Here is a 230,686-nt window from a genome sequence, read left to right as displayed (position 1 = left end):
TGGATGGATTCGGCGGCGACGCTCGACGAGGCTGAGGCCGCAACGTACGAGCTGTTCACGGGTCTGAAGAAGGTGGCGCTCACGCGCAACGTGCTGCTGCCCGTCGGCACCGACTACACGCCGCCGAACAAGTGGGTCACCGAGATCCACCGGGACTGGAATGCGCGCTACACGTGGCCGAAGTTCATGTGCGCGTTGCCCAACGAGTTCTTCGCCGCGGTGCGCGACGAGCTCACGGAGCGCGGGGTCGACGCGTCACCGCAGACGCGCGACATGAACCCGATCTACACCGGCTGCCATGTCTCCTACATCGACACCAAACAGGCCAACCGGGCGACCGAGGAGGCGGTGCTCGACGCCGAGAAGTTCGCGGTGTTCGCCGGTCTGCTCGGCGGTGCGACGTACCCGGACGCAACCCTGGCCAAGGCGTGGGTGCAGCTCGTCTACGGCGCCCACCACGATGCGATCACCGGCTCGGAATCCGACCAGGTCTATCTCGACCTGCTGACGGGGTGGCGCGACGCGTGGGACCTCGGTACGACGATCCGCGACAATGCGCTGGCCCTGCTGTCCCGCGCCGTTGACGGAAGCGTGGTCGTCTGGAACGCGCTGGCGCACAAACGCAGTGACATCGTGACGGCCCGGTTCGACGAGCCCGTCGGTCCCGGTGTTCAGGTGCTCGACTCCGACGGCGGCGAGCTGCCCGTCCACGTCGAACACGGGGGACGGGTCGTCCGTTGGCTCGCGCGCGACGTGCCGTCGCTAGGCTGGCAGTCCTACCGGGTGACACCGGGATCGGCCTCCGATGAATGGAATCCGTTGGACGGCAACGAGATCAGCAACGGCCACTATCGCCTTCGCGTCGATCCCGACCGCGGCGGTGGGGTGATCTCGCTGGTCGAGGCCGCCTCCGGCCGCGAGTTGATCGCCGACGGGAAGGTCGGCAACGAACTGGCCGTCTACGACGAATACCCCGCGCATCCGGAGGCCGGCGAAGGCCCATGGCATCTGTTGCCGAAGGGACCCGTCGTCTGCTCGTCGGCGGGCCGAGCCGAGGTCCAGGCATACCGCGGCCCTCTCGGTGAGCGGCTGATCGTCACCGGCCGCATCGGAGACCTGCTGCGCTACAAGCAGACAGTGACGTTGTGGCGCGATGTCGCGCGGGTCGAGTGCAGCACCACCGTCGACGACTTCACCGGCGAAGACCGCCTGCTGCGGCTGCGCTGGCCCTGTCCGGTGCCGGGCGCGCTGCCGGTCAGCGAGGTCGGAGATGCGGTCATCGGGCGCGGGTTCGGCCTGCTGCACGACAGGGGCGAGGAATCGGCCGTCGACGCCGCTGTACATCCGTGGACTCTGGACAACCCGGCGTACGGCTGGTTCGGCCTGTCGTCCGCCGTGCGGATCCGGGTCGGTGACGGTGTGCGCGCGATATCGGTGGCCGAGGTCGTGTGCCCGACGGAGTCGGCGTCCTCATCGCTGGCCCGCCCGTTGATGGTCGCGCTCGCACGCGCCGGTGTCACCGCGACATGCAGCGGCGCCGACCGCCCGCGCTACGGCGACCTCGGCGTGGACTCCAACCTGCCGGATGCCCGCATCGCGCTCGGCGGACCCGACGAGAATGCCTTCACTGCAGCGGTTTTGGCCGATGCCGACGCGGTCTACCGCGAAGAGCTGGAGCGCCAGTTGCAGGCGAACGGCCGGGCCAGAGTATGGGTGCCCGCCACCGCGCCGCTTGCCGACCACTGGGTGCCGGGCGCGGATCTGCGTCCGGTGCGGGCGCTGCCGGTGCTCGTCGTCGCCGGGTCGGAACTCGAGGTCGCCGTGGAGTCGGTCGTCGAGGACCTCGCCGACTTCGAGATCGCCGTCGACCAGAACGCGCCCGCCGGCCTGCAACCGTTCGAGGCGCGTACCGTCGCGGTGCTCAACCGCGGAATGCCCGGATTCGCCGTCGATTCGGACGGCACACTGCACACGTCGCTGATGCGCTCGTGTTCCGGTTGGCCGTCGGGAACCTGGATCGACCCGCCGCGGCGCACCGCACCCGACGGGTCCAACTTCCAGCTCCAGCACTGGACGCACACGTTCGAGTACGCGGTGGTCTCCGGCGACGGTGACTGGCGCGACGCCGCGATCCCGGCCCGCAGCGCGGAGTTCTCCCGTCCACCGCTGGTGGTAACCGAGAGCACCAGCGCCGCAGGCGGTTTGCCGTCGTGGGGCTCGCTGTTGGAGATCGAACCCGCGGGCATCGTGCAGCTCGGAGCATTGAAGGCGGCGGGCAACCCGGTGGCAGCGGGCAGCGGCGGGCAGGTCCATCCCGCCGACGGAGTCGCGGTGCGTCTGGTCGAAACCTCCGGTGCCGCAACCCAGGTCGAAGTGCGTTCGGGCCTGCGCCGAGTCTCGGCGTCCGCCCGCGTCGACCTTCTCGAACAGCCCAGGGTCCAGCAGCTCTCTTCGGAGGAACTCGCCCTGCACGGATTCGAGATCGCCACCATCCTGACCCGGCTGAACCTGCCGAAGGTCCTGGACGCAGACCACACGGTGCTGGGGCCCGACGCCGAGGCCGCGCAACCGCTGTACGCACGGTACTGGCTGCACAACCGTGGGCCCGCGCCGCTCGGCGGCCTGCCCGCCGTCGCGCACCTGCACCCGCAGCACATCGCTGTCGAGCCGAATTCCGATGGGCAGCTGCGACTTACGATCGCCAGCGACTGCAGCGACACGGTGCTGCACGGCCACGTGCGGCTGCTGTGCCCGGACGGCTGGACGACCGATCCACACCTGCTGCCGTTCATGCTGCCGCCGGGTGAGCACCTCGCGACCGATGTGGTCGTGAGCGCGCCGCCCGCCGTGCCACCCGGGCTGTATCCGATCAGGGCGGAACTCGCACTCACCGGCAACCACGTATCGATGCCGCCGTCGTGGCGCCAGATGGTCGAGGACGTCTGCGTTGTATCCGTGGCCGCACCAACCGAGGACCGACTGCTGCGGATCGTGGCCGACCCGCAGCCCGTCGACATCAAGGCCGGCGAACGCGCCACGCTGACCGTCGGCGTCGCCACCGACTCGTATGCAGACCTCGCCGTCGAAGCGCACCTGATCAGCCCGTGGGGAACGTGGGGGTGGATCGGCCCCGGCGCGACGGGGGTCGAAGTGGCGGCCCGTGGCACGGTCGAACTCAGCTTCGACGTGACGCCACCGGTGTGGGTGGAACCCGGCGAATGGTGGGCGCTGATCCGGGTCGCGTCTGCCGGTCAGCTGCTGTACACGCCCGCGGTGCAGGTGAGGGTCCGATGACCGCCGCGATCGTCGGTGGGGTGCCCGTGCCGGTGCATGACGTGGACGCACGCGAGGCGCAGCTGCGTTCGTCGCGTACGGCATCGTCGCTGCCGCGGCCCGGCACCAGCGAGGGACGGCAGCTGAGACGTTGGCTGACACAGCTTCTCGTGACCGAACGCGTGGTGGCCGCCGAGGCCGACGCTCGGGGGCTCGGCGCCGGCGGTGCGCCGACCGAGGACGATCTGCTGCCGGACATGACCGCGCGACTCGAGATCGGCAGCGTGGCGGCGTCTGTCCTCGGCGACCCGCTGGCGCGCGCGCTGTTCGTGAGCGTGACCGAATCCGTCGACGTGACCGGCGAGGCCGTCGCGGCATACGAAGCGCGGAACCCGGCACGTTTTCCCGACACCGCACACGTCGCCGAACACCTGCGCGCGGCGGCTCGGCGTCGCGCGTTCCGGCTGTGGCTGGATGCCCGGTGCGGTGAACTCGTCGAGTTGGCGCCGGGCTACGAACATCCCGGCGATCCCCGCCAGCCCGACAACACCCACCGGCACTGATGGCCCAACCGACACTGGCAATCGACATCGGCGGCACGAAGATCGCCGCCGGTCTGGTCGACGACGACGGCACTCTGGTCCACCATGCGAAGCGCCCGACGCCCGACGGCGATCCCGAGGCGATCTGGGCGGTGGTGGAATCGCTTGTCGCCGAGGCACTGTCGACGGCTGGCGGCGCGGTGCGTGGTGTCGGCATCGCATCCGCCGGCCCGATCGATGTGCCCGCCGGCACTGTCAGCCCGATCAACATCACCGAGTGGCAACACTTTCCGATCGTCGACCGGGTGGCGGCGATGGTCGACGCGCCCGTGCGACTGGGTGGCGACGGGCTGTGCATGGCGATGGGGGAACGCTGGCGCGGCGCGGGCCGCGGCGTCGAGTTCTTGCTCGGCATGGTGGTGTCCACCGGGGTCGGCGGCGGGTTGGTACTCGACGGCGTGCCCTACGACGGTCGCACCGGCAACGCCGGACACGTCGGCCATGTCGTCGTCGACCCCGAAGGTCGGCCGTGCACGTGCGGCGGTCGCGGGTGCGTCGAGACGATCGCCGGCGGCCCACGGATGGCGCAGTGGGCCAGAGAGCAGGGGTGGAATGCGCCCGCCGATGCCGACGCCAAGGAACTGGCCGACGCCGCGGCCGCGGGGGATGCCGTGGCGTTGCGCGCGTTCACCCGGGGTGCGACTGCCGTCGCCGCGATGATCGCGTCCGTCGGCGCGGTCTGCGACCTCGACCTCGTCGTCGTCGGCGGTGGCGTCGCCAAAGCCGGCCCACTGCTGTTCGACCCCTTGCGCGTGGCCCTCGACACCTACGCGGGGCTGGAGTTCATCCGCGATCTACGTGTGGTGCCCGCCGAACTCGGCGGCGACGCCGGGCTGGTCGGCGCCGCGGCACTGGTGATTTCGGCGCGCTAACGATCGCTGAGTGGCTGTTGCGAAATGCCGGTTGAGGTGTTTGGTGTTTTGAGGTCGGCACGAAACGATTGAGGTGTGGCTCGTTCGTATCGTCCGGTAGTGCGTGATCAGCAGTTCTTGTTGCCGCCGAATATGGCCGACTGGCTGGCCGATGATCATTTGGTGTGGTTCATCCTCGACTCGATCGAGCAGTTGGACACCTCGGCGTTTCACCAGCATCGGCGCACCGGTGGCGTCGGCCGCGCCGGCTATGACCCGGACATGTTGTTGGCCTTGCTGATCTACGCCTATGCCTCGGGGCAGCGGTCCTCGCGGCGCATCGAACGATTGTGTGCCGATCACGTCGCCTACCGGGTGCTGTGTGCTCAAGATCCGCCGGATCACACCACGATTGCCCGGTTCCGCGCCGACCACGACGACGCCGTGATCGACGTGTTCGCTCAGGTGCTGCGGATGTGTTCGCAGGCCGGGATGGTGCGGGTCGAATCGATCGCCATTGATGGCACCAAGATCGCGGCCAACGCGTCGATGTCGGCCAACCGCTCTCAGAAATGGGTGCGTGAGCAGGCCCGTCGGATCGCCGAGACCGCGGTCGGTGAGGCCGCCGCCGCCGACGCCGCCGAGGACGCCGCTGAAGCCGCGGTCGGTGGGCCGCCGGCCACACCGGCACCGGAGTTGACGACTCGGGCTGGACGGGCCGCGGCGATCAAGAAGGCGATGGCCGAGATCGCCGAACAGGACGCCCGCCATGAGGAGGCCGACGCCGCCGACGCCGAGCGTCAAGAGAAGTATCTGCAGCGTGTCGAGGCCGGCGAAGTCGTGGCCGGACCGCCGCCGGCCGGCGTCGACGAGGTCCGGTTGTGGCGGGCCCGGCTGGCCCGTCAACAGCAGCGGCTGGCCCCGCTGATCGGGGTGCGTGGGACTCGAGAAGCCCAGCAGCGCGGCGACATTCGCAAGCTGATACGCAAGGCCGAGGCGCGGCTGGCCGACGCCCAACGGCGTCAGGCAACGGGATTGGTCGATCGGCGTGGTTCAGCGGCGCGTCAACGTGCCTATTTTCAGACCCGCCGCGGCCCCAAGGGCGGACCGGTGGTCAATCTGACCGACCCGCAGGCCCGGTTGATGGTCCAAGGCTCAGGCAGCGGATCGGTGCAGGGCTACAACAGCCAGATCGTGTGCTCCGATGACCACCTCATCATCGGAGTGCACGTATCTCAAGATGCCAACGATCTGCATTGTTGGACACCGGCTTTGGCTGCGGCGATAACCCACACCGAGGCATTGGACAAGACGATCGGACTGGTCCTGGCCGACAACGGCTACTTCACCGAAGACAACCTCACCAGCCCCGGCCCCGACCGGCTCATCGCACCCGGCACCGGGAAAGACGTCCACCACGACGCCAAACACCACCCCACCCAGGGACCCCCACCGCCGAACCTCTCACCCGCAGACGCGATGCGCCACACGCTCAAAGATCCTGCTCAGGCACGACGATACAAACGCCGATCAGCGACCGTAGAACCGGTCATCGGACATCTCAAAGACCGCATCGGCCTACGCCGCTACGCCCGCCGCGGACTGGCAGCTGTCACCGCCGAACTCCACCTGGCCGCCGCAGCGCTCAACCTCACCCGCTTGTACGCAGCCACGGCCGGGTAACCCCCCGGACGGCGCCACCCACTATCACCAGTGCCGGCCATCGTCAGCCATCGGCATTTCGCAACAGCCACTGACCGACTGCCAGCGCACCGAACTCACCGGGGTGGTGTCATATGGGTATGCGTGTCGGAGTGGTGTTCCCCCAGACCGAGCTGGGCGGCGACGTCGGTGCGGTGCGCGCGTTCGGGCAGGGAGTCGAAGCGCTGGGGTACGACCATCTGCTCGCATACGACCACGTCGTAGGGGCCGACCCGGCCGTGCACAAAGGGTGGAGCGGGTACTACGACGTCGACACCACATTCCACGAGCCGTTCGTGATGTTCGGATACCTCGCGGCGGCCACCACGACTCTCGAATTCGTCACCGGCGTCATCATTCTCCCGCAGCGCCAGACCGCGCTGGTCGCCAAGCAGGCCGCCGAAGTCGACCTGCTGTCTCAGGGCCGGTTCCGGCTCGGCGTCGGAATCGGCTGGAACGCCGTCGAATACGACGCACTGGGTGAGGACTTCACCGTCCGCGGTGCGCGCTCGGAGGAGCAGATCGAACTCATGCGACGGCTGTGGACCGAGCGCAGCGTCACGTTCGAGGGCAGATTCGACACGGTCACCGGCGCCGGCCTGTCACCGCTTCCGGTGCAGCGGCCGATCCCCGTATGGATCGGCGCCGCGTCGGCGAAGGGCTACGACCGGATCGGACGCCTGTCCGACGGGTGGTTCCCGATGACGGGTCCGGGGCGACAGCTCGACGAGGCCCGCGCGGCGGTTCGGGACGCGGCAGTCGCCGCGGGACGCGATCCCGCTGCGCTGGGGCTGCAGGGCCAGGTGAGGAGTTCGATCGAGCCGGGCGCGGTGGCTGCCGAACTGGCCGCCTGGGGCGATGCCGGCGCGACCCACGTGGCCGTCAGCACGATGGGCCACGGCCTGGCGACCGTCGACGACCACCTGGCCACCCTGGCGGCCATCGCCGAGGTGATTCCTTCGCGCTCGTAGCCGGCGAGCGACCGCAAAATGTACGCAAAATGCGGCGTGTCGGTGTGCAGACACGGGCGCTCGCCGGAAAAGGGTTGGCCGTTTTGGCTGATCGGCGAGCTGTCGGCTATTCTTGGCGGCGTTCTACCGAAGACCGTTGGTCACCGAGAAATCGGTTGAAGGTCCGGCTTTGCCCGGCGGCCCACGCAGGAGGACGAGGCTGAAGCTCTTGCGCGAGTATGCGCACACGCCCCGACCTGTCTGCGTCGGGGCGTTCGTCATTTCCGGACGTGATCCCTTTCTCGGCTGCCGCGGTCCCCATCTACGAGGAGGCATGCATGGCCAAGCCTGAAAAGGCCACCGCGGTTGCCGACATCGCTGAGCAGTTCAAGGACTCGACGGCGACGCTCGTCACCGAGTACCGCGGGCTGACGGTTGCCAACCTCAAAGACCTGCGCCGTTCGCTCGGTGAATCCGCCACCTACACAGTCGCCAAGAACACGCTGGTCAAGCGTGCCGCGGCGGAGGCGGGCATCGAGGGCCTCGACGAGCTTTTCGTCGGGCCCACCGCGATCGCGTTCGTCAAGGGCGAAGCCGTCGACGCCGCCAAGGCGATCAAGAAGTTCGCCAAGGACAACAAGGCGCTCGTCATCAAGGGCGGCTACATGGATGGCCGCGCCCTGAGCGTTTCCGAGGTCGAACAGATCGCCGACCTGGAATCGCGCGAGGTTCTGCTGGCCAAGCTGGCCGGCGCGATGAAGGCGAATCTGTCCAAGGCCGCCGGCCTGTTCACCGCACAGCAGTCGCAGGCAGCCCGGTTGTTCGCGGTGCTGCAAGAGAAGAAGGCCGCCGAGGCGCCCGCCGAGGCACCCGCCGAATAACCCACACCAATCCAGTACCTAGGTAAGTAAGAAAGGGACCATCATGGCCAAGCTGTCCACCGACGACCTGCTCGACGCGTTCAAGGAACTGACGCTGCTCGAGCTCTCTGAGTTCGTCAAGAAGTTCGAGGAGACCTTCGACGTCACCGCCGCCGCTCCGGTCGCCGTCGCGGCCGCCGGCCCCGCCGCCGGTGGTGCACCGGCCGAGGCCGCCGAGGAGCAGTCGGAATTCGACGTCATCCTCGAGGGTGCCGGCGACAAGAAGATCGGCGTCATCAAGGTCGTCCGCGAGATCGTCTCCGGCCTGGGCCTCAAGGAGGCCAAGGACCTCGTCGACAGCGCTCCCAAGCCGCTGCTCGAGAAGGTCGCCAAGGAGGCCGCCGAGGAAGCCAAGACCAAGCTCGAGGCTGCCGGCGCGACGGTCACCGTCAAGTAATTCACAGCGTACGAACCGCCCGGGATCAGCACGATCCCGGGCGGTTTGTCGTAGTACCACTGCCGCAAGCGTCAATTGCACTTATCGTGAATCCGTGATTGTCGCCCTGTCGCGTACCGCGGTTGCCGCCATCGCGGTACCGATGTTGTCCCTGACCGCGTGCAGCTTCTCATTTTCCGCGGGCGGTCCCGATTACGACAAGCTGGAAAAGTCCATCTCCGACGAGCTCAAAGGCACCTACTCGGAGATCACTCCGAATGCTCCGACGGTGACATGCCCGCGAGACCAGCCGGACCCCGAGAAGGGTGACACCTTCATCTGCACCGCAGACGTCGAAGGGGAACCGGTCCGGGTCGAGGTCAAGGTTGCCGACGACGACGGCAACGTCAACTTCACTACGCTGGACGTGGTCTACGACATGGCCCGCACTGGGCGGCTGCTGGGCGACGAGATCGAATCGAACATGGGATTCCCGGTCACGGTGCAATGCGGTAGCGGTGTGAAAATCGTCCCAATCGGCGACAGTTTCACCTGCACGGCGGTCGACAGGAATTCCGTCGAAAAAACCGTCGAGGTGACGGCGATCGAAGTCGGAAAGGACAACTGGCGGATCATCGACTAGCGGAACAGCCTGGCGACAAGCTATCGCTCTTCACGCACATGACCCCAGGAGAGAAGGGTTGTGGCGCTGATTGCGCAAACGCTCCCACGAGGCGCCGGCGGGCGCTTTGCGCCCCGCCTTCCCGGCCTTCGACGCCGAGAGAACGACGCCGAAGTGAATTCCAATCCGGAGCATCGGTGGTATCGGACGTGACACATCGCCAGTGCTCGGTAACGGCGTGCGCTACAGTGACTCAAGCCACAGGCGGGAGCCCTGTGGCCTGCGACATTGGCGGAAGGATCCCCGCGTGGGCATTGGAATTCAGGTCGAGGGACTCACCAAGTCCTTCGGGCCCCAGCGAATCTGGGAAGACGTCACGCTGGAGGTTCCGGCGGGCGAGGTCAGCGTTCTGCTGGGCCCCTCCGGTACCGGCAAGTCGGTGTTCCTGAAGTCGCTGATCGGGCTGCTGCGCCCCGAGCGCGGCAAGATCATCGTCGACGGCACGAACATCATCGAGTGCACGGCCAAGGAGCTCTACGAGATCCGCACGCTGTTCGGTGTCATGTTCCAGGACGGCGCCCTGTTCGGCTCGATGAGCCTGTACGACAACACCGCTTTCCCCTTGCGTGAGCACACCAAGAAGAAGGAAAGCGAAATCCGCAACATCGTCATGGAGAAGCTCGACCTCGTCGGTCTGGGCGGTGACGAGGACAAGTTCCCCGGTGAGATCTCCGGTGGTATGCGCAAGCGTGCCGGCCTGGCCCGCTCGCTGGTGCTGGATCCGCAGATCATCCTCTGCGACGAGCCGGACTCCGGTCTGGACCCCGTTCGTACCGCGTACCTGTCCCAGCTGCTGATCGACATCAACGCGCAGATCGACTGCACGATCCTGATCGTGACGCACAACATCAACATCGCGCGGACCGTGCCCGACAACATGGGCATGCTCTTCCGTAAGCACCTGGTGATGTTCGGTCCCCGCGAGGTGCTGCTGACCTCCGACGAGCCGGTGGTGCGGCAGTTCCTCAACGGCCGCCGTATCGGGCCGATCGGTATGTCGGAGGAGAAGGACGAGTCGACGATGGCCGAGGAGCAGGCCATGTTCGACGCCGGCCATCACGACGGTGGTGTCGAGGAGATCGAGGGTGTGCCGCCGCAGATCCAAGCGACCCCGGGTATGCCGGAACGCCAGGCCGTTGCCCGTCGCCAGGCCCGCGTCCGCGAAATCCTGCACACGCTGCCCCCGGCGGCGCAGGAGGCCATCCGCGACGACCTCGAAGGCACCCACAAGTACCAGGCCCATGAGTTCGCGACTCAGGAAGCCTCGACGCGGGGTCGCCATGATGACGACGCTCCGACGGGGGTCATCCCGACCGTCGACAGCCCGACGGTCGAGACCAGGACCGTCGAGAGGTAGTCCATGGTGAACGTCGAGCTGAAGGCCGGCGTTCAGAAAACCACGTTCTGCCGGATCTGCGAGCCGCTGTGCGGCATGATCGCGACCGTCGAGGATGGCCGCCTCACCGCGTTGCGTCCCGATAAGGACCATCCGCTTTCGGCGGGTTTCGCGTGCCAGAAGGGCGTCGCGTTCACCGAGATCGTCAACGATCCCGACCGAGTCACCGAACCGCTGCGTCGCACGGGCAGCGGCGGATGGGAACCCGTCAGCTGGGACGAGGCGATGTCCGACATCGCTGCCCGGCTGACGGACATCCATCGCAGGCACGGATCCGGCGCCATCGGCTGGTATTACGGCAACCCGGGCGCGTTCAGCTACAGTCACACGCTGAGCCTGATGAGCCTCATGCTCGGCTTCGGACCGAAAATGCACGTGTTCACCGCCGGCAGCCAGGACGTCAACAACCGGTTCGTCGCCAGTCAACTGTTGTACGGCTCGCCGCTGGCGCTGCCGGTGCCCGATGTCCTTCGCACCGATCTTCTCGTGGTGATCGGCGCCAATCCCGTTGTGTCCCACGGCAGTGTGCTCACTGTGCCGCGGATCAAGGACCGCATGCACGACATCGTCAAGCGCGGCGGCCGCGTCCTCGTCGTCGACCCACGCAAGACCGAAACCGCGGCCCAGTTCGAATGGCTGGGCATCGTTCCCGACGGCGACGCCCACCTGCTGCTGTCGCTGCTGCAGGTGATGTTCGGTGAGAACCTCGTCGACCGGACCCGGCTCGCCCGCCAAGCCGACGGCGGCGTCTGGCTCGAGCAGCTCGCCCGCCCGTTCAGCCCGGAGGCCACCGCGGCGCGCACCGGCATCGACCCGGACACCGTGCGGACCCTGGCCCGCGACCTGGTTCGCACCGAGCGCGCTGCGGTGTACGGACGCGTCGGCACCAGTATCGGCGAAAACGGCACGCTCACAACATATTTGCTCGATGCGGTCAACTTGGCGGCGGGCAACCTCGACGTCGCGGGCGGTAGCATGTTCGGCCGCATCGGGCTGCCCGGCGAACGCTGGCTGGGCATGGCGGGCGGTGCGCTGTTGCGCACGGTCTACGCCCGCAGGCGCTCGCGCATCGGCGGGTTCCCGTCGGTGCTCGGATCCGAGCCCGCCGGGGTGATGGCGAAGGAGATTGCCACGCCGGGACGGGGTCAGGTGAAGGCGTTGCTCGTCAGCGCGGGCAACCCGGTGCTATCGGTCCCCAACGGCGACGAGTTGGAAGCGGCGCTGGAGTCCTTGGACCTGATGGTCGGCATCGATCTGTACGTCAACGAGACGCTTGCGCACTGTGACTACGTGCTGCCCGCCGCGTCGATGTACGAGCGCGACGACTTTCCGCTGCCGTTCCAGACGTTGCAGCCGACACCTTTCCGTCAGGCCACCGAGCCCGTGATCGCCCCGGTCGGACAGGCGCGCCCAGAGTGGGAGATCATCGATGATCTCTCTTCGCGGCTGGGGCGCCGAACGCCCGGGTTCGCGGCGCTGGCCGGCGCTCGAAAGATGTTGTCGCTGTTCGGTGTTCGACTGACGCCGCGCGCGCTGGTCGATGTCATCATCCGGCTGGGGGAGGCCGGCGACCGGTTCGGGCTGCGACGCGGGGGATTGTCGTTCGCCCGGCTGACCGCAGAACATCCCCACGGCTTCGTGCTCGCGCCGAACCTGCGCGAGGGCGTGCTCGGGGACACCGTCGCGTACCACGGCAGGCGGGTCAGGCTGCGGCACGAGGAGATCGCCGCCGAGGTCGCCAAGCTCGGGCGGCGCAAAGCCCCTGAGGGTTATCCGATGCGGCTGATCGGAATGCGCGAGGCGCGCTCGGAGAACTCGTGGCTGCACAACGCGCCGCTGCTGATGCGCGGCGAACGCATCCAGCACGCCCGGATTCACGTCGACGACGCGGCGGCAGCCGACATCGCCGACGGCGACGTGGTGCGCATCGCGTCGCAGCACGGCGAGATCGAGGTGCCCGTCATCGTCACCAAGGACATCGTCGCCGGGGTCGTGGCGGTGCCGCACGGATGGGGACACAAGGGCACCGCCGGTTGGCGACTGGCCAACCGTGCCGGCGGGGCGAACGTCAACGCGCTGATGTCCAGCAACCCCGAGGACATCGAGGCGTTGGCCGGAATGGCGCGCCTCACCGGCGTGCCGATCCGAGTCGAGCGGGCCTCCTCGTAGCCGACAGCCAGCGGCGGAGCAAACTCCTATATATTGACGGGATCGTGGAAACGACCGTGCACGCTGACAATGCGCGCTATCTTTCACGCGATCAGCGAACAGGAGAAGTCATGGTCGACCGGTTCTGGGTGTGGTTGGGCACGGGTGTCGTCACCGCAGGTATTTCAGCGGCGCTGCTGGCCGGGGCGGGAGTCGCGACCGCAACGGATGGCGACTCCGGAGACGGCGGCGGCACGAAGACTTCAGAATCGGCGGATCCCGACGGAAGCAAGAACGACCCGGGCACGGGAGTGACCCCGGGCAGCGGTCTGAAGGACGACGGGGACAAGACCGGCGACGATCCCGCAGGCCATCAACCCAACGTCGGCGACATCAAGGACGAGCTCAAGGACGACGAACTCACGGACGAGCTCGAGGACGAGCTCAAGGACGAGGAAGTCACGGACGAGACGATCGGCGATGACCTGATCGACGAGAACATCACCGACACAGACGGAAACGCCGGCGAAATCGTCGACACCATCGAGCAGCCTGATCTCGGCGACGCCGGGCGTTCGAACGAAGGTCAGGACGAAACACAATCGCCGAGCCTCGACCAGACGTTGGTCGACGATCTTGATGTTTCGTTGAACTCCGAACTCGGCGATGTCGGGAGGAACGCCCTCTTCGGCACCAACTCCCAGCCGGGCGAGGAACGCGCACTCGTCCCGTTGACAACCGAATTCGAAGAACTGACCAAGCAGACGGAGGCCCCCGAGTTCGCCCCGGTCGCGTTCTCGGCCCCTGCCGCCGCGGAGATCAACTCCCTCGCCACCGCACGACCGTTGAACATCGTGCTGGACGTGATCGGCACGATCGTCTTCGGTCTGTACGGGTTCGTCACTCGGTTGATCGGCGGCCCGCCGGTTCTTCCGCCCAACAGCACTGTGACGGTGTACAGCTCGAGGCTGCGGATCGACTGCGGATGCGCACCCGGCGAGGGAGAAGAAGTCCCCGTCGACTGGTACATCCCGGAGAATCCCGATCCGGACCGAATCATCTACCTGCAGCACGGGTTCCTGGCGGCCGGTCCGTGGTACAGCTACACCGCCGCGGCGCTGGCGGAACAGACGAACAGCATCGTCGTCGCACCGTCGATCACGTCGAACTTCCTGGCGTACGACCAGTGCTGGCTCGGCGGGGCGCCCATGCACCAGGCGATGGCCGAGCTGTTCGATCCCGACAACACAGCGCTGGCCGACAGCCTCGGCGCGACCCCTTATGAAGGGGAGCTCGGGTGGGAGCAGGTGGTGTTGATGGGCCACTCAGCCGGCGGCGGCGCCGTCTCGGGCATCGCCCGCTACATGACCGAGAACGGAGACGCTGGTCGGCTGGCGGGCGTGGTGCTGCTCGACGGCGTCGGTATGGGCGGCAAGATGGCCGAAGACCTCTCGATGGTTCCTGACGAGATCCCGGTCTACCAGCTGGCCGCGCCGAAGTACGTGTGGAACATGTTCGGCAGCGGTACTGACGAGCTGATCGAGGCTCGACCCGACGCCCCCTTCTACGGTGTGACGCTGGCCGGAGGCTCGCACGTGGACACGATGCGGGGCGGCAACTTCCTTATCCAATTCTCGCAGCAACTCGTGGCCGGCTTCTCCAAGCCGCAGAACGTCGCGGCGGCCGAGATTGTGATGGTCGGGTGGGTGAACGACATGTTCGACGGCGATCAGTCCGAAGGCATCTACCTCGACAGCGGTGAGACGCGCACGATCGACACGCCGGCGGGGCAAGCCACCCTCGTCGACCTGCCGAATTCGCTGCGCAGGCCCTACCTGCTCAACTTCCTGGAACCGCTGATGGCGGCGGGCGTTGGCCTCTTCACTCTCCAGCCGGGTTGTCTGCGCGAGCCGACCGGAACGGCCGCCAGCTGCGCGGGATCCGTGGCCGCCTGACGTCGATATCGATGCGCCGCAAACTGAGTCCCAACGTAAAACTCCACACCAAACACCGCGTTATCTCTTGACGGAAACGCTCCGAGGGGTCAATCTGTTGGGCAGAATGTGTGTGAGGGTTCAGGACGCCAGCCAGCGCCCAGTGACTTTTGCATGCGGATGTTGAGGAATACGCCGTCCTGCGGTACTGTTGGACGTTGCGCTGGCTGCATCCTGCCCTCCAAACCCGCCCATGACGCCGATGTCCTAGCCTGAGTCCGCTCAGTGATCTAGTCGTGTGTCCTGCGTCCGGGGGCTTTGGGCTTGAGAAAGCCAGCCGAACCGACGCAGATATCGCGATCACGAAGGAAGCGGCGCTCAAGTCCGTTTGAGGCCGTCCGGACTGTCGCATGAGGTGCTGGAAGGATGCATCTTGGCAGGGTCTCGCCAATCCAAGTCAGCAGTTACCAACAACTCCGTACCAGGAGCACCAAACCGAATTTCCTTTGCAAAGCTCCGTGAACCGCTCGAGGTTCCGGGGCTACTTGACGTACAGACCGATTCCTTCGAGTGGCTGATCGGCTCGGAGCGTTGGAAGGAAAACGCCAAGGCTCGCGGCGACGCCGTCGACCCCGTCGGTGGCCTCGAAGAGGTACTCACCGAGCTGTCGCCGATCGAGGACTTCTCGGGCTCCATGTCGCTGTCCTTCTCGGACCCGCGCTTCGACGAAGTCAAGGCGCCGGTCGACGAGTGCAAAGACAAGGACATGACGTACGCGGCGCCGCTGTTCGTCACGGCCGAGTTCATCAACAACAACACCGGTGAGATCAAGAGCCAGACGGTCTTCATGGGTGACTTCCCGATGATGACCGAGAAGGGCACCTTCATCATCAACGGCACCGAGCGTGTCGTGGTGTCCCAGCTCGTCCGGTCGCCGGGTGTGTACTTCGACGAGAGCATCGACAAGTCCACCGAGAAGACGCTGCACAGCGTGAAGGTGATCCCGGGCCGTGGCGCCTGGCTCGAGTTCGATGTCGACAAGCGCGACACCGTCGGTGTGCGCATCGACCGCAAGCGCCGTCAGCCGGTCACCGTGCTGCTGAAGGCGCTCGGCTGGACCAACGAGCAGATCGTGGAGCGCTTCGGCTTCTCCGAGATCATGATGGGCACGCTGGAGAAGGACAACACCGCAGGCACCGATGAGGCGCTGTTGGACATCTACCGCAAGCTGCGCCCGGGCGAGCCGCCGACCAAGGAGTCCGCGCAGACCCTGCTGGAGAACCTGTTCTTCAAGGAGAAGCGCTACGACCTTGCCCGCGTCGGCCGCTACAAGGTGAACAAGAAGCTGGGCCTCAACGTCGGCCAGCCGATCACCAGCTCGACGCTGACCGAAGAGGACGTCGTCGCCACCATCGAGTACCTGGTCCGCCTGCATCAAGGCGACCAGACGATGACGGCGCCCGGCGGCTCCGAGGTGCCCGTGGAGGTCGACGACATCGACCACTTCGGCAACCGTCGCCTGCGTACCGTCGGCGAGCTGATCCAGAACCAGATCCGGGTGGGCCTGTCCCGCATGGAGCGCGTGGTCCGCGAGCGGATGACGACTCAGGACGTCGAGGCGATCACGCCGCAGACCCTGATCAACATCCGTCCCGTCGTGGCGGCGATCAAGGAGTTCTTCGGCACCAGCCAGCTCTCCCAGTTCATGGACCAGAACAACCCGCTTTCCGGCCTGACCCACAAGCGCCGCCTGTCGGCGCTGGGCCCCGGCGGTCTGTCCCGTGAGCGCGCCGGCCTCGAGGTCCGCGACGTGCACTCGAGCCACTACGGCCGCATGTGTCCGATCGAGACGCCGGAAGGACCGAACATCGGTCTGATCGGCTCGCTGTCGGTGTATGCGCGGGTGAACCCGTTCGGCTTCATCGAGACGCCGTACCGCAAGGTCAACGATGGTGTCGTCTCCGATGACATCGAGTACCTGACCGCCGACGAGGAGGACCGCCACGTCGTGGCGCAGGCCAACTCGTCCATCGACGACAAGGGGCGGTTCGTCGAGGACCGCATCCTGGTTCGCCGGAAGGGCGGCGAGGTCGAGTTCGTGTCGGCGACCGAGGTCGACTACATGGATGTCTCACCGCGCCAGATGGTGTCGGTCGCGACGGCCATGATCCCGTTCCTCGAGCACGACGACGCCAACCGCGCCCTGATGGGTGCCAACATGCAGCGCCAGGCGGTTCCGCTGGTGCGCAGCGAGGCACCGTTGGTCGGCACGGGTATGGAGCTGCGTGCCGCGATCGACGCCGGTGACGTCGTCGTCTCGGACAAGGCAGGCGTGGTCGAAGAGGTCTCCGCCGACTACATCACCGTGATGGCCGACGACGGCACCCGGCACACCTACCGGATGCGCAAGTTCGCCCGCTCCAACCACGGCACCTGCGCCAACCAGCGCCCGATCGTCGACGCCGGCGACCGGGTCGAAGCCGGCCAGGTGATCGCCGACGGCCCGTGCACCGAGAACGGCGAAATGGCGCTCGGCAAGAACCTGCTCGTGGCGATCATGCCGTGGGAAGGCCACAACTACGAGGACGCGATCATCCTCTCCAACCGCCTGGTTGAGGAGGACGTGCTCACCTCGATCCACATCGAGGAACACGAGATCGATGCCCGCGACACCAAGCTGGGCGCCGAGGAGATCACCCGGGACATCCCGAACGTCTCCGATGAGGTGCTGGCAGATCTCGACGAGCGCGGCATCGTCCGCATCGGCGCCGAGGTCCGCGACGGCGACATCCTGGTCGGCAAGGTCACCCCGAAGGGTGAGACCGAGCTGACCCCGGAAGAACGACTGCTGCGCGCGATCTTCGGTGAGAAGGCTCGCGAGGTCCGCGACACGTCGCTCAAGGTGCCGCACGGTGAGTCCGGCAAGGTCATCGGCATCCGCGTGTTCTCGCGCGAGGATGACGACGAGCTGCCCGCCGGTGTCAACGAACTGGTCCGCGTCTACGTCGCGCAGAAGCGCAAGATCTCCGACGGTGACAAGCTGGCCGGACGCCACGGCAACAAGGGCGTCATCGGCAAGATCCTCCCCGTCGAGGACATGCCCTTCCTGCCCGACGGCACGCCCGTCGACATCATCCTCAACACGCACGGTGTGCCGCGACGGATGAACATCGGCCAGATCCTGGAAACCCACCTGGGGTGGGTGGCCAAGGCCGGCTGGAAGATCGACGGGTCGCCGGACTGGGCGACCAACCTGCCGGAGGAGATGCTGGAGGCCGAGCCGGGAAGCATTGTCTCGACACCGGTCTTCGACGGCGCGCGGGAGGACGAGCTGCAGGGTCTGCTGAGCTCGACGCTGCCCAACCGCGACGGCGCCACGCTCGTCGACTCCGACGGCAAGGCTGAGCTGTTCGACGGCCGCAGTGGTGAACCGTTCCCGTACCCGGTGACGGTCGGCTACATGTACATCCTGAAGCTGCACCACTTGGTGGACGACAAGATCCACGCCCGCTCCACCGGTCCGTACTCGATGATCACCCAGCAGCCGCTGGGCGGTAAGGCGCAGTTCGGTGGTCAGCGGTTCGGCGAGATGGAGTGCTGGGCCATGCAGGCCTACGGCGCGGCGTACACGCTGCAGGAGCTCTTGACGATCAAGTCCGACGACACCGTCGGCCGCGTCAAGGTCTACGAGGCGATCGTCAAGGGCGAGAACATCCCCGAGCCGGGCATCCCAGAGTCGTTCAAGGTGCTGCTCAAGGAGCTTCAGTCGCTGTGCCTCAACGTCGAGGTGCTGTCGAGTGACGGCGCTGCGATCGAGATGCGTGACGGAGACGACGAGGACCTGGAGCGCGCTGCGGCGAACCTGGGAATCAACCTGTCGCGCAATGAATCTGCGTCCGTCGAAGATCTCGCCTAAGTGTTATTGGCTACAAATCCCGCAAGGGGAAAGGGAGTTACGTGCTAGACGTCAACTTCTTCGATGAACTCCGCATCGGTCTTGCCACCGCGGACGACATCCGCAACTGGTCCTTCGGCGAGGTCAAGAAGCCGGAGACCATCAACTACCGCACGCTCAAGCCAGAGAAGGACGGGCTGTTCTGCGAGAAGATCTTCGGACCGACTCGCGACTGGGAGTGCTACTGCGGCAAGTACAAGCGCGTCCGCTTCAAGGGCATCATCTGCGAGCGCTGCGGCGTCGAGGTCACTCGCGCCAAGGTGCGCCGTGAGCGGATGGGCCACATCGAGCTGGCCGCGCCCGTCACGCACATCTGGTACTTCAAGGGTGTGCCGAGCCGGCTGGGCTACCTGCTCGACCTGGCGCCGAAGGATCTCGAGAAGATCATCTACTTCGCGGCCTACGTGATCACGGCGGTCGACGACGAGATGCGGCACAACGAGCTGTCCACGCTCGAGGCCGAGATGGTCGTCGAGAAGAAGGCCGTCGAGGATCAGCGCGACGCCGACCTGGAGGCCCGGGCCCAGAAGCTCGAAGCCGACATGAAGGAGCTCGAGGACGAGGGCGCCAAGTCCGACGTCAAGCGCAAGGTTCGTGACGGTGGCGAGCGCGAGATGCGTCAGCTCCGCGACCGGGCCCAGCGTGAGCTGGACCGGCTCGACGAGATCTGGACCACCTTCACCAAGCTGGCTCCCAAGCAGCTCATCGTCGACGAGGTGCTCTATCGCGAGCTCATCGATCGCTACGGCGAGTACTTCACCGGCGCCATGGGCGCGGAGGCGATCAAGAAGCTCATCGAGACCTTCGACATCGACGCCGAGGCCGAGGAGCTGCGCGAGGTCATCCGTAGTGGCAAGGGCCAGAAGAAGCTTCGCGCGCTGAAGCGTCTCAAGGTCGTCGCGGCGTTCCAGTCCAACAGCAACTCGCCGTTGGGCATGGTGCTCGACGCGGTTCCGGTGATCCCGCCGGAGCTGCGCCCCATGGTGCAGCTCGACGGTGGCCGCTTCGCCACGTCGGACCTCAACGACCTGTACCGCCGCGTCATCAACCGCAACAACCGGTTGAAGCGACTCATCGACCTCGGTGCCCCCGAGATCATCGTCAACAACGAGAAGCGCATGCTTCAGGAGTCGGTGGACGCGCTGTTCGACAACGGCCGCCGCGGCCGTCCGGTCACCGGGCCGGGCAACCGTCCGCTCAAATCGCTGTCCGATCTGCTCAAGGGCAAGCAGGGCCGGTTCCGTCAGAACCTGCTCGGCAAGCGCGTCGACTACTCGGGCCGTTCGGTCATCGTGGTGGGCCCGCAGCTGAAGCTGCATCAGTGTGGTCTGCCGAAGCTGATGGCACTCGAGCTGTTCAAGCCGTTCGTGATGAAGCGTCTCGTCGACCTGAACCACGCGCAGAACATCAAGAGCGCCAAGCGCATGGTCGAGCGTCAGCGTCCCCAGGTGTGGGATGTCCTCGAAGAGGTCATCGGTGAGCACCCGGTGCTGCTGAACCGCGCACCGACGCTGCACCGCCTCGGCATCCAGGCTTTTGAGCCGCAGCTGGTGGAGGGCAAGGCAATTCAGCTGCACCCGCTGGTGTGTGAGGCGTTCAACGCCGACTTCGACGGTGACCAGATGGCCGTGCACCTTCCGCTGTCCGCGGAGGCGCAGGCCGAGGCGCGCATCCTGATGCTGTCGTCGAACAACATCCTGTCGCCGGCGTCGGGCCGCCCCCTGGCCATGCCGCGTCTGGACATGGTGACGGGTCTGTACTTCCTGACCACCATGATCGAGGGTGACACCGGCGAGTACGTGGCCGCCGCCAAGGACAAGCCGGAGTCGGGTGTGTACAGCTCACCCGCCGAGGCGATCATGGCGATGGACCGCGGTTCGCTGAGCGTTCGCGCCAACATCCGCGTGCGGCTGACCCAGCTGCGTCCGCCGGCCGACATCGAAGCCGAACTCTTCGAGGACGGTTGGAAGCCGGGCGACGCCTGGACGGCCGACACCACGCTGGGCCGGGTGCTGTTCAACGAGTTGCTCCCGACTGCGTATCCGTTCGTCAACGAGCAGATGCACAAGAAGGTGCAGGCGCGGATCGTCAACGATCTGGCCGAGCGCTACCCGATGATCGTCGTCGCGCAGACGGTGGACAAGCTCAAGGACGCCGGCTTCTACTGGGCCACCCGTTCGGGTGTCACCGTCTCGATGGCCGACGTGCTGGTGCCGCCGCAGAAGCAGGAGATCCTGGAGCGTCACGAGCACGAGGCCGACCGGATCGAGAAGCAGTACCAGCGCGGCGCGCTCAACCACGACGAGCGCAACGAAGCGTTGGTCAAGATCTGGCAGGACGCCACCGAAGAGGTCGGTAAGGCTCTGGAGGCCTACTACCCCGAGGACAATCCGATCATCACGATCGTGAAGTCCGGCGCCACGGGCAACCTGACCCAGACCCGCACGCTTGCGGGCATGAAGGGTCTGGTGACCAACCCGAAGGGTGAGTTCATCCCGCGGCCGATCAAGTCCTCCTTCCGTGAGGGCCTGACGGTGCTGGAGTACTTCATCAACACCCACGGTGCCCGAAAGGGTCTGGCGGACACCGCTCTTCGTACCGCCGACTCGGGTTACCTGACCCGTCGTCTTGTCGACGTGTCGCAGGACGTCATCGTTCGCGAGACGGACTGCGAGACCGAGCGTGGCGTCAACATCACGCTGGCCGAGATGCAGGACAAGACGCTGGTTCGCGATCAGCACATCGAGACGTCCGCCTACGCGCGGACGCTGGCCACCGACGCCGTCGACGCCAAGGGCAACGTGATCGTCGAGCGCGGTCACGACCTGGGCGACCCGGCGATCGAGGCGCTGCTGGCCGCGGGTGTCACCGAGGTGAAGGTCCGCTCCGTGCTGACCTGCGCGACGGGCACCGGCGTGTGTGCGATGTGCTACGGCCGCTCGATGGCGACGGGCAAGCTGGTCGACATCGGCGAGGCGGTCGGCATCGTGGCCGCGCAGTCCATCGGTGAGCCCGGCACGCAGCTGACCATGCGTACGTTCCACCAGGGCGGCGTCTCCGGCGGCAGCGACATCGTCGGTGGTCTGCCTCGTGTCCAGGAGCTGTTCGAGGCCCGCATCCCGCGTGACAAGGCGCCGATCGCCGACGTCACCGGGCGCGTGCAACTCGAGGAGGGCGAGCGCTTCTACAAGATCACCATCATCCCGGATGACGGTGGCGAGGAAGTGGTGTACGACAAGCTGTCTCGTCGTCAGCGGCTAAAGGTCTTCAAGCACGACGACGGCACCGAGCGGTTGCTGTCCGACGGCGACCACGTCGAGGTGGGCCAGCAGCTGATGGAAGGCTCCGCTGACCCGCACGAGGTGCTTCGAGTCCAGGGCCCCCGCGAGGTGCAGATCCACCTCGTCAAGGAGGTCCAGGAGGTCTACCGCGCTCAGGGCGTGTCGATCCACGACAAGCACATCGAGGTCATCGTCCGGCAGATGCTGCGTCGCGTCACGATCATCGATTCGGGTGCGACGGAGTTCCTGCCCGGCTCGCTGACCGAGCGTGGCGAGTTCGAGACCGAGAACCGTCGGGTCGTCGCCGAGGGCGGCGAGCCCGCGGCGGGTCGTCCGGTGCTGATGGGTATCACGAAGGCATCGCTGGCCACGGATTCGTGGCTGTCGGCGGCGTCGTTCCAGGAGACCACACGCGTGCTCACCGATGCGGCGATCAACTGCCGCAGCGACAAGCTGCAGGGTCTGAAGGAGAACGTGATCATCGGCAAGCTGATCCCGGCCGGCACCGGCATCAACCGGTACCGCAACATCCAGGTGCAGCCGACCGAGGAAGCTCGGGCCGCCGCGTACACGATCCCGTCCTACGAGGATCAGTACTACAGCCCGGACTTCGGTCAGGCGACCGGTGCCGCAGTGCCGTTGGACGACTACGGCTACAGCGACTACCGGTAACCACACTCTGCGCGAGCAGACGCGGAAACCCCCAAAATCATGCGATTTTGGGGGTTTTCGCGTCTTTTCGTCTGGTTGTCCACAGGCAGGTGGGGCGCCGGCTTCCGTCTGGAGCGGTTGCAGGTCAGCATCCTTCGCATGGCACATGAGGCTGTCGAAAGCATCTTCGCTGCGAATGGAGGTGTGGCGACCACGAGGCAGCTCCTCGCCGTCTTGTCCCCGAAGACACTGGAATATGCCGTCCGAACCGGTACGTTGATCCGCGTTCGACGCGGTGTCTACTCGTTGACGCCACCAGATGCGTCCGTCAGGCTCGCCGCGCTTGATCTCGCGTGTGACGTGCGAGTCGTTGCCTGCATGCAGACCGCTGCTGAAATGTACGGGTTCGATACCGAACCAGACCATCGACTGCACATTCTCGACCCAGGTACCCGCGTGCGGCCTTCCCGGGAGGTGATGGTCCACCAACGACTTGGTGCGCCGTTGAAAGATGTGCGTGGTCGGCTGGTGACGGCTCCCGCGTGGACAGCGGTAGAAATCGCAAGGACCCTGCGTCGACCACGTGCGCTTGCTGTCCTCGACGCCGCGCTGCATTCGGAATCCTGCACGCGGCTCGAGTTGGTTGCGGCAGTCGACCAGCAGAAGGGCAGACGCGGCATCGTCCAGATCCGCGAACTTGTCCGACTTGCCGACGCACGCGCCGAATCGCCGATGGAAAGCGAAGCGCGCCTGGTGTTCATCGATGGCGGTCTGCCGTCGCCCGAATTGCAGTACACAATCGTCGACCGGCACGGCCGAGTCTGGCGAGTGGACTTCGCGTGGCCAGCCGCCAAAGTTGTCGCCGAGTACGACAGCGTGGAATGGCACGCCAACCCCGACGGGTGGAAGCACGACCGCATGAAATCCGCCAGATTGGCCGAGTGCGGGTGGACGACCATCCCGATGGTGGTCGACGATGTCCGCAAGTATCCAAACGAGTTGGTGCGACGGATCTTCGGCCACCTCGAGCGGGCACCCCTTGCAGGGTGAGCAGTCGCGTACACCCCCAATTTTGGGCAGAAATGGGGGTGTACGCGTCTGGTCGCGGGAACTAGGCCAGTGTCGCGAGACCGGGCCCTTCGAGCTCGCCGATAGCCACCGTTCGCCCGGAGATCGTCAGCAGCAACGCCAGCGCGGGTCCGGCCACCTCGGGGCCGTCGCCGATGATGACATCCGCATCTGTTGCGACCAGCCGCACGCCGGCGACCAACTCCATGGCACCGCCGAAAGCCGTTGAGGTACGGACCTGTTGGCGCAGCGACCGGACAACCGCGTCCTGCGCATAGGTGTGGGTGATGCCCAGCGGCCGACGGATGTCCTCGCCGTGCACGACCTCTTCGACGAGCCGGGTGTCCAGCGGCGCGATCGGGGTCGACGTCCGTGTTGCCGCTTCGCGCAGCCGCTGCAATGTCGCCGCGGGCGTGCCGCCGCGTGCGCGCTGGATGCCACGGGTGTTCTGCCGGTCGAAGTCGAACCCCGCGCGGACCATGTCGATGGCGAAGCCGAGTCGGGTCGAGCGCGCGACGTCGACCAGATGGGCCACCACGTCGTGCACCGTCCATCCGGCGCAGAGGGAGGGCTGCTCCCACGCGGTGTCGTCAAGGCGAGCGAGATCGTCGATCATCGCCGCACGTTCGGCATGCACCAGCGGCCAGACGTCATTGCGCATAACCGGGTAGACCACAGGCACCCACGGAACTCATCGGCCACACTCGACGCATGACGACATGGTTCCGGCTGCCGCTGATTGCGCGCGCCGCGACCATCGGCATCGGCTGGCTCGCCTACTTCGGCCTGATCCTGCGTCTCCTGCCGGCTGACAGCGCAGTTCGGATAACCGTGCCCGTCGGTGTGGCGTGCATCTTGGGATCGGTCGTCACCGCGGTGGCGGATCACCGCATCCACAGCAAGTTCGGCACCGTCGAATGCCTGGCGGAGTACCGCCGCGCACTTCGCACCGGCAAGCTCCCCGAGGCCGCCGACGTCCACGAGTGGGCGCGCTGGCTGCACGGCAGCGCGATGGCCAACGGCGCGGCGGCGCTGTGCGTCCTGCCATTCGTGGTGCTCGGCTTGTTCACCAGCGTCGGCAGCGAGTCGCCGTACCGGTGGCTTCCCGTCGCGGTGTTCGCCTTGCTCCTGGGATGGGGCGTCGTCGTGGTGGCGCGCAGGGGCGCGGGGATCAAACAACTGAACGCCGCCATCGAACGCCGCGGCCGGCCGACCACCCCACCGGCCGCCTCCGCCCCCAGGACGCTGATGACGAAGGGCGTGTTCGATTCCTCGCCGGCGGGCCGACTGGCCTCGGGCTTCCTCATGTGGTTCGCCGGCGCGTTTCTGGTGCTGCTGGTCGTCGACCTCGGGACCCTGGTCTTCGGCGGGCCGTGGATCATGCCGCTTCCGGTCGCCGCCGGTGTGGCGGCGCTGGTGGGCCTGGCCTGGGCGCTGCTCGGTGAGGACCGCGACCTGCGCCGCAATTTCGCGTCGTACGACCAATACGTCGAATACCACCGGACGCTGAGGAGCAGCGAGCTGCCGGCAACCATCGAGCCCGGATTGTGGCGCAGCCGGCTGGCGAGTTCACGCAGGGAGAACTGGGTCAGGGCGGTACTCGCCGCCTTCTTCGTCGTGGTCGGGATCGCGGCGATCGTGGCAGGCCGAAATGGCTATCACTGGGTGATCGCGTCGCTGTGCGAGCTGCTGGCGATCTGGCTGTTGATCAATTGGTGGGGTGCGCGCGAGCGGCTCAGGCGGTTGGGGCAGGCGGTCCACCGGCAAGCGATCCGCCAGACGTGGGGGTGAGTCACGGTGTCGGCGCACGCGCCTAAACTCGTGGCGTGCTCATTGGTTCGCATGTTCACGGAGACGACCCCCTGGCCGACGCGGCGGCCGACGGTGCCGACGTGGTGCAGTTCTTCCTCGGCAATCCGCAGAGCTGGAAGAAGCCCAAGCCCCGTGAGGACGCCGACGTACTCAAGGCGGCCGGCATGCCGCTGTACGTCCACGCGCCGTACTTGATCAACGTGGCTTCGGCCAACAACCGGGTGCGCATCCCGTCGCGCAAGATTCTGCAGGACACGTGCGATGCCGCATCGGAGATCAATGCGACGGCGGTGATCGTGCACGGTGGCCACGCCGACGACAAAGACTATGAGGCGGGCTTCGAACGCTGGGTCAAGGCGCTGGACTACCTCGAGACCGAGGTGCCGGTCTACCTGGAAAACACCGCAGGCGGTGAGCACGCGATGGCCCGGCACTTCGACGTCATCGGGCGGCTGTGGGACCGCATCGGCGACACCGGCATCGGGTTCTGTTTGGACACCTGCCACGCCTGGGCGGCGGGGGAGGAGCTGATCGACGCCGTCGCCCGCATCAAGGCGCTCACCGGCCGCATCGACCTGGTGCACTGCAACGACTCCCGTGATGCCGCAGGGTCGGGCGCCGACCGGCACGCCAATTTCGGCACCGGTCAGATCGACCCCCAGTTGCTTGTCGCGGTGGTCGGCGCCGCCGACGCCCCGGTCATCTGTGAGACTGCCGACGCGGGACGCAAGGACGACATCGCGTTCCTGCGCGAACACCTGGGCTGACCAGCGCCGCGAGACCCGGCGGGGGTGGTCCGGACGGCACGGTGGCATAACGAAAACGTGATTCAAATTTCGGGTGGACGGCTCGTTAACTAGGCTCTCGACGAAACAGGCGGTACTGATCGCCGACCGGCATGCGAGGGGCTGTTTGTGTCCGCCATTGACGAGTCGTCAATTGCGCCGCCGCGCGCGTTGGACACGGTCGAGCCCACTCCCGGGCCGGATCGATCCCGATGGCTGCGGATCACGCGCCGGGTCGCTGTCGCCATCTGGGCGGCGGCCGTCATCTATCGCACCGCAACCGACGGCTTCGCGTTCAACCGCGAACTGGTGCTGCTCTACGTGTGCACGGGCCTGGCGGCGGCCAGCATCGGCCAGGGCCGCCGGATGCTCTACATCATCCGGGACTGGCTGCCGTTCGCCCTGGTGCTCATCGCCTACGACCTGAGCAGGGGAGCGGCCGACATGATCGGCCGGCCGACGCTGTGGGAGTGGCCCGCCGACGTCGACCGCTGGCTGTTCGCGGGCACGATGCCGACGGTATGGCTGCAGGAGCAGCTGAAGCTTCCCGAGCCGCCCTGGTGGGAAGTGGTCATCAGCAGCGTCTACATGTCGTTCTTCATCCTTCCCTACGTGGTCGCGGCGGTGCTGTGGCTGCGTGATCGCGAGGAATGGAAGTCATTCGTCAAGCTGTTCGTCGGTCTCAATATCGTGGGGCTGTCGATCTATGCGACGCTGCCTGCCGCACCGCCGTGGGCAGCCGCCCGCTGCACCTCGGCGGACGTCGCCGGTGGCCCCGCGAACCCGCGATGCATGTTCAGATCAGCGCGCGGTGTGCCCGACGGCGGTGTGCTCGGGGCAATGCAGTCCACGCAGGACGGCGCGAACAACTGGATCGAACGGATCGTCGGCCGGGGTTGGGGCAATCTGAATCTGCAATCGGCGACGGCGCTGCTGGACCAGGGTCAGGCGAGCGTCAACCTCGTCGCGGCCATTCCATCGCTGCATGCCGGTATGACTGCCGCGGTGGCGATGTTCCTGTGGAACCGGGTGCACCGCGGGTGGCGGCCGGTGCTGGTGATCTATCCGCTGATCATGGCGTTCACGCTGGTGTACACCGCCGAGCACTACGTCATCGACATCCTGCTGGGTTGGGTGCTCGCAGTGGTGGTGATCCTTCTGCTCAACCGTCACGAGGCGCGACGTGCGCGACGAAGGCTGTCCGTGGAGAGTCTGCCGAGCCCGGTGCCCGATCGGTGACCGGATCCGCGCGTGGCTGTTGAGTCGCGCGGCTACCGAATCCACTACACGGTGGAGGGCGCCGGACCGCCGCTGCTGCTGATCGCGGGGACCCTGTGCGCGGCACGGCACTGGCGCGACTTCGGATACACAGAGGCTCTTGTCCGGGATTGGCGCGTCATCAATGTCGATCCCCTCGGGCATGGGGCCAGCGACGCCCCGCACGACGCGGGCGCCTACGTAGCCGCAGGGGTGACGAGCGACCTGGTCGCGGTTCTCGATGCCGAGGGGATCGACCGCGTCACCGCATGGGGGTATTCGCGCGGCGGATGGCTGGCCTGCAACCTCGCCAGCCGCCATCCCGAACGGGTGAGCCACGTGGTGGTCGGCGCCTACGCGATGCACGCCCACGAAGAGGAAGCCGACAGGCTGCTGCGACCGCTGGCGAATTTCTTGCGGCGCGGCGATTGGTCTGCCTTGTGGCGGGCGCTCGGTGTGACCGACCTCGGCTTACAGAAGATGTTCGAGACGGGCAATGACCCGTATGCGGTGGCCGCCGCGATCGAGGGGTCTCTGCGTCCCACGCGATACATCGACCCCGCGACGGTTGGCTGCCCCGCCACGTATTACGTGGGTTCCGAGGACTGGATCGTGCCGCACGTGCGCGCCGACGCAGTGGCTCTTCATGCAACCGTCGACGTGCTCGCCGGCCACGGTCACATCGGTTCCTTCTTCTCGTCCGCCGAACAGGTGCTCGAGGTCATCGCTTCGCGCCTCCAGCGCTGAACGGCAGATATTACGACTCTTGTTCGGCTGTCGGAAAAGTGTAATATCAGCGGCATGTCAGACACGCACGTCGTCACCAATCAGGTTCCGCCGCTGGAGGACTACAACCCAGCCACCTCCCCGGTGCTCACCGAGGCGCTGATCCGTGAAGGCGGCGAGTGGGGCCTTGACGAGGTGACCGATCTCGGTGCGCTCTCGGGTTCGAAGCAGGCGCAGCGCTGGGGTGAGCTCGCCGACCGCAACCAGCCGATTCTGCGCACACACGACCGGTACGGCCACCGGGTCGACGAGGTCGAATACGACCCCGCCTACCACGAGCTGATGACGACGGCGATCGGCCACGGTCTGCACGGCGCACCCTGGGCCGACGACCGTCCCGGTGCCCACGTCGTGCGCGCGGCCAAGACGTCGGTGTGGACGCCCGAACCCGGCCACATCTGCCCGATCTCGATGACGTACGCCGTCGTTCCCGCGCTGCGCCACAACACCGAACTCGCCAAGGTCTACGAGCCGCTGCTGACCAGTCGCGCGTACGACCCCGAACTGAAGGTGCCCGCGACGAAAGCCGGTATCACCGCAGGCATGTCGATGACCGAGAAGCAGGGTGGTTCCGATGTGCGCGCGGGCACAACGCAGGCAACACCGAACGCCGACGGAAGTTACAGCCTGACCGGCCACAAGTGGTTCACCTCGGCACCGATGTGCGACATCTTTCTCGTTCTGGCGCAAGCGCCGAAGGGTCTGTCCTGCTTCTTCCTGCCGCGGATTTTGCCCGACGGCAGCCGCAACCGGATGTTCCTGCAGCGGCTCAAGGACAAGCTCGGCAACCACGCGAACGCCTCCAGTGAAGTCGAATACGACGGTGCGACCGCGTGGCTGGTCGGCGAGGAAGGACGCGGCGTGCCCACCATCATCGAGATGGTCAACCTCACCCGGCTGGACTGCACACTGGGCAGCGCGACGAGTATGCGCGGTGGCCTGGCCCGCGCGATCCACCACGCGCAGCACCGAAAGGCGTTCGGCGAGTACCTGATCGACCAGCCGCTGATGCGCAACGTGCTGGCCGACCTTGCCGTCGAGGCCGAGGCGGCGACCATCCTTGCGATGCGCATGGCCGGTGCCACCGATGCCGCGGTGCGCGGAGACGAGCGCGAGACGCTGCTGCGCCGAATCGGGCTGGCGGCGGGCAAGTACTGGGTGTGCAAGCGGGCCACTCCGCACGCCGCCGAAGCGATGGAATGCCTTGGCGGCAACGGCTACGTCGAGGAGTCCGGGATGCCCAGGCTGTACCGCGAAGCCCCGCTGATGGGCATCTGGGAGGGATCGGGCAACGTCAGCGCGCTGGACACGTTGCGCGCCATGGCAACCCGGCCGGAGTGCGTCGACGTCCTGTTCGACGAGCTGTCCCGCACCGCAGGGCAGGACCCGCGCCTTGATGCCCACGTCGACCGGCTGCGGCCCGAGCTGGGGGATCTCGAGACCATCCAGTACCGCGCCCGCAAGGTCGCCGAGGACATCAGCCTGGCGCTGCAGGGGTCACTGCTGGTGCGCCACGGTCACCCCGCTGTCGCCGAGGCGTTCCTCGCGACGCGGCTGGGCGGGCAGTGGGGCGGCGCCTTCGGAACGTTGCCCACCGGGCTGGATCTCGCGCCGATCCTCGAGCGTGCTCTAGTAAAGGGATGACGCACGCGATCAGGCCGGTGGACTTCGACAACCTGAAGACGATGACCTATGAGGTCACCGATCGGGTTGCCCGCATCACGTTCAACCGCCCCGAGAAGGGCAACGCGATTGTCGCGGACACACCGTTGGAGTTGTCGGCGCTCGTCGAGCGCGCTGACCTCGACCCCAACGTGCACGTGATCCTGGTTTCCGGTCGCGGCGAAGGGTTTTGCGCGGGCTTCGATCTGTCCGCTTACGCCGAGGGCTCCTCGTCGGCGGGCGGCGGCAGTCCCTACAAAGACACCGTGCTGTCGGGTAAGACGCAGGCCGTCAATCATCTGCCCGATCAGCCGTGGGATCCGATGATCGACTACCAGATGATGAGCCGCTTCGTTCGCGGCTTCTCCAGCCTGCTGCACGCGGACAAGCCGACGGTCGCCAAAATCCACGGCTACTGCGTCGCGGGCGGCACCGACATCGCGCTGCACGCCGATCAGGTGATCGCCGCTGCGGATGCCAAGATCGGTTATCCGCCCACCCGGGTCTGGGGTGTGCCCGCCGCCGGGATGTGGGCGCACCGCCTCGGCGACCAGCGCGCCAAACGCCTTCTGCTGACCGGTGATTCGATCACCGGGGCCCAAGCCGCCGAGTGGGGACTCGCGATCGAGGCACCCGCACCGGAGGATCTCGACGAGCGCACGGAACGGCTGGTCGAACGCATCGCCGCTGTCCCGATCAACCAGCTGATCATGGTGAAGCTCGCGATGAACTCCGCGTTGCTCAACCAGGGCACAGCGAACAGCGCGATGGTGTCGACCGTCTTCGACGGTATCGCGCGGCACACCCCGGAAGGGCATGCGTTCGTCGCCCAGTCCCGCGAACACGGGTTCCGGGAGGCGGTGCGCCAGCGTGACGAGCCGTTCGGCGATCATGGTCGGAAGGCGTCCGGGGTCTGACCATGCCACTGCCCTCGCGGATGACGGCCCGCTCGGTCGTGCTGAGCGTCCTCCTCGGGGCGCATCCGGCGTGGGCCACCGCGAGTGAACTCATCAGGCTCACCGCCGATTTCGACATCAAAGAGCCGACCGTTCGGGTGGCGCTGACGAGGATGGTGAGCGCCGGCGACCTGGTGCGATCGGAAGACGGGTACCGGCTGTCCGACCGGCTGCTGGTCAGGCAACGTCGCCAAGACGACGCGATCAACCCGGCGCTGCGAGCGTGGGACGGCACCTGGACGACCCTGGTGATCACCAGTGTCGGCACCGACGCCCGGACGCGGGCCGCGCTGCGAACCACCCTGCAGAACAACAGGTTCGGTGAGCTTCGCGAGGGAGTGTGGTTGCGGCCCGACAACCTCGACACCGTGCTTCCGGCCGAGGTCCTGCAAAAGGGTAGGGAGCTGCGCTGCCGCGACGACGACCCCGTCGAACTCGCCGCCCAGCTATGGGATCTGCCCGGATGGGCACGGGTTGGCCACGAATTGCTCGGCGAAATGGATTCGGCCGCTGATGTTCCCGGCCGCTTCGTCGTCGCGGCGGCCACGGTGCGGCACCTGCTGACCGATCCGGTGCTGCCGCCCGAGCTGCTGCCTGGTGGGTGGCCGGGCGAGGCATTGCGTGAGGCGTACCACGAATTCGCCGCGGAGCTGATTTCGCGGCGTGACAACGAGCTGATGGAGGCGACGTGAGCGGTCCGGCGGGCAGGAGCGAAGCGACCGGGGGATTGGGTGGCGTGCGGGTCGAGAAGAACGGTCCGGTGACGACGGTGATCATGGATCGACCGAAGGCGCGTAACGCGGTCAACGGCCCGGCGGCCACCGAACTGTACGCGGCGTTCGACGAGTTCGACAGGGACGACTCGGCGGCTGTCGCCGTGCTGTGGGGAGACAATGGAACATTCTGTGCGGGAGCCGATCTCAAGGCCTTCGGAACCCCGGACGCCAACCCCGTGCACCGCAGCGGCCCCGGGCCGATGGGTCCGAGCCGGATGGTGCTTTCGAAGCCGGTGATCGCCGCGGTCAGTGGCTACGCCGTCGCGGGCGGTCTGGAACTGGCGCTGTGGTGCGACATGCGAGTGGTCGAACAGGACGCCATCATGGGTGTCTTCTGCCGCCGCTGGGGTGTGCCACTGATCGACGGCGGCACCGTGCGACTGCCGCGGATCGTCGGCCACAGTCGGGCCATGGATCTCATACTCACCGGACGCGCGGTCGCCGCCGACGAGGCGTTCGCCATCGGCCTGGCGAATCGTGTCGTGCCGAAAGGTGAAGCGCGCCAACGGGCCGAGGAGCTCGCAGCCGAGCTCGCCGCACTACCTCAGCAGTGCATGCGCGCAGATCGCCTGTCGATGCTCCATCAGTGGGGGGAGGCGGAAGCCGACGCGATGGACTTCGAGTTCGGCAGCATGTCGAAGGTGGCCGCCGAATCGCTCGAGGGCGCCGCGCGATTCGCCGCGGGAGCAGGACGGCACGGCGCGAGCGCCTAGGCCGCCTGTCGAAGGATCAGGCCTTGCCGATCTTGTTGTTCGAGCCGGTGTCGTTGATCTTCGGATCGCCGTCCTTGTAGGTCACGGTGTTGTTCAGGCCGACGACGCTGATCTCTTTGTCGATGCGGTCGAAGGTGACCTTGTTGTCGGCGCCGCCGATGTTGACGTTGGCGCAGGTGCCCTTGACGGTCAACGTGTTGTTGGAACCACCGATGTTGAGCGACTTGCCATCTGCGCAGTCGATGTCGGCGGTGGTGCCGAACGACCCGTAGTTGATGGTGTTGCCGACCTCGACCTGTGCACCGGACGTGCCTGCGGTCGCGGACGGTGTCGTGGTGTCCGAGCTCTCCGACCCGCAGCCCGCGAGCACCAAGGCGGCCGCAGCGACGGCGACGGCCAGGGCCGATGCGCGCCTCATCCGACCAACCTGTGCACGTTGTTCGTCATGCCCAGTTCGCGGCCGCGATCCCAGATTTTCGGTGCACCGTTCTTGTACAGAACGGTTTGATCCCAGCCGTAGACCGTCACGTCGTTGATGATGTTGTCGGCGACGACGAGGTTGCCGTTGCCCTGCACGGTCACCGCCCAGCAGGTGCCCAGCGCGGTGATCTCGTTGCCGCCGCCGTTCACCAGCAGGGTGCGGTTGTTGCAGTCGATCGTCTGTTTGATGCCGCTACCGGTGATGTGGGTGTCGCCCTGGACGTCGTCACCGACGACGACGTTGCCGGCGCACTGACGCAGATACGGATTGCAGACCCCGGGCGGTTGCGCATTCGCGCCGGGAACTCCGACAGTCATCGCTACGGGCAGGGCAATGAGACATGCCGGCACGGCCCGGACCACAAGACTCCAGATCATGGGGAGAGAGTACGGGCTGGAGTCCAGGTCCAGGCGAGGTTCGTCCAAGTCGCCAACCGCGACGGCGCTGGGTAGCGTGTCAGGTGCGATGCGTTGGCGTGTCAATCAGGTTGCTGTCACGGCGGTCACAGTGGCGGCGATCGTTGCAGGATGTTCTTCGACCGTCGGCGGTACCGCGCTACGGGCGCATCCCGCCGTACCCGATCCCACCCGTAGCTACGGCTATGCCGAGGATCGCTGCGGACTGCTGCTCGACGGCACCGTTCAAGAAACGCTGGGCGCGGATAATGTGGTGCGTCCCTACAGCGGTGCGGTGTGTCAGTACGTGCTGGCGCGCGGCGACATGACGATCGACGTGACGTTCTCCTGGTTCGAATCCGGCAGCCTCGAGCGTGAGCGGGAGCTGGCCACCGAACGCGGCGCGACGATCACCGATGCCGACATCGAACGGCACGAGGCCTTCCTGGCCACGCGCAACACCACGGGTGCGGCCTGCTCGGCCACGGCCGCGGCAGGCACCGGCGTGTTGAGCTGGTGGGTGCAGTTCCGCCGCGACGCCGGTGGGGCCGATCCGTGCCCGGATGCCGAGAAGTTGCTTTCGGCGACGCTGCGATCGGACATGTAGATGACTGCGCGGCAAGCGGTTCGGTGGGCGGTGACGACGATCGCGGTGGCGACGGCGCTTTCCGGCTGCGGCCCGTCGGACTCGTCGGAGCAGAGTTCGGCGCCGCCGGCCCCGGCAGCGGGCGCGGCCGGCGCGGGCTTTCGCAGCGGCGACTGCAACGGCGTCACCGACGCGGACATCACCGCCGCCGTCGGGCAGGGCAAGTTCACGAAATCCGTCGTCAGCGACGCCGGCTGCTTCTGGCAGGAGAATTCGGTCTTCGGCACCGTCGGCGCGGGCATGGGGATCTCGACGTGGTGGTATCGCGGCAGCGATATGGACACCGAGCGGTCGCTGGAACAAACCGCCGGACGCACGCTGACCGAACTGTCGCTGGACGGCAACAAGGGTTTCAAGGCCTACGACGGCAACGCCTGCAGCATCTACGTGGCCAAAGGCGGCGATGTCATCACCTGGTCGATCCAGACGTTGAACCCAGCGATGCTGCCCGATCTGTGTGCCGTCACCGAGCAGCTCGCTCAGCTGAGTCAGGATCGGATCAACTGACGTCAACGGGCTCCCCGGGCAGGGAACCGACCAGGACAAACTAGAGGTGTTAGTTTTGCCCGGTCCGAAGCGCGAAAATCCACACCGGAGGAGGCGACGCACATGGCAGCTCAGCCGACGAGTACCTCCGGCCGGCGCCCGGCGAGGTTGAGTCGCGACTCCATCGTCAACGCCGCCCTGACGTTCCTGGACCGCGAGGGCTGGGACGCACTCACGATCAACGCGTTGGCGACCCAGCTCGGCACCAAGGGTCCGTCGCTCTACAACCATGTGCACAGCCTGGAAGACCTACGCCGAACAGTGCGAATGCGGGTGGTGGCGGACATCATCGGGATGCTCAACACCGTCGGCCAGGGGCGCACCCGAGACGACGCGGTGACGGCCATGGCGTCGGCCTACCGCAGCTATGCCCACCATCATCCGGGGCGGTATTCGGCGTTCACGCGGATGCCGCTCGGCGGCGACGACCCGGAGTTCACCGAGGCGACCCGCGCCGCTGCCGCGCCGGTGATCTCGGTCCTGGGCTCCTACGGGCTCGACGGTGAGAACGCGTTCTACGCCGCGCTGGAATTCTGGTCGGCCATGCACGGTTTCGTGCTGCTGGAGATGACGGGGGCGATGAACGGCATCGACGCCGACGCGGTCTACAGCGACATGGTCGTGCGCCTGGCGTCCGGAATGGAGCGGCGCTGACCGCATGTGCGCGACCGCTAGCGCTGACCTGCGGTTAGGCGGTTGGGCGCAGGTTTGGACGGGGCGCGCCACCCTGGTATTGTGGACGATCGTGCCTGGCAGATAAGGCGCATTGCGGATCGGGCCTTCGGGAAATGTCAGCAAGCATGCCTGCACGCCGGGCCAATTCGCGTGTCCACGAAGCCTAGAGGAAATCCTCGCGGCGGGCGCATGCGACACACCCGATCGCGGGGTACGTGAGCGGGACATAACTGCAGTACAGAGACTTTGAGCAAGACCCAGAGATAGACAAGCAACACAGAAAGCCGGTAGATGCCAACCATTCAGCAGCTGGTCCGCAAGGGTCGCCGCGACAAGATCGCCAAGGTCAAGACCGCGGCCCTCAAGGGCAGCCCGCAGCGCCGCGGCGTGTGCACCCGCGTGTACACCACCACCCCGAAGAAGCCGAACTCGGCGCTTCGGAAGGTGGCGCGCGTCAAGCTGACGAGCGCGGTTGAGGTCACCGCGTACATCCCCGGTGAAGGCCACAACCTGCAGGAGCACTCGATGGTGCTCGTGCGTGGCGGTCGTGTGAAGGACCTGCCGGGTGTGCGCTACAAGATCATCCGCGGTTCGCTCGACACCCAGGGTGTGAAGAACCGCAAGCAAGCGCGCAGCCGCTACGGCGCCAAGAAGGAGAAGAGCTGATGCCGCGCAAGGGGCCTGCACCCAAGCGTCCGTTGGTCAACGACCCGGTCTACGGGTCGCAGCTGGTCACCCAGTTGGTCAACAAAGTTCTGCTGGACGGGAAGAAATCGCTGGCCGAACGCATTGTTTATGGTGCGCTCGAGCAGGCCCGCGACAAGACGGGCACCGATCCGGTGGTCACCCTGAAGCGGGCTCTCGACAACGTCAAGCCGGCCCTCGAGGTCCGCAGCCGACGCGTCGGTGGCGCCACCTACCAGGTTCCCGTCGAGGTCCGACCGGATCGTTCGGTCACCTTGGCACTGCGCTGGCTGGTCAGCTTCTCCAAGGCCCGCCGCGAAAAGACCATGATCGAGCGCCTGGCGAACGAGATCCTCGACGCCAGCAATGGCCTGGGTGCCGCCGTCAAGCGACGTGAGGACACCCACAAGATGGCTGAGGCGAACCGAGCCTTCGCGCACTACCGCTGGTGAGCGCCAAAGCTTCGCTTTGACGCCGCAGCGCAGCGGCAAGGCATAACAAGACAGTCTTTAGACCGTATTAGTTCCCGGAGGGAATCCTGTGGCACAGAAGGACGTGCTGACCGACCTGACCAAGGTCCGCAACATCGGCATCATGGCCCACATCGATGCCGGTAAGACGACGACGACCGAGCGCATCCTCTACTACACCGGCATCAGCTACAAGATCGGTGAGGTGCACGACGGCGCCGCCACCATGGACTGGATGGAGCAGGAGCAGGAGCGGGGTATCACCATCACCTCCGCCGCCACCACCTGCTTCTGGAACGACAACCAGATCAACATCATCGACACTCCCGGGCACGTCGACTTCACCGTCGAGGTGGAGCGCAGCCTGCGCGTTCTCGATGGTGCCGTTGCCGTGTTCGACGGCAAGGAAGGTGTCGAGCCGCAGTCCGAGCAGGTTTGGCGCCAGGCCGACAAGTACGACGTTCCCCGCATCTGCTTCGTCAACAAGATGGACAAGATCGGCGCGGACTTCTACTTCTCGGTGCGCACCATGGAAGAGCGCCTCGGCGCCAATGTCATCCCGATCCAGCTACCGGTCGGCTCCGAGGGCGACTTCGAGGGCATCATCGACCTGGTCGAGATGAAGGCCAAGGTCTGGCGCGGCGAGACCAAGCTCGGTGAGACCTACGAAACCGTCGACATCCCAGCCGATTTGGCTGAGAAGGCCGACGAGTACCGCACCAAGCTGCTCGAGGCGGTCGCCGAGACCGACGAGTCGCTGCTGGAGAAGTACTTCGGCGGCGAAGAGCTGTCGGTCGAGGAGATCAAGGGTGCGCTGCGCAAGCTCACCATCAATTCCGAGGCCTACTTGGTGCTGTGCGGCAGCGCGTTCAAGAACAAGGGTGTGCAGCCCATGCTCGACGCGGTGATCGACTACCTGCCTTCGCCGCTGGACGTGCCGCCGGCCGAAGGCCACGTGCCCGGCAAGGAAGACGAGCTGATCAGCCGCAAGCCGTCGACCGACGAGCCGTTCTCGGCGCTGGCGTTCAAGGTCGCCACGCACCCGTTCTTCGGCAAGCTGACCTACGTCCGCGTGTACTCGGGCACTGTCGAGTCCGGCAGCCAGGTCATCAACGCCACCAAGGGCAAGAAGGAGCGCCTGGGCAAGCTGTTCCAGATGCACTCCAACAAGGAGAACCCGGTCGAACGGGCCTCCGCGGGGCACATCTACGCCGTCATCGGACTCAAGGACACCACCACCGGTGACACGCTGTCGGATCCCAACCAGCAGGTCGTGCTGGAGTCGATGACGTTCCCCGATCCGGTGATCGAGGTGGCCATCGAGCCCAAGACCAAGAGCGACCAGGAGAAGCTCGGCACGGCGATCCAGAAGCTGGCCGAAGAGGATCCCACCTTCAAGGTGCACCTGGACCAGGAGACCGGCCAGACCGTCATCGGCGGTATGGGCGAGCTGCACCTGGACATCCTGGTGGACCGGATGAAGCGCGAGTTCAAGGTCGAGGCCAACGTCGGCAAGCCGCAGGTCGCCTACAAGGAGACCATCCGCCGCAAGGTGGAGAAGGTCGAGTTCACCCACAAGAAGCAGACGGGTGGCTCGGGCCAGTTCGCGAAGGTGCTCATCGACCTGGAGCCGTTCAGCGGCGAGGACGGGGCGACCTACGAGTTCGAGAACAAGGTCACCGGTGGCCGCATCCCCCGCGAGTACATTCCGTCGGTGGATGCCGGAGCGCAGGACGCCATGCAGTACGGCGTGCTGGCCGGCTACCCGCTGGTGAACGTGAAGGTCACCCTGCTCGACGGCGCCTACCACGAGGTCGACTCGTCGGAAATGGCGTTCAAGGTCGCAGGATCGCAGGTGCTGAAAAAGGCTGCAGGCCAAGCACAACCGGTGATCCTCGAGCCGATCATGGCCGTCGAGGTCACCACACCCGAGGACTACATGGGTGAAGTGATCGGCGACCTGAACTCCCGCCGTGGTCAGATTCAGGCCATGGAGGAGCGGGCAGGTGCACGCGTCGTCAAGGCGCACGTGCCGCTGTCGGAGATGTTCGGTTACGTCGGAGACCTTCGGTCGAAGACCCAGGGCCGGGCGAACTACTCCATGGTTTTCGACTCGTACGCTGAAGTTCCGGCGAACGTGTCGAAGGAGATCATCGCGAAGGCGACCGGACAGTAGCCCGGTTGGTTCGCGAGGAACCACAACTGCAAAGATCAAGCATTGCTTCACATCAGTCAGTAGAAGCACCAACAAGTCCAGGAGGACACAGAAGTGGCGAAGGCGAAGTTCGAGCGGACGAAGCCGCACGTCAACATCGGGACCATTGGTCACGTTGACCACGGCAAGACCACGCTGACCGCAGCAATCACCAAGGTTCTGCACGACAAGTATCCCGAGTTGAACGAGTCGCGCGCATTCGACCAGATCGACAATGCGCCTGAGGAGCGTCAGCGCGGCATCACGATCAACATCTCCCACGTGGAGTACCAGACCGACAAGCGCCACTACGCGCACGTCGACGCCCCTGGCCACGCGGACTACATCAAGAACATGATCACCGGTGCCGCCCAGATGGACGGCGCGATCCTGGTGGTCGCCGCGACCGATGGCCCCATGCCCCAGACGCGTGAGCACGTGCTGCTCGCCCGTCAGGTCGGCGTGCCCTACATCCTCGTTGCCCTCAACAAGGCCGACATGGTCGACGACGAGGAGCTCATCGAGCTCGTCGAGATGGAGGTCCGCGAGCTGCTGAGCGCCCAGGAGTTCGACGAGGACGCTCCCGTCATCAAGGTGTCGGCGCTCAAGGCCCTCGAGGGTGACCCGGAGTGGGTCAAGTCCGTCGAGGATCTGATGGACGCCGTCGACGAGTCGATCCCGGACCCGGTCCGTGAGACCGACAAGCCGTTCCTGATGCCCGTCGAGGACGTCTTCACGATCACCGGCCGCGGCACCGTGGTCACCGGTCGTGTCGAGCGCGGCATCGTCAACGTGAACGAGGAGGTCGAGATCGTCGGCATCCGTCCGGAGACCACCAAGACCACGGTCACCGGCGTCGAGATGTTCCGCAAGCTGCTCGATCAGGGCCAGGCCGGTGACAACGTCGGTCTGCTGCTTCGCGGCATCAAGCGTGAGGACGTCGAGCGCGGCCAGGTCGTCGTGAAGCCCGGCACCACCACGCCGCACACCGAGTTCGAGGGCAGCGTCTACATCCTGTCCAAGGACGAGGGTGGCCGGCACACGCCGTTCTTCAACAACTACCGTCCGCAGTTCTACTTCCGCACCACGGACGTGACCGGCGTTGTGACCCTCCCTGAGGGCACCGAGATGGTGATGCCCGGTGACAACACCGACATCTCCGTCAAGCTGATCCAGCCCGTCGCCATGGACGAGGGCCTCCGCTTCGCGATCCGCGAGGGTGGCCGTACCGTCGGCGCAGGCCGGGTCACCAAGATCGTCAAGTAGTCCGAGCAGACGCAGAAACCCCCTAAATCGAGAGATTTAGGGGGTTTTCGCGTCTTGTCGTCGAGGACACTAGGTCATCGTCAGCACCATGCGGAACCGGGCGTCGCCGCTCATCATCTTGTCGAAGGCAGCCTGAGCCTGCGACAGCGGCATCGTCTCGATCATCGGTCGCACGCCGGTGATCGCCGAAAAGCGCAGCGTGTCTTCCGAATCCTGCGATGTCCCCGAGGCATGGCCCTGCACTGCCGCGGATTTGAAGATCAACGGCGCCAACGGTGTCTCCATCGGTTCGGACGGTGCACCGACGACGACGAGCTGACCGCGGGCCTTGAGGCCGTCGATCGTCGCCGCCATCGCGTCGGCCACGGTGACCGTGGCGAGGATGACCTGCGCGCCACCGAGCTTGTTCAGTTCCTCGGCGACATCGACGGCCTTCGAGTCGATGTAATGATGCGCGCCAAGCTCTTTCGCCAGCGGCTCCTTGTCGGTGCCGCGCGCAATGGCAGCCACTTCGAAGCCCATCTTCGCCGCGAACTGGATACCGAGGTGCCCGAGACCGCCGACGCCGAGCACCGCGACGAGGTCGCCCGGCCGCGCCACCGATTCGCGCAGCGCGTTGAACGTCGTGATACCGGCGCACAGCAGCGGCGCGGCATCCACGTCGGCAAGGTCGTCGGGGACGCGGGCCAGGGCTTCGGCGGGCGCCACCATGTACTCGGCGTAACCGCCGTCGTATGAGATGCCGGGGATCTCCGCGTTCTCGCACGAGATGAAGTCGCCGCGCCGACAGGCCTCGCAGGTGAAATCGCAACCGCCGAACCAGCCGACGCCGACGCGGTCTCCGACCGCCCAGGACGTGACGCCGTCCCCGACCGCATCGACGACGCCTGCGACCTCGTGGCCGGGCGCGCGCGGGAACGAATTGCCCATCATGCCGATCACGGTCAGGACGTCGGAGTGGCAGACGCCGCAGGCATGGACCTTTACTCGGACTTGCCGCGGACCTGGTTCTGGGATGTCGACGTCGGTGATTTCGAACTTCGCATTCGCCGCGGGGATGCGGGCGATCTTCATCGTGGCCACCTCGGCGACATTAATCCGGCGCTGTGAGGTATGCCACTCGGACCCCGGGTGTAACACGCGCGGCCGCGGGGCCGATGTACTTCGCGTATGCCCTGGTCGGGGCTCAAGAAGGGTATGGATTTCATGTTCCGTCGCGTCGCCACACTCGCGTGTGCCGCCTTCGCCGGTGCCGCACTCGTCGGTCTGTCCTCAGGTACCGCGGCAGCGCAGAGCGCCTGCCCCGATGTGCACTGGATCGGCGCCGCAGGCTCCGGCGAGCGCACGCCCGCCGAGGTGGCGCAGAACGACGGAATGGGCCGCGTGGTCTACCAGTCCCTGCAGGAGTTGTCCGCCCAGGTGCAGGAGGACGGTCGCACCATGACCGCCGAAGCAGTCGAGTACCCCGCCGTCGAGGCGCCGGGTGAAGACGGCGGTGTCGGTGAGTGGCTGGGTTTCATCGGAAGTGTGGATGCCGGAGCGGCGGCGCTGGGAAAGCAATACGAGGGGTTTGTCCAGCGCTGTCCGGCAACCAAGGTGGTGCTCGCCGGTTATTCGCAGGGCGCGATGGTCGTGCACCGCAATCTGCAGGCGCTCGAAGCCAGCCCTAATCTCGCCGCGGTGCTGCTGGTCGCCGACGGTGACCGCCTGCCCGAGGATCCGACCCTGAACCTGGGGACGGCCAGTGGCATTCCCGAGCGCGGCAAGGGGGCCGCGCAGGATTGGCCGATCCTGGCGCATGCACCCGGCCCGATGTCGCCGGCCATCGGCGCGCGCACGATCAGTGTTTGTGATCTCGGCGATGCCGTCTGCGATTACAACCCCGACGATGAAGAATCCTCGGTGTCATACGCACGGGGCGTGGCGATTCACACCAGTTACGCCTCGACGACGGGCCTGGACTGGACGGCGCCGCTGTACTTCCTGCTCGGCGGTCCCGACGCCCAGGCGCCCGAGGCCCAGCCGATCGTCCCGCTCAGCGCGAGCGCACCGACCCGGTAGGCGTGCGCGCGATCCACAGGACCAGCGCACTGGCGATCACCAGCAGTGCCGCCAGCACCCCGAGGATCGTGTCGATCGCGCTCGCCGTCGACTGACCGCCGCGCTCGAGCATCTCCAGCACCGTTCCCGACACCGCGACACCGACTCCGGCGAGTGTCACCAACACCGTCAGCGTCACGCCCGCCGCCTCGCCGGCCCGTTCGGGGCGTACGACGGCCTGGGTGGCGATGGTGGTGAACGCGTACACCAAACCCAACGTGAACCCGCACGCCGACAACGCGGGCAGATAGACGATCCATTCGCCCGACGCCGCCAGGGCGGCCAGCGAGATTGCCGCCCCTCCACTGGTCACCCCCATCACGAGCAATGGCGGCCGGTTGGCGGCGAGGCGTCCCGACAGCACGCCGCCCAGCGCGGCGCCGGCCGAAGGGCCGAGGAAGACGAGACCTGCCATCAGGGGGTCCAGCGCCCGTATCTGCTGCAGGTTCAGCGTCGACAGGAAGATCGCCACCGCGTAGGCGATGTTCGCGGTGGCGCCGGCGATCACGAGCACCGCGAAGCGGGCGTTGCGCATCAGCGACAGATTGACCAACGGCCACGGCACCCGGTTCTCGACGACGACGAAGAGCGAGAGCGCGGCCAGCGACCCCGCAAATGCGACGACGGTGGGCACCGAGACCCACCCCCAGTGCGGCGCTCGGTCAAATGTCAACGTGAACAAGCCGATTCCGGCGGTGATCAGCGCCAGCCCCATGATGTCGAGACGATGCGGGGCAGTCTCATCCGAGGACTCGCCGATGCTCCACGCGCCGAGCGCGAGTGAGACCAACGTCAGTGGAACGTTGAGCCAGAAGATCCACCGCCAGCCAGCGGTGTCGGTCAGCAGGCCGCCGATCAGCGGGCCCGCGGCGTTGCCCAAACCCGCTATGCCGTAAGCCAACCCGATGGCATGGCTGGCCTTGACCGCGGGAAAGGCATTCGTGAGCACGCTCACCGAAACCGGGAAGATCAGCGCGGCACCGAGTCCCTGCAGCGCGCGGAAGGCCACGATCAGCGGCACGGACGGGGCGACCGCGCACAGGGCCGACGCCAGACCGAACAAAGCGATGCCGGCCATCAAGGCCTTGCGGCGCCCGAAGATGTCACCGATCCGCCCCGCCGGAACCATGAAGGCGCCCAACGTGAGCATGTAGACGCTGATCACCCATTGCAGGTCCGACGGTGTGCTGTTGAGATCGGATGCCATCCGCGGCAGCGCGAGATTGGCCGCGAAGTAGTCGATTTGCACGCAGAACAATGCCATCGAGACGGCCGCCAGGACCCACCGGGCCTTCACAGGTTTCGTCGACTCTGACCCCGCGACCACCGCCCGACGATACGACTCATAACTGCAGAATTCGGGCTAATCTGACACGCGAGGCGACGACCACTTTCCATAGGAGCTTGGCCTTATGTCCACTTTCTGGCGGTACGTCAAGATTCAGGCGTTTGTGCTGTTGTGCGGCATCGTCGGCCCCATCTTCCTGGCGATCTACTTCGCGTCTGGGGCGCAACCGATCATGAAATGGATGTTCTGGGCGGGTCTGGCGATCACCGTCCTCGACGTGCTGATCGCCCTGGGTATCACCAGCATGGGCGCCAACAGGGCCGCCAAGACGCAGGCCCTGGAACAGGCCGGTGTGCTGGCGCTGGCGCAGGTCGTCGGGATTCACGAAACCGGGACGCGGATCAACGAGCAGCCCCTCGTGAAGATCGATCTGCAGATCTCCGGGCCAGGTATCGCGCCGTTCGCCAGCCAGGATCGGGTGATCGCGTCGATTTCGCGACTGCCGATGATCACCAGCCGCAAGCTCGTCGCACTGGTCGACCCCACCACGAACGAATATCAAATCGACTGGGAAAGAAGCAGTTTGGTAAGCGGCATGATGCCTGCGACCTTCACCATCGCCGAGGACAACAGGACCTACGATCTGTCCGGACAGGTCGGGCCGCTGATGGAGATCCTGCAAATCCTCAAGGCCAACAACATCGGCCTGAACAACATGATCGATCTGCGTGCCAATCCGGCCGCCCGCCAACAGGTGCAGGCAGTCGTGCGGCGGGCTGCGGCAGCACAAGCGCCCGCCGCTCCGGCGCAGGCGGCAGCGCCCTCGGCGGCCCAGTTCGCGTCCGCGCCAGCCGAACCGTCGACTGCGCAGCGTCTGCAGGAGCTGGAGACCCTGCGCGCCACCGGTGCGATCTCAGACGACGAATACACGGCCATGCGTCAACAGATCTTAGCTGACTTGTAGTCAACGCTCAGGAGTGGATCGCGATGACCGATATCGAGACGGCCACACCGAAAAGAGATCCGAAGGTCAGCCTCCCGACGCTGACCGCGATGGTGGTCGGCTCGATGATCGGGGCCGGGGTCTTCCTGCTGCCACGCCGGTTCGGCACCGAGACCGGAGTGCTCGGGGCCCTCATCGCGTGGACGATCGCCGGCTTCGGAATGCTGATGCTGGCGTTCGTGTTTCAGCGCCTCGCGATGCGCAAGCCGGACCTCGATGCAGGCATCTTCGCCTACGCCAAGGCAGGTTTCGGCGACTACGTCGGATTCAACTCGGCCATTGGCTACTGGGCATCGGCCTGCGCGGGCAACACGTCGTACTGGGTGCTGATCACGGCGACGTTGAGCGCGTTGGTACCCGCGTTCGGCGCGGGGGACACGGTGCTCGCCGTCGTGGTGTCCGCGATCTGTGTCTGGCTGTTCGCGGCCTTGGTGATGCGCGGAGTCAAGGATGCGGCCGTCATCAACTACATCGTGACCATCGCCAAGGTGGTGCCGATCCTGATGTTCATCGTGATCGTGGGTATCGCGTTTCAGGCTGATGTGTTCGCCGACAATTTCTGGGGTGGTGCAGAAGGATATTCGTTCTCGGCGATCTGGGACCAAGCCACCGGGACCATGCTGATCACCGTGTTCGTGTTCCTGGGAATCGAGGGCGCAAGCGTCTATTCGCGGATGGCGCGCAAACGCGAGGATGTGGGCCGCGCCACGGTCGTCGGCTTCCTCGGTGTGCTGAGCGTTTTCGCCTTGGTCACGCTGGTCTCCTACGGTGTGATGCCCCAGGACGAGCTCGCCGGTGTGACTCAGCCGTCCATGGCCGCAGTGCTGGAATCGGTTGTCGGACACTGGGGATCAATCTTCATCCGCGTCGGTGTGATCATCTCGGTACTGGGCGCGTATCTGGCGTGGACATTGATGGCTGCGGAAGTCCTCTACATTCCCGCCAAGTCCGAGGACATGCCGAAGTTCCTGGCGCGCACCAACAGCCACGGCGCACCCGTCACCGCACTGATCATGGCCGCCGGATTGATCTCCCTGCTTCTGGTGGCACTGCTATTCGCCGCCGACGCACTCGATTTCATGCTGGATCTGACTGCCGCGCTATCCCTGATTCCCTACCTACTCGCGGCGGCCTACGCGCTGAAGCTGACGGCCACCCGTGAGACGTACGGGGACGGCAAATCGCTGGTGCCGGACATGGTGATCGCCGGCCTGGCGACGGTCTACACCCTGTTCCTGGTCTATGCGGCAGGCGTCGACAAGCTCCTGCTGTCATGCATCCTGTACGCGCCGGCGGCGGCGCTCTACTTCAAAGCACGACGCGAACGCGGTCTTCGCGTTTTCCGGCCTGCCGAGGCGGTCCTGTTCGGGGTGATTCTCCTCGGCGCCATCGCAGCTGTGGTGTCCTTGGCAACTGGAGCGATCGAAATCTAGCGGGCAGACGTTTGAGAGGAACTGAAGTGACGAATCCTTCTGCGAACTACGGCGTTCACTCCGAGGTCGGCAAGCTGCGCAAGGTGCTGGTGTGCTCGCCGGGTCTGGCTCACGAGCGACTCACGCCGACCAACTGCGATGACTTGCTGTTCGACGACGTGCTGTGGGTGCAGAACGCTCGTCGCGACCACTTCGACTTCATCGACAAAATGCGCGACCGCGATGTCGAGGTGGTCGAACTGCACGACCTCCTGGCCGAGACGATGGAAATCCCCGAAGCCAAAGACTGGCTGCTGGACCGCAAGATCGTGCCGAACGAAGTCGGCCTGGGGCTCGTCGACGACACGCGTGGCTTCCTGAATTCGCTGATACCCCAGCGACTGACGGAGTTGTTGATCGGCGGCATGTCGACCCGAGACCTGCCGTCTGAGATCCAGTCCGGGTACCGTTCCCTGGCCCGTGAGGCGACCGGCGTCACCGAGTACCTGATGCCGCCACTGCCGAACACGCTCTACACCCGCGACACGACCTGCTGGATCTATCACGGCCTGACGCTCAATCCGCTCTTCTGGCCCGCGCGACACGACGAAACATTGTTGATGAAGGCCATTTACGAGTTCCATCCCGACTTCGTCGGCTCGACGGTGTGGTGGGGCGATCCGGAGGAGTCGTGGGGGATGTCGACGATCGAGGGTGGCGACGTCCTGGTGCCCGGCAACGGTGTCGTCATCATCGGGATGAGCGAACGCACCTCACGTCAGGCGATCACGCAGGTGGCCGCCAAGCTGTTCGCCGAGAAGGCGGCGACCAAGGTGATCGTCGCCGGAATGCCGAAGCTACGCGCGGCCATGCACCTGGACACGGTGTTCACTTTCGCCGACCGCGATGTCGTGACCCTGTATCCCGACATCGTCGATTCGATCCAGACGTTCATCTTGCATCCCAGCGATGCCGACCCGGGTGTGGAGGTGGAGGAGGCGACGAAACCCTTCGTCGAAGTGGTGGCCGCCGCGCTGGGACTGGACGCCCTGCGGGTCGTGGAAACCGGTGGCACCAAGTATGACTCGGAACGCCAGCAGTGGGACAGTGGCAACAACCTGGTAGCCGTCGAGCCGGGCGTGGTGTTCGCCTACGACCGCAACACCCACACCAACACCCTGCTGCGCAGGGCGGGTATCGAGGTGATCACCATCGTCGGCGCCGAGCTGGGCCGCGGCCGCGGCGGCGGGCACTGTATGACCTGTCCGATCATCCGCGACGGCCTCGACTGACCGGGCACTAGAACACGTTCCAGTTCGGCTGTTAGCCTGGTCCGCAGCTTCACGAAAGGAGCAGCGGTGACGGCGACTGACGCGCCCCTGGAAGGGCGAGTGGCATTCGTAACGGGGGCCGCGCGCGGCCAGGGTCGGGCGCACGCGATCCGGTTGGCCGGCGAGGGCGCCGACATCATCGCCATCGATGTCTGCAGACCCATCTCCGACACGATCACCTACCCGCTGGGTAGCTCGGAGGAACTCGCCGAGACCGTACGGGCGGTGGAAGCCACGGGCCGCAAGGTGCTGTCGCGTGAGGTCGACGTGCGTGATCTGGCCGCACTGCAGCAGATGGTCGCCGACGGGATCGAGCAGTTCGGTCGGCTGGACATCCTGGTGGCCAACGCGGGCGTGCTGAGCTGGGGCCGCCTCTTCGAGATGTCCGAGGAACAGTGGAACGCCGTCATCGACGTGAACTTGAACGGCACGTGGAAGACGATCCGCGCCGCCGTTCCGGCGATGATCGAGGCGGGCAACGGCGGCTCGATCATCATCGTGAGCTCGTCGGCGGGACTGAAGGCCACTCCGGGCAACGGCCACTACGCGGCGTCCAAGCACGGCCTGACCTCCTTGACCAACTCGCTGGCGCTGGAGGTGGGCGAGTATGGGATTCGGGTGAACTCGATCCATCCGTACTCCATCGACACGCCGATGGTGGAGAAGGAAGCGATGATGGAGCTCTTCGGAAAGTTCCCGAGCTTCATCCACAGCTTCAAGCCCTTCCCGTACCGCCCGGTGAGTCAGGAAGGCGCGTCGAGTCTGCAGGACTTCATGACTGCTGAAGAGGTTTCCGACGTGGTGGCGTGGTTGGCCGGCGACGGGTCGATGACGATCTCGGGCAGCCAGATCAACGTCGACCGCGGCACGATGAAGTACTAGTTTTTTCTCCCGCGAGCAGACGCAAAAGCGTCCTTTTTTGGATGATTTAGGGCAGTTTCGCGTCTGCTCGCCGAGTAGGTAAGTGCTAGCCCGGCAGTACCAGGACCGGTACCGGGCTGTGCCGCAGGATCTTTGACCCACGGGAGCCGAGAAACACCCGGGCGATTCCGCCCGACGGTTTCGTGCCGATGGCGAGCAGGTCGCCGTCTTGCCAATCGACGGCGTCGATCGCCTGATCCCAGCCGTTGCCGGTGGCGACTTGCAGCTCGACGTCATCGCCGACCACGCCCTTGGATTTCAACTCGGCCAACGTTTCTCGGGCCTGAGCTGCCCATGCTTCGAGTAACGAGTCCTCGGCGTGCAACCCCACCTCGGGCGGGTACATGGTGCGACCCCTGACGGCGAAGGTGATGACCCGCATCGGGACGCCCAGTCGTTGAGCAAGCGCCGCAACGCGTTCGACCACGAACACACACTCCGGTGTGCCCGGATAGGCGCACGTGATGCGGGTCAATCCGCCGGCCTTCGTGCCGCGGTAGCCTCGCGGGCTGATGGACAGCGGCACCGATGACGAGTGCAGCAACCGATCCGCAGTCGAACCGATGACGACCTGCCCGAGCTTTCCGTCGGCCGCCGAACCCAGCACCAGCGCTTCGGATTTGAGCTCGTCGACGGCTTCGAGTAGCCCACCGGAAGCCGACCGGTGTGCGACCTTGTGGAAGTCCACCTTGATGCCGGTGCCGATCGACGTCAGGCACTCCTGCGCCTCTTTCGCCGAGTCGGCGGCAAGCTGGTCGGCGTACTGGGCGTATTCGGCATCGATGCGGGCTATCGAGGGCGTCATCCACGGCCGTGGTACCACGGTCACCACGGTCAGCGACGTCCGCAGCGTCCTCGCGGCTTCCGTCGCAAGGTAGAGCGGCGACCGGCCGCTCTTGCCGGCCAGATAGCCGACTGCGACGCTCACTGAGGATCCTTCGGCGGAAGTAACACCTCGTCCTCCTGCGCCGCGGCGGCGGGGATGAGACCGTCACCGCCGTCGTTCAGCGCGCTGTGACGGCGACTCCACAGGAAGTAGAAGCCCAGAACCGCTGCCACCCAGGCGCCGAACCACAGCCAGGTGTTCGGGGGCAGGCCGTACAGGATCCATACGCAGGCGGCGATGGACAGGATGGGCGTAACGGGATAGCCGGGAACCTTGAAGCCACGCGGCAGGTCCGGTTCGCGGCGTCGCAGGATGATCACGCCGACCGAGACCGTGATGAAGGCGACGAGGGTGCCGATCGACACCAGGTCCCACAGGTAGTCGATGGGGACGAAGCCCGCCAGCAGCCCCGTGATGACGGCCACGACGATGGTGTTGTTCACCGGTGTCATGCTTTTAGGGTTGACCTTGGCGAACATCGATGGAAGCAACCCGTCGCGGCCCATGGCGAACAGGATGCGGGTCTGCCCGTACATCACCACGAGTGTCACCGAGAAGATCGAGATCACCGCACCGAGGGCGAGGATCGTGCTGGCCCAGGTCGCGCCCCCGAGAACATTCTCGAGGATGACCGAAAGCCCTGCCTCGGACTGTTCTTCGGATCCGAATGCTTCGGCGTCCTGAGTGCCCAAGCCGGCGAACGCCACCAGGATGTAAATGGTGGTGACCGCGATCAACGCGGCGATGATCGCGCGCGGCATGGTCTTCTGTGGATTCTTGACCTCATCGCCGGCAGTGGAAACCGCATCGAGTCCGATGAAGGTGAAGAAGATGGTGGCCGCACCCGCGGTAATTCCGGCAAAGCCGGCCTTCCAGAATCCGGCGAAGTGGTCGGTGGTGAACGCGGTGAAAGCGACTGCGACGAACAGCGCCAGCACACCCAACTTGATGATCACCATGACGGTGTTGACCGTGGCGGACTCGCTGGCACCGCGGATCAGCAGCAGCGCACACATGACGATCAAGAGCATGGCGGGAAGGTTGACGATGCCCGGTGTCTCAGCGAACGGCGAAGCGCTCAGCGACTGCGGCAGAGTGAATCCGAACAAGTTGTCCAGCAGCTTGTTCAGATAACCGCTCCATCCGACAGCCGTCGCCGACATCGAGACGCCGTATTCGAGAAGCAGGCATGCGGCCACGCCCATCGCGACGAATTCGCCCATCGTCGTGTAGGCGTACGAATAGGTTGATCCGGAAACCGGCACGGCGGACGCCATCTCCGCGTAGCAGATAGCCGATAGGCCCGCGGCGATGCCCGCGATCACGAACGAGATCAGCACCGCGGGACCGGCCTTTGGCACCGCCTCCTGGAGCACGATGAAGATTCCGGTGCCGACGGTCGCGCCGACGCCGAACATCGTCAGCTGAAAAACGCCGATACTTCGTTTGAGGTGGTCGGAGGCGCCATGTGCAACCGGCGCACCAATCACCGGTCGGCGCCGCAACATCTGGGCGGAGAGGCTTGGCGATGGGGCGGTCATAGTGCCTCCTATGAGCTATAACGCAGTACCGGACAAGTGTGAACCCGAGTCGGCCAAAACGTCGGCGAATTGGTCAATCGCCCAGTCGATCTCCGCCGCGGTGATCACCAGCGGTGGTGCGAAGCGCAACGTCGAACCGTGCGTGTCCTTAACCAGCACACCACGTTCGGCCAGCCTGACGGTGATCTGCTTTCCCGTGCCGAGCGCCGGATCGATGTCCACGCCGGCCCACAGCCCCATTCCACGCACCGCGACCACACCGGACCCGATGAGCGCGCGCAGCCGCGCATGCAGATGCTCTCCGAGTTCTGCTGAGCGCGACTGGAATTCACCTCGCCGCAACATTGCCACGACCGTCGTCCCGATGGCCGCGGCAAGCGGATTGCCGCCGAACGTGGAGCCGTGCTCGCCGGGGTGCAGCACCCCGAGCACATCGCGGTCGGCGACCACGGCGGACAACGGAACCACACCGCCGCCCAGGGCTTTGCCGAGCAAATAGATGTCGGGCACCACCCCGAAGTGGTCGCATGCGAATGTGCGACCGGTGCGCGCCAGCCCCGACTGAATCTCGTCGGCGATCATGAGCACGTTGCGTTCGGTGCACAGTGCCCGGACCCGGGGCAGAAAATCGCGGGGCGGAACGACGATCCCGGCCTCACCTTGGATCGGCTCGAGCAGCACGGCAACGGTGTTCTCGTCGATCGCGGCCGCCAGTGCATCGGCGTCACCGAACGCCACCGAGCGGAACCCGGGGGTGTACGGCCCGAAACCCCGTCGAGCCGTTTCGTCGTCGGAGAAACTGATGATCGTGGTGGTCCGGCCGTGGAAGTTGTTGTGCGCCACCACGATGTTGCTCTGACCCGCGGGCACGCCTTTGACGTCGGTGCCCCACTTCCGCGCCACCTTGATACCGCTCTCCACCGCTTCCGCGCCGCTGTTCATCGGCAGGACCATCTCCTTGCCGCAGAGTTCGGCGAGCGACTGGCAGAACGGGCCGAGCCGGTCGGAGTGGAACGCGCGGCTCACCAGAGTCAGGCTGTCCAGCTGTGCGTGGGCCACCGCGGTGATCTCCGGATTGCGATGACCGAAGTTGACGGCGGAGTACGCCGCCAGACAATCGAGATAGCGACGACCCTCGACATCGGTCACCCAGACGCCGTCGGCACTGGTGGCGACCACCGGCAGCGGCGAGTAGTTGTGCGCGACGTAGCGGCCGTCCACCGCGATCGCCGCTTCGGTGCTGCTCATGATGTCGACAACGGTCACGGATGCACCTCCAATGTGCAGCATTTGACGGATCCGCCGCCCTTGAGCAGCTCTGACAGATCGATGCCGATGGGCCGGAAGCCGGCGGTGCGCAATTGTTCGGTGAAGCCGGTCGCCGCGGCGGGCAACACCACGTTGAGACCGTCGGACACCGCGTTGAGGCCAAGGACGTAGGCATCGGCACTGCCCACCTCGATGGCGTCGGGGAAGAGCTCGAGCAGTTTGGTCCTGGACGGGTCGCTGAATGCGGGTGGGTAGTACGCGATCGTGGTGGCGTCGAGCACGGCGAGCGCGGTGTCGAGGTGATAGAAGCGCGGATCGACGAGTTCGAGGCTGACGACAGGCATCTGCAGGATGGCCGCTATTTCGTCATGTGCCTGCCGTTGCGTGCGAAAGCCGTAACCCGCCAACACGATCGAACCGACGACCAGCAGGTCTCCCTGGCCTTCGTTCGTGTGCCGGGTGTCGGCGGGGCGATAGCCGTGGCGGGTCATCCATTCGGCATACGCGGCGGACTCGCCGGCGCGCTGCGGATAGGTGAATCGAGCGGTGACGGCCTTGCCGTTCACCATCATTCCGCCGTTGGCGGCGTAGACCATGTCGGGAAGCCCGACGATGGGTTCGATCAACTCGACAGCGTGGCCGAGTTCCTTGTACGTCTGCCGCAGGGTTTCCCACTGGTTGAACGCGAGGTGGGTGTCCACAGCCACCGAGGTGTCCATCCACGGGTTGATCGCGTACTCGACGGTGAAGAACGTCGGCGCCGTCATGGCGTAGCGCCGTATCGAGGGCACACGTTCTGGCGGTACGTCGGCGCCGGGGCGCCTGCGTGGGGCGGCGGCGACATCTGCAATCGTCATAAATCAACGATATGGCCCAGAATTTTTGCAATCAATCACCGTCTCTTGCGTATTAACGCATGATTCATTGTGCAGAAGCTAGGATATCGGTGATTTGTTGCGTGGAGGTGATGATGGACCGTCTGGACCAGACAGACGAGCGCATTCTGGCCGAGCTCGCCAACGATGCGCGTGCCACGTACGCCGAGATCGGCGAACGGGTGAGCCTGTCGGCGCCTGCCGTGAAACGCAGGGTCGATCGACTGCTCGACAACGGCGTCATTCGGGGCTTCACCACGGTGGTGGACCGCAGCGCGCTCGGTTGGAACACCGAGGCGTACGTGCAGGTGTTCCGCCACGGCACGATTACGCCAGAACGGTTGCGCGCGGCCTGGATTGACATCCCCGAGGTGATCGGCGCGGCCACCGTCACCGGGACGGCCGACGCGATCCTGCACGTGCTCGCACGAGACATGCGGCATCTGGAAGAAGCGCTGGAGCGCATTCGCTCGGCCGCCGACGTCGAACGCAGCGAAAGCATCGTCGTGCTGACCAACATCATCGATAGGGACCGCAGCTGACGGGGTGGCGGACAATTCGCGGGAGCCATCGTGCAAAATCTGCGCATGTCCACCACTGGGGGAGTAGTCATCGTCGGCGGCGGTCTGGCCGCCGCCCGCACCGCTGAACAGCTCCGACGTTCCGAGTACGCCGGACCGGTCACCATCGTCAGCGACGAGGATCATCTGCCGTACGACCGGCCGCCACTGTCGAAAGAAGTGCTGCGCGCCGAGACCGACGATGTCACGCTCAAGCCCGCCGAGTTCTACGAAGAGAACGACATCACCGTGTTGCTCGGCAGCGGAGCCCGGTCGGTCGACACCGCGGCCAAGACGCTGACGCTCGCCGACGGCACCGAGTTGCCCTACGACGAGCTGATCATCGCCACCGGTCTGGTGCCCAAGCGCATCCCGTCGTTCCCGGATCTCAAGGGGATCCACGTCCTCCGCAACTTCGACGAAAGCCTTGCGTTGCGCGCGGAGGCGGGCTCGGCGACACGAGCCGTCGTGGTCGGTGCGGGTTTCATCGGGTGCGAGGTCGCGGCGAGCCTGCGCGGCATGGGTGTCGACGTCGTCCTGGTGGAGCCGCAGCCGTCGCCGCTGGCATCGGTACTCGGCGGACAGATCGGCGAGTTGGTCGCCCGGCTGCACCGCGCCGAGGGCGTCGACGTGCGATGCGGCGTCGGGGTGTCGGAGGTCAGCGGATCCGAGCGGGTCGAGAGGGTGGTCCTGGGCGACGGCACCGAACTCGAGGCTGATCTCGTCGTGGTCGGTATCGGTTCGCATCCGGCCACCGGGTGGCTCGACGGCAGCGGCCTTGAGATCGACAACGGGATCGTCTGCGATGACCGTGGCCGGTCGAGCGCACCTCATGTGTGGGCGATCGGCGACGTCGCGTCGTGGCGCCACACCCTTGGCCACCAAGTGCGCGTGGAACATTGGAGCAACGTCGCCGACCAGGCACGAGTGCTGGTGCCCGCGATGCTGGGCCAGGACGCGCCGTCGACGGTGTCGGTGCCGTACTTCTGGAGCGACCAGTACGACGTCAAGATCCAGTGCCTCGGCGAGCCCGAGGCCGACGACGTCGTGCACGTCGTCGAGGACGACGGCCGCAAGTTCCTGGCGTATTACGAGCGCGACGGCATCGTCGCCGGAGTGGTGGGCGGCGGCATGCCGGGAAAGGTCATGAAGGCCCGCTCCAAGATCGCGGCGGGCGCACCCATCGCCGACGTCCTCGGTTAATCAGCGATTTCGGTGCGCAAACGTTCACTGAGCGACTGTATGCGCACCGAAATCGCAATCTGTCAGAACTGGCCGAGATAGAACCGCGTGCCCTGGTCGTCGGTGCACTGTGCCGATTGGCCGTACGCCTGCGTCGACGGCTCCTCGATCACGGTGCCCCCGGCCTCGCGGACCCTCGCCACGGCCGCGTGGACGTCGGCGACGGTCCACATCGGCACCGTGACCGACTGCGTGCTGCCGCCGGCGACGCCGGCCATCGGGTGGGTGTGCTGAATCTGCCAGCCGTCGTCGATGCGACCCGGCTCGAACGACCAGAACAGCAGCCCGCTGTAGAACGCCCGGAACGCGCGCGAGTCCGGCGCCTCGTAGGTGATATACGAAAGCTCGCCTGGCCCAGAGCCATTCAGCTCCGGCCGCGCGATTCCCGGTGCAGGCTCGAACACCGCGAACGCCGCGCCTGACGGGTCGGTGGCGTCCAGCACTGAGCCGAAGTCGAAGTCGCGCACGTCACCGGCTGTCCCGCCGGCGGCCACGATCGCTTGTCGTGCTGCTTCGAGATCGTTTACGGCATAGCTGCACAGCATGCCTTGTCGGCTGTCGACGCTGTAGATGCCGATGCGCTGCTTGGTGTTGGTGACCTGACCGGTGGCGCGGTCGAATTCCCAGCCCAGCACATGACCGTAGAAGGCCGCCGCCCGCTCGGCGTCCGGCGCCCACACCGAGACGTAACCGACATCACCGTGCTGGATGGTGACCGCCGCGCCGGTCGTCGGGCCATTGAGCGACCAGCAATGCCCGAACGGGTCGATGATCGCGGCGTTGCGCGAACCGTGAGCCTCGCGGGTTTCCTGACGTACGGTGGCACCGCGGTCGCGGGCCCGCTCCACCGCGATGTCGGTGTCGGCGACAGCGATCACGAGCATGACTGAAACAGCCTGCGGAGCCGGGGCTTTCATGCCGATCTCCGGATACTCGTCGGCGAGATAGAACATGCCGCCGCCAAGTGTTAGCTCGGCATGACCGATGCGGCCGTCATCCATCACGACGGGTTCGCCGACCACGGTGGCGCCCAGCACGTCGACGTACCAGTCGATGGCTTCGCGAGCGTTGGCCACTGAGAGATATGGCAGCGCCGCCGATCGGGGCACGGCGGAGGACGTGGTGGGTTCGGCCAGTTCGGCTATCGCGGTATCGGTGCCGCTCATGTCAACTCCTCGGGTTCGATTGGGCAGGTTCAGCGCGCTTTCCAGGCGTGCGCGCAGCCGCGCCGCGAACGCCGGATCTGGTTGGGCGACAAGCTCATCACCGTGCAGCACGGTCAGCGGATCGTGGCTGTTGTTGATGCCGTCGTTCACGACTTCCCTCCTTCCGGCTCCGGATAGTGGGCTCTGAAGGCTCGTCGCGCCCGCACCAGCAACGCCTCGGTGGCGTGGACGGTCCGTCCGATCAACTCCGCGCACTCGGGCACGGAACAGTCATCCATGTAGCGCAACGCCAGCACGGTGCGATGGTGCTCGGGCAGTTTGGCCATGACGGCCTCCGCGACGATGCGGTCGAGCTCGGCATCCCAGTCGTCGCCCGGGTCGACAGTCTCGGGCAGTTCGGCGACCGGGATGTTGAACCGGTCGTGGCGACGGCGGTAGTGATCCGCCAGCTTGTGGCGCGCCACTCCGAGCAGCCACGGCAACGTCATCGGCGGGGGCACGTCCTTGCGAGCGGCATCCATCGCCGCCAGGAACGTGTCCGACGTCAGGTCTTCGGCCGTTCCGCGGTCGCTGCAGCGCCGGACGAAATACCCGTACACGACCGGCATCGATTCGTCGTACATCGCCAGTAGCTGCCGCGGAGCGTCGTTGCCATCCGGTTCGGCGCTCACACCCTTATCGTCGCCGCGGAGGCCCGAACTCCGACGCCCGAATCGGAAATCTTTTCAGCGGCCGGGATCGTCCAGCGCCTTCAGTCCGGCGCTGACGGTGTCGAAGGCGTCGCCGAGCGCCTGCGCAAGCGAGACAGACTCGTCGTCCAACCAGTGTTGATACGCCGACAGCGCCGCGCCGAGCATGGTCCAGGCCACCGTCTGCGGCACGACGTCGGCTTCCTTCATGCCCAGCCGGCGCGCGACGAAGGCGACGACGACTGCGCGCCAGCCCGCGTACATGGTCATCGAGTACGCCTGAAGCTCGGCGGTCTGCAGGATCACCCGCATGCGCTGCCGGTGCCGTGCGGTCTCCGCGTCGTCAAATGTGTTGAATGCCAACAGCGCAGTGCGTAACGCGGCGTCGATCCCCACGTCGGGGTCGAGATCTGACAGCAGGTCCCGCATCCGCGCCAGATGTGCCTCGAAGTCACCCCAGGGCAGCGCGTTCTTGGACGGGTAGTAGCGGAACAGCGTGCGCCGCGCGATGCCGGCAGCCTCGGCGACGTCGTCGACGCTGACCTCGTCGAACCCGCGGGCGGCGAACAGATCGATCGCCACATTGCTGATGTGTTCCCAGCTCGTCGACCGCCGGCGGCCGACGCGGTGCTGGGATTCCGGTTGCACGTCAGCTCCTTTTCCGGGGGGTCGGCTTTCATTCTGGCACTCGATGCCATATTATTGCGATCTCGATCACAGTTTGTCGAGATCCTGTCAAGGAAAGGTGCGGATAGTGGAGCCGAATCAGACAGCGGAAACCTCGGGCGACGAGCTCGTCACCGAGACCTTGGTCGAAGAGGTGTCGATCGACGGGATGTGCGGGGTCTACTGACCGTGGCCTCGTCAGCAGCTGAGACCGGGACCGACATCGCGTTCGATCCCGACCTCAGTTGGCGGCTCCACCCCCAGGTGGCCGTACGGCCCGAGCCGTTCGGTGCGCTGCTGTATCACTTCGGTACGCGCAAGCTGTCGTTCTTGAAGAACCGGACGATCGTCGAGGTGGTCAACACATTGGCCGACCACCCCGACGTCCGGTCCGCCTGCCGCGCCGCCGGCGTCGACGATGCGCAGCAGGCCCCCTACCTTCACGCCCTTCGCGTACTCGCTCAATCGAAGATGTTGGTGCCGCAATGACAACAATGGAATCGCCTGCCGCCCAGCCCGTTCCACGGCTCATCGAGCAGTTCGAGCATGGACTGGATGCGCCGATCTGCCTGACGTGGGAACTCACCTACGCCTGCAATCTGGCCTGCGTGCACTGCCTGTCGTCCTCGGGCAAGCGTGATCCGCGCGAGTTGACCACCCAGCAGTGCAAGGACATCATCGACGAACTGGAACGTATGCAGGTGTTCTACGTGAACATCGGTGGCGGGGAACCGACTGTGCGGTCGGACTTTTGGGAGCTCGTCGACTACGCCACCGAACACCACGTCGGGGTGAAGTTCTCCACCAACGGCGTGCGCATCACACCCGAGGTGGCAGCGCGGCTCGCGGCCAGTGACTACGTCGACGTGCAGATCTCGCTGGACGGTGCGACGGCCGAGGTCAACGACGCCATCCGGGGAGCGGGCTCGTTCGCGATGGCCATCCGGGCGTTGGAGAACCTCGCCGCCGCGGGCTTCAAGGACGCGAAGATCTCCGTCGTGGTGACCCGCGAGAACGTCGACCAGCTCGACGATTTCGCCGCCTTGGCAGCGCGTTACGGTGCCACGCTGCGGATCACCCGGCTGCGGCCGTCCGGCCGCGGGGCCGACGTGTGGGATGAACTGCACCCCACCGCGGAGCAGCAGGTGCAGCTCTACGACTGGCTGGTGGCCAAGGGGGACGGTGTCCTCACCGGTGACTCGTTCTTCCACCTGTCGGGTCTGGGCGAGCCCGGCGCGCTGGCGGGCCTGAACCTGTGCGGGGCGGGTCGGGTGGTGTGCCTCATCGACCCGGTCGGCGACGTGTACGCCTGCCCGTTCGCTATCCACGACCGCTTTCTTGCCGGAAACATCCTCACAGATAACGGTTTTGACAACGTGTGGAAGAACGCTCCGCTGTTCCGCGAGCTGCGTGAGCCGCAGTCGGCAGGAGCGTGCGGCAGCTGCGGTCACTACGACAGCTGCCGCGGCGGATGCATGGCCGCGAAGTTCTTCACCGGATTGCCGATGGACGGCCCGGACCCCGAATGTGTGCAGGGCTACGGGGCACCGGCGTTGGCCGCCGACCGTGTCAAGCCCAAGTCCAGCGTTGACCACTCGCGTAGTCAGCCGGTCATGCTGAAACTGCTGACCAAGCCTCCTGCCCGACTCTGTAACGAAAGCCCGGTGTAACTCATGGCCGACATCTGGTTCGAGACTGTCGCGGCCGCCCAGGAGCGGGCCAAGCGACGGCTACCCAAGCCGGTGTACTCGGCGCTGCTCGCGGCCAGCGAGCGCGGCGTCACCGTCGCCGACAACGTCGACGCATTCGCCGAGCTGGGCTTCGCGCCGCACGTCATCGGCGCTACCGAGAAGCGCGACCTCGCGACAACCGTTATGGGCCAGGATATTTCGATGCCGGTGGTGATATCACCGACCGGTGTGCAGGCCGTCCACCCAGACGGTGAGACCGCCGTCGCGCGGGCCGCGGCCGCCCGAGGAACCGCGATGGGTCTGTCGTCGTTTGCGAGCAAGCCGATCGAAGAGGTGATCGTCGCCAATCCCAAACTCTTCTTCCAGGTGTACTGGCTCGGGGGCCGGGACGCGATCGCGGCGCGGGTCGAGCGCGCGCGCCAGGCGGGTGCCGTCGGTCTCATCGTCACCACCGACTGGAGCTTCTCGCACGGCCGGGACTGGGGGAGCCCCAAGATCCCCGAGGAGATGAACCTGCGCACCACGGTGCGGATGCTGCCGACGGGGCTGAGCAGGCCCGGCTGGCTGTGGCAATGGGGTAAGACCTTCCGGCCGCCGAACCTGCGGGTGCCCAATCAGGCTGCGCGCGGCGAGGCCGGTCCGCCGTTCTTCGCGGCGTACGGCGAATGGATGGGTACCCCGCCGCCGACCTGGGAGGACATCGCCTGGCTGCGCGAGCTGTGGGGCGGGCCGTTCATGCTCAAGGGCGTGATGCGGGTCGACGACGCCAAACGTGCTGTGGACGCGGGTGTTTCGGCTATCTCGGTGTCCAACCATGGCGGTAACAACCTCGACGGCACGCCTGCGTCGATTCGGGCGTTGCCGGCGATCGCCGCCGCCGTCGGAGACGACGTCGAGGTGCTGCTCGATGGCGGCATCCGACGTGGCAGTGACGTGGTGAAGGCCGTCGCTCTCGGCGCGCGCGCGGTCATGATCGGGCGGGCGTATCTCTGGGGCCTGGCCGCCAATGGGCAGGCGGGTGTCGAGAACGTGCTCGACGTTCTGCGGGGCGGCATCGACTCGGCGTTGATGGGACTCGGCCATGCGTCGGTGCACGACCTCCGCCCCGACGACGTACTGGTGCCCGAAGGGTTCGCTCGGGCTCTCGGGATACCGGGCACCCCCACCGCCTGAGCGGGCTGTCGCCTTCACCCAGCTTTTCCTGGTACAGGCGTGGCTCAGGGGGCTGACGTGAATGCCTCGTTGTCGCAAGCGCAAATTTTTGGAAATCAATTGCTGCGCATGCGCCAACAATTGGCGCACACCAGGTGAATTCGGCCTACCATCGGCCTGTGCCCTATGGAAGCGAGCTCGCGAACGCAACGTCGCGGCAGCTGCAGAGCACGTCACCAGCATTGATCATTCCCGTCGGTTCCACCGAACAGCACGGGCCCCACCTGCCACTCGACACCGACACGCGCATTGCGACCGCCGTGGCGCGTGCCCTGGCCGACCGGCTCGTGCCGGCGAATGAATCGAAATGGATGGTCGCTCCGGCGATCGAGTACGGCGCCAGCGGCGAGCATGAAGAGTTCAGCGGCACCGTGTCGATCGGCACGTCCGCCCTGCGCCTGCTGCTGGTGGAGTTCGGCCGGTCCGCGTCGCGCTGGGCGTCGCGCCTCGTCTTCGTCAACGGACACGGAGGCAACGTGGAAGCGCTGGCCACTGCCGCGGCATTGCTGCGATACGAGGGCCGCGACGTGGGCTGGTGTTCCTGCAGTGCGGAGAACGCCGACGCGCATGCCGGTCATACCGAAACCTCTGTATTGCTACATATTTCGCCTGCCGACGTCTGGATCAACGAGTGGGTTCCCGGCAACAGCGCCCCGCTGGGACAGTTGATGCCCGCGATGCGTCAAGGAGGGATCGCCGCGGTCAGTGAAGTGGGTATCCTCGGTGACCCCACCACCGCTACCGCAGAGGAAGGCGCGCGCATCTTCGCCGAGATGGTCGACGGATGTTTGCGGCGTGTGACTCGTTGGACGCCTGACCGGAACGGAATGCTGACATGACCGGACCGCGGCTGCCCGACGGGTTCGCCGTCCAGGTGGATCGCCGGGTGAAGGTCCTCGGCGAGGGGTCCGCATTGCTCGGCGGATCGCCAACCCGGTTGCTGCGATTGGCGCCCGCGGCGCAGACGATGCTCACCGGCGGCCGGCTCGAGGTGCACGACGCGGTCAGCGCACAGCTCGCGCGCACGCTGCTCGACGCGACAGTGGCGCATCCGCGGCCCGCGACCGGACCCTCGCATCGCGATGTCACAGTCGTTATTCCTGTGCGGGACAACATCTCTGGCCTCCGCCGCCTGGTCGCGGCCCTTCGTGGCATGCGAATCGTCGTGGTCGACGACGGGTCGGCCACCCCGGTACAGCAGGCCGACTTCGCCCAGATGTACAGCGATGTCCAGATCCTGCGACACGATCGCAGCAAGGGGCCCGCGGCCGCCCGCAACACCGGCATGGCCGCGTGCCACACCGACTACATCGCGTTCCTCGACTCCGACGTGGTGCCGCGCCGCGGGTGGCTCGAGGCGCTGCTCGGGCATTTCTGCGATCCCGCGGTGGCACTCGTAGCACCGCGGATCATCGGCCTGCGTGAGCCGGAAAACCTGGTGGCCCGCTACGAGGCCGTCAGGTCCTCCCTCGACCTCGGTATGCGCGAAGCGCCCGTCGTGCCGTTCGGGACCGTCGCCTATGTGCCAAGCGCCGCGATCATCTGTCGAAGTGCCGTGCTCAAGGAATTGGGCGGTTTCGACGAGACGCTGCGGTCCGGCGAAGACGTCGACCTGTGCTGGAGGTTGATCGAGGCAGGAGCTCGGCTGCGCTACGAACCCGTCGCTCTGGTCGCTCACGATCATCGCACGCAACTGCGAGAGTGGCTGTCGCGCAAGTCTTTCTACGGAGAGTCCGCCGCACCGCTGTCGGTCCGGCACCCCGGGAAGACGGCACCGCTCGTCATCTCGGGCTGGACGCTGGTCGCGTGGATGCTGATGGCGATGGGTTCGGGAATCGGCTACCTGGCGTCGATGGTGGTCGCCACGATCACTGGGCGCCGTATCGCACGGTCGCTGTCCACCGTGGAGACCGAACCCAGGGAAGTGGCCGTGGTGGCAGCCCACGGATTGTGGTCCGCGGCGCTGCAGCTGGCGTCGGCCATCTGCCGCCACTACTGGCCCGTCGCGTTGGTCGCGGCACTGCTTTCCCGACGATGCCGTCAAGTGGTGTTGGTGGCGGCCATCGTCGACGGAGTGGTGGACTGGATCACCCGCAACGGCAACAGTGAGGACGACACCAAACCGGTCGGTCTGCTCACCTACATCCTGCTCAAGCGGCTCGACGACATGGCGTATGGTGCGGGGCTGTGGACCGGCGTCGTGCGTGAACGTCACGTCGGCGCGCTCAAGCCGCAGATTCGGACCTGAAGCCCCGCCTTGCACTGCGATGTGTTGATCGTCGGCGCCGGAAGCGCCGGATCAGTATTAGCGGAACGACTTTCGGCCGACTCAAGTTGCCGCGTCACCGTCATCGAAGCCGGCCCGGCCCCCTCCGATCCATCCGTTCTGACACAGATCACCGACGGCTTGCGGTTGCCGATCGGCGCCGCCAGCTCGGTGGTGCGGCGCTATCCGACGACCCTGACCGACGACCCCGAGCGGCACGCACAGATCATGAGGGGTGCAGTCGTCGGCGGATCGGGTGCGGTCAACGGCGGCTATTTCTGCCGTGGACTGCCGTCGGACTTCGACGGCTGGGGGCTGGCCGGTTGGGCGTGGTCCGACGTGCTGCCGCATTTCCTGGCCATCGAGACCGACCTCGACTTCGGCGGTCCTCTGCATGGTCGCGACGGTCCTATTCAGGTGCAGCGGGTTACCGAATTCGACGGCTGTACCGCGACTTTCGTCAACGCCGCGGAAGCGGCAGGGTATCGGCGGGTGGATGATCTGAACGGCTCCGCGCCGGATGCCCCGCTCCCTTCGGGAGTCGGCCCGGTGCCGTTGAACATCAACGGTGGTACGCGGGTCGGTCCCGGTGGCGCCTTCCTCAAGCCCGCCATGGCTCGCGCCGGTCTCACCGTGCTGACCGATACCAGGGCGACGCGCATCCGGATCGTCGACGGTCGCGCGGTGAGCGTGCAATGCGTCGGGCCCGACGGACCTGTCGATGTGACCGCCGACCGAATCGTATTGTCGGCCGGTGCGATCGGATCCGCGCATCTGCTGATGCTGTCGGGCATCGGCCCGCAACGGATGCTGAGCGCCGCGGGAGTACCCGTGGTCGCCGACCTCCCGGTGGGTGCCGTAACCGCGGACCATCCGGAGTGGGTGCTTCCGGTGGACTGGACCGAGACGCACGGTCTGCCACCCCTGGAGGCGGTGCTGACCACCGATGACGGGCTCGAAATCAGGCCGTACACCGCGGGTTTCGGCGCGATGGTGAGCGGTCGGCGCGACGACCCGGCCGACCACCCGCACATCGGGGTCGCCCTCATGCAGCCTCGATCGCGCGGCAGGGTCCGGCTGGTGTCGGCGGACCCTGACGTGGGCCCCGTCATCGAGCACCGGTACGACAGTGAACCCGCAGACGTCGCGGCGCTGCGTGCCGGCGCCGAGTTGGCACGCGAACTCGCCGGTGCGCATGCGCAATCCGAGAAGACATCGTGGTCGACGTCGCAACATCTGTGCGGCACCGCGCGGATGGGACGCGAGGACGACAGCACGGCGGTGGTCGACGCGCGGTGCCGGGTGCGCGGCATCGACGCGCTATGGGTGGTCGACGGCTCGGTGCTTCCCCGCATCACCAGCCGAGGCCCGCACGCCACCACCGTCATGCTCGGCCACCGGGCCGCCGAGTTCGTCCGCTGAATTGCCGGCACCGGCGCCCGCGTCTGAGGCCGACCGGCGCGCGGTGATCCCTCGAGCGAGGCGTGACTGTTTGCCGTCTCGACCCGGGGCCCAGATCGCGACGAACGCCGCGGCAAGCGCCGACACGATGGCAAGCACAAGCAGCGCCAGGCTCATCGAGTCGATGAAGGCAGCCGTCGCGATGTCCGCCAGCCGTGTGCCCTGCGGCCCCATCTGCTCGGCAATCGCCAGCGCATTGGCAAGGGAATCCAGCGCTCCCGTGCGTATCTGCTCGGGGAAGCCGGTCAGCGTCGGAGACAGTACGGCGCCGTACTGCGCCGCCAGGACCGAGCCGGCGACCGCGATTCCCACCGCAGCACCGACCTCACGCGTGGTGTCGTTGACCGCCGATGCGACACCCTGTTTCTCGGTGGGGACGGCGTTCATGATCGCCGAGGTGGTCGGCGCCACGCACAAGCCGATTCCCGCACTCGTGACCAGCATCGGCCAGACGAGATCGAGATAGGACGACCCGGCGTCGAAATAGCGCATCAGGAACAGCCCCACCCCGATGAGGGACAAGCCCAGCGCGACGGCGATGCGCAGCCCGACCTTCGGCAGGTACAGATGCATCGTCGCGCCGAGAATCATGATCGGCACCGCCAGCGGCGCAAGGGCGAACGCCGTCTGCAGTGGGCTGTAGCCGAGCACCAGTTGGAGGTATTGCATCAGGATGAAAAAGAACCCGAAGTTGGCGAAGAAGAGGATGGTGATGCCGATCGATCCGGTGGTGAAGTCGGGTCTGCCGAACAGGCGGACGTCGAGCAGGGGGTGACGGCGTCGAAGTTCGACCACCGCGAACGCGACGGCCAGCGCGACTCCGGCGATCATGCAGCCCCACACCACCGGATGGCTCCACCCACGTACCGGTGCTTCCACGACACCGAAGACGAAAACCGCTACGGCCGAACCGATCAGCGCCGCACCGACGCCGTCGATCGGGGTGGCGGTGTCGTCGCGCGACGATCGAATGGTGAACGTGCAGACGATCAGCGCGAGAGCCGACGCGGTGAACGCATAGAAGATCGATTGCCACGGGAAGAACTGCAGAAGCAGCCCGGTGCCCATGAATCCGACGATCGCGCCCGAACTGGCGACACCGGCCCAGATACCAACAGCCTTGTTGCGCTCGGCTTTTGGGAATGCCGCGGTCAACAGGGACAGCGTCGCGGGCATGATGAACGCCGCCCCGACCCCGGCCAGCACCCGGGACAGGATTATCTGAACCGGACTGTCGAAAAACGCCGGTGCGATCGAGGCCACCGCGAAGATCGCCAATCCGGCCACCAGTGCACCCCGCCGCCCGTACCGGTCACCGATTGCGCCCGCGGGCAGCAGCAGGCAGGCCAGCACGACTGTGTAGCCGTCCACGATCCAGGTGAGCTGGGTCTGGGTCGCCGCGGTGTCCACCGCGATGTCGGGCAGCGCCGCGTTGAGCGCGACCATCGAGGAAATGACCAGCAGCACGCCGAGGGCGGCGACGGTGAGCAACCAAATGCGCCCGAATTTGGACAGGCTCGCCAGGTTCGCGTCGATATTCTGGTCAGGCGGGGTGAGGGTGTCGACCATGGATCGCGCTCCCTTCCGCGGAGATTTTTGAGACTAACAGTCTCGTAGCAAGACCAATAGTCTTGTTCCCCGGGAGGAGGTGGTGTAAACGGTGACGGTTCCCTCGCGCGACGACCGACCGAACACGGACCCGCGGCCGGCCCGCTCTCGGGCTCGATTGCTCGAGGCGGCGGCCGCCCTGCTGCGTACCGGCGGTCCGAGTGCTGTGACGATCGACGCGGTCACCCGTAGCGCCAACGTGGCCAGGGCCACGCTCTATCGCCATTTCCCCAGCGCCAACGATCTGGTGGGCGCGGCCTTCATGAGCCTGTTGGAGCCGGCGCCGATGCCGCCGACCGAAGGCGGAGTGCGCGAGCAATTGCTCGTGGTAGTGGAGGGCTGGATCGAAGCGATCGTCGAGGTGCCCGCCATGCTCACCGCCTTGACATGGCTGGCTTCAGGACCCGATGCAGGCGACTACTCCGATGTGCGCCAAGCGGATTCGGATCCCGTAGGCCCGTTGCGGGCCCGCATCATCGCGCTGTACGCCGCACCATTCGACGCCATCTTCGACGGCCCGCAGGCAGCCGCTGAGATCGAGGTGCCCGACCGCATTCAGGCGATCGCGCTGCTGATCGGTCCGCTGATTCTCGGAAGGCTCAGCACTGTCGCCGATTTCGACTATCGCGCGTGTGCCGAGGCCGCTGTCGACGGATTTCTCGCCACTCACGCCAAGAAGTAGAGCCCACGCGAGGCCGGGGAACCGCCGTCAGCGCAGCGAGTACCGGATGGGCAGGTGCTTGAGCCCGCCGACGAAAGTGGTCGCCGCCAACTCGGGCTCGCCCGCGAGTTCGATGGATTCCAGCCGCGGGATCAATTCGGTGAACAGGCTGTTCATCTCCATGCGTGCCAGCGCGGCCCCAAGGCAGAAATGCACGCCGTATCCGAATGCGACGTGCTTGTTCGGGTCGCGGCCGACGTCGAATCTGAAGGGCTCCTCGAAGACCTCCTCGTCCCGGTTGCCGGAAACATAGGCCAGGTAGACGGATTCGCCCTTGGCGATGGGGACGCCGCGGATCTCGGTGTCCTCGGCGGCGGTGCGCATGAACTCTTTGACCGGCGTCGTCCAGCGGATCATCTCCTCGACCGCGGTGCCCATCAGTCCGGGATCCTGGCGCAGACGTTCCAGCTGGTCGGGGTTTTCGATCAACGCGAGCAGCCCGCCGGAAATCGCGTCCTTGGTGGTGTCGTGGCCCGCACTCGCGACGATCACGTAGTAGGAGGCGGTATCGACCTCGGAGAGCGGTTCACCGTCGATGCGTCCGTTGGCGATCGCCGATGCCAGGTCGTCGGTCGGACTCTCACGACGCGACGCGGTCAGCTGCGCGAAGTACGTGAAGAAGTCGACCAGGATCGCGAGCTGCTCTTCCGGGGTCTTACCGCGCTGGTTGTATTCCTCGTCGTCGCCGCCGAACAGCTCCTGGGTGAGCTGGTGCATGCGCGGGAAGTCTTCCTCGGGCAGGCCGAGCAGCGACATGATGACGTACAGCGGAAAGTTGACCGCGATCTCGGTGACGAAGTCGCATTCCGGGCCGATGTCGCGCATCTTGTCGACGTAGCGCTTCGCCAGCGCGTCGACGTTCACCTTCAGATCGCGCATTGCCTTGGGGCGGAACCAGTCCGCGCCGATCGCACGGACCTTGCGGTGGTGCGGATCGTCCATGTGGATGAGGGTGCGCAGCCCCGTTCCCGCTTCGAGCTGTTGCTTGCCCAGATCGTCGGCCGCGGCGGTGGCCAGCAGCGGCCGCGGTTCGGACAGGAACAGGTTGTTGTCCCGCTCGATGGCCATGATGTCGGCGTGCTTGGTGATCGCCCAGAACGGCCGGTAGGGAGCTTTGTCGACCCATGCCACCGGGTTGTTGGCCCGCAGATGGGTCAGTGCCGCGTGCAGCCGAGCGTCGTCGGCATACGCCGTCGGGTCGGCGAAAACTTGCGCGGCATCATCCATCGTCGGCGTGCTCATACGGGCTCCTCATTTCCGGGGCTGACACAACTTGACGGGTGTCAAGTTCGGAGTCTATGTGACCGAGGACACGTAAGGGAAGAGGGGTCCCTCAGTAGTGTCGGGACCGATGTCTGTTGCAACGCTCCGCCGTCGAGGCCTCGTCATCGCGGCGGTGCTGATGGTCGTGGCGGCGCTCGCGGGGTGCTCACGCGGCCAGTCGGCCACGATCGACGTACCGGACGATCCGGGAGTGGTGCAGACGCAGTCAGGTGCGTTGCGCGGACTGGTTTCCGAGGACCACCGCCTTTTCGCCGGAATTCCTTATGCCGCACCACCGGTCGGGGCATTGCGGTGGCAACCGCCCGCGCCGGCGGCCCGGTGGACCGGGTTCCTTGATGCCACCCGACCCGGCCCGCGATGCATTCAGGACGTCAGCAATGACGTCGACCAACGCGAAACCAGCGAAGACTGCCTGACTCTCAATGTGTGGACGCCACCGCCGTCAGGGGAGAAGCGGCCGGTGATGGTGTGGATTCACGGCGGCAGCTTCGTCAATGGCAGCGGCGACGTCTACGACTCCCGCCGGCTGGCGAGCCGCGGTGACGTCGTCGTCGTCACGATCAACTACCGGTTGGGCACTCTCGGCTTCCTCGCGCACCCGGCACTCGGCCCGGCCGGCGATGTCGGCAACTACGGCCTGGCCGACCAGCAGGCCGCGCTGCGCTGGGTGCGCGACAACATCGCCGGGTTCGGAGGCGATCCGGACAGGGTGACGATAGCGGGGGAGTCGGCCGGGGCGATGTCGGTGTGCGACCACCTCGTTGCACCCGCCTCGGCAGGACTTTTCAGTGCCGCGATCATCCAAAGTGGGCCGTGTCAGGCGCAATACGACCTGTCTGCCGCGGAGCGGACCAGCGAGCAGTACGCCGCGGAGGTGGGTTGCGGCGACAGGGTCGCCGCGGCGGCCTGTCTTCGTGCGCTACCGCCCGAGCGGCTGCAGCGGCCAGTGCTCTACGGACGAATCGGCAGCGAACGCTTGAGCGGGCCTGTGACGGGAACCAAGGTTCTGCCGGTCGATCCGATGAACGGTGCAGCGCAGGGGCGGGCGGCCGAGGTGCCGGTGATGATCGGGACGACAGCCGACGAGTACACCCTGTTCACCGCCTTGCAGTACATCCGCGGGCGCGCGTTCGGCGTGATCGATTATCTCGGGCTGCTTTCGGAGGCATACGGCGATGCCAATGCCGGGGTCGTCGCGCAGCAGTATCCGCCGGAGGCGTTCGGCGGCAGTGTGCCGCTGGCATATTCGGCCGCAGTGACCGACGGCACCTTCGCCTGTGTCGCGGACCGTCTCGCGGACTCGTTGTCATCAGAAGAGCCGGTGTACTTCTCCGAATTCGACGACCCTGGTGCGCCGGCACCGGAGCCGTTGCGGGCGGCGCCGTTCCCCGTCGGCGCCGGGCATTCGCTGGAATTGCGGTACCTCTTCGACGTGGGCGGAGCGCCGGCGCTCAATCCCGAACAACAGCGGTTGTCCGACGAGATGATCGGCTACTGGAGTGAATTCGTAGCCACGGGTTCGCCCGGGCCCGGGTGGCCGGCGCTGGATGGACCCGTAGGTGAGCGAATGTCGCTGCAGCCCGGAGGCAATCGCCTCATCAGCGATTTCGGCCAGGTGCACAAGTGCCCGTTTTGGGCGGGGCTCAAGGGTTGAGGCACAGGGAGCACTGCCCAGGGCGCATGCCGCGGCGCCGGGCATCGAAATCGACGAAACGCAGATCTTTACTCGCACTTTCCCTGCACATCGTTGATTTCGATGCGGCCGGCGCAAGTCACGATGACAGGCAAGGGTCTGCCATACCGGGCTATCTTACTTCGGAGTAAGATATCTTCCCCGGTGGACCAGCCGCGCCAGCGGGTTTCCCATGGCCAGGGATTTGGAGCAGGCCCAGATCTGGGGCATACTGTTCGGGTTGCCTTGAGCCGGGACGGACCTTTTTCGGGACTGCCTGGCACAGGGCATACGACCTGCGCCCCCAGGGGCGCGTCCGGTCCCAACCTCGATCGCGACGGATTTCCGACGCGGGCGAGCGTGCGCTAGGGCGACACACCCGAGCGCGGGGGTCGGTGGACCACAGACAGGTAAACAGCGGCGGCATAGCCGCGCGACCGGGATTCCTCGGCGTGTGGCAGCAGACCCAGGCCCGAGCATGGGCCCGTTAGTAGTGAGGTAGGAGAAGCGTGGCGGGACAGAAGATCCGCATCAGGCTCAAGGCCTACGACCACGAGGCAATTGACGCCTCGGCGCGCAAGATCGTTGAGACGGTCACACGTACGGGCGCCAGTGTGGTCGGCCCGGTGCCGCTGCCGACCGAGAAGAACGTGTATTGCGTCATCCGGTCCCCGCATAAGTACAAGGACTCGCGGGAGCACTTCGAGATGCGCACCCACAAGCGGCTGATCGACATCCTCGACCCAACGCCGAAGACCGTTGACGCCCTCATGCGCATCGATCTGCCGGCCAGCGTCGACGTCAACATCCAGTAGGAGACCCAAGAGAAATGGCTAGAAAGAGCATTCTGGGCACCAAGCTGGGCATGACGCAGGTGTTCGACGAGAACAACCGGGTCGTGCCGGTGACGGTCGTCAAGGCCGGCCCCAACGTCGTGACGATGATCCGCACTCCGGAGCGCGACGGCTACAGCGCGGTGCAGCTCGCATACGGCGAGATCAGCCCGCGCAAGGTGAACAAGCCTGTGACAGGGCAGTACTCGGCTGCGGGTGTGAATCCGCGCCGCCACATCGCTGAATTCCGGCTCGACGACGAGGCCGCTGCCGCCGAGTACGAGCTCGGTCAGGAACTGACCGCCGAGATCTTCGCCGACGGAGCGTATGTCGACGTGACGGGGACCTCGAAGGGTAAGGGCTTCGCCGGCACCATGAAGCGTCACGGTTTCAAGGGCCAGGGCGCCAGCCACGGCGCCCAGGCAGTGCACCGCCGCCCCGGCTCCATCGGCGGATGTGCCACTCCGGGCCGCGTTTTCAAGGGCACCCGCATGTCGGGCCGCATGGGTAGCGACCGCGTGACGACGCAGAACCTGTTGGTGCACAAGGTCGATGCCGAAAACGGCGTGCTGCTGATCAAGGGCGCTATCCCCGGCCGCAACGGCGGACTCGTGATGGTGCGCAGTGCAATCAAGCGAGGCGACAAGTAATGGCCGAGAAGACTTTGAAGATCGACGTCCACACCCCGGCAGGTAAGAAGGACGGCTCTGTCGAGCTGCCCGCCGCACTGTTCGACGCCGAGGCCAACATCGCGCTGATGCATCAGGTCGTCGAGGCGCAGCTGGCGGCCAAGCGTCAGGGCACGCACTCGACCAAGACTCGTGGCGAGGTGCGCGGTGGTGGCAAGAAGCCGTACCGGCAGAAAGGCACCGGTCGCGCACGCCAGGGTTCGACGCGCGCCCCGCAGTTCACCGGCGGCGGTGTCGTACATGGACCGCAGCCGCGCGACTACAGCCAGCGGACCCCGAAGAAGATGATCGCCGCCGCGCTGCGCGGGGCGCTCTCGGACCGGGCACGCAACGGCCGCATCCATGCGGTGACCGAGCTCGTCGAGGGGCAGGCTCCGTCGACGAAGGCGGCCAAGACGTTCCTGGCGACGCTTCTCACCGAGAACACGGCCCAGAACAGCAAGGTGCTGATCGTGATCGGCCGTACCGATGAGACCGGCGCCAAGAGCGTTCGCAATCTGCCCGGCGTGCACGTGCTTTCGCCGGATCAGTTGAACACCTACGACGTGCTGAAGGCAGACGACGTGGTGTTCAGCGTGGAGGCGCTGGACGCCTACATCGCCGCTCACACGAACAAGGACGAGGAGGTGTCGGCCTGATGGCTACCGTCACCGATCCCCGCGACATCATCTTGGCTCCGGTGATCTCGGAGAAGTCTTACGGGCTCATCGAAGAGAACGTGTACACGTTCGTCGTGCACCCCGACTCGAACAAGACCCAGATCAAGATCGCGATCGAGAAGATCTTCAAAGTCAAGGTCGACTCGGTCAACACCCTCAACCGGCAGGGCAAGCGCAAGCGCACCCGCGCCGGTTACGGCAAGCGCAAGGACACCAAGCGCGCCATCGTCACGCTGGCCGCTGGAAGCAAGCCGATCGACCTGTTCGGAGCACCGGCCTAGCCGGCGGATAGCAGAGAGACTTTTAGAAACATGGGAATTCGCAAGTACAAGCCGACGACCCCGGGTCGTCGCGGTGCCAGCGTCTCCGATTTCGCCGAGATCACTCGCGACCATCCGGAGAAGTCGCTGGTGCGCCCGTTGCACGGCAAGGGCGGCCGCAACGCACACGGTCGGATCACCACGCGTCACAAGGGCGGCGGGCACAAGCGCGCCTACCGCGTGATCGACTTCCGTCGCAACGACAAGGACGGTGTCAACGCCAAGGTCGCACACATCGAGTACGACCCGAATCGCACCGCCAACATCGCACTGCTTCATTTCCTGGACGGCGAGAAGCGCTACATCATTGCGCCGCAGGGACTCTCGCAGGGCGACGTCGTGGAGTCCGGCGCCAACGCCGACATCAAGCCGGGCAACAATCTGCCGCTGCGCAACATCCCGGCGGGCACGCTCATCCACGCGGTGGAGCTGCGGCCCGGTGGCGGAGCCAAGTTGGCGCGCTCGGCCGGTGCGAGCATCCAGCTGCTGGGTAAGGAAGGCACCTACGCCTCGCTGCGTATGCCATCCGGTGAGATTCGTCGCGTCGACGTGCGCTGCCGCGCGACCGTCGGCGAGGTCGGCAATGCCGAGCAGGCGAACATCAACTGGGGTAAGGCCGGCCGTATGCGGTGGAAGGGCAAGCGCCCGACCGTCCGTGGTGTCGTGATGAACCCGGTCGACCACCCGCACGGCGGCGGTGAGGGTAAGACCTCCGGCGGCCGTCACCCGGTCAGCCCGTGGGGTAAGCCCGAAGGCCGTACCCGCAAGTCCCACAAGCCGAGCGACAAGCTGATCGTTCGTCGCCGACGCACCGGCAAGAAGCACCGGTAGGAGTAAACGATGCCACGCAGCCTCAAGAAGGGCCCGTTCGTCGACGGCCATCTGCTCAAGAAGGTCGACGTACAGAACGAGAAGAACACCAAGCAGGTCATCAAGACCTGGTCGCGTCGATCGACGATCATCCCCGACTTCATCGGGCACACCTTCGCGGTGCACGACGGCCGCAAGCACGTCCCGGTGTTCGTCACCGAGGCGATGGTCGGGCACAAGCTCGGCGAGTTCGCACCGACCCGCACATTCAAGGGTCACATCAAGGACGACCGGAAGGCTAAGCGCCGGTAATGAGTACGACGACTGAATACCCGTCTGCGGTCGCGAAGGCGCGCTTCGTGCGCATCTCGCCGACCAAGGCGCGCCGGGTGATCGACCTGGTGCGCGGTAAGTCGGTGACCGAAGCGCTGGACATCTTGCGGTGGGCGCCGCAGTCCGCCAGCGAGCCGGTTGCCAAGGTCATCGCGAGTGCTGCGGCCAACGCGCAGAACAACGAAGGTCTGGATCCGACCACCCTGGTGGTCGCCACCGTCTATGCGGACGAGGGCCCGACCGCCAAGCGCATCCGCCCGCGCGCACAGGGCCGTGCGTTCCGGATTCGCAAGCGCACCAGCCACATCACGGTGATTGTCGAGAGCAGGCCCAGCCGCGACAGTGAACGGGGCGGTGCTTCCGCACAGTCCGCCAGCGCAGCACGCTCGCGTCGTGCGCAGGGCAGTAAGGCCGCTGCGGCGAAGAAGACGCCGGCCACGAAGGCTTCTGGAGCCGCCCCGGCGGCGACATCGGACTCAGCCGAGACGACCACCGAGACAGTGACTGTGGAGACGGCGCCTGCCAAGAAGGCCGCCGCAAAGAAGGCTCCGGCCAAGAAGGCCGCCGCCAAGAAGGCGGACGCCGAAAAGGCCGTGGCGAAAACGGACGGCGAAGAAAAGACCACAGAAGCTTCTGACGAAGCGAAGGAGGGCTCGGAGTAGTGGGCCAGAAAATCAATCCCCACGGCTTCCGGCTCGGTATCACCACCGACTGGAAGTCCCGGTGGTACGCCGACAAGCAGTACAAGGACTACGTCAAGGAAGACGTGGCGATCCGTCGTCTGCTTGCCACCGGTCTGGAGCGCGCCGGAATCGCCGACGTGGAGATCGAGCGAACCCGCGACCGGGTCCGCGTCGATATCCACACCGCGCGTCCCGGCATCGTCATCGGCCGCCGCGGCACCGAGGCTGACCGCATCCGTGCCGACCTAGAGAAGCTGACCGGCAAGCAGGTCCAGCTGAACATTCTCGAGGTGAAGAATCCCGAGTCGCAGGCTCAGCTGGTGGCTCAGGGTGTCGCCGAGCAGTTGAGCAACCGCGTCGCGTTCCGTCGCGCCATGCGCAAGGCAATCCAGTCCGCGATGCGCCAGCCGAACGTCAAGGGCATTCGGGTGCAGTGTTCGGGACGTCTCGGCGGCGCCGAGATGAGCCGCTCGGAGTTCTACCGCGAAGGCCGGGTGCCGCTGCACACGCTGCGTGCCGACATCGATTATGGGCTCTACGAAGCCAAGACGACTTTCGGTCGTATCGGCGTGAAGGTCTGGATCTACAAGGGCGACATCGTCGGCGGCAAGCGCGAGCTCACCGCCGCGGCTCCGGCAGGCGCGGATCGTCCGCGTCGCGAGCGTCCGTCGGGCACCCGTCCGCGCCGCAGCGGCGCATCGGGTACCACCGCGACGAGCACTGAGGCCGGTCGCGCCGCATCGGGTACCGAAGAGGCACCCGCCGCCGCGGAGGCGACGGCAGGCACCGAGGCCGCTGCCGGCGAGGCAGCATCCTCTCGGCCCACGGAAACCACGGAGAGCTAGTCATGTTGATTCCCCGTAAAGTCAAGCACCGCAAGCAACATCACCCCAGGCAGCGCGGCATCGCCAGCGGCGGCACCTCGGTGAGCTTCGGTGACTACGGCATCCAGGCGCTGGAACACGCATACATCACCAACCGGCAGATCGAGTCCGCTCGTATCGCCATCAACCGGCACATCAAGCGTGGCGGCAAGGTGTGGATCAACATCTTCCCCGACCGTCCACTGACCAAGAAGCCCGCCGAAACCCGCATGGGTTCGGGTAAGGGTTCGCCGGAGTGGTGGGTGGCCAACGTCAAGCCGGGTCGCGTGCTCTTCGAGCTGAGCTACCCGGACGAGAAGACCGCGCGCGAGGCGCTGACCCGCGCGATCCACAAGCTGCCGATCAAGGCACGCATCGTTACCCGAGAGGAGCACTTCTGATGGCTGTGGGAGTGACGCCGGGCGAACTTCGCGAACTGACCGACGATGAGTTGAAGGAAAAGCTGCGCGAGTCAAAGGAAGAGCTGTTCAACCTGCGCTTCCAGATGGCGACCGGACAGCTGGCCAACAACCGTCGCCTTCGCACGGTGCGCCAGGAAATCGCGCGCGTGTACACCGTGCTGCGTGAACGTGAGTTGGGCCTGGCATCCGGGCCTGTAGGTGAGGAAGCGTAATGGCTGAGACTAAAGATCAGGCAAAGGGCAAGGGTCCCAAGCACACTCCTCGTGCCGAGGAGAATCGCGGCCGCCGCAAGACGGTCATCGGCTACGTCGTGAGCGACAAGATGCAGAAGACCATCGTGGTCGAACTGGAATCTCGCAAGAGCCATCCGCTCTACGGCAAGATCATCCGGACCACCACCAAGGTCAAGGCACACGACGAGAACGGCGACGCCGGCATCGGCGACCGCGTTTCGCTGATGGAGACGCGCCCGCTGTCGGCGACCAAGCGCTGGCGGCTCGTCGAGGTCCTCGAGAAGGCGAAGTAGCCCAACGCGAAAGGTCCCCGCGCCCCTGTGGTGCCGGGGGCCTTTTGGTATCCGGACCTGAGCGAACTCCAAGCTCAACAGCGGTGCGTTTGAAGAGTGCGGCGGTTTGGCTAGACTGCCCCCGGATGAGGCTCGGAACTGAATTCTTCAAGCGCGCCATAGCCATCGGTGTGACCGCCGTCGCTTTCCAAGCGATCAATATGGGCACACCCGTCGCACACGCCGCACCCGGCGATGCCGGACAGGTGGCAGATGCGCCGACGTTGAGCTTGACGACGCTGGGCGCTGATACCGACATCGCGCTGTACGGCCTGCAGGGAACACAGACCATCACCGTGCCGGTGCCGAAAGGCCTGACGCCCGGAGCGTTGACCGCAGACGTCGAGTTGCCGCCGTACGTTCGGGGTGGGACCCTGATCGTCACCCAGGATCGCCGCACGCTCTCACGCATCGAACTGTTGGCCGCGGAAAACACGCCGCTGTCGATTCCGTTGACGGGAGCACGCGTCGTCGATGACACCGTGACGTTCACCGTGCGCAGCCGGATGCTGCCCGAAGAGGGCGACTGCCTTTATGACTCGTCGATTCCGCTGCAGCTTTCCGATGCGGCGATCGACTACACCGGCAAGGAGACGGCGCCGACCATGGTCGCGGACTTCCTGCCGACCGTGCTGGAAAAGATGACGATCTTCGTCCCGCAGCAGCCGACGGCCGCGGAATCCGATGCGGCTGTTCAGATGACGACGGCCGTGGTCGATCGATACGGCACACAGAACACCGAAATCGACGTAGCGCCGCTGGGCGACGACGAGGCGGTGCCGCCGTCGGATCCGCTGGAACGCAACGTCGTCATTGGCGAGGGATCGGACCCGGCTGTTTCCATGCAGACCGGGGACGGAGGTGTGCCCGCTCTGCAGATCACCGGGAAGGCGGCGGATCTGGCGAACCAGGTCCGGCTGCTGAGCAGTGACCTCTCCGAGCTGGCGCTGTCGGCGAAAGTGGTTACCGGACCGCTCAACTCGGCACATGAGCTGCCTGCCGGCCCCAAAGCGATGAGGGACCTCGGCCAGTCCGGGGTGAGCGCGACGGCATTCAAACCGCAGGTAGTGGTCGGCCTCGACCAGACCCGTTTCGGGCAGGCCGTACATGACCTGCGCGTGCAGTTGAAGGGGTCGTACACACCACTGCCGTCCACGGTGGGTGGGCAGGTGCTGGTGTCAATCGACGGTGAACCGATCGATCAATGGGCGGCCGACTCCACCGGTACGATCGACCGCTCGATCAGCATTCCGCAGTCCGAACTGCGGCGCGACACGAAGCTTTCGGTCGCTGTCGACATCGCAGGCGATGTCGGACGGTGCGGTGACTTCCAACCCGTGACGTTGAAGGTCGACGACGACACCACCATCGAGAGCACGCCCGCGGATCCCCCCGAACCCGGCGGATTCCAGTCGATCCCGCAAGCGCTGATGCCCAAGGTTCAGGTGGGCGTCGAACCGGAGTCGTTTGAGGACACCGCGCGTGCCGTCTCGATCATGGAAGGGTTGCAGCGACTCAGCGGGCCACGCCTCGACAGCGAGGTGGTGTCATTGGACAACGCGATCGACAGCCGGTCACCGGCGATCCTGATCTCCGCGGACGGCTGGGACAACGACAAAGTCCTTCCGCCGGTGAGCAGTTCGACGGATGGGACACTTGAAGTTCAACGCGTCGGCGGGGGAGACCCGGCGACCCTGAAACTTGATCCGTCGACACCATTCGCATCTCTTCAAGTCGGCCGCGACGGCGACCGGACCGTACTGTTCGCGACGTCGGACGGCGCGCCGGAGCAACTGGATTCGCTACTCGACTGGCTGGATGGCGATACGCGTCGGTGGGCCGGACTGAACGGGACCGCCGCCATCTCACTTCCCGACCGCGAGCCGGTGACCGTCGACACCGATGCGGCGGCGCCACCGGTCGCTTCCGAAGACAGTGGCACCAGCGTGTACTGGTGGATCGCCGCGTGTGCGGGATTGGCAATCGGCGGGGGCGGTGTCGCGATGGCGATGCTCCGCAGGCGGCGCGGCTGAGGCCGACTCAACCCGTGATCAAGCCGGACTCGAGATAGTCACGATCGGTGTTCACCTGCCATGGGTCGACATTCGCACCGAAGTACTGAGCCACGCTGCGCAGGGCGCTGAGCATGGCATGGTCCTGATTGTCGTAATGGTGCATGCCATTTCGCCCCATTGGGTGTAGAGAGGGATGATTGCGACGCAGGTAGTCACGGATGGTGGCAACGCTTTGTTCGCGTGCCGGATCGTTGATGGGATAGGCGAACTGTGAGCGGACGAACATGCAATGGTCGATGGCGGAATCGCCGGCGCCCAGCGTTCGGAGGTCCTGTTCGACGATTTCGCCAAGGCTTTCGTCGCTCACCACCCACAGATCGTCGGTGGGCAGCGTGTAGTACTCGAGGCCAAGGTAGGTGCCGTTCCAGTTCTCTGGAGCCAGCGCGCTCGACCACCGTCCGTAGTTCTGGATCCGACCCACGCGAAACTCTTCACCGGGCGTGTATACCCAGTTGTAGGGAATGTCGTAATGTCCATTCAGAGCGACGGCAACGGTGATCACCGAGCGGTGTTTGAGCGATGCGGCGATCTCCCGAATATGCTTTGGCGGTGTGGGTTTAAGGTTCTCGATGAGCAATCGCAACGGCATGCTCGAGAACACCGTATCTCCGGACGCGGTCTCGCCGTTCTGTAGCTCGATCGTCCAGGTTCCGCCGACGTGTCGGATGCTTGCGACGTAGGAGTTGAGCGAGGGGACCACGCCGAACCCCGCCAAAGAGGCCGCAACGGCTTCCCAGACCTGGCCGGGCCCATATTTGGGGTATCGGAAAACAGCCTCAGCGCTGGATCCCTGTTCACTCGGTGTGCGCCAGGAGATCGGCTTGATTCTCTGATTCGCCCAGTCGCTCGCGAGGGTGCCGGGGTCGGCGAGCCACGTCTTGCGGACGTAGCCATCGAAAAAGATCTCGTACCAGTGACGGCCGAATTGTTGTGTGCCCCAATCCCGGAAACTCGGCAATTCGTCCGTCGGACGTATCCGGCTTCGCAGCCTGGACCACATGAAGTTTGCGAGGCCGCGCATACCGCTCCGAAACCCCAACTGCGAGATCAGGTCACGGCCGACGAGTGGGTACCGCACATACCGTCCGTCGACAAGCATGGCGGAACGGCGACGGACCGAGAGCCACTGATCCTCGGGAAGCAAAGAACGCCACAGGTCGGCGATCTCTTCGCTTCTGGTGAAGAACCGATGACCGCCCGGGTCGACGCGCCAATCGCCTTCGGTGGGCGTGCGCGCCAGGCCGCCGACGTGTGCCGACGCCTCGAAGATGCGAGGTGTCACCCTTCTCTTCACCAGTTCGAGAGCGGCGGTGAGGCCCGCAGGCCCGGCGCCGATGATCAACGGGTTCCGTTTGGACTCCATCGGGTTACTACAGGCCCCGCAGCTGCGGAAGACGCCGATAGGCAGCGATGAGATCGACGACGTCCTGTTCGGTCAGCTCGTTGAGGGGGGTCGATAAGAAGACCAGCTGGGCGTACTGGCTCTGCAGTGGCAGAAAGCCACTGAGCAGCGGTTCGGGGGTGGTCCGGATGATCAAGTCGACGTCGTCTATGTCGAGGGCGGTATTCAGTTCGCAGCCTTCGCGCTCAGCCCGATGGTGCGCGGTGCGTAACTCGTCGTAGGCGTCGTATGCAGCGAGGATATTGATGCGGAAATCGCTGCCTTTCATCGCGCGTTCGAGATCTTCTGCGGCAGTGACGTATTCGTGCGGCAGCGCACTCCGATCGCCATGCAGCCGAAAACTGCATTTGGTGCGATCGAAATGAGCGGGAAGCAATGTGGAGAAAAAATATATCGACGCCGCGTACACCGACTCCAGCTCGGAGGAGGCGCGCGCGAGGTTTCCGCGACTGAGGTTGTACACCGTCACGGTCTGCACACCGTGCCGCTGCAGCGCCAACAGAATGTCGGTCACTTTTTCCGCGCCGCGGCGGTAGGCGTCGAACAAAGTGGTGTCGTTGATGTTCGCCCAACGCCGCAAACCGTCCGGAATCAGGCCTACATGTTCTGGTACGCGACTCACCGGATATCCCCCAAACAGCCAATGCCCCCGAATGCGAAATGTAGCCCAAACTCGATTCGTTGCCTCAACAAATGGCAAAACGCCATTTCCAGCTCCGTAGCAAAGGGATACACAATGGCACCCGCGTCCAAACGCGGAAGCGGAGGTCAATCCTCGGTGGGGCGCAGCACCGCCAGCACCGTGAGGAGCAAGATCTTGAAGTCCAGCAGCAGCGACCAGTTCTGGATGTAGTAGTTGTCCCATTCGGCTCGATCGGCGATCGAGGTCTGCCCTCGAAGTCCGTGCACCTGGGCCCAGCCCGTGATGCCGGCCTTCACCCGGTGTCGCTCGCCATAGCGCCGGATGTGCATCTCGAACAGTTCGACGAACTCCGGCCGCTCAGGACGTGGACCGACCATGCTCATGTCACCGCGCAGCACGTTGATCAGCTGGGGCAGCTCATCCAGGGATGTCTTGCGCATGAACTTACCGATTCGGGTGCGCCGATCTTCACCCTCCACGCCGCCGGGCGCCGCGCCCTCCTGCAGTTCGAAGTTCGCACCGGCCGGATCCGCGGGACGCATGCTGCGAAACTTCAGACAGCCGAAGACCTTGCCGTCGCGCCCGATTCGTTCCTGACTGAAGAAGATCGGCCCCGGCGAACTGAGCTTGACCGCGATCATCAGGGCGATGAACACCGGGGAGATGAGCACGAGGCCGAGCAGTGCAGCGGATCGGTCCACCGCGTGCTTGACCGCGAACTGCCACCCCTTCGGATTCACGCGCGTCAGCACCATCAGCGGGACGCCACCCATGTGCTCGATCCTGGTGTTGCTGCCGACGGCATCCATCAATCGGGGCACCACGCGGACCCGCATTCCGAGTTCCTGCGCGCGATGGGCGATCCGGCCCAGCTTCTCGTCGGGCAATGACGACGGCGCGATGATGAGATCTTCGGCGCGAGTAGCACGCTGGGCGCTTTCGAGATTGTCTGCGGTTCCCAGATACGGCACCCCCAGCATCCCGGTCATCTCCGCTTCGTTCGGCCGGGCATCGTCGAGCAGACCTTCCGGCCACAGACCGTATTCCGGCACCTGCTGCATCCGCGAGATGAGCTGATGGGCCACTGGTCCCGAGCCCACGACCAGTGCCGGAGCCCCCACGTGAAATCTCCGCCGCAGCCAGCGGTTCATGACCGACCTGAGCAGGCGCACCGCGGGGATGAGGATCGCCGCACACACCCAGATCCGCAGAATCACTTCGCTTGGCCGCACGTAGGGCACGACGACGCCGCCCACCTCGAGCCGGGGGACGAGCAACATCATGATGGTCAAGGTCGCCAGCGCCGCCACGGCGATGGACGTCTCCACCGGTTCGAACTCGTCGAGAAACCCCTGACCTAACTTCTGTCGGTACAACCGGCGAGTTGAAAGGATGACGATCACGATCGGTACGAACAGCCACGAACAGAGAGCGATGCCGCGCTCGTGGACCAGATCGCCGACCCACCAGTGGGCCAAAAGTACCGAGATGGCGGCGTAGGCGGCGTCGATCGCGAGGGTGATAACCGAATACCACGGGTCAGAGCGAATGCGTTCGACAAAGCGCGGCGGCCCCGTCCCTGCCATCCTTTGAATCGGCGCCGACGCGGCCGGCAATCGTGGCGTCGTGGGTCTGGTGCTAGGTGTGTGGGTCGTCACCCCATGACACCTAGCTGCATCAGTCATCCCCCCGACGTACCGTTGGCAACCGATTTTAGGTGCGCTGCACCACCCCACGCGGTGAAATGAGCGGGCCACTCAATAAGAAAGCAATTTGCGCGCAATAACGACGGTTACGCGCACGTCAGTTTTGGCTAGCCTGATTTGCTGCTTCAGCGCGGCTTGAAGCCGAAAATGCGCTCCATCGCGAGCGCCGCCAGATCCGTGAGTACCTGAACGTGGCCGGTTCCCCAGAGACGCGGCTTGTCGTCGAACACACAAAGTGTGCCGATCGCATGGCCTTCGTGATCGACCAGAGGTATGCCGAGGTACGCCCCGATCGCGCCGCTGCGGACCACCGGATGGTTCTTGAACACCGCATCGGCTCGCGCGTCTTCGAGTACCAACGGAGCACGGTCCGCCACCGCGTACTGACAAATCGACTGGTCGAGTGTCACCTCGCGGTTTTCGGGCGCAGACATATCGCCCATTCCTGCGGTGCTCTTGAAGAATTGCCGGTCGGCATCGATCAGGGACACCGCCGCAAACGGGGCGTCCAGGGCGTCGGCCGCCGCCCGCGTGATCCGGTCGTAGACCGCTTCCACGGGAGAATCGAGCAGCCCGGTCGCGCGCAGTGCGGCCAGCCGATCGGGGTCGGCGACGACCGCCGAGACGTCTGGCATCAAATCGCTGTCGAGTACCCCGGTCTCGGAGAGATGTTCCAGTAGTTCCTTCGTAGAAGGCTTCTCGGCGCGAACCTGGTCGGCGACCATCTGAGCGGCTACGGCTCGCATGACGTAGGTGTTGACGTCCTCGCCCGCCTCGCGCGCAGCCTCTTCGAGCGAGCGGTTGAGCCAGTCATCGAACCCCGGCACCGAGTTGGTCACGAAATTAACGTTAGCTGAAAAGAACTCGAACGCGCATGTCCGAGCAAATATTCGAACATCGTCAGAATCGTTGTTCCGGTTCGGCCGGCGGCTCGTCATCCGGCGGATTCCCGGCGGTTCGTCGTCTGCGTGACCACAGGATTGCCGCGACCACAGCGACCGCCGCGAGCACAGCGATCCCGACGGCGACGGGGATCCATTGGTCCAGCGACTTCGGCAGTGCCTGCGTCGGCGCCGGTTCGAAAATGTTGCCGCTGTCCCGAATGGCGACGTTGGTCGGGACGCGCGCCTCGCCAGCGGCGAGAACGTCTCCGGTGAGCGCTGACCAGCCACCGTCCAGGCCGTCGATGTAATCGAAGAGCGGGTCCACCAGCGACCATGAAGCGGTCGACGTGACAAGGACCACCGACCGGTTGCGGGGCTGGTCGGCGAAGGCCTGGATGGATCCGAGACCGTCCTCGATGTCGGCGCGAAGCTCGGTGGGCAGTGCGACATCGATGGCGGTGCCGTCGCCGCCTACGGGTGGATTCAGCGTCGTCTGCTCGATCGCTTCCGAGTTGGCCACTATCAGCGCGCCGGTGTCGGAATCGGCGGCAGTCTTGAGATCGACAACCTCTGGCGTCAGCTGCGTGCTGGTGAGACGAGCGATCGCGCCGACCACCCGCGCGGCGTACGACAGCTGATCGGGGCCACTGCCGTCGAGCGCGACCATGAAGCGGGGGCTGAACTCCGATGGAAAGGCGCCAAACCCGTTGAGCGGAGGCCCTCCCCGCTGCATGGTCAACGTCGATCGCGGATCGACCTGAAAGCTGATGGGCGCCGTCAACGGTCCACACGCTTCGTGTGGCGAGTAGGTGAACGCGAAGTCGAGGTTGACCCCCTGACCGAACGCCTGGCGCTCCAGGTCAAAGGTCGCATCGAGAACTCCGGTGTTGTCCAGCGCGGTCCGGTAGACGACGATTCCGTTGGACCGGATGACGACACTCGCGGCGTCATCCTTGGGCACCGGGGTGTAGTCGGCGAGCAAATGAACCTGCACGCTGTCGACTCGGCCCGCGCCCAACGCCGAGCGGTCGACCCCGATCGTGAGGCTGCCGGTTCGGAGAATGTCGGTCTTGCCGCTCAATTTCAACTGGCTGAACGTCAAGGTGTCGCCGCTCAGCGGCGTTTCCGATCCCGCCTGGTCGATTCGGGACGCGCGTGTCTGCGCCAGCGACTGGAGCTGATTGACGAGCAGCGAGACCTGGGCCGACAGCTCGTCACCGCTGCCGGAGATCCGCAGGTATGCGTCCGGGCTTCCGGCCCTTTCGACGGTCAGGCCTGCGGGACCGCCCGCCTCGACGAGGACAGCGCGCGTGAGCTGGGCCGCGGGCGGCGGGGAGGTGCCGCGTGGTTGGGGGACGACCGTGATCGCCATCGGCTGGATGTTGTACAGGCGCGCGAGCGTGGTGACCAGCGTCAGCGCCGACTGCTGTTCCGCGGTGTCGGCGTTGGCGGGCGCATAGACGGTGACCCTTTCGAGCACAGGCGGGAAGAAATTCGCGATCGTGGTGGCCGGGGACTCGGTGCCGGTGAACACGGTCGCCAGTTCACTGACCGACAGCTGCTGCAGGGGACCGCAGAATCCGGCGGCATTGTCCAGCGGGCGCACCGTGAACGAAAGGTCGACGGTCGATGATCGGACCCGGGCCCCCGAGATGTCGACATCGAACGGCGTCACTGCCTGGGCAGCGGCCTCGGGTGGCAGGCCGACAGTCCCCAAAAACTTTCCGTCTCCGTCGCTGATCTCGAGGAACCCCGCATCGATGTTCATCGGAGCGTGGATGACGCCCTGCACTCGGGTCGGAGAAAGCCCAGGGGGCACCGGGACGGCGAAACTAGTTGGGCTGTCGGCGCTGAGATATACCTCCGGTTTCAATCCAAGCGAGGGCCAGTCCAACCTGACCGTCGCCGGGGCCGGTGGATCGGCATTGTCGGCGGGTTGCGCCACTGCTGTGCCGGCCGCTGAAATCGCGAGCATCGAGGACAGAATGAGCAATGCCGAAATCAGCGCACGCGCCCCGCAGCTGCGACCAACAACAGCGGCGACCGGGCCCACGGCTCTACCCCCATATTGTTCGAGCTTCGTAATCCCAACAGGGGTTGGACTATACCGGCGGACATCGCAGGCGGATGCGTTATTGGAGGGCCGGAGAAGCCATCTGGAGAGTTAGCCACGTTCTACGATTATCACCGTCAAGGCGATTCATTCTGGGATAGCGTGTTACGACTTGCGCGCGCCTGATGAGCCCGCGCGGGAGCGGCGAACGGGAGGGTGGCAGCCGGTGAAGGGTCGCATTTGACGGTTCAAGAGTTCGCCAAGATTCTGCGTGCCCGGTGGAAGTTAATCTGCGGCACAATTGCCGTCGTTGTATTGGCTGCGGTCGGTTACTCGCTACTGGCCATTCCGCAATACCAGGCCTCGGTGCGACTCTTTGTCTCCACGCCGTCCGACGGAACGAACACTCAGACATACGACGGCGGTCTCTTCGCGGAACGCCGCGTGCTCTCGTACACCGAGTTGTTGACCGGCGACATCGCGGCTCAGCGCACCATCGACAAGCTCGGCCTCGACATGACCCCGGCCCAACTCCAAGAGAAAGTCGAAGCCGTCGTGCCGGCCGAAACCGTCTTGATCGACGTGACGGTGACCGATTCCTCGCCGGCGCGAGCCCGCGACATCGCCAACGCGTTGGCCGATGAGTTCGTCGTCATGGCGGCCCGATTGGAGACCCCCGAACTGGGGCAGCCGCCCAACGCGCGAGTCGTCGTGCAGCAGCGTGCCGAGTTACCAAGCAGCCCGGTGAATTCGAAGACGAAACGAATTCTGGCGATCGCCGCCGTGATGGGTGCGCTGCTGGGTGTCGTCCTCGCTGTCATACGTGACCGGATGGATGATTCGGTCAAGAGTTCAGACGCGCTGGAACGGGCCACCGGCGTCGGCCTGCTCGCCGACATTCCGTTCGATGGTCAGCGCAGAACCAAACCGCTGATCGTGTTCGAGAGCGATCGCTCGGCATTCGCCAACGCCTTTCGTGAGCTGCGGATCAATCTGCGATTCCTGCAGATCGCCGAGGGACCCCGCGTGCTCGTCATCACGAGCTGCGTTCCTGCCCAGGGTACGACGATGACGGCGGTCAATCTGTCGCTCGCATTGGCGGACGCCGGCCACAACGTCGTGATCGTCGACGGTGACCTGCGGCGGCCCGGGGTGGCAGCGTGCTTCGACCTTGCCGGAGACGCCGGTCTGAGCGACGTACTCAGCGGGGCGGCCCCCCTGCGGGATTCGTTGCAGCAGACCGGCTTCGCCCATCTGACCGCGCTCACGTCCGGAGCCGTCCCGGGTGATCCGACCGACCTGCTGGAGTCTGCAGCGACCGCGGACGTCTTGGGACAACTGGGTGGGGAATTCGACTATGTGGTCGTCGACTCGCCGTCCCTCCTCGTCAAGGATGCCGCGATTCTGGCGACAAACGCTCAGGGAGTGCTGATCGTCGCGCGGTCGGGCCAGACCACTCGCAAGCAACTGGGCGATGCGATTCACACGCTCAGACGAGCCGGTGCCCCATTGCTCGGCTCCGTGCTGTCGATGACACGTGCCAAAAAGCGGTCGAAGGGTGACGACTACTACCGCACTGCCGACGGCGGCCAGGGCGGGCAAAAGCGCCGCGGCACCCACCAGAAGTGAATGGGCCAGCACCATCATGGACCGACCACCGCGCGACGGAACCCCAGCCACGTTCGTAGCCTCGGTTCCGAGACACGCGAGCGCCGCCACGACGCCGCCGGTGCGGTCGTTCGGCACGTTCGTTGCGGCGCTTCCGCGCGTGTTCCAGACGGTGACAACGGATTTCCGCCGTCATGAGTACGCGTTTGCGTTACTGATCGTCTTGGCCATCGGGCTGGTCGTCGTCCCCGACTTGATCACGTATCTGACCGTCGAGCACGAACCGATCCTGCCGCCGGGAGAGGCCACCACCTCAGCGGATCTTCCGATCGCGCAACTTGCCAGTCTGGGTGGGTCGGCGCTCCTGCTTGCGGTGAGCACCGCTGTCGTCTTCATGCGCGGCCACCCGAACCGCGATATCACCGGTGTCCTCCTGCTGCTGCTCGCGGTGAATCTGCCCTATCTCGTGAGCCCGAAACTTCCTCCAGTAGTTGACTTTCCAAAGATCATTCTTGCCAACGTCTTCATCCTGGCGCTATGGAAAGTGGGGGCGCCCGTCGCGTGGCTGAAATGGCTTCCGATGACCGTCGCGGTGATCGCGGGCTACTCGCTCATCGGAGGACTGCTCATTCCGGAATACGCGATGTACAACCCCAACTCCGAAAAGGCAATCATCCCCGGCTGGGAGCTGGCGGGTCCTTTCGGCCATGCGAACGTGCTCGGAGTGTATTGCGTACTCGCCTTTGCGCTCACACCCCTCATCGTCGACCGGAGATGGCGCCTTCTCGTCGGATCGATTCTGTTCGTGACGATGGTGGCCGCAGCGTCGCGAACCGCGCTGATCGCCGCCGGTCTGGTCGTGTTGTGGTGGGTGATCTGCTGGTTCAAATCGTTCAAATCGGTCCGGCTTGCGGGGACGGTCCTCGTCAGCGTCACCGCAACCGCAATGTTCGTGTTTCCGTTCGTGCATTGGGACCCGCGCGCGTTCACCGGGCGTGCTCTCGTGTGGGCGGAGAGTGTGGGCGTTTGGCAGCAATCTCCTGTGGTCGGCATGGGCGTCAACTGGTTCCTGGACGACGCACAGGCAATGGGCAACGTCGCCAAATGGGCGTTCGTGGGGACCGGGCACAACGTGGTGGTGGACACCCTGGTGCGATCCGGTCTCCTCGGGATCGTCGTACTGCTGCCGCTTTTCGTTGCCGCGGTGGCCGCGACCTGGGCGCTGCCTGTGACCAGTCAGCAGGTTGCCTGTTTCGGATTTCTGATGGCGTTCTTCCTGGGCGCGACAACAGAGGCCAGTTGGGCGTTGCTTCCGAATCTGCAACTGTTTCCGATCAGCGGCCTGGTTTTCGCTGTGCTGATCGTGAATAGGTATGACGACCCGACCGTGGAAGGACCGTCGTGGCAACTGAAAGAACGATAAGTGTCGTCATCCCGACCATCGGCCGGGCCAGCCTGCGCACGGCGGTGGAGTCGGCGTTACGTCAATCGCCACCTCCGATGGAGGTGATCGTCGTGCTGGACGCCGATTGCGAACCCGATCTGCCGCCGTCGCCCGCCGTTCGGGTGCTGAAAACCTCCGGGGGAGTCGGACCGAGCGCCGCCAAGCACCTTGGTATCGAATCCGCAGGCGGTGACATCATCGCGCTGCTCGATGACGACGACTCCTGGCGCGACAACAAACTCGAGGTTCAGTTGGCCGCGGCGCCGCCGGGAGACGAGTGGATAGTCTCCTCCCGCTTCTACATTCACGCGCCGGGGAGCGAGCCGATCATCGGGCCGCGCACCTTGATCCGCCGCGACGAGGCGATCGCCGCATACCTGTTCGAGATCCGCGTGCCAAGAGCTTTCAACATGGTGCCGACGCCGACCATGATCTTTCCGCGTGCCCTGGCGCAGGCGGTCCCGATGTCGGTGGCGGCCGGGTCCATCCACGATGATCCGAAATGGCTGATGGAAGTTCGGCGTGCGTTCCCGAACCTTCCGATCATTCAAGTCCCCGAGCCGCTCGTCGACATCAACTGGTCGCCGGTCTCCATATCTCGACCGCAGGCCGACCGGAGCAAGGCCCTGATCGAGTGGGGTATTCGCGAACTCGCCGATGAATCACCTCGCACGCGCGGGGACTACATGCTGACGTCTCCGGTCGGTTCCGCACTGTCGACGGGCTCGTTCAGCGGTGTCACCGCGTCGCTTTCGGCCGGAGTGCGGTTCGGGCGACCGGGTCCTCTGGCATGGGCCAGCATCGCGAAGTCGATGGCGAAGCTGATGGCTGGGCGAATGAAGAACGCGGTGCGCGGTTCGGCCACACGGCCATGAGCGACCAGCACTGATGTCGCCATCATTTCTGCGAAACACAATCCTCGGCTTCTCCTCCGGCGCCGCCGTGGCGCTCGCCGGTTTCATCGGCAACGCGATCACCGCCCGACTGCTCGGTCCCGACAATCTGGGCATCCTCGCGTACGTCGTCTTTTGTGTCACGATCGCTTCGATGGTCGCGGGCCTGGGCATCGGCATCGTTCAGCAGCGTTACATCCCCAACCTGCGGGCCGAGGGGAGGAATGACGAAGCCGACGGCCTGATCGGCGCCACCACACGATGGTCGATGGTGGCCGCGATCGTCGGCGGCATTCTGCTGTTCGCCTATCTGTACTGGCCCGGTAGAGGTGTCACCGACAAGCTTTCGGAGACATCGCGAAACGTGGTGATCGCCGTCGCGCTTATCTGGTTTCTCTGCTGGCGAATGGCAGAGGTCTACCAGTTCTATCTGAGGGGTGAACAGCAGTTCGGTGAACTAGCGCGTCTTTCGGCTATCTCGGCGGTCATCAAATTGGCGGTGATTGCGCTGGGCGCGTGGCTGTTCGGCATTCCTGGCGCCCTGGCCGGCTACATTGCCGGAAATCTATTGCCAGCTGCCCGAATCGGCCGACTGCGGCGATTCAAGCCCATGGTCCGTCAAGACCTGAGGCGTGAAGTGACACGGTTTGCCTTCACGAGCTGGGTGACCGCGGTGATCGGCGGCTTCGTATTCGGGCGAACGGAAATCCTGTTCCTCGAGCACTTCACCGGCATCGGTGCCGTGGGCTTGTTCACGGCGGCGGTGACGGTGGCCGAAATGGCGGTTCAGCTTCCGCCCCTTCTGCTTTCGGCGCTGCTACCTCGATTCAGCGAACAGCACGGCCTTGGCGCCCAGGACGACATGCAGCGCCTGTACCGCACCATGACGGCACTCATCGCAATGCTGATCGTCCCGCTTTGCGCAGGACTTGCTGCAATAGCTCCGGTGCTGGTGCCACTGCTGTTCGGTGATGAGTTCCGAGGAGCGGCTCCCGTTGCCTCGGTGCTGCTCATCGCGGCGGCCGTCAGCAGCCTGGGCGTCACGACCCTGTATCTGCTCCAGAGCATCGGCAAGACCGGGTTCCTACTGATGTCGAACGGAGTGGGTCTGATCGGCACCATTGTGCTCGGGTTCGTCCTGGTGCCTCACTTCGGACTGATTGGAGCTGCCTGGTCCCGAGGCCTGGTCCAGGTATCGGTCGTCCTCATTGAAACCTGTTATGTGACAAGGAAATTAGGAATCTCTCCACCCTATCGGGCGTTGGGCGCCATAGCTCTCGCCTCGGCAGCACAAGCCGCCGTGGCCTATGTCCTCTGCCTTGAGTTCGGCGGCCTGGCAGCGCTGCTGATGGCCATACCGGCTGCGATGATCATCTATCTGATCGCTTTGCGCATTCTGGCGGTGACAAGGATCGTGGACCCGGGACTGCGAGATCGGCTCATCGCCAAGGCGCCTCAGCGGATGCGGCCGGTGATATCCCGAATCTTCTGACGTTGCTCAGTGTGACGCCAGATCCACCAGCGCATCCGCGGACGGTTTGAGGGTCAGATCGTGGCGGAGTACGCCGAAGTTCTGCTCGGCGTCCGTGGGATCGGTTCCGCCATCGACCAATTCGTAGTAGATGAGGGGTCCGCCCCAATCCCATTGTTGGACCTGCCGACGTGCCTGAAGCAACGTCGTGGCTTGCGCGCCGTCGGACACCGCGTACGGGCCGGTTCCGGTCGGCGCACCGAACTCCGTGATCCAGATCTTCTTCTGGCCGTCCCCGTGGCGCTCCATGACGGCTCGTAATGCGGGCAGGTCCTTGAACCCGCCGACTGCCCGCTGGGGTGTGTCCATCGGAAGCGCCGGATACGTGTAGGGATGCACCGCGATGCCGTCGGCGAGGCGTATCGCGCCGTTCGCGTACAGCTGCTCGAGATACTCCGTCGGCGCAACCTCGGAGTCTGGAACATGAAACTTCGGGGCGAGGCCGCCGATGAGGATCGTGGCCCGCTCATCGACTTCGCGTATCGCTTCTGCGGCCACCCAGAACAGCGTGCCGTACTCGTTGACATCGGGCCGGGGCGGCCAGAACTTCTGTGTGTTGGGCTCGTTCCATATCTCCCAGGTGTGTACGCCGCGGGCCGCGTACCGTGCGGTGACCAGGCGCGCGAAATCCGCCCAATCCGACATTTGCTCGGGCCGGGTGTGGTGTGCGGTCGCCGGATCGCCCTTGGTCGTCGGACGGGCCCACTCCGGGGTGTACGCGAGCACGCCAAGAACTTTCATGCCATGGGCGGCGGCCTCGGCCACGATCGTGTCAGGGTATTCCCAATTGAATTGGTCGCGTTGACTTTCCGCTACCGACCAGTCGAAGTCCACTCTGACCCAGGCCACGTTCATAGCGGACATCAGATCAAACTGCCGCTTGATGGCGGCCGCATCGGCGCCCCTCGAATGCATCGTCATCCCGATCTCGACGGGTGGTACCGACGCTTGGCAGGACAGCGGGATACACGCGATCAGGACCAGCGACAGGAGACGCGCCACCCGGACGCGTCGTCCGGTCATCGCAGGATCGCTTGATTGTCGGAGTTGCGGGTGAACGGTCTGCCCAGCACCCCCTCGGTGCGGCCGACAAGCAGGGCGAAGGAGTCACGCAAACCGAATTTCTTGGGGTTTCGCACCGGCATCAGGGCGGCAGCCACCAGGTGAGCGCCCCTGTACCAAAGCGGGTAGTGCCATGTGCGGAGCACATAACCGTGGCCGCGTCCGTAGTTCCGTTGCTTGCGGCGGCGCTCCGGCGGCGGTAGGTGGGCGAATTCGGTTTGGGCATGGACGTAGATGTCGGGTACCCACTCGACCGAAAAGCCGTCAAGAGCTGACATCCGTAGCAGCAGGTCTGGGCCTTCCCCTGACTGCCACGGAGAATCCGCACCCGAACCAAGAGACGGGTTGAACCCGCCGGCCGCGACGAACTGGTCACGTCGGAGGATGGTCGCGGGCTCCATGGCTCCCCAGACGGTGCGCTTGGTGAATTTCGTTCCGGGTGCCGGCAGTGGATGTCGTGGGCCTTCACGATCGATCATCTGGACCGCGCATGCCGTGGTCGGAGCCACGCAGTGATGCGCAATGCGTTCCAAGAAGTCGGCGTCGACCCGGTTCGTGTCATTGGGAAACCAGAGCCACTCGACCTCATCGCCGAGCGCTGCGGCGGCGGCGTTTCGCCCGTTCGAGATACCGCGGTCACTCACAACGGTTTTGATGTCAAGGGTGTCGGCAAAGGAACCTATCAGCGCGTCCAAGTCCGCGGAACCCGCATGGTCGTGGTGGGCAATCGCCACCGCGGCCGGCCGGCGCGTTTGTGCGGCCAAGTCGCCGAGTAGGTTTCGCAGCTCGTCCCATCGGCCCACCGTGGTGATGGCGACGCCGATTCGCACACGGGACGGGCTCGACACCCTACGTCAACCGTCCGTCAAGGGCAGGCAGGAATTCCGGATTCGCCCATGTCCGCTGCAAGGTTTCGTCCAGCTGGTGTGCCGGTTGCCAGTTGAACACCTCGCCGATGTGCGAGATGTCGGCGCCGAGGAACGGACGGTCGACGGCTCGCATGCGCGACGGATCCTGGCGGACCTCGAAACTCAGGCCCAGGACCGATCGCATCCGGTCGAGGATCTCGTCCACCGAATACTGGCGCCCGCTCCCGAGATTGACGATCTCGCAGTCGGCGCCGTCGCTGTTGGTGCCGAGCGCAGCCGCAGCGAAACCACCGGCAGCGTCCAGGACGTCGATATAATCGCGCTTGGGCCAGGTGTTTCCGAGGTTGATCGACTCCGTTCCTTCGCGCAGCTGGGCGACGATCGCCGGTAGCAGGTGCGGATTGGTCTCGCCGGGGCCGATCACATTGAAGAGCCGCACGATGGCGGCCTTGATGCCGCGCTCGGCGGCGAAGATCTGCACATACTGTTCGCCGTGCAGCTTCGTGATGCCGTAGATATCTGCTGGGCCCAGCGCTGACTCGAACTCGCGGTGATCGGCCTCGTCCGGTTGGTAGACGGCACCACTGCTCGCAAAGACGAACCGCGTACCTGGTCGGCAGCTCGTCAGCAGATTGACGGTGCCGGTGACGTTGGTCGCCACGGCGTTCGACGGGTCCCCATCGCATTCGGGGATGTAGTGGATCGCCGCCAAATGCACGATGACGTCGGGCTGGAAGTCCTCGACGACCGCGCGCGTGGCATTCGCGTCACGGATATCGACGCGCTGAAATGCCCAGGCCGCGTCGTCACGCGTCAGCCAGTCGGGTGTGCCGTAGCGCAGCAGATCCGCGACCAGAACCTCGGCTTTCGCGCTCAGCATCGGAACGAGTTCCCTGCCGACGAAGCCGGCACCACCTGTCACCATGATCCGCACGTGCGTTCCCCCGCTCTCTCCGCCATGTCACCGGCTTGTTCCAATGACCTCTTCGGCCCTGGTCTCGAGCTCGCGCGCGACGCCCGACCAGTCCAATGATCGCGCACCGGCGAGTCCCGCTTGGGAGAACGTGTCCCACTGCGCCTGTGCGGTGAGTAGCGCGTCGGCGAAATCTGCGGGATCGGTGCCGCACACCACGCCCGCGCCATACTGAGCCACGATTTCTTTGGCGCCGTTCTCGGGGAACTTCGCCGTGACGACGGGCAGGCCACTCGCCATGGCCTCGGCGATCACTCGCGGAAAGCCCTCGCGCTGGCTGGGCATGCCCAACACTGCGGCGCGGGAGAGCAGATCGATCTTCTGCTCCTCGGAGACCGAGCCCAGCACCCGCACCCGCGAACCGACGGACGACCGCCGCGCGTGTTCCTCGATGTCCGCACGCGCCGCTCCGTCGCCCGCGATCACCAGGTCGCCGGCGAATCCGCGTGCGGTGGCGAGTTCGAAAGCATCGATGAGCAGTGGCAGGTTCTTGTGGGGGAACAGCCGTCCGACGTACAGCGCGCCCGAGCGTTCGCCGCGGTCGGCGGCTCGGTACTGGGTGACCACTATGCCGCTCGGCAACACAGAACACGGACGCCCCGACTGTTCGGTGATTGCCGTGGCCACCGCCTGGCTGATCGCAAAGTTCGCGGCGGCCAATCGCGGTAACCGCTTCTGCGCCGTTCCCACTATTCGATCTTCGCGAATCTCACACCAGTGAATCCCGGTACGTGCGCGGACATCTCGGGGCAATGCGGGTACATGCAGCAGCGGCCACTGATTCAAGAGGTGGAAGTCGTAATGTTGCGCTACCACGTGGCGCCGCACCCAGGCGCTGTACTTGATGATGGCAGGCCAGTTCCGCCGCAGGGCGGGTATGGGCGGGTTGATGTAACGGTTGGTGCAGGGATTGCGGCGGACGTGCACTCCGTTGACCATCACATCGCGATCGAGGCCGGTGTCGTGACCGATGCAGTACACGTCCACCGAATGGCCACGCAGCACCATGGCTTCAGCAAGCTCTTTGAAGAACACCTCTTGCCCCCCGACATGGGGAGGGTACAGCTCGGTGAGAAACGCGAATCGCATCGAGCCCCCTATGCCGTCGGTGCTGGTTTCAGTCTGCCATTCGGGCCTTGGCTAATTTCGCGGTTCGCGACGGCGACTTCTGCAGGTCAAGATCAATTGGTCGATCCGAGATGGTCGAGCTTGGCCAGGATCGTGTCGGCCGCGGCACCGGTCGAGATATCCGCTTGGCGCTGTGTCACGTGCGCCCAGCCCCTCGACGCCAGGTCGGCTCTGGCCCGGTCGTCGAGGCAATACGCGCGGATCAAACCGGCCAGCTCGGTGTGATCATTCGGATCGAAGAACTCGGCGCCGTCGCCGCAGGTTTCCCGCAGTGCCGGGATGCTCGAGCTGAGGACGGCGGTATGCGACGCCATCGCCTCGAGCGGGGGGAGTCCGGCGCCCTCGTTGAGAGACGGCATCACCAGCAGGTCCGCGGCCGCGACGAGCGAGCGCAGTTCGTCGAATTCCAGTCGTCCGATCATCTCCACACGGTCTCCGAGGGCAGCGGCCTGCGCATGGATGCGCTCGTCGAGTACCTTGACCGACGCACCGCTGCCCGCGATCACGAGCTTCTGCGGAATCGCCTGGTGCACTTGGGTATACGCGGTGAGCAGCGCGGAAAGATTCTTGTGCCGTTTGACGTTGCCGAGATACAGGATGAAGCGGTCCCGCACCGGTGACAATCGAGGATCGACGGGTTCGAACCATGACGCACTCACCGGAATCGGCGTCACGACAAACCGGGCGGCGGGAACGTACTTCGCCAGGGCGTCGGCGGCCGCCCGCGACGGCGTGAAGATTGCCGCTGACCTTCGGGCGACGATCGTCAGCATCGTGCGTGCGTACATTCGCCGCGCGCGGCCGTTGCCGCTGATGCTCTCCGGCAACAGGTGGCTGTCGTCGTGCACCGTGCTGAAGAAATCGATTCGACGGTTGGCAGGGCGGAAGAGCGTGAACGGAAACGGATAGTGGGGCACCCACATGGCCTTCGGCCGAGCCTCCCGCACCGCGCGATGCCATGCGCGTTGCTCGGCGACCGAGTACATCGGCGCGCCCGACGGCTCTGAGATGACGACTGTGGTGCTTTCGGCAACGGGAGGAACGTTGTCGCGATCCGCCAACACGGCGAGGGTGCGGCCCTGCCGGGCAAAAGCCTCCTCGAGCCGGGGGATGTACACGCCGATGTAGGTTCCGATACCGCTCTGGTCGATGTGGCGGACATCGAAAAGCAGATCGATGGCTCCGTTGCCCTGTGCCGGCGTCATCACGCCCCGTTCTGATCCCAAATGCGTTGCGCGCCAAATGTGATCGCACTCCACCCTGAGATCCTCGTCTGTCAGTCGTCGTCACCGTTCTTGTTCTCGCGCCAAGCCCGCTCGAACGGCAACCGCCACGCGTTGGGCGCGATCAGCTGATGGATCGGGTTGGGGCCCCACGTGCCCTGCGGGTATGACTTCACCGACGGCGGGTCGTTGAGGAGCGGCTCCGAGCGCTCCCACAGTGATTCGATGCCCTCGGCAGTGGTGAAGAGTGTGTGATCGCCGCGCATGGCGTCGAGGATGAGGCGCTCGTAAGCCTCGAGCACGTCGCCGACAGTGTCGATCTCCTGGGTCGAGAACTGCATCGATAGCTTGTCGAGCTTCATGCCGGGCCCGGGTCGCTTACCGTAGAACGACAATGACACCTTGGAGTTATCGGCCAGGTCGAAGGTCAGATGGTCGGGGCCCTGCGCGCCGACGCCGGATCCCGCCGGGAACATCGACCGCGGCGCCTCCTTGAACGCGATCGAGATGATGCGGATGCCTTCGGCCATCCGCTTGCCCGTCCGCAGGTAGACGGGGACGCCGGCCCACCGCCAATTGTCGATTCCCACCTTCATCGCGATGAAGGTTTCCGTATCGGAATCCTTTGCGATGCCTTCCAAATCGCGATACCCGGCGAATTGACCTCGCACCACGTCGGCGCAGTTGATCGGCAGCATCGACCGGAACACCTTGTTCTTCTCTTCGCTGATCGCGCGCGGTTCCAGTGCCGTCGGTGGTTCCATCACGACGAACGCCATCACCTGCAGCAGATGGGTAACCACCATGTCCTTGAACGCGCCGGTGCTCTCGTAGAAGTTGGCACGCTCATCCAGGCCGAGTGCCTCGGGGATGTCGATCTGTATGTGATCGATGAAGTTGCGGTTCCAGATCGGTTCGAACAGACCGTTGGCGAAGCGGAACGCAAGAATGTTCTGTGCCGCCTCTTTACCGAGGAAATGGTCGATCCGGAAGATCTGACTTTCGTCGAACGTCTCGTGGACGAAGCCGTTCAGTTCGACGGCGCTGGCCAGATCGGTACCGAACGGCTTTTCCATCACGACCCGCGAACGGTCAACCAGGTTGGCGTCCTTCAGCATCGTGATCACCGCGCGTGCCGCCTTCGGTGGCACCGACAGATAGTGCAGTCGCCGGACGTCGGGGCCGAGTTTTTCTTCAGCGGCCCCGACCGCGGCGGCCAGAGCTTCGGGCCCCGCGCCCTGTGCCACATAGGTGACGGTTTCGGTGAATCGGGTCCACTGTTCGTCCGAGAGTTTGTGGGTGCCGAACTCGTCGATGGCATTCTTGGCCAGCTCGAGGAAATCCTCGGTGGAGATGTCTTCGAGCGACGTGGCGACGATCTCGATGTGAGGTGCCAGCTCGGATTGATCCAGATACGCCAGGCCGGGAATCAGCTTGCGTCTGGCCAGATCGCCGGTGGCGCCGAACAGGACCACCACGTGCGGGTCGACGGCATAGTCGTCGTGCCGGCCGGGACGCGAGCCGGGATGGGGATAAGAAATGGTCTGCGGTTTGCTTGTCGCCACTCTCGGCATACTCTCACCGGGGCAACTTTCCCGCATGGCTACCGGTGTTGCCGATACCCCGACGTCACAAACCGGACGGCAGACGTCAACCGTCCGCCCCTATCCTGGCTGCCACGCCGTCGAGCAGCTGCCGTAGGCCCGAGTGGAAATCAGCGAGGTGATCCTCGTCGGCTGCATCGAACACACCGGCCGCCACGGCGGCGGCGAGTGCCGGGAACCGCTCCGCATCGACGAACCGGCGGAGCAGATCGGGGTAGCGCGGGCCCTCGACGTGTGCCGCCTCGATGTGCAGCGCCGCCGCGCCGCGCACATAGTGCAGCACGGCCATCACCGCGGCGAGCTTGTCGCGTTCGGACAGGCCGGTCGGGCCGAGTGCCGCCAGCCCGGCGTTCAGCCACGCCAACTGGCCGGGGTCGGCAGGCGGGCCGGCCGCCGCAGCCGATAGCACCCACGGGTGCCGGTGGTAAATGTCCCACAGGCCCGTGGCCCAATCCGTCAGGGCGCCACGCCAATCCGCCGCGTCGACGATAGGTGGCGGACCCGACGCCGTCGAGAGCATGAAGGTCACCAACTCGTCCTTGTTGGCGACGTGCCGGTACAGCGACATCGTGCCGCAGCCGAGCCGTTCGGCCAATCGGGCCATCGACAGCGCGGCGAGGCCGTCGGCGTCGGCCAGCGCGACGGCCGCCTCGACGATGCGCTCGCGGCTCAGCCCGCGCGATCGCGCGGATGGGCTCGGCTCATGCCACAAGATCTCCAGAGCGCGGGGTAGGGGATCGCTCATTTGTTGCCACCATAAACGATTGCGCACCGCATTGCGTGTGCCGTACGCTTTATGCGTATGACATACGCATCCCGGTCCCGGACGGGAAGGCTGACCCCGGTTCTCGCCGCGATCGTCGCGGCATTTCTGCTGTTCTCGCTGCCGCCCTACTTCGCCGGCGGCACCAGGGTGCCTTCGACCTTCGGTCTGCACTATCCGCTGCTGGTGGCTCACGTGATGTTCGGCAGCGTCGCGATGATCACCGCCGTCGCGCAGATCTGGCCGCGGCTGCGCAGCCGCCACCCGGTGCTGCACCGTCGGACCGGGCGCGTGTACGTCGGTGCGGCCATCCCCGCAGCGGTATTCGCGATGGTGATCGGCGCCGCCACGCCGTTCGGCCCGTTGCTGGCGGGCAGCAATGTGCTGCTGGGCGCGGTGTGGCTGTGGTTCACCATCAACGGGTTTGCGGCGGCACGACAGCGGCGATTCGCCGACCATCGCAGGCATATGGTGCGCAGCGCCACTGTCGCGCTCTCGACGATCACCAACCGGATCTGGACACCGGTGCTCTTCATCTCCCTGCAGCCCTTGCGGGACAGTGTCTTTAAAGGCAACGAGGAGCACTATCTGTGGTTCGTGGCCGGGCTTGGCGCTTGGCTGGGCTGGACTATCCCGCTGGCCACCGTCCAATGGTGGCTCACGCGGAAACCGCACGGGCCGTCGTCGCCGGTTTCTCAGTCTGAGCTCGCATCACCGGGGTAATCTCCCCGGCCATGGCGACCGAATTCAACGGCAGAATCGAACTCGACATCCGGGATTCGGAACCCGACTGGGGCCCCTACGCCGCGCCGACGGCGCCCGAGGATGCGCCCAACGTTCTCTACCTTGTGTGGGACGACACCGGCATCGCGACGTGGGACTGCTTCGGCGGTCTGGTCCAGATGCCGACGATGAGCCGCATCGCCGAGCGCGGAGTCCGGCTTTCGCAGTTTCACACCACCGCGCTGTGTTCGCCGACGCGGGCCTCGCTGCTGACGGGACGTCACGCCACCACTGTCGGCATGGCGACCATCGAGGAGTTCACCGACGGCTTCCCCGGCTGCAACGGGCGCATCCCGAACGACACCGCGCTGCTGTCGGAAGTTCTCGCCGAGAAGGGCTACAACACCTATTGCATCGGTAAGTGGCACCTGACGCCGCTGGAGGAGTCCAATCTCGCCTCCACCAAACGACATTGGCCGCTGTCGCGGGGATTCGAACGGTTCTACGGCTTTATGGGCGGCGAAACCGACCAGTGGTATCCCGAACTCGTATACGACAACCACCCCGTCGCGCCGCCGGGACTGCCGGAGGACGGCTACCACCTGTCGAAGGACATCGCCGACAGGACAATCGAATTCATCCGCGATGCCAAGGTGATCGCGCCCGACAAGCCGTGGTTCTCCTATGTCTGTCCCGGCGCCGGCCACGCGCCGCACCACGTCTTCAGAGAGTGGTCCGACCGTTACGCGGGCACCTTCGACATGGGTTACGAGCGCTACCGCGAGATCGTGCTGGAGAACCAGAAGCGTCTGGGGATCGTTCCGCCCGATACCGAACTGTCGCCGATCAATCCCTACTCGGATGTCAAGGGGCCCAACGGCGAACCGTGGCCCGCTGGAGACACCGTGCGGCCGTGGGATTCACTGGGGGACGACGACAAGCGGCTGTTCTGTCGCATGGCCGAGGTGTTCGCCGGATTCCTGAGCTACACCGACGACCAAATCGGGCGGATCCTGGACTATTTGGAGGAGTCCGGCCAACTCGACAACACCATCATCGTGGTCATCTCCGATAACGGTGCCAGCGGTGAGGGCGGACCGAACGGATCGGTGAACGAGGTCAAGTTCTTCAACGGCTATGTCGACACCGTGGAAGAAGGTCTGCGGCTCATGGACGACCTGGGCGGGCCGGAGACCTATAACCACTATCCGATCGGCTGGGCTATGGCGTTCAACACGCCGTACAAGTTGTACAAGCGGTACGCGTCGCACGAGGGCGGCATCGCCGACACGGCCATCATCTCCTGGCCGAAGGGCATTGCCGCACACGGTGAGGTTCGCGACAACTACGTCAACGTCTGCGACATCACCCCGACGGTGTACGACCTGCTCGGGATCGATCCTCCTCTGGTGGTCAAGGGCATCAACCAGAAGCCACTGGACGGTGTGAGTTTCAAAGTGGCCCTTGATGATCCGGATGCGCCGACGGGTAAGGAGTCGCAGTTCTACGCGATGCTGGGCACGCGCGGGATCTGGCACGACGGCTGGTTCGCCAACGCCGTGCACGCCGCCTCGCCTGCCGGCTGGTCGCACTTCGACAAGGACCGGTGGGAACTGTTCCACATCGAGGCCGACCGCAGCCAATGCCACGACCTGGCCGCCGAGCACCCGGACAAGCTCGAGGAACTCAAGGCGCTGTGGTTCAGCCAGGCGCAGAAGTACAACGGGCTGCCGCTCTCGGATCTGAACATCATCGAGACGCTGGGACGGTGGCGGCCCTACCTGACCGGCACCAGAGAGTCGTACTTCTACTATCCGGGCACCGCCGACGTCGGGATGGGAGCGGCCGCGGAGATCCAGGGTCGGACTTTCGCGGTCATCGCCGAGGTGACGATCGACACGACAGGCGCGGAGGGCGTGTTGTTCAAGCACGGCGGCGCGCACGGCGGCCACGTTCTGTTCATCCAGGACGGGCGGCTGCACTACATCTACAACTTCCTCGGCGAGGAGGAGCAGGTGTTGTCGTCGCCCGGGCCGGTTCCGCAGGGGACGCACACGTTCGGGGCTGCGTACACGCGCACCGGAACGGTCGAGGGCAGCCACACCCCGCTCGGCGACGCCGCGCTGTACATCGACGACACCGAAGTGGCGTCGAGGACGGGCGTGCGGGTACACCCCGGCACCTTCGGTCTCGCCGGGGCCACCCTGAGCGTCGGTCGCAACACCGGATCACCGGTGTCGCGGGCTTACCGGGCTCCGTTCGCGTTCACAGGTGGCACCATCGCCCAGGTGAACGTTGACGTGTCCGGTCAGCCCTATGTGGATTTGGAGCGCGAGTTCGCCCGCGCTTTCGCGAAGGACTGACGAAACCGATGAGAACCCGATCGGCGGTACTCGCCGCGCTGTGCACGGCAGTCCTGGTGGTATCGGCCTGCGGTAAGACCAGTGAAGGTGAGCCTGTCGCCGAGGGCGGGGAGACCGTCGCCGAAACGGCGGCGTCGGTCACGATGACGTCGACGCAGACCACGCGGGCCATCCCCACGCCGGAGGCCGACCTCACCGAACCCGGCGTCGTGCCCACCACCCGCACCTCGGTCGCGCCGAACACGGTCACCTGCCAAGGGCCCGATCCTGCGCAGGAGGGGGTGACAGCAGCCGTCGCGGATCCCGGGGCGCCCAGGATCACGGTCGTGCTGCCGCAGGGTTGGTCGACGGAGCAGGCCGACGGCGACGTCGGAGCGAAGCTGACCGGCCCCGACGGGACGTGGGCCACGGTCACGATCGCCAGGACGACGCTGGACCCCGCGGCGGCCTTCAAGCAGTACGCAGACGATGCGATGGCGGCTTCGGCGGTCAGCAGCCTCAGCGTGCTCCCCGCGGACCTGTGCGGATACAGCGGTCAGAAGTTGCTCGGCTCGTGGGCGGAAACTCCTGAGCAGGCCGTGGAATTCGGCGATCGCATCGCGCACGTGTGGACCAACTCAGGCGACTACCTGGTGGCGGTGCATGTACAGGGACCATCCGGTGCGGGTTTCGACCCGTTCACCTCGCCGATGATGGACGATTTCGCCATCGAAATGCCTTGATGCTCTGCCGGGCGATCACAATGTCAGCCTGAGAGCGATGCCGTGCACATATAGCTGCGACGACGCTCTCAGCGTGACATTGCGTCGGCGACCAGCGGCGATTTGGTTCCTCGCAGGTCGTCACCTAGAATCAACGGGTTGCCTTGGGCAGACCTCGGATCTCCTTGACGGGAAATCCCCGCGTGCTCTTCGGTGACAGCAAGACCGCGTACGTCAGGTCGGTATCTGGCGTGCATACAACCCAGGTCGAGGAGATCTAGTGATTCAGCAGGAATCGCGGCTGAAGGTCGCCGACAACACGGGTGCCAAGGAGATCTTGTGCATCCGCGTGCTCGGCGGATCGGGGCGGCGTTACGCCGGCATCGGCGACATCATCGTGGCGACCGTCAAGGACGCCATCCCGGGCGGCAACGTCAAACGCGGCGAGGTCGTCAAAGCCGTCATCGTGCGCACCGTGAAAGAGCGTCGTCGCGCCGACGGCAGCTACATCAAGTTCGACGAGAACGCCGCCGTCATCATCAAAGCCGACAACGACCCGCGCGGCACGCGCATCTTCGGCCCCGTCGGCCGTGAACTGCGCGAAAAGCGCTTCATGAAGATCGTCTCGCTTGCCCCGGAGGTGCTGTAGATGAAGGTCCACAAGGGCGACACCGTTCTGGTCGTCTCCGGCAAAGACAAGGGCGCCAAAGGCAAGGTGCTGCAGGCGTACCCGGACCGGGACAAGATCCTCGTCGAGGGCGTCAACCGGATCAAGAAGCACACCGCGATCTCGCGCAACGAGCGCGGCGCGCAGTCGGGCGGCATCGTCACGCAGGAGGCCGCCATTCACGTCTCGAACGTGATGGTCGTCGACTCCGACGGCAAGCCCACCCGCATCGGATACCGCACGGACGAAGAGACCGGCAAGAAGGTCCGTATCGCCAAGACCAACGGCAAGGACATCTGAGATGACCTCCACTGAAGAGAAGACCGTTCCCCGCCTCAAGCAGCGTTACCGCGAGGAGATCAAGGACGCGCTGCTCAAGGAATTCGGCTACGCCAACGTCATGCAGATCCCCGGCGTGGTCAAGGTCGTCGTGAACATGGGTGTCGGTGACGCCGCCCGCGACGCGAAGTTGATCAACGGTGCGGTCAACGACCTGGCGCTGATCACCGGCCAGAAGCCCGAGATTCGCAAGGCCCGCAAGTCCATCGCACAGTTCAAGCTGCGTGAAGGCATGCCGATCGGTGCGCGGGTGACGCTGCGCGGCGACCGGATGTGGGAGTTTCTCGACCGGTTGACCTCGATCGCGCTGCCGCGTATCCGCGACTTCCGCGGACTCAGCCCCAAGCAGTTCGACGGCACCGGCAACTACACCTTCGGGCTCAACGAGCAGTCGATGTTCCACGAGATCAACATCGACGACATCGATCGCCCCCGGGGTATGGACATCACCGTCGTCACGTCGGCGACGAACGACGACGAAGGCCGCGCGCTGCTGCGTGCACTTGGCTTCCCGTTCAAGGAGAACTGAGCAAATGGCAAAGAAGGCTCTGGTCAACAAGGCCAACAAGAAGCCCAAGTTCAAGGTCCGCGCCTACACCAGGTGCAACAGGTGCGGTCGCCCGCACGCGGTCTACCGCAAGTTCGGGCTCTGCCGGATCTGCCTGCGCGAGATGGCGCATGCCGGCGAACTGCCCGGCGTGCAGAAGTCCAGCTGGTAACGGCCCACAACTACAAACCACATCAAAAAGGTTGCGGTAGGCCCCAAGAGCTTTCGGGGGGAACCGCCGCGAGGAAGGTGAACCGGCTGTCATGACCATGACGGATCCGATCGCAGACTTCTTGACACGTCTGCGCAACGCCAATTCGGCGTACCACGACGAGGTGTCGCTGCCACACTCGAAGATCAAGGCCAACATCGCCGAGATCCTCAAGAGCGAGGGCTACATCTCCGATTACCACACCGAGGATGCCCGGGTGGGCAAGTCGCTTGTGGTGCAACTGAAATACGGCCCGAGCCGTGAACGCAGCATCGCGGGACTGCGCCGGGTGAGCAAGCCCGGTCTGCGCGTCTACGCGAAGTCCACCAATCTGCCGCGCGTGCTCGGCGGTCTGGGCGTGGCGATCATCTCCACGTCGTCGGGTCTGCGAACCGACCGTCAGGCCGCCCGAGAGGGCGTCGGCGGCGAAGTCCTCGCGTACGTGTGGTAGTGGGGATAGGAGCCTAAAGACCATGTCACGAATTGGAAAGCAACCGGTTCCGGTTCCCGCCGGAGTCGATGTCACGATCAACGGCCAGAACGTGTCGGTCAAGGGTCCCAAGGGAACTCTTGAGCTGGCGGTGGCCGAACCGATCCGGGTCGCGCGCGACGACGATGGCGCCATCGTGGTGACCCGTCCGAACGACGAGCGCGAAAACCGCTCGCTGCACGGGTTGTCGCGCACGCTGATCGCCAACCTGGTCACGGGTGTGACCGAGGGCTACACCACCAAGATGGAGATCTTCGGCGTCGGCTACCGCGTGGTGGCCAAGGGCAGCAACCTCGAGTTCGCCCTGGGTTACAGCCATCCGGTGCTGATCAACGCCCCCGAAGGCGTGTCGTTCGCGGTGGAAACACCGACGAAGTTCTCGATCTCCGGCATCGACAAGCAGAAGGTCGGCCAGATCGCGGCGAACATCCGCCGCCTGCGCAAGAGCGATCCCTATAAGGGCAAGGGCATTCGCTACGAGGGTGAGCAGATCCGCCGCAAGGTCGGAAAGACAGGTAAGTAGAAATGGCTTCTTCTAAGACTGAGGCGTCGTCGCGTAAGCCGGTGGGGCAGAGCGTGTCCGAGGCCCGGCGTGTCTCGCGGCTGCGTCGGCACGCCCGACTGCGCAAGAAGATCGAGGGCACGGCCGAGGTGCCGCGCCTGATGGTCAACCGCTCGTCGCGGCACATTCACGTGCAGCTGATCAACGACCTCGACGGCACCACAGTGGCCGCCGCGTCGTCGATCGAGGCGGACGTGCGTGCGGTCGAGGGTGACAAGAAGGCCCACAGCGTGCGGGTCGGTCAGCTGATCGCCGAGCGCGCGAAGGCTGCGGGTATCGAGGCGGTGGTGTTCGACCGAGGTGGTTACACCTACGGCGGGCGCATCGCGGCACTGGCTGACGCAGCGCGCGAAGGCGGGCTGAAGTTCTAATGACTGATTACGGAAGGACTGCATGATGGCCGAGCAGGCTGGCGCCGCTCCGGCGCAGGACAACCGCGGAGGCGGTCGTGGTGACCGCGACGGCCGTGGTCGTCGCGACGACCGCGGCGGCGGCCGTGGCGGTCGCGACGGCGGCGAGAAGAGCAACTACATCGAACGCGTCGTGACGATCAACCGCGTCTCCAAGGTGGTCAAGGGTGGCCGGCGGTTCAGCTTCACCGCGCTGGTCATCGTCGGCGACGGCAAGGGCATGGTCGGTGTCGGCTACGGCAAGGCCAAAGAGGTCCCGGCCGCCATCGCCAAGGGTGTCGAGGAAGCGCGTAAGGGCTTCTTCCGCGTGCCGCTGATCGGCGGCACGATCACGCACCCAGTGCAGGGCGAGGCGGCGGCGGGCGTCGTGATGCTGCGCCCGGCCAGCCCTGGTACCGGTGTGATCGCCGGTGGTGCGGCTCGCGCGGTGCTGGAGTGCGCCGGCGTGCACGACATCCTGGCCAAGTCGCTGGGCAGCGACAACGCGATCAACGTGGTACACGCCACCGTTGCCGCGCTCAAGCTGCTGCAGCGTCCGGAAGAGGTGGCGGCCCGGCGTGGCCTGACCATCGAGGAGGTGGCGCCGGCAGGCATGCTGCGGGCGCGGCGTGAAGCCGAGGCGCTGGCCGCATCGGCCGCGCGTGAGGGAACGGCGTAACCATGGCAGAGCTCAAGATCACCCAGGTGCGCAGCACCATCGGTGCGCGCTGGAAGCAACGCGAGAGCCTGCGGACCCTCGGACTGCGCAAGATCCGGCAGTCCGTGGTGCGTGAGGACAACGACCAGACCCGTGGACTCATCAAGACCGTCCACCACCTCGTTGAGGTAGAAGAGGTTTAGCAATGACTATCAAACTGCACGATCTGCGCCCGGCGCCGGGGTCGAAGACCGCCAAGACCCGCGTGGGTCGCGGTGAGGGCTCCAAGGGCAAGACCGCCGGTCGTGGCACCAAGGGCACCAAGGCACGTAAGAACGTCCCGGCGATGTTCGAGGGTGGCCAGATGCCCATCCACATGCGGCTGCCGAAGCTCAAGGGCTTCCGCAACCGGTTCCGGACCGAATACGAGGTCGTCAACGTCGGCGACATCAACAAGCTGTTCCCCAAGGGCGGCGATGTGGGTGTCGACGAACTGGTGGCTTCCGGTGCGGTGCGCAAGAACACGTTGGTCAAGGTGCTCGGTGACGGCAAGCTGACCGTGAAGGTCAACGTCACCGCTCACAAGTTCAGCGGCAGCGCACGCGAGAAGATCACCTCTGCGGGTGGATCCGCGACCGAAGTCTGATTGGCGGCCCGCCGCCGAGCTGTAGGTCCAGTTGTCGACAAGAGCCCCTGCCGTTACGGTGGGGGCTCTTGCGTTTCATCGGATTCGGTAACGCATCGGATCACGGGTGCGATCTACATTGCGCGTGCCGAAAGTTCAGGAGCAGACATGACCACTGTCCGTCGTGCCATCGCTGTCGCGATGGTCAGCGCCGGCCTCGCGGTCTTCGGCAGCGCCGCGTCCGCGCACGCGCAGGACGCCGACGAGCAGTTCGAGAAGGCCGTGAGCTCCCTGGGTATCACCGTCGGCCCCGAAACAGATATCCCGGCGCAGGGCCGACAGGTCTGCGACACGATGACCCGGGAAATGGCGCGCAATCCCAACCCGCCTCCGTTGGTCCGAGGCATCCTCCAGTCCTTGGTCAACAGCAATCTCACCAAGGAACAGGCCGTGGGCTTCATGCGGGCCTCGGTGAACATCTACTGCCCGCAGTTCTCCCGGTACCTGGGCCGCTGATCGCAGAAGGCCGGCCCCGATTTCGCGTCGGTAGGCTCACAGGATGTTCGCATTTCTGCCCGGCATCCCTGGAATCGACGACGTACGTGCGCTCGGCAGGCGGGTGGACACGGCCCGCCATCACGGCGTACCCGGCGGGTGCGTGCTCGAGCTCGACCTGATGGCAGCGCCACCGGAAACCGGTGGATTCGACCCGCTGGCCATGATCACCGTCGGCAACCGGCCGATGGTGCTGCGCGATGCCGTCGCCGCCATCCACCGCGCCGCCGACGATTCGCGCGTGGCCGGGCTGATCGCGCGCGTCCAGCTCAGCGCGGCCGCGCCGGGTCCGGTGCAGGAGTTGCGCGACGCGATCTCGACGTTCAGTGACGCGAAGCCGTCGCTCGCGTGGGCCGAGACCTATCCGGGCACGCTGTCGTACTACCTCGCTTCGGCGTTCCGCGAGGTGTGGATGCAGCCCTCAGGCACGGTCGGGTTGGTCGGTTTCGCAACCGGTGCGACGTTTCTGCGCGATGCGCTCGACAAGGCGGGCATCGAGCCTCAGTACATCGCGCGTGGCGAATACAAGTCGGCCCCAAACCGTTTCACCCAGAACAGCTATACCGATGCCCACCGTGAGGCTGACACCAGAATGATCGAAAGCCTGCTTGCCCAAGTGCGGCAGGCGGTCTCCGCGTCGCGCGGTATCGAAGCAGCCGAAGTCGACGCGCTCGCGGACAGAGCACCACTGTTACGCGACGACGCGGTCACCGGTCGCTTGGTCGATCGAATCGGATTCCGCGACGAGGCGTATGACCGAATCGCCGAACTCGTTGGCGCGTCTGACGATGCGCCGCCCCGGCTGTACCTGTCGCGGTACGCGAAAGCCACCGCTTCGCGGCCCTCGCCGGTGCCGCCGGTGCCGGGTCGCAAACGTAAGCCGGCTATCGCCGTCGTCACCCTGCACGGTCTGATCGTCAGCGGCCGGGGTGGACCACAGGTGCTGCCGTTCGGCGATTCGAGCGCCGGCGGTGACACCATCGCCGCGGCCTTGCGCGAGGCGGCGGTCGACGATTCCGTTTCCGCGATCGTCCTGCGCGTGGACAGTCGTGGCGGAATGGCCACCGCGTCGGAAACCGTCTGGCGCGAGGTGATCAAGGCGCGGGACAGCGGCAAACCCGTCGTCGCGTCGATGGGTGCGGTCGCGGCATCAGGTGGCTATTACGTGTCGATGGCCGCTGATGCGATCGTCGCCAACCCGGGAACCATCACCGGCTCGATCGGTGTCGTGACCGGCAAGCTGGTCGCACGGGAACTCAAAGAACGCCTCGGCGTCGGCTCGGAGTCGGTGCGCACCAACCCCAATGCCGACGCCTGGTCGATCAACCAGCCCTTCACCGACGCGCAGCACGCGCTAGTGGAGGCGGAGGCGGATCTGTCCTATTCCGACTTCGTCGAGCGCGTCGCCGAGGGTCGCAAGATGACCGTCGACGCGGTCGATGCCGTTGCCCGCGGTCGCGTGTGGACCGGGGCCGACGCGTTGGAGCACGGCCTCGTCGACGAACTTGGCGGGTTCCGCACCGCCGTCAACCGCGCCAAGGTGCTGGCCGGCCTTCATCCCGACGACGACGTCCGCCTGGTCAATTACCCCGGCTCGTCGCTGATGGACATGCTGAGGCCGAAGCCGTCTTCGCAGCCAGCGGCCGCGTCGGTGCCCGAGGCCTTGGCCGTCCTCGTCGGCCGCTCGGTGGCCGGGGTGCTCGGCCACCGAGCGGTCACTGACCGGCATCAGTGCGCTCTGGTCGGGCGAGTATCGCTTCTGAGCGAGCGCGGTCCCCGCGTGTGGACCTCAGTTGGAGCGTAGGTAGCCGTAAACCATGGCGAAGTTGTTGTTCACCTCGTCGGGAATGGGTATCGGCCCGCCAAGAGCCCTTGCGCCCCAGGCGATCTGCGCGGTGCGCTCCACCAGTGCGGTGACATGCAGCACCTTGTCGGGGCGCTGGCCGACCGCCACCAGCCCGTGGTTTGCGATCAGCGCTGCCGCCCTGTCCTGCAACGCTTTCACTGCGTTGTCGCCGACGTCGGGACTTCCCGACGCCGCGTACTCCGCACACCGGATTTCGCCGCCGCAGTACACGGCGAACTCGTCGACGCAGGCCGGAATCGACTGACGGGCGACCGCGAACATCGTGGCCCACACCGGATGACTGTGGATCACGCTGCCGATGTCGTCGAATGCGCGATAGCACGCCAGGTGCAGCGCCATCTCCGTCGACGGGCTGCGACCGTCCTTGGCGGTCAGCACAGCGCCTTCGGGGTCGACGAGGACGAGGTCGTCCAGCACCATGTCGGCGTAGTCCACCGACGACGGCGTGATGACGATGTTGCCGTCCTCGCGCCTGGCCGAGATATTACCCGCGGTGCCCTCGACGAGGCCTCGACGCAGCATGTCCTTGGCGGCGTTGAGCACCGCGTCCTCGGGGTCGGCGACGTACCTCACCATTTCAGCACCTCCGGGTTGACGATGTGCGCGGGCGTGCGTCCGGACAACAGCATCTCGAGGCCGTCGGCGACGATCTGCGCCTGCCGCGCCTCAGTGTTCCACGTGGCGCCGCCGATATGGGGTGTGAGCACGACGTTGGACATCGCCGCGAGCGGATGATCGACCGGCAGCCATTCGCCGACGAAGTGGTCCAGCCCGGCCGCTGCGAGCTTGCCACCGCGCAGCGCCTCGACCAGTGCATCGGTGTTGTGCAGTTGCGCGCGAGCAGTATTGAGGAACACCGCGCCGTCGCGCATCTTCGCGAATTGGTCGGCGCCGATCATGCCCACGGTGTCGTCGGTGACGGGCGCGTGCAGCGAGACGACGTCGGCCTCGGCGAGCAGGTCGTCGAGGCTGTGGGTGGCCTCGTCGTTGTACGGGTCGTAGGCGATCACCGTCAGGCCGAGCCCCTGCAGTCGCCAGCGCAGCGCTCGGGCCACGGCGCCGAGACCCACCAGCCCGGCCGTCATCCCCGCGACCTCCCATGCCCGGAACCGTTGGTAGGGGATGGTGCCGTCGCGAAACACCTCTCCGGCGCGGACGTCGGCATCGGCGGTCAGCACCTGACGGGTCGCCGCGAAGAGCAGTGCGATCGCCATTTCCGCGACGGCGTCGGCATTGCGGCCGGGCGTATTCAGCACCGGCACCTTGACCGCCGTCGCCGCGGCGACGTCGACATTGTTGGGGTCCCCGCGCGTGGACGCGACCGCCCGCAACGGCAGATCGAGTACCGGCCCGCTCACCGAATCAGCCTCCACGACAAGGATGTCGGCGCGCTCGGCGGTGGCACGCTCGGCGAGCTGTTCGGCCGAGTAGATCCGCAGCGGGCGCAGCTCGATCCACGGGTCGTACACGACGTCGACCAGTCGGTTCAGCTTGTCGAGGCCGGGACCGCGCAGTGGTGCGGTCACGAGCGCGCGAAGTCTGCTCACGTATGGACATGCTGGCGTACGGTGGCGCCCGTGTCAGCCAAAGCGGTCACTATCGGCATCGACATCGGTACCACGGCCGTGAAGGCGGTGGCCGCGGACGAGGACGGTCGGGTGGCCGCGCGGGTCCGGATCCCCCATCGACTGCTGGTGCCCGCACCGAATCAGTTGGAACACGACGCCGACGAGGCGTGGCGGCGGGGACCGCTGGCGGCACTTGCCGAATTGCGACGGCCCGATGCCTCGGCGTTGGCGGTCACCGCGATGGTGCCGTCCCTGACGGCCGTCGACGTCGACGGGCGTCCGCTCACCCCGGGCCTGCTCTATGGTGATGTCCGCGGTCGACGAGACGCAGGCCCGGACACCACGTTCCTCTCCGGTGAAGCAGAAGCGTTCCTGCGCTGGACGGTGGGGGAGGCACCCGACGCCCACGGGTACTGGCCCGCGGCGGCGGTGGCCAATCACATGCTCGCGGGGGAGGCAATCATCGACAATTCCACCGCCAGCACCGCTTACCCGTTGTTCGACGGCGAGCGATGGAGCGAATCGGTCTGCGCCGAGTGCGGTACGGAGCCGGCGGCGATGCCGCAGGTAAAGACGACGGGCGTCGCCGCGGGTCGGCTGCGGGGCTCCGACACCGTGTTGGCCGCGGGCGCCGTCGATGCGGTGTGCGAGCAGATCGTCGCGGGCGCCGACGAGGACGGCGACGTACTGGTGTTGTGCGGAACAACTCTGATCGTGTGGGTGACAACGAGTGAGTTCCGTGAGGTGCCCGGCCTCTGGACACTGCCGCACACCGCGGCGGGCAAGCTCCAGATCGGCGGGCCGAGTAATGCGGGTGGTCTGTTCCTCGGCTGGGTGGACCGTCTCGTCACGCCGAATGGCGACGTCGACCCCGGGCGGGTGCCGGTGTGGTCGCCGTACCTGCGCGGTGAACGCGTCCCGCTGCACGATCCCGATCGCCGCGGCGTGCTCGACGGGCTGGACCTCACCCACGACGGCGCAGCGGTGCGACGGGCCGCCTATGAGGCGTCGGGATTCGTTGTGCGGCAGATCATCGAGATGAGCGGCGCCCGGGCGAGGCGCATTGTCGCGACGGGCGGCGGCACGCGCGTCGCGCCGTGGATGCAGGCCATCGCCGACGCCACCGGGCTGCCGGTGAGCGTGTCGGGCGTCGCCGAGGGCGCCGCGCTGGGTGCGGCGTTCTTCGCGCGGATGGCGGCCGGACTCGAAACCGCCGTCGGCGACGCCGCGCGGTGGGCCTCTGTCTGCCGCATCGTCGAACCCGACCCCGCGTGGGCCGACCCGGTACAAGACCGGTACGCCAGGTTCCTCGAACTGGCAGGTGAACCTAGCGCTTGATCGCGGACAGGTAGCTCATGTCGGCGAAGAAGCCCATCGCACTGTCCTACGGGAATACGAACCCGTTGGCGGCGTAGGCGTCTCGCATCGTCTGAGCCGTCACATCCCAACCTCGCGCGGCGAGGTAGTCGATGACGTCATTGCGCTCGTCGCGATAGATCAGCTCCGACATCTCGATGTTGTGGCCGTACTTCTTGAGCCGGTCCGCGATCTCCTGGGACCTCTCGTCGGAGAATGCGCTGATGTCCGGAATGTGCTCGGTGGCGACGCGGCTTCCCGGCGCGCTGAGTTCGTCGATGCGGTCGAACAACAGATCCTGTGCCTCGGGTGGCAGGTAGATCAGCAATCCCTCGGCAATCCATGCAGTCGGCTGAGTGGGATCGAAGCCGTTGTCCAGCAGCGCTTTCGGCCATTCCTCACGGAGGTCGATCGCGATCTGTCGCCGGTCCGCGGTAGGCTCGGCGCCCAACTGCGCCAGCGTGTCGCTCTTGAACGCGATGACCTCGGGTTGGTCCAGCTCATAGACGGTGGTCCCCGCGGGCCACGCCAACCGATCACGCGCGCGCGTTGCCAGGATCGTCCTCGCGGCGACGGATCATGAACGGCCTGCGCAGGCGGCGGCCGGCAGTTGGGTTGTGTCGAACCATGGCGTGCGCTGCCATTCCCCGTGCTGCGTTCGCACGTTGCGAACCGTCGACCTTCGTCGAGGTCGATCGGTGCTCATGGTCTTCATGTCCTTGAGCCGCGCGCCGATGCTGGCGGCGGCGTCGGGGTGATACTCGGTGGCCAGCCGGCTGCCTCGCGCGCTGAGTGCGGTGATGTCGTCGAACAGCCGGTCCTGCGCGTTGCAGCAGCGACCCAGGCCGTCGGCTGGTGTGGGTCGAAACCGCTGGCGCACAAAGCCTTCGGCCAGTCCTCCCGCAGGTCGATGCCGACCGTGCGCTGTTCGGCGGCCGGGGTCGCGCCGATGGACTCCATCGTCGCGGACTTGAACCGGACCACCTGGGGCTGGTCGATCTCGTAGACGACGGTGCCTTCGGGCCATGACAGCCGGTAGGCGCGCGAATCCAGACCCGACGCCAAAATCACGGCCTGGCGTATACCGGCCGCGCCTGCGTCGGTGAAGAAGTCGTCGAAGAATCGCGTTCGCACCGCGATCGAGGTGGCGAGGAACGCCGGACCGCCGGGCTCGCCGTCGTCGGGCAATTCGACCTCCCCGTCGGCGAGCTTGGTGAAGAAGTCCAGGCCGACGGCGCGCACCAGCGCCGCGGCATAGGGGTCGTCGAACAGCGGGTCGGCGTCACGACTTGCCACCGCGCGTGCGGCGGCAACCATTGTGGCGGTGGTGCCGACGCTGGACGCCAAATCCCAGCTGTCTCCGTCGGTTCGGCTGTCCGCCCGGCTCATGACTCGAGTATGCCGGTGACGTACTGCAGGTCACCGAATCGGGCGACATCGTCGTCGTCCTCGACGATGGGGGGCAGACCGTTCTCGCTCAGCAGTTGCTTGACGCTTTGGGAGGTGATCTGCCAACCGCGATCGGCCAGGTATGCCGACGCTTCGTTGCGGTCGCCGAGGTAGATGAGGTCGGCGAAGTCGAGTTCGAAGCCGTGGTCGCGCCACTGCTGGGCGGCTTCCTGCATCCGCTCGATGGCCTTCTCGTGGTCTGCCGTGTCGATGCTCGGCGTGCTCTCGACCGCGACGCGACTGCCGACGGCGCTGAGCTCGGTGATGGTGTCGAGCAGCTGGTCCTGCGCCTCCGGCGGCAGATAACCCAACAGGCCCTCTGCGCTCCACGCGGTGGGCCTGCTCGGCTCGAACCCGGCGGCGATCAGCGCCGAGGGCCAGTCGAAGCGAAGATCCACCGCGACGGTCCGGCGGTCGGCGGACGGCTTGGCGCCGAAGTCCGCGAGCGTTCTGGTCTTGAACTCGATGACCTCGGGCTGGTCGATCTCGTAGACGGTCGTCCCCGCGGGCCAGGCCAGCCGGTAAGCCCGGGAATCGAGGCCCGACGCCAGGATGACCGCCTGCCCGACTCCGGACGAGGCTGCCCCTGTGAAGAACTCGTCGAAGAACTTGGTCCGTACCGCCATGTTGTCGGTCATCCGCGCCATTCCCACGGATGCGTGGTCGACGTCGAGATCCTCGGCGCGCAGCTCGCCACTCGCGAGTTTGGTGAAGAAGTCCACCCCGACCGCGCGGACCAGAGGCTCGGCGAACGGATCGTTGATCAGCGCATCGTCGGCCTTGGTCGCGATCGCGCGCGCCGCGGCGACCATCGTCGCCGTTGCGCCGACGCTCGACGCGAGATCCCAGGTGTCGTTGTCAGTCCTAGCCATGATCAGCCCCTAGTCGAAAGTCATTTACTTAGTGGATATAACGAGACGAGTCCCACGGTATGTTCCCCGGCTGAGAAGGAACTGTGAGTGCACATCGGGGCAGCAGGATGCAGGGCAAAGGAGCTGCAACTGTTAGTCTCGTAGACTGTTTGACGCGTGACTTCGCAGGCTGCGCGCCTGACGGACGTCGCACCCGACTTAACCAAGAACCCGCTGGTCAGACCAGCCACATTTGCATGCCGCTAGTCACAGGTCGGCTGCGCAGGAGGAAGAGTGCTTTCGGCTTTCATCTCGTCACTGCGGACAGTGGACCTGCGGCGCAAAATCCTCTTCACCATCGGCATCGTCATCCTTTACCGCGTGGGCGCCTCGATTCCGTCGCCCGGCGTCAACTACCCGAACGTTCAGCAGTGCATCGCGGAGGTCAGCGGCGGCGATTCGGGCCAGGTCTACTCACTGATCAACCTGTTTTCCGGCGGCGCGCTCCTGCAGCTCTCGGTGTTCGCGGTCGGCATCATGCCCTACATCACCGCCAGCATCATCGTTCAGCTGCTGACCGTCGTCATCCCGCGTTTCGAGCAGCTGCGTAAAGAGGGCCAGGCCGGCCAGACGAAGATGACGCAGTACACGCGTTACCTGTCGATCGCCCTGGCCCTGCTGCAGTCGACCAGCATCGTGGCGCTGGCCGCCAACGGTGGCCTGCTGCAGGGCTGCACGCTCGACATCATCCAGGGTCAGAGCGACGGCCTGAACATCTTCACGCTCGTCGTGATGGTGCTGGTGATGACCGCGGGCGCCGCGCTGGTGATGTGGATGGGCGAGCTGGTCACCGAGCGCGGCATCGGCAACGGCATGTCGCTGATGATCTTCGCCAGCATCGCGTCGGCGATCCCGGGCGAGGGCAAGTCCATTCTGGACAGCCGTGGCGGCCTGGTGTTCACCATGGTCTGCCTGGCGACGCTGGGCATCGTCGTGGGCGTGGTGTTCGTCGAGCAGGGACAGCGACGCATCCCCGTCCAGTACGCCAAGCGCATGGTCGGCAGGCGGATGTACGGCGGCACGTCGACCTATCTGCCGCTGAAGGTGAACCAGGCGGGCGTCATCCCGGTCATATTCGCGTCGTCGCTCATCTATATCCCGCACCTCATCACGCAGCTGATCACCAGCGGGGACCCGAACGCGGCCAACAGCGGCTTTTCGAGGTTCATTGCCGAATACCTGACGAACCCGGCTGACCCGGCCTATATCGCGGTCTATTTCGGGCTCATCATCTTCTTCACGTACTTCTATGTGTCGATCACGTTCAACCCCGAGGAACGTGCCGACGAGATGAAGAAGTTCGGTGGGTTCATCCCGGGCATCCGTCCAGGTGCGCCCACCGCCGACTATCTGCGATATGTGCTCAATCGGATCACCCTGCCGGGCTCGATCTATCTGGGCGTCATCGCCGTGTTGCCGAACCTGTTCCTGCAGATCGGCAACACCGGCTCAGTGCAGAACCTGCCCTTCGGCGGTACTGCGGTTCTGATCATGGTCGGTGTCGGCTTGGATACGGTCAAACAGATCGAGAGCCAGCTGATGCAACGCAACTACGAAGGGTTCCTGAAGTGAGAGTCGTTCTACTCGGACCGCCCGGCGCGGGTAAAGGCACCCAGGCACAGAAGCTCTCTGAGAAGCTCGGAATCCCGCAGATCTCAACCGGCGACCTGTTCCGCAAGAACATCAACGAAGGCACCGAACTGGGGGTCGAGGCCAAGCGTTACCTCGACGCCGGCGACCTGGTGCCGAGCACCCTCACCAATGCACTGGTCGAGGACCGGATCGAGCAGGAGGACGCGGCCGCCGGGTTCATCCTCGACGGTTACCCGCGCTCGGTCGAGCAGGCCAAGGCCCTCGACGAGATGCTGAAGAACCACAACACCAAGCTCGACGCCGTGCTGGAGTTCGCCGTCTCAGAGGACGAGCTCTTCACGAGGCTCAAGGCCCGTGGCCGCGCCGACGACACCGAAGACGTCATCCGCAACCGGATGCAGGTCTACCGGGACGAGACCGAGCCGCTGCTGGAGTATTACTCCCACAACAACCTCCAGACCGTCGATGCCGTGGGCCCGCTGGACGAGGTGTTCGCCCGGGCGCTACGAGCGCTCGGCAAGTAGTTCGGTCATGGGTCTGCCAGGGCTGCGCAGCCGCCGGGTCGTGCCGCAGCGCACCCCCGCCGAACTCGACGCGATGGCCGCTGCGGGGGCACTGGTTGCGTCCGCGTTGGCCGCGGTCCGCGAAGCCGCGGTCCCCGGTGTGTCCACGCTCGCGCTCGACGAGATCGCCGAAGCGGTGATCCGCGACGGTGGCGGGACCCCGTCGTTTCTCGGCTACCACGGCTTTCCGGCCAGCATCTGCTCGTCGGTCAATGATCGTGTGGTGCATGGCATTCCGTCCGCGGACGACATCCTCGCGTCGGGCGATTTGGTGTCCATCGATTGCGGGGCGATCCTGGATGGCTGGCACGGCGACTCCGCGGTCACCTTCGGTATCGGTCCGTTGATTCCCGTCGACGAAGCGCTGTCCGCAGCCACCCGCGAGGCCATGGAGGCGGGCATCGCCGCGATGGTGCCCGGCAACCGGCTCACCGACGTCTCACACGCGATCGAGGTCGAGTCGCATGCCGCCGAGAAGCGGTACGGGCGCAAGTTCGGGATCGTCGCCGGCTACGGCGGGCACGGCATCGGCAGGCAGATGCACATGGACCCGTTCCTGCCCAACGAAGGGGCACCCGGACGGGGCCCGCATCTGGCGGCCGGCTCGGTGCTGGCCATCGAACCGATGCTCACTCTCGGCACCACGAAGACCGTTGTGCTCAAAGACCAGTGGACCGTCGTCACGGCCGACGGATCCCGCGCCGCGCACTGGGAACACACCGTGGCCGTCACCGACGACGGGCCGCGGCTCCTCACGTCGCTCTAGACCTCCCGCCGAACGCGGGTTACCCGCACACATTCGGCCCGTTTTGCGTGCAACGAGTCCACACTGGGCGGTGGACGGGAATCCGTCGACACTGAACCGGATGACCCGCAACCTCGTATTACCAACGGAGGTTGAAATTTGGACGACCCCGGGACCGCAGAAAGCCAGGTCATGCGGGTGCTCTTTGAGGAGCACGCCGCAGTCCTTTGGCGCTATGTCGTGCGGCTCACCGGGGATGCAGCTCGAGCGGAGGATGTCGTGCAGGAGACGCTACTGCGGGCGTGGCGCCATCCCGAGGTGACCGGCGACAGCGAGAGGTCCGCGCGGGCGTGGCTGTTCACCGTCGCGCGTAACCTCGTCATCGACGAAAGACGAAGCGCGAGGTTCCGCAGCGAAACGGGGACCCCCGACGTGGAACAAGCGGCGGACCGCGCGGGACCCGATGAGGTGGAGACGGCGCTGGACCGCATGTTGCTCAGCGAGGCGTTGGCCCAGCTGTCCGAGGACCACCGGGCCGTCATCAGCCGCGCGTACTACCAGGGCGCTTCAACCGCCCAGATCGCTGCCGATCTGCAGATCGCCGAAGGCACCGTGAAATCGCGGCTGCACTACGGGATGCGGGCCCTGCGCCTGCGGCTGCAGGAGATGGGGGTGAGGAGATGACACTGTTCGGACTGCCGAGGGGTGGTGACGAGGTGGACGACGATCGCTATGCGACGTGGGACGCCGCTTACGTCCTCGGCGCCTTATCCACCGACGAGCGCGTGGAGTACGAGGCGCACCTGCAGATGTGTCCGCGGTGCCGCGCCGCCGTCGACGAACTGGGTGAGATTCCTCCGCTGCTCGCCAAACTGGACAAGGCCGACATTGCGTCGCTCGACGGAGAACAGTCCGAGCCGCATTTGCGACCGCAGATGCTGGATTCGTTGTTGCATCGCGTCAACGCGAGCCGCAGGCGCTCCCGCTGGATGACGACCGCCGCGCTGGCCGCCGCGGCCGCGGTGCTGGCCATTGGACTGGTGATCGCCATACGACCTGATGCGCTGGGCTTTGGGACCGGCACCGACCAGATCGCCGGATCCGCGATGGAGATGTCGAAGGTGTCCGAGACACCGATCAACGCGACCATCAGCCTGACCGGCTACGGCTGGGGTACCCGCATCGACATGGCGTGCACGTACGGCGACTGGGGCAGGCGCGATGCACCGCCGCAGAATCTGGGGATGGTCGTGGTCGGCCGCGACGGTAGTCAGAGCCAGGTCGCGACGTGGCTGGGCCTGTCGGGCGCGACCGCCTTACCCAGCGCGAACACGCCCCTCCCGATCGACGAAATCGCTGCTGTGCAACTGGTTTCACCCGATTCCGGCCAGGTGCTGCTCGAAAAGCAGCTGTGATTCCAGCCACGGGGTGAACCGAATCTCGTAGCCGTTCGTGTCCTCTATATGGCAAGGCATCGAGTTGTCGACCACATCGTCGCGTATCTCGCGTCGGTGGGGGTCGATTACATCTTCGGCGTCGACGGCGCGAATATCGAGGATCTGTACGACGCTGCGTTCTACCGCGCTGACATCACCGCGGTGCTGGCCAAGCACGAGTTCTCCGCTGCCACAATGGCCGACGGTTACAGCCGCAGCGGCGCCGGACTGGGCGTGGTCGCCGCGACGTCGGGCGGCGGATGCCTCAACACGGTTCCGGGCCTGGGCGAAGCCTATGCGAGCCGGGTGCCGGTGCTGGCACTCATCGGGCAGGCCCCGACGGCACTCGACGGTCGAGGGGCGTTCCAGGACACCAGCGGCCGTAACGGTGCACTCGACGGGCAGGCGTTGTTCTCGGCGGTGTCGGTCTATTGCCGGCGTGTGACGACCGCGGAGGACATCGTCGCGGCGCTACCGGAGGCCATCGCCGCGGCGAAGACGGGCGGGCCCGCAGTCCTGTTGCTGCCCAAGGATATTCAGCAGGCAACACTCGAGTCCGTGAACGGCACCGAGATCTCGATCATCCAGCGCACCGTACATACCGGTGATCCGCATCCGATCGTGCGCGCACTTCGGCGGGTAGACGGGCCGGTCACGATCATCGCCGGTGAGCAGGTGGCCCGAGACGATGCCCGGGCCGAACTCGAACAGCTGCGGGCACTGCTGCGGGCGCGGGTGGCATGCGTGCCCGACGCCAAAGACGTCGCGGGCACACCGGGAATGGGCTCGTCGTCCGCCCTCGGCGTGACCGGCGTGATGGGCCATCCCAGCGTGGCGACCGCCATCGCCGAGAGCGCGCTGTGTCTCGTGGTCGGCACCCGGCTGTCGGTGACGGCGCGCGCCGGTCTGGACCGCGCGCTGCGGTCGACGAACGTCTACTCGATCGGCGCCGAGGCTCCCTTTCTGCCGTGGACCCATGTGCACACCGACGACCTCCGTGGGTCGTTGTCCAGGCTCACCACGGCCCTGTCAGGCCGCGGCAGGCCGCCCCGGCTCCGGGTCCCCGATACGGCGCGTCGCGCGGAGCTGCACCCACCCGCGCACAGCGGGCCGGGGATTCGGTATCGCGACGCGATGACGTTGCTCGACCGGATGCTGCCCGACGGCGTGGACGTCGTCGTCGACGCGGGCAACGTCGGCGCCGCAGCGATACATCACCTGCCGGTCCGCCGTGACGGCCGGTTCATCGTCGCGCTGGGTATGGGCGGTATGGGGTACAGCTTCGGTGCCGGTATCGGCGTGGCGTTCGGCAACGCCGCCGACCTGCACAGCCGCACCGTCGTCATCTCCGGCGATGGCTCGTTCTTCATGCACGGCATGGAGATTCACACCGCGCTGCAGTACAGGTTGCCCGTCACCTTCCTACTGTTCGACAACCACGCGCACGCGATGTGCGTCACGCGCGAACAGCAGTTCTACGGCGACCTGTACAGCTACAACCGGTTCGGGCCGAGCCGGCTGGGCGCCGGCCTGGCCGCGATGTTCCCGGAACTGCGTTCGGTGGACGTCGACGATGTCGACGCCCTGCCCGCCGCGCTCGAGACTGCACTGGGCGTGGATGGCCCGTCAGTCGTGAGCATCGAGTGTTCCGCAGATGAAATCCCACCGTTCGCAGCATTTCTCGGCAACGACGCCGACGCTGACAAGAAGCCCGACAACACCAACGAGGAGCACCCATATGTCGCTGCCCGCACTTGAGGACATCGCGGTCGACCGGGGCACCACCGACCCCCTCGACGGCGTGATCCGCGTCGAAACGTCTCCGAAGGAGAAGGCGACACCGATCATCATGGAGATGATGCGGTCGGTGTATCCCCACGACGAGGTTTTCGGAACATACTGCACCGTCAACGATTACGTCGACTGTCCGCCCGACGAGCTCTACGAATGGCTGGCGGACACCCGCTGCCTCGAGGAGTGGACCTACAGCCTGCGCGGGTTCGAGCAGACCGATGAACCCGGCCTCTGGGTGGCCTACGACAAACTCGGCGGCGACACGGGAAGCCCGATCTACACCCGAACCGTCGCCAACCCCGACGCGCGCACGATCGACTACCACTGCGCCTGGGATCAGGGCAAGCACCTTTGGATGATCTATCTGATGCGAATCGTCGACGCGCAGTTGGTGTTCGACAAGCCCGGCTCGGTGGTGCTGTGGACCAACTGCCATCACCCGTTCTACGACGAGAACCCCTATCCGGAGACCGCACCGCCGAAGCGCCCGGTGTGGGTCGGGGACTTCTGGGACATGTTCGGCCACGGTCATCTGCTGGAGCTGAAGAACCTCAAGGCGATCGCCGAGTACCGCCACCACCACGGCCTCGCCGTCAAGCCGGATTGGATGAAGTGATGACTGTCAGCCTGATCGATGTGTCGACGTATCTGCCGGGAAAGCCGATCAGCGCCGACTATTACGCCCAGTTCGCCGAATCCGACGACCTGCGCGACAACGTGATGTTCCGGGCGCCGAAGTTCCGCCATCATGTGGCCGAGGACGAGACGGCCATCGACATGGTCGAAAGTGCCGCGGCCGGGCTGATCGAACGCCACGGCCAGGACACCGTCGCGGGCGCCGATATCCTGATCACCCACACCCAGATGCCCGACATGCCGTTCTACGGCGGAGGCGGCGGGATGGCGCATCGCCTCGGGATGAAACCGAATTGGGTTCTCGATCTGCACAACGGCGGATGTGCGGCGTTCGTGCTCGCGCTGAAAGTGGCACGCAACCTGATCGAGTCGGGCGAAGGACGCACCGCGCTGATAGCGATCGCTCAGAATGCGGCCGGCCAGGCGTTCGACCAGCCGACGATTCGGCGCAAGGCGCAGGCGTCAGTGCCCGGCGATGGTGCCGCGGTGGGGCTGGTGACGCTGTCCGACCGGTCACCGATCCTCGACATCGAATGCCGCACCTACGGTGAGTTCGCCGGCGACATGACGCTCGCGGTCGACCCGCCCCGTAAGTGGTGGCAGGCCGGTCCGGGGGAGGGCTGCATCGGGTTCACCGAAAGCAAGATCACCAAGGTGCTGGCCCGGGGCAACCGACAGGTGCCCGAGGTCTCCTACGCGGTGTGCGATCGAATCGGCGTGAAGCCAAGGGATCTCGACCTCCTGGTGACCAACCAGCCGAATCGCGCATTCCTGCGGAACTGGCGCGAAGCGATGGAGCTGGATAAATCGAGACACCTCGATACTTTTGATGACTGCGGGAACCTGTTCGCCGCGGGTATTCCGATCAACCTGGACCGTGCCATCACCGACGGCCAGCTGAAAAAGGGCGATGTCGTCATGATGTCGGCGTTCGCGCACGCCGGCGACTTCGCGGGAGCCGCGGCGGTCAGGTGGGGTGGGAGAGGCTGATGTCCACCCCCAATCGCGATGTCACGGACGCAGCCGTGGGCGCGCTGCCCGGTGCGGTGAACCCAATGGCGCTGTCGCTCAACGAGAATCCGTTCCCGCCGCTGCCATCGGTGCGGTCTGCGCTGGTCGCCGCCATCGATGCGGGCAACCGGTATCCGGAGTTCCTGCCCGAGCGGCTTCGTACATTGATTGCCGGTCACCTCGGGGTGCCCGACGAGCAGGTCGTCATCGGGGTCGGTGCCACCGGCGTGATCCTGCAGGTGCTCAACGCTGTCACGCGCCCCGGCGACAAAATGGTGATGACGTCCCCGACGTTCGACGGCTATCCGATCTTCGCCCATATGGCCCGGCTGGAGTCGGTCACCGTCGGACTCGACGAACACGGCCACCACGACCTCGACGCCATGGCCGACGCCGCCGCGAAGGCCCGAGTCGTGGTGGTGTGCCGGCCGCACAATCCGACCGGAACTGTTGAGCCGGTAGCCGACATCGAGCGGTTTCTCCAGCGCATCCCGGCCGACACCGTCGTCGTGCTCGACGAGGCGTATGTCGAGTTTCTCGCGCCACACCATCGCATCGACGGTCCTGAACTTGTCGTCCGGTATCCGAATGTCGTTGTAGTGCGTACCTTCTCGAAGGCATATGGGCTGGCCGGGCTACGCGTCGGCTACGGATTCTGTGCGCCCGAGCTGGCGCGCGAACTATGGACCATGCAGCAGCCGTTCGGTATCGCCATCACCGGCATGGTGGCTGTCGCCGCGTCGTATGACGCGGAAAGTGAGCTGGAACAACGTATCCGGATGATCACCGCCGAACGCCGCTACCTGCGTATGCGGCTGAGGGCGATGGGGGTGTACAGCACGGATGCGCACGCCAACTTCGTATACCTGCCACCCTGGGGCCGGCAGTGGCGCGAGGTGTTCGACGGCACCGGCCTGAAGGTCCGCGGCTACGCCGACGGCGGTGTACGAATCACCGTCGGCAGCCGTCAGTCCACCCGTGCGGTGGTGGGCGCTGTGCGGGCTGCGCTGCACTGACGGCGTGGATCAGTATTGGACCCTGAATCCGCCGATCAGGCTGATCGTGTTGCCATCGGGATCGGTGATCGCCGAAAGGTGAACCCCCTTGCTGGCGCCGGTGACGTCGCCCGGCTCGAGTCCGCGTCCGCGGAGCTCAGCCATGTGGATCTGCAGATCGTCGACGGCGAAGTTCAGCAACCCGGACCCTGCGCGCGCGGCGTCGACGAAGACCTGGACCCACGCGCCCGGTAGAACCTGCCATTCGGCCAGGGTGGGCATGGGGTTGTTGTCGGCGGGTCGCCCGAACAGTGCCTCGTACCATCGGCTGCTCACCTGCAGGTCGGACACCGGCACGACGGCGAGCACATGCTGGATGGACATAGATTCCCTTCCTTGTCGCAAGGACAGACTCGTGGAGGACGCGAGAGTCATCGCGCGGACCCGAGGCTGCCGGGTGCGGTATGAAGGGGCGTGCCCTCGCAACCGTCGTGGCCGCGCAAGCGCGACCCCATCGAGTTGGCGCGCGCCAACTGGGAGCGCTTCGGCTGGGGCGAGGTCGCCGACGGCATGGTGGCGGTCACGTCGGTGATGCGGGCCCACCAGATACTGCTGGCCCGGGTCGAGAACGCGCTGCGGCCATACGACCTGAGCTTTTCCCGATTCGAGTTGCTGCGGTTGTTGGCCTTCAGCCGCGGTGGCGCGCTGCCGATCACCAAGGCGTCGGACCGGCTGCAGGTGCACGTCACCAGCGTCACGCACGCGATCCGGCGGCTGGAGGCCGACGGTCTGGTGGAGCGCACACCCCATCCGACCGACGGCCGCACCACGCTGGTGCGGATCACCGATCTCGGCCGGTCGACGGTCGAGGACGCCACCGTCACGCTCAACAGCGAGGTGTTCGCCGACATCGGCATGTCCGACCGCGAGTCCCGTGCGCTCGCGGCCTCGATCGAGACGCTGCGCCGCAATTCCGGCGACTTCTAGGAACGCGGAAGCGGGATCGTCGCGGTCACCGCGGTGCCCGAACCCGGGCGCGACCGGATGTTCAACCGGCCGCCGACGATCTCGGCCCGCTCGGCCATCGACAGCAGGCCGTAGCCGCCCATCTCGTCGCTGCCCAGGGGATGCTCGAAGGTGTCGAAACCGACTCCGTCGTCGACGATTTCGAGCCGGGCGACGTCCCCGGTCTCGCCCGCGTCGACGGCAAAGGTAAGCCGTGCGGACGTGGCCTTCGCATGTTTGACGACGTTTTGCAGGCATTCCTGCGCGATCCGGTACAGCGCGAGCTCGATGTGGTCGGGCACGCGGTTCTCCACCAGCTCGACATCGATGCCGATCTGGGGGATGGACCGCGCGAGGCTGGCGAGGCCACCCGCCAGCCCGAGATCGTCGAGCACTGGCGGCCGTAGTCCGCTGATAGCGGCGCGCGCTTCGCCCAGCGTGAGATCGACGAGTTCGCGGGCCTTCTCCAACTGTTCGGAGGCAGCCTCTGGATCGTCGGACACCGCGCGGCTGGCCGCGTCGAGCCGGTACGACAAGGTGATCAGTCGCTGCGAGATGCCGTCGTGGATATCGCCGGCCAGCCGCCGCCGCTCGAGCTCCTGGGCCTCGATGACCTGCTCGACGAAGTTCTCGTGGGCCCGTTCGCGAGCGACCAGCTGGCGGTGCAAGCGGGCCTGATGGAGCGCACCGGCGATCAGCCTGCCGATCACCAGCAGCAGTTCGACGTCGCGCGCGGTGAAGTCGCGATGCTCGACGGTGTGCACGTTTAGCACGCCGACCAGCCCGCCCGGGTCGGTCTCCATCGGCACCGACACCATCGACGTGAAGTCCTTCCCGCGCAGGGACTCGAACGGCATGTAGCGCGGATCGGCTTCCTTGTCCTGCCTGATCACCACCGGCTCGCGGTGGCTCGCGACCCATCCGGAAATGCCCTGGCCCAACGGCAATCGGATCTTGCCCACCTCGGCGTCGAACGGCGGTGTCGCGCCCGCGAGCGTCAGTGACCGGTCGCTGTCGTCGAGGACGTGGACGAAGCACACGTCGCTGGCGGTGGCAGCGGTGATCATCCGTGCGGCCGCCGCGGCCAGCGGCTCGACCCCGGGCCCTTTGGACGCGGCCTGGATCAGTTCGCGCAGCAGTGCGAGTTCGCGGTCGGTGTCGACAAGGTCGCGGACCGCGTTCGGGGGGTTGGCGTCCGGGCTCATTGGTAGATGCCTTCACGGAGGGCCGTCGCCACGGCTCCGGTGCGGTCGCTGACCCCGAGCTTGCGGTAGATCGAGCTCAGGTGCGTCTTGACGGTCTCGTCGCCGATCACCAGCTTGGACGCGATCGCGCGGTTGGACAGGCCGTTCACGACGTACGAGAGGATCTCGCTCTCGCGCTGAGTCAAGCCTTGGCGCGCACCGGGCCAGAATTCGTCGCGCTGCATCCGCGCGGCGGTGTCCACCGCCCTGGCGGCCATGCTCGGGTCGATCGCCGTCTCACCGCGATGCACGAACTCGAGCTGACGGACGAGCTCGTCGCTGCTGATGCTTTTCAGGAGGTATCCGGACGCGCCCACCCGCAGGGCCTGAAAGAGGTATTGCTCGTCGTCGTAGACGGAGAGCATCACGACCTTGCGGTTGGGGTCGCGCCCGCGCAACGCCACGCAGAGGTCCAGGCCGCTGGACCCGTGCATGCGCACATCCGACAGCACGATGTCGGGGTTCAATTCGTCAACGACGCTGAGCGCACGCTCAGCGCCGATGGCCTGTCCGACGACCTCCACGCGTTCCCGAAACGCCGCGAGCATGGCCTTGAGGCCCTCGATCACCATCTCGTGGTCATCGACCAGCACCAGACGGACCGGTGGGCCCAGCTCTTCGGAAGCCATGTGCACCACCTTATGACCTGGCCTTTTCTGTGGGGAACGAAGTTGGCATCGACGATCCCCCAAATGGGGGAGGCTGGAACGCTGTGACGTGGGCCACCCTAGCTGCATGCCGACAACGCACGAGACGACTTGGCGCGCGGGCCGCTTCTGGTGGGACTCCGCATCGCCGGCAGGAACCCGATGTCCGCTGCGCGCGGTGATCTTCGACCTCGATGCCCTGACGGATATCGAATGCGAGGGCCACCGAGAGGCGTACAACGCCGCGTTCGCGGCGCATGGTCTGGATTTTCAGTGGTCGGTGACGCGGTACCGGCAGCTACTCGCGCTCACCGATGAACGACAGCGCGTCGCGGCCGAACTGCGTAAGCGAGGGGTGGCCACCGAGTCCGATGTACTGACCAGGCTGTTGGCCGACGACATCTACACGACCAAGACGATGTTGTTCGACGAGCTGATCCTCGAGCGCGATCTCGCGCCACGCCCCGGCCTTGTCGATTTCGTCGCCGAAACCTTCGGGGCGGGTGTGCAGGTCGCCGTCGTGACGAGCGGACAGCGCAGCTGGGCGGAGCCGTTGGTGCGCCAGTTGGTCGGCGAGGGAATCGTCGAGGCGGTGGTGACCGCTGAGGACGTCACGAAGCCCATGCCCGATTCCGAAGCCCATCGCCTGGCACTCGCCGAGCTCGGGATCACCGCCGAGAACGCGCTCGCGGTCAGCGGCTCGGCCTGCGGGCTGCGCGCCGCGACGAAATCCGGGCTGGCCACGGTCGTCATCACCGGCGAAGGCGTGCCCGATATCCCGGCCGCCGTCGCGGTGCGGCCGGACTTCGGCGGCAGCGCGCCGCTGCGGGTGGCCGACTGCCAGCGGATGCACGACCGTTGGTGGGCGAAACACAAGGTGACCGCCGCTTAACCGAAATTGCCGGTCCGGCACCGTCTACGCAGATAAAATTCGCGCGCACGGCGGTGTGTCGTTGGCTGAGGCCGCCGTCGAGGCGGTGAACTAGGGCATGGCTCAGAAAACCGGGGTCGCATCCGAGCTTGTCCGCGGCGATGTCGACGAGGGCTACGGAAAAGTCGCCGACGCGTTTCGACTGAACATGACCAGCGGCGCGGAAATCGGCGCCGCCCTCACGATCTATCGCGACGGCCGCAAGGTCGTCGATCTCTGGGGTGGATTCCGCAACGGGGCCACTCGCGCGCCGTGGACCAACGACACCCTGGTCAACACCTTTTCGACGACGAAAGGCGTTGCCGCGCTGGCCGTCGCGCGAGCCGTTTCACGTGGGCTCCTCGATTACGACGCACGAGTGGCAGACTACTGGCCCGCGTTCGCCCAGAGCGGCAAGGAATCGGTCACCGTGCGGCAACTGCTGGCCCATCAGGCCGGGCTGCCGGTGATCAAGCCGCTGCTGACCCTTGCCGATATCGCTGTGCCGGAGCGTCTCTCGGAGCGCTTGGCCGCACAGCCGCCCGCCTGGCCGCCGGGGACTCGCCACGGCTATCACGGCGTCACGCTCGGGTGGTATGCGTCCGAACTCATCCGCCACGTCGATCCCGAGCGGCGCACTCTCGGCCGGTACTTCGCCGAGGAGATCGCCCGACCGCTGCACCTGGACTTCCACATCGGGCTACCGGACCACATCGATCGCGATCGGGTTGCGCATCTGCACGTGCCGTCTCAGATCGCCACGTTGTTGCATCTGCATGTGCTGCCACCGAAGTTGGCGGCCGCCTGGTTCATCCCGATGACGTTGACCGCGCAGGCCGGTGTCGCATTCGAAGGGGCCAACGGCCTTTCGACGTTCAACCGGGAAGACGTCCGTGTCGTCGAGATACCGGCCGCCAACGGAACCGGCACCGCCGAATCGGTGGCCAAGCTCTACGGCGACGCCGCCATCGGCGGATCGAAGATCGGTTTGACGCCGGAGGTCTTCGCCGCACTGACGGCGCCACCGGTGTATCCGACAAAGGGTTTGCGCGACAAGGTGTTGCACGTCGACACGTCCTTCTCGCTGGGATTCGGTCGGCCCATTCCGAACAATGCGAAGTACGTGATCGGGTCCTCGGACAAGGCGTTCGGTGCGCCGGGTGCCGGCGGTTCGGTCGGCTTTGCCGATCCGGATACCGGGGTTGGGTTCGGCTACGTGATGAACAAGCTCGGGTTCCATCTGATCAGCGATCCGCGCGCACTTCGGCTGCGGCAGGCGCTGTTCCGAGACGTCTTGGGGGCGAGGCCGCAAAGGTGAGACGAGGGAACGGTCATGGGTGGTGACGCCGACGAGGGCTACGGGAAGGTCGTCGACGCGTTTCGTCGCAACTTCGAAACCGGCAAGGAAACCGGTGCCGCTGTCGCGGTCTATCGCGACGGGCGCAAGGTGGTCGATCTGTGGGCCGGCCACCGCAACGGTGTCACCCGGGAGCCGTGGCAGCAGGACACCATCGTCAACGTCTTCTCGACGACGAAAGGCGTTGCCTCACTTGCCGTGGCGGTCGCCGCGTCGCGGGGGCTGATCGACTACGACGCCAAGGTGGCCGACTACTGGCCGGAGTTCGCGCAGGGTGGCAAAGGTGGCATCACCGTGCGACAGTTGCTCAGTCACCAAGCCGGCCTGGTCGCGATCACCCCACCCCTGACGCTCGCCGAGCTCGCCGACCCGGACAGGATGTCGGCCAGAATCGCCGAGCAGCTCCCCGCATGGCCTCCCGGCACGAGGTACGGCTATCACGCGGCGACGCTCGGCTGGTATCAGTCCGCGCTCATCCGGAAGGTGGACCCGCAAGGCCGCACGCTTGGGCGGTTCTTCGCCGAGGAGATCGCCGATCCACTCGGATTGGACCTCCACATCGGCCTGCCGCCGTCGGTCGATCGCGGCCGGGTGGCGCTGCTCGAACCGGTGACAAGGCGCGAAATGCTGCTGCATCTCCGCACGATGCCCCCGCTGTTCGTCGCGAGCCTGTTCAATCCGAAGAGTCTGCCCGCCCGAGCCTTTGTGGTGGCCGCAGGCGTGAAGGATGCCGGCGACTTCAATCGCGACGAGGTGCGGATACCCGAGATGCCATCGGTGAACGGGACGGCGTCGGCTGACTCCGTCGCCAAACTCTACGGTGCCGCCGCAACCGGTGGCCCGGGGTTGGGCCTGAGCAGGACGGTGCGCGACGCGCTCGAGGCACCCGCCGTACCGCCCACACGGGGTGTACGCGACAAGGTGATGTTCCTCGACATGTCGTTCTCCCTGGGTTTCGGCAAGCCCACGGCCAAATTCGTATTCGGTTCCACCGGAAAGGCTTTCGGATGGCCCGGGCTCGGGGGCTCGTTCGGCTTCGCCGATCCGGACACCGGCATCGGGTACGGGTATGTGCTGAACAAGCTGGGCTATCACGCCCACAGCGACCCGCGGGAACTGGCGCTGCGGCAAGCGCTGTTCCGCGACGTGCTCGGGGAGAGGACTCAGGCCTGACCCTTGCGGATCATTTCGATGACCGCGCTGAAGTCCTTGTCGGCGTTGATACCGTTGGTCGCAATGAACTGAGCGTAGATCTCGGCGGCGTGAGTGCCCAGCGGAGCCGTCGAACCCGTCGACTTGACCGCGTCCATCGCGAGGCCGATGTCCTTGTGCATCAACGCGGTCGCGAAGCCCGGCTTGAAATCGTTGTTGGCCGGTGAGGTCGGAACCGGTCCCGGCACCGGGCAGTTCGTGTGGATCGCCCAACAGTTGCCTGTCGCGCCGGTGATCACGTCGAACAGGGACTGGGCGGACAAACCCAGCTTTTCGGCGAGCACAAAAGCTTCGCCTGCGGCGATCTGCTGCACGGCCAGCACCATGTTGTTGCACAGTTTGGCGGCCTGCCCGGTGCCCGAGCCGCCGCAGTGAATGATTTTGCCCGCCAACGGTTCCAGTACTGGCCGTGCCCGCTCGACCGCGGCTTCGTCGCCACCGACCATGAAGGCCAGCGTGCCGGCGACCGCACCCTTCACCCCGCCCGACACCGGCGCGTCGAGCTGGGCATGCCCGTGATCGGCGGCCTGCTTGTTGATGGTGCGTGCATCGTCGACCGAGATGGTCGACGTGTCGATGAACAGCGTGCCTTCGGGCGCCGCCGACAGCGCGTCGGCGTACACCGCCTTCACGATGTCGCCGTTGGGCAGCGAGGTGATCACCACGTCGACTCCCGACGCCGCCGCGGCGACGCTGTCGAAGACCTGTGCACCGTTCTCGGCGGCGGCATCCTTCAACGCGGCAACTGGATCGAATCCGTGGACGGTGTGGCCCGCGGCGACGAGGTTGGTCGCCATCGGACCGCCCATGTGGCCCAGCCCGAGGAACGCGATCGTCGACATTGACGCCTCCTGATTAAGACGCGCGGGCCCGGGCCGCTTCGGCCCGGCCGATGACCACACGCATGATTTCGTTGGTGCCCTCGAGGATTCGATGCACCCGTAGATCGCGGACGATCTTCTCGAGCCCGTACTCGCGTAGATAGCCGTAGCCGCCGTGCAACTGCAGCGCCTGATCGGCCACATCAAAGCAGGAATCTGTGACATAGCGCTTGGCCATCGCGCACAGCTCGACCTTCTCCGGATGGTTCTCGTCGAGGGCGGACGCCGCGCGCCACAACAACGTTCGTGACGCCTGCAGCGCCGTCGCCATATCGGCGAGGGCGAACCGGATGGTGGGCTCGTCGAGCAGTGAACCGCCGAACGCCTGCCGGTCCGCCAAATAGCTGCGCGCCTTGTCGTGAGCGGCCTGCGCGCCACCGAGCGAGCATGCGGCGATGTTGATTCGGCCGCCGTTGAGCCCATTCATCGCGATGCCGAAGCCGGTGCCCTCACCGTCGGCGCCGCCGAGCATCGCGTCCGCGGACACCCGCACACCATCGAAGATCACCTGTGCGGTCGGTTGGGCGTTCCAACCCATCTTCGCTTCTTGCGCGCCGAAACTCAGCCCCGGCGTGTTCTTTTCGACGAGGAACGCGGAGATGCCGCGGGGGCCGTTACCGCCGGTACGGGCCATGACCACGTACAGATCTGAGGAACCGGCCCCGGAGATGAACTGTTTGACACCATCGAGCACCCAGTCTGATCCGGCGGCGTTCCCGCTTCGGACAGCTCTGGTGCTCAACGCGCCGGCATCCGATCCGGCGCCCGGCTCGGTGAGACAGTAACTGGCGATCGCCTCCATGGAGGCCAGCCGCGGTAACCATGACTTGCGCTGTTCGTCGGTGCCGTACGTGTCGACCATCCACGCGCACATGTTGTGAATCGACAGAAACGACGCGATCGTGGGGTCGGCCATCGCCAGCTGCTCGAAGATCCGCACCGCGTCCAGGCGCCGTAGCTCGCTGCCGCCGACATCCTCTCGGCAGTAGATCGCGGCCATCCCGAGATCGGCGGCCTCCCGCAACACGTCAGTGGGGAAGTGGTGGCTCTCGTCCCATTCCAATGCGTAAGGCGCGAGGCGCTTCTCGGCGAACGCGGCCGCCGTCTCGGCGATCACGCGTTCGTCTTCGTCCAGCCCGAAGTAGTCCATCTATTTCATGGTCGGGATGACGAACTCCGCGCCGTGGCTGCCCGCGGGCCAGCGCTGCGTCACCGTCTTGGTCTTCGTGTAGAACATGATCGACGAGGGACCGTGCTGGTTGAGATCGCCGAATCCGGAGCGCTTCCAGCCGCCGAACGTGTGATAGGCGACCGGGACGGGAATCGGCACGTTGACACCGACCATGCCGACCTGCACCCGCGACACGAAGTCCCGTGCGGTGTCGCCGTCACGGGTGAAAATCGCGACTCCGTTGCCGTATTCATGCTCGGACGGAAGCGCCAGCGCCTCCTCGTAGTCGTTGGCACGCACGATGCACAGCACGGGTCCGAAGATCTCGTCGGTATAGATCGACATGTCGGGGGTGACGTGGTCGAACAAGGTCGGGCCGATGAAGTAACCCTTCGACAGGTCAGCCTCGTCGAAAGTCAGCTCGTCGCTCGTGCGTTCGCGGCCGTCGACGACGGCCTCGGCGCCGGCGTCCACACCCTGCTGGATGTAGTCCTTGACGCGGGCCAGCGCGGCCTCGGTGACCAGCGGGCCGTAGTCGGCTTTCGGGTCGAGGCTGTGGCCGACGCGCAGGCCGTTGACCCGCTCGATCAGCCTGGCGCGCAACCGGTCTGCGGTCTGCTCACCGACAGGCACCGCGACGCTGATCGCCATGCAGCGTTCGCCCGCGCTGCCGTAGCCTGCGCCGATGAGCGCGTCGACGGCGTTGTCCATATCGGCATCGGGCATCACGATCATGTGGTTCTTCGCGCCGCCGAAGCACTGCGCCCGTTTACCGTTGGCGGCGGCACCGGAGTAGATGTACTGCGCGATGTCGGAGCTGCCGACGAAGCCGACGGCCTGGATCACGGGGTGCTCGAGGATCGCGTCGACGGCTTCCTTGTCGCCGTGCACCACCTGGAACACGCCCGGCGGCAGACCGGCCTGCAGGAACAGCTCGGCCAGCCGGACCGGCACCGACGGGTCACGCTCACTGGGCTTGAGGATGAACGCATTTCCGCATGCGAGCGCGGGACCGGCCTTCCACAGCGGGATCATCGCGGGGAAGTTGAACGGGGTGATGCCGGCGACCACGCCGAGCGGCTGCCGCAGCGAGTACACGTCGATGCCGGTGCCCGCGCCCTCGGTGTACTCGCCCTTGATGAGGTGCGGGATGCCGATCGCGAACTCGATGACCTCGATGCCACGCTGGATGTCACCTTTGGAGTCGGCGATGGTCTTGCCGTGTTCCAGACTGAGGAGTTCGGCCAACTCTTCTACATTCTGGTTGACGAGGTCGATGAACCTCATCATCACGCGGGCGCGGCGCTGGGGGTTCCATGGGGCCCATTCCTTCTGCGCGGCGGCGGCCCCGGCGACGGCCTCGTCCACGTCGGCCCGCGAGGCCATCGGCACCTTGGCCTGCACCTCTCCGGTGCTGGGATTCATGACGTCGGCCAGACGGGTGGATTGGCCGGCCGCGCGCTTGCCGTTGATGAAATGCGGAATCTGTGTGGTCATGATCGTTCCTCGCTGCTAGATACTTGGATATCCTAGTAATGCGCCGATGAGGTGCGCAAGGGGCCTGCGCGGCGCAGTCAGCGGCGGCGCAACTCCTCGGCGAAGACGCGTGTCTGCTCCCACGTCGGCAGCAGTCCGGCGGCCTGGGCGTCGGCCAGCGACGGTGCCGCGCGGTCCCGGTCAGACAGAATCGGCCCACCGTCGACGTGAGGCCACGTGATACCCAGCGCGGGATCGAGCACGTTGACGGTGTGCTCCCGCTCGGGGTTGTAGGCCGCGGAGCACAGGTACACGACCGTCGAGTTGTCCTCCAGCGCAAAGAAAGCGTGCCCGAGGCCCTCGGAGATGTAAATGGATCGCCGGTCGGTGTCGTCGAGGACCACCGAATCCCACTGTCCGAACGTCGGCGATCCGACCCTGATGTCGACGACCACGTCGAGCACCTTGCCGCGCGGGCATCCGACGTACTTGGCCTGACTGGGTGGCAGCTGGGCGAAGTGCAGCCCGCGCAGCGTCCCCGCGGCCGATATCGAGCAGTTGGCCTGACGTAGGTCGAACCGGTGCCCGGCCAGCGCGGTGAACTCGGCGTCGGTGAACCACTCGAAGAATGCGCCCCGTGAATCGCCGTGGATGCGCGGGGTGATCTCCCACGCGCCGGGAACCGTGAGCTCGCGGAACGTCACTGGTTGCGTCCCGCGTAGGTGGCTTCGACGCCCTCTTTCAGTGGAGCCCACCACTTTTCGTTGGCTCGGTACCACTCGATGGTGTCGCGGAGGCCGTCCTCGAAGTCGGTGTGCGCGGGACTCCAACCCAACTCGTCGCGCAGGGGCGACGCGTCGATCGCGTACCGCAGGTCGTGGCCGACGCGGTCGGTGACGTGGTCGAAATCGTCGGGATCGCGATCCATCAGCCGCAGGATCGTCCGCATCACCGTCACGTTGTTCCGTTCCCCGTCGGCGCCGATCAGATACGTGCGGCCGATCTGTCCGTCGGACAGGATGCGCCATACCGCAGTGTTGTGGTCTTGCACGTGGATCCAGTCGCGGACGTTGGCGCCGGTTCCGTAGAGCTTGGGGCGCCGCCCGGTCAGCACATTGGTGATCTGGCGCGGGATGAACTTCTCCACGTGCTGATACGGCCCGTAGTTGTTCGAGCAGTTCGAGAGTGTCGCGCGCACTCCGTAAGACCGCACCCAGGCGCGCACCAGCATGTCGGCCGCCGCCTTGGTCGACGAATACGGGCTCGACGGGTTGTACGGCGTCGACTCGGTGAACCTCTGCGGGCTGCCGAGTTCCAGGTCGCCGTACACTTCGTCGGTCGAAACATGGTGCAGCCGAACGTCATGCGCGCGCACCGCCTCCAGGATGGTGAACGTGCCGACGACGTTGGCGTGCAGGAAGGGCTCCGGCCCGGACAGTGAGTTGTCGACGTGGGTCTCGGCGGCGAAGTGCACGACGGCGTCGGCGTCGGCGACCAACTTGTCGACCAGCGCGGAGTCGGTGATGTCGCCCTGCACCAGCCGGATCTTGTCTTCGACCGGCGCCAGCGATTCGCGGCTGCCTGCGTAGGTCAGCGCGTCGAGGACCGTCACCACATGTTCACGTGCAGCGACGTGGACGAAATTGGCGCCGATGAACCCGGCCCCGCCAGTGACCAGCAACCGCATGGTCAAACCCTAACGGCAGTCCAATCCGGCGAGCGGCCGAGGTGGGCGAGTAGCCGGTCCATGTCGCTGGCACCGTCGTTGACGGTGACCGCGCGTCGGAACGGGCTGCCCTCGTCGGCGCGGAACTCACCATCGGGGACGGCGAACGCGATCGGCAGCACGGCATCGACGACCGCCTTCGGCAGTTCGTATGCCGCGCCGATGGTGCGAGCGACGTCCCAGCCGTGCACGACGTAGTCGACGAAGTGAAAACCGATCGCCATCGCTCCGGGAAATGTTGCGCCGGAGCCGAATTCGGGGAGCGCGAAGGCCGCCTCGAGCACGCCGTCGGCCTCGAACGCCCTGAGTACGTCGTCGGCGGCCGACGCGTAGGTGCCGGCGGGATCCGAGGCCACCGCATCGGCGACGGTCGCGGGTTCCCACACTTCGGGGTCGGTGCCGCCGCGGGCCGCTGCGGCGAAGCCGTGGTGCTGGACGGTCATGTGCGCGAGCAGGGCTGACAGATTCCAGCCGGCACACGGCGTCGGCCGGGCGAGATCGTCAGGTACGACGGCGTTCACCGCGTCCACAGAAGCCTGCACTGCGGCGCGGTGCAGGGGAAGAGCGTCCGAAGTAATATGCATACGCTTATCGTAAGCTCATGCATATCATTGGGTCAATCAGCTCTTGAGGCCGAGCGGGCCCGCCAGTTCCTCCAGCGTCGGCAGCAGGGCATCCCAGCCGCCCAGCACCTGGATCGCCACGTGATCGGCTCCGGCCTCGATGTGCTCGGTGAGCTGCTTGGTGATGTCCTCGGGCGTGCCGTGCGCGACGACCGCGTCGATCAGCCGGTCACTGCCGGGCTTGGCGATGTCGTCGTCGGTGAACCCCAGCCGCTTCCAGTTGTTCAGATAGTTGGAGAGGTTGAGGTAGAAGTCCACGGTGTCGCGCCCGATCTTCCGGGACGCCTCGGCGTCGCGCGCCAGCACGACCTTGTGCTCAGGGGCCAGAAATACCGTTGGCCCCAACAGGTTTCGGGCCTCTCCGGTGTGCTGGGGGGTGGTCAAGTACGGGTGGGCGCCCGCGCTGCGCCGGGCCGACAGCTTGAGCACCTTGGGCCCTAGCGCGGCGATGACCCGTCGGCTCGTCGGCACCTTCAAGCCGTCGAGCACATCGAGGTATTCGACGAGCACGTCGTAGGGCTTGCGGTATTCCTCGGTGTGTTCGGGGTGTCCGATCCCGACGCCGAGCAGGAACCGTCCCGGGTACTTGTCCTCGATGCGGTGATAGGCCTCGCCGACCTGCTCGGCTGGTGCCTGCCAGACGTTGATGATGCCGGTCGCGACCTGCAGTGTCTCGGTGGCGTCCAGCAGCGGCTCGACGTATTCGAGATCACCTGCCGGTGAGCCGCCGATCCAGATCGCGCCGTAGCCCAGCCGCTCGATCTCGGTCGCCTGTTCGGGCTTGGGTGTGCCGAACGTCCATACCCCGAAACGGCCGAGGTCGGGTTTGAGCTCACTCATGGGGTTTCCCTTCACTGAAGTCCGAGCGGGCCCGCCAACTCGGTGAGCGCGGGCACGAGCTTGTCAGTACCCGTCAAGACCTGAATCGGAACATGGTTGGCGCCTGCGGTCAGGTGCTCGGTGAGCCGTGCGGAGACGGCGTCGGTGGTGCCGTACGCCACGACCGCGTCGACGAGCGCGTCGCTGCCCGGCTTCGCGACGTCGGCATCGGTGAAGCCCAGCCGCTTCCAGTTGTTCAGGTAGTTCGCGAGGTTCAGGTAGACCTCCAGCGCCTTACGGCCGACCGCGCGGGCGCGGTCCGCATCCGTGGTCAGCACCACCTTGTGCTCGGGGGCGATGAAGGCGTCCGGACCGACGAGCTCGCGTGCCCGCGCGGTGTGCTCGGGTGTGGTCAGGTACGGATGCGCCCCGGCGCTGCGGCGCGCCGACAGCTTGAGCACCTGCGGACCGAGCGCGGCCACCACCCGGCGGTCCTTGGGTACGCCGTACTCGTCGAGCTTGTCGAGGTACTCGTTCAGCGCGTCGTAGGGCTTCTTGTACTCCTGGTGTGCTTCGGGATGGCCGACGCCGATGCCGAGCAAGAACCGGCCGGGGTGGGCCTTCTCGATGCGGTGGAAGGATTCGGCGACAGGACCGGCCGCGGCAGTCCAGATATTGACGATGCCCGTCGCCAGTTGCAGCGACTCGGTGGCTGACAGGATGGGGTCGATCCAGTCGAGCTCGGCAGGTGGTGAGCCACCGGCCCAGATGGCTCCGTAGCCGAGGGATTCGATGTCCTTGAGCTGCTGCGCGGACAGCTGCTGCCACCCCGAGTAGTGGCCGAAAACGCCGAACTTGCCGAGATCAGGTGTGGTCATTCTTGCTCCAACCGTCCAGGCGCGGGAGCGTATTCCGTTCGGCGCGCAGTGATTCGAACTATTCCGTGCCGGCGGCCGACAGTTCGCCCGGCGTGGGCGCGATCGGGGCGGGGGCCACCAACGGAAGGCAGACGATGAATCTGGTGTCGCCCGGTTCGGACTGCACGGCGATGTTTCCGCCGTGCTTCTCGACGATGATCCGCCAGGCGAGATCCAGTCCGAGACCGGTGCCCTCACCGAATGGCTTCGTCGTGAAGAAGGGTGTGAAGATGCGGCCGATGATCTCCTCGGGGATGCCTGGCCCGTCGTCGCAGATTTCGATGCGAATCATCTCGTCGTTCTCGCGCGAAGTGCGGATGGTCAAGGTGCCCTGGCCGCCCATCGCCTGGATGGCGTTGTCGATGATGTTCTCCCACACCTGGTTGAGATCCCCTGGGTAGCACTGCAATTCGGGCAGGGTCTTGTCCATTTGCTTGACCAGGGTGACGGGCTTGCCCTTGCCTTCCATGCCGATCTTGTCGCCGAACATCATGAGTGTGCTGCGCAGCAGTTCGTGGACGTCGGCGCTGCCGTAGGAGGCGCGATCCATCTGCGAGTACTGCTTCGCACCCGCGAGCAGCGTGGAGATGCGCTTGCTGGCCTCGGCGATCTCGTTCATCCGCAGCTCGTTGTCGATCGTGTATTTCAGCCAACCGATCGCGCCCTGCAGCGACGCGGTGTTGTCGACGTCGTCCACCAACGCCGAAACCCGCTCCAGCCAATCGGTGTCCAGGCCCGCCTCCACGAACGTCGGCGCGTAATCCCAGGCGCCGACGATGCCGTGGTCTTCGAGCCATTCGCCGATCTGGTCTTCGCGATCGGAGGTTTCCAGCGCGGTCAGCTCATGATCTCGGGACTTGGCGACCTGCTCGGCGACCTCGTCCTGAATGTTCACCAGAACCCGCAGGGCCTCCGGCGTGAACTTGGCCTCGGCCACCATCGCGAGCTTGTGCCGCATATGCCCGACGCCTTCGCGTAGGTCAGCCACCGCGCGGGCGGTGGCGGCGGCCGGGTTGTTGAGCTGATGGGTCAGGCCCGCGGTGATGGTGCCCAGCGCCAGCAGCTTCTCGCGCTGGCCGATGATCTGGGTCTGTCGGCGGCCACCGACGAGGTGTCCCTCGAGCAGATGGACGGCCATGGGGAACTGGGTTCGCATGAAATCCGCGAACTTGTTGGAGTCCAACACGAAGCAGCGGGCGGGCCTGGTCAGGCGTACCGAGGCCTGATAGGCCTGCTCTTCACCGGGGATGTAGGCCGACCACGCGCCGAAGTACACGCCGCGCTGAGACGTGCGGTTGGTCTGGATGTCGACGCCGCCGGACCGCTTCGACATGATCAGCTCGCCGTCGATCATCACGTAAAAACAGGTCGCCGGCTCGCCTTCCTGGACGATGGGGCCCGCGGGGAACGTCTCGATGTGGCCGGCCGCGCACAGGATGTCGAGCTGCGGATCGGACAGGTCCTCGAACAGGAACAGGGTCCGCAGTTCGTCACGCACGCATTCCTCTTCGCCTTGTGCGCCCATCGGTTGTCCTTTCGGTCGGCAATCAGCCGGCTATCACGCTTCCGCCAGATACCTGTGCACCAACATCACCGCCATCGACCCTTCGCCGACAGCGGCCGCAACCCGCTTCGCGGACTCCGAGCGCACATCTCCTGCAACAAACACACCGGGCACACTTGTCTCCAGGTGGTGCGGCGGGCGATCCAGCGTCCAGCCGACCTTGTCCCGTAGATCGGGTCCCGACAGGATGAAGCCGTGATCGTCGCGGGCTATTCCCGCTTCCTCGAGCCAATCGGTGCGGGGCGTCGCGCCGATGAAGCAGCACATGCGGTCACAGGTGACTTCTTCCCGTTCCCCGGTCCGCTTGTCGAGCAGGACCAGTCCGGTCAGGTGATCGTCGTCGGCCGCCGTGTCCACCACTTCGGTGCAGGTCCGGACCGTGATGTTCGGGGTTTTCAGGATCCGGTCGACGAGGTATTGCGACATGCCGGCCTCCAGCGAAGGACCGCGGATCAGCATCGTCACCGATTTGGCCGTCTGCGACATGTACATCGCGGCCTGGCCCGCGGAGTTGGCGCCACCGACGATGTAGACATCCTCACCGGCGCACTCGCTGTTGTCGGACACCGAGGCACCGTAGAACACCCCGCGGCCGATGTAGTTGCAGCTCGGATCGTCGGGATCATCCCAGCATCCGGTGATCTGGAGCTGGCGATAGTCGACGCCGGTCGCGAGAATCACGGCGCGCGCGCCGATGGTGTTGTCCCCGTTGAGGCGAATGGAATGGGCTGCGCCCACGCCGTTGATCTCGAGCCTGCCCGCCTCCTGGGTTGTGATGACCTCCGCGCCGAAGCGTTCGGCCTGACGACGTGCCGACGTGGTGAGTTCGGCTCCCGACACACCGGTCGGGAAGCCCAGGTAGTTCTCGATCTTCGAACTGCGGCCCGCCTGTCCGCCGGTGGTGGCCTTCTCGATCAGCACGGTCTTGAGGCCCTCCGAGGCGCCGTACACCGCGGCGGCCAGGCCGGCGGGCCCACCGCCGATCACCGCGAGGTCGTACATCTCCAGTTGCGGGGTCGTCGACAGGCCCAGCAGCGTGGCCAGTTCGACGTCCGTCGGCTCAACGAGGGTTTCGCCCTTCTCGGTGATGACGACCGGCAGTCGGCTGTCATCGAGACCGGCTGGCTTCCAGCAGCTGTTGTCCCTTGGGTTCCTCGGAGTTCACCGCGCGGAACGAGTATTCGTTGCGGGCCAGGAACTGGCGCACCTCCCACGACCGGTCGCTGTACCGGTGCCAGATCACCTTGGTGTACGGCATGGCGCGATCGCCGACAGAGCGCCACTCCTCGAGCAGCCCGTCGATCACCGGGTACAACTTCTCCTCCGGCGGATCCCACGGCTTGAGCAGGTAGTGATCGAGGTCGACGACATTGATCGCGTCGATCGCGGCGTGGGTGTCGGCGTATGCCGTCAACAACACCCGCCGTGCCAGCGGGAAGAAGTCCATCGCCTTCTCGAGGAACTCGATGCCGCTCATCTGCGGCATCCGATAGTCGGCGACGAAGACCGCGACGGCGTCGCCGCGCAGCTTGAGTTCCTTGAGGGTGTCGATGGCGTCGGCACCGGATTCGGCGCGAACGATGCGGTAGCGCTCACCGTAATGGCGACGCAGATCGCGGGCCACGGCGCGCGACACTGCCGGGTCGTCGTCGACGGTGAGAATGACGGGTTTACGAGCCTGCTCGGCGGGTGCGCTCATCAGTTATAAGTATGCGCCCGTCGTCCAAACGATTTCAGTTCAACGTCGGGCCGAGCGCAGACGGGACCAACGTCACCTGCAGAAGGGACCTTTGCCCAGCGCGAACGACCGACGTCGGTGCCTAGCGTTTTCGTCGTGACCTACGTGATTGGTTCGGCGTGTGTGGATGTGATGGACAAGTCCTGTATGGCGGAGTGCCCGGTGGACTGCATCTATGAGGGCGCGCGCTCGCTCTACATCAACCCCGACGAATGCGTCGACTGCGGTGCATGCAAGTTGATCTGTCGGGTCGAAGCGATCGAGTACGAGACGGACCTGTCCGAGGACGAGGTGGTGCACCTGGCCGACAACGCCGCGTTCTTCACCACGGTCCTGCCCGGGCGGGACCGTCCGCTCGGCGTGCCCGGGGGAGCGCTGCAGCTGGGACGCGTCGGCGTCGACACTCCGTTGGTGGCGGCCATGCCGGCGAAACCGCCGACGGCCGGTCACTCCCCGTTGTGAGACTTCGACGCCAGGGGCCAGCGCCGATGGGTGTAGGGGATGGCGATCTTGTAGATGAAAGCCAGTAGCAGACCCCAGACGACGAGAACGACGATGCTGAAGCCCGCTGCTCCGGTGTTCGTCCAGGTCATGAAAAGCCCGGCGACTCCGGCGGCGGCGAAGCCGGCGGCCTGGGCGATCAGCCGAAACCCCATTTCGCCCCGGCCGCCCTGCCGGAACAGTGCGGATATCACCAGCATCGCGGCCGTTTCGACGATTCCAACGATCAGTACCACGATGAACAGCGCGGCCATGTTCCTCCCGGGCCTGTCGAGCCTTCGCTGAGCTGCGGGTTCGACGATTTTGGGGACGACGCCCGAGCAGGTAACATGGATCGACGGTGCGGCTACCGCGCCGACTCTCGGCGTGCCCTGTTCGGAAGTTCTCCGGAACTAGTAGGTCTCGGTTCACGTTAATGGAAGTCGGGGCTGATGCTGCGCCGGAACAGGCGCAAGCGTCGATACGAAACGTACGAATAACCAGAGGATCGCTGAAAAGGATTATGGCCAAGAAAGACGGCGCCATAGAGGTCGAGGGTCGCGTGGTCGAGCCCCTGCCCAATGCGATGTTTCGCATTGAGCTGGAGAACGGTCACAAGGTTCTCGCTCATATCAGCGGCAAGATGCGGCAGCACTACATCCGCATTCTGCCCGAGGACCGTGTCGTGGTGGAGCTGTCTCCATACGACCTCACTCGGGGCCGCATCGTTTACCGGTACAAGTAACCAGAAGCACAGAAGGATCAGACACAGCCGTGAAGGTGAACCCGAGCGTCAAGCCCATTTGTGATAAGTGCAGGGTGATCCGTCGGCATGGGCGGGTCATGGTGATCTGCTCCGATCCTCGCCACAAGCAGCGCCAAGGATGAGCGCTTGCGCGAAGACCAGACGACACAGCTGAGTCTTCCGCATGCCTACAACTGAATGACGAAATCCCAGCACCACTGAGCGGGTACGCCGCTCATCTGCGTCCGGCACGGAGGCCGGACCCCGACACCGTCGGGAACGGACTGGGAACAGACCTCCGCAACGAGAAGGAACACACCACTGTGGCACGTCTAGTGGGCGTCGACCTCCCGCGCGATAAGCGCATGGAGATCGCGCTGACCTACATCTACGGCGTCGGCCGTACCCGCTCCCAGGAGATCCTGGAAGCTACCGGCATCGACCGGGACCTGCGCACCAAGGACCTGACCGACGATCAGGTCACGCAACTGCGCGACTACATCGAGGGCAACCTCAAGGTGGAGGGCGACCTGCGCCGCGAGGTGCAGTCTGACATTCGCCGCAAGATCGAGATCGGCTGCTACCAGGGCCTGCGGCACCGCCGCGGCCTGCCGGTGCGTGGCCAGCGGACCAAGACCAATGCGCGCACCCGCAAGGGCCCGAAGCGCACCATCGCCGGTAAGAAGAAGGCCAAGTAATGCCACCCGCAAAGAAGGCAGCAGGCGGAGCTCCCAAGAAGGGTCAGAAGACCCGCCGCAGGGAAAAGAAGAACATTCCGCACGGCGCCGCGCACATCAAGAGCACGTTCAACAACACGATCGTGTCGATCACCGACCCGCAGGGCAACGTCATCGCGTGGGCGTCCTCGGGACACGTCGGCTTCAAGGGTTCGCGTAAGTCGACCCCGTTCGCCGCACAGCTGGCCGCCGAGAACGCGGCCCGCAAGGCGCAGGAGCACGGCGTCAAGAAGGTCGACGTCTTCGTGAAGGGCCCGGGCTCGGGCCGCGAGACCGCCATCCGCTCGTTGCAGGCCGCCGGCCTCGAGGTCGGCGCCATCGCCGACGTCACGCCCCAGCCGCACAACGGGTGCCGTCCGCCGAAGCGGCGCAGGGTCTAGGAGGAACTGGAGATATGGCTCGTTACACCGGACCCGCGACCCGCAAGTCACGCCGCCTCGGCGTCGACCTGGTCGGCGGCGATCAGTCCTTCGAAAAGCGTCCTTATCCCCCGGGCCAGCATGGCCGCGCGCGGATCAAGGAGAGCGAATACCGCCAGCAGCTGCAGGAGAAGCAGAAGGCCCGCTTCTCGTACGGCGTGATGGAGAAGCAGTTCCGCCGCTACTACGAAGAGGCCAATCGGCAGCCCGGCAAGACCGGTGACAACCTGCTGCGCATCCTCGAGAGCCGGCTGGACAACGTCATCTACCGCGCAGGCCTGGCCCGCACTCGCCGCATGGCGCGTCAATTGGTCAGCCACGGCCACTTCACCGTCAACGGTGTCAAGGTCGACATCCCGAGCTACCGGGTGTCGCAGTACGACATCATCGACATCAAGGAGAAGTCGCTGAACACGCTGCCGTTCGAGGTCGCGCGCGAGACCGCGGGCGATCGCCCGATTCCGGGCTGGCTGCAGGTCGTCGGCGAGCGTCAGCGCATCCTGGTGCATCAGTTGCCGGAGCGCGCACAGATCGACATCCCGCTGCAGGAGCAGCTGATCGTCGAGCTCTACTCGAAGTAAGCAAACACTCGGGGGGCCTCAATCCCGAAGCCCCCCGCACCCCCGAAAGACGTCAAATAGCGGGCGTCAAAAGGAGAAGAAGAAAAATGCTGATTTCTCAGCGACCCACATTGTCCGAAGAGGTCAAGTCGGAGAATCGGTCCCAGTTCGTCATCGAGCCGCTGGAGCCCGGATTCGGTTACACGCTTGGCAATTCGCTTCGGCGCACGCTGCTGTCGTCCATCCCGGGCGCGGCGGTCACCAGCATTCGCATCGACGGCGTGCTGCACGAGTTCACCACCGTCCCCGGGGTGAAGGAAGACGTCACCGACATCATCCTGAACCTCAAGGGTCTGGTCGTGTCCTCGGAGGAGGACGAGCCGGTCACCATGTACCTGCGCAAGCAGGGCCCGGGTGCGGTCACAGCGGGTGACATCGTCCCGCCGGCCGGCGTGACGGTGCACAACCCCGAGATGCACATCGCGACGCTGAACGACAAGGGCAAGCTCGAGGTCGAGCTGGTCGTCGAGCGCGGCCGCGGCTACGTGCCCGCCGTGCAGAACAAGGCGTCGGGTGCCGAAATCGGCCGTATCCCGGTCGATTCCATCTACTCGCCGGTCCTCAAGGTCACCTACAAGGTGGAGGCCACCCGCGTCGAGCAGCGCACCGACTTCGACAAGCTGGTCATCGACGTCGAGACCAAGAACTCGATCACTGCTCGGGATGCGCTGGCGTCTGCGGGCGGGACGCTGGTCGAACTGTTCGGTCTGGCACGGGAACTCAACACCGATTCCGAGCACATCGAGATCGGTCCGTCGCCTGCCGAGGCCGATCACATCGCCAGCTTCGCGCTGCCGATCGACGATCTAGACCTCACGGTGCGGTCGTACAACTGCCTCAAGCGCGAGGGTGTGCACACGGTGGGCGAGCTCGTCGCCCGCACGGAGTCCGATCTGCTGGACATCCGTAACTTCGGCCAGAAGTCCATCGACGAGGTGAAGATCAAGCTGCATCAGCTTGGTCTGTCGCTGAAGGACAGCCCGGCCACGTTCGATCCGTCCGAGGTCGCCGGCTACGACGTCGCCACCGGCACCTGGAACAGCGATGCGAGCTACGACCTGGACGACAACCAGGACTACGCCGAAACCGAACAGCTCTAAGTAGTAACCGTCCCGGTCCTACCTGATACGGGGGCCGGCCCCATTTAGGAGAAGTCGCAATGCCCAAGCCCACCAAGGGTCCTCGCCTCGGCGGGTCGTCCTCACACCAGAAGGCGCTGCTGGCCAACCTGGCCACCTCGCTCTTCGAGCACGGCCGGATCAAGACCACCGAGCCCAAGGCGCGGGCATTGCGGCCCTACGCGGAGAAGCTCATCACCCACGCCAAGAAGGGCACGCTGCACAACCGGCGTGAGGTGATGAAGAAGATCCGCGACAAGGACGTCGTGCACACGCTGTTCGCCGAGATCGGTCCGTTCTACTCCGACCGCAACGGCGGCTACACCCGCATCATCAAGGTGGAGGCGCGAAAGGGCGACAACGCCCCGATGGCCGTCATCGAGCTGGTGCGGGAGAAGACCGTGACCGACGAGGCCAACCGCGCTCGCCGGTCGGCCGCCTCGAAGAAGGCCGCACAGCCGGTGGCGGCTGCCGCCGCGCCGCAGGCCGCGGTCGAGCCGGAGGCTGCGGTCGGGCCGGAGGAGACCGTCGAAGAGGTCAAGGCTGAGGACGCCGCCATCGAAGAGGGTCAGGAAGCCGAAGCCGCCGAAGAGGTCGCCGAGGCTGAGGCCGAGGAGAAGGCCGACGACGAAAAGGCCGACGACGCCAAGTAGTGACGCTATGAACAAGCCCGCCATCGACGACGGTGGCGGGCTTGTTCGTCTTCGTCTCGACATCGCCTACGACGGAACGGAGTTCGCGGGCTGGGCCACGCAGACCGGCCAACGTACGGTCGCGGGCGTGCTGGACGACGCTCTTTCGACGGTGTTTCGCACCCGGGTGCAGTTGCGAGCGGCCGGACGCACCGACACCGGTGTCCATGCCGCCGGTCAGGTCGCCCATGTCGATGTACCGGCCGACGCGCTACCAAACGCATATCCCCGGGCCACCCGCCCCGGTCAACGCGAGTTCCTGCCCCTGGTGCAGCGGCTCGCACGGTTCCTCCCTGCCGATGTGCGTGTGCTCGACATCGACCGCGCGGCACCGGGTTTCGACGCGCGGTTCTCCGCGCTGCGCAGGCACTATGCGTATCGCTTGTCGACGGCGCCGTACGGTGTCGAACCGCAGCAGGCCCGCTACGTCACGCCGTGGCCCAGGCCGCTGGATGTCGACGCCATGGTGGCGGCATCGCGGGATCTGGTTGGGCTGCACGACTTTGCCGCGTTTTGCCGTCACCGCGAGGGCGCGACGACGATCCGTGATCTGCAGCGGCTGGATTGGACACGCGAGGGTGACCGGGTCACCGCGCACGTCACCGCGGATGCGTTCTGCTGGGCGATGGTGCGATCGGTGGTCGGCGCGTTGTTGGCCGTCGGTGAACATCGCCGCGAACCCGCCTGGTGCGCGGCGCTATTGGAGTCCACGAGCCGGTCCAGTGATTTCGCGGCGGCGCCGCCGCAGGGTCTGACGCTCGAGGGCGTCGACTACCCGCCCGACGACGAGCTCGAGGCCCGGACGAAGGTCACCCGCGAGCTTCGGGTGATCGACTAGATACGACTCGCGACGAAGTCGGCCGCCTGATTGGCCATGCCCGCGTCGATATACGCGGCGGCGAGGTGGGCGGGCCAGTTGTCTTCCCACGTGTTCGGATCGGCCGGGTTGCAGACCGGGTCGGCGCCGTGGCACAGGTCGATGGTCCGGTCGCGATAGACCGGGTTGAAATTGCCGATCGGACCGGCCCAGGTGATTCCGTTGCCGAACAACGCGACTGCGGCGATGTGCCTGTCCGCACCGGGAGGTAGCGGGGAATCGAAACCGAAGAAGTTGAACGGCAGCGCGAGCACCACGTCGGTGACCGCGGCGCCGAGCGAATACCCGCCGAGCACCAACCGGGTATCGGGACAGGTGTTCATCATGTACTGGATGTGGCCGCTCATATCGTTGGCGCCCACATCGAGCTCGTTGTCCGCGGGATACTGCACCGCATAGACGCCGATGTTCTTGTTCGACTTGGAGCGCAACGCACTGACGAACGCGTTGCCGAGCCTGCCGACCCCCGCCGACTCCAGTCGTCCGCGGGCGAAGATCACCTCGACCGGCGGGCACGATTGAGCATTCGCCGACGGTGTCAGCGACGCGACGGTCTGGGGTGCGATGAGCAGGGCGCCGGAGATGAGTGCGGCGACGAGACCGATGACGAGGTGGCGGCGAATCACCACACGAATCCTAGTAGAAACTAATCAACGCACTCGTCGATAAGCGCGTAAGCCCAGTTCAGAGGCGCCCCGCGACGAAGTCGGCCGCCTGATTGGTCGGTCCGCCCGCGTAGGCGCGGTGCGCTGCGACGTCCTCACCGTTGGTCTGGCAGATCGGATCACCCGGATTACACAGATCGATCGACCGGGCACCCCAGACCGGACTGGCGGTCAGCGGCAGACCGAGTTTGGCGGACGGGTTGCCGAACACGGCGATCGCTGCGACGTGCTCGGGAACGTTGGGCGGAAGTGGGTTGTCGAATCCGACGCCCGGCACGGGGACGGCACTGATGACGTCGATGACCGCGGCGCCTTGGGAATATCCGCCAAGCACCAGTCGCGAGTTGGGGCAGGTGTTGATTAGGTTCTGGATGTGGGCGCTCGCGTCGTTGGCTCCGGCGGCCGCCTTGAGGAAGTCGAAGGTCGCGGGGTAGTTGACCGCGTACGCGCCGACGGACCTGCCGCCGACCTTGCCTCGCAATTGGTCGACGAAGGTGCCGCCGACCACGCCGAGCCCGGCGTCCTCGTTCGTGCCCCGCGCGAACACGACCTCGATGTCGTGGCAACCTTGGGCCGATGCGGTCCCGGCGCCGCCAATCGGTATGGGGGACAAGGCAGGTGCGATGAGCGCACGACGGAGGCGGTCGGAATGGCGGCTGCTGTGCCGATGATTGCGCTGCGGAGTCGATCGAAGGTCACAAGATCAACAGGGTAGCGGCTGTTGCGGTCACACCCGGCCGGCGACGAAGTTCGCGGCCTGCTGAACCAGGCCGGCAGACACGTAATCGTTGTGTGCAAACGGGTTCCTGCCGCCCGAGCAGATGGGGTCGCCGTCCTTGCAGAGGTCGATGGCCCTACCGCCGAAAACAGAACTGGTGAGCGGATTGCTGAACTTCGTTGCGGGGTTGCCGAACACGGCTACCGCGGCGATGTTGGATTGCAGGCTTGCGGGCAGCGGGGCCGCCGAACCGATGTCGCCGATCTTGTTGCCCAGCGGCGGGACACCGGCCAGCATGTCCATCACGGCGGCGCCCTGCGAGTATCCGCCGAGCACCAGCTTCGTCGATGGGCACTGCTGCGACATCATGGCGATGCGGCTCTCGGCGTCACGGGCGCCGTCGGCTGCGGCCAGGAAGTCGTACGACGCCGGATAGTTGACCGCGTAAGAGCTGACGGTCTGCCCGCCCACGAGCGGGCGGAGCGCACTGACGAATGCCGAGCCGGGCGTTCCGAGACCCGGTGTGTCGTCGGTTCCGCGCGCGAAGATGACCTCGATGTCGGGGCATGCCGACGATTGACTGGCGACGGGACCGGGGGCGTTGGCCGCGATCGGTCCTGGTGCCGGTCCTGGTCCGGGTACTCCGGGCTGATGGCCGGGCTGGGCCGGCGCCGACGGTGCGAGGACGAGCGTCGAGGCGGCGCAGACAACGGTCGCAGTGGCCGCGGCCAGTCGTGACGACATGCGGAGCAAATTCACGACGGCCATTTTTCCATATCTAGGGCGGTGGCAGCCAAACTCTTGGGATCGACGCTCGCGTCAATTATCGAGGTCAGTGGCCTGCGGTAGACGTCGACGGCACGGCATCGGGCAGCGTCACGTCGCCCGACTCCTCGCTGCGGTCACCCTGACGGGCGAGCGCCAGGCCCATCAGGACGATGGCTCCGCCGACGGCCTGCATCGTCGTCATCGCTTCACCGAGAAGAATCCAGGCGGCCAGGACGGCGAACATCACCTCGGACAGCCCGACCAGTGAGGCGAACCGCGGCCTCAGCATCGAGATGCCCACGATGCCGAGCGTGTACGCGACCGCGGTGGCCACGACGCCCAGCGCGACGACGGGCACCACCCATGAGGTGGTCCATCCGGCGATGACGGTGTCGTTGCTCGTGAACGCCAGCGGCATGATGCCGACGACGCCCAGCAGCGTGACCGTGGCGGCACCGACCACCAGACCGGCTGCGGCCAGCGTGATGGGGTTGACGCCGTCGCTGTCCGCGGAACCGTTGCTCGCGTTGGCCGACATCACGAAGTAGCACGCGGCGCACACCGCGGCGGCCAGCCCCCAGCCGACGCCGATCAGGTTGATATGAGCACCGCTGAAGCCGCCGGTATCAAGAATCCCGAGCACCAACATGATTCCTGCCACCGCCAAGGCGACGCCGACAAGCGTGAGGTTGGTCGGCCTGCGACGCGTGGTCATCCAGACCCAGGCGACGACGAGGATCGGCGCGGTGTATTCCAACAGCAACGCGACGCCGACGGACAGGTGCGCTACCGCGTTGTAGTAGAACAGCTGCGCGCCCGCGATCGGGATCGCGCCGTAGAGCACGACGGTCCTTGCGTGGCCAAGCGCTTCACGTACCCAGCCGGGGCGCGCGAACGTCGCGAAGGCAGCCATCACCAGGGCGCCGCCTGCGAGGCGGGCGACGACAGCTGCCGTCGGGCTCCAGCCGGCTTCCATCAGCGCCTTGGCGAAAGGTCCGGATGACCCGAATGCGAGTGCGGAGCCGACGGCGAACAGCAGACCGAGCCGAAAATGGTCGACCGACGCGCGGGTCTGAATCGCGGTCACGGGTGCACCTCCGGCATGTAATGAGTAAAATCAACTTTGGTCATGACGCTAGCCGGAAGGGGGTCATGAGTCAAATGCTTTTCAGTCATGACACCGAGCTCACACTGCGGGCGGCATGTGTGCTGATCAACAGCGATCGGATCGATGGCGAGCAGCTTGGGAGCCTTGCGGAGCTCGATGTCTACCTCGACGGTTTCGGCTGGACCGGCAGGCGCGACCGCGACGATGCCGAACTCGATTCGGTGCATCGCCTACGGAAACGGCTCGGCAAGATCTGGGCGGTCGCCGGCGACGAGGAACAAGCCGTTGCTCAGGTGAATGCTCTGCTGAGTGACACCGAGGCGTCGCCGTGGCTGACCCGACATCCGGAGATGCCGGAGTGGCATCTGCATCTCGCGTCCGTGCACGATCCGCTCTGGCAGCGGATGGGCGCCGAGATGGCCATGGCGCTGGCCGACCTGATTCGTATCGGAGAGCTGCGGCGGCTCAAGATCTGCGCGGCGTCCGATTGCGAAGCGGTGCTGGTGGACCTTTCGCGAAATCGCTCAGGGAAGTTCTGCGACACCGGAAACTGCGGCAACCGTCAACATGTCGCGGCCTATCGGGAGCGGCGCGCGAAAGAGAGTTGAGTTAGGGCGAAGTGGTTTGGCCGGCGTCTCGGATTTTGGGCGCCGCTGCTTGGGCGATGGTGTAGAGCGACTTCGCCTCTACTCGCGGCGTCATATCAGGGTCGAGGCGTTCGACCACTTGGCGAAATGCCGTGGCCGCTGAACCCTTCGCGTCGAGAAGCCGCTCCATCTCCAGGATCTGAGCCGGGTCCTGGGCCATATGGAAGTCTTCTCTCGGCGGGGGCCTGTACCCATGCTGTTCTTTGAGTGCAACTCCCGGGTGGGCCGGCACGTTCTCCCCGGGGACCATGCTGTCTGTTTCGCGGTATCTCATTTCTGCTGGCCGTGGTGGCCACGTGTCCGAAGCCCCGTAGGCCGCGGCGGACAAGACACCTTTTGAACCGTCGTGAACGGCGGGCGGGGCCGCGTTGGTCGTATAGACCGGACGAGCTTGACCGCTCTGGTTGGCGGTGCCGCCCTGGGCGGCGGGCCCAGCGGTCGGTGGCGGCGGCGATGGCGGAACTCCAGGCTGCCCGGCCGTCACCTGCTCTAGGTACTGCCGCCATGCCTGAAGCGAGGCGAACAACTGCTGCGTGTAGTCGGGCGGCGCGGAAGACGCGGGCGCCGCCGGGGGTGGACCCAGCGGCGACGGCGGTCCCACGAGCGGCGGCGGTGCCGTGAGCGGCGGCACAACTGGCATCCCATACTGGGCGAACGTGGAGGGCAGTGCGGTCGCCATCGCCGTCCACTGGTCGAGGAGATGCCGCCACGTTTGGAGATAGGCAAGCATCTGCTGCTGGTAATCCGCTGTGGGTGTGAACATTTGTTGACCTCCAGGGATAAGTGGCACCGCTGAGGTGTCCAGTGCATGGGGCAGCGATTGCAGCGTCAGTTGGGTGTCGAGCATGCGCAGTGGGCGGGTCTCGGCGGGTTCGCGGTTCTCGATGTCAAACACGTAGCAGTAGTCGCCGGCCGGTGATGGCATCCGGATCGGGCTCGAAAGGCCTTGATCGACAAAGCCGAAGGGAAACTCCCACGCCAGCGGCCTCAGCTGCTCCCGGCGATCGACACCACCCGACTCGACCCAAATATAGTGGTCGAGAATGGCATTGACGGCGTGGCGTCCGGACTCGCACGCCGACTCCATTGATGTGACCCGAGTGAACGTCTTGGTCCATGTCCCGGCGAAGACGACCGAGTTGTTGTGCACTTGATAGCCACCATGGCGGGCCTGCCACACGTTTCGCAGTTCCAGGTCTTCGCGCCACGCGTCGTCGGCCGGCACGTTGATGAGCGATGATCCGTGCGGATTCCATGGTTCGCTGCCAGGGCGGTTGTTCCAGTCGCCGACGATGGGAACGAGATACGGTGACTCGTTGCGCACCACGCGACCCTGGCCCTGACCGGGGCCTCCGGCCATGACCAGGCTGCGATCGAGCGCATACCAGACGGGGCACGGCATGATCTGGTCATCGGTGGACCCCGCGCTGCCTGTGAGGGCTGAGACGATCTGGCGCCACACCTCGGCAGCGATCTCGTCGGCAGTGCAGTCCCGTGCCATTTTCCCCCGGCCGAACTCGTCGATGAGATGACGCGACGGGGTGTTGAAATCCCCGATGTCCACCGAGAGCACCGAGATGTGGCCGTCAGGATCGAGAACCCGTTGCGTCTCCCACAGTCCGCTCTGGTTGATCGAGGACAGCGCCCACTCGGTGTCGGTCAGCAACAGGTGGCCGCGGAGCAGCTGAAATTCGGTATCGAAGTAGTACTGGATGCCGCACAACGTCTGGAATCGATCCCACGGCACCCTTCCCATCTCATCCATCGAGTAGGGATCCCGCCGTGCCTGGGTCCGAGTTGTGTTGGGCTGCAAGGGACCATCGGGCGGGGGCGGCGTCGTGGTGAAACCGTCGAGCTCCGCGACGGCGCCGCCGGTGCCCGCCGCGCGCAGCTGGGCGGTGATGTACTCGGCTCCCGGGGCGTCGACGGCGACGACCGTGTAGTCGGGAGTCAGGCGGGTGCCGTCGGCCAACGTGATCTGCGCGCGAGGCCGTAAATGTGGCGGAAGGGTCGGGTCGTGCGCCGGTGAGTCGAGACATGTCGCCGCACCGTGAACGAAACGGACGCCGAGTACGACGAGGTACCGATACCAGTGGTCCAACCATGATTCGGTGGTGGGACCGTTGAGCACACCATCGGCCTTGTTGTCGCGGCGATCCATGTTCAGGTAGAGCTGTAGATACGTGCTCATGTTGGTGCGCGCGTCGCCCCAGAACGAATCGAGAGCGACCAGAATTCTGGGCATCTGGCGAAGCATGGTGTCGCATTGTGGCGTGTAGGCGAACCGGTTGACCCCCGTCCTGCTGTCGTATCCGACCAAGAAGTCGTAGGCGGACAGGTTCTGCAGTTCCCTTTCGCGACGCAGCGGACTCGTGGTCAGGTAGCTGACGAGCCTGCCCAGATACGTCGCGATGTCGCTCGCGCTGAAGCCCAAGATCCCGAGTTGCTTGAGAGTTCCCAGGAACTCGCCGTAGCTTCGAGGGAGCTCGCTGGGAAACACGAGGGAAGGCCGACCCTCAACCGTGATGCCCTTGGTGACGATTCGCCGCACGTTGTCATAGACCGTCCGCGAAGTCGGTGTCCAGCAGGTCGTGCCGCCTGCAGTCGGGATCGGCTGATAAACGGGTATCCGCTGAAACAGGTCCCAAATGTGTAGGTAGAACGCCGGGAAGAACCGGAACCCATGTTCTCCTGCAACCACATTCCGAGGAGCGCATGGCTGCCCACGTCTGCCGGGGAATGGACGCAATTCGGCTTGGCTCCCGTCGCGCGTGCCCACCGTCGAATACTGCGAGGCCGCAAGTCCTCCGAGTTTGACCGGTGGGTACGTCCCTGGCGGTGAGGATCCCAATCCGTTTCGTTCATCGGGTCGTGATTCGTACACCGTGACGACAAAGCCGCGCTCGGCGAGTTCGTGCGCGGCAGTGAGTCCCGCGATTCCGGCTCCGAGAACCGCCACCGTGGGGCGCCGCTCATGCGACGCCGGGGTCGTTATGTGCTCAGTCATGCTCACCCGCGCGAAGTTCGGCCAGCAGTGCGGGCTGCGAAGGTGCCCGAACTGCGGCGTGGACGTACGCTCGCAGCGACTCGTGTGCGCGCTCGATGTCGTCGAGTGAACCGTTCACGGAAACACCGCCTGTCTCCACGGCATCAGCGAGCCCCTTCCGAGCGTCGACAAGATCGAGGATGACCGCCCGGCTGGTGTGAATCCGGACGCCGCCGGGCTCTGCGGCTCCGTCGCAGACCTCGAGACTGTCACCGCCTCGGAGCGAGAACAGCTCGCCGTCGACCTCCAGTTCGACTACCATCGGGCCGAGCTGGGCGACCAGTAACCGATAGCTATCGGGCACCTCCTTCTCCAGGTACTCGACCGATCGTCGCAAGAGCGATGAAATACGTTCAGCCATAGAGGAACTCGAATACTCCGGTGCCGACAAAGTCGAAGGCCTCGCCGTTGATCGCACCCCTCACTCGGGTCGTGCCACCAGTTTCACACAGCACAGTTGATCGATCGAGGTATACCTCGCTCGGCTGTGCTAGACGGGCATAAGAGTGCGAGTAGAACCTCGCATGCACTTCATCGTCGGCCCTGCTCGCGGTGACATCCACCTGTTCCGGCACCCCGGGCACCTCCCCGTCCAGCAGCATTCGCATCGGAGGCGGCAGGGTGCAGTCCGCTATGCGGGCGAGCGTTCCACTCGAACGTGTCTGAACTGCCGCGTGCCGGAAGATGGCAGCGGGCTCGTCGTGGTGCCAGACGTAGAGCGCTTTGGAAAGACAGCGCAGCCGGTTCCGGTCGGTCGTCTGCAGAAAGACCATCGACCAAGGGTTTCCGCGTTCGGCGGGCAGCAGCGTGCCCCACACCCAGCTGAAGTCACCGCCCCACCGGAACCGACCCCAGTTGTGGTCGTGATAAGCAAGGTCATCGTTCAAACGATGCTCCCTGCTTCCGATGCGGAGCCAGCCCTGTGCGCGCAGCCGCGGCACGAAGAGCCAGCTGATTCGGCCTTCCCCCAGCGGCTGGTTGCGTACCACGAATGGTCGACTTTGGGAGGTGAAATGCATGACGCCCTGAATGCCTCTGTTGGGCAGATCGATTGTCACCCGATAACCGTCGGGCATGATCGTCATGCGATTCCCGCCGATGGCGAGTTCACCCAGATCCGCCGAGGTGTGCAGCGCACGCTCGTCGAAGCGTTCGACGGCGCCGGTCCAGTCGTCGTCGTGGGCGATCACGATGACGCGTGGCGCAAGTCGGGCCTCGTCCGCCCCCAGCACCTCGTGGTTGAGGCTGAAATTGATCAACAGACGCACATCTCGTCCGTGAACGACGAAATGATGCCATTCTTTGAAATCCGCGGACCGCGCGGCCGTCAGTACCGGGGCGCGGAGGAAGTCGTTGCGTGCGAGCAGCGCGCTCATCGTAGCCATCGCGTGGTCGGTGTGGCTGGTGTCGACGTCTCCGCAACGGGATTCGGTTGTGGCGCAGAGCGGTAGGCGAGTCGTTCGATTCCGGCACCGACACTGGCAAGTCCTAGCAGGGCGTAAACGAAGTCATCCGGATCTCGGCACTGCGCAGATCCGAGGTGCCCGTCAGCCAGTGCATTGACAACCCGGGCGATGCCGGCCAGGCCCACCAGATAGCCGATGAAATTACTCTGATCCGCGAGTGCCTCGCGGGGGTCGGTGAGCGTCATGCTGATCCCTCGGGCCTCATACGAGCCAGAACGGAGTCATCGAGGCCGTGCCCGATGACGGCGTCTGCCAACAGGTCAGCCCACGCGTCGGGTGCGGCGTTCGGCGCCGCGGGACCGTCGAGGACGTTGAGGCTCAACATCTCCCAGACGCGTCGCAGGTTCTCCACTGCTTCGGACGCGACCAATGCGTCGCGCAGTCGGACCCCGCGAGGAGTGGCCGCGTAGCGCTGACCCTCGGCAACGAGGAGGTCATGCAGTCGTCGGGCCGTCGCGGGGTTGCCGAGGACTGCTCGGCGCGCGCCGAGAAGCAGATCTAGTGTGGCTCGCTCGGCTTCGCTGGCGGTTTCCGACGGGGCAGGGCGCAACTGCGGTGTCTCACGGTCGATCACGTCGAGTGTGAGTTCTCGGATCCGCTCTAGCTCAGCCAACATGCCGAGCAAGGTCTCAGGGGTCATCGGGTCCGCCCGTGAACGTAATCCACCAGGTCGGCCAGCATGTCGCGGTGGCGGCTGTGCGGCAACCAGTCGAGGCCCGCCAGCGCGGTCGATGCTTTCCGTGCATGTCCGGCTGCGACATCTCGCGCGTGTTTGAGCGAGCCGACCTGGTGCATCAAGTCGTGAAGCCATTGAATCTCGTTGAGGCTCTTCGCTTCCGCGCGACGCTGACCTTGTAGGTGCGTCTCGATTTCGGCCCGCCCTGACGCGGACAACTGTCCGTGCGCGGTGAGACGATCCAGCAGCTCCGTGAACTCCAACTCGCCATCCGAGCCGGGGCGGCGTTTGGCGAGGATCGTTACCGCACGTGCCTGGTCGGACGGTTCGGCACTACGCAGGGCGTGCAAGAGCATCAGAGTCCGCTTGCCCTCCCAGAGGTCACCGCCGATCTCTTTGCCGTATTCCTGCGGGTCCCCACGGAGGTTCAGTAAGTCGTCGGTGATCTGGAAGGCCGCTCCAAGGTGACGTCCGAGAGACTCCAACGGGGCCACCATCTCGGGCGTCGCGCCCGCCGCGATTGCGCCGGCCTGTAGCGGTGTGATGAACGAATACCAGCTGGTCTTGAGTTCGACCATCTTGAGGTAGTCGGCGTCGTCCAGTCGCCAGGTGTTGGACCTGATCCACTCGAGTTCCAGCGCCTGACCGTCGACGGTGAGGCGGGTCATCTTCGCCACGGCCCGCAGTATTCGCAGGGCAGGCCCGAGTCCTACCCGTTCGACGTTGTCCAGCAACGGTTGCAGTGACAGCGAAAGCATCGCATCGCCCACATTGACAGCGATCGGTACGCCGTGGTCGACGTGCAGTGTGGGTTTCCCTCGCCGCCACCATGATTCGTCCTCGATGTCGTCGTGGATCAGGAACGCGTTGTGGTACAGCTCGAGCGTCGCTGCGGTTGGAAGGACTGCTTCGAGGTGGCCGCCGATGCCGAGGCAGGTCGCGATGCTCAGTGCCGGCCGCAGTGCCTTTCCGCCGCGCATGGGGTAGTCGAGGATGAGGTCGTGTAGACCGTTCGTACCGTGTGCACCCGGCCCGTACAGCCGCTCGATCTCGCGGTCACAGGATTCTTTGCACAGCGCAAGATATTCGTCGAGCGGATTGCATGCCGTCGTGATCGCACTACCCCCGCGTCGGCTAGGGCTTGTTGATCTTAACGAGGCCGTTGGCATCCGTGACCCTCAATGCGTATCGGATCCGCGCGGTGAACTGTATGTTGCCCCCAGCGGTCTCACCGTCGATCTCCAGACTGGGCGGGAGGCTGACTGCGACGTCCACTGGCTCTTCTCCTGGTGAGGCCTCGGGTGCCGCGCCTTGGGCGATCCGTCGGCGGCGGCCGATCACGACCAACCGCGTGTCGGCATCGGCTGGGTCGAGGACCGATGTCCGATGCAGGGCATTGATGTTCCCTGCTTGGAGTAGCTCCTTGAGGATTGGAGTCGTACCGGAAAACTGGGTGAGCTTGGTAAGACCGACCGTGTTGGTGATCAGGCAGGACGGGGCTCGATAGCCGGCATCCTCTACCGTTGCCCGGGCGAGGACCAGCTGGTCTTGCAGATTTTGGAGGGTGTCATCGGTTGCCAGACTCGTGGCGGCGCCCGTGTAGAGGTCCGGAAGGATGTCATCGTCAACCTTCTTCGCTAGCTTCCTGGCGATTGCCATCACTTCGGTGAGTAGCGCGTCGGGAGTTGGCCCATTCGCCTGTGCCAGCGATACGTCGAACATCTCTTCCTGCGATGCCATCAGGATGAAGCCGGGCGGGGCGAACTTGCCATCCGCGACTCTGATCTGGCCTGGATCGCCGGTATCCCACTGAGGGATCGCTTGCCACGCGATGCTGCACTGCTCGAACGTCTCTAGTACCGCCTGGTTGGCCAAGGCCAACCGTTCTGCGCTCAGATACATGCCTGCCACCCCTCGACGGCTCCCGAACTTCCGCTCAGATCATGGCAGACACGCTCACCACCTGCGCAGAAACTCCACTGATGTCTGCAAGTGGAGTAGTGCACTACTTGTTCGATAGCGCGATGTCCTGACCAGGAGTCATCTCTCCGCGTGCAACCGCGTCGCAGTGCGCCAGGTGCAGCGGAGCGACGGGGTCATCGGGCAGCAACTCCCGGCACCGTTGGAACGCAGCGCGTGCGCCGTCGATGTCACCTGCGTCGAACAGGGCGAACGCTTCGTCGAACGCAGGCTGGGCCGCGCGCTTCGCGGCGCGCAACGCGGCCGAATCCTCGTCGTACACCTCGTAAATCGTCACCGGTCGACGCCGGTTGACCACCATCACCCGCTCCATGCGGCGGACGTCGAAATTCTCCGATTGCGCGAGGCGCTTATACGTGCGATCGGAAATGAGTAAGGCCGATCCGTAGCGCTTGTTGGTGCTCTCGATGCGTGCCGCCAGGTTCACCGCGTCGCCAATGATGGTCAGCACCATGCGGTTCACTCCACCAACGAGCCCGACCGCGATCGCGCCGGTATTGATGCCGATGCCCGCCCGCAGCTCCATTGAGCCCAGCGCCTTGCGCTCCTGGTTGTGCTCCCGCATCGAGCGAAGCATGGCCAGTCCCGCCCGTACCGCGTCGGGCTCGGACTCGAAGACGGCGACAATTTCATCCCCGCGGACGTCCTGAATCATGCCGTTGTAGCTGATGATCGGGAGCTCGACTGCGCGTAGAAAGCCCATCGCCAAATTGCCGGCCTCGGCGACGTCCATGTCCTCGAGCATCGTCGTGTAACCCCGGATATCGCTGATGAGCACCGTCATCTCGCGTTCGACGCGGTATCCGCTCCGGACCCGGCGCAGGTCGTCGATGTCGAGGATGCGCAGCAATTCGTTGGGTACGAACCTCGACTGAACATCCATCAGCGACTGTCGGTACTCGTCGGCGGCCCGCAGTCGAGCCTCCAGCTGGAGGTTCCACAGGGGTGCGGCGGCTTGAGCGCTCAGGAAAGCGACCGCCTGCTCGTGCTGGGCGCCGAAATTCCTGCCTGACTCGCTCTGCTCGGCATAAATCACGCCAATCATCCTGTCCTGCACCGTTATCGGGACGACAAGGATCGACGGCTTAGCGGTCGGACCTGACGGATGGTCGGCGACGACGATGACCGGCGCGCCGCCGTCGACCACCCTGCGTACTACCTCCCTGTCATAGGGCACCTCGGTCCACGGCCCGTCCACAATCGAGATGTCGCCGTGGTCGTTGATGGCGCGGACCGCCAGGTTCTCCGCGTCACCGGTGAGGAACAGAACGCGACCTGCGCCCGTCGTATCCGCCACCGTGCCCAGAATGATGTTCGCCAAACTGTCGGGGGTCCGCGCGCCCGACAGCGCATGCAGTAGCTGATGCGCGCCGACGGGGTCGATTCCGGCCGAATCTGTCGCCAGGTCGCGTCGGAGAAGCCACGGGTGTTCTCGTGCAAGGAAGTCCGTGCGGACTGTGTACCCCAGGTTCAGCCAGCGCTCGTACGCCGAACGCAGCATGTGCTCGGCGAGCGTCGTCCGCCCACTCTCGGCGTAGAGGGCGGCGGCCTCCTCGTGCGCGCGCGCACTCATCGCGGGAAGCTGGTTTCGCTCGGCGAGCTCGATCGCTTCGTGAATGTGTCGCTCCGCCTTGGCGGATTGCCCTCGCGTCCGTGCCCACGCCCCCTGGATCAGGGCGTACGGCGCCGCGTAGTTCTCCGGGGCGCCCGCGGCCCACTTACGATGCAACGACAATGCGCGTCGCACGAAGCTGGCCGTGGAACGGTCGCGCGGCGCGCTATGGATCATGCTGAGGGCGCCGACAAGGTAGACGAGCTGCGACGCCGTGGTGCCGTCCAGACCGCCGAGATACTCGATGGCCTCTGGCGTGGCGGCGGCCGCGCCGACGTGATCGCCGGACCAGAAGTGCACTCCCTGCTTCGCCGCCGCGCCAACGCCCAGGGTGACCTCGTCGCCCTCGAGGCGGGCGGCAGGCAGCACGTCCCGCTCGTCGTAGCCGCTCTCACCGGCAAGCAGAAAAGGATCGGCGCTGCGGCCCATCAGGTTGAGGCATAGCTGTTGCATGGCCTGGCACAGAGAGCTCGAGACGGGCTGGGAACGGATGTGGGGAATCAGCGAGCTGGCGAGGGCGTCGATTTCCGCCAACGGACGACCGACCCAGAACGACTGGGAGAGCAGGACCGCGGTCAGAAGCCCGGCGTTCTCCTGGTCGCCCTGGTCGAGCGCCTCCTCCACGGCGTCACGCAGAGGTCCCAGGCCGTCGCGGATCGGGTGGCGCCAGTGGTTGATGTAGTCCAGGTGCATGAACACCGTCTGCGGTCGCGCCTCGCGGAACTCCGGGCGCTCGGCAAGCTGCATGCCGACCTCGCCGAAACGCTGGCTCCCTGCGTGGTCGCCGGTCAGCACTAGGACGATCCCGTAGCCGGTGATCACCAGCGGTGAGGAAGGCGTGTGGCCGTAGGCCAACGTGAGATCGAGTTGCTTTCGCACGAGCAACGGCAAGAGATTGGGCCGGATGAGAACCGCCATGTTGCACAGCTCGGCAAGAATCGGGTGGAGCGCGACGACCCGCTCGTCATCGCAGTGCGCCAGTGCTAACAGCCGTTCGTTACTCCAGCGGCGCATCGTCAGCTTCATCCGGACGACCGCGTTGCCCATGCGCGGCTTTCCCGCGTCCATGGCGACCCGCTCGCCGAGCTCGTCGAGCGCTTGGAGCCCGATTTCGAGCGCTTCCCGGAGACGGTTCTCGACGACCCGCCCCTTCAGTCGAAGGTAGGCCAGCCGGGCGCGGTCTGCGGGCTCGTGGAGGTACCCCTCGGCCTCGTCGAGAAGCGCATTGAGCGCAGGCACGTCGCCGACCAGCAACGCGGCGTCGGCGGCGTCGAGCTGTAGCTCCCGAGTCAACGCATAGTGTGAGTCCCACCGGTGCTCACCAAGCAGATCCAGAGCGCTGCGGTTGTATCCGAGGGCCAACGGAAAAGAGGTCTGGGCCCGGGCCTTTCGTGCTGCGCGCCGCACCACCTCGACGAACGTGGTGCGTTCGACGTCGTCGGGCAATTCCAGGCCGCCGATGCCGACGTGGCGGGCCGCCTCGAATACGCGGTCGTCGCCGAGCTCGACGAGCCGTCGTCCGAAACGGAGGTGAACGACGCGTGCTTCGGCATCGGATAGCCCCGCGCGCGCCGTCTCGGTGACGCGGTCGTGGCTGAATCGGTAGCGGGCGTCGCGGCTGATCGCGTTGGTGATGCGCTGGCCGTTGGCGTCGAGCGCCTCGAGCAAGCGAAGTTCGAGGCACGCCCACAGTGCGTGAGCAACGACGTCTGGGGGCTTCGCGGCCGCGGCCGTGGCGTCGTCGAGGTCGAACTCTCCACCAATGCACGACAGCGAACCCAACACCTCGCGGTCGGTTGGTCCGAGTTGGTCGAGGTAGCGGCCGAGGAACTCAGCGGTCGTGGCGGATACCTCGATCGACGTGAGTACGCGCAAGTCCCATCTCGGATGGCCGTCGAGACCGAGCGTGATGAGCGCGCCTTCGCGTTGCGCGCGGTGCAGCAGCTGACGAACTTGCAGCGGGTTGCCGCGGGTCCGGTGGTGGAACTCCGCGGCCACGTCGCCCAACTCCACGCTCTGCCCGCATACTTCGGCGAGGAGCTGCTCGACGTCCGCGAGCGCCAGCGGTTCGAGCTCAATGGTGTTGAGGCGTGCCGATTTGATGCCGGCCGCGTCGGCATCGAACTCACCCGCGCGATGGGTGCCGACGACCAGAACGTTGCGCAGCGACACCGTCAACAGCTCGGACAGCATCAGCAGAGTGTCGCGGTCGGCCCACTGGAGGTCATCGATCGCCAGCACCACAGGGCGGTAGGACGCGGTGGTCGACACCAACCGGATGGCGGCGCGATGCAAGCGGCGGCGAGCATCCGCTGCATCGAGTTCGGCGTCGCCGGAGGGTTCCCCCAATAGGGGCGCGAGTTCGGGCACGAGCTCGGAGAGGACGCCGGCAAACCCCGACATCTTGTCGAGGAGATCGGCCCGCCAGTTATCGCGCTCGGCCGGGCCGGTGGCCTCCATGGTGCCGACAATCGAGCTGAGCGCGTCTGCCAACGCCGAGTACGGCGCTGGTGCACCATCCCGACATCTTCCGTATGCAAAGACACAGTTGCGCTGGGCGGCGTCGGCGCCGAAGGCTTGCATGAGCGTCGACTTACCCACTCCGGAAACCCCGCTGAGCAGGGCGCATTCGCCCCCTGCGCGGGCGGCCGCATCGATGGCGGATCGGAGTTGGCTGAGTTCCTGCTGTCGGTCGACCATCCGACCGTCGAGGTCGAGCAATGGAGCGGTCATGGCGGGGGGCACACCGTCGCACGCGCCGTCCTGGAAACGGCGCGGTAATGGGATCGCAAGGCGTACATACCTGGTGACCCTCCCAACCGCCAGTAGTTGCCTCATGTTAGTTAGTCGCCCTGTGATACGCCTGCGATAAGAACAATCCTGTCGGCGCTGAAATCGGTGACATAGCGGCCCATCACCGGCCATTAGGCTGACTGAGGGGGAGGGATGGCTGGACAATCAACGAATCGGCTGCAGGTCAGCGGATATCGCTTCCTGGTGCGCCGGATGGCACACGCACTGGTACGAGGCGACCTTCGCATGCACGACGATCCGCTACGCGCACAGTCGCTTTCACTGGCTGCCGGGTGTGTGCTGGCAGCGATCACGGTCGCGGTGTGTGCGATCCTCGCGTTCCTGCAGCCAAGTGGGATTGTCGGCGGCGCGGCGGTCGTCATGGCCCGCGAATCCGGTGCCCTGTATGTGCGCATCGGCGACTCCATGCACCCCACCTTCAATATCGCCTCCGCACGGCTGGTCACCGGGGTGGCCGACGAACCCGAACTCGTCAGCAGCTCGGCGCTGAACCGAGCCAAGCGAGGGCCTCTGGTCGGCATTCCCGGGGCCCCGGACATGATCGGCGCACCACTCGACGACACTGAATCGGCGTGGGCGGTCTGCGAAGATGCCGACTCGCGAACCACCGTCATGGTGGGCCGCCCACCCGCACACCTGGATTCGGGTAAGAGTGCGCTCGTCACCCCACGAGGTGAGAGCGCGGCGACGACCTACCTGCTGTACGACGGGCGCCGAGCCCGGGTGGACCTGCGGAACCACGCGACCGTCCGCGCGCTCAGGCTCGACGGCGTTGCACCCCGGCCGGTTTCGCGTGCACTGCTCGACGTCCTACCGGAGGTGCCCGAGATCACCGCCCCTGCCATAGCTCGAAATGGCGTCTCACCGTCTGTGCTCCCCGGGGTGTCGGTCGGCACCGTGATGCGACTGACCCGCGCCGGATCCACGGAGTATTACGTCGCCCTCGCGGCCGGTGTTCAACGGGTCGGCGAGGTAGCGGCAGATCTCATCCGATTCACGTATTCGAGTCGACGGGATATCGCCAGCGTGGCACCGGATCTCATCGGCCGGATGCCGATCGTCGAGGATCTTCCGGTCACCACCTTCCCCGACCGCGGTGGCGCTGGCGAGAGTCCGGTGCTCTGTGCGCAATCGGAAGGGGTGTTCGTGGGTGACTCGCTGCCGTCCGATGACGCTGCAGGCGTGCCGCTGGCGCAGGGCGACGACGCAGGCCCACGTGTCGACCGCTTCTCGATGCCGCCGGGGCGAAGCGCTTTCGTGCGTGCGACAAGTGTGTCCGGCGAGAGCGCGACGACAGGAGCGCTGTTCTTCGTCAACGACTCCGGAGTGGTGTTCGGCGTGCGTGACACGGATGCGGCCACCCGCCTGGGGCTGACCAACCCGGTGCCCGCACCATGGGCGCTGATTGCTCAACTACCGCGCGGCCCCGAACTCAGCATCGAGGCTGCATCAGTCGGGCGGGACAGCGTCGGTCCGTCGGCGTAGCCGAGTCGCCACCGCCGACATCGCCACCACTGCGATGGACGCGGTGACACAGACCGCGGCAGCACGCGTTGCGAAGTCTGCGGACGGTTCGGCTGGCCCGGACGGGGGAATCGTCGTCATCTGCGACGCGTTCGAGCGTCGTCCCGGTACGGAACCCGGGCCTGCGCTCACCGCGGCCATGGCGTCGACGGTCCCGTGGCCGACGATGGGATCCCAGCCCGCAGTCGGCCGGTGCGCAGTGTCTTCGATGCGTTGCATGACCTGTCGCGCAGTCAGTTCGGGTGATCGCGACCGCACCAGCGCGACGATTCCACTCACCACCGGTGCGGCGTAACTCGTGCCGGAGATCGGTGACTCATCACCGCTTGTCGCGAGTCTGTCGATCAATCCCTCGCCGTCGGGGTCCAGTGACACGACGTCTTCGGCTATCGCGGCGACGTCGACCCACGGTCCTGCGAGGCTGAACGAAGAAGGGCCGTCGCGGCCCACCGAGCCCACAGTGAGCACGTAATCGTCATACCAACCGGGAGTCGCCACCGTTTTCACGTTGGACCAGTCGGGGCTGCCTGGCCTAAGGGGGTCGGCCGTCGGATTCTGTTCGGGGCACTGGCCGGCCGACCCCACGTTCCCGGCGGCGGCCACCACCACCGCGTTCTTGATGTCGACCGCGTAAGCCAGCGCCGCCCCGAGGGCACGGTCATCCAGGACGTCATCGGCAGCCAGGCAGGCGACGGTCGACAGGTTGATCACTGTGGCACCCATGTCGGCAGCGGTGCGTACGGCCATCGCGAGGGTGTCGACATCGCCGAACCCTAGGCCGGCCGGATCGTCAGCTGCCCGGAACTTGTTGCTGGACTGACGGATACCGATGATCGTGGCGTCTGGTGCGATGCCGCTGAAAGCGCCGTCGGTATCGGGCGAGGCGCCGATTATGCCGGCGACAATAGTGCCGTGGCCGTCGCAGTCCGCAGTGCCGTCACCGGATGACACGTAGTCGCCGCCGGGGACGAGGCGGGGGAGCAGGCGGTGTCGCGATACTCCGGTATCGATGACCGCGATCGTTTGGCCCGCGCCGCGCGTGAGTGGCCAGACATCCGGTAAGCGGAGAGCTCTCAGCGGCCCGTCGGCCGGGCTCTCGATGCGAATGGTGCCGCCGGCACATTGCCCCTGTTGTTCGGTGAGTTGCGGAGGTGCGGGAGAACCCGGCTTGGGCAGTAGCGCCATATCGACGGCCGGTGGTGTCACCGCGCCGGAGGCCGGCGCGGTCCACAGCGGCCAGACCGCAAGCGCGCTGGCGGCGACCAGTCGTGCGACCGCCGTCATATGAGGTTCATTCCCCGCGCCCAGCCGTAGATCCCCCCGACCCAGCAGGCCATGGGGATGACTGCCGCGATCGCGACGCACTCGAGGACCTCGACGGTGCGCAGCGCGATCGGACTCACCGTCTGCCTGACGATGCTGCCCAGTGCGGCGGCACCCGTGGACGCGGCGAGCACACTGATCACATGCGCGTGACCCGGTGCGGCAACCGCGGCCGCAGCGAAACCCGCGAGGAGACAGAGCACTCCAGCGCCTGCGAGGCTCGCGCGGCGCGTCGCATCGACATGGGTGCGCACGCGCAGCAGGAGCACCAATGCGACCATCGCGATGAAGGACGTCCCGCGGAACGCCGAACCCGCATCACGGACCTCCCCGACGGCAACCGCTATCGCACCGAGCGCGCCGCCCGCCGACGATCCCGCCACCAGTCCAGTCAATGTTTGGTGACAACGCCTGACGTTGGGCGCGGCGTCCGGTGTGATGCCGGTGAAAGCCATCGCCAGCCTGGGCGTGACACCCAGCGTCGCGAGGGACAGACCGACGAGCGTCGCGCCGCCCGCGCTCAGCTGCAGACCCCACGACACGGCAGCGGCCGCAGTGGCCGACACCAGCACGGCCGCCGCGGCTAGCGCCGTCAAACATGTTCTGCCGCAGTTCGTCATACGCAGCAGGAGAATCGCTGCAGCGAATACGGCCGCGGACGCCAGCAGGAGGCCGGATACCGCCGTGCCTGTCCGTACCGTCAGAAATCCGGTAGCCCCCGCGTAGAGCACCGCGATCAGGCTCAGCGTCACGCATATCAGGGGGTCGCCGCGTAGCCGCCTAATGATGACCGCCCCGACCCCGGCGGCGACCGCGAGGCACGCGCCAACGACGATGCGGCTACTGATCGCAACGCCCGCTGCCGGCCAAGCCAACACCGCCGCACCACAGCCGCCGAGCAACTCACACGCGATGGCCGGCAGCATCCGCGGCGCGGTAGTTCGGCCCGCCGCCATGGCGTGGCAGGGGTCGCACGAGGAACGTTCGGCAGGCGCGGGCTCGGTTGTCGTCAGGACCAACAGATCACCGTCGCGAACATCGTTGTCGTACAGGGATTCCGACTCGGTCAGCGGAGGGTCGCCCAGCTTCGACAGCACCCAGTCGAGGCCCGGTGTCGGCGTGCTATCGCGGTGAACAAGATCGACGATCTGCGGCACGAGCTCACCGACGCCCACATTTGCCGGCAGCTCCAGATCGACCGCGCGATGTGCGTCATCGGTGCAGGACGCCACGGTCAGCCGACACAGCGAATCTGGCATCAAGTCCCCCTTCACTCAGCCGCGTCAACCGTAACCGCCTCCGCGGGAAGGCGATCGCGCCAATTCGATCGGCTGGGGATGGAACCGGAATCACCGCGACGGCGTCCATTCTTCGATGGAATTCGTACGTCAACCGCGCGTGCCGCCCCCGCCCTTGCCCGACGGCGCTGTCCTCGTCGAAGCTCCACCGCTGCTGCCGGCGCCGACGCCGCAGAACCCGCTCGCCCGCCTCCTGCCGCTGGCCATGCTCGTCGCGGCCGTCGGGATGATGGCGGTCTATTTCACATCGGGTGGGCAGTCGATGCGCAACCCGATGTACATGTTCTTCCCCGTGATGATGCTGACCTCGGTGCTCGGGTCGCTGGTGTACGGCGCCAGGGGAACCGGCACCACCACTGAGATCAACCGGGGTCGGCAGAAGTACCTCGACTACCTCGACCACCTCGACCGTGAGGCCGAAGGCGTTGCCGATGCGCAACGCGAGTCGCTGCGGTGGCACCACCCTGAACCCGGCGCGCTGTGGACCCTGACGGGTAGCGGACGGATGTGGGAGCGAACACCGGATGGCCCGGATTACGGTGTCATCCGGGTGGGGATCGGTGAGGAACCCCTGTCCACCGCGTTGACCGAGCCGGAACTCGACGGCACCGACGAGCAGGATCCCGTCACGGTCAACGCGGTACGGCGGCTGATTCGTTGCCGGTCAGTTGTAACCGATGTGCCGATCACGCTGGCGCTGCGCAGGTTTTCGGCGATCACCCTCGACGGTGACGCAGAGGCCGCACGGGCATTCCTCCGAGCCGCCATATGTCAGCTCGCTGTCTTTCACGGCCCTGACGACGTCGCCATTGTCGCTGATCCGCGCCCCGAATGGGATTGGCTGAAATGGCTTCCGCACCAGCGGTACTCGCGCGCTGGTGCACCCCGGCGTGACATCGTGAGAGTCCTGGACCGCGCAGAAGGGCTTGAACTTCGGATCGAGTCATCGCGAGCTGCCGTCGCCATTGGAGAGCGGCTGCAGCTGCGCGTCACCGAGGAAGTCCTGGTCGTCCACGGGCGGGGTGACGAAGAGGTCTATGCGAGGCCTGATCTGTTGACGGTGGCACAGGCGACGGCGTGCGCTCGTCGTCTCGCCCGTTACCGGCTCACCACCGCAGCGGCGAACGACGGCCAGAAGCGAGGGATCGACTGGACGGATCTGATGGGTATCGGAGAGAACGATCCCGAGAAGCTCTGGCGGGCAACCGGTGATGGACGCATCGTGCCGGTTCCGATGGGATTCGCGGACAACGGAACCCGCGTACTTCTGGACATCAACGAGGCAGCCCGGGGTGGCATGGGGCCGCACGGATTGTGCGTGGGCGCAACGGGGTCGGGCAAGTCTGAACTGCTGCGCACATTGGCTCTCGGGATGATCGCGTCTCACCCGCCCGATGCCCTCAACCTCATCCTCGTGGACTTCAAGGGCGGTGCGACATTCGTCGGCATGGAGCGCGCCAGGCACGTCGGTGCCGTCATCACCAACCTGGCCGGTGAAGCACACCTCGTCAGCCGGATGAACGACGCGCTTCTGGGCGAGATGAACCGGCGCCAGGAGGTACTTCGGGCTGCCGGACGATTCGCCAGTCTCGCCGAATATCAGCGTGCACGGTCCCATGGCGCCCACTTGCCGCCGATGCCCGCGTTGTTCATTTTGGTCGACGAATTCTCCGAACTGCTCAGCCAGCATCCCGACTTCGCCGAACTATTCGTGGCGATCGGACGGCTGGGTCGGTCACTGGGCATGCATCTCCTGCTCGCCAGCCAACGGCTCGACGAAGGCAGACTTCGCGGCCTCGAGACACATCTGTCGTATCGGATCTGCCTGAAGACCTTCTCAGCCGGTGAATCTCGAGCGGTCCTCGGCGTCCCCGACGCCTACCATCTGCCCAGCACGCCTGGATCGGCCTATCTCAAGTCCGCCTCGGGAGATCTCGTAGGGTTCCAGACCGCCTTCGTCTCGGGCGCTGGCCGCGAGTCGTGTACCGAGCGCACATCGACGGCATCACCTGCTCGACTGTTCACGGCCGCGACGGTCGATACTCCCAGCGAAAAGGCCGATATCGAGCCGCGGCCGCCGACTCGAACCGTTTTGGACACGGTGCTGGACCGGGTGGCCGGCCGCGGTGCGGCCGCGCATCAGGTGTGGTTGCCGCCGCTGACGCAGTCGCCGACCCTGGATGCCTTGCTGCCGGGGCCCGGTCCTCACCGGTTGACGGTGCCAATCGGCCTGGTGGACAAGCCGTACGAACAGCGTCGCGATCCGTTCGTCGTCGAATTGGACGGCGCGGCAGGCAACGTCGCAATCGTCGGTGCACCACGGTCCGGAAAGTCGACGGCGTTACGGACCATGGTGCTGGCGCTCGCGGAGCACCATGATCCCGCGGACGTCGGGTTCTACTGCCTCGACTTCGGCGGTGGAGCCTTGTCGTCACTGCGCGACCTGCCGCATGTGGGATCAATGGCCGGACGTCTGGACGGCGACCTGTGTCGCCGCACGGTCGCGGTGGTGACATCGGTGATGCGGACGCGGGAGTCGCTGTTCCGTCGGCTGGCCGTCGATTCAATGGCCGCCTATCGCCGTCATAAGGCCGATCGGTTCGGCGACGTGTTTTTGGTCATCGACGGCTGGGCGACGCTGCGGCAGGAGTTCGACCATCTCGAAGGAACCATCACTGCGATTGCTGCCCAGGGCCTTTCGTTCGGCGTACACGTGGTCATCACCGCGTCGCGGTGGGCCGAGCTACGGCCTGCCCTGAAGGATCAGATCGCGACTCGCATTGAGCTGCGTCTCGGTGACCCCGCCGAATCCGAGATGGATCGCAAGCGTGCGCGCGACCTTTCCGGACGACCACCCGGTCGCGGTATCACGCCGAGCGGCCGCGAATTCGCGGTCGCATTGCCGCGGTGGGACGGCGTACCGACCGTGAACGGACTTGCCGAGGCGATCACCGCCGACACCCGACGCCTGCGCGACCGGTGGGCACCGAGCACTGCACCGGTGGTCCGACTGCTGCCGACTCAGGTGCCTCGTGAGGAACTCGAGGACGGCGGTGTGGTGCTCGGGGTCGGCGAACGCGAATTGAGCGCCGTCGAGCTCGATTTCGCCGAACAGCCGCATCTGCTCGTGCTCGGCGACGTTGCGTGTGGAAAGACCGCGACTCTGCGGCTGCTGTGTCTTGAGTTGATCCGCGGCAGCACCGCCGACGAGGTTCAACTCGAGATCATCGACTTTCGTAGGGCTCTGCTGGGCGTGGTCGAGTCCGAACATCTGAGCGGCTACGCGATGTCACCGGCTTCGCTGACGTCGCGGCTGCCGGCGATTATCGACAGACTCGAGGCGCGCATGCCAGGCGATAACGTCACCCAGCAGCAGTTGCGGACGCGCTCCTGGTGGACGGGGCCGGACATCTACCTGGTCATCGACGACTATGACCTGGTGGCGGGCGCGACGGGAAACCCGCTGGCACCGCTCGCCGAATTCTTGCCGCACGCCCTAGATCTCGGGCTTCATGTCGTCGTCGCCCGGCGCTCCGGGGGGGCTGCGCGCGCGATGTTCGATCCCGTCCTGGCGAGGATGCGCGAGCTCGGCTGCATGGGTTTGATGATGAGCGCAAGCGCGGAAGAAGGTGTACTGCTCGGAACGGTGAAACCATCGGCGCTGCCGCCTGGTCGGGGAACGTTGATCACCCGGGGTGATGCGAACCAGCTCGTCCAGGTCGCCTGGACAGATCCACCATGAGCGAAGTCCTCATCGAGGTGGGACCGGCGACGATCCGGGGACCCAACGATGTTTCGCCGGAATGGGTTTCGGTTGCTCTCCACATGGTGGATGACGAGCTCGCGTTGCTCGACGATCGCCCGGTGCCGGTACGCGACGTGTGGGAAGACGTGATGCGAGCAGTCACTGGAGCAGGCGTCGACACCGCAGTCGTCGTCTGCCCGGCATGGTGGTCGCCAACGCGAATCGACACGGTGCGACGGGCCGCGCACATGGTGGCGGCGGAGATCGTCATGGTGGAGCGAATTGCGATGCTGCGGGAGGGGATTCCGGCTGAGACGACGATTGTCGAGATCACCGGGGATGTCGTGGTGGTGACCGTCGCAGACTCGATCGTCGCGGTCGTGCCGCGGCAGGAGTCGGCTGCGGATGCCGATGCGGTAGCGGCGGCCGTCGCTGCGCCCGCGGGCGTTCTGGTGGACGCCCCGGCGTCGGTACCCGGCGCCGACGTCCTCGCCTCGCTGATCGCAAGGCGCATGCGGACGATCGGCGTGCCCGTCAGAATCGCGGACGACGGTTGGGTACTGCGCGCAGCGAAGGAACACCGGTCACCTCAGCCGGCCACTGCCGTCCGAGTCCGCGAACGCAAGGCCCTGGCGGTGCTGTTCGGCACGCTATCGACGGTGGTGCTGTGTGGTGGGTTGGCCGCCATACATGACGAGGAGCCGCAGTCCGAGGCGGTGCCGATGACCTTGCTCGTCGAGGGCAGAGTCGGTGTGATGGTGCCCACTGCGTGGACCGCGCGGCGCATCACCTCCGGCCCGGGATCGGCTCGGGTACAAGTGGTTTCACCGACGGAGCCGGAGATCGCCCTGCAGATCACGCAGTCCGTCGCTCCGCTGTCGTCCAGCCTCGCGGATACCGCGGATTCTCTGCACGCAGCCTTCGCCGAGGCGCCCGACGGCGCTTTCGTCGACTTCAACCCGTCGGCTCGTCGCGCGGACCGCGATGCGGTGACGTATCGAGAGGTTCGGTCGGACCGCCACGTGGCGTGGACCGTGTTGGTCGAGGGGGCCACCCGCATCGCGATCGGCTGCCAGAGCGCGCCGGGTCGCGAACACCTCGTAAAGCAGGCCTGCGAAGGCGCGATTCGCTCCGCGCATGCGGTGTCTCGAGAATGACCGCAAATCTGATGGAACCGAATGGGCGCCGATCGCGTCGAACTCAATAACAACACGGACCGACGGAAGGACATCGATGACGACACCGGCAGGTGGCGCACTCAACACCGACTTCGACCTGATGGCGGCCATCGCCGGAAAGACGGATGCGCGCAATGAGGAAATCAGGGCGATGCTGCAGTCATTCATCGGCCGCATGGGTGGTGTGCCGCCATCGGTCTGGGGTGGCGTGGCCGCATCTCGCTTTCACGACGTCGTGGATCGGTGGAACGCCGAGTCGGTGAAGCTTCACGCCGCACTTCAGCGGATCGCCGAAACCATCCGCCTGAACCAGCAGACGCTTCGTGAAGCCGCAGACACCCACTCCCACCAGATCAGCGCCGTCGCCACCAACCTCTGAGGAGTCCGACATGGAGAACGTGCTCTCGTACAACTTCGGTGACATCGAGTACACCGTCCGGCAGGAGATCCACACAACCTCGGCGCGGCTGAACGCAGCGCTGGACGAGCTGCGCGCTCAGATCGTGCCGCTGCAGGAAATCTGGACACGACAGGCCGCCGAGGCGTACCGAATCGAGCAGGCCCGCTGGGAGCAGGCAGCAAGTGCGCTGAACGACATCCTCGTCAGGCTGGGCAACGCGGTCCGCGACGGCTCCGATGAAGTGGCAGCCACCGACCGGATGGCAGCCAACGCCTGGGGCGGATAGCCCCTCGACTCTGTGCGGTCCCACTCGGAGGGGAGCCTGGGGGGATTCGCCAGTGAAAGGGTTGCGCCACCGTGGCCGTTAGGAGAGGCGGCTGCGGTGGCGCAAACTCTCGTCTGAACTGCGGTTACTCGCAGGCGACACCGTCACCGTCTCGGTCGAGATGCTCGGCGTAGCCATCCTGGCCCTGCAGGATCGGGGTCACGCCGGCGTCACGCGCTGCAGTGCAATTCTTGTAGTACGTGTCGGCATTCGCGACCGAAGCGGCGCCGAGAGCGGCCGCCATGGCAACCAACCCAGCGGCGATGAGGGTACGAAACATGTTCACTCCGTTATGATCTTGATGGGAAGGTCGGTTTTCGGCAAAGGCCTCGGCACCGACCCAGACGAAGCTACGACGGCATGGCCGACGAAGAAATCGGGTGTTTCCCTATGTCTTGTGGGTTGTGACCTCGAGGGTGTGAGCCCGCGCGACGATTCACCCCAGGTCGGGCGGTGTGCCGCCGTCGCCGAAGGCGTTTTGACCTGCGCGGACGTCCACGGGTAAGCTGCTCCGTTGGCGTGCGGTACGCCGGGGCCTCGGGTCTACGTCGGTCGCCGAGGATTCCCTGATCGCACACCATGACCGGCCCCCGGATCACTCCGGGATCAACCCGAGATATGGAGAGGTAGCGCTGTGTCTACGTACACGCCGAAGGCGGGTGACACCACACGTTCGTGGTACGTCATCGACGCCACCGACGTGGTGCTCGGCAGGCTCGCCGTCGCAGCAGCGAATCTGCTGCGTGGCAAGCACAAGCCGACATTCACGCCGAATGTCGACGGTGGCGATTTCGTCATCGTCATCAATGCAGACAAGGTCGCCATCAGCGGCGACAAACTCACCAAGAAGTTCGCCTACCGCCACTCGGGTTTTCCCGGCGGTCTGCGGGCGCGAGCGCTCGGTGACGAGATGCAGAAGCACGCCGACCGCGTCGTCGAAAAGGCGATCCTCGGCATGATTCCGCACACCAAGCTCGGCCATCAGATCCAGAAGAAGCTGAAGGTGTACGTCGGGCCGGATCATCCGCACGCCGCACAGCAGCCCATTCCGTATGAGATCAAGCAGGTGGCCCAGTGAGCGAGACGACCGACACGACCGAAGAAGTGACCGAGGCCCCCGTCGAGGAGACCGCGACCGAGACGGAGGCGCCCGCTGCTGACGCGGCTCCCGCGCGCGAGCCGGTCATCATCGACCGTCCGATCCAGACCGTCGGCCGCCGCAAGGAGGCTGTGGTCCGGGTTCGTTTGGTGCCGGGCACCGGCCAGTTCCATCTCGACGGCCGGTCGCTGGAGGCCTACTTCCCGAACAAGGTGCACCAGCAGCTCATCAAGGCCCCGCTGGTGACCGTGGACCGGGTGGATTCCTTCGACATCTACGCCCACCTCGATGGTGGCGGCCCGTCCGGGCAGGCCGGTGCGCTGCGGCTGGCGATCGCCCGCGCGCTGATCCTCGTGCAGCCGGAGGACCGCCCCGCACTGAAGAAGGCCGGCTTCCTGACCCGCGACCCGCGCGCCATCGAGCGCAAGAAGTACGGCCTCAAGAAGGCCCGCAAGGCGCCGCAGTACAGCAAGCGCTGATCGAGACCCCTCGGAGCCGCCGGGCACGCATTCGCGTGCCCGGCGGTCTTCTTCGGTTCATCGGCCCAGGAAGTTTCCGAGGATATTGCCGGCGGCGCTGCCTGCCTGCTGCCCTCCACCGGTGCCGCCGACGAACGCGCCGGGCGCCTCTTCGGACGGCTGCACGACGACGAAGCCCTGACCCGAGAACGACATGGTGAAGCCCTCACCGGTGGTGCGGCCCATGAACGTGCCGAGGCCGAACTGTTCGGCGCTGTGAAAGCCGGTCTGTAGCGACGTGGACCAGCACACGGCGGCCTGCGGATCGGCGTAGGTCGGCTGGTCGACGCTCAACACCACAGGGGTGCCCTTGGTGGTGATCGCGATGCGGCCCTGTCCGGAGAACACGCAGTTGAACAGGCCGGCGTTCGACAGCATCCCCGCGCCCTGCACCCGACGGATGTCGTAGGACAGCGACGGCTCGAACGCGAGGACGTTCTTGCCGTTGATCGTCAGCCCATCGTGCGGACCCTCGAGATCGAGGAGATGGATGTCGGAAGCCAGGTCGGCGAGGAAGAGGTCGCCGGCGCCTGTGCACTTCATCAGGGGCACCCCCTCGCCGGTCAACTGTTGCTTGACGAACTTGCCGATGCCGCCCGCACCCTGGCCCTGGAACTGGATATTGCCTTGGTAGGCGACCATGGCTCCCTGACGGACCATCATCTCGCCGCTGAGCCCGATCTTGAGCATCTTGCTGTTCTGCAACTTCATGCCCGGTTGTTGCATCTGGGCCTCGGCCATCTGCGGGGAGAACAAATCACTGCGCATGGAATGTCCTTTCGTCGTTGGCGGCGACGTTATCGACTGGCCCGCGGCAGAGCGATGGGTGTCGGGATCGAAAAATTTTTCCCGCCGTCAGTAACGATGTTTGGGTGGTCGTCCGACAGACAAATAAAGCTCTCATCAGGATTTTGAAGGTGACGTTAATAAGAAGCGTAGTTAATTAGCTACTACTTAGTAAAAGATCTTGGAACAGCTTTTTTTCAGAAATCTCGTTTAGCTGTCTGCCCATGGTGGAAGTCACTCCCCGGGGAGCAGAGGCGCAACCCTTTCGCGCTGGGCAGGCAGTTCCTGCCAAGGGTGGTCACAGAGGCCACGGGGTCGGGGCGGATCACTGCTTCCTGACTGAAAGGAATATCTGATGCACAACATCATGAAGAGGGCGTCAGCCGGCGCCGTATTGGGCGGATCGCTCTTGTTCACCGCGGGCCTGGGTATGGCAGGCGCTCAGCCGCTGAACCTGCAGGACGGCCTGGTCAACCTCGCGGTTGGCGACGTGACCATCCTCGAGGATGTGAATGTCGGTGTCGCGGCCAACGTGGCGGCGGCGATCTGCGGCCTGGAGGTCGGACCGGTCAACGTCCTGGCCGAGTCGGTGGACGCCGACGGCGGCACGGAGACGGTGTGCGACGTCACTGGGGGGCCCATCAATCTCACTCAGAACGCCGGCACGCCCGGCCAGTCGGGCGGCGCGGGCAACTCCGAGAACTCGAACGCCGGAGGCAACTAGAACGCCCACGGCCAGGACCCGTTTAACGGATAGCTGACCTACAAGCGTCTTCACCGCCCGTGCCCACCCGGACGCGGGCGGTGAGTCGCGTTTGGATACCAATTCGATGGAGGCACACGGCTCGACGGCGCTGGTTGGCTCTTTGGACGTCACTTATGAGAAGTTTGTCCGCATGGGTCGACTGTTCGGCACCGACGGGGTGCGCGGCGTCGCCAACCGGGATCTGACCGCTGAGCTGGCGATAGCTCTTGGTTCGGCGGCGGCCCGACGGCTTGGCAGCGTCGGTGGCCATGCGCGGCGCGTGGCTGTGGTCGGTCGCGATCCCAGGGCCAGCGGCGAGATGCTCGAAGCGGCGGTGATCGCCGGAATCACCAGCGAGGGTGTCGACGCGCTGCGGGTCGGGGTGCTGCCGACCCCGGCGGTGGCTTACCTCGCGGGGGCGTATGACGCCGACTTCGGCGTGATGATCAGCGCATCGCACAACCCCATGCCGGACAACGGCATCAAGATCTTCGGACCGGGTGGCCACAAGCTCGACGACGCGGCCGAGGATCGCATCGAGGAGCTGGTCCACCAGGGCCCCGGACACCGGCCCACCGGAGCAGGCATCGGGCGCGTGGTCGACGCCGAGGATGCGCTGGACCGCTATCTGCGCCACATCGGAAAGGCGGTAACGACGCGCCTCGAAGGGCTCACCGTCGTCGTCGACTGCGCGCATGGAGCCGCATCGGCGGCCGCACCACGCGCGTATCGCGCCGCGGGAGCCAACGTCATCGCCATCAATGCGGAACCCAACGGGCTGAACATCAACGACGGTTGCGGCTCCACCCACATGGAAGCGTTGCGGGCCGCGGTCGTGGCTCACGGCGCCGATCTAGGCCTCGCACACGACGGGGATGCCGACCGCTGCCTGGCCGTGGACTCAAATGGTCAAACTGTCGACGGTGACGCAATCATGGTGATTCTGGCGCTCGCGATGCAGGAGGCAGGCGAGCTCGCCTCCAACACGTTGGTCGCCACAGTCATGAGCAATCTCGGTCTCCACCTCGCGATGCGCGCGGCCTCTATCGAGGTGCGCACGACCGGCGTCGGCGACCGTTACGTCCTCGAAGAACTGCGCGCAGGCGAGTATTCGCTCGGCGGTGAGCAATCGGGTCACATCGTCATGCCGGCGTTCGGCACAACGGGCGACGGCATCCTTACTGGACTTTGCCTGATGGCGCGGATGGCGCACACCCGCTCATCCCTGGCCGCACTCGCCGAGCCGATGCACACGATGCCGCAGGTCCTGATCAACGTCGCGGTCGCGGACAAGGCGACGGTTGCCGAAGCACCGTCGGTGCGCACCGCGGTCGCCGAGGCTGAACGAGCGTTGGGCGATTCCGGTCGAATCCTGTTGCGTCCCTCAGGGACTGAACAGGTGGTCCGCGTGATGGTGGAGGCCGCCGACGAGGACACCGCACGTCAACTAGCCGTTCGAGTCGCGGAATCGGTCAGCGAACAGCGCTGAAATCGGCGGGAACCCGTAAGGCCCCCTCCGCGTCCTAGCTCTACATGGGAGAACGAGACGTTGCGCGTGTCGACGTCGCAGCGCTGCTGAGAATCGCCGACGAATATCAGTCGGTAGCCGATGCCGTCGATGTCATCGTCCGCAACCGGCTCGCCGGGTTGCAATTCGGCGGCGCCACCGCGGGCCGGATGCACGTTGCGCGCGGTGAGGCGGTGCGTATCGCCGTCGAAGGTGTAGGCGATCGGCTGCGGGAGTGGTCGAGGGCGTCGTCGGAGATCGCGGCGACATTGCGTACCACCGCGCATCGATACGACGAAGCCGATACGCGCGCCGGGCACATGGTGGGCTGAGATGTTCGACGCTGCTTCACGATTGGCCGACGGACGGCCCGCCGCGGGCATCATCCAGGACTACGTGTGGGCCTGCCATCTGCTCGGATACCAGGACCCGGACCTGACGCTGCACGCATCGCAGGTGCACGACTGGTACGGCAGTGAGGACGGAATCGACCTGCAGGCGCTGGACTCCGATTGTGCGGCGCTGCGGGCGGCTGCGGCCGCGGCTGAGGGAGCGCTCGTCCGTCAGCAGGCGCAGCTCGCGTCGATGGCGGTTGCGTGGGACGGCGTTGGTGCGCAGGCGTCCGGAGATTTCCTGCGTCGTCACGGCGAGACCTCGACGGCTGTGGTGACTGCGGTGCGTACCGCCGCGGAGTCATTGGGGTCGCTACGGGATCGGTTGTGGCACAGCGTCGACGGGAAAGTCGCTGCGACGATGGCAGCCGAAGGGCGTGGCGCGGGTCCGGGTTGGCAGGCCGCAGCGCAAACAGTCACGACCGGCGCGGGTGATCGCGCCAGCGCCAGTGAATTGGTCGATCAAGAGGTCAGGCCGTTTGTTGCCAACGACGTTCGTTCTGAATGGTTGACGGCGATGCGCTCGGCGATGGCTGCCGTGACCGACGCCTACGACGCCGCGGCTGCTGAACTCATTTCCGATGTGGCCATCTCATTCGATGTCCCCGGTCAGCTCGGCCCGTCGTGGTCACCTTCCTCGGGCGACGAGGTCGTGACGGTGCCTGCGGGCACGGGTTCGGTTACGGGGTCTATTGCGGCTCCGCCAATTGGCGCCGCCGCGCCCGCGGGTGCGCCCGCGGCTGCGTCGCCCGCTTCGCCCGCGGCAGCGCCGCCCGCACCGGCTCTGGCGCCGCCTCCGCCGGCGGAGCCGGTAGCGCCCACGGCACCGGTCGCACCCGCCGCCGCGATGCCGTCGATGCCGTCGATGGGTGGTGGGATGCCCGATATCGGCAGCGGATTGTCTGGATTCGGTGGTCAACTCGGCGAATTGCTCGGCGGTTTGATGAGCACGTCGCACGACGCGCTGTCCGATCTGCCCGAGTCCGACGAGCTGGACAAACCCGACGATTTCGATCCGATCGACGAAGACGAAGACGAAGACGAGCAAGACAATGACGAAACCGCTGCGGAGGAGCCCGAAGTCGACGAGGCGGAACCCACCGCAACCGACTCCGCAGATGAGATTGTTGAAGGACCGTCCGCCGAACCGCTTGCCGCCGAAGCTGAGCCGGCCCCACCACCTACACCGGTCCCGCCTCCAATTGAACCCCTCGCCGCGCCTGAGTCTGCGGCGGGTACGCCGTGCGAGATCGCGGCCGATGAGCTGCCGCAGGTGGGTGAATGACTTTAGAACGGTGGAGGATCCGAATTCTGTTCGCGTTCGGCCTTGATGCGGGCTTCGCGGTCTTGGGTGCGGGTGCGTTTTCGTCGGGGCATCATCACGGCCCGGCCGGTGTCGAAGGTCTGCGGCTTCAGTGGGGGCGGCAGGTCTCCGGTGTTGGTGTCCCAGTCCGGGAAATACGCCCGTGATCCCGGGTATGTCGTATAGGTGTGCCCGGTCGGCGATGTCCACACCGCCGCGCCATCGGGCCGCAGTGTCAGGTCCCAATCCCCGGTCCAAAACGTTTTGAGCAAGTGATGTTTTCGGCATAAACACACCAGATTCGACGGATGCGTGGCTCCCAGCGGGTAGGGGATCACATGATCGATATCGCAGACCTGCGCGGCCGCGGTGCAGCCGGGGAAGCGGCACGTCAGATCCCGGGCCCGAATGAACCGGGCCAGTTTCGATGACGGCCGATACCCCGGCTCGGGTTCCTCGGCCGGCGTGCACAGCGGACGTAGGTTGGCGCCATCACGCAACAGTTCGGCCAACAACGGAGTCGGCATCACCTCGGTCCCCGACAACAACGCCGTGCCCGCCGTGACGGGAGTCGAGGGGGCAGAGGACTCTGGCGGGGCTGCTTGCGCTGCGGATCTCTGCACGTTGTCGACGGTCGCTTGGTCGGTGTAGACGTTCACGACCACCGAGGACCTCGGTGCCGGGTTGGCCTGTCGGGCTGGGCAGTTCGGCGATTTACATGCGCACGGCAGGTGATCGTTGCCGTGGCTCCACGCACCCAACGCATCCGCGCGACGCTCTTCTGCCGTGCGGGGATCGTGCTCGCACACCGTGGCCACCATCGCGGCGATCTTCTTCTTCAACACCGCCGCATCCGCCGCCGACAACCGCCCCCACACCGAGGTCACGCCGTTCTCGTCCTCGATGTCACCGACCACGAAGTCGCGGGTCCGCTGCGCGGACTTGGCCCGGATCAGCGCCGACGCGTCGAACTCGAACACCAACGCATCGACGGCCGAGAGGAGTTTGTCCTCGGACAGCGGACCCCACCGGCCCGCCCGCTTCGCGATGGCTTGATCGATTTGCGCCCATACCGGCGCCTCGGTGATGAACTGGGTGCGCCAGGTGATCGCACCGACCACCCGCGCACTGATGTCGCCACGGCGGAACAATTCCGCCACCGCGGGCAGATGATCGCGTAGAGCATCGGCGATGCGCATCTGACCTGAGGCCCTACGTGAGCTGATGTTCATCGCCGCCGCCACCTCCGCGGCCGCGCAATCCCACCAATCGCACGCCCAAAACGTGCGCGGGTCATCATCGTCAATGACGCGACGATGTCTCAGTTCAGCGATCGCCGCCAAGCGCCGCGCCGCCGCGGCAGCCTCCGCCCGGGTCAGGTCCGCGATGGCCGCAACGACAGCGGCGTCATGGACACCCGCGAACTCTGATTCGAACATGTGTTCGACATTACATCAGCCCTGTGACGCGCGGTGGATGTTATCCACAGGCAGGATCGAGCGCTCAGGCGTTGGCGGGGCGCCTGCGACGGTTGTTCGAGCGGCGCCGACGGGACTGCTCTGGCTTGACAGGTTCAGGCCGGGTGGGGGCCGCGAGCACGATTGGCTTACCGAAGGAACGCTCGCCCGGGGCGATCTCATGCAGCACCGGGTGTGACGGGCCGCGGAAGCGGGTGATCGTCGGCTTCACGCCGGCCCTGCGCGTCAGTTGCCGCACATCGGACACCTGCTCGTCGAGCATCAGCGTCACGACGGTGCCGTCGTTTCCCGCGCGCGCCGTCCTGCCGGACCGGTGCAGATACGCCTTGTGCTCGACTGGCGGGTCCGCGTGTACCACGAGAGTGACGTCGTCGACGTGGATGCCGCGCGCAGCGATATCCGTCGCGACCAGCACCCAGGCCGAACCATCGGAGAATGCCGCCAGGTTGCGCGTGCGGGCGTTCTGAGACAGGTTGCCGTGCAACTCGACTGCAGGAACTCCGCGCGAATTCAGCTGACGGGCAAGGTTCTTGGCGCCATGCTTCGTGCGGGCGAAGACGATCTTGCGTCCTGGCGAGGCGGCCAGGTCGGCGAGCACGTTGATGCGGGCCGCTTTCTCGACATGCAGTACGTGATGCTCCATTGCCGCGACCGGCGACTGCTCCGAGTCGACGCTGTGCACGACGGGATCGGTCAGATACCGCTTGACCAGAACATCCACGCCGCCATCCAAGGTGGCGGAGAACAGCATTCGCTGCCCATTGCGAGGGGTCTTGTCCATCAGTCGCTTCACCGGAGGAAGGAAGCCGAGGTCCGCCATGTGGTCGGCCTCGTCGAGCACGGTGATTTCGACGGCGGACAGATCCGCATGGCGCGAGTTCACGTGGTCTTCCAGACGCCCGGGGCAGGCGATGACGATGTCGACGCCGGCACGCAGCTTGTCGATCTGTGGCTGGTGTCCGACGCCGCCGAATACGACGACGGACCGCAAGTTCGTTGCGGCGGCCAACGGCGCAAGCGCGGCGTCGATCTGAGCGACCAACTCGCGGGTCGGCGCAAGGATGAGCGCACGAGGACGGCCCGGTGCTCGCTTGGACTGACTCGCTGTGAGTCTCGTCACCATGGGCAACAAGAACGCATACGTCTTGCCGGAACCGGTGCGGCCGCGGCCCAGTACGTCGCGGCCGGCCAACGAATCGGGCAGCGTTGCGGCCTGGATGGGGAACGGGGAGTCGATGCCTTTACCGGCGAGGACGTCGACGACAGCCTTGGGCAGGCCGAGGTCGGCGAATGTGGGCACCGTTGTGCCGTCAGTGATTTGAACAGACAAAGTTAAAGCTCCGAAAGTAGAGTGTGGTCGTCCTGCCCGGCGCGGATCAATCCGCGGCGCTCGGTGTGACGATCGAGAAACGGCAAAAGGCAGAACAGACGATGCCGATGAGATCAGTCTACAGGCTTGGCGCCATTCGGCTTAATCGCTACGGGAGTAGGTCGCGCAATTCCTCTACGAATCGCAGCGTCTCGGCGCGGTCACCCGACAGTGGCTGCAGCAGAAGTGTGGTGGTACCGGCTTCCGCGAAGGCGGCCAGACGTTCTTTGACGTAACCGCGCGGACCCACCAGCGATACGGCGCGCACCAATTCGTCGGGAACCGCGGCGATGGCTTCGGTCTTCTTGCCCGCCAGGTACAAGTCCTGGATGTCGTTGGCGACCTCGCCGTAGCCGTAGCGCGTCGCCAGGTTGTGGTAGAAGTTCTTGCCGCGCGCGCCCATGCCGCCGATGTACAGCGCCAGTTGCGGTTTCGTCCACGCCAGTCGGTCGTTGACGTCGTCGCCGATCGCCAACGGCGCGCTGACCGTGACGTCCAACGGGCCCAGCGCGGGATCACGCTTGGCGAAACCGGCGCGCAGGGCGTCGCCCCACACGTCGTCGGCCTTCTCCGGGAGGAAGAACACCGGCTGCCACCCCTCGGCGATCTCGGCGGTGAGTTCGACGTTCTTTGGGCCGAGTGCGGCGATATTGATCGGAATACGTTCGCGCACAGGGTGATTGATCAACTGCAGCGGTTTGCCCAGGCCGGTTCCCCGATCGGCGGGCAGCGGAATCTGATAGTGCTTGCCGTCGTACGTCACCCGCTCGCGGCGCCAGACCTGTCTGCAGATGTCGATCACCTCGCGGGTGCGGCCCAGCGGAGCGTCGAAGGGGACGCCGTGAAAGCCCTCCATGACCTGCGGGCCGGAGGTGCCGATGCCCAGCCGGAACCTGCCGTCGGATACGTAGTCGAGCCCGGCGGCCGTCATCGCGAGCAGCGTCGGCGTGCGGATGTAGATCGGGACGACGCCGGTGGCCAACTCCATGCGCGTCGTCTTCGCCGCCAGAAAGCCCAGCTGGCTGATCGCGTCGTAGGAGTAGGCCTCGGCCACGAACGCGACGTCGACACCGACCTTCTCGAGTTCGACGATTTGATCGACGGCCTCGAGGAAGCCGCCCGCGTAGTTGAGGAAGATCCCGGTGCGCATCGACATGTGTGCTTTATACACCCAACCGGTTGGTTGGCCGCGCTCAGGGCTTCAAGAGCGCGACGACTTTGTTTTCGAGAGCCACCGGATCGTCGGCGAAAGGGTCCATCGTCGTCGCCTTGGGCAGCGCGATCTCCGGGTCGGCGAAATCGCGGTAGGTCTTGTCGCCGGTAAGCATGTGCAGGAAATATCCGGTCATCAGCGCACGCACGATCTTTTGCGTACCGCGATCGGCACCAGGCAGTCCAACCGCTCTGGCCAGCCGCCGGCCCTCGACGAGCCCACCGGCCTTGACGCTGCTCACGTCGCGCAAGGTTCCGCTTTTCCAGACCCGTGCGAGTTCGACCGCGTTGGAGCGCAACGACATCGGGTCTCCTGGGTCGGCGAGGATCAGCCCGGGCACTTTCAGCGTTGCCGCCGGCTCTTCGGCTCGAGGCTTGGTGACGGTCGGAAAGGCCGCCACCACAGCCTTCAACCTGCCCGGCATCCCGGCCGCCGCGAATACCGCCGCGGACGCGCCGAAACCGTGTCCCGCCACCCCGAGCTTCGTGTGATGGACACTGATCTTGCCCGGTCCCAACCGCACCCCGGCAATGATGTCGAGGGCCGTGCCCAGGTCATAAGACAGATTGAGCACCGACGGCGCCAGGCTGGTCTCGGTCGCGGGCGCCGCGGCGACGATGCCCCATGACGCGAGATGCTCGAGCGTTCCGTGGTAACGGTCATCACTTGTCAGCCAGTCGTGACCGAATACCACACCGGCGAGATTCATCCCCGACTCCGGGGTGAAGACCACGCCGGGCAGACCGGCAAACGCCAGGTCACCCCGCAAAACGCGGTGCGGGCCGCGGCGCTTCAACCCGTTGAAGAGCTTCGCTGTCCGCGCCACCAGACGACCGTAGCGCAGGCGGGTCTCCCGGCGCGCTTGCACTACCCTGAAAGGCTATGTGCGGAATCGTCGGCTATGTCGGGCAGCGTCCTGCCTGCGATGTGGTCGTGGACGCACTGCGCAGGATGGAATACCGCGGATATGACTCATCGGGTGTCGCCCTGCTCGACGGCAACGGCGGCCTGACGGTACGGCGCCGGGCCGGACGGCTCGCCAACCTCGAGACTGCGCTTGCCGAATCCGAAGCGGGCACCCTTGTCGGCAGCACCGGCCTGGGGCATACCCGCTGGGCGACCCACGGCAGACCAACCGATCGCAACGCCCACCCACACCGTGACGCCGCCGGGAAGATCGTGGTCGTCCACAACGGCATCATCGAGAACTACGCCGTCATGCGCGCGGAACTGGAAGCCACGGGCGTGGAGTTCACCAGCGACACCGACACCGAGGTGGCCGTGCATCTGGTGTCGTGGCAGTACCGCCACGGACCCACCGCGGGCGACTTCCCGGCTTCTGTGCTTGCCGTGCTGCGCAGACTCGAAGGCCATTTCACCCTCGTCTTCGCGAACGCCGACGAACCGGGCACGATCGTCGCGGCCCGACGGTCCACGCCGCTGGTGATCGGTGTCGGCGACGGTGAGATGTTCGTCGGGTCGGATGTGGCCGCCTTCATCGAATACACGCGCGATGCCGTCGAATTGGGACAGGATCAGGCAGTCGTTGTCACGGCCGACGGTTACCGCATCACAGACTTCGACGGCGCCGACGACTCCGCGAACGCCCGCGAATTCCATATTGACTGGGACATCTCCGCCGCCGAAAAGGGTGGCTACGAATACTTCATGCTCAAGGAGATCGCCGAACAGCCCGCTGCCGTCTCCGACACGCTGCTGGGCCATTTCGCCGACGGCCGCATCGTGCTCGACGAACAGCGCCTTTCCGATCAAGAACTGCGCGAGATCGACAAGGTGTTCATCGTCGCCTGCGGCACGGCTTACCACTCCGGTCTGTTGGCTAAGTACGCGATCGAACACTGGACCCGGCTTCCCGTCGAAGTAGAGCTGGCGAGTGAGTTCCGTTACCGCGACGCGGTTCTCGACCGTCATACGCTTGTCGTCGCCATCTCCCAGTCCGGCGAGACAGCCGACACCCTGGAGGCAGTTCGGCACGCGAAGGAGCAGAAGGCCAAGGTTTTGGCCATCTGCAATACCAACGGCAGTCAGATTCCTCGCGAGTGCGACGCAGTCCTCTACACCCGTGCCGGACCCGAGATCGGCGTGGCGTCGACCAAGACGTTCCTCGCCCAGGTCACGGCCAATTACCTTGTCGGGCTGGCCCTTGCGCAGGCACGCGGCACCAAGTATCCCGAAGAGGTGGCCCGCGAGTTCGCCGATCTCGAGGCCATGCCGGACCTGGTTGCGCGGGTACTCGACACCATTGATCCGGTATTCGAGCTGGCACGGCGATTCGCGCAGTCGCAGACCGTGCTGTTCCTCGGCCGCCACGTCGGCTATCCGGTCGCGCTCGAAGGCGCGCTGAAGCTCAAGGAACTGGCGTACATGCACGCAGAGGGCTTCGCCGCCGGCGAGCTCAAGCACGGGCCGATCGCGTTGATCGAGGACGACCTGCCGGTCATAGTCGTCATGCCGTCGCCGAAGAACGCTGCGACACTGCACGCCAAACTGCTGTCGAACATCCGCGAGATACAGGCCCGAGGCGCGGTCACCATCGTCATCGCCGAAGAGGGCGACGAAACCGTCCGGCCGCACGCCGACCACCTGATCGAGATTCCTGCGGTGCCAACGCTCTTCCAGCCGCTTCTGTCGACGATTCCGTTGCAGATCTTCGCCGCGGGCGTCGCGCAGGCCCGCGGTTACGACGTCGACAAGCCACGCAACCTGGCCAAGTCCGTCACCGTCGAGTAGTGCCGAACCCCAGGATTGGGCACTTCCGCGGCGATGCGGGCCGTGCCCGCTTCCTCGCGACGTACCGGAAGTGCCTGGCCGATCTCCCGCCATACGACCAGACCTTCGACATCCCAACGAGTTTCGGAACGGTCCGGGTATACCGCTTCCCGGGCCCCGAGGGGCGTCCGGTCGTCCTGCTGCCGGGTCGCAATGCGTCCACCCCGATGTGGGGAGACAACCTCCCAGGTCTGCTGGCCCATCGCACCGTGTTCGCGGTCGATCTGCTTGGCGAGCCGGGGTTGTCGGTGCAGGAGCGCGAATTGAGGAGTGCCGAGGACCAGGCGCAGTGGTTCGACGAGATGCTCGCCGGCCTGGCGTTGACGTCTCCGCATCTCATGGGGGTGTCCTTCGGCGGATGGTCGGCCACCAATTACGCGGTCCTGAAGCCAGGCCGGGTGACGTCGCTGACCCTGCTTGACCCAGTGATGACGTTCGCGCCGATCCCGGTCCGGACCATGCTGATGATGGTGCCCATGGGCCTGCCCGCCGCTGTTGTGCCCGAGGCGCTGCGCCGCCGGGTGCTCAAGTGGATCACCGGCGGGACAGAGGTCGATGATTCTGTTCCGACTGCTGCGCTGATCGCTTCGGGAACCCGGGATTTCGTGCTGCGTCAGCCTGCACCGACGTTGTTCGCCGCTGACCAGTTGCGAGCGCTCGACGTCCCGGTCCTCGCGTTGATCGCGGGCCGCAGCGTGATTCATGATGCCGAGCGTGCCGCCGCTACCGCGCGGAAACTCTTGCTGCACGGCCGAATCGAACTCTGGCCTGATGCATCGCATGCGATCACCGGTGAATACCCCGAACGGATTGCCGAGACGGCGGCGACCTTCTGGGCTGAAGCGTCCTGATCGCTTCAGTCTTTCTGTCGTGCCCACGTGCTGGGTGATTGCCCGATGTGGTGGCGGGACGACAGTGCTGCACCGACCTGTACGGCTGCCGCCGTCAGGTCGTCATCCCGCTGCGCCGTCCGCCGGTCCACCACGGCTGCCGCGCCCCCGGCTGCCCATGGGCGTGGGCGTCGACCTGTCGCCGGGCGTGCCCGACCTGTCGGCATTCCCGAGGAACCTGTGGCTGCGCACCGAGCGTGCGGTTCTGACCGAGACCCCGCCGGACGAACTCGGCTACGGCACCCGCGCGGGCACCCACGTTTGCGCTCGGCTCTCGGACCCTGGCTCCCCCGCACCCGTGGGCTGCGGGCCGGACCCGACGACATCGTCATCGTTTCCGCGGGGGCCGGATGGCTGATCCCGCCGCGCACCCGTTACGACAACCACGTCGCGGCGAAACATGCGAGCGATCTGGGCAGCCCGACCGTGTCCCAACTCGTGCTGGCGCGACTGCTGGAAAAGGGGGGAATGCGACCGTCATGTCCGGTTGGTCCGCGCGCGGCATCGGGCTCGCCGCAACGCGCTTCTCGGATCTCTCGTCGACGCCTTGCCGGGCGCTTCGGTAACGGGCATTGCCGCCGGATTGCACGTGCTCGTCACACTGCCCGACTCGGACGTCGACGATGCCGTGGTCGCCGACGAGCTAAGCGATGCCGGCGTGCTGGTGCATCCGCTGTCTTGGCACCGCAGACGGCCGGCCTCCCGGGCTGCGGTCTAAGCCCCGATTGCGCGGACCGCGCTGACGGGCGGCAGACCGACCGGTACATGACTAGTCGTCTGGCAATGCTCAATCACGTCGACAACCGCGGCTCCACGAAACCAACGGCGCTTGCCCTGCCAGCCGCACTGACACGCGCCGCGGTTGTTCAACCACGACTGCAGCAAATACGCGACCGGCGTTCCCGCCCCTGCACAATAGCCGGTCCGGGTGGGATTCTCACCTGCCCTTCCATGCGCTGGTACTGCAGGGATCATCGACCGGCTCGGCGTTGGGTACTCGTCGACGCGGGAAGACTTTTGTAACTCACGTCAATTTTGGCAACGAAATGATCTTGAAGTCCTCACGAACTCGGGACGGGCGAGACCTGAAACCCCGACCATGCCCCCGCATGCCACGTAACGTGGGCGTCGATGCGGCACTATTACACCGCCGACCAAATTCGCGAGGCAGAAGCGCCGCTGTTGGCGAGCCTCCCCGACGGTGCCTTGATGCGGCGCGCCGCCTATGGACTGGCCACCTCGATCGCACGCGAAATGGGCGGCGTCACCGGGCGCCGGGTCTGCGCGGTCGTCGGCTCCGGAGACAACGGTGGCGATGCGCTCTGGGCGGCGACCTTCCTCCGTCGTCGCGGCGCATCGGCCGCCGCGGTCCTGCTCAATCCGGAACGCACGCACGCCGCTGCGCTGGCCGCGTTCCGGAAGGCCGGCGGTCGGGTCGTCGAAAGCATTCCGCAGGCAACCGATCTGGTGATCGACGGCGTGGTCGGAATTTCCGGCTCCGGGTCTCTGCGGCCGAACGCGGCCGACGTGTTCGCAAGTGCGACCGCCCCCGTGGTCGCCGTCGACATCCCGAGTGGCATCGACGTGCACACGGGGACCGCCGACGGCCCGCATGTGCACGCCACATCGACGGTGACGTTCGGCGGGCTCAAACCGGTTCATGCCCTTGGTGATTGCGGACGCGTCGAACTGGTCGACATCGGTCTGGACCTGCCACAGTCCGACATACTCCAGCTCGAGGCCGCTGATGTCGCGGCGCTGTGGCCCTATCCCGGCCCGAAGGATGACAAGTACACCCAGGGTGTCACCGGAATCCTGGCCGGCTCGGCCACCTACCCGGGGGCCGCCGTGCTGTGTACCGGCGCTGCCGTCGCCGCCACGTCAGGCATGGTGCGCTATGCGGGAAGTGGCGCACAGCAGGTGCTTTCACATTGGCCGGAAGTCATTGCCACGCCCAACGTCTCCTCCGCAGGAAGAGTTCAGGCATGGGCCGTCGGACCCGGGTTGGGGACCGACGAGACCGGTGCGACGGCGCTGTGGTTCGCGCTGGAGACCGACCTGCCGGTGATCGTCGACGCCGACGGGCTGACCATCCTCGCTGCGCACCCGGACCTGGTTGCCGATCGCGCCGCACCGACGGTCTTGACGCCACATGCGGGCGAGTTCGAAAGGCTGGCCGGCTCGCCGCCGGGGGACGACCGTGTGGGCGCTACCCGCAGGCTCGCCGACCGCCTCGGTGTCACCGTGCTGCTGAAGGGCAACGTGACAGTCATCGCGGAACCCGGTGGACCGGTCTATCTGAACCCGGCGGGCCAATCGTGGGCGGCAACAGCGGGTTCCGGCGACGTACTGTCCGGCATCGTTGGTGCGCTGCTGGCCGCAGGTCTGCCGCCGGCCCAGGCCGCCGCCGCGGCGGCCTACGTTCACGCTCGAGCGGCCAACCTGTCCGCCGCCGACCCCGGCCCGCATCCAGCCCCGACTTCAGCATCCCGCATCCTGGCCCACGTCCGGGCTTCCATCGCATCTCTCTAACGAAAGGTCTTGCCATGAAGCGCAAGGGGACTCATTCGCAACAAATAACGCCGGCCTACACCTGCCGGATGGAGATGGCGCCCATCCCGTCGTTGCGCTTACCGGACGAAGCGATGGCGCCTGACGCCGCATACCGATTCATCCACGACGAGCTCATGCTCGACGGCAGCTCGCGACTGAACCTCGCGACGTTCGTCACGACATGGATGGATCCGCAGGCCGAACGGCTGATGGCGGAGACGTTCGACAAGAACATGATCGACAAGGACGAGTACCCCGCGACGGCCGCTATCGAGCAGCGGTGCGTATGCATGGTGGCCGACCTTTTCCATGCCGAGAACCTGCGCGACGACGACCCGAACAGTGCCGTCGGTGTTTCCACGATCGGCTCCAGCGAGGCCGTGATGCTCGCAGGGCTGGCGATGAAGTGGCGGTGGCGCGAGAAGGTGGGGAAGGACTGGAAGGGCCGGACCCCGAATCTGGTGATGGGCGCCAACGTTCAGGTGGTGTGGGAGAAGTTCTGCCGCTACTTCGACGTCGAACCGCGGTATCTCCCGATGTCGGAGGACCGCTACATCATCACCCCCGAGCAGGTGTTGGAGAACATCGACGAGGACACCATCGGCGTGGTGGCCATTCTCGGCACCACATACACCGGAGAACTCGAGCCGATCGGCGAGATCTGCGCCGCGCTGGACAAGGTGGCAGCCGACGGGGGAGTCGACGTTCCCGTGCATGTCGATGCGGCCAGCGGCGGCTTCGTCGTGCCGTTCCTGCACCCTCACCTGGAGTGGGACTTCCGGCTCCCTCGCGTCGTCTCCATCAACGTCAGCGGCCACAAGTACGGGCTGACCTACCCCGGCATCGGATTCGTGGTCTGGCGCAGCGCGGAGTACCTGCCCGAGGACCTTGTGTTCCGGGTCAACTACCTCGGCGGCGACATGCCCACCTTCACGCTCAACTTCTCTCGGCCGGGCAATCAGGTCGTCGGCCAGTACTACAACTTCCTACGGCTCGGCCGCGGCGGCTACGCCAACGTGATGCAGTGCCTGTCGACGACCGCCCGTTGGCTCGGCGACGAGCTTCAAGAGAGCGATCATTTCGACGTCGTCGCCGACGGCTCGGCGATCCCGGTGGTCAGCTTTCGGTTGAAGGGCGATTTCGGCTACACCGAGTTCGACGTATCGCATGCCCTGCGTTCCTACGGGTGGCAGGTGCCGGCGTACACCATGCCGGAGGGCGCCGAGGACATCACCATGTTGCGCATCGTGGTCCGTGAGGGGTTCTCCGCCGATCTGGCCAGGGCGCTGTGGGACGACACCAAGACGGTGTTGTCGCACCTCGATGCTTTGAAGCCGCAAGGCCACTTCGACAATCTGGAACCGTTCGCCCACTAGTGTGTGCCAAAACACCCGGGTCGAGTCGCGGACGAAACCCTAGGTCAGCCCGCCTCGCCTGGCTGCCGAACGGGTGAGATTCGGCCGCGTACGGCAACCGGCGTTCGCTGTCTGGGAGAATCGGCCAGGGTGACATGACCATGCAGACGACCAGAACGACGCACGTGGCCCCCGAGGCGGTCATCGACCTCGACGCCGTGGCACACAACGTTGGTGTGCTGCGCGACCGTGCGGGTGCGGCGCAGGTCATGGCCGTCGTCAAGGCCGACGGGTACGGCCACGGTGCGACGCAGACCGGCCGCGCGGCCCTGGCCGCCGGCGCGGCGGAACTGGGTGTCGCCACCGTCGAGGAGGCGATCAGACTCCGTCGCGACGGCATCACCGCTCCGGTGCTGGCGTGGCTGCACCCGCCGGGAACCGACTTCGGTCCCGCGCTCGAAGCAGACGTGCAGATCGCCGTGTCGTCGCTGCGCCAACTCGGCGAGCTGCGTGATGCAGCCGAGCGGACGGGCCATACCGCCACGCTCACCGTCAAGGTCGACACCGGACTGAACCGCAACGGCGCTGGCCCGGACGAGTACTCGGCGATGCTTCCGGCACTGAAGCGCGCGCTCACCGATGACGCGTTCACGTTGCGCGGCCTGATGTCGCATCTGGTGCGCGGTGACGTTCCCGACCACCCGCTCAACGACATCCAGGCGGGCCGGCTGAAGGACATGGTCGATCAAGCCCGCAGCGCGGGTTTGCGGTACGAGGTTGTGCACCTGAGTAATTCACCTTCGACGCTGACACGGCCGGATCTTGGGTTCGACATGGTGCGGCCCGGTATCGCGGTATACGGTCAGACGCCGATTCCCGAGCGTGGCGACATGGGGCTGGTCCCCGTGATGACACTGAAATGCCCTGTGGCGCTGCTGCGCAAGGTACAGGCCGGGGAGGGAGTCTCCTACGGACACACGTGGATCGCCGAACGTGACACGACGCTGGCGTTGCTTCCCATCGGCTACGCCGACGGCGTCTTCCGCAACCTGAGCGGACGCATCGACGTCTTGATCAACGGCAGGCTGCGCCGCAGCGTCGGGCGCGTCTGCATGGACCAACTCGTGGTCGACGTCGGTGTCGACGGCGACGTGTCGGAGGGCGACGACGCGATTCTGTTCGGGCCCGGCACCGAAGGGGAGCCCACCGCGCAGGACTGGGCCGACCTGCTCGGCACCATCAACTATGAGGTCGTCACGAGTCCGCGCGGCCGAGTCGTGCGCTCCTACCGTGGAACTGGACGTTGAGCGATCAGGGAGCGCGGTGGCTGGCGGGTGCCGCGGGCGTGACCGCGGTCGGCACCGCCACCGCAGTGTCGGTCGCCAGGTCCCTACGCCGACGCGTCAGCAGCGACGATCCCTACGAATTCGAGGATTTCTCTCTCCTCGACGCTGACCGCAGCGTCGTCGTCACGACTCCGGACGGCGTCGACCTGGCTGTCCGCGAAGTGGGGGATCCCGACGCTCCGCTGACGGTTGTCTTCGCGCACGGCTTCTGTCTCCGCATGGGCGCCTTTCACTTTCAGCGCGCCCGCTTGACCGAGGAATGGGGCTCGCAAGTCCGGATGGTGTTCTACGACCAGCGTGGACACGGCCAATCCGGGCAGGCGCAACCGGAGACCTACAACGTGGCGCAATTGGGCAGGGACCTGGAGACGGTGCTGGCCGTGATGGCACCGCGCGGACCCGTTGTGCTCGTCGGCCATTCGATGGGAGGTATGACGGTCCTGTCGCACGCCCGGCAGTTCCCGCAGCGGTACCCCACCCGCGTGGTCGGCGCAGCGCTCATCGCATCGGCGGCCGAAGGGGTTTCCCGCTCGCCGCTGGGCGAGATTCTGAAGAACCCCGCCCTGGAGGCGGTGCGCTTTGCGGTTCGGTACGCGCCCAAGACCGTGCATCGCACCCGCGGCGCCGCCAAGTCGGTGATCGCTCCCATCTTGCGCGCGGCCTCGTACGGCGATATGAAGGTCAGCCGCAGCGTCGTCGAATTCTCCGAGAAGATGATGCACGACACCCCGATCGAGACGCTGGTCGAATTCCTGCACGCGCTCGAAGTGCACGACGAAACCGACGGGCTGGCCACCCTCGCGAAGGTGCCCACTCTGATCGCGTGCGGTGACGAGGACCTGCTCACGCCGATGGACTACTCGCAGGACATGGCTGACGCCCTGCCCAAATCCGAACTCGTGATCGTCGAGGGCGCAGGCCATCTTGTCGAGCTCGAACAGCCAGAGATCATCGACGACGCGCTCGTCCGGCTGGTGGAACGTGCCACCCCCTCCAAGCTCGTCGCCTTGACGCGCCGCGTCCGGGACGCAGTTCGCCACCATGGCTGACCGCGCCGCGGGGACGGCGGAGCTGCCGACCGCCGACGACACCATAGCCCTCGGTGCGCGACTGGGAAGTGAACTGCGCGCCGGTGACGTCGTGGTGCTGTCCGGTCCGTTGGGTGCGGGAAAGACCGTGTTGGCCAAGGGTATTGCGCAGGCGATGGAGGTCGACGGTCCGGTCGTGTCACCGACGTTCGTGTTGGCCCGCGTGCACCGGGCGCGTCGGGACGGCGCCCCGGCGATGATTCACGTCGACCTGTACCGGCTGCTCGACGACAACTCGGTCGACCTGCTCGCCGAACTCGACTCGCTCGACCTCGACACCGATCTCGAGGATGCGGTCGTCGTCGTGGAGTGGGGCGAAGGACTGGCCGAACGGCTGTCCGAGAGCCATCTCGACATTCGCCTCGAACGCGGAACCGACACCGAAGTGCGCACAGCGATGTGGCAGTGGAGCACTCCGTGAGCAGCCTGATCCTGGCGATCGACACTGCGACGCCCGCGGTGACCGCCGGGGTGGTCCGTCGGGACGGCGACACGATCGAGGTGCTGGCGCAGCGCGTCACTGTCGACGCCCGTGCGCACGCCGAGCAGCTGACCCCCAATGCGGTCGGCGCGCTCGCCGACGCCGGGGTCGGTGTCGAGGATCTCGCGGCGGTCGTCGTCGGCTGTGGCCCCGGGCCGTTCACCGGCCTGCGGGTCGGCATGGCCACCGCTGCGGCGTTTGGGCATGCGCTGGGCGTCCCGGTACACGGCGTGTGCAGCCTGGACGCGATCGCCATCATGGCCGGCGGCGATCTGCTGGTCGTCACCGACGCGCGCAGGCGCGAGGTGTACTGGGCGCGCTATCGCGACGGGATGCGCTTCGAGGGGCCTGCCGTCGCCGCGCCTGCCGACGTGCCCGGCGCGGAAGAGGCACTCGCACAACCGCCCCGGCATCCCACCGCCGAGGGTCTGGTGCGCGCGGTCGCCGATTGGACGTCGCCACCGGCGCCCCTGGTGCCGCTGTATCTGCGTCGCCCCGACGCGAAGACGCTGGCCGAGCGGGCGGCCCGATGACCGTCGTCTACGGGAAGCTGAAGCCGTCGGATGCCGCGCGGTGCGCCGAGCTGGAGTCCCTGCTGTTCGAGGGGGACGACCCGTGGCCGGAGCGGGCGTTTCTCGCCGAACTCAAGGCCAAGCACATCCACTATGTCGCCGCACGCACGAAGGAAGGCGTGGAAGACAAGCTGATCGGTTACGCCGGGATCGCGCGGCTGGGCCGAGTACGCCCCTACGAGTACGAGATTCACACCATCGGGGTCGATCCGGCGTACCAGGGTCAGGGCATCGGCCGGCGCCTGGTGACCGAAATCCTCGAATTGGCCTCCGGCAGCGTGGTTTTCCTCGAGGTACGCACCGACAATGTGCCCGCGATCAAACTTTATGAGAGCTTCGGTTTCGTCAACGTCGGTCTGCGTCGGCGTTATTACCGCGCCAGCGGTGCGGACGCCTATACGATGAAGCGCCTTCCTCAGGAGAGCCCATCATGACGATCATCCTGGCCATCGAGAGCTCCTGTGACGAAACCGGCGTCGGAGTCGCCGAATTGGGCGCGGATGGCGCCGTGACGCTGCTGGCCGACGAGGTGGCCTCCAGCCTCGACGAGCACGCCCGCTTCGGCGGGGTGGTGCCCGAGATCGCGTCGCGGGCGCACCTGGAGGCGCTGGGACCGACGATGCGCCGCGCATTGGAAACGGCCGGCGTGGCGAAGCCCGACATCGTTGCGGCGACCATCGGGCCGGGTCTCGCCGGTGCATTGTTGGTGGGAGTGGCTGCGGCCAAGGCGTATTCGGCCGCATGGCAGGTGCCGTTCTACGCCGTCAACCATCTCGGGGGCCATCTGGCCGCCGACGTCTTCGACCACGGCCCGCTACCCGAAAGCGTGGGCCTGCTGGTGTCCGGCGGACACACTCACCTGTTGCATGTGCGGTCGCTGGGCGAACCGATCGTCGAACTCGGCAGCACTGTCGACGACGCCGCGGGGGAGGCCTACGACAAGGTGGCGCGTCTGCTCGGGCTCGGGTACCCCGGCGGCAAGGTGCTCGACGATCTCGCCAGGACCGGCGACCGCGACGCGATCGTCTTCCCCCGTGGGATGACTGGACCGCGCGACGATCGGTTCGCGTTCAGCTTCTCCGGGCTCAAGACGGCCGTCGCCCGGTACGTCGAGAGCCATCCCGACGCGTCGCAGGCCGACGTCGCCGCCGGGTTCCAAGAAGCCGTTGCCGACGTGCTGACGCGGAAAGCGGTGCGGGCGGCGAAAGAGCTGAACGTGTCGACACTGCTGATTGCCGGTGGGGTGGCGGCCAATTCGCGGCTGCGTGAACTCGCCGAACATCGCTGCGCCGAAAACGGGCTGACACTGCGCATCCCGCGGCCACGGCTCTGCACCGACAACGGTGCGATGATCGCATCGTTTGCGGCCCATCTGATCGCCGCGGGTGCGGCGCCGTCGCCGTTGGATGCGGCAAGCGATCCCGGTCTTCCGGTGGTGAAGGGACAGGTGGCGTGAGCGACAAGTTGGACATCACCGAGTTGCTCTACCGCTACGCCGAGTTGATCGACGCGGGCGACTTCGACGGCGTCGGCGCGCTGCTGTCGAAGGCCTCGTTCGGCGGCACCGGACCCCAGGGAGTCTCCGGTGCGGACAACATCGCCAAGCTGTTCGCGGCCACCACCCGGCGTTATCCCGACCATGGCAACACGCCGCGGACACGTCACCTGGTGCTGAATCCGATCATCGACCTCGCCGACAACACGGCGACCGCGCGTTCCACGTTCTGCGTCGTCCAAGACACCGAGTCCGTGCCGATCCAGCCGATCGTCGTGGGGCGGTACTTCGACACGTTCGGCCGTGACGACGACGGATGGCATTTCACCGAGCGCAAGGTGGAGATCCAAATGCTCGGCAATGTGTCTGATCACTTGATGGTCGATCCGACCAACTTCTGAGCATCGCTGCGGCAGACTCCGTGGGCGTGCACTACGACCTGCGCCTGCGACCCGAACAGCCGCCGACTCCGGCGCCGGATGCGTTCACCATCCACCACCGAGAGGTCGCGCCGAGCGAGGGCCGCGACGGGTTGTCCCTTGCCTTCGTCCACGAGGGGACCGGTGGCTACCCGCTGCTCCTCCTGCACGGCTACCCCGAGACGAAGCGCATCTGGTGGCGCAATATCGGTCCGCTTGCCGAGGCCGGCTACGAGGTGATCGTCCCCGACCTGCGTGGCTTCGGTGATTCAGACCTGTCGACGAAGGATGTGTACGACCTGGCGGCCTGGAGCCGGGACCTGTACCTGCTGGTGCACGATGTGCTGGGCCATGAGCGATGTGGCGTGGTCGGTGGTGACCTCGGGGCCTTGATCGGTGTCGACCTGCTGAACCGCTACCCGGGTTTCGTGGAGAAACTGGTCTTCTTCGACTCGGTGCCGCCGTTCGTCTTCGACGACTTCATCGCCGCGGGGATCGATGTCGCGGCCATCCGCTCGATCGGCGACGGGCCGACGGGCGACTACCGCATGCTGCAGGGGGCAACCCCCGACGACCTGGCAGCCGAACTCGACACCCCCGCCAAGCGCAGGCGCTATGTCGCGGGGATGTACGGACACCGGCTGTGGGCATCGCCCGGCACCTTCGCCGCCGCGGACGTCGACTTCATGACGGAGCCATTTTCCACCGAGGAACGGCTACGTGCGGGATGGGCGGCGTATCAGCTCCAGTACGGCCGCGCGGTGAGCGAGCCGCCGATCGTCGACCGAAAGGTCGACGTGCCCACATTGATCCTCTACGGGATGGACGATCAGGTCGTCGGCCCTGACTTCCTGCACACCTGTGAGGTTGCCTTCACGAATCGAACGGGTCCGGTGGTATTGCCGGGCGCGGGACATTTCCTGCAGTGGGAGCGGGCCGACCTGTTCAATCCGCTGGTCACTGCCTTCTTCGGGGACCTGCGCGTTCGCTTTACGAGATAGGCATAGGCCGATCTTGAGTGCTAGCACTCTCATGTATAGAGTGCTAGGTGGCAGACGCGCCCAAACCCTGCGCCGGCACCCGCGACGACGGAGCGAGGCACGGACGCTATGCCGAACACCTGGTAATTGAGACCCCGGGATCCCCCGGGGTCGACAACCCGAAATTAGTGGAGGGCTCCATCGTGGCGAGCGTGAACATCAAGCCACTCGAGGACAAGATCCTCGTACAGGCCAACGAGGCCGAGACCACGACCGCTTCCGGTCTGGTCATCCCCGACACGGCCAAGGAGAAGCCCCAGGAGGGCACCGTCGTCGCAGTTGGCCCCGGCCGCTGGGACGAGGACGGCGAGAAGCGCATCCCCCTGGACGTTTCCGAAGGCGACACCGTCATCTACAGCAAGTACGGCGGCACCGAGATCAAGTACAACGGCGAGGAGTACCTGATTCTCTCCGCCCGCGACGTGCTGGCTGTCGTCAACAAGTAAGTACCCGTGTCCCGCCCCGGAGCTTCCCGCATCGACGGGTGAGTTCCGGGGCGGCACTCGTTTCGAGCGTTTCGAGTCAGTTTCAGTCAGTAAGGACATTCATGAGCAAGCAGATCGAGTTCAACGAAACTGCGCGCCGGGCGATGGAAGCCGGGGTCGACAAGCTCGCCGACGCCGTGCGGATCACGCTGGGGCCGCGCGGTCGCCACGTGGTGCTGGCCAAGGCGTACGGCGGTCCGGTGGTGACCAACGACGGCGTCACCATCGCCCGTGAGATCGAGCTGGAAGACCCGTTCGAGAACCTCGGCGCCCAGCTGGTCAAGTCGGTCGCCACCAAGACCAACGACGTGGCAGGTGACGGCACGACCACCGCGACGGTGCTCGCACAGGCCATCATCAAGGCCGGCCTGCGCAACGTGGCCGCGGGTGCCAACCCGATCGCACTGGGCCTCGGCATCAGCAAGGCCGCCGACGCGGTCTCCGAGGCGCTGCTTGCCGCGGCGACGCCGGTCAGCGACAAGAAGGCCATCGCCCAGGTCGCCACCGTGTCCTCACGCGATGAGCAGGTCGGTGAGCTGGTGGGCGAGGCCATGACCACGGTCGGCGTCGATGGTGTGGTGACGGTCGAGGAGTCCTCGACGCTGAACACCGAGCTCGAGGTCACCGAGGGTGTCGGCTTCGACAAGGGTTACATCTCCGCGTACTTCATCACCGACTTCGATGCACAGGAAGCCGTGCTCGAGGACGCGTTGGTGCTGTTGCACCGCGAGAAGATCAGCTCGCTGCCTGATCTGCTTCCGCTGCTGGAGAAGGTCGCCGAGTCGGGCAAGCCGCTGCTGATCGTGGCCGAGGACGTCGAGGGTGAACCCCTTTCGACGTTGGTGGTCAACGCGATTCGCAAGACCCTGAAGGCCGTTGCCGTGAAGGCGCCGTTCTTCGGAGACCGCCGCAAGGCGTTCCTCGAGGATCTCGCGATCGTCACGGGCGGGCAGGTGGTCAACCCCGACGTCGGTCTGGCGCTGCGCGAGGTCGGACTGGAGGTGCTGGGTAGCGCACGCCGGGTCGTCGTCGACAAGGACAGCACCGTCATCGTCGACGGCGGTGGCACGGCGGAAGCCATCGACGGCCGCAAGGCGCAGCTGCGCTCGGAGATCGAGGCATCGGATTCCGACTGGGATCGCGAGAAGCTCGAGGAGCGTCTGGCCAAGCTGTCCGGTGGCGTCGCCGTCATCCGGGTCGGCGCGGCCACCGAGACCGACCTGAAGAAGCGCAAGGAAGCGGTCGAGGACGCGGTGTCGGCAGCCAAGGCGGCCGTCGAGGAGGGCATTGTCGCCGGTGGTGGCGCGGCGCTCGTCCAGGCCGGTTCTGTGCTCGGCCCGCTGCGCGAGTCGCTCTCCGGTGACGAGGCGCTGGGCGTCGGCGTATTCGCCTCCGCGTTGACGGCGCCGCTGTACTGGATCGCGACCAACGCCGGGCTCGACGGCTCGGTCGTGGTGAACAAGGTGTCCGAACTGCCCGCCGGGCAGGGCTTCAACGCGGCCACGCTCGCATACGGCGATCTGGCTGCCGACGGCGTCGTGGACCCGGTCAAGGTCACCCGGTCAGCGGTGCAGAACGCGGCGTCGGTGGCGCGGATGGTGCTGACGACCGAGACGGCCATCGTGGAGAAGCCGGCCGACGAGGAAGACGACGGTCATGGCCACGGTCATGGCCATCACCACCACTGAGCAGTAGTACGAAACACCCCCGGTCCATCGGCCGGGGGTGTTTTCGTTTCGGCCATGGACCGGATCTTCCAATGGGTGTGGGATCGGTACGGACCCAGGTATTCGTGGGCGATCTGCTTCCTCGTTTTTCCGCCGGGCCTGGTGGTCTACCTGAGCTACACCATGATCATCGTCGCGTTCCAGGGATCTGACCGCTACGTCGAAGCGGTCGTCATAACCGCTGTCGCCGTCGCGATACGAGTTTGCCTGTGGGTTCTTCCCGGCTCGAAAGGGGTGCGTCCGTTCGAACGGTGGTCAGCGGGTCACCCGGTCGATCCGATGACGGCACTGGTCGCCACCTTCACGTACACACGCAGACTGACTGCCCGAGCGATCGCGACTGACGTCGTGTGGGCGGCTCTGCTTGGGGTTGTGGTCGGCGCGGTGGCGGGGGCCACCGGATGGCGCCTGGTGCAGTACGGGATCGTCGGCGCCGCGTATGGCGGGGCGATCGCGGTGATCAGTGTGCACAGTTTCGTCGAGGGAGCGCTGCGACCGGCGAGGGCCGCCATCGCCGGCGGCACGGGAATCGGCGACTCCCTGCCGCGCTCTCAACCGACGTTCGCCATGTGGTCCAAGATGTACACACTCGCTGTGGCGTTCGCATTCGGTACCGCGGGCGCGATCTTGGCCGCGCTGGTCGACCGCGCCCCAGAAGATCCCGTCATCTCCGTCGTGATCGGTGGCGCGTTGATGCTCGTCTCCGGGCAGCTGGCAGTCGTGACGACCTCACCGTATTTGCAGCCGATCCGCGACCTCGCCGAGGGGACTGACCGTGTTGCCGCCGGTGACTACAGCCAGCGCCTGCCGGTGGTCCAGGACGATGATCTGGGCACTTTGGCGGCGTCGTTCAACCGTATGCAGACGGGATTGGCTGAGCGGCAACGACTTCAGGCCGCGTTTGGTGCGTACGTCGATCCTGCCCTCGCTGCGCGGCTACTTGCGCAGGGCGATGACGTATTCAGCGGCGAGCGTCGCGAGGTGACGGTGATGTTCGTCGACATCCGCGACTTCACACCGTTCGCCGAGGCCAACACCGCCGAGGACACCGTCGCCCGGCTCAACGCGCTGTTCGAGATCATGGTGCCGGTCGTCGTCGAGGCCGGGGGGCACATCAACAGGTTTCTCGGCGACGGTGCGATGGTTGTCTTCGGGGCTCCGAACGATCTTGCGGATCATGCCGACGCCGCGGTGTGCGCCGCCCTGCTGATTCACCGCTTGGTTGCCGAGCGATTCAAGGGTGAGCTTCGGATCGGCATCGGGATCAACACCGGTGTGGTGATCGCCGGCACCATTGGCAGCGGACCTCATCTCGAGTTCAGCCTGATCGGCGACACGACCAACGTCGCTGCCCGCGTCGAGCAGCTCACCAAGGCCACCGGCGACGCCATCCTGCTCACTGAACAAACCGTTGACGCTCTGGTTTCTCGACCGCCCGGACTCGTTGACCGAGGGGCACACGCTCTGAAGGGCAAGTCAGCGCCAACCGTGGTGTTCGGCCTTGACCCAGCGGTCAGTCACGGCGACGCCCGGTCCTGATGGGCCGGGGGTGTTTGCTATGCAACGCCCAGATAGTTACTGAGCCGAGCTGGGTCCGACCGACAATCCTTGTCGGCGACGCTTGGGCAGCGACCTAGGTCGTCTGGCTTGTAAATGCGCAAGTTCGGCATCATTGCCAGCCGAAACGAGCTAAGTTTGCCCCTCTGGAACAAAGCCGTAGTCGGTGGCGGGGCGAGCCGGGGGTAGGGGTTCGGGTTGCTTCGCAATTCGAGAAGAGAGACAACAGATGAACAGGATGTTGAAAAAACTCACGATCAGCATCGTGATGGCGGCTCTCGCCCTAATTGGGCTGACTGCCGCCCCGGCAAACGCACAAGACCGCCACGTCGAAGTCATCAACGAAACGCAGCACGCGATCGTGCAGTTCTTCGCCTCGAACGTCGACCGCGGCACCTGGGAGGAGGACATCCTCGGCGAGGACGTCCTGCCGGTAGGCCAGTCGGTGAACATCAACATCGATGACGGCAGCGGGGCGTGCCTATACGACTTCAAGGCCGTGTTCGAGGATGGCGAGGAGCTGGTGCGCACCGGCATAGACGTATGCACCACAACGACATATACCTACACGGAAGGCTGAGATAGCCGTTCACGCAGGTGTTTTGGCTGAACGGAGACGAGCCGGTACGAACCCGGCTGGGCGTCGTCCCTGCGAAGCGGACCACCAGGACATCTGGCGGGAACTGGCTGGCCAGGTCATTCAGTGTCCTGGGCAGGAACGCCTGGGCCTTGGCATTGCCGTACCAGTTCGGGTTGGACGGATCGACGCTGAGGCCGTTCACACTGTCGATCGTCTCGTCCCAGCGTTGTATCGGGAGCGGCCGGGCGTCGCCGAAGCCCGCCGACTTGAGGTAGGCATCTCCTTGTCCCGCAACGGTAATCGTGGTTCCGCCCCCGACGGGTGTTCCGGTGATCGTCCCATTGACGGCATCGGCCGTGACTGATGTCAGCCGCACGGTGCACACGTTGTCGACGACGCTCGGTGGCACACAGAATCCGGGCAGCGGGTCAGCGTGGGCCGGGGCGATGTTCAGGGCGGCAGACAATGCCAACACGGACATTGCCGCGCCGATCCGTTCAGGCGTCACAGGAATGTATTCGGTGCGCTGACCTGAAGAGTTACGCTGCCGAGGTGATCGGGCTGTACGCGGTGGCCGGACTTGTTGCCACACTGGCTGCAGTCACGTTCGTGTCGCGTGCGAGTGCCGCCCCGCTGGACCCGATCCCGGGCAACGGCTTTTTTCTCGTCGGTCCTGATATCACGCCGGGTCTTTACCAAACCGCCGGTTCAGCCTCGACGTTCGGCGTATGGATCAACGACGTGCCGACCGTGGACTCGATGTGTGCGTGGTTCGCGTACAGCACGCCCGACACCAACAAAGACCACGTGGTCGCCACGAATATGTCGATCGGTCCGATGTTCGCGAATATCAACGCCGAAGTGAAGGCGTTCGAATCGCGGAACTGCCAACCCTGGACCCGGGTGCCCTGAAAGTGAGTGACAACCCGGTAGCCGGGGTATCCCGCGCCAATGGCGGAGCATGAAGGCGGCCAATGGAACGTCGCCACGAAAGAGAACACGGTTTATATCGAGCGGGTATCCGAGGACGGCGAGCGGCTCATCGACGACTCGTTGGCGCCGGAGGAGGCCCGTCAACTGGCCCGGCTGCTGACGAAACATGCCGACGGCATCAGCGCATCGGGTGCAGACACCACGGGCGACGACGGCACCAAGGACGGCTCTGATGACGGCTCGGAGGAGGATGACGGCTTGGGCGATGACGACTCGGATGATGACGACAAGTCCGAGGACTCTGACGAGTCGAAAGACTAGTCCCAGCTTCATATCTCGACCCTGAACTGATGCGAGCGATCATCGCGCGCGACCGCGCTGCCGGGGTGCACGGCCTAGCGCTGGGGGAGATGCCGTACCCGCACGCCGCGGAGAACGATGTCGTCGTCCGAGTGCACGCGGCGGGGTTCACACCGGGCGAGCTCGACTGGCCGGGCACCTGGACCGACCGGGCCGGACGTGACCGGGCACCGACCATCCCCGGGCACGAGGTCTCCGGGGTCGTCGCCGAACTCGGCTACGGGACGACGGGTTTGACGGTCGGCCAACGAGTCTTCGGGATCACCGACTGGTGCCGAAATGGCACGCTGGCCGAATTCGTGGCAGTCGAGGCTCGCAATCTTGCGCCGCTGTCGTCGGGAGTCGACCACACCGTGGCTGCGGCACTGCCGATTTCGGGCCTTACCGCGTGGCAGGGACTGTTCCTTCACGGGCGGCTCTGCGCCGGGCAGACGGTGTTGATTCACGGCGCTGCCGGCGGTGTCGGTTCGATGGCGGTACAACTCGCGCTCGAGGCGGGGGCGCGGGTCATCGGTACGGGACGCGCGGCCGATCGTGACGTGGCGCTGGGACTAGGCGCAGAAGTTTTCGCGGACCTGGATGAAGGTCGGCTTGAAGACGTCGGCGCAGTGGACATGGTGTTCGACGTGATCGGTGGTGAGATCCTCCGCCGCTCGGCTGCGTTGGTCCGACCTGACGGTGCACTCGTCAGCATCGCCGAACCGCCGCGCAGCCCGCCCGACAATGTTCGGTCCATATTCTTCGTCGTCGAGCCCCATCGTGCGGCACTCGCCGAATTGGAGCTCAGGCTGCGGGACGGGCGGATCGCGCCACGCGTCGCAGCGATACGACCCCTCGACGACGCCGCTGGCGCGTTCGATCCGACGCGTCGTGGCCGAGGTAAGACCATCATCAGGGTGATTGACGTTTGACCTCGTTGACCGCCTATCCAACCAGCGAAAATGGTCGAACTTCACAGCTAATGGCATGGTGGCTGCCATGAGCAGCACTTCCTGCAGGTTGTACCGCAAATGGTTGACGGTGGCGATCACCGGAATCGCGACTCTGGCGCTTTTGACGGCGTGTGCCGGGTCGGGTCCGTCGCGCCAGGATAATGACGCGCCCGCGTCCAAGTTCACCACCGATGGCGCCGCCGCGGGCGCACCGGAGGCCCCACCGCCGCAGGAGCCCATGCCGGTGGACGACGTCCAGCGCGACGTCGTCAAGACCGCATCGATGACCATCACGGTGGCCAACACCTCCGAGGCCGCGGACAAGGCGGCCGCCATGGTCGAGGACGCCGACGGCCGCGTCGACAGCCGCAGCGAGGACGCGGGGTCCGACTCGGGATTGGCGCGCACGTCGGTCGTGCTGCGCGTTCCGGTGGACAAGCTCGACGGTGTGGTGCGCGAGCTCAAGACGTTGGGCACCGTGCAGACTGCCGAAACCAGCTCCGAGGATGTGACGGCGCAGCGGGTCGATCTCGACGCCCGTATCAAGGCGCTGCAGACCTCGGTGGACCGCCTGCTGGCGATCATGCGTGATGCCCGCGACCCCGAAGCACTCATCGCCGCCGAGGACGCACTCTCTCAGCGTCAAGCGGACTTGGATAGTCTGCGCGCCCAGCGTGAAGCCCTCGGCGACCGCATCGAATACAGCACTGTCAACGTCACTTTCGTGGCAGAAACGATCGGCGGACCGGCACCCAAGCAGTATCAGGGATTTCTCGGGCAGGTCGAACGAGGTTGGGACGGATTGGTTTCCGTCGCGGGAAACCTGGTGCTGCTGTTCGGTTTGCTGCTGCCGTGGCTGCTCGTGTTGGCCGCCGTCGTCGCTCTCTGCTACGGCGTCATCCGCGTGGCTGGTGCCCGTCAGCCCAAGCCGGTGGCCGCGGCCAAGTCCGCCGACGCGTCAGACGCGGACGTCGCGAAGCCCGACAGCGAACCGGACGCCTGAGCAGTTGTTGCGGCCGAGTTGGCAACTTCTGCTAGGGCCACATCGCCGTCGCCGCATTTCGGCTACGACCTTGCTCCAGCGTGGATCGCAGGACACGACGGACCAAACCATCGAGTGCCGGTTCTCCCGGCCGGTCCTCGGTAGTCGCGGCGAGCAGGGCATCGACTGTCGGCGGACCGTCCGAGCTCGAGCACGTCGCAACGATGCGTTCGATGACGTCGACGGCTTGGTCGAGACGGTCCGATGGCTCGACGACATTGAATTCGGTCCGCCAGGGCGAGCCCGGGCGTGCCTCGGCCAGCAGCTCGGTCAGGCGCTTCGGCGCCACTGTCAGGGTTTCTGAGACCGCCTGGGCCCACCCGGTGAGAACAGTGAGCTCCTCGACTTCAAGCACCGGCGGCGACGGCGGACTGGAGGCCGGTTGGAAGTCCGAACCTGTTCCCGCAGCGTGGATTTGGTGAACCGACACGTCGAAGTAGTGGACCGCGTTCCCGATCGGTCTACGGCTGTCCGCCGTACGTCGCAATGCGCGATCCCCGCAGATCGTCATCAGGACGCCATGGGCGCCGGCCTCCAACGGAACCTCCCGGGTACCCCGGACCGGGTCTCGCCACAGTCCGACGATGGGGGAGAAGCCGAAACCTGGTGGCTGCGAGCGTCGCACCATTCCGTACGCGCTGAGCGTCGCCACCGCCGAACCCGGATCGTCGGCCAGGATGCTGGCGTATCGGCCCGCCCACCGTGACGTCAGCTGAGGTCCGTCGAGCAGAGGCGTCACGACCAGCGTGGGTCCAACCGATCGAACGACCTCGGCGACATCGTCGCGCTGGGACAGGTCCTCGCAGATCAAACAGCAGAGGGTCAGTTCCTCTCCCATTTCGATGAACTGGACCGTCCTGCGTGAGACGTCCATCGCCTCCCACCACCGGATGTGTGGATGCAGCGCCCCGCCGAGGTGGTATTGATAGATCTGAGCTTCGTCGAGCGACCATCGGTGATGTTTGTTCTGGCGAATGTGAAACCACTGCCGGCGATCGGAACCTGTTGCCGTTGCGCTCTTTCTGGCGCCCTTTTCCAGCTGCGAATTCACCCCGATGTGCACCCAGTTGCCCGGTAACCGCCCATTCCCCGGTACCGGTTGTCGGACTCCGGCCATCAAGATATTGACGCCGTGGCGGTCCAGGACGGCCTCGAGTTCCTCGAGATCGCCTTCGTCGATTGCGCTTTCGGGAAAGACCACCACGTCAACACTGGAGACCTCGTCCAGGGCGGCGAGGATGGTGCGGTCCACCAGGTCGAAGTCAAGGCGTTCCGGCGGTGCGAATTCGAAATAACCGAAGGGCTCGCTGGTGTGCCTGCGCACCGAACCTTCGACAGGTCGAAAGTCGGTCTCACGTATCCGCAGCGGCCAGGGCAGCAGGAGTAGGTTCGCGTACTCAGCCTGCAGATCGGTGCCGCGATGCCGCACAGGGACCTTCGACCATACGACCTGAGCGCCTGGCCGATGTACGCACGCGTACCGCGAAAACGAGCCCAAGGCAGTCGCATTGGGCGAGGTGCGAACTTTCGGGATCACACGGAGGAGGTTGGGGTGAATGCGGGCCAGCGACCCGGTTCGGGCCAAGAGCTCACGGCCGCGGGCGCGGTAGGCGTAGCCGTGATCGTCGGGCCGAGCAACCGGGGCGCCCAATCCGGCGCACGCCTCGTCGGCAATCGCATGAAGTGTCAGAAGCGCCTCACACATCAGCCAGTCACGACCCTCGGTGAGGTCGTCGATCGGGATCTGGATCTGGTCGCGGAAGACCTTCCATTCTCGGGCGAGTATTTCGGGAACCGCGCTGCCGCCGCGGTTGTCGACCCAGCCGCTCCACTCTCGTCCCGCATCTTCGACTGCTTCGGCCCAGCTGACATATCGATCGGGCGGCCACGTCGCGCCACCTGGTGGGGACAAGACGAAGCGATAAGCCTGGGTGTGGTCGAGGATCACTTCGGTGAGGGCGAACAGATCCGGGGGCCACTCGAGAATTTCGTCGGTGACGGCCCGCCGCTCAATGCCGCCCACATCGATGCCGGCGTCGGGTCTGTCATCGGCGCTCCCTGAGTCGTGGCTCATGTTAAGCGAGAATCAGCCGCACGCCCGCCCGATCGGCCGATGGAAAAGGTCCCACCCGGGACGCCGGATGGGACCTTCTCGATTGGGTTCGTGACTATGAAGCGCGGCGGATACCCCGCTTCAGCAACAATTCGCGCTCGGACTCGGACAGGCCGCCCCAAATACCGTAGGGCTCACCCACCGCCAGCGCATGCGAGCGACACTGCGTGATCACCGGGCAGCTGCGGCACATCTCCTTGGCACGCATCTCACGCTGAGCGCGGGCCCGGCCGCGTTCGCCGTCGGGGTGAAAGAACATGGACGAGTCGACGCCTCGGCAAAGGCCGGCGATCTGCCAATCCCAGATATCTGCGTTGGGTCCGGGAAGCTGTTGCGGCTGTGGCATTGGAAAACCCCTCTCTACACACTCATTTCGCCAACTACACAAGTGCGTGAGTTACGGAACCGATCCGAGCGCAAGTCGCCGATGACTACTCGTGCACACAAACTAGGGGGGCTCACGAAATTCCGTCAATAGCCTGAACATGTGCTAATTGACATAACAGCAGGTCCAGAATTTACGTCACGTTCATCTTGGGATACTTCACCGTCGAGATCGGTGTTTAAGCAAACGTGATGCCGAGGCCGGCGAGGCGTATTTGTCCTGATCGCGTGGATGCATGCGACTTCGGCAATTTTTCACAACTCCGCGCCGTCTTACATGGAATTAACTTTCGCAGCACCAACTGTTAACCAAAGTGATTTTGACCCCTTTGAAATACGAGTCCACGGGTACCGGGTATTGCACTGCCCGACTGATCGGCGTTGGTACCGTCGCGGCGTTGATGATCACTTCCACCGCAGACCTGGCGAACGCAGCGTTCGGGGACGATCCGGGACGTTGGCCGCTGCCCGCCGCGACCACTCCGCAGCAGCTATGGCTGCGGGCGGTGGTGGCCGGCGGTCAGGGCCGCTACAGCAGCGCGCTGGCCGACCTCGCCACATTGCGACGTCAGCCGCCCGGCTCGCTGGTGTCGCTGGCCCACAGCACCCGCGCGTCGTTTCTGCGCCAGCTCGGATGGCACGACCGGGCCCGCACCTGGGACGGCAGAGCGTCCGCACTTGCGGGCGCCGATCGGGAAGCGGGCGGCGACGCGCTGATCGGGCTGGCCGCCGACGCGCTGGGCACGGGACGGTTCGCGGCGTCGGAGCGGGCGTTGCTCCGCGCCGCCGACCTTCTCGACGGCCCGGTGCCTGCACGCCTGCATGTGCGGATCGCCTGGGTGTCCGCGGAGCTGGCGATGGCCCGCGGACAGGGTTCGTCCGCGGTGCATCATGCGGAGGCGGCCAGGGCGGCCGCCGCCACGCTCGGTTCGGTACGGCACACCGTCAAAACCGAGGTAGTCATGGCCGCGGCGCTGTGCTGCGTCGGTGACCTCGACGGCTCCCGGCGGGTGGCCGATGCCGCACTCGAGGACACGGAACAACACGGAATGGTCCCGCTGCGCTGGGCGTTGGCCTCGTTGCTGGCCGGTATCGGTAGCGCGGTTCGCTCAGAAGCAGAGGTGGGGGCGATTCGCGACGGTTCTGCCGACACAGTCAGGTCACGGGGCGGCGTGTGGGCCGTCCGCTGAGACGGGAGCACTCCATCCTGAAAGTTATTGTTTAGCTGAGCCAAGCCCACCGGTAAGTGTCCGTTACGTAACGCTGGAGAGATCGCCCACGATGACAATTTCGGGAGAACGTCTCGATGATGTCGTCGCTGAGGCTGTAGCGGGCAATCGGGACGCACTCCGGAGGGTGCTGGAGACCATTCGTCCCATCGTCATCCGGTACGTCCGGGCGAGGGTGGGGTCGACTGAGCGAAGTGGCCTCTCAGCTGATGACGTCGCGCAGGAGGTGTGCTTGGCCGCCATTACGGCGCTGCCGCGCTATAAGGATCAGGGACGACCGTTCCTGGCCTTTGTGTATGGCATCGCAGCGCACAAGGTCGCTGACGCTCATCGCGCAGCGGGCAGGAACCGCTCCGACCCGACGGAAGTCGTGCCGGAACGCTTGTCGCTGGACGCCGGCCCCGAACAGATGGCGCTGGATTCCGAGGCGTCAGCCCGGATGAAGAAGCTGCTGGCGATTTTGCCGGAGAAGCAACGCGAGATTCTGATCCTGCGCGTGGTCGTCGGCATGAGCGCCGAAGAGACCGCCGAGGCGGTCGGCAGTACTGCGGGCGCGGTCCGGGTCGCCCAGCACCGTGCACTCGCACGGTTGAAGGAAGAGATCATCTCGACGGGGCATGACCATGCCTGACTTCGGACGCTGGACTTCCAACGGGGGCGATCCGTCGCTCAACGAGATCAACCGCACTGATCAGTTGCTCGACGCGCTCGCGTATGAGCAGCCGGCGTACGCAAGCGATCGCGGAGACGCCGAGCTGATCAGCCTGTTGTCCGGTTGGCGCGACGACATTCGTGATGCGCCGATGACGGTGCCCGTGACGCCGCGCGACGCGGTGATCGCACTCGACACCGCCCAGCGCACGCGCAAGCGGTCCCGTCGAACTCTGGCTCTGATCGGATCGACCGCCGCCGCGGTGCTGTGTCTCGGTGGCTTCGCCAGCGTTGTGGCAGGCGCCGGACCGGGCGACTCGCTCTACGGTCTGCGCACGATGATCTTCGGCGAGGCGCCGGCTCCGCGGGATGACGCCGTGATGCTTGCCTCGCAACAACTCGCCGAGGTGCAGCAGCTCGTCGACCAAGGGCAGTGGGATGCCGCGCAGCAGAAATTGGAGACGCTGACCACCACGGTCGCGACGGTGAACGACGATGTGCGCAAACAGGAACTGGTTTCCGAGTGGCAAGAACTGACGGTCAAGGTCGAGGCGCAGGACGCCGCCGCGGTGCTGCCGCCCGACATGCCTCCGCCGGTCTTCCCGGATGTGCCGGTGGTCGTGCTCGACACCCCGACATCCACGAACGGCACCTCGTCGGAGACCACGTCGCCGACCTCGCCGTCCTCGGAAACCACATCGCCCACGTCTCCGACGTCGCCGACCAGTCCGACGTCGCCGACCAGCCCGACAGCGCCGACCAGCCCGACAGCGCCGACCAGCCCGACAGCGCCGCCGACCAGTCCGCCAGTGCAGGGCCCGCCCCCGTCGTCGGTGCCTGCAACGGTAGAGCCGACATCGTTGCCGCCCAGCACGCCGCCTCCATCGGCCACGCCGGAGGAAGAACCGCCTCCGGCGACTACCGCCCCGCCAACAACGGCAGCAACGACGACGACCACCGTGGCAGCTACTAGGACCCAGCAGCCTGCTGCGCCGTCATCGACGGTCTCCGAGGCCGCTGAGGAGGCGCCGCCCGTCGAAGTACCGCCTGCGACGGTTGAGGCACCTCCTGTGACCGTTGAGGAACCGCCCGCAACTGTCGAGGCACCTCCGGCGACGGTCGAGGAACCGCCGGTGCAACGGCGAGCGCCGGTTACGACGACGTTCGTGGTTCCCGAGCCGGAGTCTGGCTCCGGCGGCGACGGCAGCTAACCAGCGGCTGCGCCGTCAGCGATACCCGTCGGTGTCCGTGGTGGCCTCGTTGAGAGAGGCATCGGCGTAACCGCGGCAGTAATCCCAGGTGACGTAAGCATCGGGTTCGGGATCGTAGGCCGGCTCGTGCGGGCGGACCGTACCGTCGACCAGCAGCTGCAGCAGGTTCGCCCGCAGCATGTCCCAGTCGTGATAGTGATCCTGCTGGCATTCGTCGCAGCACACGACCAAACCGCGAATTCCCTTGTGCGCCAACAACGCTTCATACACAGCCAAGTCGGCGAGATCGGCCTCGACCGCTGTCCGCTCCTGGGGGTCCAGCGGTTGCCCCGGCTCCAGGGCGTCGAGCGCGGCCGACGGGTCGCACGGGTCGTCGGCGAACGGATCGGGCGGCAAACCCGGCGGAAGGTGGTCGCGCACGACTCCCACATTACGCAGCCGCCCACATTTCGCGCCAGCCGTCGCTCGGCATGGCGCCACGGGGAGCGTGGGGCCGAACCGGCGACATCAATGCCGATAAGATGGGGAATCTAGCTCGTCTGTCCCGGGAGGCCCCACCCATGTCGATTGCCGAAAGCAGCCTTCCCCTCGCTGTTCCGGTACCCACCGGCGGCGATGATCCGACGAAGATCGCGATGCTCGGCCTCACGTTCGACGACGTACTGCTGCTGCCGGCCGCTTCAGATGTGGTGCCCGCCACAGCGGACACCTCCAGCCAGCTGACCAAACGGATCCGGCTACGAGTCCCGCTCGTCAGCTCGGCGATGGATACCGTGACCGAATCGCGGATGGCTATCGCGATGGCGCGCGCCGGCGGTATGGGGGTGCTGCACCGGAACCTGCCCGTCGCCGAACAGGCCGGCCAGGTCGAGACGGTCAAGCGCTCGGAGGCCGGCATGGTCACCGACCCCGTCACCTGCTCACCGGACAACACGCTGGCCGAGGTCGACGCGATGTGCGCGCGGTTCCGCATCTCGGGGCTGCCGGTCGTGGATTCACAAGGCTCTCTCGTCGGCATCATCACCAACCGCGATATGCGCTTCGAGGTCGACCAGTCGAAGCCGGTGTCGGAGGTGATGACCAAGGCTCCGTTGATCACTGCGCAGGAAGGTGTTTCGGCCGAAGCGGCCCTGGGGCTGTTGCGCCGCCACAAGATCGAGAAGCTGCCGATCGTCGACGGCAACGGCAAGCTGACCGGGCTGATCACCGTCAAGGACTTCGTCAAGACCGAGCAATTCCCCTTCGCCACCAAGGACAGTGACGGCCGGTTGCTCGTCGGCGCCGCGGTCGGTGTCGGCGACGACGCGTGGACGCGGGCGACGACGCTGGTGGATGCCGGAGTCGACGTGCTCATCGTGGACACCGCGCATGCCCACAACCGCGGCGTGCTGGACATGGTGCATCGACTGAAGGCGACGGTCGGCGACCGCGTCGAGGTGATCGGCGGCAACGTCGCCACCCGCGCCGCCGCGGCCGCGCTGGTCGACGCGGGCGCCGATGCGGTGAAGGTCGGTGTCGGTCCCGGCTCGATCTGCACCACGCGGGTGGTGGCAGGCGTCGGAGCCCCACAGATCACCGCGATCCTCGAGGCGGTCGCAGCGTGCGCGCCGAAGGGCATTCCCGTCATCGCCGACGGCGGCCTGCAATACTCCGGAGACATCGCCAAGGCATTGGCGGCCGGCGCGTCCACGGCCATGCTCGGCTCGCTGCTGGCGGGCACCGCCGAGTCGCCGGGCGAGCTGATCTTCGTCAACGGCAAGCAGTTCAAGAGCTACCGCGGCATGGGCTCACTCGGCGCGATGGCCGGGCGCGCGGGGGCACGGTCGTACTCCAAGGACCGCTATTTCCAGGACGACGCGCTGTCCGAGGACAAGCTGGTGCCCGAGGGCATCGAGGGGCGAGTGCCGTTCCGCGGTCCGCTGTCGACAGTGATTCATCAACTCACGGGCGGGTTGCGCGCCGCGATGGGTTACACGGGCTCGGCCACCATCGAGCACCTGCAGCAGGCGCAGTTCGTACAGATCACCGCAGCGGGATTGAAGGAGAGTCACCCGCACGACATCGCGATGACTGTCGAGGCCCCGAACTACTACACCCGCTGACAGCGTGCTCGAAGGGGAGATGACGCAGTGCGTGACACAGTTGAAATCGGCATGGGCCGAACCGCCCGCCGCACTTACGAACTCGACGAGATCAACATCGTCCCGTCCCGCAGAACCAGGTCCTCCCAAGATGTTTCGACGGCCTGGCAACTGGATGCCTACCGGTTCGAGATCCCGGTCGTTGCACACCCGACCGACGCGCTGGTGTCGCCGGAGTTCGCCATCGAGATGGGCCGTCTCGGCGGCCTCGGTGTGCTCAACGGCGAAGGCCTGATCGGCAGGCACGCCGACGTCGAGGAGAAGATCGCTCAGGTCGTCGCTGCGGCCGAGAAAGAGCCGGAACCAGCGGCGGCGATCCGGCTGTTGCAGCAACTGCACTCCGCGCCGCTGGATCCTGATCTGCTGGGTGCCGCAGTGGCGCGGATCCGCGATGCCGGTGTGACCACGGCCGTCCGAGTGAGTCCTCAAAATGCGCAGGCGCTGACGCCGGCGCTGGTGGCCGCCGGCGTCGACTTACTGGTCATCCAGGGCACGATCATCTCCGCGGAGCGGGTCGCCCAAGATCACGGGGTCGGCGAACCGCTGAACCTCAAGACCTTCATTTCCGAGCTCGACATACCGGTGGTGGCGGGCGGTGTCCTCGACCACCGCACCGCATTGCACCTCATGCGCACCGGCGCCGCGGGCGTCATCGTCGGCTACGGATCGACCCGCGGCGTCACCACCAGCGACGAGGTGCTCGGCATCAGTGTGCCGATGGCGACCGCGATCGCCGACGCCGCGGCCGCGCGCCGCGAATACCTCGACGAGACCGGCGGGCGCTACGTGCACGTGCTCGCCGACGGTGACATCCACACGTCCGGCGACCTGGCCAAGGCCATCGCGTGCGGTGCCGACGCCGTAGTGCTCGGCACCCCGTTGGCCACCGCCGCCGAGGCCCTGGGAGACGGCTGGTTCTGGCCCGCCGCGGCTGCGCACCCGTCGTTGCCGCGCGGCGCTCTGCTGCAGGTCGCGCTGGGCGAGCGGCCTTCGCTGGGCCAGGTGCTGACCGGGCCGTCCGACGATCCGTTCGGATCGCTGAATCTCGTCGGTGGCCTGCGGCGATCGATGGCCAAGGCTGGTTATTGCGACCTCAAGGAGTTCCAGAAGGTCGGCCTGACCGTCGGTAACTGAGATTGGGATAGTTAGGGTGACCTAGCTGGTAGTTACCGGCCGGTAGTTAGATACTGGGCCGATGAAGCCTGACTACGACGTCCTGATCATCGGTTCCGGTTTCGGTGGCAGTGTCACTGCTCTGCGGCTCACCGAGAAGGGCTATCGCGTCGGCGTTCTCGAGGCCGGTCGCCGGTTCGCCGACGAGGAGTTCGCGAAGACGTCCTGGAATCTGCGCAAGTTCCTATGGGCGCCGAAACTCGGTATGTACGGCATTCAACGAATCCATCTGTTGCGCAACGTGATGATCCTGGCCGGCGCGGGTGTCGGCGGAGGGTCGCTCAACTACGCCAACACCCTGTACGTCCCGCCGGACGCCTTCTTCAAGGACCCGCAGTGGAAGCAGATCACCGACTGGCGTAGCGAGCTGACCCCGCATTACGACCAGGCGCAGCGAATGCTCGGCGTGGTCCAGAATCCGACGTTCACCGACGCCGACCGCGTCATGAAAGAGGTCGCCGCCGACATGGGCGTCGAGGACACGTTCGTCGCGACGCCCGTCGGGGTGTTCTTCGGCCCCGACGGCACCAAGGCTCCGGGTAAGACGGTGCCGGATCCGTACTTCGGCGGTGCCGGTCCGGCGCGCACCGGCTGCATCGAATGCGGTTCCTGCATGACGGGTTGCCGCTACGGCGCCAAGAACACCCTGCTGAAGAACTATCTCGGGCTCGCCGAAAAGGCTGGGGCAGAGATCATTCCGATGACGACGGTATCGAGTTTCTCGCAGCGGTCCGACGGAGTGTGGGAGGTGCGCGCGAAACGGACGGGTCTGTTGCCGCTGAAGCGGCGCAAGTACACCGCTAACCATGTGGTGCTCGCGGCGGGGACGTTCGGCACGCAGAAGCTGTTGTTCGACATGCGCGACAAGGGCAAGCTGCCGAAGCTGTCGGAGAAGCTCGGTGTGCTCACGCGGACCAACTCGGAATCGATCGTCGGTGCGGGTCGTTTCGAGGTCTCACCCGATCTCGACCTCACCCACGGGGTGGCCATCACGTCCTCGATTCACCCGACCTCCGATACGCACATCGAACCGGTGCGCTACGGCAAGGGCAGCAATGCCATGGGGCTGTTGCAGACCCTGATGACCGACGGCGCGGGGCCGCAGGGGTCTGACGTGCCACGGTGGAAGCAGTTCTTCGTGCAGGCGGGGTCGAACCCCCGCAAGCTGCTGCGGTTGCTGAACCCGCGTAAGTGGAGCGAGCGGACGATGATCGCGCTCGTCATGCAGCACCTGGACAACTCCATCACGACGTTCACCCGGCGCACCAAGTTCGGCTTCCGGCGGCTGGACAGCAGGCAAGGTCACGGCGAACCCAATCCGACATGGATCCCGGTGGGCAACGAGGTCACGCGCCGGATAGCCGAAAAGATCGACGGCGTCGCGGGCGGCACCTGGGGTGAACTGTTCAACATCCCGCTGACCGCCCACTACCTCGGCGGCGCTGCGATCGGCGACACCGCCGACCACGGAGTCATCGATCCGTATCAGCGGGTGTACGGGTATCCGACGCTCTCGGTGCACGACGGAGCGGCGATCTCGGCGAACCTCGGTGTCAATCCATCGCTTTCGATCACGGCGCAGGCCGAGCGCGCGGCATCGCTGTGGCCCAACAAGGGTGAGATCGATCAGCGTCCAAAGCAGGGGGAACCCTACAAGCGCCTCGATCCGATCCCGCCGGCACATCCTGTCGTTCCCGCCGATGCGCCCGCGGCGTTGCGCCATCTGCCGATCGAACCGGTCAGCTCGGCGGGAAAAAACGCCAGCTGACAGGTTTCACCTGAGCGGTCTCGGGTAACTAGTGCCGATGCGAACCGCCTATCGCGAACAATTGTCGGGCTTGGGCGCGCGGCTGGCCGACATGTGCGGCCTGGCGGCCAAGGCGATGGACGATGCGACGCGGGCCCTGCTCGAGGCAGACCTGTCGCTGGCCGAAGAGGTCATCGCCGAGCAAGAACGCATTGCGGTCATGGGCCGGCAGGCCGAGGATACGGCGCTCAGACTGCTCGCGCTGCAGCAGCCGGTGGCCGGCGATTTGCGGACGGTGGTCTGCGCCATCCACGTCGGCGCCGATATCGAGAGAATGGGTGCGCTTGCGGTGCACGTGGCAAGCATCTCGCGGTTGCGCCACCCAGAGTGCGCGCTGCCCGAAGACGTGAGGGCCAGCTTCGCGGAGATGGGTAGACGAGCGGTCCTGATGGCGGGGATTGCGCGTGAAGTACTGCTGTCCAGCGATTCGGAAACGGCTTCGCAGATGCGCGATCTGGACGATGCGGTGGATGCGGAGCACCGTCACCTGTTCACGCTGCTGATCGACAACAAGTGGCACGACGGGGTCTGCTCCGCGGTCGATGTCGCATTGCTGGGCCGCTATTACGAGCGATTCGCCGACCACGCCGTCGAGATCGGCAGGCGCGTCGTGTTCGAGGCAACCGGCGGTCTGCCCTGGGCCCACGGCCGAAGGCCGGGGGACGCCAAGAAGCTGGCCTGAACTCCCTACAACTTCCTGCGGCGCAACGGCTCTCGGCCGGGCGGCTGCTGCGGCTCGGGGAGCAGCGGCTCGCGGGGCCTCAGCGCGACGGTCGTCGGACGGTCCGTACCGAGCTTTATCTCCTCGCGTGCGTGACGGATCGTCAGGAATGAGTGCGGCCCGTCGCGGACGGTGTACGTGACATCTTTGTGGTTGGCGTCGACCTTGATCCGAAAGTCCCTCCAGCGCAACCGGAACCGCAGCCGTGAAATTCCGGACGGTAGTTGCGGATCGAGCGACAGCACACCGTCGTCATCACGCAGTCCGCCGAACCCTGCCACCAGCGCGGTCCACGCGCCTGCCAGCGACGCCATGTGCAGGCCGTCGCGGGTGTTGTGGTGCAGGTCGCGTAGATCGATGAGCGCGGCCTCGTACGCGTAGTCGTGTGCGAGTTCCAGATGGCCGACGTCGGCGCACATCACTGCCTGGGTACAGGCCGACAGCGACGAGTCGCGCGTGGTGCGACGCTCGTAGTAGTCGACATTGCGGGCCTTCTGTTCGGGCGTGAACGCGTGGCTCTGCAACTGCATGGCCAACACCAGATCCGCCTGTTTGATCACCTGCGCCGGGTAAAGCCGTACATACGGTTCGTGCAACAGCAGGGGATATTCGGTGTTGGACGTGAAGTCCCACTCCCGCAGCGTGGTGAAACCGGCGCATTGCGGATGGACACCGAGTTCGTCGTCGAACGGGATGAACGCGTCGTCGGCGGCTGTGCGCCAGTCGGCCATCTCGGCATCGGTGACACCCAGTTCCTCGGCGCGGTCTGGGTGGCGAAGGCAGGCCTCGGCTGCGGTCCGAAGGTTATGTGCCGCCATCAGATTGGTGAAGACGTTGTCCCGCACGACCGCCGTGTACTCATCGGGTCCCGTGACGCCGTCGATGTGCCACACGCCGTGCCGGTCGTGATGTCCGAGCGACAGCCACAACCGCGCCGTCTCGACGAGGACCTCCAGCCCGCACTCGGCTTCCAGGGAATCGTCACCCGTCACGATGCGATACCGCTCGAAGGCCATGGCGATGTCGGCGTTCACGTGCCAGCCGGCAGTACCCGCGGGCCAGTACGCCGAGCACTCCTCACCGCGGATGGTGCGCCACGGGAACGCGGCGCCGGTGAGGTCGAGTTGTGCGGCTCGCTCCCTGGCGAGATCCAGCGTCGAGGCCCGCCATCTCAACGCGTCCGCGGCCGCATACGGCGCCGTGTATGTCAGCAGCGGCAGCACGAATCCCTCCGTGTCCCAGAACGCGTGGCCGTCGTACCCCGTGCCCGTCAGACCCTTGCCCGGAATGGCCCGACGTTCGGCGCGGGCGCTGGCCTGCAGAACGTGGAACAGGCCGAACCGCACCGCCTGTTGGCTGTCGGGGTCGCCCTCGACCTCGACATCGGCGCAGTCCCAGAAGTCGTCGAGATACTCGCGCTGCGACTTGAGCAGTCCCTCCCACCCCGTATACCGCGCACCGCTGACTGCCGCGGCGGCCTGATCCCGCAGCGCGGGCCGCGATCTCAGGCTCGACCACCCGTAGGCGAGGTATTTCACGATGCGTAGCCGTTGCCCCGGCCGCAGACCGCAGATCACGGTGGTGGTCGCCCAGTCCTCGCCCGCTCCGGTGGTCACTTCGACCCGCCCGGGGACCTCGACGTCGTGAGACATGGCGGCGGCCATCAGCAGCTGGCTGGCGCGTGTGCGGTGCAGCAGGATGGCGCCGCGTTCGGAGTGCTCGTGCCCGACGGCCTCCAACGGTTTGTCGAGCACGGCGGCGACTCTGGGATCGTCTACGGACGAGGGCACCTGCTCGTTGGCGACCAGCTCGGACTGCACGGTGACGCGGGTGAACTCGTCGACCGCCTCGACGGTGTACTCGATCGCTGCGACGCTGCGCTGCGCCAGCGACACCAGCCGGGTCGACACGATCTTGACCTGCTTGCCCGCCGGGGAGCGCCAATGTGCGGTGCGGGTCAGCGTGCCGGCACGCAAATCCAGAACGCGTTCATGCTCGAGCAATTCGCCGTACCGGACATCGAAGGGTTCGTCGTCGACGAGCAGGCGGACGATCTTGCCGTTGGTGACGTTGACGACTGTCTGGCCTGCCTCGGGATAGCCGAACCCCGCCTCGGCGTAGGGCAACGGGCGTACCTCGTAGTACGAGTTCAGATAGGTACCGGGAAGGCCGTGTGGTTCACCCTCCTCGAGGTTTCCTCGCATGCCGATGTGGCCGTTCGACAGTGCGAACAGTGATTCGGATTCGTCCAAAAGACTTAGATCCAGCGCGGTTTCACGAATATGCCATGGCTCGACGATGAAGTTGTTGCCGCTGATCATCGCGACATCAACTCCGCGAGGTCGGCGACCACCACGTCAGCACCGTTGCGCCGCAGAGCCTCTGCGTGACCGACGCGGTCGACACCGACGACGTATCCGAAATTGCCCGCCCGGCCCGCCTCTACGCCGGAGAGCGCATCTTCGAACACGGCCGCCTCGCCAGGCGTGACTCCGAGCAGTTCTGCCGCGCGCAGAAACGAGTCCGGAGCGGGCTTTCCCGCGATGTTCTGCTCCCGCAGCGTCACGCCGTCCACGCGCTGCTGGACGAATTTGTCGAGCCCCGTCAGCTCCAGCACCTCGCGGGTGTTTGCGCTGGACGACACCACCGCCGTGCTGAACCCTGCGTCCACGGCGGCCTCGAGGTAGCGCCGAGATCCGTCGAAGACGTCGACCCCGTCGGTCTGCAGGGTGTGCTGGAACGCGTGGTTCTTGCGGTTTCCGAGCCCGAAGACGGTCTGGGCGTTCGGAGCGTCGTCCGGCGCACCGTCGGGCAGCTCGATGCCTCTGCTGGCGAGAAAGGACCGGACCCCGTCCTCGCGCTTCTTGCCGTCGACGTACTTCAGGTAATCGGAGTCGACGTCGAACGGCACGAATTGGGTGCCCGCCCGCTCTGCCTGCGCCGTGAGAAACTCGTCGAACATCGACTTCCAGGCCTTTTTGTGCACGCTGGCGGTGTCTGTCAGCACGCCATCGAGATCGAACAGTGTGGCACGGATCCGTTCGGGTAGACCGAGCACTTGGTACCTCGCTTTGGCTTCTCGGGTGCGTGCCTCCAGTTCACCATTCCCACGGTGCTCAATTCTTAAAGATGGACCGCGGGCATACTTGGGCATGGATCTGACGGGCGTGCGCTGGGATGCGGGCCATATCCACCAGCGAAGAAGGTTCGTCGGTGCTGTGGAGTCGCTGACTAGACTGTCCGGGTGACAACAGGTTCTCCCCGGCCCGTGCTGGTCGTCGACTTCGGAGCGCAATATGCGCAGTTGATCGCCCGTCGCGTCCGCGAAGCGCGGGTCTATTCCGAGGTGATTCCGCATACCGCGACCGTCGAGGAGATCAAGGCACGCGACCCGCAGGCCATCGTGCTGTCGGGCGGTCCGGCGAGTGTGTACGAAGACGGTGCGCCGCAGCTGAATGCCGAGGTGTTCGACCTGGGGGTACCGGTGTTCGGCATCTGCTACGGGTTTCAGGCGATGGCCCAGGCACTCGGCGGCACCGTCGCCCGGACGGGCACCAGTGAGTTCGGCCGCACGGAGCTGGAAGTGACTGGGGGAGAACTTCATTCCGATCTGCCCACCACCCAGCCGGTGTGGATGAGCCATGGAGACGCCGTGACCGTCGCCCCCGAAGGCTTCGAGGTGGTCGCCACCAGCTCCGGAGCGCCCGTCGCCGCGTTCGAGAACCGGGCCAAGGGCCTGGCAGGCGTGCAGTACCACCCCGAGGTGATGCACTCCCCGCACGGTCAGCAGATTCTGAGCCGATTCCTGCACGAATTCGCCGGTATCGACTCGACGTGGACGCCTGCGAACATCGCCGACGCGCTCGTCGAGCAGGTGCGTGAGCAGATCGGTGACGGACGCGCGATCTGCGGTCTGTCCGGCGGGGTGGACTCCGCGGTGGCCGCCGCGTTGGTGCAGCGGGCCATCGGCGACCGGTTGACGTGCGTATTCGTCGACCACGGGCTGCTGAGGGCGGGCGAACGCGCGCAGGTACAGCGTGATTTCGTCGCCGCCACCGGTGCCAACCTGGTCACCGTCGATGTCGCCGACCGTTTCCTCGAAGCACTGTCCGGAGTGACCGATCCCGAGGGCAAGCGCAAGATCATCGGCAGGCAGTTCATTCGCGCTTTCGAAGGTGCGGTCCGAGACATCGTGGGGGACACCGGTTCTGAGGTCGAATACCTGGTGCAGGGCACGCTGTATCCCGACGTGGTGGAGTCCGGCGGCGGGTCGGGAACGGCGAACATCAAGAGCCACCACAACGTCGGTGGGCTGCCCGATGACCTGAAGTTCAAACTCGTCGAGCCGCTGCGGCTGCTGTTCAAGGACGAGGTGCGCGCGGTTGGCCGTGAGCTGGGGTTGCCAGAGGAAATCGTTGCGCGCCAACCCTTCCCGGGTCCGGGCCTGGGGATCCGGATCGTCGGTGAGGTGACTGCGCAGCGACTGGACACGCTGCGGCGGGCCGACTCGATCGCGCGCGAGGAACTGACGTCCGCAGGCCTGGACCACCAGATCTGGCAGTGCCCCGTGGTGCTGCTCGCCGGAGTCCGTTCCGTGGGTGTGCAGGGCGATGGGCGGACCTATGGTCACCCGATCGTGCTGCGACCGGTGTCCAGCGAGGACGCGATGACCGCGGACTGGACGCGAGTGCCCTACGAAGTGCTCGAACGCATCTCCACCCGCATCACCAACGAGGTCCGCGAGGTGAACCGCGTCGTGCTGGACATCACCAGCAAGCCGCCGGGCACCATCGAGTGGGAATGATCAGACGTCCCCGTCGGGGGGCGGTTCCTTCTCGATGAACTCGCCGAGGATCTGACCGACCGTCGACTCGATGGTCGATTCGATGGAGAAGGCCAGCGTGGCCGAGACCGCCGACACAGCCTGGGTGCGGAACCGCACCAGCATGGTAATCAGTTCGGCCACTTCGGTATCCGGCGGCAGCGGGGCGCCCGGGTTGACCCGGTGCAGGACCTCCTCGATGCCGGCCTGCACGAGCAGTTCGCTGATCTGATCGAGCAGCGGTGAGATCTGCTCGTGCAGGTCGATGAGTTTGTCGGTGGCGACGCCGTATTGCCTGATCTCGTTGAACGCCTCGATCAGCTTGGGGCGCACCACGACCGCCTCACCGTCTTCCAGCTTGATCACGCCCAGTCCCACCATGCGGTCGAATCCCGGGTCGTCGTCGACCAGCCGCCGCGCGTCGGCGACGCTCATCCGCTCGGGCTTCTCCGTCGCCCAGCTACCCGCGATCGCCGATTCGATGCCCAGCATGTCGCCAAGGTTCTTGCCCTGCTCCCAGGCCGACAGCATCTCGTGGACGTGAGCGATGTTGTAGCCGCGATTCAACATCGAGGTGATGAGACGCAGCCGCGTCAGATGTGTGTCGTTGAAGAGTGCGATCCGCCCGACCCGCAACGGCGGATGCAGCAGTCCACGGTCGCGGTACACCCGGATGTTGCGGGTCGTGGTGCCGGCCAGGCGCGCGAGCTCGTCGATGCGGTACTCACCGGACGTGGATTCGGGGTGCGGATGAAGCACGGCCGCGTCGAACAACTGCGATACCGCGGTTTCGATGACATCGCGGGAGCCGCGCCGCACGCGCCGTGGAGCGCGCCGCAGGCTCTTCAGGATCGCCGAGATCGCCCCCGCCTGCTGGCGCGGTGGCTTCTCCGGCGGATTGGTCATGCGCTCGAGAGGGCACCGCTGCCGGTGCGCGCGCCGTGCTCGACGGCGACGTAGTCGGAGAAGCGGAAATCGCGCATCTGACGAAGATACTGCGTGGCGAAGCCGGGGTACATGGAGGCGTTGAAGCCGTCGGCCGTCAGATACCAGCTGCTGCAGCCTGACATCCACGTCGTCTTGGTCAGGCGCTGCTGGATGCGGTCGTTGTAGCGCTCCTGGACGTCTTGGCGCACGTCCAGATACTTCATGTTCTCCCGCAGGATCGTGGTGATGCCGCTGACCGCGTAGTCGAGCTGGCCCTCGACGTAGACCAGCAACGAATTGTGGCCCGGTCCGGAGTTCGGTCCCGTCATGAAGAACAGGTTCGGATAGCCATGGGCGTTGATGCTCTTGTAGGCCTGCGCGCCCGACGCCCACTCCTGCGACAGTGAGCGGCCGCCGATGCCGGTGACCTCATACGGCGGTCCGGTCAGGTGCACGTCGTAGCCGGTGGCGAAAACGACACAGTCCAGATGGTGCTCGACACCGTCGCTGGTGCGGATTCCCACCGGGCTCATCGTGGCGATCGGCCAGTCGATGAGCTTGCAGTTGTCCTTTTGCAGTGCCGGATAGTAGTCGCTGGAGACGAGCATTCGTTTGCATCCGGGGGTGAAGTCCGGCGTCAGCTGCCGTCGCAGCCAAGGATCGGAGACCTGCCTGTGCAGGTGCGCCTTGCCCAGCCTGGCGACCAGTCCGGTCAGGGGCGTGTTCCACACCAGCGCCGTCGCGGTGAGCTCGTGGCCCCAGAACAACGCCTGCCGCGCAAGCTCTTGTACGGCAGGTACTTTCGCAAACAACGCTTGTGCTGCGGCAGGGACGGCGGTATCCAGACGAGGTAGCATCCAGCCCGGAGTGCGTTGGAAGACCTTCACGAACTCCGCCCGCTTGACCAGTTCGGGCACGATCTGCACGGCGCTGGCGCCGGTGCCGATGACCGCGACGCGCTTGCCGGAGAAGTCGTAATCGTGGTCCCACCGGGCGCTGTGGATCTTGTGCCCCTCGTAGGTGTCGAGGCCGCGGATGTCCGGCCATTTGTGATCGGGCAGTGGGCCGGAGGCCATCACCACGGTACGGGCCCGAAAACTCTCTCGCCCCTCGGTCTTCACGGTCCAGATGCCGGTCTTCTCGTCGAAGTGCAGGCCGTTGACCTCCACGCCGAACTGAATACGGCGTTCGATGTCGAACTTCTCGGTCATGTCCTCGATATGCCGGCAGATCTCGCCAGCAGGAGAGTAGGCCCGCGACCACGACGAGTTCTTCACGAACGAATACGAGTACAACAGCGACGGAACATCGCATGCCGCACCGGGATACGTGTTGTCTCGCCAGGTGCCGCCGACGCGGTCGCTGCGCTCCAGGATGACGAGGTCGTCGACGCCGGCCTCGCCGAGTTTGATCGCCGCGCCTATACCGGTGAACCCAGCGCCGACGATCAGGGTGTCGTAGGTGTGGCTCATGGTCAGGCCGCCGGCTCGTGAGTGACCTCTTTGACCCAGCTCGGGACCGCGGGTAACAGCGGACGTGGATACCGGTCCGACAGCCAGACCATCGAGTTGGCCAACAAGTGATACGGGTGGCGTGGATTGGTGACCACTCCGGCATAGCGCCGCAGGAACAGGTATGTCGGTACCCGCTTGGTGTGCTGACCGCGGTCGCCGAGTTCCTTGAACCGCTTCACCGCGCGGTAGAGCCGCTCCGGCTCCATGCCCATGGCCGTGATCTCGTTGCGGATCCTGTTGATCAGCGGTGCGCCCATGACCGCGCCGATGATGAGGCCCGGGGTGGCGTTGTGGCCGACGAAGTCGATTAGAAGCCTGCGGATCTTGGCGTGGCCGATCATGTCGAGCACCTCGAAATCGACTACCAGATGCCGGGACTCGTCGTTGTTGATCTTCTCGAACACCTGGTGGCAGACGGGGTCGTGGACTTCGTCGAGCAGAAACTTCAGCAGTGCGCCGTCGAGTGCGACCTCGAGCATCGGAATTACGGTGCCCAGCAGCGAGAGCGGCATGTCGTCGGCCCAGCGGTCGAGCCAGTCGATGGCGAGCCGGATGTTGACGTTGGGTTCGGGAACTTCCCCGTCTTCGAGCATGCCCCAGCGCTTCATCAGTGCGAGTTCGGCATTGGCGTGGCGCTGTTCCTCTGCATGGAAGTATCGGTAGATCTCGGCGATCGTCGGCGTGGGCGCCTTCTTGGCCAGCGCTGCAAAGCCGCGGGCACCGATGTTCTCGATCCAGCACAGGTCGGCCATGAATGCCTTGAGCTTGGGTCGCTGTTCGTCGGTGATCAGCTCCGCGCCAGGTGCGTCCCAGTCGATGTCGGCCAGCGCCCACTGCCGGTCCTTGATCTTGTCAAGCATCGCGTCCATGTTGATGGCCATCTGATCCTCCTACGGCGTGGTGAAACGGGTGGTGAGGCCGACGGCACGGGTGTACACCGTCGGGGTGAAACGTTTGATACCCCAGCCGATCCGGGCATCGGGCTGCGGCATGCAGTAGAGGCCGCCGCGGTCCAGGGTGTCCAGGCAGGTGCGGGCCACCCGTTCTGGTGAGAAGCCGGTCCAGCGCATCAGCATGTCGGCCAGTTGTGTTGACCTGTCAGAGATCCGGCCCGCGTCGACGATGTTCGTCTTGACGAACGTCGGGCACAGCACGGTGACGTTGACGCCGGTTCCTGACAACTCGGCGGCCAGCGTCTCGGAGAGCGACAGCGTTGCGGCCTTGCTGACGTTGTATGCCGCCATCCCGGGTGCCGCTCCGAACGCCGCGGCCGATGCGACGTTGATGATGCCGCCATATCCGGCTTCACGCAGGATGGGCGTGAAGACATGGCAGCCGTGGATCGGTCCCCAGAGGTTGATGTCGAGCACCCATTGCCAGTCGTCGACGCTCATCTCGCCGATGGACAGGCCACCCGCACCGACACCGGCGTTGTTGACGACCACGGTCGGTGGGCCGTCGAACCAGGACTGTGCCTCTTTGGCCAGCGCCGTGACGTCGTCGAGTTGTGAGACGTCGCACCGTGCTGCCAACGCCGCACCGCCGTTGGCGATGATCGCGTCGACCGTGGCGCTGGCCGCGGTTTCGTCGATGTCGCTGCACACCACCCGACCGCCACGATTCGCGAGTTCCCTTGCGAATGCCGCGCCGATGCCACTGCCCGCGCCGGTGATCACCGCCGCGGCGTCGTGGCTGCGTTTCTTCGACGATCCGAACAGGCCCAATCCTGTCACCCCGCTGCCTGGTCGATGATGTTGTCGCGCAATGCTCCCGAGAGGAACGATGCGAGCCGGTGCATCGCCGGTCGCGCCTCAGGTGTCAGCCGCGGCAGCGCCTGGAAGACGTGCACCTGATCCGGCCACACCTCGAGTTCGCAGGTTCCACCCGCCGTGCGGATGTGTTCGGCCAGTGCGATGGCGTCGGCGGCCAGCATCTCGGCCCCGCCGGCCTGGATCAGTGTCGCCGGCAGAGTACGGCCCGCGGCGACGTCGAGCTTCAGTCGGGGATGTGTCGACTCGATTCCGGCGCAGTACAACTCGATCAACCGAATGGCGTCCGCCGAGCGAATGGCAGGGTCACGGCGAGTCCGCTCGCGTGTGCGCGCCAGCGAGAACGTCAGATCCAGGACGGGGGAGAGCAACGCGAGTGCCGCGGGGTGGGTGACATCGGGTTGCAGTAACAGGTCGACGGCCAAATGGCCGCCTGCGGAATCCCCCGCGATGACGGTGCGCTGCGGCGCCATGCCCTGGTCGTGTATCAGCCAATCCCATCCGGTGCGGACATCGTCTGCCGCGGTGGGGAATCGGTGCTTGGGGGCCAGGCGGTAGTCGATGGAGAAGACCGGTAACCCGGTCAGCTGGGAGAGCCAGGACGTGAGTCGGCGGTGCGTGCGCGGTGAGCATAGGACGAATCCGCTGCCATGGACGAAGTAGATCGCTTCGGTGCGGTTGCGTTGCACGCCTGGGCCGTAAACCCATTCACCGATCACGCGACGACCGTCGGATGTCCTGGTATCGACGCGCTGTACGCGTGTGCCGATCATCGATGGGCCGAACGTATCCATGATGCGGGCCACGATCTGACGTGAAAGCCATACTCCCCACGCCTGATCCGGCGGGAGCACGGCGCTGATCTGCCGCAGGGTCATGGCGCTGATCGATGCCGCGCTGCGCGAGCGCAGTGAACCACGCTCGCGCATTGCGGGCTCTCCGTTGAGCACTAACGGAGTACAACACCAAATGATGACATTTGTCAATGTCACCATCATTCGATGGCAAGACTGAGCGCGCCCGGATCCGCTTGACGGTTGTCGGTGGGCAGGTGTTTACTCGGGATATCGAACATACATTCGAAAACAGAGTGAATCTGGTGATGCAGGAGGTGCTGCTGTGACAGCTGCCTTGCCCCTGGATCAGCGCCGATCCGACCGCGCTGAACAGCTAGAACACCTGCGTCGCAGGATAGCGGCAGTGTCCGGAAAGGTGGGTGGTGGGCGTCGTGGAGCGGCACCGGCCGCCGATCCGCTTCCGGTCTCGGAAAGTTTGCTGCCGATCCCCGAAACACTTGGCAATGTTCTGCCTGCGCCGTTGCCACGCGGGACCGTGGCGGTGGTGTCGGGTGCTCGATCGCTGGCGTTGAGCATGGTGGCGGCAGTGACGGGGGAGGGCGGACATGCCGCGATCGTCGGCCACCCTGATGCCGGTCTGCTGGCCGCTGTGGAGATGGGTGCGGATCTGAGCAGGATCGCGGTCGTCCCCGATCCCGGAAGCGATCCGGTCGAGGTGGCCGCCGTGCTGATGGACGGCATGGACATGGTGGTGCTCGGGCTGGGTGGGCGTTCGGTGCCTGCCACCCGCGCGCGGGCGGTCGTTGCCCGGGCGCGGCAGAAGGGCTGCACCCTGCTGGTCACCGACGGTGACTGGCAGGGTGCATCCGCCCGCCTGGATGCCAGGGTCTGCGGCTATGAGATCACCGGCCGTGCCCGCCCCGGATTCGGCCGAATCGCCAAGGTGCAGCTGACCTACTCGGTCAGTGGCCGGGTCGTGAACGGCCGGGCCGGACCGACCCCGGTTGCGCAGTGAGCGGGCTGCTGTGTCATCTCAGTTGTCGCGCGTATTGGCCATCTGGTGCATGGACTGGCCCGCGGTCGCCGCCGCGGCGGCGGCTGGTTTGACACCTACGGCTCCGGTCGCGGTGACGTTGGCCAACCGGGTCATCGCCTGTTCGGCGTCGGCGCGTTCGGTGGGCGTGCGACGGGGGCTGCGCCGCCGGGAGTCGCAGGCCAGGTGTCCGGATCTGCATGTCGTCACGGCCGATCCGGCGCGTGATGCCCGCCATTTCGAGGATGTGACGGCCGCGGTGGACGAGTTGGTGCCACGGGCCGAAGTGCTGCGGCCCGGCCTGCTGGTCCTGCCGGTGCGCGGGGCGGCCCGCTATTTCGGGTCCGAACAGGCGGCCTCCGAGCGACTGGTCGACGCGGTGGCCGCGGCTGGAGCCGAATGTCAGGTCGGTGTCGCCGATCAACTGCCCACCGCGGTCTTCGCCGCGCGAGCGGGACGGATTGTCGAGTCCGGCAAGGACGCGCTGTTTTTGTCGGCGCTGTCCATCCGGCAGCTGGCCACCGAGCCGAGCCTGGCCGCGTCCGGCCGTGATGACTTGGCAGACCTGCTGTGGCGCATGGGAATCCGCACGATCGGACAGTTCGCGGCATTGGCTCGCAGCGACGTGGCCTCGCGCTTCGGCGCCGACGCGGTGGTCGCGCACCGGTTCGCCCGGGGCGAGCCGGCCAGGGGACCGTCGGGTCGTGAACCCGAGCAGGAACTCGACGCCGTCATGGACTGCGACCCGCCGATCGATCGGGTGGATGCCGCAGCGTTCGCGGGCCGCTCACTGGCAGGGACCCTGCACCGCAGCCTGGAGGCCTCCGGGGTGGGATGCACCCGCCTGGCCATCCACGCGATCACCGCCAACGGTGAAGAGCTGGAACGGGTTTGGCGCTGTGCCGAACCCCTGACCGAGGACGCCACCGCCGACCGAGTGCGCTGGCAACTGGACGGCTGGTTGAACAGACGCAACCCGGGTGATCGGCCCACCGCCCCGGTCACTGTCATCCGGCTGCGTCCGGTGGAGCTGGTTTCGGCCGAGGCGCTGCAGCTGCCGCTGTGGGGCGGCATTGGAGAAGAGGACAGGCTGCGCGCGCGCCGTGCACTGGTACGCGTACAAGGTCTGCTCGGACCCGAGGCGGTGCAGGTGCCGATGCTCAGTGGTGGTCGTGGGCCGGCTGAACGCATCACCTTCACGCCGCTAGGCGACCAGCACGTGCCGCGCGCCGATCCCGCTCAGCCCTGGCCGGGCCAACTGCCCGAACCGTCACCGACGGTGCTACTCGACGATCCGGTTGAACTGTTCGACGCCGGCGGGAATCCGGTGCGGGTGACCGGCCGGGGACTGTTTTCCGCGGACCCGTCGCGTCTGGTTTCACCGGATTCGAACGTTTCCCGGCTGGTTTGGTGGGCCGGGCCCTGGCCGGTCGACGAGCGGTGGTGGGACCCTGAGCTCACCACATCGGGTCGCACGGCCAGGGCGCAGGTGCTGCTCGATGGCCATGATGTGGGCCCCCGCCCGAAGGGCCGGGGACGCTCACGCGAAGAACAGACGATCAAGCCGGGGCGGGCGCTGCTGCTGTGCTACCGGCAGAGGAGGTGGTACGTCGAGGGCATCTACGAATAAGCACTACCAAGGACTCATCCCAGCTGGCGCGCGAACGCACCCACTCGCGCGATGAATCGGTCGAAGAACGCGTCGGGATCAACGCCAACGCCTATGAGTGCGTTGGGTTCCCGGCCCCAGCGGTTGCTCCAGTCCGCGATCGTCATGCCCTTGGTGAGGGTGCCGGTCAGCTCGACGTCGACCGTGACGCGCCGACAGCGGACCAGGTCGGGATCCAGCGCCACCGCCGCGGCCAGCGGGTCGTGCAGGTGTGCGATATAGCCCTCGTTCTGGTCGAAATGGAACTCGAAGTAAAACCGCATCGCGTCCTCGAGCACCGCGATCAACGGATTGGACGCAACCGATTTCATGCCGCGGTTGTCCAGCACGCTCATCGGGATCGACGACGACTCCGCGGCTGCGCCGAGTCGGCTCAGCAACGTCGGCGTCATCGCGACGTTCTCGGTCAGGTTCAGGCCGAGCACAATTGGGAGATGTTCGGGTGGGTTCAACCCCCACGCCGCACCCCACACGGCGAAGACCTCCCCGGCGGCCTCCGGATCGACGCTGATGTTCCACTCCGCCACCGGTGTGGTGTTGCCGCGGTAGTCGAAAGCGCCGCCCATGATGACCAGCCTGCGAAGCAGCCTCGGCAACGCCGGCTCCCTGCGCATGGCCAGTGCCAGATTGGTCAACGGACCGACGGCGATCGCGACCAACTCGCCGGGATACGCGCGCGCCGCACGAATCCACGCGTCGGCGGCGTCGTAGGCGGTGAGTCCACGATCGGTCGACGGCAGCTGCGCGTAACCCATCCCCTTGGGTCCGTGGGTGTCTTCAGCGGTGCGTAACGGCACCACGAGGGGTCGGTCGGAACCTTTGGACACCGGAACGTTCATCCGGCACAGCTCCAGTAGGCCCAGGTTGTTCTCGCAGACCTGTTGTACGGGAACGTTTCCGGCGGTCGAAGCGATTCCGACGACTTCGGCGTCGTCGCTGGCGAACAGATACACCAATGCCATCGCGTCGTCGACCCCCGTGTCGACATCGACGAAGACAGGCAGCGTCACGCTGCCAACGATAGGACCAGCCTGCTCACCAGTGCACGCCGGGCACGAGGCGCAGGGCGCGCTTGGCGGGGCGGGCCATCACCCGCGGGACGCGGACCTTGGACACCGTGGCGCGTGCCGGTCGCTTCGGGCGACGTTCCGGCGTGGATTCGGATACCTCGCCTCGGGCGGCCGCCGAATCCGGATACCCCAGGTAGATCTGATGCAGCACGCGCCGCGACAGCTTAGGGGTGAAGTACAGGCCGACGTCGGCCAGTGTCCCGACCGGGGTGTCGATCCGCGCGGGCTTCTCGATGAGCCCGCGCACCACCATCGCCGCAGCATGCTCGGCGGTGATCGGCGGTAACGGGTTGAGTCGCCGCGACGGCGCGATCATCGGCGTCTTCACCAAAGGCATGTGGATGCTGGTGAAGGTGATGTGATCGGAAAGGGTCTCGCTGCCAACGACTTCGGCGAACGCATCCAAGGCGGCTTTGCTTGGGACGTATGCGCTGTACTTCGGGCTGCCGGCCTGCACGCCGGCGCTGGACACGTTGACCACGTGCCCGAACTTCCTTTCGCGCCAGTGCGGTAACAGAGCGAGCACCATCCGGACCGACCCGAAGTAGTTGACCGCCATCACGCGTTCGTAATCGTGCAGGCGTTCGGTGGACGCCGCTACCGAGCGACGGATCGACCGGCCGGCGTTGTTCACCAGATAGTCGACGTGCCCGAATCGCCCGAGGATGTCCTTGACCGTCGCCTCGACGGATGTCGAGTCGGTGACGTCGCAGGTGAATGCGTACGCCTGCCCACCGGCCACGCGGATCTCGGCGATGAGCTCATCGAGCGCTTCGGCGTTGCGCGCCAACGCGAATACGCATCCCCCACGTTCGGCGACGGCCACGGCAGACGCACGCCCGATCCCACTGGACGCGCCCGTGATGATGACGTGCTTGCCCACCAACGGGCCGGCAGGGTCGTCGCGGCGTGCACGGTCGGGATCCAGGTGCTCGGCCCAGTAACGCCACAACTTGGGTGCATACGTTGCGAACTCCGGTACCGCGATGCCGGTGCCGCGCAACGCTTCGTCGGTGTTGTCGGAGGTGAACGTCGGGAACAGGTCGACGACATCGAGCACTTCGGCGGGAACACCCAACTGCGTGGCGGCCATATTGCGTAGGACCTTGGCGCGCCCGGTGGCCCGCACGATCGGGGTCGCTGCGCTGCGCGGAAGAGAGCCCACCAGCGGGGGCAGACCTGCGGCTTTGGCCACTCCGCGGTAGATCCCGCGCAGCCCAACGGTTTTCGGAGCGTTGAGATGAAACGTCTGCCCGTCACGGTCAGGCTTGTGCATCAGCGCGACGATCGCCTCTGCGACGAAGTCGACGGGCACGATGTTGGTGCGCCCGGTGTCGGGCAGCACCATCGGCGTGATGCCGGGCAACCGCGCCAGCTTGGCGAGAACGCCGAAGAAGTAGTAGGGCCCGTCGACTTTGTCCATCTCGCCGGTGCGCGAGTCACCCACGACAACGGCGGGTCGGTAGATCCGGTACCGCAGCCCCTGCGCCGAACGCACCATCAGTTCGCCTTCGAACTTGGTCTGGTGGTAGGGCGTCGGAAGCTCCTGCGCAACGTCGAAATCGTCCTCGGTGAATTCACCTCGATAGGCGCCGGCCACCGCGATCGACGACACGTGGTGCAGGGTTGCGCCGAGGCGCAGGGCCAGGGTACTGACAGCGCGGGTGCCGTCGACATTGGCCGCCCGCTGGTCGGCCTCGGTGGCCGTGATGTCGTAGATTGCCGCGCAGTGCACGATGTGGTCCACGGCGCCCAGCCCGGCGACGGCCTCGTCGGTCAGCCCGAGATCCGCCGACACGAGATCGCCGACCAGTGGTTTCGCTCTTTCGCCCCATGGATGCTCACCCTCGGTGGCCAACCGCTCGAACCGCTCGAGCGACTCGCGTCGCACAAGCACCCACACCTCGGCATCATCGCGGCTCGCCAGAATCTGCGACACCACCCGTCTGCCAATAAACCCAGTACCGCCGGTAACGACATAACGCATGCGAGCCATGGTCACCCCTGGCGGGGGAAACGTCAATGGCTGGATCACCGACTCGGCCGGCGGTGGCAGAACTGCCGGCTCGGCCGGCGTGCTGTGTATGGTCCGACACACCAGCGAAGGGAGCCTCGATGCCGCTCGATCCGAATGCCATAGGCGCAAAGACGGAACCGCAGATCTTCAAATGGACCGACCGCGACACGATGCTCTACGCACTCGGCGTTGGCGCGGGACTCGACGATCTCGCGTTCACCACAGAGAACACCCACGACACCCCGCAGCAGGTGTTGCCGACGTACGCCGTCATCGCGTGTCTGCCCTTCGCGGCCGCCGCCATGATCGGCAGCTTCAACTTCGCCATGCTGCTGCACGGATCCCAGGGGATCCGGTTGTTCAAACCGTTGCCGCCCGCGGGCAAGCTCAGCGTCGTCGCCGAAGTCGCCGACATCCAGGACAAGGGTGAGGGCAAGAACGCCGTCGTCATGCTCAAGGCGACGGGCACCGATCCGGACTCCGGGGAGGTGATCGCCGAAACACACACCACGGCGGTCATCCGCGGTGAGGGCGGATTCGGCGGCCAGCCCGGCCAGCGTCCGTCGGCACCGGAAATCCCCGACCGCGAACCGGATTCGACGATCGCCCTGCCCACCCGCGAGGACCAGGCGCTGATCTATCGGCTTTCCGGTGACCGCAATCCGCTGCACAGTGATCCGTGGTTCGCACGCGAACTGGCCGGCTTCCCCAAGCCGATCCTGCACGGCCTGTGTAGCTACGGTGTTGCGGGACGCGCGCTCGTCGCCGACCTCGGAGGCGGAGACGCGACGAAAGTCAATGCCGTCGCAGCCCGGTTCACGTCGCCGGTGTTTCCCGGCGAAACTCTCACGACGTCGATCTGGCGGACCGATCCGGGGCATGCGGTGTTCCGCACCGAGGCCGCCAATCCCGACGGCTCGAACGCGCGACTGGTCCTCGAGGACGGCACCGCCGAATACAGCAGCTGACGCTGAGCCGGCGGCCAATTTCTATCAAACGGCGGTAACCGGGGTTCCGCGTTGACAGGATTCACCCCACGACGTCCGTACATCGGTGTGCGAGATGGAGGGTGGTACGGCTATGAAACTGATCGTTGGTTACCTGGCAACGCCGGGAGGCGCCGACGCGCTGGCGCTGGGGGTGCGGCTCGCCCGCACGCTCGGCGCCGAACTCGGGGTGAGCATCATTTTGCCGCCGGACCGGATGGTGCCCTCGCTGGTGCCGGTCGGTGGCTACGACGAGCATCTCGCCGAACAGGCCGAGCGCTGGTTGGCCGAAGCGCGGGCGTCGATACCCGCCGACGTCGTCGCGGGGACCCACGTCAGTTTCGACGACTCGTACGCCGACGGTCTGATCAAAGAAGCCGCCCGGGTGCAGGCCGACCTGATCGTCGTCGGCGGCTCCGGTGGTGGGCTGGCGGGCCCATACTCGTTGGGATCGGTCGTCAACGAGCTCCTGCATTCGGCGCCGGTGCCGGTGGCGGTGGCGCCGCGGGGCAGCCGCCATTGGTCAGAGAATCGGGTGCGGGAGGTGACGTGCGCGATCGGCGAGCGTGCGGGCGCGGATCTGCTGCTCGACACCGCCGTTCGGTTCAGCCGAGCGGCGGGGACTCCGCTGCGGCTGGTGTCGTTGGTTGCGCTGGACCCGATGTTCGGGACGCTTCGCGGCGACGACGACGCGGTGCGTGCACGTGCGCTCGCTCATGCCGAGCACACGCTCGAGACGGCCAAAAGCCAACTGCCCGAAGACTTTCCCGTGACATCG

The 230,686-nt window shown here is 65.8% G+C and carries 215 protein-coding genes and 7 pseudogenes (2 of these 222 only partly in view); 145 read left to right on the top strand and 77 right to left on the bottom strand.

All coding sequences use genetic code 11. The features are described from left to right. From G6N36_RS14195 to G6N36_RS14130, 14 genes are all read left to right on the top strand, one after another. Positions 1 to 3,294: the 3' portion of a glycoside hydrolase family 38 N-terminal domain-containing protein gene (locus G6N36_RS14195; protein WP_163687049.1), read on the top strand. The gene continues 888 nt to the left of window position 1, outside the view; 3,294 of the gene's 4,182 nt are visible here — the last part of the coding sequence; its start codon lies off the left edge, out of view; it ends in the stop codon at positions 3,292 to 3,294. Further along, positions 3,291 to 3,836, top strand: a complete 546-nt coding sequence (locus tag G6N36_RS14190) for a DUF7158 domain-containing protein (protein WP_163687048.1) — start codon at positions 3,291 to 3,293, stop codon at positions 3,834 to 3,836. The genes G6N36_RS14195 and G6N36_RS14190 overlap by 4 nt, the downstream gene beginning before the upstream one ends. After that, the gene (locus G6N36_RS14185; RefSeq protein ID WP_163687047.1) at positions 3,836 to 4,747 is read left to right on the top strand and encodes an ROK family protein; all 912 of its coding nucleotides are present in this window, start codon (positions 3,836 to 3,838) and stop codon (positions 4,745 to 4,747) included. The genes G6N36_RS14190 and G6N36_RS14185 overlap by 1 nt, the downstream gene beginning before the upstream one ends. Before the next feature lie 99 nt (positions 4,748 to 4,846). Then, complete coding sequence (locus G6N36_RS14180; protein ID WP_235690047.1) at positions 4,847 to 6,409, top strand: transposase; 1,563 nt, start codon at positions 4,847 to 4,849, stop codon at positions 6,407 to 6,409. A gap of 119 nt (positions 6,410 to 6,528) precedes the next feature. After that, entirely contained in the window at positions 6,529 to 7,398 is an 870-nt protein-coding gene (locus G6N36_RS14175) for an LLM class F420-dependent oxidoreductase (RefSeq protein WP_163687046.1), read from the top strand. A 317-nt stretch (positions 7,399 to 7,715) separates the two neighbouring features. Beyond that, positions 7,716 to 8,258 (top strand): 50S ribosomal protein L10, encoded by a 543-nt coding sequence (gene rplJ, locus G6N36_RS14170; protein ID WP_163687045.1) that lies wholly within the window; start codon positions 7,716 to 7,718, stop codon positions 8,256 to 8,258. A 43-nt stretch (positions 8,259 to 8,301) separates the two neighbouring features. After that, positions 8,302 to 8,694, top strand: a complete 393-nt coding sequence (rplL, locus tag G6N36_RS14165; protein ID WP_083124506.1) for a 50S ribosomal protein L7/L12 — start codon at positions 8,302 to 8,304, stop codon at positions 8,692 to 8,694. Between the two features lie 94 nt (positions 8,695 to 8,788). Then, positions 8,789 to 9,316: a DUF4333 domain-containing protein gene (locus G6N36_RS14160; protein WP_235690046.1), complete on the top strand. Its 528-nt coding sequence runs from the start codon at positions 8,789 to 8,791 to the stop codon at positions 9,314 to 9,316. A 286-nt stretch (positions 9,317 to 9,602) separates the two neighbouring features. Then, a complete protein-coding gene (locus tag G6N36_RS14155; protein WP_163687044.1) occupies positions 9,603 to 10,712 on the top strand; it encodes an ABC transporter ATP-binding protein in 1,110 nt (369 codons plus the stop codon). Between the two features lie 3 nt (positions 10,713 to 10,715). After that, positions 10,716 to 12,920: a molybdopterin-dependent oxidoreductase gene (locus G6N36_RS14150; protein WP_163687043.1), complete on the top strand. Its 2,205-nt coding sequence runs from the start codon at positions 10,716 to 10,718 to the stop codon at positions 12,918 to 12,920. 110 nt (positions 12,921 to 13,030) lie between these two features. Continuing rightward, the gene (locus G6N36_RS14145) at positions 13,031 to 14,854 is read left to right on the top strand and encodes an alpha/beta fold hydrolase (RefSeq protein ID WP_163687042.1); all 1,824 of its coding nucleotides are present in this window, start codon (positions 13,031 to 13,033) and stop codon (positions 14,852 to 14,854) included. 394 nt (positions 14,855 to 15,248) lie between these two features. Then, on the top strand, positions 15,249 to 18,749 hold the full coding sequence (gene rpoB, locus G6N36_RS14140; protein WP_163687041.1) for a DNA-directed RNA polymerase subunit beta: 3,501 nt from the start codon (positions 15,249 to 15,251) through the stop codon (positions 18,747 to 18,749). 41 nt (positions 18,750 to 18,790) lie between these two features. After that, positions 18,791 to 22,741, top strand: a complete 3,951-nt coding sequence (locus tag G6N36_RS14135) for a DNA-directed RNA polymerase subunit beta' (protein WP_163687040.1) — start codon at positions 18,791 to 18,793, stop codon at positions 22,739 to 22,741. Between the two features lie 138 nt (positions 22,742 to 22,879). After that, positions 22,880 to 23,770: a type IV toxin-antitoxin system AbiEi family antitoxin domain-containing protein gene (locus G6N36_RS14130; RefSeq protein WP_163687039.1), complete on the top strand. Its 891-nt coding sequence runs from the start codon at positions 22,880 to 22,882 to the stop codon at positions 23,768 to 23,770. A gap of 61 nt (positions 23,771 to 23,831) precedes the next feature. Here G6N36_RS14130 and G6N36_RS14125 read toward each other — a convergent pair whose 3' ends face one another. Continuing rightward, positions 23,832 to 24,449 carry a maleylpyruvate isomerase family mycothiol-dependent enzyme gene (locus G6N36_RS14125; protein WP_163690679.1) on the bottom strand — a complete coding sequence of 206 codons (618 nt, stop codon included), beginning with the start codon at positions 24,447 to 24,449 and terminating at the stop codon, positions 23,832 to 23,834. Between the two features lie 50 nt (positions 24,450 to 24,499). On the opposite strand from G6N36_RS14125, the gene G6N36_RS14120 reads away from it, so the two are divergent. The 8 genes from G6N36_RS14120 to G6N36_RS14085 all read left to right on the top strand — a co-directional run bounded on the left by G6N36_RS14120 (position 24,500) and on the right by G6N36_RS14085 (position 32,535). Further along, positions 24,500 to 25,579, top strand: coding sequence for a hypothetical protein (locus G6N36_RS14120; RefSeq protein ID WP_163687038.1), 1,080 nt, complete (start codon positions 24,500 to 24,502; stop codon positions 25,577 to 25,579). Positions 25,580 to 25,614: 35 nt separating this feature from the next. After that, positions 25,615 to 26,367, top strand: coding sequence for a deoxyribonuclease IV (locus G6N36_RS14115; RefSeq protein ID WP_163687037.1), 753 nt, complete (start codon positions 25,615 to 25,617; stop codon positions 26,365 to 26,367). Positions 26,368 to 26,514: 147 nt separating this feature from the next. Further along, positions 26,515 to 27,624, top strand: a complete 1,110-nt coding sequence (locus tag G6N36_RS14110) for a phosphatase PAP2 family protein (protein WP_163687036.1) — start codon at positions 26,515 to 26,517, stop codon at positions 27,622 to 27,624. 12 nt (positions 27,625 to 27,636) lie between these two features. Next, a complete protein-coding gene (locus tag G6N36_RS14105) occupies positions 27,637 to 28,389 on the top strand; it encodes an alpha/beta fold hydrolase (RefSeq protein ID WP_163687035.1) in 753 nt (250 codons plus the stop codon). 54 nt (positions 28,390 to 28,443) lie between these two features. Then, complete coding sequence (locus tag G6N36_RS14100; RefSeq protein ID WP_163687034.1) at positions 28,444 to 30,072, top strand: acyl-CoA dehydrogenase family protein; 1,629 nt, start codon at positions 28,444 to 28,446, stop codon at positions 30,070 to 30,072. Further along, positions 30,069 to 31,007 carry a crotonase/enoyl-CoA hydratase family protein gene (locus G6N36_RS14095; protein WP_163687033.1) on the top strand — a complete coding sequence of 313 codons (939 nt, stop codon included), beginning with the start codon at positions 30,069 to 30,071 and terminating at the stop codon, positions 31,005 to 31,007. Before G6N36_RS14100 ends, G6N36_RS14095 begins: the two co-directional genes overlap by 4 nt. Positions 31,008 to 31,009: 2 nt before the next feature. Continuing rightward, entirely contained in the window at positions 31,010 to 31,738 is a 729-nt protein-coding gene (locus tag G6N36_RS14090; RefSeq protein WP_163687032.1) for a PaaX family transcriptional regulator C-terminal domain-containing protein, read from the top strand. 44 nt (positions 31,739 to 31,782) lie between these two features. Beyond that, complete coding sequence (locus G6N36_RS14085; RefSeq protein WP_163690678.1) at positions 31,783 to 32,535, top strand: crotonase/enoyl-CoA hydratase family protein; 753 nt, start codon at positions 31,783 to 31,785, stop codon at positions 32,533 to 32,535. A 16-nt stretch (positions 32,536 to 32,551) separates the two neighbouring features. Here the strand turns inward: G6N36_RS14085 and G6N36_RS14080 are convergent, their stop codons facing one another. Continuing rightward, on the bottom strand, positions 32,552 to 32,953 hold the full coding sequence (locus G6N36_RS14080; protein ID WP_163687031.1) for a DUF3060 domain-containing protein: 402 nt from the start codon (positions 32,951 to 32,953) through the stop codon (positions 32,552 to 32,554). Beyond that, the gene (locus G6N36_RS14075) at positions 32,950 to 33,393 is read right to left on the bottom strand and encodes a DUF3060 domain-containing protein (protein WP_163687030.1); all 444 of its coding nucleotides are present in this window, start codon (positions 33,391 to 33,393) and stop codon (positions 32,950 to 32,952) included. The genes G6N36_RS14080 and G6N36_RS14075 overlap by 4 nt, the downstream gene beginning before the upstream one ends. Before the next feature lie 88 nt (positions 33,394 to 33,481). Between G6N36_RS14075 and G6N36_RS14070 the strand changes: the two genes are divergently transcribed. The 7 genes from G6N36_RS14070 (at position 33,482) to tuf (ending at position 39,892) form a co-directional block, all read left to right on the top strand. After that, a complete protein-coding gene (locus G6N36_RS14070; RefSeq protein WP_163687029.1) occupies positions 33,482 to 34,018 on the top strand; it encodes a DUF3558 domain-containing protein in 537 nt (178 codons plus the stop codon). Next, entirely contained in the window at positions 34,019 to 34,564 is a 546-nt protein-coding gene (locus G6N36_RS14065; RefSeq protein WP_163687028.1) for a DUF3558 domain-containing protein, read from the top strand. It abuts the gene before it with no gap. A 102-nt stretch (positions 34,565 to 34,666) separates the two neighbouring features. Then, the gene (locus tag G6N36_RS14060) at positions 34,667 to 35,257 is read left to right on the top strand and encodes a TetR/AcrR family transcriptional regulator (protein WP_083124552.1); all 591 of its coding nucleotides are present in this window, start codon (positions 34,667 to 34,669) and stop codon (positions 35,255 to 35,257) included. 312 nt (positions 35,258 to 35,569) lie between these two features. Continuing rightward, positions 35,570 to 35,944, top strand: coding sequence for a 30S ribosomal protein S12 (gene rpsL / locus G6N36_RS14055; protein ID WP_014209181.1), 375 nt, complete (start codon positions 35,570 to 35,572; stop codon positions 35,942 to 35,944). Then, positions 35,944 to 36,414, top strand: a complete 471-nt coding sequence (gene rpsG / locus G6N36_RS14050) for a 30S ribosomal protein S7 (RefSeq protein WP_014209180.1) — start codon at positions 35,944 to 35,946, stop codon at positions 36,412 to 36,414. The genes rpsL and rpsG overlap by 1 nt, the downstream gene beginning before the upstream one ends. 88 nt (positions 36,415 to 36,502) lie before the next feature. Next, positions 36,503 to 38,608, top strand: coding sequence for an elongation factor G (fusA, locus tag G6N36_RS14045; RefSeq protein ID WP_163687027.1), 2,106 nt, complete (start codon positions 36,503 to 36,505; stop codon positions 38,606 to 38,608). A gap of 93 nt (positions 38,609 to 38,701) precedes the next feature. Further along, positions 38,702 to 39,892: an elongation factor Tu gene (tuf, locus tag G6N36_RS14040; protein WP_163687026.1), complete on the top strand. Its 1,191-nt coding sequence runs from the start codon at positions 38,702 to 38,704 to the stop codon at positions 39,890 to 39,892. A 69-nt stretch (positions 39,893 to 39,961) separates the two neighbouring features. On the opposite strand, the gene G6N36_RS14035 is transcribed toward tuf, so the two are convergent. Continuing rightward, on the bottom strand, positions 39,962 to 40,966 hold the full coding sequence (locus G6N36_RS14035) for an alcohol dehydrogenase (protein ID WP_163690677.1): 1,005 nt from the start codon (positions 40,964 to 40,966) through the stop codon (positions 39,962 to 39,964). Between the two features lie 132 nt (positions 40,967 to 41,098). On the opposite strand from G6N36_RS14035, the gene G6N36_RS14030 reads away from it, so the two are divergent. Further along, on the top strand, positions 41,099 to 41,953 hold the full coding sequence (locus G6N36_RS14030; RefSeq protein WP_163690676.1) for a cutinase family protein: 855 nt from the start codon (positions 41,099 to 41,101) through the stop codon (positions 41,951 to 41,953). Here G6N36_RS14030 and G6N36_RS14025 read toward each other — a convergent pair. Continuing rightward, positions 41,928 to 43,319: an MFS transporter gene (locus G6N36_RS14025; RefSeq protein ID WP_235690045.1), complete on the bottom strand. Its 1,392-nt coding sequence runs from the start codon at positions 43,317 to 43,319 to the stop codon at positions 41,928 to 41,930. The two genes, G6N36_RS14030 and G6N36_RS14025, sit on opposite strands and share 26 nt — an antisense overlap. Positions 43,320 to 43,404: 85 nt before the next feature. Here G6N36_RS14025 and G6N36_RS14020 point away from each other — a divergent pair, with 85 nt between their 5' ends. From G6N36_RS14020 to G6N36_RS14005, 4 genes are all read left to right on the top strand, one after another. Continuing rightward, positions 43,405 to 44,244, top strand: a complete 840-nt coding sequence (locus G6N36_RS14020; RefSeq protein ID WP_163687025.1) for an SHOCT domain-containing protein — start codon at positions 43,405 to 43,407, stop codon at positions 44,242 to 44,244. 23 nt (positions 44,245 to 44,267) lie between these two features. Beyond that, positions 44,268 to 45,716, top strand: a complete 1,449-nt coding sequence (locus G6N36_RS14015) for a basic amino acid/polyamine antiporter (RefSeq protein ID WP_163687024.1) — start codon at positions 44,268 to 44,270, stop codon at positions 45,714 to 45,716. A gap of 26 nt (positions 45,717 to 45,742) precedes the next feature. Beyond that, the gene (gene arcA, locus G6N36_RS14010) at positions 45,743 to 46,987 is read left to right on the top strand and encodes an arginine deiminase (protein WP_163687023.1); all 1,245 of its coding nucleotides are present in this window, start codon (positions 45,743 to 45,745) and stop codon (positions 46,985 to 46,987) included. Positions 46,988 to 47,053: 66 nt separating this feature from the next. Then, on the top strand, positions 47,054 to 47,908 hold the full coding sequence (locus G6N36_RS14005) for a mycofactocin-coupled SDR family oxidoreductase (RefSeq protein ID WP_179964789.1): 855 nt from the start codon (positions 47,054 to 47,056) through the stop codon (positions 47,906 to 47,908). An 85-nt stretch (positions 47,909 to 47,993) separates the two neighbouring features. On the opposite strand, the gene G6N36_RS14000 is transcribed toward G6N36_RS14005, so the two are convergent. Genes G6N36_RS14000 through ddaH form a run of 4 tightly spaced genes read right to left on the bottom strand, consistent with a single transcriptional unit; the run spans position 47,994 to position 52,500 of the window. Further along, positions 47,994 to 48,875, bottom strand: a complete 882-nt coding sequence (locus tag G6N36_RS14000; protein ID WP_163687022.1) for a universal stress protein — start codon at positions 48,873 to 48,875, stop codon at positions 47,994 to 47,996. Then, positions 48,872 to 50,374, bottom strand: a complete 1,503-nt coding sequence (locus G6N36_RS13995) for an amino acid permease (RefSeq protein WP_163687021.1) — start codon at positions 50,372 to 50,374, stop codon at positions 48,872 to 48,874. Before G6N36_RS13995 ends, G6N36_RS14000 begins: the two co-directional genes overlap by 4 nt. A 15-nt stretch (positions 50,375 to 50,389) precedes the next feature. Then, positions 50,390 to 51,664, bottom strand: coding sequence for an ornithine--oxo-acid transaminase (gene rocD, locus G6N36_RS13990; protein WP_276067507.1), 1,275 nt, complete (start codon positions 51,662 to 51,664; stop codon positions 50,390 to 50,392). Next, positions 51,637 to 52,500 carry a dimethylargininase gene (gene ddaH / locus G6N36_RS13985; protein WP_163687019.1) on the bottom strand — a complete coding sequence of 288 codons (864 nt, stop codon included), beginning with the start codon at positions 52,498 to 52,500 and terminating at the stop codon, positions 51,637 to 51,639. The genes rocD and ddaH overlap by 28 nt, the downstream gene beginning before the upstream one ends. A gap of 113 nt (positions 52,501 to 52,613) precedes the next feature. Between ddaH and G6N36_RS13980 the strand changes: the two genes are divergently transcribed. Beyond that, positions 52,614 to 53,060: an Rv2324 family transcriptional regulator gene (locus G6N36_RS13980; RefSeq protein WP_163687018.1), complete on the top strand. Its 447-nt coding sequence runs from the start codon at positions 52,614 to 52,616 to the stop codon at positions 53,058 to 53,060. Between the two features lie 45 nt (positions 53,061 to 53,105). Continuing rightward, a complete protein-coding gene (locus tag G6N36_RS13975; protein WP_179964788.1) occupies positions 53,106 to 54,281 on the top strand; it encodes an FAD-dependent oxidoreductase in 1,176 nt (391 codons plus the stop codon). Between the two features lie 62 nt (positions 54,282 to 54,343). Here the strand turns inward: G6N36_RS13975 and G6N36_RS13970 are convergent, their stop codons facing one another. The 3 genes from G6N36_RS13970 to mftR are packed head-to-tail and all read right to left on the bottom strand — an operon-like array spanning position 54,344 to position 56,823. After that, positions 54,344 to 55,624 carry a VOC family protein gene (locus G6N36_RS13970; RefSeq protein ID WP_163690673.1) on the bottom strand — a complete coding sequence of 427 codons (1,281 nt, stop codon included), beginning with the start codon at positions 55,622 to 55,624 and terminating at the stop codon, positions 54,344 to 54,346. 8 nt (positions 55,625 to 55,632) lie between these two features. After that, complete coding sequence (locus G6N36_RS13965) at positions 55,633 to 56,157, bottom strand: RNA polymerase sigma factor (protein ID WP_163687016.1); 525 nt, start codon at positions 56,155 to 56,157, stop codon at positions 55,633 to 55,635. A gap of 54 nt (positions 56,158 to 56,211) precedes the next feature. Then, positions 56,212 to 56,823, bottom strand: a complete 612-nt coding sequence (mftR, locus tag G6N36_RS13960) for a mycofactocin system transcriptional regulator MftR (protein WP_163687015.1) — start codon at positions 56,821 to 56,823, stop codon at positions 56,212 to 56,214. A 106-nt stretch (positions 56,824 to 56,929) separates the two neighbouring features. Here mftR and mftA point away from each other — a divergent pair, with 106 nt between their 5' ends. The 7 genes from mftA (at position 56,930) to mftG (ending at position 63,432) form a co-directional block, all read left to right on the top strand. Beyond that, complete coding sequence (mftA, locus tag G6N36_RS13955; RefSeq protein WP_083124592.1) at positions 56,930 to 57,028, top strand: mycofactocin precursor MftA; 99 nt, start codon at positions 56,930 to 56,932, stop codon at positions 57,026 to 57,028. Further along, positions 57,013 to 57,330 (top strand): mycofactocin biosynthesis chaperone MftB, encoded by a 318-nt coding sequence (gene mftB / locus G6N36_RS13950; protein ID WP_179964787.1) that lies wholly within the window; start codon positions 57,013 to 57,015, stop codon positions 57,328 to 57,330. Before mftA ends, mftB begins: the two co-directional genes overlap by 16 nt. Beyond that, positions 57,327 to 58,511, top strand: coding sequence for a mycofactocin radical SAM maturase (mftC, locus tag G6N36_RS13945; RefSeq protein ID WP_179964786.1), 1,185 nt, complete (start codon positions 57,327 to 57,329; stop codon positions 58,509 to 58,511). Before mftB ends, mftC begins: the two co-directional genes overlap by 4 nt. 3 nt (positions 58,512 to 58,514) lie before the next feature. Next, positions 58,515 to 59,705, top strand: a complete 1,191-nt coding sequence (gene mftD, locus G6N36_RS13940) for a pre-mycofactocin synthase MftD (protein WP_163687013.1) — start codon at positions 58,515 to 58,517, stop codon at positions 59,703 to 59,705. Between the two features lie 134 nt (positions 59,706 to 59,839). Beyond that, complete coding sequence (gene mftE / locus G6N36_RS13935; protein ID WP_163687012.1) at positions 59,840 to 60,583, top strand: mycofactocin biosynthesis peptidyl-dipeptidase MftE; 744 nt, start codon at positions 59,840 to 59,842, stop codon at positions 60,581 to 60,583. Beyond that, a complete protein-coding gene (gene mftF, locus G6N36_RS13930) occupies positions 60,580 to 61,992 on the top strand; it encodes a mycofactocin biosynthesis glycosyltransferase MftF (protein WP_163687011.1) in 1,413 nt (470 codons plus the stop codon). The genes mftE and mftF overlap by 4 nt, the downstream gene beginning before the upstream one ends. 9 nt (positions 61,993 to 62,001) lie before the next feature. Then, positions 62,002 to 63,432, top strand: a complete 1,431-nt coding sequence (gene mftG, locus G6N36_RS13925; protein WP_163687010.1) for a mycofactocin dehydrogenase MftG — start codon at positions 62,002 to 62,004, stop codon at positions 63,430 to 63,432. Here the strand turns inward: mftG and G6N36_RS13920 are convergent. Continuing rightward, positions 63,331 to 65,040 (bottom strand): MFS transporter, encoded by a 1,710-nt coding sequence (locus tag G6N36_RS13920; protein WP_163687009.1) that lies wholly within the window; start codon positions 65,038 to 65,040, stop codon positions 63,331 to 63,333. The genes mftG and G6N36_RS13920 overlap by 102 nt on opposite strands. A 91-nt stretch (positions 65,041 to 65,131) precedes the next feature. On the opposite strand from G6N36_RS13920, the gene G6N36_RS13915 reads away from it, so the two are divergent. Continuing rightward, entirely contained in the window at positions 65,132 to 65,761 is a 630-nt protein-coding gene (locus tag G6N36_RS13915; protein ID WP_163687008.1) for a TetR/AcrR family transcriptional regulator, read from the top strand. A gap of 27 nt (positions 65,762 to 65,788) precedes the next feature. Here the strand turns inward: G6N36_RS13915 and G6N36_RS13910 are convergent, their stop codons facing one another. Continuing rightward, a complete protein-coding gene (locus tag G6N36_RS13910) occupies positions 65,789 to 67,042 on the bottom strand; it encodes a cytochrome P450 (RefSeq protein ID WP_163687007.1) in 1,254 nt (417 codons plus the stop codon). A 109-nt stretch (positions 67,043 to 67,151) separates the two neighbouring features. On the opposite strand from G6N36_RS13910, the gene G6N36_RS13905 reads away from it, so the two are divergent. From G6N36_RS13905 to G6N36_RS13845, 13 genes are all read left to right on the top strand, one after another. Beyond that, positions 67,152 to 68,738 carry a carboxylesterase/lipase family protein gene (locus tag G6N36_RS13905; protein ID WP_163687006.1) on the top strand — a complete coding sequence of 529 codons (1,587 nt, stop codon included), beginning with the start codon at positions 67,152 to 67,154 and terminating at the stop codon, positions 68,736 to 68,738. Positions 68,739 to 69,265: 527 nt separating this feature from the next. After that, positions 69,266 to 69,571, top strand: coding sequence for a 30S ribosomal protein S10 (gene rpsJ, locus G6N36_RS13900; RefSeq protein ID WP_003883485.1), 306 nt, complete (start codon positions 69,266 to 69,268; stop codon positions 69,569 to 69,571). A 14-nt stretch (positions 69,572 to 69,585) separates the two neighbouring features. After that, positions 69,586 to 70,239, top strand: coding sequence for a 50S ribosomal protein L3 (gene rplC / locus G6N36_RS13895; protein WP_163687005.1), 654 nt, complete (start codon positions 69,586 to 69,588; stop codon positions 70,237 to 70,239). After that, positions 70,239 to 70,916 (top strand): 50S ribosomal protein L4, encoded by a 678-nt coding sequence (gene rplD / locus G6N36_RS13890; RefSeq protein WP_163687004.1) that lies wholly within the window; start codon positions 70,239 to 70,241, stop codon positions 70,914 to 70,916. The genes rplC and rplD overlap by 1 nt, the downstream gene beginning before the upstream one ends. Next, positions 70,916 to 71,218 (top strand): 50S ribosomal protein L23, encoded by a 303-nt coding sequence (gene rplW, locus G6N36_RS13885; RefSeq protein WP_014209146.1) that lies wholly within the window; start codon positions 70,916 to 70,918, stop codon positions 71,216 to 71,218. Before rplD ends, rplW begins: the two co-directional genes overlap by 1 nt. Positions 71,219 to 71,248: 30 nt before the next feature. Further along, positions 71,249 to 72,088 carry a 50S ribosomal protein L2 gene (gene rplB / locus G6N36_RS13880; protein WP_083124619.1) on the top strand — a complete coding sequence of 280 codons (840 nt, stop codon included), beginning with the start codon at positions 71,249 to 71,251 and terminating at the stop codon, positions 72,086 to 72,088. Positions 72,089 to 72,097: 9 nt separating this feature from the next. Then, positions 72,098 to 72,379: a 30S ribosomal protein S19 gene (gene rpsS / locus G6N36_RS13875; RefSeq protein ID WP_066907363.1), complete on the top strand. Its 282-nt coding sequence runs from the start codon at positions 72,098 to 72,100 to the stop codon at positions 72,377 to 72,379. Then, positions 72,379 to 73,062 carry a 50S ribosomal protein L22 gene (gene rplV / locus G6N36_RS13870; RefSeq protein ID WP_163687003.1) on the top strand — a complete coding sequence of 228 codons (684 nt, stop codon included), beginning with the start codon at positions 72,379 to 72,381 and terminating at the stop codon, positions 73,060 to 73,062. Before rpsS ends, rplV begins: the two co-directional genes overlap by 1 nt. Further along, the gene (gene rpsC / locus G6N36_RS13865) at positions 73,062 to 73,928 is read left to right on the top strand and encodes a 30S ribosomal protein S3 (protein WP_163687002.1); all 867 of its coding nucleotides are present in this window, start codon (positions 73,062 to 73,064) and stop codon (positions 73,926 to 73,928) included. Before rplV ends, rpsC begins: the two co-directional genes overlap by 1 nt. A gap of 2 nt (positions 73,929 to 73,930) precedes the next feature. Then, a complete protein-coding gene (gene rplP / locus G6N36_RS13860; protein ID WP_006245113.1) occupies positions 73,931 to 74,347 on the top strand; it encodes a 50S ribosomal protein L16 in 417 nt (138 codons plus the stop codon). Further along, positions 74,347 to 74,580, top strand: a complete 234-nt coding sequence (gene rpmC, locus G6N36_RS13855) for a 50S ribosomal protein L29 (RefSeq protein WP_083124624.1) — start codon at positions 74,347 to 74,349, stop codon at positions 74,578 to 74,580. The genes rplP and rpmC overlap by 1 nt, the downstream gene beginning before the upstream one ends. Then, positions 74,580 to 74,894: a 30S ribosomal protein S17 gene (gene rpsQ / locus G6N36_RS13850; protein ID WP_083124626.1), complete on the top strand. Its 315-nt coding sequence runs from the start codon at positions 74,580 to 74,582 to the stop codon at positions 74,892 to 74,894. Before rpmC ends, rpsQ begins: the two co-directional genes overlap by 1 nt. A 125-nt stretch (positions 74,895 to 75,019) precedes the next feature. Continuing rightward, on the top strand, positions 75,020 to 76,966 hold the full coding sequence (locus G6N36_RS13845; RefSeq protein WP_235690044.1) for a hypothetical protein: 1,947 nt from the start codon (positions 75,020 to 75,022) through the stop codon (positions 76,964 to 76,966). A 7-nt stretch (positions 76,967 to 76,973) separates the two neighbouring features. Here G6N36_RS13845 and G6N36_RS13840 read toward each other — a convergent pair whose 3' ends face one another. From G6N36_RS13840 to G6N36_RS13820, 5 genes are all read right to left on the bottom strand, one after another. After that, positions 76,974 to 78,371, bottom strand: a complete 1,398-nt coding sequence (locus G6N36_RS13840; protein ID WP_163687001.1) for an NAD(P)/FAD-dependent oxidoreductase — start codon at positions 78,369 to 78,371, stop codon at positions 76,974 to 76,976. Between the two features lie 7 nt (positions 78,372 to 78,378). Next, entirely contained in the window at positions 78,379 to 79,032 is a 654-nt protein-coding gene (locus tag G6N36_RS13835; RefSeq protein WP_235690272.1) for an undecaprenyl diphosphate synthase family protein, read from the bottom strand. A gap of 146 nt (positions 79,033 to 79,178) precedes the next feature. Further along, positions 79,179 to 80,639, bottom strand: coding sequence for a sugar transferase (locus G6N36_RS13830; RefSeq protein WP_179964785.1), 1,461 nt, complete (start codon positions 80,637 to 80,639; stop codon positions 79,179 to 79,181). A 245-nt stretch (positions 80,640 to 80,884) separates the two neighbouring features. After that, complete coding sequence (locus G6N36_RS13825) at positions 80,885 to 81,598, bottom strand: GAF domain-containing protein (protein ID WP_235690043.1); 714 nt, start codon at positions 81,596 to 81,598, stop codon at positions 80,885 to 80,887. A gap of 61 nt (positions 81,599 to 81,659) precedes the next feature. Continuing rightward, positions 81,660 to 83,618 carry a hypothetical protein gene (locus G6N36_RS13820; protein ID WP_179964783.1) on the bottom strand — a complete coding sequence of 653 codons (1,959 nt, stop codon included), beginning with the start codon at positions 83,616 to 83,618 and terminating at the stop codon, positions 81,660 to 81,662. Between the two features lie 318 nt (positions 83,619 to 83,936). On the opposite strand from G6N36_RS13820, the gene G6N36_RS13815 reads away from it, so the two are divergent. Genes G6N36_RS13815 through G6N36_RS13800 form a run of 4 tightly spaced genes read left to right on the top strand, consistent with a single transcriptional unit; the run spans position 83,937 to position 89,133 of the window. Continuing rightward, complete coding sequence (locus tag G6N36_RS13815) at positions 83,937 to 85,325, top strand: tyrosine-protein kinase domain-containing protein (protein WP_235690042.1); 1,389 nt, start codon at positions 83,937 to 83,939, stop codon at positions 85,323 to 85,325. Next, a complete protein-coding gene (locus tag G6N36_RS13810) occupies positions 85,255 to 86,727 on the top strand; it encodes an O-antigen ligase family protein (protein ID WP_235690041.1) in 1,473 nt (490 codons plus the stop codon). The genes G6N36_RS13815 and G6N36_RS13810 overlap by 71 nt, the downstream gene beginning before the upstream one ends. Beyond that, positions 86,706 to 87,623 carry a glycosyltransferase gene (locus G6N36_RS13805; protein WP_163686997.1) on the top strand — a complete coding sequence of 306 codons (918 nt, stop codon included), beginning with the start codon at positions 86,706 to 86,708 and terminating at the stop codon, positions 87,621 to 87,623. The genes G6N36_RS13810 and G6N36_RS13805 overlap by 22 nt, the downstream gene beginning before the upstream one ends. A 13-nt stretch (positions 87,624 to 87,636) precedes the next feature. Continuing rightward, a complete protein-coding gene (locus G6N36_RS13800; protein WP_163686996.1) occupies positions 87,637 to 89,133 on the top strand; it encodes a lipopolysaccharide biosynthesis protein in 1,497 nt (498 codons plus the stop codon). A 6-nt stretch (positions 89,134 to 89,139) separates the two neighbouring features. On the opposite strand, the gene G6N36_RS13795 is transcribed toward G6N36_RS13800, so the two are convergent. From G6N36_RS13795 to G6N36_RS13765, 7 genes are all read right to left on the bottom strand, one after another. Further along, positions 89,140 to 90,195, bottom strand: coding sequence for a GH39 family glycosyl hydrolase (locus G6N36_RS13795; protein WP_163686995.1), 1,056 nt, complete (start codon positions 90,193 to 90,195; stop codon positions 89,140 to 89,142). Further along, on the bottom strand, positions 90,192 to 91,082 hold the full coding sequence (locus G6N36_RS13790) for a glycosyltransferase family 2 protein (RefSeq protein WP_163686994.1): 891 nt from the start codon (positions 91,080 to 91,082) through the stop codon (positions 90,192 to 90,194). The genes G6N36_RS13795 and G6N36_RS13790 overlap by 4 nt, the downstream gene beginning before the upstream one ends. Position 91,083: 1 nt before the next feature. Continuing rightward, complete coding sequence (locus G6N36_RS13785; protein ID WP_235690271.1) at positions 91,084 to 92,028, bottom strand: NAD-dependent epimerase/dehydratase family protein; 945 nt, start codon at positions 92,026 to 92,028, stop codon at positions 91,084 to 91,086. Between the two features lie 36 nt (positions 92,029 to 92,064). Then, a complete protein-coding gene (locus tag G6N36_RS13780) occupies positions 92,065 to 93,165 on the bottom strand; it encodes a glycosyltransferase family 4 protein (RefSeq protein ID WP_163686992.1) in 1,101 nt (366 codons plus the stop codon). Positions 93,166 to 93,257: 92 nt separating this feature from the next. After that, on the bottom strand, positions 93,258 to 94,409 hold the full coding sequence (locus G6N36_RS13775) for a glycosyltransferase family 4 protein (protein ID WP_163686991.1): 1,152 nt from the start codon (positions 94,407 to 94,409) through the stop codon (positions 93,258 to 93,260). A gap of 71 nt (positions 94,410 to 94,480) precedes the next feature. Beyond that, positions 94,481 to 95,992, bottom strand: a complete 1,512-nt coding sequence (zwf, locus tag G6N36_RS13770; protein ID WP_163686990.1) for a glucose-6-phosphate dehydrogenase — start codon at positions 95,990 to 95,992, stop codon at positions 94,481 to 94,483. Positions 95,993 to 96,077: 85 nt separating this feature from the next. Next, positions 96,078 to 96,776 carry a TetR/AcrR family transcriptional regulator gene (locus tag G6N36_RS13765; protein ID WP_163686989.1) on the bottom strand — a complete coding sequence of 233 codons (699 nt, stop codon included), beginning with the start codon at positions 96,774 to 96,776 and terminating at the stop codon, positions 96,078 to 96,080. Positions 96,777 to 96,833: 57 nt separating this feature from the next. On the opposite strand from G6N36_RS13765, the gene G6N36_RS13760 reads away from it, so the two are divergent. The 15 genes and pseudogenes from G6N36_RS13760 (at position 96,834) to sppA (ending at position 107,387) form a co-directional block, all read left to right on the top strand. Beyond that, entirely contained in the window at positions 96,834 to 97,517 is a 684-nt protein-coding gene (locus G6N36_RS13760; protein WP_163686988.1) for a DUF2306 domain-containing protein, read from the top strand. Positions 97,518 to 97,528: 11 nt separating this feature from the next. Beyond that, entirely contained in the window at positions 97,529 to 99,880 is a 2,352-nt protein-coding gene (locus tag G6N36_RS13755) for an arylsulfatase (RefSeq protein ID WP_163686987.1), read from the top strand. Positions 99,881 to 99,888: 8 nt separating this feature from the next. Further along, positions 99,889 to 100,602, top strand: coding sequence for a hypothetical protein (locus G6N36_RS13750; protein ID WP_163686986.1), 714 nt, complete (start codon positions 99,889 to 99,891; stop codon positions 100,600 to 100,602). Between the two features lie 259 nt (positions 100,603 to 100,861). Then, positions 100,862 to 101,230, top strand: coding sequence for a 50S ribosomal protein L14 (rplN, locus tag G6N36_RS13745; protein ID WP_083124662.1), 369 nt, complete (start codon positions 100,862 to 100,864; stop codon positions 101,228 to 101,230). After that, positions 101,231 to 101,548, top strand: a complete 318-nt coding sequence (gene rplX / locus G6N36_RS13740; RefSeq protein ID WP_083124664.1) for a 50S ribosomal protein L24 — start codon at positions 101,231 to 101,233, stop codon at positions 101,546 to 101,548. A gap of 1 nt (position 101,549) precedes the next feature. Next, the gene (rplE, locus tag G6N36_RS13735; protein WP_083124666.1) at positions 101,550 to 102,116 is read left to right on the top strand and encodes a 50S ribosomal protein L5; all 567 of its coding nucleotides are present in this window, start codon (positions 101,550 to 101,552) and stop codon (positions 102,114 to 102,116) included. A 4-nt stretch (positions 102,117 to 102,120) separates the two neighbouring features. Further along, entirely contained in the window at positions 102,121 to 102,306 is a 186-nt protein-coding gene (locus G6N36_RS13730) for a type Z 30S ribosomal protein S14 (protein WP_163686985.1), read from the top strand. Between the two features lie 91 nt (positions 102,307 to 102,397). Further along, entirely contained in the window at positions 102,398 to 102,796 is a 399-nt protein-coding gene (rpsH, locus tag G6N36_RS13725) for a 30S ribosomal protein S8 (RefSeq protein ID WP_014209124.1), read from the top strand. A gap of 22 nt (positions 102,797 to 102,818) precedes the next feature. Further along, complete coding sequence (gene rplF / locus G6N36_RS13720; protein WP_083124668.1) at positions 102,819 to 103,358, top strand: 50S ribosomal protein L6; 540 nt, start codon at positions 102,819 to 102,821, stop codon at positions 103,356 to 103,358. A 2-nt stretch (positions 103,359 to 103,360) separates the two neighbouring features. Continuing rightward, complete coding sequence (gene rplR / locus G6N36_RS13715; protein ID WP_179964782.1) at positions 103,361 to 103,768, top strand: 50S ribosomal protein L18; 408 nt, start codon at positions 103,361 to 103,363, stop codon at positions 103,766 to 103,768. A gap of 25 nt (positions 103,769 to 103,793) precedes the next feature. Beyond that, entirely contained in the window at positions 103,794 to 104,465 is a 672-nt protein-coding gene (rpsE, locus tag G6N36_RS13710; RefSeq protein WP_163735514.1) for a 30S ribosomal protein S5, read from the top strand. A gap of 2 nt (positions 104,466 to 104,467) precedes the next feature. Next, a complete protein-coding gene (gene rpmD / locus G6N36_RS13705; protein WP_083124674.1) occupies positions 104,468 to 104,647 on the top strand; it encodes a 50S ribosomal protein L30 in 180 nt (59 codons plus the stop codon). A gap of 2 nt (positions 104,648 to 104,649) precedes the next feature. Then, positions 104,650 to 105,090 (top strand): 50S ribosomal protein L15, encoded by a 441-nt coding sequence (rplO, locus tag G6N36_RS13700; protein WP_163686983.1) that lies wholly within the window; start codon positions 104,650 to 104,652, stop codon positions 105,088 to 105,090. 147 nt (positions 105,091 to 105,237) lie between these two features. Further along, positions 105,238 to 105,585, top strand: coding sequence for a DUF732 domain-containing protein (locus G6N36_RS13695; RefSeq protein WP_163686982.1), 348 nt, complete (start codon positions 105,238 to 105,240; stop codon positions 105,583 to 105,585). A gap of 43 nt (positions 105,586 to 105,628) precedes the next feature. Next, a pseudogene (gene sppA, locus G6N36_RS13690) lies at positions 105,629 to 107,387 on the top strand (signal peptide peptidase SppA). A gap of 26 nt (positions 107,388 to 107,413) precedes the next feature. Here sppA and G6N36_RS13685 read toward each other — a convergent pair. Further along, positions 107,414 to 108,067: an L-fuculose-phosphate aldolase gene (locus tag G6N36_RS13685; protein WP_276067509.1), complete on the bottom strand. Its 654-nt coding sequence runs from the start codon at positions 108,065 to 108,067 to the stop codon at positions 107,414 to 107,416. Then, entirely contained in the window at positions 108,061 to 109,038 is a 978-nt protein-coding gene (locus G6N36_RS13680) for an NAD(P)-dependent oxidoreductase (protein WP_179964781.1), read from the bottom strand. The genes G6N36_RS13685 and G6N36_RS13680 overlap by 7 nt, the downstream gene beginning before the upstream one ends. A 30-nt stretch (positions 109,039 to 109,068) precedes the next feature. On the opposite strand from G6N36_RS13680, the gene G6N36_RS13675 reads away from it, so the two are divergent. Continuing rightward, on the top strand, positions 109,069 to 110,397 hold the full coding sequence (locus G6N36_RS13675; protein ID WP_163686981.1) for a xylulokinase: 1,329 nt from the start codon (positions 109,069 to 109,071) through the stop codon (positions 110,395 to 110,397). Positions 110,398 to 110,443: 46 nt separating this feature from the next. Here the strand turns inward: G6N36_RS13675 and G6N36_RS13670 are convergent. The 3 genes and pseudogenes from G6N36_RS13670 to G6N36_RS13660 form a co-directional block, all read right to left on the bottom strand. After that, a pseudogene (locus tag G6N36_RS13670) lies at positions 110,444 to 110,950 on the bottom strand (SAM-dependent methyltransferase); the annotation flags it as partial. A gap of 177 nt (positions 110,951 to 111,127) precedes the next feature. Further along, positions 111,128 to 111,804 (bottom strand): annotated as a pseudogene (locus G6N36_RS13665) (class I SAM-dependent methyltransferase); the annotation flags it as partial. Next, entirely contained in the window at positions 111,801 to 112,736 is a 936-nt protein-coding gene (locus G6N36_RS13660; RefSeq protein ID WP_163686980.1) for a class I SAM-dependent methyltransferase, read from the bottom strand. The gene G6N36_RS13660 and the pseudogene G6N36_RS13665, both read right to left, overlap by 4 nt. Positions 112,737 to 113,009: 273 nt before the next feature. On the opposite strand from G6N36_RS13660, the gene secY reads away from it, so the two are divergent. From secY to G6N36_RS13615, 9 genes are all read left to right on the top strand, one after another. Further along, the gene (secY, locus tag G6N36_RS13655; RefSeq protein WP_163686979.1) at positions 113,010 to 114,347 is read left to right on the top strand and encodes a preprotein translocase subunit SecY; all 1,338 of its coding nucleotides are present in this window, start codon (positions 113,010 to 113,012) and stop codon (positions 114,345 to 114,347) included. Continuing rightward, entirely contained in the window at positions 114,344 to 114,892 is a 549-nt protein-coding gene (locus G6N36_RS13650) for an adenylate kinase (RefSeq protein ID WP_163686978.1), read from the top strand. Before secY ends, G6N36_RS13650 begins: the two co-directional genes overlap by 4 nt. Positions 114,893 to 114,899: 7 nt before the next feature. Beyond that, complete coding sequence (gene map, locus G6N36_RS13645; protein ID WP_163686977.1) at positions 114,900 to 115,697, top strand: type I methionyl aminopeptidase; 798 nt, start codon at positions 114,900 to 114,902, stop codon at positions 115,695 to 115,697. A gap of 138 nt (positions 115,698 to 115,835) precedes the next feature. After that, complete coding sequence (locus G6N36_RS13640; RefSeq protein WP_163686976.1) at positions 115,836 to 116,360, top strand: sigma-70 family RNA polymerase sigma factor; 525 nt, start codon at positions 115,836 to 115,838, stop codon at positions 116,358 to 116,360. Continuing rightward, positions 116,357 to 117,091 (top strand): anti-sigma factor family protein, encoded by a 735-nt coding sequence (locus G6N36_RS13635; RefSeq protein WP_163686975.1) that lies wholly within the window; start codon positions 116,357 to 116,359, stop codon positions 117,089 to 117,091. Before G6N36_RS13640 ends, G6N36_RS13635 begins: the two co-directional genes overlap by 4 nt. 48 nt (positions 117,092 to 117,139) lie before the next feature. Next, positions 117,140 to 118,870 carry a thiamine pyrophosphate-binding protein gene (locus G6N36_RS13630; protein WP_163686974.1) on the top strand — a complete coding sequence of 577 codons (1,731 nt, stop codon included), beginning with the start codon at positions 117,140 to 117,142 and terminating at the stop codon, positions 118,868 to 118,870. Continuing rightward, positions 118,851 to 119,522 (top strand): SRPBCC family protein, encoded by a 672-nt coding sequence (locus G6N36_RS13625; RefSeq protein ID WP_163686973.1) that lies wholly within the window; start codon positions 118,851 to 118,853, stop codon positions 119,520 to 119,522. Before G6N36_RS13630 ends, G6N36_RS13625 begins: the two co-directional genes overlap by 20 nt. Then, positions 119,522 to 120,532: a 3-oxoacyl-ACP synthase III family protein gene (locus G6N36_RS13620; RefSeq protein WP_163686972.1), complete on the top strand. Its 1,011-nt coding sequence runs from the start codon at positions 119,522 to 119,524 to the stop codon at positions 120,530 to 120,532. Before G6N36_RS13625 ends, G6N36_RS13620 begins: the two co-directional genes overlap by 1 nt. After that, complete coding sequence (locus G6N36_RS13615; RefSeq protein ID WP_163686971.1) at positions 120,532 to 121,569, top strand: pyridoxal phosphate-dependent aminotransferase; 1,038 nt, start codon at positions 120,532 to 120,534, stop codon at positions 121,567 to 121,569. Before G6N36_RS13620 ends, G6N36_RS13615 begins: the two co-directional genes overlap by 1 nt. Positions 121,570 to 121,578: 9 nt before the next feature. On the opposite strand, the gene G6N36_RS13610 is transcribed toward G6N36_RS13615, so the two are convergent. After that, the gene (locus G6N36_RS13610) at positions 121,579 to 121,932 is read right to left on the bottom strand and encodes a VOC family protein (RefSeq protein ID WP_163686970.1); all 354 of its coding nucleotides are present in this window, start codon (positions 121,930 to 121,932) and stop codon (positions 121,579 to 121,581) included. A 90-nt stretch (positions 121,933 to 122,022) separates the two neighbouring features. On the opposite strand from G6N36_RS13610, the gene G6N36_RS13605 reads away from it, so the two are divergent. Beyond that, positions 122,023 to 122,535, top strand: coding sequence for a MarR family winged helix-turn-helix transcriptional regulator (locus tag G6N36_RS13605; protein ID WP_163686969.1), 513 nt, complete (start codon positions 122,023 to 122,025; stop codon positions 122,533 to 122,535). Here the strand turns inward: G6N36_RS13605 and G6N36_RS13600 are convergent. Together G6N36_RS13600 and G6N36_RS13595 are read right to left on the bottom strand one after the other, a co-directional pair. Next, complete coding sequence (locus tag G6N36_RS13600; protein WP_163686968.1) at positions 122,532 to 123,758, bottom strand: GAF domain-containing sensor histidine kinase; 1,227 nt, start codon at positions 123,756 to 123,758, stop codon at positions 122,532 to 122,534. The two genes, G6N36_RS13605 and G6N36_RS13600, sit on opposite strands and share 4 nt — an antisense overlap. Beyond that, complete coding sequence (locus tag G6N36_RS13595; protein ID WP_163686967.1) at positions 123,755 to 124,426, bottom strand: response regulator; 672 nt, start codon at positions 124,424 to 124,426, stop codon at positions 123,755 to 123,757. Before G6N36_RS13595 ends, G6N36_RS13600 begins: the two co-directional genes overlap by 4 nt. A 106-nt stretch (positions 124,427 to 124,532) precedes the next feature. On the opposite strand from G6N36_RS13595, the gene G6N36_RS13590 reads away from it, so the two are divergent. The 3 genes from G6N36_RS13590 (at position 124,533) to G6N36_RS13580 (ending at position 127,884) form a co-directional block, all read left to right on the top strand. Further along, on the top strand, positions 124,533 to 125,336 hold the full coding sequence (locus G6N36_RS13590) for an HAD family hydrolase (RefSeq protein WP_163686966.1): 804 nt from the start codon (positions 124,533 to 124,535) through the stop codon (positions 125,334 to 125,336). A gap of 97 nt (positions 125,337 to 125,433) precedes the next feature. Continuing rightward, a complete protein-coding gene (locus tag G6N36_RS13585) occupies positions 125,434 to 126,672 on the top strand; it encodes a serine hydrolase domain-containing protein (protein ID WP_163686965.1) in 1,239 nt (412 codons plus the stop codon). Positions 126,673 to 126,687: 15 nt separating this feature from the next. Further along, entirely contained in the window at positions 126,688 to 127,884 is a 1,197-nt protein-coding gene (locus G6N36_RS13580) for a serine hydrolase domain-containing protein (RefSeq protein ID WP_163686964.1), read from the top strand. Here G6N36_RS13580 and mmsB read toward each other — a convergent pair. From mmsB to G6N36_RS13530, 10 genes and pseudogenes are all read right to left on the bottom strand, one after another. Next, on the bottom strand, positions 127,875 to 128,765 hold the full coding sequence (mmsB, locus tag G6N36_RS13575; protein WP_163686963.1) for a 3-hydroxyisobutyrate dehydrogenase: 891 nt from the start codon (positions 128,763 to 128,765) through the stop codon (positions 127,875 to 127,877). The genes G6N36_RS13580 and mmsB overlap by 10 nt on opposite strands. Before the next feature lie 13 nt (positions 128,766 to 128,778). Then, positions 128,779 to 129,954: an acyl-CoA dehydrogenase family protein gene (locus tag G6N36_RS13570; protein ID WP_163686962.1), complete on the bottom strand. Its 1,176-nt coding sequence runs from the start codon at positions 129,952 to 129,954 to the stop codon at positions 128,779 to 128,781. Continuing rightward, the gene (locus G6N36_RS13565; protein ID WP_163686961.1) at positions 129,955 to 131,472 is read right to left on the bottom strand and encodes a CoA-acylating methylmalonate-semialdehyde dehydrogenase; all 1,518 of its coding nucleotides are present in this window, start codon (positions 131,470 to 131,472) and stop codon (positions 129,955 to 129,957) included. Positions 131,473 to 131,549: 77 nt separating this feature from the next. Further along, positions 131,550 to 132,155 (bottom strand): dTDP-4-dehydrorhamnose 3,5-epimerase, encoded by a 606-nt coding sequence (gene rfbC / locus G6N36_RS13560; RefSeq protein ID WP_163686960.1) that lies wholly within the window; start codon positions 132,153 to 132,155, stop codon positions 131,550 to 131,552. Next, positions 132,152 to 133,138 (bottom strand): dTDP-glucose 4,6-dehydratase, encoded by a 987-nt coding sequence (gene rfbB / locus G6N36_RS13555; RefSeq protein ID WP_163686959.1) that lies wholly within the window; start codon positions 133,136 to 133,138, stop codon positions 132,152 to 132,154. The genes rfbC and rfbB overlap by 4 nt, the downstream gene beginning before the upstream one ends. Positions 133,139 to 133,140: 2 nt before the next feature. Continuing rightward, a complete protein-coding gene (locus G6N36_RS13550) occupies positions 133,141 to 133,761 on the bottom strand; it encodes a TIGR03086 family metal-binding protein (RefSeq protein WP_163686958.1) in 621 nt (206 codons plus the stop codon). A 36-nt stretch (positions 133,762 to 133,797) separates the two neighbouring features. Continuing rightward, positions 133,798 to 134,640, bottom strand: a complete 843-nt coding sequence (locus tag G6N36_RS13545; RefSeq protein ID WP_163686957.1) for an LLM class F420-dependent oxidoreductase — start codon at positions 134,638 to 134,640, stop codon at positions 133,798 to 133,800. Between the two features lie 11 nt (positions 134,641 to 134,651). Continuing rightward, positions 134,652 to 135,497 (bottom strand): LLM class F420-dependent oxidoreductase, encoded by an 846-nt coding sequence (locus G6N36_RS13540; RefSeq protein WP_163686956.1) that lies wholly within the window; start codon positions 135,495 to 135,497, stop codon positions 134,652 to 134,654. A gap of 58 nt (positions 135,498 to 135,555) precedes the next feature. Next, positions 135,556 to 137,061, bottom strand: a complete 1,506-nt coding sequence (locus tag G6N36_RS13535; RefSeq protein ID WP_163686955.1) for an ATP-binding protein — start codon at positions 137,059 to 137,061, stop codon at positions 135,556 to 135,558. Between the two features lie 33 nt (positions 137,062 to 137,094). Beyond that, positions 137,095 to 138,799: pseudogene (locus tag G6N36_RS13530) on the bottom strand (FAD-dependent oxidoreductase). A gap of 135 nt (positions 138,800 to 138,934) precedes the next feature. Between G6N36_RS13530 and fdxA the strand changes: the two are divergent. After that, positions 138,935 to 139,300, top strand: coding sequence for a ferredoxin (gene fdxA / locus G6N36_RS13525; RefSeq protein WP_163686954.1), 366 nt, complete (start codon positions 138,935 to 138,937; stop codon positions 139,298 to 139,300). Here fdxA and G6N36_RS13520 read toward each other — a convergent pair. Continuing rightward, on the bottom strand, positions 139,285 to 139,593 hold the full coding sequence (locus tag G6N36_RS13520) for a hypothetical protein (protein ID WP_163686953.1): 309 nt from the start codon (positions 139,591 to 139,593) through the stop codon (positions 139,285 to 139,287). The genes fdxA and G6N36_RS13520 overlap by 16 nt on opposite strands. Before the next feature lie 248 nt (positions 139,594 to 139,841). On the opposite strand from G6N36_RS13520, the gene infA reads away from it, so the two are divergent. The 8 genes from infA to truA all read left to right on the top strand — a co-directional run bounded on the left by infA (position 139,842) and on the right by truA (position 144,487). Continuing rightward, a complete protein-coding gene (infA, locus tag G6N36_RS13515) occupies positions 139,842 to 140,063 on the top strand; it encodes a translation initiation factor IF-1 (protein ID WP_005140011.1) in 222 nt (73 codons plus the stop codon). Positions 140,064 to 140,092: 29 nt separating this feature from the next. Continuing rightward, positions 140,093 to 140,206: a 50S ribosomal protein L36 gene (gene rpmJ, locus G6N36_RS13510; RefSeq protein ID WP_003879483.1), complete on the top strand. Its 114-nt coding sequence runs from the start codon at positions 140,093 to 140,095 to the stop codon at positions 140,204 to 140,206. Positions 140,207 to 140,386: 180 nt separating this feature from the next. Beyond that, on the top strand, positions 140,387 to 140,761 hold the full coding sequence (gene rpsM, locus G6N36_RS13505; RefSeq protein WP_006245170.1) for a 30S ribosomal protein S13: 375 nt from the start codon (positions 140,387 to 140,389) through the stop codon (positions 140,759 to 140,761). Beyond that, positions 140,761 to 141,180: a 30S ribosomal protein S11 gene (rpsK, locus tag G6N36_RS13500; RefSeq protein ID WP_163686952.1), complete on the top strand. Its 420-nt coding sequence runs from the start codon at positions 140,761 to 140,763 to the stop codon at positions 141,178 to 141,180. The genes rpsM and rpsK overlap by 1 nt, the downstream gene beginning before the upstream one ends. A gap of 14 nt (positions 141,181 to 141,194) precedes the next feature. Continuing rightward, the gene (gene rpsD, locus G6N36_RS13495; RefSeq protein ID WP_163686951.1) at positions 141,195 to 141,800 is read left to right on the top strand and encodes a 30S ribosomal protein S4; all 606 of its coding nucleotides are present in this window, start codon (positions 141,195 to 141,197) and stop codon (positions 141,798 to 141,800) included. Positions 141,801 to 141,886: 86 nt separating this feature from the next. Continuing rightward, complete coding sequence (locus G6N36_RS13490; protein WP_083124751.1) at positions 141,887 to 142,939, top strand: DNA-directed RNA polymerase subunit alpha; 1,053 nt, start codon at positions 141,887 to 141,889, stop codon at positions 142,937 to 142,939. A 59-nt stretch (positions 142,940 to 142,998) separates the two neighbouring features. Beyond that, the gene (gene rplQ, locus G6N36_RS13485; protein ID WP_163686950.1) at positions 142,999 to 143,610 is read left to right on the top strand and encodes a 50S ribosomal protein L17; all 612 of its coding nucleotides are present in this window, start codon (positions 142,999 to 143,001) and stop codon (positions 143,608 to 143,610) included. Between the two features lie 7 nt (positions 143,611 to 143,617). Next, positions 143,618 to 144,487, top strand: coding sequence for a tRNA pseudouridine(38-40) synthase TruA (gene truA / locus G6N36_RS13480; protein WP_163686949.1), 870 nt, complete (start codon positions 143,618 to 143,620; stop codon positions 144,485 to 144,487). Here truA and G6N36_RS13475 read toward each other — a convergent pair. From G6N36_RS13475 to G6N36_RS13460, 4 genes and pseudogenes are all read right to left on the bottom strand, one after another. Continuing rightward, the gene (locus tag G6N36_RS13475) at positions 144,484 to 145,152 is read right to left on the bottom strand and encodes a cutinase family protein (protein WP_163686948.1); all 669 of its coding nucleotides are present in this window, start codon (positions 145,150 to 145,152) and stop codon (positions 144,484 to 144,486) included. The two genes, truA and G6N36_RS13475, sit on opposite strands and share 4 nt — an antisense overlap. Positions 145,153 to 145,210: 58 nt before the next feature. Continuing rightward, a pseudogene (locus G6N36_RS13470) lies at positions 145,211 to 145,890 on the bottom strand (cutinase family protein). Between the two features lie 28 nt (positions 145,891 to 145,918). Next, the gene (locus tag G6N36_RS13465; protein WP_235690039.1) at positions 145,919 to 146,677 is read right to left on the bottom strand and encodes a cutinase family protein; all 759 of its coding nucleotides are present in this window, start codon (positions 146,675 to 146,677) and stop codon (positions 145,919 to 145,921) included. Positions 146,678 to 146,741: 64 nt separating this feature from the next. Continuing rightward, positions 146,742 to 147,755: an EamA family transporter gene (locus G6N36_RS13460; protein WP_372512263.1), complete on the bottom strand. Its 1,014-nt coding sequence runs from the start codon at positions 147,753 to 147,755 to the stop codon at positions 146,742 to 146,744. Positions 147,756 to 147,838: 83 nt separating this feature from the next. On the opposite strand from G6N36_RS13460, the gene G6N36_RS13455 reads away from it, so the two are divergent. Further along, positions 147,839 to 148,393, top strand: a complete 555-nt coding sequence (locus G6N36_RS13455) for a CGNR zinc finger domain-containing protein (RefSeq protein WP_163690663.1) — start codon at positions 147,839 to 147,841, stop codon at positions 148,391 to 148,393. 1 nt (position 148,394) lies between these two features. Here G6N36_RS13455 and G6N36_RS13450 read toward each other — a convergent pair whose 3' ends face one another. The 8 genes from G6N36_RS13450 to G6N36_RS13415 all read right to left on the bottom strand — a co-directional run bounded on the left by G6N36_RS13450 (position 148,395) and on the right by G6N36_RS13415 (position 159,933). Beyond that, on the bottom strand, positions 148,395 to 151,439 hold the full coding sequence (locus G6N36_RS13450) for an FAD-dependent oxidoreductase (RefSeq protein WP_163690662.1): 3,045 nt from the start codon (positions 151,437 to 151,439) through the stop codon (positions 148,395 to 148,397). After that, positions 151,432 to 151,839: an SCP-2 sterol transfer family protein gene (locus G6N36_RS13445; protein WP_163686946.1), complete on the bottom strand. Its 408-nt coding sequence runs from the start codon at positions 151,837 to 151,839 to the stop codon at positions 151,432 to 151,434. The genes G6N36_RS13450 and G6N36_RS13445 overlap by 8 nt, the downstream gene beginning before the upstream one ends. Beyond that, a complete protein-coding gene (locus tag G6N36_RS13440) occupies positions 151,832 to 152,854 on the bottom strand; it encodes a hypothetical protein (protein ID WP_163690661.1) in 1,023 nt (340 codons plus the stop codon). Before G6N36_RS13440 ends, G6N36_RS13445 begins: the two co-directional genes overlap by 8 nt. Beyond that, on the bottom strand, positions 152,851 to 153,129 hold the full coding sequence (locus G6N36_RS13435) for a hypothetical protein (RefSeq protein WP_235690037.1): 279 nt from the start codon (positions 153,127 to 153,129) through the stop codon (positions 152,851 to 152,853). Before G6N36_RS13435 ends, G6N36_RS13440 begins: the two co-directional genes overlap by 4 nt. Next, on the bottom strand, positions 153,126 to 153,584 hold the full coding sequence (locus G6N36_RS13430; RefSeq protein ID WP_163686945.1) for a hypothetical protein: 459 nt from the start codon (positions 153,582 to 153,584) through the stop codon (positions 153,126 to 153,128). The genes G6N36_RS13435 and G6N36_RS13430 overlap by 4 nt, the downstream gene beginning before the upstream one ends. Next, complete coding sequence (locus G6N36_RS13425; protein WP_163686944.1) at positions 153,581 to 154,789, bottom strand: polyprenyl synthetase family protein; 1,209 nt, start codon at positions 154,787 to 154,789, stop codon at positions 153,581 to 153,583. Before G6N36_RS13425 ends, G6N36_RS13430 begins: the two co-directional genes overlap by 4 nt. Then, the gene (locus tag G6N36_RS13420; protein WP_235690036.1) at positions 154,755 to 155,495 is read right to left on the bottom strand and encodes a hypothetical protein; all 741 of its coding nucleotides are present in this window, start codon (positions 155,493 to 155,495) and stop codon (positions 154,755 to 154,757) included. Before G6N36_RS13420 ends, G6N36_RS13425 begins: the two co-directional genes overlap by 35 nt. Positions 155,496 to 155,625: 130 nt before the next feature. Further along, complete coding sequence (locus tag G6N36_RS13415; RefSeq protein ID WP_179964933.1) at positions 155,626 to 159,933, bottom strand: AAA family ATPase; 4,308 nt, start codon at positions 159,931 to 159,933, stop codon at positions 155,626 to 155,628. 225 nt (positions 159,934 to 160,158) lie between these two features. Between G6N36_RS13415 and eccB the strand changes: the two genes are divergently transcribed. Beyond that, a complete protein-coding gene (gene eccB, locus G6N36_RS13410; RefSeq protein ID WP_163686942.1) occupies positions 160,159 to 161,511 on the top strand; it encodes a type VII secretion protein EccB in 1,353 nt (450 codons plus the stop codon). Here the strand turns inward: eccB and mycP are convergent. Both mycP and eccD read right to left on the bottom strand, forming a co-directional pair. Then, positions 161,476 to 162,834, bottom strand: coding sequence for a type VII secretion-associated serine protease mycosin (gene mycP / locus G6N36_RS13405; RefSeq protein ID WP_163686941.1), 1,359 nt, complete (start codon positions 162,832 to 162,834; stop codon positions 161,476 to 161,478). The two genes, eccB and mycP, sit on opposite strands and share 36 nt — an antisense overlap. Continuing rightward, positions 162,831 to 164,132 carry a type VII secretion integral membrane protein EccD gene (gene eccD / locus G6N36_RS13400; protein WP_163686940.1) on the bottom strand — a complete coding sequence of 434 codons (1,302 nt, stop codon included), beginning with the start codon at positions 164,130 to 164,132 and terminating at the stop codon, positions 162,831 to 162,833. The genes mycP and eccD overlap by 4 nt, the downstream gene beginning before the upstream one ends. Positions 164,133 to 164,247: 115 nt before the next feature. Between eccD and eccCa the strand changes: the two genes are divergently transcribed. From eccCa to G6N36_RS13380, 4 genes are all read left to right on the top strand, one after another. Then, on the top strand, positions 164,248 to 167,913 hold the full coding sequence (gene eccCa / locus G6N36_RS13395) for a type VII secretion protein EccCa (RefSeq protein ID WP_163686939.1): 3,666 nt from the start codon (positions 164,248 to 164,250) through the stop codon (positions 167,911 to 167,913). Next, entirely contained in the window at positions 167,910 to 169,073 is a 1,164-nt protein-coding gene (locus tag G6N36_RS13390; RefSeq protein WP_163686938.1) for a type VII secretion-associated protein, read from the top strand. The genes eccCa and G6N36_RS13390 overlap by 4 nt, the downstream gene beginning before the upstream one ends. A 76-nt stretch (positions 169,074 to 169,149) precedes the next feature. Next, positions 169,150 to 169,473 carry a WXG100 family type VII secretion target gene (locus G6N36_RS13385; RefSeq protein ID WP_163686937.1) on the top strand — a complete coding sequence of 108 codons (324 nt, stop codon included), beginning with the start codon at positions 169,150 to 169,152 and terminating at the stop codon, positions 169,471 to 169,473. Between the two features lie 10 nt (positions 169,474 to 169,483). Continuing rightward, positions 169,484 to 169,780, top strand: coding sequence for a WXG100 family type VII secretion target (locus G6N36_RS13380; RefSeq protein ID WP_163686936.1), 297 nt, complete (start codon positions 169,484 to 169,486; stop codon positions 169,778 to 169,780). Positions 169,781 to 169,904: 124 nt separating this feature from the next. Here G6N36_RS13380 and G6N36_RS30235 read toward each other — a convergent pair. Continuing rightward, positions 169,905 to 170,015, bottom strand: a pseudogene (locus G6N36_RS30235) (excalibur calcium-binding domain-containing protein); the annotation flags it as partial. A 438-nt stretch (positions 170,016 to 170,453) separates the two neighbouring features. Here G6N36_RS30235 and rplM point away from each other — a divergent pair. Both rplM and rpsI read left to right on the top strand, forming a co-directional pair. Continuing rightward, positions 170,454 to 170,897 (top strand): 50S ribosomal protein L13, encoded by a 444-nt coding sequence (gene rplM / locus G6N36_RS13370; protein ID WP_083124789.1) that lies wholly within the window; start codon positions 170,454 to 170,456, stop codon positions 170,895 to 170,897. 26 nt (positions 170,898 to 170,923) lie between these two features. Beyond that, positions 170,924 to 171,397 (top strand): 30S ribosomal protein S9, encoded by a 474-nt coding sequence (rpsI, locus tag G6N36_RS13365; RefSeq protein WP_163690659.1) that lies wholly within the window; start codon positions 170,924 to 170,926, stop codon positions 171,395 to 171,397. 57 nt (positions 171,398 to 171,454) lie between these two features. On the opposite strand, the pseudogene G6N36_RS13360 reads toward rpsI, so the two are convergent. Then, positions 171,455 to 172,240, bottom strand: a pseudogene (locus G6N36_RS13360) (AIM24 family protein); the annotation flags it as partial. A gap of 337 nt (positions 172,241 to 172,577) precedes the next feature. Here G6N36_RS13360 and G6N36_RS13355 point away from each other — a divergent pair. The 4 genes from G6N36_RS13355 (at position 172,578) to G6N36_RS13340 (ending at position 176,151) form a co-directional block, all read left to right on the top strand. After that, on the top strand, positions 172,578 to 172,946 hold the full coding sequence (locus G6N36_RS13355) for a hypothetical protein (protein WP_163686933.1): 369 nt from the start codon (positions 172,578 to 172,580) through the stop codon (positions 172,944 to 172,946). Positions 172,947 to 173,118: 172 nt separating this feature from the next. Continuing rightward, positions 173,119 to 174,456 carry a phosphoglucosamine mutase gene (gene glmM, locus G6N36_RS13350; RefSeq protein WP_163686932.1) on the top strand — a complete coding sequence of 446 codons (1,338 nt, stop codon included), beginning with the start codon at positions 173,119 to 173,121 and terminating at the stop codon, positions 174,454 to 174,456. A 44-nt stretch (positions 174,457 to 174,500) separates the two neighbouring features. Continuing rightward, positions 174,501 to 174,806, top strand: a complete 306-nt coding sequence (locus G6N36_RS13345) for a DUF7162 family protein (protein ID WP_163686931.1) — start codon at positions 174,501 to 174,503, stop codon at positions 174,804 to 174,806. A gap of 1 nt (position 174,807) precedes the next feature. Next, on the top strand, positions 174,808 to 176,151 hold the full coding sequence (locus G6N36_RS13340; RefSeq protein WP_163686930.1) for a hypothetical protein: 1,344 nt from the start codon (positions 174,808 to 174,810) through the stop codon (positions 176,149 to 176,151). A gap of 2 nt (positions 176,152 to 176,153) precedes the next feature. On the opposite strand, the gene G6N36_RS13335 is transcribed toward G6N36_RS13340, so the two are convergent. The 4 genes from G6N36_RS13335 to G6N36_RS13320 all read right to left on the bottom strand — a co-directional run bounded on the left by G6N36_RS13335 (position 176,154) and on the right by G6N36_RS13320 (position 181,055). After that, positions 176,154 to 177,608 carry an HNH endonuclease signature motif containing protein gene (locus tag G6N36_RS13335; RefSeq protein ID WP_163686929.1) on the bottom strand — a complete coding sequence of 485 codons (1,455 nt, stop codon included), beginning with the start codon at positions 177,606 to 177,608 and terminating at the stop codon, positions 176,154 to 176,156. 64 nt (positions 177,609 to 177,672) lie between these two features. Then, entirely contained in the window at positions 177,673 to 178,947 is a 1,275-nt protein-coding gene (locus G6N36_RS13330; RefSeq protein WP_163690658.1) for a DEAD/DEAH box helicase, read from the bottom strand. A gap of 178 nt (positions 178,948 to 179,125) precedes the next feature. Then, positions 179,126 to 180,166: an LLM class F420-dependent oxidoreductase gene (locus G6N36_RS13325; RefSeq protein ID WP_163690657.1), complete on the bottom strand. Its 1,041-nt coding sequence runs from the start codon at positions 180,164 to 180,166 to the stop codon at positions 179,126 to 179,128. Between the two features lie 43 nt (positions 180,167 to 180,209). Further along, positions 180,210 to 181,055 (bottom strand): dienelactone hydrolase family protein, encoded by an 846-nt coding sequence (locus G6N36_RS13320; protein WP_163686928.1) that lies wholly within the window; start codon positions 181,053 to 181,055, stop codon positions 180,210 to 180,212. A 56-nt stretch (positions 181,056 to 181,111) separates the two neighbouring features. On the opposite strand from G6N36_RS13320, the gene glmS reads away from it, so the two are divergent. The 22 genes from glmS (at position 181,112) to G6N36_RS13215 (ending at position 201,835) form a co-directional block, all read left to right on the top strand. Next, positions 181,112 to 182,980 (top strand): glutamine--fructose-6-phosphate transaminase (isomerizing), encoded by a 1,869-nt coding sequence (gene glmS / locus G6N36_RS13315; protein ID WP_163686927.1) that lies wholly within the window; start codon positions 181,112 to 181,114, stop codon positions 182,978 to 182,980. Then, on the top strand, positions 182,980 to 183,870 hold the full coding sequence (locus G6N36_RS13310; protein WP_163686926.1) for an alpha/beta fold hydrolase: 891 nt from the start codon (positions 182,980 to 182,982) through the stop codon (positions 183,868 to 183,870). Before glmS ends, G6N36_RS13310 begins: the two co-directional genes overlap by 1 nt. A 19-nt stretch (positions 183,871 to 183,889) precedes the next feature. Next, on the top strand, positions 183,890 to 184,267 hold the full coding sequence (locus tag G6N36_RS29800; protein WP_235690035.1) for an aminotransferase-like domain-containing protein: 378 nt from the start codon (positions 183,890 to 183,892) through the stop codon (positions 184,265 to 184,267). 189 nt (positions 184,268 to 184,456) lie between these two features. Next, positions 184,457 to 184,627, top strand: a complete 171-nt coding sequence (locus tag G6N36_RS29795; protein ID WP_235690034.1) for a hypothetical protein — start codon at positions 184,457 to 184,459, stop codon at positions 184,625 to 184,627. A gap of 413 nt (positions 184,628 to 185,040) precedes the next feature. After that, positions 185,041 to 186,441, top strand: coding sequence for an NAD(P)H-hydrate dehydratase (locus G6N36_RS13300; protein ID WP_163686925.1), 1,401 nt, complete (start codon positions 185,041 to 185,043; stop codon positions 186,439 to 186,441). Positions 186,442 to 186,455: 14 nt separating this feature from the next. Further along, positions 186,456 to 187,838 carry a glutamate decarboxylase gene (locus tag G6N36_RS13295; RefSeq protein ID WP_163686924.1) on the top strand — a complete coding sequence of 461 codons (1,383 nt, stop codon included), beginning with the start codon at positions 186,456 to 186,458 and terminating at the stop codon, positions 187,836 to 187,838. Between the two features lie 134 nt (positions 187,839 to 187,972). Beyond that, the gene (gene alr, locus G6N36_RS13290) at positions 187,973 to 189,124 is read left to right on the top strand and encodes an alanine racemase (RefSeq protein WP_163686923.1); all 1,152 of its coding nucleotides are present in this window, start codon (positions 187,973 to 187,975) and stop codon (positions 189,122 to 189,124) included. Next, positions 189,121 to 190,212 carry an alpha/beta fold hydrolase gene (locus tag G6N36_RS13285; protein ID WP_163686922.1) on the top strand — a complete coding sequence of 364 codons (1,092 nt, stop codon included), beginning with the start codon at positions 189,121 to 189,123 and terminating at the stop codon, positions 190,210 to 190,212. The genes alr and G6N36_RS13285 overlap by 4 nt, the downstream gene beginning before the upstream one ends. Further along, on the top strand, positions 190,205 to 190,672 hold the full coding sequence (gene tsaE / locus G6N36_RS13280) for a tRNA (adenosine(37)-N6)-threonylcarbamoyltransferase complex ATPase subunit type 1 TsaE (protein WP_163686921.1): 468 nt from the start codon (positions 190,205 to 190,207) through the stop codon (positions 190,670 to 190,672). Before G6N36_RS13285 ends, tsaE begins: the two co-directional genes overlap by 8 nt. Beyond that, on the top strand, positions 190,669 to 191,265 hold the full coding sequence (tsaB, locus tag G6N36_RS13275) for a tRNA (adenosine(37)-N6)-threonylcarbamoyltransferase complex dimerization subunit type 1 TsaB (protein WP_163686920.1): 597 nt from the start codon (positions 190,669 to 190,671) through the stop codon (positions 191,263 to 191,265). Before tsaE ends, tsaB begins: the two co-directional genes overlap by 4 nt. Continuing rightward, a complete protein-coding gene (gene rimI, locus G6N36_RS13270; RefSeq protein ID WP_163686919.1) occupies positions 191,262 to 191,738 on the top strand; it encodes a ribosomal protein S18-alanine N-acetyltransferase in 477 nt (158 codons plus the stop codon). Before tsaB ends, rimI begins: the two co-directional genes overlap by 4 nt. Further along, positions 191,735 to 192,760, top strand: a complete 1,026-nt coding sequence (gene tsaD, locus G6N36_RS13265; protein ID WP_163686918.1) for a tRNA (adenosine(37)-N6)-threonylcarbamoyltransferase complex transferase subunit TsaD — start codon at positions 191,735 to 191,737, stop codon at positions 192,758 to 192,760. Before rimI ends, tsaD begins: the two co-directional genes overlap by 4 nt. Continuing rightward, positions 192,757 to 193,200 (top strand): nuclear transport factor 2 family protein, encoded by a 444-nt coding sequence (locus tag G6N36_RS13260; RefSeq protein ID WP_163686917.1) that lies wholly within the window; start codon positions 192,757 to 192,759, stop codon positions 193,198 to 193,200. Before tsaD ends, G6N36_RS13260 begins: the two co-directional genes overlap by 4 nt. Positions 193,201 to 193,226: 26 nt before the next feature. Next, positions 193,227 to 194,219: an alpha/beta fold hydrolase gene (locus tag G6N36_RS13255; protein ID WP_163686916.1), complete on the top strand. Its 993-nt coding sequence runs from the start codon at positions 193,227 to 193,229 to the stop codon at positions 194,217 to 194,219. 182 nt (positions 194,220 to 194,401) lie between these two features. After that, complete coding sequence (gene groES / locus G6N36_RS13250; protein WP_046754122.1) at positions 194,402 to 194,704, top strand: co-chaperone GroES; 303 nt, start codon at positions 194,402 to 194,404, stop codon at positions 194,702 to 194,704. A 101-nt stretch (positions 194,705 to 194,805) separates the two neighbouring features. Further along, complete coding sequence (groL, locus tag G6N36_RS13245; RefSeq protein ID WP_163686915.1) at positions 194,806 to 196,431, top strand: chaperonin GroEL; 1,626 nt, start codon at positions 194,806 to 194,808, stop codon at positions 196,429 to 196,431. A 54-nt stretch (positions 196,432 to 196,485) separates the two neighbouring features. Further along, positions 196,486 to 198,009, top strand: coding sequence for an adenylate/guanylate cyclase domain-containing protein (locus tag G6N36_RS13240; protein WP_163686914.1), 1,524 nt, complete (start codon positions 196,486 to 196,488; stop codon positions 198,007 to 198,009). A 256-nt stretch (positions 198,010 to 198,265) separates the two neighbouring features. Continuing rightward, the gene (locus G6N36_RS13235; protein WP_232076393.1) at positions 198,266 to 198,607 is read left to right on the top strand and encodes a hypothetical protein; all 342 of its coding nucleotides are present in this window, start codon (positions 198,266 to 198,268) and stop codon (positions 198,605 to 198,607) included. Positions 198,608 to 199,159: 552 nt separating this feature from the next. After that, complete coding sequence (locus G6N36_RS13230; RefSeq protein WP_179964780.1) at positions 199,160 to 199,519, top strand: Rv1352/Rv1906c domain-containing protein; 360 nt, start codon at positions 199,160 to 199,162, stop codon at positions 199,517 to 199,519. Between the two features lie 39 nt (positions 199,520 to 199,558). Beyond that, the gene (locus tag G6N36_RS13225; RefSeq protein WP_163686912.1) at positions 199,559 to 199,861 is read left to right on the top strand and encodes a hypothetical protein; all 303 of its coding nucleotides are present in this window, start codon (positions 199,559 to 199,561) and stop codon (positions 199,859 to 199,861) included. A gap of 29 nt (positions 199,862 to 199,890) precedes the next feature. Then, complete coding sequence (locus G6N36_RS13220; RefSeq protein ID WP_163686911.1) at positions 199,891 to 200,811, top strand: NADP-dependent oxidoreductase; 921 nt, start codon at positions 199,891 to 199,893, stop codon at positions 200,809 to 200,811. Between the two features lie 67 nt (positions 200,812 to 200,878). Beyond that, on the top strand, positions 200,879 to 201,835 hold the full coding sequence (locus G6N36_RS13215; protein WP_163686910.1) for a DUF4349 domain-containing protein: 957 nt from the start codon (positions 200,879 to 200,881) through the stop codon (positions 201,833 to 201,835). Positions 201,836 to 201,866: 31 nt separating this feature from the next. Here G6N36_RS13215 and G6N36_RS13210 read toward each other — a convergent pair whose 3' ends face one another. Both G6N36_RS13210 and G6N36_RS13205 read right to left on the bottom strand, forming a co-directional pair. Next, a complete protein-coding gene (locus G6N36_RS13210) occupies positions 201,867 to 203,948 on the bottom strand; it encodes a hypothetical protein (protein ID WP_163686909.1) in 2,082 nt (693 codons plus the stop codon). A 94-nt stretch (positions 203,949 to 204,042) separates the two neighbouring features. Beyond that, positions 204,043 to 204,333 (bottom strand): WhiB family transcriptional regulator, encoded by a 291-nt coding sequence (locus G6N36_RS13205; RefSeq protein ID WP_083124835.1) that lies wholly within the window; start codon positions 204,331 to 204,333, stop codon positions 204,043 to 204,045. Between the two features lie 439 nt (positions 204,334 to 204,772). Between G6N36_RS13205 and G6N36_RS13200 the strand changes: the two genes are divergently transcribed. From G6N36_RS13200 to G6N36_RS13190, 3 genes are all read left to right on the top strand, one after another. After that, positions 204,773 to 205,561 (top strand): hypothetical protein, encoded by a 789-nt coding sequence (locus G6N36_RS13200; protein WP_179964932.1) that lies wholly within the window; start codon positions 204,773 to 204,775, stop codon positions 205,559 to 205,561. Positions 205,562 to 205,652: 91 nt separating this feature from the next. Continuing rightward, positions 205,653 to 206,231 (top strand): sigma-70 family RNA polymerase sigma factor, encoded by a 579-nt coding sequence (locus G6N36_RS13195; RefSeq protein ID WP_163686907.1) that lies wholly within the window; start codon positions 205,653 to 205,655, stop codon positions 206,229 to 206,231. After that, positions 206,224 to 207,462, top strand: a complete 1,239-nt coding sequence (locus tag G6N36_RS13190) for an anti-sigma-D factor RsdA (RefSeq protein ID WP_163686906.1) — start codon at positions 206,224 to 206,226, stop codon at positions 207,460 to 207,462. The genes G6N36_RS13195 and G6N36_RS13190 overlap by 8 nt, the downstream gene beginning before the upstream one ends. A gap of 15 nt (positions 207,463 to 207,477) precedes the next feature. On the opposite strand, the gene G6N36_RS13185 is transcribed toward G6N36_RS13190, so the two are convergent. Beyond that, positions 207,478 to 207,882 carry a DUF5319 domain-containing protein gene (locus G6N36_RS13185; RefSeq protein WP_014209027.1) on the bottom strand — a complete coding sequence of 135 codons (405 nt, stop codon included), beginning with the start codon at positions 207,880 to 207,882 and terminating at the stop codon, positions 207,478 to 207,480. Positions 207,883 to 208,022: 140 nt separating this feature from the next. On the opposite strand from G6N36_RS13185, the gene guaB reads away from it, so the two are divergent. The 4 genes from guaB to phoU all read left to right on the top strand — a co-directional run bounded on the left by guaB (position 208,023) and on the right by phoU (position 213,265). Then, positions 208,023 to 209,564: an IMP dehydrogenase gene (gene guaB / locus G6N36_RS13180; protein ID WP_163686905.1), complete on the top strand. Its 1,542-nt coding sequence runs from the start codon at positions 208,023 to 208,025 to the stop codon at positions 209,562 to 209,564. A 51-nt stretch (positions 209,565 to 209,615) separates the two neighbouring features. After that, entirely contained in the window at positions 209,616 to 210,737 is a 1,122-nt protein-coding gene (locus G6N36_RS13175; protein WP_220096939.1) for a GuaB3 family IMP dehydrogenase-related protein, read from the top strand. Positions 210,738 to 210,798: 61 nt separating this feature from the next. Then, complete coding sequence (locus G6N36_RS13170; RefSeq protein WP_163686903.1) at positions 210,799 to 212,544, top strand: GMC family oxidoreductase N-terminal domain-containing protein; 1,746 nt, start codon at positions 210,799 to 210,801, stop codon at positions 212,542 to 212,544. 37 nt (positions 212,545 to 212,581) lie between these two features. Next, the gene (gene phoU / locus G6N36_RS13165; protein ID WP_163686902.1) at positions 212,582 to 213,265 is read left to right on the top strand and encodes a phosphate signaling complex protein PhoU; all 684 of its coding nucleotides are present in this window, start codon (positions 212,582 to 212,584) and stop codon (positions 213,263 to 213,265) included. Between the two features lie 5 nt (positions 213,266 to 213,270). Here phoU and G6N36_RS13160 read toward each other — a convergent pair whose 3' ends face one another. Further along, positions 213,271 to 215,625: a glycoside hydrolase family 65 protein gene (locus G6N36_RS13160; protein ID WP_163686901.1), complete on the bottom strand. Its 2,355-nt coding sequence runs from the start codon at positions 215,623 to 215,625 to the stop codon at positions 213,271 to 213,273. Then, a complete protein-coding gene (locus G6N36_RS13155) occupies positions 215,622 to 216,362 on the bottom strand; it encodes a beta-phosphoglucomutase family hydrolase (protein WP_163686900.1) in 741 nt (246 codons plus the stop codon). Before G6N36_RS13155 ends, G6N36_RS13160 begins: the two co-directional genes overlap by 4 nt. 186 nt (positions 216,363 to 216,548) lie before the next feature. Between G6N36_RS13155 and guaA the strand changes: the two genes are divergently transcribed. Further along, entirely contained in the window at positions 216,549 to 218,108 is a 1,560-nt protein-coding gene (guaA, locus tag G6N36_RS13150) for a glutamine-hydrolyzing GMP synthase (RefSeq protein WP_163686899.1), read from the top strand. Here the strand turns inward: guaA and G6N36_RS13145 are convergent, their stop codons facing one another. The 5 genes from G6N36_RS13145 to G6N36_RS13125 are packed head-to-tail and all read right to left on the bottom strand — an operon-like array spanning position 218,109 to position 223,265. Next, positions 218,109 to 219,032, bottom strand: a complete 924-nt coding sequence (locus tag G6N36_RS13145) for a MerR family transcriptional regulator (RefSeq protein ID WP_179964778.1) — start codon at positions 219,030 to 219,032, stop codon at positions 218,109 to 218,111. Continuing rightward, positions 219,029 to 220,525, bottom strand: coding sequence for a flavin-containing monooxygenase (locus tag G6N36_RS13140; RefSeq protein WP_163686898.1), 1,497 nt, complete (start codon positions 220,523 to 220,525; stop codon positions 219,029 to 219,031). Before G6N36_RS13140 ends, G6N36_RS13145 begins: the two co-directional genes overlap by 4 nt. A gap of 2 nt (positions 220,526 to 220,527) precedes the next feature. Beyond that, positions 220,528 to 221,448: a ferritin-like domain-containing protein gene (locus tag G6N36_RS13135; RefSeq protein ID WP_163686897.1), complete on the bottom strand. Its 921-nt coding sequence runs from the start codon at positions 221,446 to 221,448 to the stop codon at positions 220,528 to 220,530. A gap of 9 nt (positions 221,449 to 221,457) precedes the next feature. Continuing rightward, the gene (locus tag G6N36_RS13130; RefSeq protein WP_179964930.1) at positions 221,458 to 222,291 is read right to left on the bottom strand and encodes an SDR family NAD(P)-dependent oxidoreductase; all 834 of its coding nucleotides are present in this window, start codon (positions 222,289 to 222,291) and stop codon (positions 221,458 to 221,460) included. A 5-nt stretch (positions 222,292 to 222,296) separates the two neighbouring features. Next, positions 222,297 to 223,265, bottom strand: coding sequence for an alpha/beta hydrolase (locus G6N36_RS13125; RefSeq protein WP_276067860.1), 969 nt, complete (start codon positions 223,263 to 223,265; stop codon positions 222,297 to 222,299). A 190-nt stretch (positions 223,266 to 223,455) separates the two neighbouring features. On the opposite strand from G6N36_RS13125, the gene G6N36_RS13120 reads away from it, so the two are divergent. Continuing rightward, entirely contained in the window at positions 223,456 to 224,148 is a 693-nt protein-coding gene (locus G6N36_RS13120) for a DnaE2-dependent mutagenesis accessory factor ImuA' (RefSeq protein WP_179964777.1), read from the top strand. Between the two features lie 49 nt (positions 224,149 to 224,197). Further along, positions 224,198 to 225,796 (top strand): DNA polymerase Y family protein, encoded by a 1,599-nt coding sequence (locus G6N36_RS13115; RefSeq protein WP_163686895.1) that lies wholly within the window; start codon positions 224,198 to 224,200, stop codon positions 225,794 to 225,796. A 14-nt stretch (positions 225,797 to 225,810) separates the two neighbouring features. Here G6N36_RS13115 and G6N36_RS13110 read toward each other — a convergent pair whose 3' ends face one another. Together G6N36_RS13110 and G6N36_RS13105 are read right to left on the bottom strand one after the other, a co-directional pair. Continuing rightward, the gene (locus tag G6N36_RS13110) at positions 225,811 to 226,845 is read right to left on the bottom strand and encodes a nucleoside hydrolase (protein ID WP_163686894.1); all 1,035 of its coding nucleotides are present in this window, start codon (positions 226,843 to 226,845) and stop codon (positions 225,811 to 225,813) included. 25 nt (positions 226,846 to 226,870) lie between these two features. Further along, positions 226,871 to 228,892 carry an SDR family oxidoreductase gene (locus tag G6N36_RS13105; RefSeq protein WP_179964776.1) on the bottom strand — a complete coding sequence of 674 codons (2,022 nt, stop codon included), beginning with the start codon at positions 228,890 to 228,892 and terminating at the stop codon, positions 226,871 to 226,873. 128 nt (positions 228,893 to 229,020) lie between these two features. Between G6N36_RS13105 and G6N36_RS13100 the strand changes: the two genes are divergently transcribed. Both G6N36_RS13100 and G6N36_RS13095 read left to right on the top strand, forming a co-directional pair. Further along, positions 229,021 to 229,890 (top strand): MaoC/PaaZ C-terminal domain-containing protein, encoded by an 870-nt coding sequence (locus G6N36_RS13100; protein WP_163686892.1) that lies wholly within the window; start codon positions 229,021 to 229,023, stop codon positions 229,888 to 229,890. A 112-nt stretch (positions 229,891 to 230,002) separates the two neighbouring features. Further along, positions 230,003 to 230,686: the 5' portion of a universal stress protein gene (locus G6N36_RS13095; protein WP_163686891.1), read on the top strand. It continues 204 nt past the right edge of the window; 684 of the gene's 888 nt are visible here — the first part of the coding sequence; the start codon lies at positions 230,003 to 230,005; its stop codon lies off the right edge, out of view.

This window comes from Mycolicibacterium gadium, assembly GCF_010728925.1.
Taxonomy (GTDB): domain Bacteria; phylum Actinomycetota; class Actinomycetes; order Mycobacteriales; family Mycobacteriaceae; genus Mycobacterium; species Mycobacterium gadium.
This window is presented reverse-complemented; position numbering and strand designations above follow the sequence as displayed.

Bases quoted from the DNA above. Each gene is read 5' to 3' on its own strand.
- G6N36_RS13800 (WP_163686996.1), top strand. From the start codon at position 87,637: ATGTCGCCATCATTTCTGCGAAACACAATCCTCGGCTTCTCCTCCGGC.
- mftC (WP_179964786.1), top strand. From the start codon at position 57,327: ATGACAACAATGGAATCGCCTGCCGCCCAGCCCGTTCCACGGCTCATC.
- rpsE (WP_163735514.1), top strand. From the start codon at position 103,794: ATGGCCGAGCAGGCTGGCGCCGCTCCGGCGCAGGACAACCGCGGAGGC.
- rpsK (WP_163686952.1), top strand. From the start codon at position 140,761: ATGCCACCCGCAAAGAAGGCAGCAGGCGGAGCTCCCAAGAAGGGTCAG.
- rplR (WP_179964782.1), top strand. From the start codon at position 103,361: ATGGCTTCTTCTAAGACTGAGGCGTCGTCGCGTAAGCCGGTGGGGCAG.
- G6N36_RS13355 (WP_163686933.1), top strand. From the start codon at position 172,578: ATGCACAACATCATGAAGAGGGCGTCAGCCGGCGCCGTATTGGGCGGA.
- G6N36_RS13385 (WP_163686937.1), top strand. From the start codon at position 169,150: ATGACGACACCGGCAGGTGGCGCACTCAACACCGACTTCGACCTGATG.
- G6N36_RS13170 (WP_163686903.1), top strand. From the start codon at position 210,799: ATGAAGCCTGACTACGACGTCCTGATCATCGGTTCCGGTTTCGGTGGC.
- G6N36_RS13295 (WP_163686924.1), top strand. From the start codon at position 186,456: ATGAAGCGCAAGGGGACTCATTCGCAACAAATAACGCCGGCCTACACC.
- G6N36_RS14145 (WP_163687042.1), top strand. From the start codon at position 13,031: ATGGTCGACCGGTTCTGGGTGTGGTTGGGCACGGGTGTCGTCACCGCA.
- rplJ (WP_163687045.1), top strand. From the start codon at position 7,716: ATGGCCAAGCCTGAAAAGGCCACCGCGGTTGCCGACATCGCTGAGCAG.
- map (WP_163686977.1), top strand. From the start codon at position 114,900: ATGGGTCTGCCAGGGCTGCGCAGCCGCCGGGTCGTGCCGCAGCGCACC.
- G6N36_RS13785 (WP_235690271.1), bottom strand. From the start codon at position 92,028: ATGGTGACAGGTGGTGCCGGCTTCGTCGGCAGGGAACTCGTTCCGATG.
- G6N36_RS14060 (WP_083124552.1), top strand. From the start codon at position 34,667: ATGGCAGCTCAGCCGACGAGTACCTCCGGCCGGCGCCCGGCGAGGTTG.
- G6N36_RS13695 (WP_163686982.1), top strand. From the start codon at position 105,238: ATGACCACTGTCCGTCGTGCCATCGCTGTCGCGATGGTCAGCGCCGGC.
- G6N36_RS13755 (WP_163686987.1), top strand. From the start codon at position 97,529: ATGGCGACCGAATTCAACGGCAGAATCGAACTCGACATCCGGGATTCG.
- G6N36_RS13620 (WP_163686972.1), top strand. From the start codon at position 119,522: ATGACTGTCAGCCTGATCGATGTGTCGACGTATCTGCCGGGAAAGCCG.
- G6N36_RS13760 (WP_163686988.1), top strand. From the start codon at position 96,834: ATGACATACGCATCCCGGTCCCGGACGGGAAGGCTGACCCCGGTTCTC.
- rpsS (WP_066907363.1), top strand. From the start codon at position 72,098: ATGCCACGCAGCCTCAAGAAGGGCCCGTTCGTCGACGGCCATCTGCTC.
- G6N36_RS13625 (WP_163686973.1), top strand. From the start codon at position 118,851: ATGTCGCTGCCCGCACTTGAGGACATCGCGGTCGACCGGGGCACCACC.
- G6N36_RS13590 (WP_163686966.1), top strand. From the start codon at position 124,533: ATGCCGACAACGCACGAGACGACTTGGCGCGCGGGCCGCTTCTGGTGG.
- G6N36_RS14075 (WP_163687030.1), bottom strand. From the start codon at position 33,393: ATGATCTGGAGTCTTGTGGTCCGGGCCGTGCCGGCATGTCTCATTGCC.
- truA (WP_163686949.1), top strand. From the start codon at position 143,618: ATGAACAAGCCCGCCATCGACGACGGTGGCGGGCTTGTTCGTCTTCGT.
- G6N36_RS13750 (WP_163686986.1), top strand. From the start codon at position 99,889: ATGAGAACCCGATCGGCGGTACTCGCCGCGCTGTGCACGGCAGTCCTG.
- G6N36_RS13345 (WP_163686931.1), top strand. From the start codon at position 174,501: ATGGGAGAACGAGACGTTGCGCGTGTCGACGTCGCAGCGCTGCTGAGA.
- rplL (WP_083124506.1), top strand. From the start codon at position 8,302: ATGGCCAAGCTGTCCACCGACGACCTGCTCGACGCGTTCAAGGAACTG.
- G6N36_RS13600 (WP_163686968.1), bottom strand. From the start codon at position 123,758: ATGAGCCCGGACGCCAACCCCCCGAACGCGGTCCGCGACCTTGTCGAC.
- G6N36_RS13765 (WP_163686989.1), bottom strand. From the start codon at position 96,776: ATGAGCGATCCCCTACCCCGCGCTCTGGAGATCTTGTGGCATGAGCCG.
- G6N36_RS13905 (WP_163687006.1), top strand. From the start codon at position 67,152: ATGTCTGTTGCAACGCTCCGCCGTCGAGGCCTCGTCATCGCGGCGGTG.
- G6N36_RS13995 (WP_163687021.1), bottom strand. From the start codon at position 50,374: ATGACCGCCCCATCGCCAAGCCTCTCCGCCCAGATGTTGCGGCGCCGA.
- G6N36_RS14015 (WP_163687024.1), top strand. From the start codon at position 44,268: ATGACCGATATCGAGACGGCCACACCGAAAAGAGATCCGAAGGTCAGC.
- G6N36_RS13445 (WP_163686946.1), bottom strand. From the start codon at position 151,839: ATGGCTGAACGTATTTCATCGCTCTTGCGACGATCGGTCGAGTACCTG.
- G6N36_RS13730 (WP_163686985.1), top strand. From the start codon at position 102,121: ATGGCAAAGAAGGCTCTGGTCAACAAGGCCAACAAGAAGCCCAAGTTC.
- G6N36_RS13780 (WP_163686992.1), bottom strand. From the start codon at position 93,165: ATGCGATTCGCGTTTCTCACCGAGCTGTACCCTCCCCATGTCGGGGGG.
- G6N36_RS13685 (WP_276067509.1), bottom strand. From the start codon at position 108,067: ATGGTGAGGTACGTCGCCGACCCCGAGGACGCGGTGCTCAACGCCGCC.
- G6N36_RS14175 (WP_163687046.1), top strand. From the start codon at position 6,529: ATGCGTGTCGGAGTGGTGTTCCCCCAGACCGAGCTGGGCGGCGACGTC.
- tsaD (WP_163686918.1), top strand. From the start codon at position 191,735: ATGACGATCATCCTGGCCATCGAGAGCTCCTGTGACGAAACCGGCGTC.
- rpmC (WP_083124624.1), top strand. From the start codon at position 74,347: ATGGCTGTGGGAGTGACGCCGGGCGAACTTCGCGAACTGACCGACGAT.
- rplB (WP_083124619.1), top strand. From the start codon at position 71,249: ATGGGAATTCGCAAGTACAAGCCGACGACCCCGGGTCGTCGCGGTGCC.
- G6N36_RS13425 (WP_163686944.1), bottom strand. From the start codon at position 154,789: ATGCCAACGGCCTCGTTAAGATCAACAAGCCCTAGCCGACGCGGGGGT.
- G6N36_RS13160 (WP_163686901.1), bottom strand. From the start codon at position 215,625: ATGATCAGCGGCAACAACTTCATCGTCGAGCCATGGCATATTCGTGAA.
- G6N36_RS13175 (WP_220096939.1), top strand. From the start codon at position 209,616: ATGGGCCGAACCGCCCGCCGCACTTACGAACTCGACGAGATCAACATC.
- G6N36_RS13390 (WP_163686938.1), top strand. From the start codon at position 167,910: ATGAGCGAAGTCCTCATCGAGGTGGGACCGGCGACGATCCGGGGACCC.
- rimI (WP_163686919.1), top strand. From the start codon at position 191,262: ATGACCGTCGTCTACGGGAAGCTGAAGCCGTCGGATGCCGCGCGGTGC.
- G6N36_RS13210 (WP_163686909.1), bottom strand. From the start codon at position 203,948: ATGAGCCACGACTCAGGGAGCGCCGATGACAGACCCGACGCCGGCATC.
- rpsQ (WP_083124626.1), top strand. From the start codon at position 74,580: ATGGCTGAGACTAAAGATCAGGCAAAGGGCAAGGGTCCCAAGCACACT.
- G6N36_RS14095 (WP_163687033.1), top strand. From the start codon at position 30,069: ATGACGCACGCGATCAGGCCGGTGGACTTCGACAACCTGAAGACGATG.
- rpmD (WP_083124674.1), top strand. From the start codon at position 104,468: ATGGCAGAGCTCAAGATCACCCAGGTGCGCAGCACCATCGGTGCGCGC.
- glmS (WP_163686927.1), top strand. From the start codon at position 181,112: ATGTGCGGAATCGTCGGCTATGTCGGGCAGCGTCCTGCCTGCGATGTG.
- glmM (WP_163686932.1), top strand. From the start codon at position 173,119: ATGGGTCGACTGTTCGGCACCGACGGGGTGCGCGGCGTCGCCAACCGG.
- rplF (WP_083124668.1), top strand. From the start codon at position 102,819: ATGTCACGAATTGGAAAGCAACCGGTTCCGGTTCCCGCCGGAGTCGAT.
- G6N36_RS13615 (WP_163686971.1), top strand. From the start codon at position 120,532: ATGTCCACCCCCAATCGCGATGTCACGGACGCAGCCGTGGGCGCGCTG.
- G6N36_RS14030 (WP_163690676.1), top strand. From the start codon at position 41,099: ATGTTCCGTCGCGTCGCCACACTCGCGTGTGCCGCCTTCGCCGGTGCC.
- G6N36_RS13215 (WP_163686910.1), top strand. From the start codon at position 200,879: ATGAGCAGCACTTCCTGCAGGTTGTACCGCAAATGGTTGACGGTGGCG.
- G6N36_RS13920 (WP_163687009.1), bottom strand. From the start codon at position 65,040: ATGGTCGACACCCTCACCCCGCCTGACCAGAATATCGACGCGAACCTG.
- G6N36_RS14125 (WP_163690679.1), bottom strand. From the start codon at position 24,449: ATGCGCAATGACGTCTGGCCGCTGGTGCATGCCGAACGTGCGGCGATG.
- G6N36_RS13450 (WP_163690662.1), bottom strand. From the start codon at position 151,439: ATGACTGAGCACATAACGACCCCGGCGTCGCATGAGCGGCGCCCCACG.
- G6N36_RS14035 (WP_163690677.1), bottom strand. From the start codon at position 40,966: ATGAAGATCGCCCGCATCCCCGCGGCGAATGCGAAGTTCGAAATCACC.
- rplX (WP_083124664.1), top strand. From the start codon at position 101,231: ATGAAGGTCCACAAGGGCGACACCGTTCTGGTCGTCTCCGGCAAAGAC.
- tsaE (WP_163686921.1), top strand. From the start codon at position 190,205: ATGGCTGACCGCGCCGCGGGGACGGCGGAGCTGCCGACCGCCGACGAC.
- G6N36_RS13545 (WP_163686957.1), bottom strand. From the start codon at position 134,640: ATGAGTGAGCTCAAACCCGACCTCGGCCGTTTCGGGGTATGGACGTTC.
- infA (WP_005140011.1), top strand. From the start codon at position 139,842: ATGGCCAAGAAAGACGGCGCCATAGAGGTCGAGGGTCGCGTGGTCGAG.
- G6N36_RS13135 (WP_163686897.1), bottom strand. From the start codon at position 221,448: ATGGCCATCAACATGGACGCGATGCTTGACAAGATCAAGGACCGGCAG.
- G6N36_RS13200 (WP_179964932.1), top strand. From the start codon at position 204,773: ATGATCACTTCCACCGCAGACCTGGCGAACGCAGCGTTCGGGGACGAT.
- G6N36_RS13570 (WP_163686962.1), bottom strand. From the start codon at position 129,954: ATGGACTACTTCGGGCTGGACGAAGACGAACGCGTGATCGCCGAGACG.
- rplP (WP_006245113.1), top strand. From the start codon at position 73,931: ATGTTGATTCCCCGTAAAGTCAAGCACCGCAAGCAACATCACCCCAGG.
- G6N36_RS13630 (WP_163686974.1), top strand. From the start codon at position 117,140: ATGGCAAGGCATCGAGTTGTCGACCACATCGTCGCGTATCTCGCGTCG.
- rplW (WP_014209146.1), top strand. From the start codon at position 70,916: ATGGCTACCGTCACCGATCCCCGCGACATCATCTTGGCTCCGGTGATC.
- G6N36_RS13775 (WP_163686991.1), bottom strand. From the start codon at position 94,409: ATGACGCCGGCACAGGGCAACGGAGCCATCGATCTGCTTTTCGATGTC.
- alr (WP_163686923.1), top strand. From the start codon at position 187,973: ATGACCATGCAGACGACCAGAACGACGCACGTGGCCCCCGAGGCGGTC.
- rpsD (WP_163686951.1), top strand. From the start codon at position 141,195: ATGGCTCGTTACACCGGACCCGCGACCCGCAAGTCACGCCGCCTCGGC.
- G6N36_RS13535 (WP_163686955.1), bottom strand. From the start codon at position 137,061: ATGGGCGCACAAGGCGAAGAGGAATGCGTGCGTGACGAACTGCGGACC.
- G6N36_RS14080 (WP_163687031.1), bottom strand. From the start codon at position 32,953: ATGAGGCGCGCATCGGCCCTGGCCGTCGCCGTCGCTGCGGCCGCCTTG.
- mycP (WP_163686941.1), bottom strand. From the start codon at position 162,834: ATGACGGCGGTCGCACGACTGGTCGCCGCCAGCGCGCTTGCGGTCTGG.
- eccD (WP_163686940.1), bottom strand. From the start codon at position 164,132: ATGCCAGATTCGCTGTGTCGGCTGACCGTGGCGTCCTGCACCGATGAC.
- G6N36_RS13240 (WP_163686914.1), top strand. From the start codon at position 196,486: ATGGACCGGATCTTCCAATGGGTGTGGGATCGGTACGGACCCAGGTAT.
- G6N36_RS13610 (WP_163686970.1), bottom strand. From the start codon at position 121,932: ATGTCCATCCAGCATGTGCTCGCCGTCGTGCCGGTGTCCGACCTGCAG.
- G6N36_RS13190 (WP_163686906.1), top strand. From the start codon at position 206,224: ATGCCTGACTTCGGACGCTGGACTTCCAACGGGGGCGATCCGTCGCTC.
- rocD (WP_276067507.1), bottom strand. From the start codon at position 51,664: ATGCTGCACATTGGAGGTGCATCCGTGACCGTTGTCGACATCATGAGC.
- G6N36_RS13980 (WP_163687018.1), top strand. From the start codon at position 52,614: ATGGACCGTCTGGACCAGACAGACGAGCGCATTCTGGCCGAGCTCGCC.
- G6N36_RS13380 (WP_163686936.1), top strand. From the start codon at position 169,484: ATGGAGAACGTGCTCTCGTACAACTTCGGTGACATCGAGTACACCGTC.
- G6N36_RS13100 (WP_163686892.1), top strand. From the start codon at position 229,021: ATGCCGCTCGATCCGAATGCCATAGGCGCAAAGACGGAACCGCAGATC.
- mftD (WP_163687013.1), top strand. From the start codon at position 58,515: ATGGCCGACATCTGGTTCGAGACTGTCGCGGCCGCCCAGGAGCGGGCC.
- G6N36_RS13550 (WP_163686958.1), bottom strand. From the start codon at position 133,761: ATGCATATTACTTCGGACGCTCTTCCCCTGCACCGCGCCGCAGTGCAG.
- eccCa (WP_163686939.1), top strand. From the start codon at position 164,248: ATGGAATTCGTACGTCAACCGCGCGTGCCGCCCCCGCCCTTGCCCGAC.
- G6N36_RS13490 (WP_083124751.1), top strand. From the start codon at position 141,887: ATGCTGATTTCTCAGCGACCCACATTGTCCGAAGAGGTCAAGTCGGAG.
- rplV (WP_163687003.1), top strand. From the start codon at position 72,379: ATGAGTACGACGACTGAATACCCGTCTGCGGTCGCGAAGGCGCGCTTC.
- G6N36_RS14190 (WP_163687048.1), top strand. From the start codon at position 3,291: ATGACCGCCGCGATCGTCGGTGGGGTGCCCGTGCCGGTGCATGACGTG.
- rpsL (WP_014209181.1), top strand. From the start codon at position 35,570: ATGCCAACCATTCAGCAGCTGGTCCGCAAGGGTCGCCGCGACAAGATC.
- G6N36_RS13465 (WP_235690039.1), bottom strand. From the start codon at position 146,677: ATGGCCGTCGTGAATTTGCTCCGCATGTCGTCACGACTGGCCGCGGCC.
- G6N36_RS13340 (WP_163686930.1), top strand. From the start codon at position 174,808: ATGTTCGACGCTGCTTCACGATTGGCCGACGGACGGCCCGCCGCGGGC.
- G6N36_RS13435 (WP_235690037.1), bottom strand. From the start codon at position 153,129: ATGACGCTCACCGACCCCCGCGAGGCACTCGCGGATCAGAGTAATTTC.
- G6N36_RS13455 (WP_163690663.1), top strand. From the start codon at position 147,839: ATGCTTTTCAGTCATGACACCGAGCTCACACTGCGGGCGGCATGTGTG.
- rplC (WP_163687005.1), top strand. From the start codon at position 69,586: ATGGCTAGAAAGAGCATTCTGGGCACCAAGCTGGGCATGACGCAGGTG.
- G6N36_RS13225 (WP_163686912.1), top strand. From the start codon at position 199,559: ATGGCGGAGCATGAAGGCGGCCAATGGAACGTCGCCACGAAAGAGAAC.
- G6N36_RS13520 (WP_163686953.1), bottom strand. From the start codon at position 139,593: ATGGCCGCGCTGTTCATCGTGGTACTGATCGTTGGAATCGTCGAAACG.
- guaB (WP_163686905.1), top strand. From the start codon at position 208,023: ATGTCGATTGCCGAAAGCAGCCTTCCCCTCGCTGTTCCGGTACCCACC.
- G6N36_RS14020 (WP_163687025.1), top strand. From the start codon at position 43,405: ATGTCCACTTTCTGGCGGTACGTCAAGATTCAGGCGTTTGTGCTGTTG.
- G6N36_RS14185 (WP_163687047.1), top strand. From the start codon at position 3,836: ATGGCCCAACCGACACTGGCAATCGACATCGGCGGCACGAAGATCGCC.
- rfbB (WP_163686959.1), bottom strand. From the start codon at position 133,138: ATGCGGTTGCTGGTCACTGGCGGGGCCGGGTTCATCGGCGCCAATTTC.
- G6N36_RS14130 (WP_163687039.1), top strand. From the start codon at position 22,880: ATGGCACATGAGGCTGTCGAAAGCATCTTCGCTGCGAATGGAGGTGTG.
- rpsH (WP_014209124.1), top strand. From the start codon at position 102,398: ATGACCATGACGGATCCGATCGCAGACTTCTTGACACGTCTGCGCAAC.
- G6N36_RS13795 (WP_163686995.1), bottom strand. From the start codon at position 90,195: ATGACCGGACGACGCGTCCGGGTGGCGCGTCTCCTGTCGCTGGTCCTG.
- G6N36_RS13595 (WP_163686967.1), bottom strand. From the start codon at position 124,426: ATGGCTTCCGAAGAGCTGGGCCCACCGGTCCGTCTGGTGCTGGTCGAT.
- G6N36_RS13820 (WP_179964783.1), bottom strand. From the start codon at position 83,618: ATGCTCGCGATTTCAGCGGCCGGCACAGCAGTGGCGCAACCCGCCGAC.
- G6N36_RS14120 (WP_163687038.1), top strand. From the start codon at position 24,500: ATGACGACATGGTTCCGGCTGCCGCTGATTGCGCGCGCCGCGACCATC.
- G6N36_RS13840 (WP_163687001.1), bottom strand. From the start codon at position 78,371: ATGGAGTCCAAACGGAACCCGTTGATCATCGGCGCCGGGCCTGCGGGC.
- G6N36_RS13830 (WP_179964785.1), bottom strand. From the start codon at position 80,639: ATGGCAGGGACGGGGCCGCCGCGCTTTGTCGAACGCATTCGCTCTGAC.
- mftF (WP_163687011.1), top strand. From the start codon at position 60,580: ATGACCGGACCGCGGCTGCCCGACGGGTTCGCCGTCCAGGTGGATCGC.
- G6N36_RS13635 (WP_163686975.1), top strand. From the start codon at position 116,357: ATGACACTGTTCGGACTGCCGAGGGGTGGTGACGAGGTGGACGACGAT.
- G6N36_RS13845 (WP_235690044.1), top strand. From the start codon at position 75,020: ATGAGGCTCGGAACTGAATTCTTCAAGCGCGCCATAGCCATCGGTGTG.
- G6N36_RS14090 (WP_163687032.1), top strand. From the start codon at position 31,010: ATGCCACTGCCCTCGCGGATGACGGCCCGCTCGGTCGTGCTGAGCGTC.
- phoU (WP_163686902.1), top strand. From the start codon at position 212,582: ATGCGAACCGCCTATCGCGAACAATTGTCGGGCTTGGGCGCGCGGCTG.
- G6N36_RS13195 (WP_163686907.1), top strand. From the start codon at position 205,653: ATGACAATTTCGGGAGAACGTCTCGATGATGTCGTCGCTGAGGCTGTA.
- G6N36_RS14150 (WP_163687043.1), top strand. From the start codon at position 10,716: ATGGTGAACGTCGAGCTGAAGGCCGGCGTTCAGAAAACCACGTTCTGC.
- G6N36_RS13235 (WP_232076393.1), top strand. From the start codon at position 198,266: ATGTTGAAAAAACTCACGATCAGCATCGTGATGGCGGCTCTCGCCCTA.
- G6N36_RS13300 (WP_163686925.1), top strand. From the start codon at position 185,041: ATGCGGCACTATTACACCGCCGACCAAATTCGCGAGGCAGAAGCGCCG.
- eccB (WP_163686942.1), top strand. From the start codon at position 160,159: ATGGCTGGACAATCAACGAATCGGCTGCAGGTCAGCGGATATCGCTTC.
- rplD (WP_163687004.1), top strand. From the start codon at position 70,239: ATGGCCGAGAAGACTTTGAAGATCGACGTCCACACCCCGGCAGGTAAG.
- groL (WP_163686915.1), top strand. From the start codon at position 194,806: ATGAGCAAGCAGATCGAGTTCAACGAAACTGCGCGCCGGGCGATGGAA.
- G6N36_RS13205 (WP_083124835.1), bottom strand. From the start codon at position 204,333: ATGCCACAGCCGCAACAGCTTCCCGGACCCAACGCAGATATCTGGGAT.
- G6N36_RS13105 (WP_179964776.1), bottom strand. From the start codon at position 228,892: ATGCGTTATGTCGTTACCGGCGGTACTGGGTTTATTGGCAGACGGGTG.
- G6N36_RS13125 (WP_276067860.1), bottom strand. From the start codon at position 223,265: ATGCGCGAGCGTGGTTCACTGCGCTCGCGCAGCGCGGCATCGATCAGC.
- G6N36_RS13140 (WP_163686898.1), bottom strand. From the start codon at position 220,525: ATGAGCCACACCTACGACACCCTGATCGTCGGCGCTGGGTTCACCGGT.
- mmsB (WP_163686963.1), bottom strand. From the start codon at position 128,765: ATGTCGACGATCGCGTTCCTCGGGCTGGGCCACATGGGCGGTCCGATG.
- rpsG (WP_014209180.1), top strand. From the start codon at position 35,944: ATGCCGCGCAAGGGGCCTGCACCCAAGCGTCCGTTGGTCAACGACCCG.
- G6N36_RS13660 (WP_163686980.1), bottom strand. From the start codon at position 112,736: ATGGCTAGGACTGACAACGACACCTGGGATCTCGCGTCGAGCGTCGGC.
- G6N36_RS13115 (WP_163686895.1), top strand. From the start codon at position 224,198: ATGGACTGGCCCGCGGTCGCCGCCGCGGCGGCGGCTGGTTTGACACCT.
- G6N36_RS13430 (WP_163686945.1), bottom strand. From the start codon at position 153,584: ATGACCCCTGAGACCTTGCTCGGCATGTTGGCTGAGCTAGAGCGGATC.
- G6N36_RS14100 (WP_163687034.1), top strand. From the start codon at position 28,444: ATGTCAGACACGCACGTCGTCACCAATCAGGTTCCGCCGCTGGAGGAC.
- ddaH (WP_163687019.1), bottom strand. From the start codon at position 52,500: ATGACGATTGCAGATGTCGCCGCCGCCCCACGCAGGCGCCCCGGCGCC.
- G6N36_RS13585 (WP_163686965.1), top strand. From the start codon at position 125,434: ATGGCTCAGAAAACCGGGGTCGCATCCGAGCTTGTCCGCGGCGATGTC.
- G6N36_RS13335 (WP_163686929.1), bottom strand. From the start codon at position 177,608: ATGTTCGAATCAGAGTTCGCGGGTGTCCATGACGCCGCTGTCGTTGCG.
- G6N36_RS13910 (WP_163687007.1), bottom strand. From the start codon at position 67,042: ATGAGCACGCCGACGATGGATGATGCCGCGCAAGTTTTCGCCGACCCG.
- G6N36_RS14070 (WP_163687029.1), top strand. From the start codon at position 33,482: ATGCGTTGGCGTGTCAATCAGGTTGCTGTCACGGCGGTCACAGTGGCG.
- G6N36_RS13220 (WP_163686911.1), top strand. From the start codon at position 199,891: ATGCGAGCGATCATCGCGCGCGACCGCGCTGCCGGGGTGCACGGCCTA.
- rplQ (WP_163686950.1), top strand. From the start codon at position 142,999: ATGCCCAAGCCCACCAAGGGTCCTCGCCTCGGCGGGTCGTCCTCACAC.
- rplE (WP_083124666.1), top strand. From the start codon at position 101,550: ATGACCTCCACTGAAGAGAAGACCGTTCCCCGCCTCAAGCAGCGTTAC.
- G6N36_RS13440 (WP_163690661.1), bottom strand. From the start codon at position 152,854: ATGAGCGCGCTGCTCGCACGCAACGACTTCCTCCGCGCCCCGGTACTG.
- rplO (WP_163686983.1), top strand. From the start codon at position 104,650: ATGACTATCAAACTGCACGATCTGCGCCCGGCGCCGGGGTCGAAGACC.
- G6N36_RS13565 (WP_163686961.1), bottom strand. From the start codon at position 131,472: ATGACCACACAGATTCCGCATTTCATCAACGGCAAGCGCGCGGCCGGC.
- G6N36_RS14065 (WP_163687028.1), top strand. From the start codon at position 34,019: ATGACTGCGCGGCAAGCGGTTCGGTGGGCGGTGACGACGATCGCGGTG.
- G6N36_RS13145 (WP_179964778.1), bottom strand. From the start codon at position 219,032: ATGACCAATCCGCCGGAGAAGCCACCGCGCCAGCAGGCGGGGGCGATC.
- G6N36_RS13540 (WP_163686956.1), bottom strand. From the start codon at position 135,497: ATGACCACACCTGATCTCGGCAAGTTCGGCGTTTTCGGCCACTACTCG.
- G6N36_RS13975 (WP_179964788.1), top strand. From the start codon at position 53,106: ATGTCCACCACTGGGGGAGTAGTCATCGTCGGCGGCGGTCTGGCCGCC.
- G6N36_RS13325 (WP_163690657.1), bottom strand. From the start codon at position 180,166: ATGCGCACCGGGATCTTCCTCAACTACGCGGGCGGCTTCCTCGAGGCC.
- G6N36_RS13580 (WP_163686964.1), top strand. From the start codon at position 126,688: ATGGGTGGTGACGCCGACGAGGGCTACGGGAAGGTCGTCGACGCGTTT.